The following is a 226854-nucleotide window of genomic DNA, read 5'->3' on the forward strand; positions in this document are numbered from 1 at the left end:
GCCGTTGGGCCGTTCCGACGAGTGAGACTTTAGCGGATTCCCGACCCCCGCGCTAATCGGGGGCCTGCGTCCTTTCGAACGCGGATTCCTCATTTCGTAAATACGCATGCCAATAAAACGACAGCCGCCGGATCGACGACAGTCGAACAGTGGTTGGTACTTGCGGAATGGCTGTCCGGGGACCGACCGGAGTCGGAGCTCACGTCGGACAACTCGGAGAACACTACGTACCGGGCCTGGGCGTGTCAACTCGCCTGCGGGCCACACCCTGGAGGCGTAACCTGGGCTCATGACTACGCGTACGTGTACCCAGCTGTGGTGGGCCGCCTGACGGCGGCCGGACTCACGTATGCACTCAACGGCCGCCGCCTCGGCGGCCGTTCTCGTATCTCCTCCGGATCTCCGAGGGGCGGCCGCCCGGGACGGCGGCCCGAATCGGAGAGGGAGTAGAGATGACACGGGTCTTCAGTGGGATCCAACCGACCGGGCATCTGACGCTGGGGAACTACCTGGGGGCCATGCGGCGGTGGGTCGAGGCCGACCAGCATCAGGCTGACTCGTTGTTCTGTGTCGTGGACCTGCATGCGCTGACCGTGGAGCACGATCCGGCGCGGGTGCGCAGGCTGAGCCGGCAGGCGGCGACGCTGCTGCTCGCGTCGGGGCTGGATCCCGAGTTGTGCACGCTCTTCGTGCAGAGTCATGTGGACGAGCATGCGCGGCTGTCGTATCTGCTGGAGTGCGTGGCGACCGACGGCGAGATGCGGCGGATGATCCAGTACAAGGAGAAGGCCGCGAAGGAGGCCGCCCGCGGCAGAAGCGTGCGGGTGTCCCTGCTGACGTATCCGGTGCTGATGGCGGCGGACATCCTGGCGTACGGGACGGACGACGTGCCGGTCGGGGAGGACCAGGCGCAGCACGTGGAGCTGGCGCGGGACCTCGCGGTGCGGTTCAACCAGCGGTACGGGCACACGTTCACGGTTCCGCGGGCGACGCTTCCGCAGGTCGCCGCACGGGTCATGAATCTTCAGGAGCCGACGCGGAAGATGGGCAAGTCCGACGACTCCGGGCTCGGGGTCGTCTATCTGCTGGACGAGCCGGACGTCGTGCGGAAAAAGGTCATGCGCGCGGTGACCGACAGCGGACGCGAGGTTGTCTACGACCGGGAGGAGCGGCCCGGGCTCGCGAATCTGCTGGAGATCCTCGCGTCCTGCACAGGTGGGAACCCGGAGGCCCTGGCCGGTGTATATGAGTCGTACGGCTCCTTGAAGAAGGACACCGCAGAGGCCGTGGTCGAGCTCCTCAGGCCCGTACAGGAGAGGCACAGTGCGCTGTGCGCCGATCCCGGCTATGTGGAGGGGGTGCTGCGGGATGGTGCGGACAAGGCACGGGCGATGGCCCGGCCGACCGTGGATGCCGCTTATCGCGCGATCGGGTTGCTGCCGGCGGTCTCGGTCTCGGGGAGCGAGGCGGTCGATACGGACGTCGTCGACACGGGTGTCGTTGATACGGGTGCCGTCGATACGGGCGTCGCGCTGAACGCCGCTCGGTAGGCGCGTGGGCTGGTGGCGAGGCGCGATGCGAAGTGCTGGCGCATCGTGACCTCGCTGCCGAAGCCGGCGCGGCGGGCGACCTCGGGCATGGGCAGGTCGGTGCGTTCGAGGAGCCTCTGGGCTGCTGCGACGCGTTGATCGAGGAGCCAGCGCAGCGGCGTCGTGCCGGTCTCGGCGGTGAAGTGGCGGGCGAAGCTGCGTGCGGACATGCCCGCATGGGCGGCCAGATCGGCGACCGCGAGCGGTTCATGGAGGTGGCGCAGGGCGTATTCACGTACGTCGGCGAGGGCGTCTGCGTCGCGGTCCTCATGTGGGGTGGGGTGCTCGATGAACTGTGCCTGGGTTCCGGTGCGGAAGGGCGCGGTGACCATCGAGCGGGCGATGGTGGCGGCCGCTTCTGCGCCCTGGGCCCGGCGCACGAGATGGAGGCAGAGATCGATTCCGGCCGCGGTGCCGGCTGCGGTCCAGATGTTGTCGTCCTCGATGAAGAGGGCGTCGGGGACGACGGTGACATGGGGGTGGTGTGCGCGGAAGAGGTCGATGAGGTTCCAGTGGGTGATGGCGCGGCGGCCGTCGAGGAGACCGGCCTGGGCGAGGGTGAAGGCGCCGCCGCAGAGGGCCGCGATGGTGGTGCCGCGGGTGTGGGCGCGGCGAAGGGCGTCCAGGACAGGGGCGGGTGCGGGTGTGAGGTGGTCGTCGAGGCCGGGGATCACGATCAGGTCGGCTCGGGAGAGCCAGCCGAGGGTGCGATCGGGAAGGAGGGTGAGGCCGCCGCGCATGGCGACGGGTGTGGTGTCGGCGGCGACGCGGCCCAGGTCGAAGGCGGGGGCTCCGCGGTCGGTGCGGTCGGTGCCCCAGACCTCGGTGATGACGGAGACGTCGAAGGCGCGGACGCCTGGGAAGGCGACGAGGGCGACGCGGTACGCGTTCTTCGCCGCTCTCGCCGTCCTCTCGGCTCTCTCCGTCCTCTCTGCTCCCGTTGTGTCCATGGCTGGCAGTAAACCATCGATCGCTGTCTTTTCGCCCTCTGGGGCGGACGGACTCCTGTCGGGAGGATCGACGGTATGGAGATTGCAGAGAACGCAGCGCTGGTGGTCGTGGATGTGCAGAAGGGCTTCGACGAGGCCGACTTCTGGGGGACGCGGAACAACCCGGAGGCCGATGACAACATCGCTTCGCTGATCGACGTGTGGCAGTCGACGGGGCGGCCGGTCGTGTTCGTACGGCATGACTCGCCGAAGCCCGGGTCGCCCCTGCGGCTCGGGTACGAGGGGAACGACTTCAAGGAGTACGTGGAGCAGCGGCGCGGAAAGGGGGACGGTGGGGCTGAGCTGCTGATCACGAAGACCGTGAACTCGGCGTTCTACGGCACGCCGGATCTGGACGCCTGGCTGAAGGCGGAGGGGAGCGCGCAGTTCGTGGTGGCCGGGATCCAGACCAATATGTGCGTGGAGACGACGGCGCGGATGGGCGGGAATCTCGGGTACGACGTGGTGGTCGCGTACGACGCGACGTACACGTTCGATCTGGAGGGGCCGTTCGGCTGGCGGCGGAGTGCGGACGAGATCGCGCAGGCGTCGGCGGTGTCGCTGCACGGGGGCGGTTTCGCGCGTGTGGTGACCACCAAAGAGGTGGTGGACGCGGCTCGGTGACCGCCCCCGGTGGGCGTCAGTCCTTCTTGCCGGTGGCGAGCTGGCGGCTGCGGTCGCGGGCGGCTTCGAGGGCGGCGATGAGGGCGGCCCGTACGCCGTGGTTCTCCAGTTCGCGGATGGCGTTGATGGTCGTGCCCGCGGGGGACGTGACGTTCTCGCGGAGTTTGACCGGGTGTTCGCCGCTGTCGCGGAGCATGGTCGCGGCGCCGATCGCGGACTGGACGATCAGGTCGTGGGCCTTGTCGCGGGGCAGGCCGAGCAGGATGCCGGCGTCGGTCATGGCTTCGACCAGGTAGAAGAAGTACGCCGGGCCCGAGCCGGAGAGGGCGGTGCAGGCGTCCTGCTGGGACTCGGGGACGCGGAGTGTCTTGCCGACGGCGCCGAAGATCTCTTCGGCGTGGGTGAGATGGGCGGCGGTGGCGTGGGTGCCGGCGGAGATGACGGACATGGCCTCGTCGACGAGTGCCGGGGTGTTCGTCATGACACGGACGACGGGGGTGCCTGTGGCCAGGCGCTCCTCGAAGAAGGAGGTGGGGATGCCGGCGGCGCCGCTGATGATCAGGCGGTCGGCGGGGACGTGCGGGGCGAGCTCGTCGAGGAGGGTGCCCATGTCCTGGGGCTTGACCGTGAGGATCAGGGTGTCGGCGGTCTTGGCGGCTTCCGGGTTGGTGACGGGGGTGACTCCGTAGCGGCTGCGGAGTTCTTCGGCCCGTTCCTGGCGGCGGGCGGTGACCAGGAGGTCGGCCGGGGCCCAGCCCGCGCGGATCATTCCGCTGAGCAGGGCTTCGCCGATCTTTCCGGTGCCGAGGACTGCGACTTTCTGAGTCATGGCTGGGGTGCCCTCCGGGGGTTTTGTCGTCCGGGTTCATCCTCGCACCGGGGGTGGATGGACGGCTTGGTTGTCCGATGGGCGGTCACCTGGGGTGGGAGCGGTTCAGGCTGTCCTGCGTCGCAGGGTTGCCGCGCCGAGGCCCAGTACCAGGAGGGCGCAGCCCGCCACGATCAGGGCGTCGCGTACGAAGTCGGCGGTCATGTCGGTGTGTTTGAGGACTTCGTTCATGCCGTCGACGGCGTAGGACATGGGCAGGACGTCGGAGATGGCTTCGAGGGCGGGGTGCATGTTGGAGCGGGGGGTGAACAGGCCGCAGAGGAGGAGTTGGGGGAAGATCACGGCCGGCATGAACTGCACCGCCTGGAATTCGGAGGCCGCGAAGGCGGAGACGAACAGGCCGAGGGCGGTGCCGAGGAGGGCGTCCAGCAGGGCGACCAGCAGGAGCAGCCAGGGGCTGCCGGTGACGTCCAGACCCAGGAACCAGACCGCGAGACCGGTGGCTAGGGCGGACTGGATGATCGCGATGATGCCGAAGGCGAGGGCGTAGCCGGCGATCAGGTCGCCCTTGCCCAGGGGCATGGCGAGGAGGCGTTCGAGGGTGCCGGAGGTGCGTTCGCGCAGGGTGGCGATGGAGGTGACCAGGAACATCGTGATGAGCGGGAAGATGCCGAGCAGCGAGGCGCCGATGTTGTCGAAGGTGCGCGGGCTGCCGTCGAAGACATAGCGCAGCAGGAACAGCATCACGCACGGGATGAGGATCATCATCGCGATGGTGCGCGGGTCGTGGCGGAGCTGGCGCAGGACGCGGGCCGCCGTGGCGGTGGTGCGGGAGGCGTTCAGGGCGCGGACGGGGGTGGGCGTGGTCGCCGTACCGGCCGTGGGGGTTGTCGTGGTCATCGGGTGGTCTCCTTCTCGCGGGCAGCGGCCGTCGCCTCGTCGACGAGGTGCAGGAAGGCCGCCTCGACCGTCTCGGAGCCGGTGCGGGTGCGCAGGGCGTCGGGGGTGTCGTCGGCGAGGATCTCGCCCTCGCGCATCAGCAGCAGGCGGTGGCAGCGTTCGGCCTCGTCCATGACGTGGGACGAGATGAGGAGCGTGGCGCCGCGGTCGGCGGCGATGGAGTGGAAGAGGGTCCACAGGTCGCGGCGCAGGACGGGGTCGAGGCCGACCGTCGGCTCGTCGAGGACCAGGAGTTCGGGGGTGCCGAGGAGCGCTACGGCGAGGGAGACGCGGCTGCGCTGACCGCCGGAGAGGTTGCCGGCGAGGGCGTCGGCGTGGCTGGTGAGGTCCACGTCGGCGAGGACCCGGTCGACTTCCTGGCGGCGGTCGGAGGTGGAGCGGCCGGGGGTGAGGATCGCCGTGAAGTAGTCGAGGTTCTGGCGGACGGTGAGGTCGTCGTAGACGGAGGGGGCCTGGGTGACGTAGCCGATGCGGGTGCGCAGGGTGGGGTGGCCTGCGGGGCGGCCCAGGACTTCCAGGGTTCCGGTGACCTTGGCCTGGGTGCCGACGATCGAGCGCATGAGGGTGGACTTGCCGCAGCCGGAGGGCCCGAGCAGGCCGGTGATCTGGCCGCGGGGGACGGTGAATTCGAGGCTTCGCAGGACGGTGCGGGGACCGCGGACGACGGTGAGGCCTTCGGCTCGGACGGCGGGGGTGCGGGGCGCGGGGGGATCGGTCGGTGGGCCCGAAGCATTATTCATCATGCGATGAATAATGCTCGGCGGCACGGGCGTCGTCAAGCGACACGGGCGTGGAGGTGCGGGTGCGGGCGGGTGCGCGGGCGTGCGGTGGCGGCGGTGATGTCGGCGGTGATTGGCGTGTTCGGCCTGGGGGTTCAGTGCGGCGGTGGTGGCCGGCTGCACCGCGGACCGCGCGCGGGCCCGCGCGCGAACTACGACCGGGGCTGCTGGCGCGGGGCGCGGGGAACGCGGGGCGCGGGGAACGAGGGGCGCTGCCCATGACCGACGTGGTCGTGCGCACATGGTGAAGGTGCAGGCGGGGGTGCGGGCTAAGGCGTCACGCGCACTGCCCGGGGTGCTGGAGCGGCATGTGGGCCCCGCCGGCCGCGGTGCAGCCGGTCCTCCGTGGCGGCGTTCGTGCGCGGTCGGACCTCGGGGACGGGTTGTCCGGCGAGGTCAGGAGTTGGTGGCCACCAGGAGTTCGACGACGTAGGTCTCCTCGACGATTCCGTCCGGGAAGACTGAGAGGAGGTGTTCGCGCTCCTCTGTGAGGAAGGCTGTTGCGCGCTCCTCGCCGTGCACCAGGAAGATCGAGTGGCTGCCGATGTTGGCGAGGTGGGTGTCGACGGGGACGTGGCGGCTCCAGCGGACCCGGCGGTGGGTGAACCGGAGGCGGCCGCTGGGGTCGGCGAGGGCGGTGCGGACGCCGCTGCCGTTGCGGTCGACGACCTTGTCGGTGCCGAAGTGGCGTCCGATCCGGACGGTCTGCGCGTCGATCCAGGGCACGTCCAGGGCGCTGGTGTTCCACCACAGCGCGAGCGCGCCTCCGGGGCGGAGCACGCGCAGGGCCTCGGGGACCGCGCGGGCGGTGTCGGTCCAGTGCCAGGCCTGGGCGTAGGTGAGGAAGTCGGCGGCGTCGGTGGCGAGGGGGAGGGCGTTGCCGTTGCCCCGGACGATCGGGATGCCGGGATGGGCGCGACGGAACTCCGCCGCCATGCCCTCGCCGGGCTCCACGGCGACGACGTCCGCGCCCCGGGCGGCCAGCAGCGAGGTCGCGATGCCGGTGCCCGCGCCTACGTCCGCGACGACCGCGCCCGCGAGGGGGCGCCCGGCGAGTTCCTCGATGGTGTCGAAGAGGGCCGGCGGATAGGAGGGGCGGTTCGCGGCGTACTGGGCTGCGGCAGCGTTGAAGGAATGAGCGCGCGTGGTGCGGGAGGAGGCCGTCATACGGCCATGGTGACTCGGTTACGTGCAAGGGGCAGCAAATTTTTGGTGAGACTGGCCCACGCCCACACCCACGCTCACGCCTGCGGCGAGCCGGTGCCTCTGCCGGTCAGCGTCCGCGGCGCTTCTTGGCCGGATTGCCCGAGCGGCGGGTGCCGCGCTTCTCGTACCGCGCGCGGGCCGCCTCGTACTCCTCCCGGTGGGACTTCTCTCCGGGGGCCTCGGTCAGGGAGCGGAAGAAGTAGGCGAGGAGGGAGCCGACGAAGCCGATGGCCAGCAGGCCGCGCAGGGAGGCCTGGCGGTCGGGGTCGGGGCGGCGGGTGAAGGACTCCCACGTGGTGCGGAAGGCCAGCGCACTGCAGATCGCGAACATGGCCACGACCAGGACGGTGACGAAGGAGCCGATGTCGGCGATCTGGAGGCCCTGGTAGGCGAAGCGCAGGACCAGACAGGAGACGACGGCGGCGACGAGCGAGCCGACGGCCGCGCCGACCCTGCGCAGGGCGTAGCCGTCGTCGTGGTTCACCCAGGTGGTGCCGAAGAAGCGCAGGGGTTCCGGGCGGGGGCCCGGGGAGCCCGCGGGGGATGCCGGGGTGCCGTTTTCGTCGCTCACGGGACGATTATGGCTCCGGGGCGGGGGCGGGCTCCCGCAGGGAGGGGACGCCCGGTCGCGGCGGGCATCCCCTTCGTGAGCAGGATCAGGACGTGCAGCGTTCGGCGACATAGCCGTCACTGCCGGTGAACACGTAGGCGTCGGCGACGAACTGCCCGTTCGCGATGTTGTCCCAGATGTTCGAGGTGCCGTAGGGACCCGTGACCCTCGTGCCCGGGGTCTGGCAGTAGATCGGCACCCTGGAGCCCTCCGGCAGGACCCGTACGACGCTGTAGCCGGTGCCGGGGCCGTTGCGGACGTTCAGCCGGACTCCCGGGGCCACCGAGTAGTAGCGGGCCGACGCTGCCGCCAGGGTCTCCGCCGCTTCCGCCCCCTCGGCACCCTCGGTTTCCTCTACGCGGTCAACAGACATGAAAAACCTCCCCCCTTGATCCCCATGACTGCCATGGGGCCCCTTTGATTCCCTTAAAACACGCCATGAAACACATGTACGTAACTCGCACGCGGAGACTAGCAAGCCGCCTCTGTCCCGTGCGGCACATCGACTAGGCTCCGAGCGTCGCGCGCGCGGACGAACAGCACGGGGGTGGTCCCATGGCGCCACAGGGAAACACCGGAGCGGGCGCGGAAGCGGAACTTCCTGAGTACGCCGGTCACTACCGGCTGGAGTCATGCCTCGGCTCGGGCGGCATGGGTGTGGTCCATCTCGCGCGCAGCACCTCGGGGATGAAGCTCGCGGTCAAGGTCGTACACGCCGAGTTCGCCAAGGACCCGGAGTTCAGGGGCCGTTTCCGGCAGGAGGTGGCTGCCGCGCGACGGGTGAGCGGCGCCTTCACCGCACCCGTCGTCGACGCCGACCCGGAGGCCGAACGGCCCTGGATGGCCACGCTGTTCATCCCCGGCCCCACGCTCTCCGACGAGGTGAAGCGGAACGGCCCCATGCCTGCCGCGCAGTTGCGTCGGCTGATGGCCGGGCTGGCCGAGGCGCTGCGCGACATCCATCGGGTCGGCGTGGTGCACCGGGACCTCAAGCCGAGCAACGTGCTGCTCGCGGACGACGGTCCGAAGGTCATCGACTTCGGCATCTCTCGGCCAAAGGACAGCGAACTGCGCACCGAGACCGGCAAGTTGATCGGCACCCCGCCGTTCATGGCGCCGGAGCAGTTCCGCCGGCCGCGGGAGGTCGGGCCCGCCGCGGACATCTTCGCGCTCGGGTCCGTGCTGGTGCACGCGGCGACGGGGCGGGGGCCGTTCGACTCCGACAGCCCGTATGTCGTCGCCTACCAGGTCGTGCATGACGAGCCGGATCTGACCGGCGTACCGGACAACCTCGCGCCGCTGGTGCTGCGTTGCCTCGCCAAGGAGCCCGAGGACCGGCCCACGCCCGACGAGCTCATGCGTGAACTCCGGTCGGTGGCGGCCTCGTACGACACGCAGGCCTTCATACCGGCGCAGCGCACCGGCATACCGGTGCAGCGCACGGACGGCGTGCCGAAGCCCGCCGGGCCCGGGGAGCCGCAGCGGAGGCCGCGAAGACGCCCCGGCAGGAAGGCGGTTCTGACGGCGGCCGTGGCGCTCCTCCTCGTGGCCGGAGCGGCGCTCGCCTCGGTCCAGCTGCTCGGTGGCGGCGGCCCTGCGCCGGAGGACGGCCACTCTTCCACGGCGTCTGCAGCGGGGTTCCGCGCGTGGTCGGTGAAGCCGGTGCCCAAGGACGTGGGTGCACCGCAATGCTCGTACGGGACACGGCAGTTGATCTGTGCCAGGCCAGGGGTGGTCTTCGCGCTGGACCCGTCCGACGGCGCCGTGCTGTGGCGCCATGCGGTCACCAAGGGGTTCACCACCGTGCCGCCGGTCCTCGCGGGCGGCCTCGTCCAGCCGCAGATCCAGCAGGGCCCGCGGCTCCAGGCGCTCGAACCCGCCTCCGGCACGGCCCGTTGGCAGCGCACGACGTCGGCGTACAGCGGCATACGGGCCGCCGGGGGCATGCTGCTGCTCACGCACACCGACGGGACGGTCACCGCCGTGGACGCGGCGTCGGGCGAAACCAGGTGGAGCCGTCGAATACCGGGCGTGGCCAAGCCGTACTTCGTCTCCTTCGCCGGGGATCCGCTGGCGTACACGACCGAGTCCCTCGACGGTTCGAGCACGCAGGTCACCGCCGTGGACCCGACGTCGGGATCAGTGCGTTGGGCGGCACGGCTGCAGGGGAACCTGACCCCGGTCGGCGTCCACGACGGCTCGGTCTTCTTCCTCTCCGTCGACAAGGCCTACGGCGACACCGACGCCGTCGTCCGCCACGACCCCGTGTCCAAGAGCACGCGCCGGGTGGCGCTGCCCGTCGCGCGGCCGAACGCCCAGGCGACCGTGCGGGGCAACGTCGTGTACGTCCTGGGCTCGGACGGTTCGCTGGACGCCATCGGCGTGGACGCACGCAAGCGTCTGTGGCATCTCGAGACGTCCGTGAGCCGCAGTTCGGCACCCGTCGCCGACGGCCGTCACGTGTACCTCTCCGCGGGCGACGGGCGGCTGCTCGCCGTCGACGCCGCCAAGGGGCGCCTCGTCGGACAGACCCCGGCGCGATCGGGCGCGGAGTCCCAGGTGGCCTCGTCGCTGCCCGGCCCGGTGGTCGCCGGTGGTCGCGTCTACGCCACCGCCACCGACGGCACCGTCTTCTCCGTCGACGCCCGCGACCCCGGCGCCTGGTGACGGGCTGAAGAGCTTTCGGGCTGAGGCAGGCGAAAGGGCCGCCCCCGAAGGAACGGCCCTGACGCGATCGTTCACCGACTGCGTCCGGTTCAGCCCAGCTTCGACACGTCCCGCACCGCGCCCTTGTCGGCGCTGGTGGCCATCGCGGCGTAGGCGCGCAGGGCCGCGGAGACCTTGCGTTCGCGGTTCTTGGGGGCGTAGGCACCGCCCAACGCGGCCTCGCGGCGGGCCAGTTCGGTGTCGTCGACCAGCAGCTCGATCTGCCGGTTCGGGATGTCGATACGGATGCGGTCGCCGTCCTCGACGAGGGCGATGGTGCCTCCGGCGGCCGCCTCCGGGGAGGCGTGACCGATGGACAGGCCGGACGTGCCGCCGGAGAAGCGGCCGTCGGTGACCAGGGCGCAGGCCTTGCCCAGGCCGCGGCCCTTCAGATACGAGGTCGGGTAGAGCATCTCCTGCATGCCGGGGCTGCCCTTGGGGCCCTCGTAGCGGATGACGACGACGTCGCCCTCCTTGACCTGCTGGGTGAGGATCTTCTGGACGGCCTCCTCCTGCGACTCGCAGACGACCGCCGGGCCCTCGAAGGTCCAGATCGACTCGTCGACGCCGGCCGTCTTCACCACGCAGCCGTCGACGGCGAGGTTGCCCTTGAGGACGGCGAGGCCGCCGTCCTTGGAGTACGCGTGGTCGACGGAGCGGATGCAGCCCTCGGCCGCGTCCTCGTCCAGCGCCTCCCAGCGCTCGGACTGGGAGAACGCCTCGGCCGAGCGGACACAGCCCGGGGCCGCGTGCCACAGCTCCAGCGCCTCCTGGGACGGGGAGCCGCCGCGGACGTCCCAGGTCTTCAGCCAGTCCGCGAGGGAGGGGCTGTGGACCGCGTGCACGTCCTCGTTCAGCAGGCCCGCGCGGTGCAGCTCGCCGAGGAGGGCCGGGATGCCGCCGGCGCGGTGCACGTCCTCCATGTAGTACGTGCGGTTCTTGGCGACGTTCGGGGCGACCTTCGCCAGGCAGGGCACACGGCGCGAGACCGCGTCGATCTCCTCCAGGCCGAACGGGACGCCCGCCTCCTGCGCCGCCGCCAGCAGGTGCAGGATCGTGTTGGTGGAGCCGCCCATCGCGATGTCGAGGGCCATCGCGTTCTCGAAGGCGGAGAAGGAGGCGATGCTGCGGGGCAGGACCGTCTCGTCGTCCTGCTCGTAGTGGCGCCGGGTGATGTCCATGACCGTGCGGGCCGCGTCCACGTAGAGCTGTTTGCGGGCCGTGTGGGTCGCCAGGACCGAGCCGTTGCCCGGCAGGGAGAGGCCGATGGCCTCGGTCAGGCAGTTCATCGAGTTGGCGGTGAACATGCCGGAGCAGCTGCCGCAGGTCGGGCAGGCGTTCTCCTCGATACGGAGCATGTCCGCGTCGGAGATCTTGTCGTTGACGGCGTCGGACATCGCGTCGACCAGGTCGAGCGTGCGGACCGTGCCGTCGACGAGCGTGGCGCGCCCGGCCTCCATCGGGCCGCCGGAGACGAACACCGTCGGGATGTTCAGGCGCAGGGCCGCGTTCAGCATGCCCGGCGTGATCTTGTCGCAGTTGGAGATGCAGACCAGGGCGTCGGCGCAGTGCGCCTCGACCATGTACTCCACGCTGTCCGCGATCAGGTCGCGGGAGGGCAGGGAGTAGAGCATGCCGCCGTGGCCCATCGCGATGCCGTCGTCGACCGCGATGGTGTTGAACTCGCGCGGGATGCCGCCCGCCTCGACGATCGCCTCGCTGACGATCCGGCCGACCGGCTGCAGATGGGTGTGGCCCGGCACGAACTCCGTGAAGGAGTTGGCGACCGCGATGATCGGCTTTCGGCCGATGTCCGCACCGGGTACACCGGAGGCGCGCATAAGGGCGCGGGCGCCCGCCATGTTGCGGCCGTGGGTGACTGTGCGGGACCTCAGCTCGGGCATCGTCGCTCGCTCCTTCAGACAGATAGGGCTGTCACCGAGGTTACGCCCGTCATCCAGGGGTCGGGACGCGGTGTCCGCAATACGGGACGTGCGTCTCGCCTGATCTCGGACGGCGTGGTGTACGAGGCGGCTCAGGGACCGGTCAGATGTCCCTGCACCACCGGCGCCACCCGCTCGATGATCTGCTCGATGTCCGCCGAGACCAGCGGCTCCACCTTGATCACGTACCGCAGCATGGCGCACCCCACGAGCTGTGCCGCCGCCAGCTCGGCGCGCAGCTCCGCGTCCGGCAGATCCAGCCGGGAGGCGATCCGGCGCAGCAGCTGGGAGGCGACGAGGCGGCGGAAGACGGCGGCCGCGGCCTCGTTGTTGACGGCGGAGCGCACGATCGCCAGCAGGGGCGTCCGGGAGGTGGGGTTCTCCCAGATGCCGAAGATGAAGCGGGTCAGCCGCTCGCCGACCTCGTCGGGCGGGCCCTCGGCGAACGCCTCCGGTGCGTTCAGCGCGGGCGCGAAGGCGACCTCGATGGCCGTCTCGAAGACCTGCTCCTTGGTGCCGAAGTAGTGGTGCACCAGGGCCGGGTCCACGCCGGCCGCCTTGGCGATGCCGCGCACGGACGTCTTCTCGTACCCGCGCTGGGAGAACTCCTCGCGGGCGACGCTCAGGATGCGGTCGCGGGTGTCGGCGGACTCGGTACGGGTACGGCGGCCACGGCGCCGGGAGGCGGTGTCGGTCACGGCCGGGGCACCTTCACCGGGGAGGCGAGGTGGAGCCGGGTGAAGGCCAGCGCCTCCGCCAGATCGGCCTCGCGTTCGGCGCCGGACATCGCGCGCCGGGTGTTGACCTCGATGACGACATGGCCGTCGAAGCCGCTCAGCGCGAGCCGCTCCAGCAGCTCGGCGCAGGGCTGGGTGCCGCGCCCGGGGACCAGATGCTCGTCCTTGGCGGAGCCCCTGCCGTCGGCGAGGTGGACATGGCCGAGGCGGTCGCCCATGCGGTCGACCATGTGCATCGCGTCGACCCGGGAGGTCGCGCTGTGACTGAGGTCGATCGTGAAGTGACGGTAGTCCTCCTTCGTCACGTCCCAGTCGGGGGCGTACGCGAGCATCTCGCGGTCGCGGTAGCGCCACGGGTACATGTTCTCGACGGCGAACCGCACATCCGTCTCGTCGGCCATGCGCCAGATCCCGGTGACGAAGTCGCGTGCGTACTGCCGCTGCCAGCGGAACGGCGGGTGCACGACGACCGTGTCCGCCCCGAGCTTCTCCGCGGCCGCCCGGGCGCGCTGCAGCTTGACCCAGGGGTCCGTGGACCACACGCGCTGCGTGATGAGCAGGCAGGGGGCGTGGACGGCCAGGACGGGGATGCGGTGGTAGTCGCTGAGTCTGCGCAGCGCCTCGATGTCCTGGCTGACGGGGTCGGTCCACACCATGACCTCGACTCCGTCGTATCCGAGGCGCGCGGCGATCTCGAAGGCCGTCGCCGTGGACTCCGGGTACACCGAGGCCGTGGACAGCGCGACCTTCGCATCCGGGATGCGCACGACTGGCTCCGCCATGCTGGAAAGGTTACGGGTTGGGGTCGGCTGCCGCGGGACGCCTATGCGCCGTTGTGGGGTTCGCCATAGGCGAGCGCGGCGTGCGGGCGCCTGGTGGGGGTGGCGTACGGCTGCTCGCGCGGTTCCGCACGCCCCTTCGGCACTACACCGACCCCATGTGATCCAGGCGGCGCAGGATGACGCCCTCGCGCAACGCCCAGGGACAGATCTCGAGTTTGTCCACGCCGAACAGGTCCATGGCGCCCTCGGCCACCAGCGCCCCGGCGAGGAGCTGGCCCGCGCGGCCCTCGGACACTCCCGGGAGTTCGGCGCGCTGGGCCGCCGTCATCCCGGCCAGCCTCGGGACCCAGGCCTCAAGGGACTCCCGCTTCAGCTCCCGCTGGACGTAGAGGCCCTCCGTGGAGCGTGCGGCGCCCGCGATACGGGCCAGCTGCCTAAAGGTCTTGGAGGTGGCGACCACGTGGTCGGGGGTGCCGAAGCGGGCGAACTCGCCGACCGTGCGGGCGATCTCGGCACGCGCGTGGCGGCGCAGGGCGCGTATCGCATCCGGGTCGGGCGGGTCGCCGGGCAGCCAGGCGGCGGTCAGCCGGCCCGCGCCGAGCGGCAGGGAGACCGCGGCGTCGGGCTCCTCGTCGATGCCGTACGCGATCTCCAGGGAGCCGCCGCCGATGTCCAGCACCAGCAGCTTGCCCGCGGACCAGCCGAACCAGCGGCGGGCGGCGAGGAAGGTCAGCCGGGCCTCCTCCTCGCCCGTGAGCACCTGCAGCCCGGCGCCGGTGTCCTCCCGCACGCGCGTGAGGACGTCGTCGGCGTTGCTGGCCTCGCGCACGGCGGAGGTCGCGAAGCAGATCAGGTCCTCGACGCCCTTGTCCTCGGCGGCCTGCATGCACTCCTTGACGACGTCGATCAGCTTGCCGATGCCGTCGGGGTCGATCGCACCGCTGTCGTCGAGGATTTGAGCCAGGCGCAGTTCCGCCTTGTGCGAGTGCGCGGGCAGCGGGCGCGCGCCCGGGTGCGCATCCACCACCAGCAGATGCACCGTGTTGGATCCCACGTCGAGGACACCGAGTCTCATGTACGGAACGCTACTGCCAGCTGGGCGGTCCTCCGTAGGGGATGGTGCTGTGGGAGCCGTAGGCTGGTTCCGTGCCAAAGACGAAAACGGCGAAGAAGGACAAGTCCGCCAAGGGTTCTGCCAAGGGTTCCGCGAAGGTGAAGCCGGCGAGGACTGCGAAGCAGTCGAAGAAGGACCTGGAAGCCGACGAGAAGGGCCTCGACTTCGCGCGCGCGTGGGTGGAATTCCCTGATCCGGCGGACGACGAGCAGGTCTTCCGGTGCGATCTGACATGGCTGACCTCCCGCTGGAACTGCATCTTCGGCAGCGGCTGCCAGGGCATCCAGGCGGGCCGCGCGGACGACGGGTGCTGCACTCTCGGCGCCCACTTCTCCGACGAGGACGACGAGAAGCGCGTCGCCGGGCATGTGGCGAGGCTCACCCCGGAGATCTGGCAGAACCACGCCGAGGGCATGGAGCACGGCTGGGTCTCCGAGGACGAGGACGGCGACCGTCAGACGCGCCCTTTCCAGGGCTCCTGCATCTTCCAGAACCGCCCCGGGTTCGCGGGCGGTGCGGGCTGCTCGCTGCACATCCTGGCCCTGAAGGAGGGGCGGGAGCCGCTGGAGACCAAGCCCGACGTGTGCTGGCAGCTGCCGGTGCGGCGGACCTACGACTGGATCGACCGGCCCGACGACACGCGCGTCCTGCAGGTCTCGATCGGTGAGTACGACCGCAGGGGCTGGGGTCCGGGCGGCCACGACCTGCACTGGTGGTGCACCTCGGCGACCTCGGCCCACGGCGCGGGCGACCCGGTCTACGTCTCCTACCGCGCGGAGCTGACGGAACTGATGGGCAAGGCCGGCTACGACCGCCTGGTGGAACTCTGCGAGGAACGCCTGGCCGCCCAGCTGCCCCTGCTGGCACCGCATCCGGCAGATCCGGTCGACTAGGACGCCCCGGACGCCCGCGCGGCGCACAAGGCCGACCAGGGCGGCCCGCACCTACGCCCCCCGCCCACCCCAGGCTCGGCGCCCGCCCGAAGTGACGTATCCGCCCGAGGCGTTCGGTCACGATTTCGTAGGGCTCGGGTCGCCGCTGCAGCAGGGCGGCGGCATCGAACTCGTCGGCTGCCCGCCCCGCATCCGACGCCGCACGCGGACGACCAGGGCGGCCCGCGCTCACGATCCCCGCCCGCCCCGGGCCCGGCGCCCGCCCGGACCGCCACCTTCGCCCGGGGCGCGCGTTCACGACGTCGTAGGGCTCGGGTCGCCGCTGCCGGAAGGTGGGGGCGTCGAGCTCGTCGGGGCGCTTGGGGTGGGGTCGGTGGGGGTGGGGTCCGGGGGTGTGGACGTGGGTGGGGTGCTCGACGGGGGGTTCGACGGGGTTGGGCTGCTGGGTGTGGGGTCCGCGGAGGATGGCGGGCCGGACGGGCTGCTCGGGGCCGAGGAGCCCGGGGCGGGCGCGCTGCCGTAGCCCTCGATGGAGACGACGGCGCCGGCCGGTGCGACGGCCACCCGTGCTCTCCAGGGGCCGGAGGGCTCGCGCAGATGGTCGACGTACACCTTGATCGTCAACGAGTGGCCGGGTTCGAGCGTTCCCGACGACTGGCTCAGGTAGAGCCAGGACGCTCCGGTCGAGGCGGACCAGTGCACCGGCGCGGGTCCGGTCGCGGTGAGCGTGACGAGCGTGGTGTCGCCGCTGTTGCCTGCCGAGACGTCGAGATGCCCGCCCTTGCGTCCGGTCCCGGCGACGCTGACGACCTCCACGGAGACGTCCGGCGCATTGCCCTTGCCGAAGCGGCCGCCCGGCTTGCTGCTGGCGTTGCCGGCGTTCTCGTAGCCCCCGCCCGCAGCCTCTCCGTCGAGGCTGCCGGGTCCGTGTGCCTCGCTGGCCGTGGCGGGATGGCCGTCCGTGCCCCCGCCGGCCGGCTCGCCGCGGTAGGCCGCCCACAACGCGAGCACCGGGGCCGCCACGACGGTGGCGACGACCGTGGTGGTCACGGCACGCGCGCGTAGCCGGTCCCTGCGGGCGGCGCGGTCTTTGGGGTCCATCGGGAAGCCGCGCCGGTCGAACCGCGGGACGGCGGCGCCACGCGCGCGTGGATGGTGCGCGACCGCCCGGTGCAGAACCGCGCGGGGCGCCTCCAGGACTGGCAGTTCGGCCGGGGTGACCATCGCGCCGGGCCAGCGGCCGGGGATCGCGCGCTCCGCGCTGCGGCGGCACCGGGGGCAGTCGTCGACGTGCCGGACGAGCTCCTTGCGCAGGGCCGAGCTGAGCACCAGCTGGTTGTCCCCGGTGAGCCGCGCCACACCCGGGCAGCCGCCCGCCTCGACGACGGCGAGCGCCGCGCGCGTGCGCTCGACCTCGCAGGCCGCGGAGGCCAGCAGTTCGCGCGCGGTGGCCAGGTCCAGGCCCAGCACGGCGGCGACCTCGTGGGCGGCGAGGTGGTGGCGCACGGCGAGTTCGAGCGCCTCTCGCTGCTCCGGGGTGGTGCCGGCGGCCTCCGGCCAGGCGAGCAGGGCCAGTTCGCGGCGGCGCTGCTCCAGGACCTCGTCGGCGACGGGCGGGCCGTCGGGGTGCTGCCGCTCGGCACCGGTGCGGCCCGCCGCGTGCGTGCCCTGACGTTTCTGCTTGGCCTCGGCCAGCTTGCGCAGACAGGACCAGCGGGCCAGCGCGTACAGCCAGGCCCTGCGGTCCCCCGCCGCCTCCGGACCCCGGCGCCGCTCGGCGAGCGCGAGGGCGTCGCCGAGGGCCGCGGTCGCCGCGTCGTGGTCGCACAGCACGGACAGGCAGTAGGTGAACAGCCCGTCGAGATACGGCTCGTGGCGCGCGGTCGGCCGCTGCGCCAGCGTGCGCGCCGCGGCGCGGTCGCGTGCCTCCCGGCGCGCCCGGTGTGCGCCGGTGATACGGGGCGAGGTCTCCGAACTGCTGCTCATCACCCGTGGACCGTAGGCGGCTGGGGATGGCACGTTCTCCCCCCTTGAGCACTTTTAATCCATACGGGTGAAACGATCCCTCAATCGGGGACAGGAACGGTTCGTTCCGTGGCCGGTTCGGATGGGTGGTGGCTCATTCACGGCGCGAGAGAAGTCGGCGCCCCCGATGAACTTCCGCGCCCTGCGGCGTTGTCAGTGGCCTCGGTTACGGTTCTCGGCATGGCTGCCCGTACGAAGACCGCCAAGGAGCGCCCGTCCTACCGCTGCAAGGAATGCGGCTGGCAGACGGCCAAGTGGCTCGGTCGCTGCCCCGAGTGCCAGGCCTGGGGGACGATCGACGAGTACGGCGCGCCTGCGGTGCGGACGACGGCGCCGGGGCGCGTCACCACCTCCGCCGTGCCCATCGGCCAGGTCGACGGCCGCCAGGCCACCGCCCGCAGCACCGGGGTCCCGGAGCTGGACCGGGTGCTCGGCGGCGGCCTCGTCCCCGGCGCGGTCGTGCTGCTCGCGGGCGAGCCCGGCGTCGGCAAGTCGACGCTCCTGCTGGACGTGGCGGCCAAGTCGGCGAGCGACGAGCACCGCACGCTGTATGTCACGGGCGAGGAGTCGGCGAGCCAGGTGCGGCTGCGCGCCGACCGCATCGGCGCCATCGACGACCATCTGTATCTCGCCGCCGAGACCGATCTGGCCGCCGTCCTCGGCCACTTGGACGCGGTGAAGCCCGCGCTGCTCATCCTGGACTCCGTGCAGACCGTCGCCTCCCCGGAGATCGACGGCGCCCCCGGCGGCATGGCCCAGGTGCGCGAGGTCGCCGGCGCGCTCATCCGCGCCTCCAAGGAGCGCGGCATGTCCACCCTCCTGGTGGGCCATGTCACCAAGGACGGCGCCATCGCCGGACCGCGCCTGCTGGAGCACCTCGTGGACGTCGTCCTCAACTTCGAGGGCGACCGGCACGCGCGCCTGCGCCTGGTGCGCGGCGTCAAGAACCGCTACGGCACCACGGACGAGGTCGGCTGCTTCGAACTGCACGACGAGGGCATCACGGGCCTCGCCGACCCAAGTGGACTTTTCCTGACCAGACGTGACGAACCGGTCCCCGGCACCTGTCTGACGGTCACGCTGGAGGGCCGCCGCCCCCTGGTCGCCGAGGTCCAGGCGCTCACCGTCGACTCGCAGATCCCCTCCCCGCGCCGTACGACCTCGGGCCTGGAGACCTCCCGCGTCTCGATGATGCTCGCCGTCCTGGAGCAGCGCGGCCGGATCAGTGCGCTCGGCAAGCGGGACATCTACTCCGCGACGGTCGGTGGCGTGAAGTTGTCGGAGCCCGCCGCCGACCTCGCCGTGGCCCTCGCGCTGGCGTCGGCCGCGAGCGACACCCCGCTGCCCAAGAACCTGGTCGCGATCGGCGAGGTCGGCCTTGCGGGCGAGGTCAGAAGGGTCACGGGCGTGCAGCGCCGGCTCGCCGAGGCGCACCGCCTGGGCTTCACGCACGCGCTCGTTCCGGGCGATCCCGGCAAGATCCCTCCCGGCATGAAGGTCCTGGAAGTCGCCGACATAGGAGACGCTCTGAGAGTCCTTCCACGCTCCCGTCGCCGAGAGGCCCCGCGGGAGGAGGAGGACCGCCGGTAGACTTTGCCCAGGTCTCGCCCGTCCGTACGAACAGAATGTGCGACACGGGGGCGCCCCAGAACCTGCGACCGGAGGAGTGCAGTGGCAGCCAACGACCGGGCAGCAGCTCCCGGAAAATCCGGTGGGAGTTCCGGTGCCGATGGCCTGATGCGCGCCTCACTGAGCGCCGTGGCTCCCGGCACGGCATTGCGCGACGGGCTCGAGCGGGTACTCCGCGGCAACACCGGCGGTCTCGTCGTGCTCGGCTTCGACAAGACCGTCGAGTCCATGTGCACCGGCGGCTTCGTGCTGGACGTCGAGTTCACGGCCACCCGCCTGCGCGAGCTGTGCAAGCTCGACGGCGGCATCGTGCTGAACTCCGACCTGTCGAAGATCCTGCGGGCGGGCGTGCAGTTCCTGCCCGACGCGACGATCCCCACCGAGGAGACCGGCACCCGCCACCGCACGGCGGACCGGGTCAGCAAGCAGGTCGGCTTCCCGGTCGTCTCGGTGTCGCAGTCCATGCGCCTGATCGCGCTCTACGTCGACGGCCAGCGCCGCGTCCTGGAGGACTCCGCGGCGATCCTCTCCCGCGCCAACCAGGCCCTCGCGACCCTGGAGCGCTACAAGCTCCGCCTGGACGAGGTCGCGGGCACGCTGTCGGCGCTGGAGATCGAGGACCTGGTGACGGTCCGGGACGTCTCGGCGGTGGCCCAGCGCCTTGAGATGGTTCGCCGTATCGCCACCGAAATCGCTGAATACGTGGTCGAACTGGGCACGGACGGCCGTCTGCTGGCCCTGCAGCTCGACGAGTTGATCGCGGGCGTGGAGCCCGAGCGCGAACTGGTGGTCCGGGACTACGTCCCCGAGCCCACCGCCAAGCGCTCCCGCACGGTCGACGAGGCGCTCAACGAACTGGACGCCCTCACCCACGCCGAGCTCCTGGAACTGCCCACGGTGGCAAGGGCGTTGGGTTACACGGGAGCCCCGGAGACGCTGGACTCCGCGGTCTCGCCGCGCGGCTTCCGGCTGCTGGCCAAGGTGCCGCGGCTGCCGGGCGCCATCATCGACCGTCTCGTGGAGCACTTCGGCGGCCTGCAGAAGCTGCTCGCCGCCAGTGTCGACGACCTGCAGACCGTCGACGGGGTCGGCGAGGCCCGGGCGCGCAGCGTGCGCGAGGGCCTGTCGAGGCTGGCGGAGTCGTCGATCCTGGAGCGGTACGTCTGAGAGAGCGGTACGTCTGAGAGCTGGGGGGCGCTCGACGCCCACCCCTCACTCGGCGCCCACTCCCTTCAGCCCCCACTCACCCCCGTACGCCCCTCAGTCCGCCTTCAGCAGGAACGACGTCTGCGCCTTCGTGAACCCGGGTGCCGTCGCCTCCACCAGATAGGTGCCGGCCTTGGCGGAGCCCGCCGGAGGCGTGGCGCACTCGGGGGCGCTGGGCTTGCGGTTCCACTTCACCGTGTAGGTGATGCTGGTGTCGGCGGGCGCCCGGAAGACCAGGTGGCCCGAGCCCTTGGGGCAGTCGGCGGAGGACCAGTAGTCGTCGTCGCTGCCGGCCTGCGTGATCGTCAACACCGCGCTCTTCGGGCCGAGATCGATCTTGCAGTCGTAGGGCGAGGTGTTCGCCGCGGTCAGCAGCAGGGTGGGCGTCTGGCCGGGCGAGTAGGTGTTGTGCAGGCTGCGCACGCTCAACCGCACGGCGCTCGCGGAGCAGTTGGGCAGCGTGGAACCGTCCGCGACCGTGTCGCCGTTGCCGACCCCGACACTGGAACCGGTGCCGGCCGCACCGCCGCCGCCCGCGCCTTCGGAACCTCCCGTTCCGGCACCGGAACCGCTCCCGCCCCCGGCGCCGCCCGCGGAGCCGGCCCCCGAGCCGCCGGAGGACCCCGAACCGCCCCCGGAATCAGACCCGCTGGAGCCTGAGCCACTCGACTCGTCGCGTCCGCCCGGCGCTTGACTGATCGCGGGACCCGAACTGGACGGCCCCGCACTGATCGTGGGCGCGGGACTCCTGCCGTTCGACTTGTCGTCCTTCTTGCCGCCGCCACCGCCCGAGGTGACGATCCAGGTGATCAGCAGCGCCAACAAGGCGGCCACAGACACGAGTACGGCCCTCCGACGCCAGTAGATGGAGGAGGGAAGCGGCCCGACAGGATTACGCAGAGATCCCACGGCGCAAACTGTACGAGAGATCGGCGCGTTCGCTTGCCACACCCGCCGCCAGTACCTCAACTTTTCCGGATCATCATCCCGGTCCGCACACCGTCGAGGCCCGTGCGACGCACCGCGGGTGGCACGACGGCCCAACCGCCCGCCGCCGTGGCAGGATCGAAGACGCCATGACTGCGCCAACGAAGCCTCCGCACAGCAGCCCCGCCGACGGCCCCGCGGGGCCCCCTCCCGGCGAGGACCTCCACACCCCCGTCATCGACTGGTTCGACGAGCACGCCCGGGAACTGCCGTGGCGGCTCCCGCAGGCCGGCGCCTGGGGGGTGATGGTCAGTGAGTTCATGCTCCAGCAGACCCCCGTCAGCCGCGTACTGCCCGTCTACGAGCAGTGGCTGGCCCGCTGGCCGCGCCCCGCCGACCTGGCCAAGGAGGCCCCCGGCGAGGCCGTCCGCGCCTGGGGCCGGCTCGGCTACCCGCGCCGCGCCCTGAGACTGCACGGCGCCGCCGTGGCCATAACGGAGCGGCACGGCGGCGACGTACCGACCGACCACTCCCAGCTCCTCGCGCTGCCCGGCATCGGTGAGTACACGGCCGCGGCGGTCGCCTCCTTCGCCTACGGCCAGCGGCACGCGGTGCTCGACACCAATGTCCGCCGGGTCTTCGCGCGTGCCGTCACCGGCGTCCAGTACCCGCCGAACGCCACCACCGCCGCCGAACGCAAGCTGGCCCGCGCCCTGTTGCCCGAGGACGAGAGCACGGCCTCCCGCTGGGCCGCCGCCTCGATGGAGCTCGGCGCGCTCGTGTGCACCGCCAAGAACGAGTCCTGCCACCGCTGCCCGATCGCCGCGCAGTGCGCCTGGCGGCTCGCGGGCAAGCCCGCGCACGAGGGTCCGCCGCGGCGGGGTCAGACGTACGCGGGCACCGACCGCCAGGTGCGGGGCAAGCTGCTCGCCGTGCTGCGCGAGGCCCACGGGCCCGTGCCGCAGGCGGTCCTCGACCGGGTGTGGCACGAGCCGGTGCAGCGGGCGCGAGCGCTCGACGGGCTCGTCTCGGACGGTCTCGTGGAGCCACTGCCCGGTGGTCTGTATCGCCTTCCGTCGACGTAGGGCGCCGTGACCTCACGGCGCATCACAGCCCGCCGCTCCGCCAAATCCCCCTGAAACACCGCACTTCGGTGCGCGTGTTTACCCCGTTCCTACGTTCGTTACACAACCGACGGACAGCCGAGTGCCAGCCGCGGGCTGCTTCGGACAACGCCGTGACAACGCCTCCGTAGCTTCATTGGCACAAGGAAGGGACCGACGGCGAGGGGCCGGTCGGGAACGGGGATCGGGAGGCGGTTCGACATGGCGCAGGGCGAGGTGCTCGAGTTCGAGGAGTACGTCCGCACCCGGCAGGACGCGCTGCTGCGCAGCGCCCGCCGGCTGGTCCCGGACCCGGTGGACGCCCAGGACCTGCTGCAGACGGCGCTGGTGCGGACGTACCACCGCTGGGACGGCATCGCGGACAAGCGCCTCGCCGACGCCTATCTGCGCCGGGTGATGATCAACACCCGCACGGAGTGGTGGCGGGCGCGGAAGCTGGAGGAGGTCCCGACCGAGCAGCTGCCGGACGCCTCGGTCGAGGACTCCACCGAGCAGCACGCGGACCGCGCCCTGCTGATGGACATCATGAAGGTTCTGGCACCCAAGCAGCGGAGCGTCGTCGTCCTGCGACACTGGGAGCAGATGTCGACGGAGGAGACCGCCGCCGCCCTCGGAATGTCGGCGGGAACGGTCAAGAGCACGCTGCACCGGGCGCTCGCCCGGCTCCGTGAGGAGCTGGAGAGCCGCGATCTGGACGCACGTGCGCTGGAGCGTGGGGAGCAGGAGCGTTGCGCGGTCTGACGGACTCGGGCCGAGGGACCTTGCAGGCGGCGTTCACGGCGGTGGCCGTGCTCGCCGCCCTTGCCCTTTTCGTCTCCGCCTGCGCCACCGGCGGCACCGGCGCCCGAGACGAGGGCCCGGCGCACGCGGCCTCCGACTCGGTGGCGGGCGCGGCGGTCTCACCGACTCCCAGCCCTTCGAAGGCGCCCGCACGAGTGGACGCGGTCAAGCTGGTCAAGGACGACCCGAAGGTCTCGGCCGAGGTCAAGCGCGATCTCAAGCCGTGCGTCGCCGACGAGTACCCGGTCGACGTGTCCTACGGCGAGCTGACCGGAGGATCGTCCGACGACATCGTGGTGAATGTGCTGACCTGCGGTGACGCGGTCGGCCTCGGCTCGTATGTGTATCGCGAGGACGGCGGCCGGTACGAGAATGTGTTCCAGGCCGAGGAACCCCCGGTCTACGCGGAGATCGACCGCGGCGACCTGGTGGTGACCAAGCAGGTGTACGAGAAGGGTGACCCGGTGTCGAGTCCGTCCGGCGAGATCGTGACGACGTACAGCTGGACGGCGGGCCGCTTCCTCAAGCGGTACAACACCCGCAACGACTACAGCAGCGCCGTCGGGGGCGGGGCGTCGCCGTCGCCCGCGCCGTGAACCGCCCGGGCAGGTCGCACCGATCCACCGGCGGGGAACGCCGGCCGCACGCACGCCACGACCGACACGAGAACTGAGAGCACCGGGATGGCAGACCAGACCCATGTCCTGTTCGTCGAGGACGACGACGTCATCCGCGAGGCGACCCAGCTCGCCCTGGAGCGGGACGGCTTCGCGGTCACCGCGATGCCCGACGGGCTGTCCGGCCTGGAGTCGTTCCGGGCGAACCGCCCCGACATCGCGCTGCTGGACGTCATGGTGCCCGGCCTCGACGGGGTGAGTCTGTGCCGCCGTATCCGCGACGAGTCGACCGTGCCGGTGATCATGCTGTCCGCCCGCGCCGACTCGATCGACGTCGTGCTGGGCCTGGAGGCGGGCGCCGACGACTACGTGACCAAGCCGTTCGACGGGGCCGTGCTGGTCGCGCGGATCCGGGCGGTGCTGCGGCGCTTCGGTCACGCGAGCGGTGGCGAGAAGGGCGACGAGCGTGACGCCGCGATGAGCGGCGGTGTGCTGACCTTCGGCGATCTGGAGATCGACACCGAGGGCATGGAGGTGCGCCGGGCCGGGCAGCCGGTGGCGCTGACGCCGACCGAGATGCGGCTGCTGCTGGAGTTCTCCTCCGCGCCGGGCACGGTCCTCTCCCGCGACAAGCTGCTGGAGCGGGTGTGGGACTACGGCTGGGGCGGAGACACCCGGGTGGTGGACGTCCATGTCCAGCGGCTGCGTACGAAGATCGGCCAGGACCGGATCGAGACGGTCCGCGGCTTCGGCTACAAGTTGAAGGCCTGAGCGGGGACACCAGGGACATGCGGGGGACATTCCGGCGCCCGAGCAGTGCCGACACAGCCGACGGCACGGGCATCCGTACGGGCCTGAGCACCGGCATCCGTACGGGCCTGAGCACCGGCATCCGTACGGGTCTGAGCACGGGCCTCCGTACGGGCCTGAGGTGGAAGCTCAGCGCGGCGATCGCCCTGGTCGGCGCGCTGGTGGCGATCGCGCTCAGCCTGGTCGTGCACAACGCCGCCCGGGTCTCGATGCTGGACAACGCGCGCGATCTCGCCGACGAGCGCGTCCAGATCGCACAGCGCAGCTACGAGCTGTCCAACCGGCCGAACTTCCCGAACGTCAAGCTCGACGACCCCCGGCTGCCGTCGGCGCTGCGCGCGAAGGTCCAGGAGGGGCGCCGGGCGACCTATGTGACGGACGGGCGCGACGGTGTGCCGGACATCTGGGCCGCCGTACCGGTCAAGGACGGGCACGTCCTGTCGCTGCACACCGGCTTCACCGACCGCAGCACGGACATCCTCAACGACCTCGACCAGGCCCTGGTGATCGGCTCCATCGCGGTCGTCCTCGGCGGCAGCGCGCTGGGCGTGCTCATCGGAGGCCAGCTCTCGCGCCGGCTGCGCAAGGCGGCGGCCGCGGCCAACCAGGTCGCCAAGGGCGAGTCGGACGTACGGGTGCGGGACGCGATCGGCGGGGTCGTACGCGACGAGACCGACGATCTCGCGCGAGCCGTGGACGCCATGGCGGACACCCTGCAGCAGCGTCTGGAGGCCGAGCGGCGGGTCACCGCGGACATCGCGCACGAGCTGCGCACCCCGGTGACGGGGCTGCTGACGGCGGCGGAACTGCTGCCGCCCGGCCGTCCCACCGAACTGGTCCTGGACCGCGCGAAGGCCATGCGCACCCTCGTCGAGGACGTGCTGGAGGTGGCCCGTCTGGACGGGGCGTCCGAGCGGGCCGAGCTGCAGGACATCATCCTCGGTGAGTTCGTCTCCCGGCGGGTGGCGGCGAAGGACCCGGCCGTCGAGGTGCGGGTGGTGCACGAGTCGATGGTGACGACCGATCCGCGACGCCTTGAACGCGTCCTGTTCAACCTGCTGGCCAACGCCGCCCGGCACGGCAAGCCGCCGATCCAGGTCACCGTCGAGGGCCGGGTCATCCGCGTCCGCGACCACGGCCCCGGCTTCCCCGCCGACCTCCTCGCCGACGGCCCGAGCCGCTTCCGCACCGGCAGCAGCGACCGCGCGGGCCACGGCCACGGCCTGGGCCTCACCATCGCCGCAGGCCAGGCCCGCGTCCTCGGCGCCCGCCTCACCTTCCGCAACATCCGCCCCGCAGGCGCCCCGGACGACGTCCCGTCGGAGGGCGCGGTAGCAGTCCTGTGGCTACCGGAACATGCCCCGACGAACACGGGCAGCTACCCGATGCTGCCGTAGCCGACTCTCCCAGGACCTCACGCCAACCGCCGCGCCGACCGCTCATACATCCGCGACCAGCAACTCCTCCCCCCGAGACGGCCGCAACCCGTCCACCCGCCCCGCGAAGTACCGCTTCTCCAGGTCGGCTGCCGACACGTGTCGGGCCTTGCGGAAGCCGGTCTCGTGGGCGAGGGCGAGGATTTCTGGTGGTCTGTAGAAGGTGCGGAAGGGGGTTCCAGCGGCTTCGGCGCCCTTCATCGCGGTCCGGAGGCGGGGCTGTTCCTCGGGCTCGACGTCCTCGACGGGCCGCAGGAAGGTGGAGACCAGGGTCGAGCCGGGCGCGAGGGACGCGACCAGCCGGAAGGTCGTCCTGATCGCCTCCGGGGTGAGATACATGGTCACGCCCGCCGAGGCCACCACGGCGGGCCGCCCGGGATCGAGCCCGCCCGCGAGCAGCTGCCCCCACCAGTCGCCCTCGAAGTCGACGGGCACCAGCCGCAGCCACTCGGGAACCCCGAACCCGAGTTCTTCGAGCCGCCGCCGCTTCCACTCCTGCGGCCCGGCCTGGTCGACCTCGAAGACGCGCAGCCCTCCGGCCCCGACGTCCGGCCGGCGCTGGGCGAAGGTGTCGAGCCCGGCGCCGAGGACGACGTACTGATCGAGCCCCTCCCCCGCCCGCTCCACGACGAGATCCTCGACGAACCGGGCCCGCGCGACGATGGACGCGCGCATGCGCCGCGTGCCGACGACGTCCATGTCGGGCCGCTCGCGCCAGTCCTCACCGGGCCCCGCGCCGGGGCCGGCGAGCCGCAGCCCGACCTCGTCCTCGATCACGTACGGCGGCGGATCGGCCCGTAGATGCAGGGCCCGCCACAGGGCGACCCGCACGGCGGTGTGCTCGGCGGCGACCTCGCCCGTGCCGTCCGTCACCCGAAGTCCTTGGAGAAGTCGAGCTCCTCGCTGCGCTGGGTCAGTGAGTACCAGTTGCCGTTGTCGTCGCGGAAGATCGCCTCGATGCCGTACGGCCGCTCCTGCGGCGACTGGAGGAACTCGACGCCGCGTGCCCTGAAGGTCTCGTAGTCCCCCCGGCAGTCGTCGGTCCGGAACGCCCCCGCACCGACCACCCCTTTGCTCACCAGCCTCTTCAGCGCCTCCGCGGACTCGGGGTCGAGCCCCGGGCCGTCGAGGCTCATCAGGGCCAGCTCGACGTCCGTCTGCTCCTTGGCGCCGACGGTGATCCACGTCATGTCGCCCATGGAGATCTCGTTGCGCACCTCGAAGTCCAGCTTCTCGGTGAAGAAGGCCTTGGTGCGCTGCTGGTCGAAGGTCCATACGGTGCTGATGCCGAGGCCCAGGATCATGGCTCTGCTCTCCCCTGATCGGTTCCGGTGTCCTGTCCGTCACCGTAGGCAGCGCGGCCTTCGGGGCGCTTCTTCAAAGTTGCGCTGGGGAAGCCGCCGGCCCACAACATCGCGTAGCACCCGGGGATCAGGGCGGCCCCACGGCCCACGTGCTCTCTGCGGTACTCGCTCGGCGTCAGCCCGGTCCGCGCCTTGAACCGCGCCGAGAACGTCCCGAGACTGCTGAACCCGACCAGATGACAGATCTCCGTGACGCTCAGGTCCGCGCCACGCAGCATCTCCTCGGCCCGCTCGATGCGCCGGTGCGTCAGATACTGCCCGGGCGTCTCCCCGTACGCCTCCTTGAACGCCCGCAGGAAGTGATACCGCGAGTACCCGGCCCGCGCCGCCACCCCGTCCAGATCCAGCTCCGGATCGGCCCAGTCACGGTCCATGGCGTCCTTGCCGAGCCGCAACTGCCGCATCTTGTCCATGGAGCCGATGGTGACACGGAGGTCTGACAGCGGCCCGGGGCCACTTGGACACGAAGAAGACCCCGGGACATGAAGAAGGCCCCCCGGGGCGGACACCATCCGGGGGGCCTTCGGTTCACTGTCGGGACATCACACCGCTTCGACGACCGCCGCCTGCGCGGCGTCCTCCTGCTCCGCCTTGGGCGCGGCCGGCCCCGCCCCGCGCAGCGTGACCTCCTTCACGAACACCGCCGCGATCAGCGCGCCCACGGCCACGATCGCGCCGAGCAGGAAGGCCGAGTGGACACCCGCCGACACCGCGTGCTGGTAGGCCTCACGCGCCACCGCCGGCAGCTTCTCCAGGCTCTTCGCGTCCAGCTGCGCCGACTTCTCGGTGATCTTCGAGCCCAGCGAACCGGCCCGCTGGGACATGACGTCCTGGACCCGGTTGTTGAACAGCGCGCCCATGATCGCGACACCGAAGGAGGAGCCGAGCGTACGGAACAGGGTGGTCGACGAGGAGGCGACGCCCATGTCCTTCATCTCGACGCTGTTCTGCGCGACCAGCATGGTGATCTGCATCAGGCAGCCCATGCCGAGACCGACCACGGCCATGAACACACCGGACATGAACCGCGAGGTCCCCGTGTCCATCGTCGACAGCAGATACAGACCGACGATCATCAGGGCGCTGCCGACGACCGGGAACACCTTGTACTTGCCGGTGTTCGTGGTCACCCGCCCGGCCACCATGGAGGTGACCAGCATCGCGCCGAGCATCGGCAGCAGCAGCAGACCGGAGTTGGTCGCGGAGGCGCCCTGCACCGACTGCTGGTACAGCGGCAGGAACAGCGTCGCACCGAACATCACGAAGCCGGTGATGAAGCCGATGAGCGACATCAGCGTGAAGTTGCGGCTGCGGAAGATGTGCAGCGGAACCACCGGCTCGGCGGCCTTGGTCTGCCAGAACACGAACCCGATCAGCGAGGCCACGCCGATGCCGATCAGTTCCATGATCCGCGCGGAGGTCCAGGCGTACTGCGTGCCGCCCCAGGTGGTGACCAGCACGATCGCGGTGATGCCGACGGTCAGCAGGACGACACCGAGGTAGTCGATGCCCGCCTTGGCCCGCTTCTTCGGCAGGTGCAGCACCACACTGATCAGGCCGAGCGCGAAGATGCCGAGCGGCAGGTTGATGTAGAACGACCAGCGCCAGCCCCAGTTGTCGGTGATGGTGCCGCCGACCAGCGGGCCGCCGATCATCGCCAGCGCCATCACGCCGGCCATCATGCCCTGGTACTTGCCGCGCTCCCGCGGCGGGATCAGGTCACCGATGATCGCCATGACGCCGACCATCAGACCGCCGGCGCCGAGGCCCTGCACGGCGCGGAAGCCGATCAGCTCGCCCATGTTCTGGGCCATGCCGCTGAGCGCGGAGCCGATCAGGAAGATCACGATCGAGGTCATGAAGGTGGCCTTGCGGCCGTACATGTCACCGAGCTTGCCCCAGATCGGGGTGGCCGCCGCGGTGGCCAGCGTGTACGCCGTCACCACCCACGACAGGTGCTCCAGGCCGCCGAGCTCGCCCACGATCGTCGGCATCGCCGTACCCACGATCATGTTGTCGAGCATCGCCAGCATCATGGTGATCATGAGCGCGAGCAGAACGACCCGTACGCTCTTCGGTTGTTTGTCCGGCTTGGTCTCGACCGTCTGTGTGTCCGCCATGGTGCCCACTCCCCTAGGAACTCTTGGAACTTCCTGCATCCCCCCGGCCGGCCACTTACTTGCCGCCCGGCTAGTTGTCTACACTGGAAGAAGTTAGACCCCCAACTAGCCGGGCGTCAAGTAAGTTTTCTAGTCGGGCGGCAAGTAAGTTTCCGTGTGAGCGCAAGGAGTACGAGGATGGGCGTCACCATGGACGGCACCAAACAGCAGCGCCGCGGGAACACGCGCCAGCGCATCCAGGACGTGGCCCTCGAACTCTTCGCCGAGCAGGGCTACGAGAAGACGTCGTTGCGCGAGATCGCCGAGCGCCTCGACGTCACCAAGGCGGCGCTGTACTACCACTTCAAGACGAAGGAAGAGATCCTCGTCAGCATCTTCGAGGATCTCTCCGAGCCGATCGTGGAACTGATCGAGTGGGGCAAGGCGCAGCCGCAGACGCTGGAGACCAAGCAGGAGATCATCCGCCGCTACAGCGAGACGCTGGCGGGCGCGACCCCGCTGTTCCGCTTCATGCAGGAGAACCAGGCGGCGGTGAAGGAACTGCGCATCGGCGAGATGTTCCGCAACCGCATGATGGGCATGCGCGACATCCTCATCGACCCGGACGCCGATCTGATCGACCAGGTGCGCTGCGTCAGCGCGATGTTCACGCTGCACGCCGGGATGTTCGCCCTCAACGACCTGGAGGGCGACCCCGAGACCAAGCGCAAGGCCGTGCTCGAGGTCGCCACCGATCTGGTGACCCAGGCGCACCGGGGCGCCGACTCGCCGTAGGAGAAGGCGCGCCGGGAAGGCGCGCCGGAAGTGCACCGGAGAGGTGCGGGAGGCCGTATTACAGGCTCAGGCCCTTGGCCCGCAGGAAGGAGACCGGGTCGATGGCCGAGCCGTAGTTCGCCGTCTTGCGGATCTCGAAGTGCAGGTGCGGGCCGCTGGAGTTACCGGTGTTGCCCGAGCGGGCTATGTGCTGGCCGGTGGTGACGACCTGGCCGACATGGACGTCGATCCGGGAGAGGTGGGCGTACTGCGAGTACGTCCCGTTGCCGTGCTTGATGACGATGGCGTTGCCGTACGCCGGACCGTCGCCGGCGCCGTTGCCGCCGGCCTTGACGACGGTGCCGCCGTGCGCGGCGACGACGTTGGTGCCGCTCGGCACGGCGAAGTCCTGGCCGCTGTGCTTGTGCGCCCACATGCCGCCGGCCTGGTCGAACTTCGCGGAGAGCGCGTACTTCTTGACCGGGTGCATCCAGGAGGCGGCCTTCTTGGCGGCCGCGGCCTTCTTGGCGGCGGCCTTCTTCTTCGCGACCTCCTGCGCCTTCGCCTTCGCGGCGGCGGCGTTCTTGGCGGCCTTGGCCTGCGCGGCGGCCTGCGCCTGCACGGCGCTCGCGGTGCCGGCGGCGGGCGAGGCGTCGGCAGCGGCCGCGACCCCGGCCCCCAGCACGACCGATGCCCCCAGTCCTGCGGCCAGAACGGCGGCGCGGGTGCGGAGCTGGGACGTACGGGTGGAACGGGACGTGACACGCGAAGACATAGCAACCCTTGTGAGTCGGGGACAGAAAAAGACCACCCGACGCACTCGCTGCCCGCCGGATGGGCCATTCCTTGGTAACCCCGGGACCCACTCATCCCAAAACATGTGATCTACGACGGAAGTTAGTACCTCACCTCATTACTAACCGCCTCTTGACACATCCCTCATTCAGGACACATCCGCACCGAACCGCCCACGACGCCCCATCCGCCCGTCCGATTCCAGGACTAAAGTCCTTTTTGCCCGGACCTGCTCATCCACTATTCCGGGTAGTAACGGACAATTCGCCTGTGCGGCATGTCACCGGAGTTCAGATTTCAACCACCCAATGTGCGGCACAACTTGTGATGCACATCTCTGGCTACCTACCCCCCGGTAACCCTACGGTTCCTCTCGCGCCACCCTCGCCACCGAACATGCACCAGACAACGGCATACGGACGAGAGGACCCCCCACCCATGACAAGCCGACGCCCCTGGGCACGCCGTGCAGTGGTCGCCGCAGTCTCCACCACTGCCCTTGTGGCACTGGCCGCCCCCGCCGACGCGGCGACGAGCACCGAGGACGTCGACTACGCGACCTGGCAGAAGGACTGCCAGTCGGTGATGGACCAGGCCCTGCCCTATCTCCAGCAGCGCATCGCCGCGGCCACCCCGGGTGAGAAGCAGGCGATCGTCTTCGACATCGACAACACCACGCTGGAGACCGACTTCGGCTTCAGCTTCCCGCAGCCGGCCAACAAGCCGGTCCTGAACGTCGCCGAGTACGCCCAGGACCACGGCGTCTCGATCTTCTTCGTCACCGCCCGCCCGGGCATCATCCAAGCCCCCACCGAGTGGAACCTCGAACACGACGGCTACCAGGTCTCCGGCCTCTACGTCCGCGGCCTGTTCGACCTCTTCAAGGACGTCGCCGCCTACAAGACCGCCCAGCGCGTCGACATCGAGAACAAGGGCTACGACATCATCGCCAACATCGGCAACAGCCCCACCGACCTGACGGGCGGCCACGCCGAAAAGACCTTCAAACTCCCGGACTACGACGGCCAGTTGTCCTGACCTGCCCTGAGCATGCGAGAGGGGGCCGGTGCCCCAAGGCACCGGCCCCCTCTCAGCGCAGTCCCCGAAGGGCTACGCCTCCTTGCTCAGGTTCGGGCCGGCTCCGCCGGCCGCCTGCTCGATCGGCGGGACGTCCGGGAGTGCCGACTTCTCCTCGCCGCGGAAGGTGAAGGTCTGGGTGTCGCCCTCGCCCTCGGTGTCCACGACCACGATGTGGCCGGGACGCAGCTCGCCGAAGAGGATCTTCTCGGACAGGGTGTCCTCGACCTCGCGCTGGATGGTGCGACGCAGCGGACGCGCACCCAGCACCGGGTCGTAACCCTTCTTGGACAGCAGCTCCTTGGCGGACTGGGAGAGCTCGATGCCCATGTCCCGGTCCTTGAGGCGCTCGTCCACCTTGCTGATCATCAGGTCGACGATCTTGAGGATGTCCTCCTGCGTCAGCTGCGGGAAGACGACCACGTCGTCCACGCGGTTGAGGAACTCGGGACGGAAGTGCTGCTTGAGCTCGTCCGACACCTTGTTCTTCATGCGCTCGTAGTTGGACTTCTTGTCACCCGAGGCCGCGAAGCCGAGGTTGAAGCCCTTGGAGATGTCCCGGGTGCCGAGGTTGGTCGTCATGATGATGACCGTGTTCTTGAAGTCCACGACCCGGCCCTGGGAGTCGGTCAGGCGACCGTCCTCCAGGATCTGCAGCAGCGAGTTGAAGATGTCCGGGTGGGCCTTCTCGACCTCGTCGAACAGGACCACGGAGAACGGCTTGCGGCGGACCTTCTCGGTCAGCTGGCCGCCCTCCTCGTAGCCCACGTAGCCGGGGGGCGAACCGAACAGGCGCGAGACCGTGTGCTTCTCGCTGAACTCCGACATGTCGAGGGAGATCAGCGCGTCCTCGTCTCCGAAGAGGAACTCCGCGAGGGCCTTGGACAGCTCGGTCTTACCCACACCGGACGGGCCGGCGAAGATGAACGAACCACCGGGGCGCTTGGGGTCCTTCAGACCCGCGCGCGTACGACGGATCGCCTTCGACAGCGCCTTGACGGCGTCGACCTGGCCGATGACCCGCTTGTGGAGCTCGTCCTCCATGCGCAGCAGACGCGAGGACTCCTCCTCGGTCAGCTTGAAGACCGGGATGCCGGTGGCGGTCGCGAGGACCTCGGCGATCAGCTCGCCGTCGACCTCGGCGACGACGTCCATGTCGCCGGCCTTCCACTCCTTCTCGCGCTTGGCCTTGGCGGCCAGGAGCTGCTTCTCCTTGTCGCGGAGCGAAGCGGCCTTCTCGAAGTCCTGCGAGTCGATCGCGGACTCCTTGTCGCGGCGGACACCGGCGATCTTCTCGTCGAACTCGCGCAGGTCCGGCGGCGCGGTCATCCGGCGGATGCGCATCCGGGAACCGGCCTCGTCGATCAGGTCGATCGCCTTGTCCGGCAGGAAGCGGTCCGAGATGTACCGGTCGGCCAGGGTGGCGGCCTGGACGAGGGCCTCGTCGGTGATGGAGACGCGGTGGTGGGCCTCGTAGCGGTCGCGCAGGCCCTTGAGGATCTCGATCGTGTGCGGCAGGGACGGCTCGGCGACCTGGATGGGCTGGAAGCGGCGCTCGAGGGCCGCGTCCTTCTCCAGGTGCTTGCGGTACTCGTCCAGCGTGGTCGCACCGATGGTCTGCAGCTCACCGCGGGCCAGCATCGGCTTCAGGATCGAAGCGGCGTCGATGGCGCCCTCGGCGGCACCCGCACCGACCAGCGTGTGCAGCTCGTCGATGAACAGGATGATGTCGCCGCGGGTGCGGATCTCCTTGAGCACCTTCTTCAGGCGCTCCTCGAAGTCACCGCGGTAGCGGGAGCCGGCGACCAGGGCGCCGAGGTCCAGGGTGTAGAGGTGCTTGTCCTTGAGGGTCTCGGGCACCTCGCCCTTGACGATGGCCTGGGCGAGGCCCTCGACGACGGCGGTCTTGCCGACGCCGGGCTCGCCGATGAGCACCGGGTTGTTCTTCGTACGGCGGGACAGCACCTGCATGACCCGCTCGATCTCCTTCTCGCGCCCGATGACCGGGTCGAGCTTGGACTCACGAGCGGCCTGGGTGAGGTTCCGGCCGAACTGGTCGAGGACCAGGGACGTCGAGGGCGTGCCCTCGGCAGGCCCGCCGGCGGCGGCGGTCTCCTTGCCCTGGTAGCCGGAGAGCAGCTGGATGACCTGCTGCCGCACCCGGTTGAGATCGGCGCCCAGCTTCACGAGGACCTGGGCGGCGACGCCCTCGCCCTCGCGGATCAGGCCGAGCAGGATGTGCTCCGTGCCGATGTAGTTGTGGCCCAGCTGAAGGGCCTCGCGGAGCGAGAGCTCCAGGACCTTCTTGGCACGGGGGGTGAAGGGGATGTGCCCGGACGGGGCCTGCTGGCCCTGGCCGATGATCTCCTCCACCTGCTGGCGGACCGCCTCGAGCGAAATCCCGAGGCTCTCAAGGGCCTTGGCGGCGACACCCTCACCCTCGTGGATCAGGCCCAGGAGGATGTGCTCGGTGCCGATGTAGTTGTGGTTGAGCATCCGGGCTTCTTCCTGAGCCAGGACGACAACCCGCCGCGCGCGGTCGGTGAACCTCTCGAACATCGTTAATCGCTCCTCAGAGCGGTCAGGCAGTGGGGGGAACTTCCCCTCCCTGTCCTTCCGCAGCTTAGTCCCGCAAGCGGGGACCGCTCATTCCAACTGCCGACACCGGTGCGAGAACCAACACTGCCTCCTGACCCCGAACGCCGACATCTGCTCCAACCCGATGGTGCGAGACGATGTTCCCGCAGGCCAGACAGTTACCTCCACCATCAGTACGCCGATGGCGAACGTGAGACGCCCTGTCCTGCGTGTCGCCCCCTCCCACTAGGGATGTCTTACCCGCCGGGACTGACACTCCATGCCGCGCGGCCCGGTTCCCTCCGCTACGGGCGAACAACCTTGCACCACCCCGCGCCCCCTCACGCCCCCGATTTCGGCACTCTGCGCAGCCGACTCGACACCCAGCGTAACTCGCAGGTCGTTCCGGCGGTTGCACTTGGCATGGTCCGCACCCTCCTCACGGTCCCGCTCCCCCGTCGCCCGCTCGACCACCTCGATCCGGTCCGCGGGTGGTACGAGAACGAACTGGGCTGGGCGACGGTGCCCGCCTCCGCGGAAAGCCTCGCGGATCCGGTGCGGCTGCGGGTGGGTGAGCGCTTCGACGTCCTGGACGTCCCGGCCGAGGCGGGCCGGGCGGGTCTGCGCCATCTCGCGCCGGCGACGCCGGTGGCGGTTCAGGACGACCGGATGCGGCTGCTGGTGGCCGCGGGCAGCGCGGAGGAGCTGCCGGGGCTGCTCGACTGGCTGGAGTGGGGCGCGCTCACGCTGGATCTGACCGTGACCGGCGAGGGCGGCGTCATGGACGCGCCGCTGCCCCCCGGAAGCGGGCCGGCCGGCTCACGGCCTCCGGGCGACCCGGGCGCCCTGCAGGGGGCCGCCGTATGGCTGCGACCCCCCGAGCCTGGGTGCGAGGTCGAGGCCTCGCTGCCGACGCTGTCGGCCGTGGGGGGCGGTGGGGGCGCCCCCGATCTCGTACGACTCGTGGACACGGTGGCGACGCAGTGCCACCGGTTGCGGCTGCGGCGCGCGTGCGCCCGCCCATTGCGCCTGCCGTAAAACGGCGATCAGGCGTTCGCCTTCTCATAGGCCTCGCGGATGGACGCGGGAACACGGCCGCGGTCGTTGACCTCGTATCCGTTCTCCTTCGCCCACGCGCGGATCTGCGCGGTGTCCTGGCTGCCGCCGGAAGCGGCGCGCGCCTTTCCGCGCCCGCCCGAAGCACGGCCTCCGGTACGCCGACCACCCTTCACGTAAGGCTCGAGAAGGCCACGGAGCTTGTCCGCATTGGCGGTCGTGAGATCGATCTCGTACGTCTTGCCGTCCAACGCGAACGTAACGGTCTCGTCCGCCTCGCCGCCGTCGAGGTCGTCGACAAGAAGGACCTGAACCTTCTGTGCCACCGGATTTCCTTTCATCGATAACTTGAGGGCCTGGGGTCTGCGGCGTCCGCCGTTTCGCCGTCCCCTGTTATATGCAGTACTGCAGTACGTCGGAAAGCAAACCGCTTTTGCCGGAAAAACACAAACCCTTCGGAGAGACCTGCCCCGAGACGGACTGCACAGCGTCCCGACCGGAAACGTGCGCGTTTCGGACATAGGGAACCTGGGCAGGGGCGCGAAATGCACCGCGGTGATCGGCGATCACAGATGCAGAAGCATCCGGCTGTTGCCCAAGGTGTTCGGTTTCACCCGTTCGAGACCGAGGAACTCCGCTACGCCCTCGTCATAGGAACGCAGTAGCTCCGCGTAGACATCGGTGTCGACGGGCGTCTCGCCGATCTCGACGAAGCCGTGCTTGGCGAAGAAGTCCACTTCGAAGGTCAGACAGAAAACGCGCCGAACACCCAGCCAGCGCGCGGTGTGCAGCAACTTCTCCAGCAACTGATGGCCCACGCCGGCGCCCTTCAGGCCGGGCTTGACCGCGAGAGTGCGCACTTCCGCGAGGTCTTCCCACATCACGTGCAGCGCACCGCAGCCGACCACCTCGGCGTTGTCGTCCCGTTCGGCGACCCAGAACTCCTGGATGTCCTCGTAAAGCGTCACCGTTGCTTTGTCGAGCAGGATGCGGCCGCGGACGTAGGTGTCAAGGAGACGGCGCACCGCCTGGACATCGCCGGTACGGGCCCGCCGGACAGTGATGGCTTTAGCACTGACTTCGGGCTCTTCGGGGCCTACACGACTCTCTGCTGACATGTGCGGACGCTATCGCCCGTCATCCTCCTGCGCCGACCCGGGGTTCTCACCGGCACTATCACCGCCGGTATCGGAGGGCGCCGGGGAAGTTTCCGGGCCTTGGACGATGCGTACGGCGTCTCTGAGGGCCAGGCGCTGTTCCTCGCTCATCATCCCGAAGAAGGCGACGAGGGCGGCTGCCGGGTTGTCACTCTGCGCCCAGGCGTCGTTCATCAGAGCGGCCGCGTAGGCGGCCCGGGTGGAGACGGCCTCATATCGATAGGCCCTGCCTTCGGCCTCTCGGCGCACCCAGCCCTTCTGATGGAGATTGTCCAAAACGGTCATCACCGTGGTGTATGCGATGGACCGTTCCTGCTGCAGATCTTCCAGGACTTCTCGGACGGTCACCGGGCGGTTCCACTTCCACACCCGCGTCATGACCGCGTCTTCGAGTTCTCCCAATGGGCGAGGCACAGTTCAGCACAATAGTGGGAGATGTCTCCATTCGCGTGCCGGACGAGCACATCCATCAGCAAACGGGGACAAAAAGGGTGCAGCCAGAGGAGGGGTCAGCCGTCGTTCTTCGGGGAGGCCTGGCGGGCGCTCTCCGCGCGCGCGATCGCGGCGTCGACGACCGCGTCCTCCTTGGCCTTGTTGGCCCCGCCCTGGGACTTGATCATCACCCTGATCACGCCGATGAAGAGCACGGCCATCACGAACGGGGGCACGAGCGCGGAGACGTAGTCCATACCGTCCAGAGTAGCCACGGGCCGGACGAGCGGACGGGGCGGGGTTGGGGGGATTCCCGGCGGTTCGCGCTCCGTCAGCCCGCGGCGAGGTGTCTGCGCTGCCCGGAGGCGGGCGGCGGGGTCGGCTTGCGGCGCGGGAAGACCTCGCCCGGGGTCGGGATCGGGCGGGCCGGCTTCGGCTCGGCCGGGGCGGGCGACGGCTTGGGGGCGGCCGGCTTGCGGACGGGCTTCGTCTCGGGCTTCTTCGCGGGGTCCCGCTCCTTGGCCGCGGCGGGCTCCGCCCCTGCGCCCTTCAGGCCGCCGGGAAGGGCCGTGAGGCGGTTGCGGGCGGCGGGGACGGTCGGGAGGGCCCTGCGGGCCGGACCGTGCGCGAGAGGGGCGCGTGCGTCCTGTTCCGCGAGCATGCGGCAGCGCCCCAGGAGGACGGAGGCGGCCGGATTGCCGCGCAGGGCCCTGAGGGCGGCGAGATCGTCGGCCTGCGGGCGGTACCCGGCCCCGAGCGCCTCCTCGAGGAGCGTCAGATAGCCGGCCGCGGCGCCGGGCAGGGCGGCGCGGTAGCGCGCGAGGTCGGCCAGCAGGAAGGCACGCAGCCGGGCGCCCTCACGCATGGCCTCGTCCAGGGACTCGGCGAGGCGCAGGCAGTCCCTGACGTCCTCTGCGGGCGTGGGGCCGGGCTTGAGGGCGAGGGCGAGAGCGCGGCGGAGCACACGCAGCTCCTCCACACCGAACGCCATGCCGCCGCGGGATCCGTATGGCGTGGGCATGCGGCGACACTACGCGCTAATCAGACAAATTCGACATAAGGGGCGGGTGTGGCGCGGACGCGCCACCCGGTTGGGCCGTGCCGCCCGGCGGTCCGCGCCACCCGGCCGATCCGCGCCACCCGGCCGATCCGCGCCACCCGGCGGTCCGCGCCACCCGGTAGGGCCGCGCGGCGCCTCACATGCGCGAGACGTTGCGCTCGTAGACCATGCGTAGGCCGATCAGGGTCAGCCAGGGCTCGTGTTCGTCGATCACCGACGACTCCCCGAGCACCATCGGCGCGAGCCCGCCGGTTGCGATCACCGTGACGTCGTCCGGGTCCTCGGCCAGCTCCCGGGCCATCCGGCCGACGACGCCGTCGACCTGCCCGGCGAAGCCGTAGACGATCCCGGACTGCATCGCCTCGACGGTGTTCTTGCCGATCACGCTGCGCGGCCGGGCCACCTCGATCTTGCGCAGCTGGGCGCCGCGGACGCCGAGCGCCTCGACGGAGATCTCGATACCGGGGGCGATCACGCCGCCGATGTACTCCCCGCGCGCGGAGACCGCGTCGAAGGTCGTCGCCGTACCGAAGTCGACGACGATCGCCGGGCCGCCGTACAGCTCGACGGCCGCCACCGCGTTGATGATGCGGTCGGCGCCGACCTCCTTGGGGTTGTCGGTTAGGATCGGCACGCCCGTCTTGACGCCCGGCTCCACCAGCACGGCGGGAACGTCGCCGTAGTACCGGCGTGTGACCTCGCGCAGCTCGTGCAGCACGGAGGGCACGGTGGCGCAGATCGCGATCCCGTCGATGCCGTCGCCCAGCTCGTCGCCGAGCAGCGGGTGCATGCCCATCAGGCCCTGCAGCAGCACCGCGAGCTCGTCCGCCGTGCGGCGCGCGTCGGTCGAGATGCGCCAGTGCTCGACGATGTCGTCCCCGTCGAACAGGCCGAGGACGGTGTGCGTGTTCCCTACGTCGATCGTCAGCAGCATGGCCCGTACCTACTCCGCCGCTCGCAGGTCGAGGCCGATGTCGAGGATCGGCGAGGAGTGGGTCAGGGCTCCCACCGCGAGGTAGTCGACGCCCGTGTCGGCGTACGCGCGCGCGTTGTCGAGGGTCAGCCGGCCCGACGCCTCCAGGGCGGCGCGGCCGTCCACGAGGGCGACGGCCTCCCCGCACTCACCGGGGGTGAAGTTGTCCAGCAAAATCAGGTCGGCGCCGGCGTCCACGACCTCGCGCAGCTGGTGCAGGGTGTCGACCTCGACCTCGATCGCCAGGTCCGGGAAGGCCTCCCGTACGGCCTTGAAGGCCTGGGCGACGCCGCCCGCGGCCACCACGTGGTTGTCCTTGACGAGGGCCGCGTCCGACAGCGACATTCGGTGGTTGACGCCGCCGCCGCAGCGCACCGCGAACTTCTCCAGCGACCGCAGCCCGGGGGTCGTCTTGCGGGTGTCACGGACCTTCGTCCGCGTGCCCTCCAGGACGTCCGCCCACGCGCGCGTGGCGGTCGCGATGCCCGACAGGCGGCACAGGAGGTTGAGCGCGCTGCGTTCCGCGGTGAGCAGGTCGCGGGTGCGTGTGGTGACCGACAGCAGCTTCTGCCCCGCCGTGACGCGGTCGCCGTCCTCCACGTGCCGCTCGACCTCGAACTCGTCGGTGCAGACCACGGAGATGACCGCTTCGGCGACCCTGAGGCCCGCCGCGACGCCCGCCTCGCGCGCGGTGAAGTCGCCGGTGGCGACGGCCTCTTCGGGGATGGTCGCGACGGTGGTCACGTCCACGCCGTGGTCGAGGTCCTCCTGGATGGCGAGATGGGCGATGTCCTCGACCTCCACCGGGTCGAGTCCGGCGTCGGCCAGGAGCTGCGCGAGCGCGGGGTCGAGCCCGCACTCCAGATGTTCGGCGTCGGCGTCGGCGCCGCAGGCACAGCCGTCGCCGCAGCCGCCGTTCGACGCGAGGGGGAGGTCGGGGGTGCTCACTTCTGTCACTGCTCCTGGGGACGGTGCGCAGGCTGGGGCTGCCGGGTCGGGGGGAAGTCTGCGGTATCGGTGGTGCCGACGGCGAGTGTGCGGTCCGGATTCAGCCGTACGACGATGTGGCGGCGCCATGCCGCGTCGTCGCGGTCGGCGTGGTCCTCGCGCCAGTGGCAGCCGCGCGTCTCCTCGCGCAGCCGGGCGGCGGCGACCAGGACGCGGGCCACGCACAGGAGGTTGGTGGCCTCCCAGGTGTCGACGCCGGGCTCGGCGGTCTTGCCGTTCTCGTCGAGGGCGTCACGGGCCTCGTCGTGCAGCCGCTGCAGCTGGTCGGCGGCCGTGGCGAGGGACTCGGCGGAGCGCAGGACGCCCGCGCCGTCGGTCATGATCCGCTGGATCTCGAACCGGGCCTCCGGGGCGAGCAGCGGATGCGTGGGCACGTCCGGCTGTTCGACCGGCTCCGGCACGCGCGCGTGGAGGCCGTTCGCCGCCTGCGTGGCCGCGATGTCGGCGGCGATGCGCTCGGCGTAGACGAGGCCTTCGAGGAGCGAGTTGGAGGCGAGCCGGTTGGCGCCGTGCACGCCGGTGCAGGCGACCTCGCCGCAGGCGTACAGACCCGGGACGGTCGTACGGCCCCGGGAGTCCGTGCGCACGCCGCCGGAGGCGTGGTGGGCGGCCGGGGCGATCGGGATGGGCTCGGTGACCGGGTCGATGCCGTGGGCGCGGCAGGAGGCCAGGATCGTCGGGAAGCGGTGCTCCCACATCTCGGCGCCGAAGTGCCGGGCGTCGAGGAACATGTGCTCGGCGTCCTGCTGCAGCATGCGGCGCAGGATGCCCTTGGCGACGATGTCGCGGGGCGCCAGCTCGGCCAGCTCGTGCTGTCCCACCATGAAGCGCACGCCGTCGGCGTCGACCAGGTGGGCGCCCTCGCCGCGCACGGCCTCGGAGACCAGCGGCTGCTGGCCCTCCGCGTCCGGGCCGAGGAACAGCACGGTGGGGTGGAACTGCACGAACTCGAGGTCGGAGACCTCCGCGCCCGCGCGCAGCGCGAGGGCCACGCCGTCGCCGGTGGACACCGACGGGTTGGTGGTCGCCGAGAACACCTGGCCCATGCCGCCGGTCGCGAGGACGACCGCGGGCGCGTGCACGGCGCCCACGCCGTCGTGCTGGCCCTCGCCCATGACGTGCAGGCTCACGCCCGCGGTGCGGCCGCCCGCGTCCGTCAGGAGGTCGAGCACCAGCGCGTTCTCGATGGCGCGGACGCCACGCGCGCGTGCCGCCTCGACGAGGGCGCGGGAGATCTCCGCGCCGGTCGCGTCGCCGCCCGCGTGCGCGATGCGGCGGCGGTGGTGCCCGCCCTCGCGGGTGAGGGCCAGGTCGCCCTCCTCGGACTCGTCGAAGTGCGCACCGGTCTCGATGAGCCGCCGTACGGCGTCGGGGCCCTCGGTGACGAGGATGCGTACGGCTTCCTCGTCGCACAGGCCCGCGCCCGCCACCAGGGTGTCGTCCAGGTGCTGTTCGGGGGTGTCGCCCTCGCCGAGGGCCGCGGCGACGCCGCCCTGCGCCCAGCGGGTGGAGCCGTCGTCGAGGCGCGCCTTGGTGACGACGACGGTCCTGAGGCCGGCCGCCTCGCAGCGCAGGGCCGCGGTCAGCCCGGCGACCCCGGAGCCGACGACCACGACGTCCGCTGAGATGGACCATCCTGGGGCGGGCGCGTGCAGTCGTATGCCTGTGCTGGTCACGAGGCGGCTCCGGGGGTTCCGAAAGTGAGTGGGATGTTGTCGATCAGCCTGGTCGTCCCGACCCGGGCGGCGACGGCGAGAACGGCCTCGCCGGTGAAGTCGTCCTCGATCTCCGTGAAGTCGGACGGGTCGACGAGGGCGAGGTAGTCCAGCTTGAGCGGCGGCGACAGGCGCGCGGCGTCGTCGAGGACGAGGCGGGCGGCGGCGCGGACCGCGGAGGGGGCGCCCGGGAGGGCCTTGGCGACGGCGTGCGCGTCGGCGGCGGCGCGGGACTCGCCGATGGCGCTGAGCGCCTCGGCACGCGCGTGCGTGGCGGGCACCTCGCGGGCCCGTGCGCGCAGCGCCTCCTGGGCGGCGTGCCGGTCGCTGCCCGCGAACAGGGCGCGCGAGAGGGAGAGAGCCGTGCGCCGCTCGGCGGGCGAGAGGTAGCGGTTGCGGCTGGACAGGGCCAGGCCGTCCTCCTCGCGCACCGTGGGCACGCCGACGATCTCGATGCCGAAGTTCAGGTCCCGCACCATGCGGCGGATCAGGGCGAGCTGCTGGGCGTCCTTCTGGCCGTACAGGGCGACGTCGGGGCGGGTGAGGTGGAGCAGTTTGGCGACGACGGTGAGCATGCCGTCGAAGTGGCCGGGGCGGGAGGCGCCCTCCAGGCGCTCCCCCATGGGGCCCGCGCTGATGCGCACCTGGGGCTCGCCGCCCGGGTAGACCTCGTCCGTGGAGGGCGCGAAGACGACGTCCGCGCCGGACAGTTCGGCGAGCTTGACGTCCGCGTCCAGGGTGCGCGGGTAGCGGTCGAGGTCCTCGCCCGCGCCGAACTGCAGGGGGTTCACGAAGACGGTGACGACGACCTCGCCGTCCGCTCCAGCGATCCCGCGTGCGGTGCGGATCAGGGTGGCGTGGCCCTCGTGCAGGGCGCCCATGGTCATCACGACGGCACGGCGGCCGGTACGCGTGCGTGCGTGCAGTTCGTCGGCGGTGCGCAGCACTGTGGTGGTCATCGGGCGTCCCCCTCGGCGCCGTCGGTGCCGCCGGTGCCTTCGGGTCCAGTGGGCCCGCCGGCGAGCACCCCGAGCAGGTCCTCCGCGAGTTCCGGCTTCAGCAGACCGTGGGCGAGCGCGCGGTCGGCGGTGGCGCGCGCCATGGCCAGATAGCCGGCGACGGTCTGCGGCGCGTGCCGGCGCAGCTCGGCGACGTGCGCCGCGACCGTGCCCGCGTCGCCGCGCGCGACGGGACCGGTCAGGGCGGCGTCGCCGGAGCGCAGGGCGTTGTCGAGGGCGGCGCCGAGCAGCGGGCCGAGCATCCGGTCGGGGGCCGTGACGCCGGCCTCGCGCAGCAGCTCCATGGACTGGGCGACCAGCGTCACCAGGTGGTTGGCGCCCAGCGCGAGCGCCGCGTGGTACAGCGGGCGCCTCTCCTCGGCGATCCATTCCGGTTCGCCGCCCATCTCGATGACGAGGGCCTCGGCGGCCAGCCGCAGCTCGTCGGGGGCGGTGACGCCGAAGGAGCAGCCGGCCAGGCGCTGGACGTCGACGGGGGTGCCGGTGAAGGTCATCGCCGGGTGCAGGGCCAGCGGGAGCGCGCCCGCGCGCAGGGCGGGGTCCAGGACCTTGGCGCCGTACCGCCCGGAGGTGTGCACCAGCAGCTGTCCGGGTCGCACCGAACCGGTCTCGGCGAGGCCCTCCACCAGGGCGGGCAGCGTGTCGTCCGGGACGGTCAGCAGCACCAGGTCGGCGCGCTGGAGCACCTCGGCGGGCGGGACCAGCGGCACGTCGGGGAGCATCTGCGCGGCACGCTTGCGCGACGTGTCGGAGACCCCGGAGACGGCCACCGGGCGGTGCCCGGCGAGCTGGAGGGACGCGGCCAGTGCGGGGCCGACACGGCCGGCGCCGACGACGCCGACGGTGAGCCGCGCGGGGCGGTCCTTGGGGTCTGGCTGTTGGCTTGTACTCACTCGACGGCGGCCTTCCCGTTCCAGTCCGCTCCGGGTACCGGACGATTTCTCGTCATGTTAACGCGATTGGTTCCGGGGGCGTCCGGTTGTCCACAGGCTGTGGGTTTCGCCACGCTGTCCACGCACAGGGAGCCTGTGGAAATCCGGGTGCCCGGGAGGGTGCGGCCGGGCATGATCCGGACCATGAGCGATGTGGCGGAGCAGGGCGGGCAGTCGGACGGGCAGTTGTCGGACGCCGGGCAGTTGTCGGACGAGGAGCGGCTCAAGCAGCGCCGCAAACGGCGTATCAGCGCCTACCGGAGCGTGAGCCGGGTGCTCGCGCGCCCCGGCTTCCTGGGCACGCTCCGCGAACGCCTGGCCCTCCTGGACGACGCGCAGCACTTCTACGACCTGGACGAGCCGTCGGACATCTACGGCAACGGCGTCGTCGCGGCCCTGGAGGAGAAGGTCGCGCACCTGCTGGGCAAGGAGGCCGCCGCGTTCTTCCCCACGGGCACGATGGCCCAGCAGGTGGCGCTGCGCTGCTGGGCGGGACGCACGGGCAGCCCGGCGGTCGCCCTGCACGCGCTCGCGCACCCCGAGGTGCACGAACGGCATGCGTTCAGCCAGGTCAGCGGGTTGCGTCCGGTCCGGGTGACGGGCGAGTCCCGGTTCCTGACCGCCGACGAGGTCCGCGAGTTCGACGAGCCCTTCGGCACGCTGATGCTCGAACTGCCGCTCAGGGACGCCGGTTTCGTCCTGCCCTCCTGGGAGGAGCTCACCGCGGTCGTGGAGGCCGCGCGCGAGCGCGACGCGGTGGTGCACTTCGACGGCGCACGCCTGTGGGAGTCCACCACCCACTTCGGCCGCCCCCTGGACGAGATCGCCGACCTGGCGGACACCGTCTACGTGTCGTTCTACAAGTCCCTCGACGGCTACGGCGGCGCCGCACTCGCCGGACCGAAGACGCTGGTCGACGAGGCGAAGGTGTGGCGGCACCGGTACGGCGGCCAGATCTTCCAGCAGTTCCCGACCGCCCTGTCGGCCCTCGCCGGCCTGGAGCGGGAACTGCCCCGGCTGCCCGCGTACGTCGCCCACGCGCGCGTGGTGGCCGAGGCACTGCGCGAGGGGTTCGCGGCGACCGGGGTGCCGTGGACGATCGTGCACCCCGAGGTGCCGCACACCAACGAGTTCCAGCTCTGGCTGCCCCACGATGTCGACGTCGTCTCGGAGGCGGCGATCCGGCAGGGCGAGGAGACCGGCGTCCTGCTGTTCGCCGACGCCTGGGACGCGAAGGGCCCGGGCCTGGCCATGACCGAGGTGTCGGTACGGGCCGCCGGCCTGGAGTGGACGGCCGACGACGTGAAGGCCGCGGTCGCGCAGTTCGCCTCCCGCCTCACCGAGGAGGCCGACCGGGCGAAAGCGGCCGGGGGCGGTCGGTAGCTGCGCCGGGGACGGTCAACGGTTGGGCCGGGGCGTTCAGCAGCTGGGCCGGGCGGTCAGCAGCTGGAGTGCGGGCGCAGCCACCGGCGCAGGGCGAGCCGTATCCGCCCGCGGGCCGGACGCCCGGCGACGACCGCGCTGAACCGGCGGTACTCGCGAAGCTCGCGCACCACCTGCCAGTCGTTCGCGCCGGGCGCGGGCACAGGGGGCTCGCCCAGGCGATGGGCGCGGTAGGTGTCGAGGAGGTACTGCTGGGTGATGCTCATGACGGATCGCCGCCTTCACGGGACGTCTCCGGAGGTCGGATGCTCCGGAGGTGGCACTGGGCTCCGCGGTTGCCCCGGTGATCCCAGGCTGCGCCGGGCCGGGCGCCGGCGTCGCGCCGATTGACGGGCGCCGTCAATCGGCGTCGGCGTTGTCAGTGGCGAGGTGCACCATGAGGTCATGAGCGTGCACATCGACATCGCGGGGCTGCGGCCGGAGAGGGTCGCCGTCGTCCCCTCACCCCTGGCCGAGCTCGGCATGGCGCTGCACGCGCTGTCCGAGCCGGGGCACCACCCCGGTCTGCAGGGCTGGGTGACGGGCGTGACGGCCGGCCTCGACCCGCACCTCGCCGACCGGATGTGCGAGGCCGACTTCCTGTGGCGGACGATCTTCTCGGACCTGTTCATGCCGTACGCGGGCATTCCCGGCGGCGCCCTCCCCGGGGCCACGCTCGCCGAGGAGCTGGACCTGCTGGACAAGCTGACGGACGAGCAGTTCGTGGACTCGGCGCTGGAGTTCAGCTGCGCGATGCCCTACGGCGTCGGGCCGAGCCCCCTCGTCGACGCCGAGCTCGGCAGGCGCGCCCTGGAGCTGGCCGCCGCGCGCGGACCGCAGCAGGAGCAGTTCAGCAAGCTGCTGCTGTCCGATCCGCCCAGGATCCGGGCCTGGCTGCGGCAGTTCCTGCAGGACTGCGACGAGGCGTTCTTCGGCCAGACCTGGTCCCGGCTGCGCCACCAGCTCACGGCGGACGCCCGCCACAAGACCGATCTGCTGCACCGCAAGGGCCTGGCCGAGGCGCTGACCGCCGTGTCCCCGGCCGTCGTGCTCGACGAGGCCGCCGGGGAGATCACGGTCGACAAGCTGACCGTGGGTCGTACGGCCGCGCGGGACGGCGCCCTCCTCCTGGTGCCGACGAGCCTCGGCTGGCCCCATCTGTCTGTGCTGTACCGCCCCGGCTGGCTGCCGGTGCTGCACTACCCGGTCGGCTCGCCCGAGCTCGCGGCCCCGCCCTCCGTCCAGCAGCTCGCCCTGCGCATGACCGCCCTGTCCCACCCGGTCAGGATGCGGATCTGCCGGTATGTGGCCCGCAGCGCCTACACCACCAGCGAGCTGGCGCAGGCGCTGGACATGACCGCCCCGGAGATATCCCGTCATCTCGGCGTGCTGAAGAAGGCGGATCTGATCACCACCCGCCGCCGCGGACGGTATGTGCAGCACCAGTTGGACATAGCCGTGGTGGCCCGCCTGGGCAGCGACTTCCTGGAGGGAATCCTGCGCTGAGCGCGGGCCCGGCCCGCCCGGCGGGCGCCGCCCCCGCTCAGTCGAACCGGATGTGCCGGATCCCCACCCGCGCCTGCCGCAGCCGGGTGCGCAGCGCGCCCTCGTTGTTCGGCCGCAGGGTCAGCCCCGCGAGCACGGCGATCCGGTCCGCGGTCTTCGGCACGGTCGAGTGGTCCGTCCACAGGTGTTCGGCGAACTCCGGCTCGCTCAGCCGGTCCAGACAGTGGTCGAGCTGCTGCACGGCCCAACTCTCCCTGCGCGGACCCGGGTTCTTGCCGGCGACGTACTGAAGGAGGTGCCCGAGGCCGCGCTCGCGCAGCCGCTCGAGGACGGTCTCGCGCTGGGCGAGCAGGGTGAAGTGGTGCACGTCGTGGCCGAGTTCGCGCAGCCGCCCCACGGTTTCGTCGAAGTAGCCGGAGTCCGTGACCGTCATGGGCACGATCACCACGCCCTCGTGCGTGGCCAGGGCGAGGTCCAGCACCTCGACGACGCCCTGCCGCCAGGACGCCAAGTCCTGGAAGTCCCCGCGCAGTTCGGGCGGAAGCATCCGCCGCAGACCAAATCCGGCGTGCTCGGGGTCGCAGACGACGCTGCCGGGCAGCCTCCGCTGGATCTCGTACGCGGTCTGTGTCTTACCGCCCCCGAAAGGGCCATTGATCCACAGGAGCATGCGCAGACCCTAGTGGCCGCCGGGGCGCGAGGGGCGCGGACCCGGGAGGTCGGCCGTGCACGTGGGTCAGGTGTGCCCGTGGGTCAGGTGCGGCCGTGGGTCAGGTGCGGCCGTGGTCAGCCGTGCCCGCCCGCGCGTACGAGTCCGGTCTCGTACGCCAGGACCACCACCTGCACGCGGTCGCGCAGCCCCAACTTGGTCAGGATGCGGCCGACATGGGTCTTCACCGTCGCCTCCGACAGCACCAGCCGGGCCGCGATCTCGCCGTTGGACAGGCCCTGCGCGACCAGGATCATGACCTCGCGCTCGCGGTCGGTGAGCCGCTCCAGCTCCTTGTGCCGGGGCTCCTTGGCGCCGCTCGGCAGCATCGGCGCGAACCGGTCGAGGAGCCGGCGCGTGGTCGAGGGCGCCACCACCGCGTCGCCGCTGTGCACGGCCCGGATGGCGGTCAGCAGCTCACCGGGCGGCACGTCCTTGAGCATGAAGCCGGAGGCGCCCGCCTTCAGCCCCGAGAAGGCGTACTCGTCGAGGTCGAAGGTGGTCAGGATCAGCACCTTCGGCGGCTCGGGCTGCGAGCAGATGCGGCGGGTGGTCTCCACGCCGTCGAGCTTCGGCATCCGGACGTCCATCAGCACGACGTCGACGGCCGTCGCACGCAGCACCTGCAGGGCCTCGACGCCGTCCCCCGCCTCCGCGACGACCTCCATGTCCGGCTGCGCGGCGAGCACCATCCGGAACCCGGTGCGCAGCAGCACCTGGTCGTCGACGAGCATCACGCGGATCGTCATCGGGCCTCTTCCGTTCTCGTCCGTCTGCGGCCGGTCTCCTCTGCGAGGGCGCTGCAGAGGGCCGTCAACAGGTGTCCACTGGGGCGTACGTACACGTCAATGTGCGGGTTTCAACGGCAGCAGCGCACTGATCCGGAATCCGCCGCCCGGGCGCGGGCCCGCATCGAGCGTGCCACCGACCATACCGACCCGTTCGCGCATGCCGATCAGGCCGTGGCCCTGGCCGTCGAAGCCGCCCTCCTCGTACAGCTCGTGCGGGGCGCCCTTGCCGTCGTCCTCGACCAGCAGGCCGAGCCCGTCGTCGAAGTAGACGAGCCGCACGCTGGCGCCCGCGTTGGGCCCGCCGTGCTTGCGCGTGTTGGTGAGCGCCTCCTGCACGATGCGGTACGCGGTGAGCTCGACGCCGCTGGGCAGCGGCCGCGGGGTGCCCTCGACCTTGAAGTCGACGGGCAGTCCGGAGGTGCGGCACTGCTCGATCAGCTCGTCTATCTGGCCGACGTCGGGCTGCGGGACGTATTCGCCGGCCTCCTTGTGTTCGCCGGTGCGCAGCACGCCGAGCAGGCGGCGCATCTCGGCGAGGGCCTGGCGGCCGGTGGAGGAGATGGTCTCCAGGGCCTTCTTCGCCTGGTCGGGCGCGGCGTCGAGGACGTAGGCGGCGCCGTCGGCCTGCACCACCATCACCGACACGTTGTGCGCGACGACGTCGTGCAGTTCACGCGCGATCCGGGCGCGCTCGGCGGCGACCGCGACCTTGGCCTGCGCCTCGCGCTCCTTCTCCAGGCGGGCGTTGCGCTCCTCCAGCTGCGCGAAGTAGGCGCGGCGGGTGCGGATGGAGTCGCCGAGCACCCAGGCGAGCGCGAACGGCACCGTCTGGAAGACGACCACCGCGATGTTGCCGAGCGCCCCGGAGTGCTCGTTCGGCCAGCGCAGCTGCGCGACCGGCGCCGCGCACAGACCCGCGGCCAGCGCCGTTCTGGAGGCCCAGCGGGCGCCCGTCGCGGCCACCGTGTAGACGATCACCAGCATCGCGAAGTCGGCGGCCGTGGTCTCCACGTCCAGCGCGACCTGGGCGACGCCGAGCCCGATCGCGAGCAGCAGCATCTTCTCCGGCATACGCCGGCGCAGCGCGATGACCAGGCACAGCAGGAGCACGATCGGAATGATCAGCGCCGGTGAGTCGGTGCCCCTGGCCTCCTGCCGGGCGACTTCGCCCACCACGGAGATCCCGAACAGGAAGACGGCCCAGAAGCTGTCGACCCCTGTCGGGTGCCTGCGGAGGAAGTCATAGAGGCGCTGCACGTAACCCAGCGTAGGGAAGCGTGATGCGTGCAGGGGTCAACCGGAGGGCCGATCCGGACCCACCGCGCGTACTCCCCAAGGTGGAGGCTCCCCTGTCCTGCACGCTTAGCCTTGGCCAGTGACGGAACAGACATCCGGCCGGTGGCAGGGCTGGCGGACGGCGGCCGGGGCGGCGCTGTACGGGCCCGGCGGCTTCTATCGCAGGCCCGAGGGACCGGCCGGGCACTTCCGTACGTCCGTGCATGCCTCGCCGCTCTTCGCCGAGGCCGTGGCACGGCTGCTGTGCCGCGTCGACCGGGCCCTGGACCGTCCCGAGTCGCTCGCCTTCGTCGACATGGCCGCGGGGCGGGGCGAGCTGGTCGGCGGCGTCCTCGCCGCACTGCCCGCCGACGTGCTCACCCGCACGCGCGCGTACGCCGTCGAGATCGCCGACCGCCCCGAGGGCCTGGACGGCCGGATCGAGTGGCTGGGCGAACCGCCGCGGGGCGTCACCGGGCTGCTGTTCGCCAACGAATGGCTGGACAACGTTCCGGTGGACGTCGCCGAGGTGGACCCCGCGGGGGTGGTGCGACGCGTGCTCGTACGGCAGGACGGGACCGAGCGGCTCGGGGAACCGGTCGGCGGTGCGGAGGCACGGTGGCTCGACCGGTGGTGGCCGCTGCCGCCCGAGGAGGGGCTGCGGGCCGAGATCGGGCTGCCCAGGGACGAGGCCTGGGCGGACGCCGTCGCCGCGCTCGACCGGGGGCTCGCGGTCGCCGTCGACTACGCGCACACCCTGGACGCCCGCCCCGCCTTCGGCACGCTCACCGGCTTCCGCGGGGGGCGCGAGACGCGGCCCGTGCCCGACGGGTCGTGCGACATCACGGCCCATGTCGCCCTGGACGCGTGCGCGGCGCACGCGACGGCGCACGCCCCATCGGGCGCCCGCCTGCTAAGACAGCGTGATGCGCTGCGCGCCCTGGGCCTCACCGGCGCACGCCCGGCGCTCGCGCTCGCCTCCACGCAGCCGGCCGCCTACGTACGCGCCCTCGCGACCGCCGGTGAGGCCGCCGAACTCACCGCCGAGGGCGGCCTGGGCGACTTCGGCTGGCTCCTGCAGAGGGTTGGAATTCCGGACGTACTCGCCGAGTGACCGCGGTGAGACCGCGGCCGCCCCTGGGGAGGCGCGTACCTGTCGATGCCCTACTTGTCGATGTCCCCGACCACGAAGAACATCGACCCCAGGATCGCCACCATGTCCGCGACCAGCGTCCCCGGCAGCAGCTCCACCAGCGCCTGGATGTTGTTGTACGAGGCCGAGCGCAGCTTCAGCCGGTACGGGGTCTTCTCGCCCTTGCTGACGAGGTAGTAGCCGTTGATGCCGAGCGGGTTCTCGGTCCAGGCGTAGGTGTGCCCCTCGGGCGCCTTCAGGACCTTGGGGAGCCGCTGGTTGATCGGGCCGGGCGGCAGCTCGGCGAGCCGGTCCAGGCACGCGTCGGCGAGGTCGAGGGCGACGTGCGTCTGCTCCAGCAGCACCTCGAAGCGGGCCAGGCAGTCGCCCTCCTGCCGGGTGACGACCCTCAGGGTGTCCTGCAGCTCGCCGTAGGCGAGATACGGCTCGTCACGGCGCAGGTCGAAGTCGACGCCCGAGCCGCGCGCGATCGGCCCGCTCACGCCGTACGCGTGCACGGCCTCCGGAGCGAGCGCGCCCACGCCCCGCGTGCGCCCGCGGAAGATCCCGTTGCCGAGCACCAGGTCGTCGAACCGGTCCATGCGCGAGCGCACCCCGGCGACGGCGGCACGCGCGCGTGAGGCCCATCCCGCCGGCAGGTCCTCCTTGAGGCCGCCGACGCGGTTGAACATGTAGTGCATACGGCCGCCGGAGACCTCCTCCATGACGTTCTGGAGGACCTCGCGCTCGGTGAACGCGTAGAAGACCGGCGTGATGCCACCGAGTTCCAGCGGGTACGAGCCGAGGAACATCAGGTGGTTGAGCACCCGGTTGAGCTCCGCGAGCAGGGTGCGTGTCCACACCGCGCGCGTGGGGACCTCCATGCCGAGCATGCGCTCCACGGCGAGGACCACACCGAGCTCGTTCGAGAAGGCCGACAGCCAGTCGTGGCGGTTGGCGAGCATGATGATCTGGCGGTAGTCGCGCGCCTCGAAGAGCTTCTCGGCGCCGCGGTGCATGTACCCGATCACCGGCTCGGCGTGCTCGATGCGCTCGCCGTCCAGAACCAGGCGCAGCCGCAGCACGCCGTGCGTGGACGGGTGCTGCGGTCCGATGTTGAGCACCATGTCGGTGCTCTCCGCGGCGCCGCCGATGCCGACCATGGTCTCCGTCGTAGGAGTCATGAACACAGTCTCTCCTACGTACGCTGGCCGTATGGAGACGGGGAGCCCGCTGAACACGGGAACGACGGGGGACGAGGCGACCGAGCCCACATGGACCGGTCTGCCTCCCGGGCTGTTGCGGATGCGCCGGCTGCTGCTGGTGGTGTGGCTGGGGCTGCTGGCCCTTGCCGTGGGCCTGCTGCTCGGGCTGCTCTGCGGGCCCGGCTGGGCCGCCTTCGCGCTGCTGCCGCTGGCGCTGCTGGCGTGGGGCTGGGTGTTGCTCGGCCGCAACTGGCGGTCGTGGCGCTACGCCGAGCGGGCCGACGACCTGCTGATCAGCCGGGGTGTCCTGTGGCGCGAGGAGACCGTGGTGCCGTACGGCCGGATGCAGCTGGTCGAGGTGACCTCCGGGCCCGTCGAGCGGCACTTCGGGCTGGCCAGCGTGCAGCTGCACACGGCCGCCGCCGCGACCGACGCGACCATCCCCGGCCTCGACCCGGCCGAGGCGGAACGGCTGCGCGACCGGCTCACCGAACTCGGCGAGGCCCGATCGGCGGGCCTGTGACGGCGCCGGGCGTCGAGGACGCCGTACGCGAGAAGGAGCCCGTGACCGAGCGGCGGCTGCACCCCGTGACCCCGCTGAGGCGGGCGTGGGCGCCGGTGGCCGTCGTCATCGGGTGGGCCCTGCACGACCCCGACCAGGCGCAGCGCCAGCTGACGCGGCTGACCACCACGACCCTGCTGATCGCGCTCGCCGTGCTCGTCCCGGTCGCCGCGCTGTACGGCTTCATGACCTGGTGGTTCACGCACTTCGCGGTGACGGAGTCCGAACTGCGCATCCGTACCGGCCTGTTGTTCCGGCGCACCGCGCACATCCGGCTGGAGCGCATCCAGGCGATCGACGTCACCCAGCCGCTCCTCGCGCGCGTGGCGGGCGTCGCCAAGCTCAAACTCGACGTCATAGGGACCGACAAGAAGGACGAGCTCGCCTTCCTCGGGGAGCGCGAGGCGCGTGCGCTGCGCGCGGAACTGTTGGCGCGCGCCGCCGGGTTCGCGCCCGAGACGGCGCACGAGGTCGGTGAGGCGCCGGTGCGCGAACTGATGCGCACGCCCCCGCGCGACCTCGCGATCTCCGTCGTGCTGACGGGGTCCACCTGGGGCTCCCTGGCCGCCGCGCTGGTCGTCCCGCCGCTGCTGTGGCTGGCCACCCACAGCGTGTGGACGGTCCTGGCGACCGGGCTGCCGCTGCTGGGCGCCGCGGGCGCGAGCAGTGTGGGGCGGTTCGTCGCCGAGTACGACTGGAAGGTCGGCGAGTCGCCGGACGGGCTGCGCATCGACCACGGGCTGCTCGACCGTACGCACGAGACGGTGCCGCCCGGGCGGGTGCAGACGGTGCGGATCGTGGAGCCGCTGCTGTGGCGGCGGCGCGGCTGGGTGCGCGTGGAGCTGGACGTGGCCGGATCGTCCAACTCGGTGCTGGTACCGGTCGCTCCGCGCGCGGTCGCCGAGGCGGTCGTCGCGCGCGTGCTGCCCGGGGTGGCGGTCCCCGCACGGGAGTCCCTGTCACGGCCGCCGCGACGCGCCGGCCGGTGCGTACCCCTGTGGTGGCGCGCCTACGGCCTCGCCGTGACCGACACGGTCTTCGCCACCCGCCACGGCCTGCTCCGCCGCAGCCTCGCCCTCGTCCCCCACGCGAAGGTGCAGAGCGTACGCCTCGCCCAGGGCCCCTGGCAGCGCCTGTGGCGCCTCGCCGACGTACACGTGGACACGGGCGCCAACAAAACCGTGACAGCCCGCCTACGCGACGCCCAGGAGGCAACGGAACTACTACGAGCCCAGGCCGAACGCTCCCGAACGGGACGCCGAGACGCCGCACCCGACCGCTGGATGACCCTGCGGGGCAATTCCGTACGGTCACGGGGAGGCGGGGGGTCTTAGGGGCGGGGGAGGTTTGAGGAGAGGGCAGGGCGGCGCGGGGTTGGGCGGCGGCTTGAGGAGCGGCCTTGAGCGGAGTCGGCCTGCGGCACCGCCGAACGGCGGGTCCCGGCGTCACCGTTCACTGAGGCAGAGAAGTACCGGAAAGGCGAAGGGCCCCAGGACCGGTCGGCGGGTTGTGGGCCCGTCTGTGGTTCTGGGGCCCCTCGTGTGCCCGAGTTGGTGGGTCAGGAGACTGCGCTGCGCAGGCCCTGTACGTCGATCTGTTCGGTTTCGTCGTGTGCGGTCAGGTCGATCACCTGGCCGACGCCGCGCGCCTGTTCGTCGGCCGGCTTGAACTCCGCCTCGGACTCGGCCTTGTGGACGGCGAGCGCCTCCTCGCCGACCACGTCGGCAAGGTCCTGGTTCTGCACGTCCTCGATGGCGTCGCTGGAGGGCTCCGTCTTCGTACCGAAGAAGTCGAACCCGCCCTCGACCGCCGGACGCGCGGGTGTGGGAGGCACGACGGCGACCGCGGTCGGTGCGACGAAGTGCCCGGCGGGCTGCTGCGCGGAGGGGGCGTACTTCCCCGAAGTGGTGGCGGCCGCGCGCTCGTGCCCGTCGGCCGCCACGGGCTTCCCCCGTGCCTCGTCCTCCTGCGCCGCGGCCTCGGAGCCTCCGTCGACGGCGGCCTCGGTCGCCATGGGGGTCGTCCCGGCCCTGGTGGCGGCCTCCCTCGCCGCGGAGGCAGCGCTCGCCTTCACCTGCCGGCGCTTCGCGGACCTGTCGCCCCTGGTGGGACCGTCGCCCTTGGGCGAACCGTCGTCGTCGGGCGAGGTGCCGTCCTGCTCGCCCTCCTCACCCTCACTCTCGCCCTTCACGGAAGCGTCGTCCGGAGAGTCGCCGTCCCGTGAGTCGCCAACTCGTGAACCGTTGTCCCGAGAGTCGTCGTCCCCCGGAGCGTCCTCTGCCGTCGCACCCTCCAGAACGACCTCTTCCGGATCGGCATCCGGATCGGCATCCGCGTCCGCCGAGGCGTCCTCGGAAGCCGCGTCCACAGAGGCACCCTCCTCCGAGGAACCGTCCTCGTCGAACCGCTTGAGCGCCGCGTTCGCCCGCAGGAACAGCCGGGACCCCTCCGGGGAGAAGACCGCCGCGGCCTCCTCCGCCTCGTCCTCGTCGATGTCCGTCGCCTCGGCCGCGCCCGCCACGTCCTCCGGGCCCACCGCGTCCGCCGTACCCTCCGGACTCACCGCGTCCGCCACACCCTCCGCATCCACCGAGGCAGCCACAGCCCCGGTCTCCACGTCCTCGGTGGCCTCGACGGCCTCGGTGGCCTCAACATCCCCCACCGGCACCGGAACCGGCGGCAGCGCGCGCGTCGGCGTCCCCGCCTCTATCTCCAGCAGACGGCGACCCTCCAGGGCGCTCGCCCGCTCGGTCTCCGCGGTGGCGTACCGCCGTAGCAGAGCCGCGTGTTCGTTGCGCAGCCCCGCCAGCTCGGCGCGCTTGGCCCGCAGCCGCTGCTCCAGTTTGGTGCGCAGCTCGCGGGACTCCTCGAGGTCGGTCTCCAGCTCCGCGACCCGCTCCTCGTGCCGCCACTCGTCGCTCGCACGCGCGCGCGTGAGGTCGGCGACCTGTTTGCCGGCCTGGGCGTCCCAGCGGCGCATGACGGCCGCACCGACGACGGCGGTCGCCGCGGCGATCGCCGCGATGACGCGAAGTGCGGCCTGCTGTGAGAACACCCAGGGGCCGAAGGCGCAGACAAAGGAGACGCCTGCGATCGCCGACGGGGGCAGCAGCCTGTGCAGGGGCGGGGAATGGCGGTGACGTCCACGTGGCATGGCCAGAAACTTACCGCGCGTAGGCGACCCTTGGTGCCCCGCCCCGTAAAAACACAGCCATACCGAAACGTTCACACGGCATCAGGAATTGACCTTTGCCCAATTCAACAAGATCAACGCCGCCCGAATCACCGGTCACCTCTTGCTCAGGCGGCCGCTCATCCACTGCAGCGTCGCCGGAATCTCCCGCCTCCAGGTGTTGAAGTTGTGACCGCCGCTTTCGAGGATGATCGACGAGATCCGCGTGAGCTTCGTGGCCCGCACACGCTCTATGAACTTCAGCGTCGCCTTGTAGTTGGATTCTCCGATCCTGCTGCTGGTGACGAGCAGTGAAGTGTCGGGCGCCGGCAGGTGCTTGAGGCACCACCACAGGTCGGCCCGGTCGCGCAGCGACCTGTCGCCCCGGAAGAGATCGCCGGTGGTGGGGTCGATCGGCGCCGTGTAGTACGGCGACAGTCCCGCCCCGGCCGCATACGCCCCCGGATGGTGCATCGCGATCTTCAGGGCGCAGTAACCGCCCGTGGAGTCACCGATGATCCCCCAGCTGCGGGGTTTTTGGCCCACCCTGTAGTGCGCGGCCACGGCGTCCGGCAGGTCCTTGGCGAAGAACGTCTCCGTCTGCGGACCGCCGGGGACGTCCACGCACTCCGTGTCCCTCGGCGGCGCCACCGTAGGACGCAGCATCACCAGGATCATCGGCTGCATACGGCCGTTCTTGGCGAGTTCCCGGGCGGTGCGCGGATAGTGCAGTTTGTTCACCAGCGCCTGGGCGGTACCCGGATATCCCGTCAGCACGACTGCGGCCGGAAAGGTACGCGCGCGGTAGCGGGCCTGGAAGTACTCCGGCGGCAAATACACATAGGCGGGTGTGGCGATGTGTGTCGTACGGCCGACGATGTCGACCTTCTGGATCTGACCGGCCGCCTCCGGCCGGGAACCCCCGGCCCCGGCCATCCGTCCCGTGTCGAGCACTGCGAGCGGACCGCCCGCGCCGCGTAGCGCCGTGTGGTCCACGACGACGCCCTGGGCCTTCTCCCGTCCGAACAGGTCCGCCCAGCTCGCGTAGAACCCGAAGGCCTGGTTGGCGGCGAGGCCCACCGACGCGAACAGGGCCAGCTGGGTGCCGAACAGCAGGGCGACGCGCCCGCTGACGGCCCGCCAGTTCCGGCGCGCCAGACGCGGCCACAGCCACACCGTGCCGGTGAACAGCAGCACGGCGAACGCGGCCGTCAGCCACAGCACTTTGTTGCTCGTAAGACCCATGAACTGCTTTCCTGCCTGCGGTTTCACCCGTCTCCCCCACACCTTCGCGGGGGCTTGTCCGGGACTTTCCTCGGCCTTTGAAACGGCTTTGAGGAGCGGAGTGAACCTCTCCTCGCACGACACCGTCCTAGAGGGCGCAATGTCGCCGGATGCCCGAATCGGCACCGGATCCAAGGTCTCTCGCAGAACTACGGGATGCGATGTCTGTCAGGACAGATGAGGAAATGTCGGGCGAGGTTCCCACCCGATCACGCAGCGCGCGGCGTGTGTTCCACGGTCCGCGCCCCGAGGCCGTTCCGGTCCTGGTCGCCAGAGCGTGCGCCCTCGTCGGCCTGCTGGACGTCGCCGCGGGTGTCTTCCCGCGCTTCCGTCACAGCCGTATGCACACCCTCGCCGAGGTGCTGCCCGGCTCGTTCGGGCCCTTCGCGGCGGCGCTCTCGCTGAGCGCGGGCCTCCTTCTGCTGCTGCTCGCACACGGCCTCAAGCGCGGCAAGCGCCGGGCGTGGCGGGCGGCGGTGGCGCTGCTGCCGGCGGGTGCCGTGGCGCAGTTCACATACCGCCACTCCGTCGTCGGAGTGATCATCTCGCTCGCGCTCCTTGCGCCCCTGCTGCGCCACCGCGACCAGTTCAGGGCACTGCCCGACCCGCGCAGCCGGTGGCGTGCGCTCGCCAACTTCGTCCTCATGGGCGCCGGTTCCCTCGTGCTCGGACTGATCATCGTCAGCGTCCACCCGAACCGCATGGTTGGCGACCCGAGCCTGGCCGATCGCATCACACACGTGCTCTACGGCCTGTTCGGCGTCGAGGGCCCGGTGGACTACCAGGGCAACACCTCCTGGACGGTGGCGTTCTCGCTGGGCGCCCTCGGGCTGATCACCGCGGTGACGACCATTTACCTCGCCTTCCGGCCCGAACACCCGGCGGCGCGCCTGACGGAGGAGGACGAGACACGCCTGCGGGCGCTTCTGGACAAGCACGGCAGGCGCGACTCGCTCGGCCACTTCGCGCTGCGCCGCGACAAGGCCGTGGTCTTCTCGCCGAGCGGCAAGGCGGCGGTGACGTACCGCGTCGTGTCCGGTGTGATGCTCGCCAGCGGCGACCCCATCGGCGACGTCGAGGCCTGGCCGGGCGCCATCGAGCGCTTCATGGACGAGGCCAAGGCGCACTCCTGGACCCCCGCCGTCATGGGCTGCTCGGAGACGGGCGGCGAGGTGTGGACCCGGGAGACCGGCCTCGACGCCCTCGAACTGGGCGACGAGGCGGTGGTGGACGTCGCGGATTTCTCGCTCACCGGCCGCGCGATGCGCAATGTGCGCCAGATGGTCAAGCGCATCGAGCGAGCCGGTTACGAAACTCGGGTACGACGTGTCCGTGACCTCGGCGAGGCCGAGCTTGAGCGGATCCGCAGGGCCGCCGAGGACTGGCGTGGCACCGACACCGAGCGCGGCTTCTCCATGGCGCTGGGCCGCGTCGGCGACCCCGCCGACGGCGACTGCCTGATCGCCACCGCGCACAAGGCCGACCCCGAGCCGGGCGAGTACGGCGACCTCAAGGCGATCCTGCACTTCGTTCCCTGGGGACCGGACGGGGCCTCGCTGGACCTGATGCGTCGCGACCGCTCGGCCGACCCCGGCATGAACGAGCTCCTCATCGTCGCGGCACTCAACGCGGCGCCGAAGTTCGGCATCACGCGCGTGTCGCTCAACTTCGCGATGTTCCGCTCGGCGCTCGCACGCGGCGAGAAGATCGGCGCGGGCCCGGTGCTGCGCGCCTGGCGCGGCCTGCTGGTGTTCCTCTCCCGCTGGTTCCAGATCGAGTCCCTGTACAAGTTCAACGCCAAGTTCCGGCCGCGCTGGGAGCCGCGCTTCGTCGTCTACCGCGCCTCCGCCGACCTGCCGCGGATCGGTTTCGCCGCCATGCAGGCGGAGGGCTTCGTCACCCTCGCCCTCCCGCTGCCGCGCTTCCTGCGCCGCCGCACGAGCACCCCGCGCGCGTGCACGCACTCCCTCGCGGAGCACGACGTACGCGCGGCATGAGCACGGCGGGCGAGGCGTGAGCATCACCGACGAGGCATGAGCGTCGCCGGCAAGGTATGAGTACCGTCGCCGACCCGACGCCGGCACCTGCCATCCGCACCCACGGCATACGCTGAACGCATGAGCAAGCAGAGCGGACGCGGACGCGTCGCGGGCCTTCCGGAATGGGACCGCTGCGCGGTCATGGGGGTCGTGAACGTCACGCCCGATTCCTTCTCCGACGGCGGCCGCTTCTTCGACACCACGGCCGCCGTCAAGCACGGCCTGGACCTGGTCGCCGAGGGCGCGGACCTGGTCGACGTCGGCGGCGAGTCCACCCGGCCCGGCGCCACGCGCGTGGACGAGGCCGAGGAGCTCAGGCGGGTCATCCCCGTGGTGCGCGGACTCGCCTCCGAGGGCGTCACCGTCTCCGTCGACACCATGCGCGCCTCGGTCGCCGAGCGCTCCCTCGCGGCCGGCGCCGCCCTCGTCAACGACGTCAGCGGCGGCATGGCCGACCCCGCGATGATCCCGGTCGTCGCCGAGGCGGGCGCCCCCTTCGTCGTGATGCACTGGCGCGGCTTCCTGGAGGGCGGCAACGTCAAGGGCGTCTACGAGGACGTCGTCACCGAGGTCGTCGACGAACTGCACGCGCGCGTGGAGGCCGTTCTGGCCGGCGGCATCGCCCCCGACCGGATCGTGGTCGACCCGGGTCTCGGCTTCTCCAAGGACGCCGAGCACGACCTCGTCCTGCTCGCCCACCTCGACCGTCTGCTGGGCCTCGGCCGCCCGCTGCTCGTCGCCGCCTCCCGCAAGCGGTTCCTCGGGCGCGTGCTCGCCGGTCCCGAGGGCGCGCCGCCGCCCGCGCGCGAGCGCGACGCCGCCACGGCCGCGGTCTCCGCGCTCGCGGCACAGGCGGGAGCATGGGCGGTACGCGTGCACGAGGTGCGTGCGACGGCGGACGCCGTACGGGTCGCACGCGCCGTGGAAGGGGCGCGCACCGCCGTGGACGCGCCGGGCGACGAGACCACGAGCGGGGCCCGGTGAGCGCCGCCCACACCGACGTCGAGCAGGTGGAGGCCGCCAACACCGCCTTCTACGAGGCCATGGAGCGCGGCGACTTCGAGGCGCTCTCCGCGCTCTGGCTCGACCCGTCCGACCTGGGCGTCGACGAGGAGTACCACGACCCCGCCGACACCGGGGTGATCTCGTGCGTGCACCCCGGCTGGCCCGTGCTGACCGGCCGCGGCGAGGTGCTGCGATCGTACGCACTGATCATGGCGAACACCGACTACATCCAGTTCTTCCTCACCGACGTGCATGTCTCCGTGACCCGCGACACCGCCCTGGTGACCTGCACCGAGAACATCCTCAGCGGCGGACCCGCGCCCGAGGGGGACGACGAGCTCGGCCCGCTGGTGGGCCAGCTGGTGGTCGCCACGAACGCCTTCTGCCGTACCCCCGACGGCTGGAAGCTCTGGTCCCACCACGCCTCCCCGGTGATGGCCGAAACCGACGAGTCCGAGGACGACGCATCACCCTCCTGAGTGGGTAGGCGCCCGGTGGGACCGAGAAGTGGCCCGGTGGGACCAGGAAGTGGCCCGGTGGGACCAAGAAGTGGTTGGAATCACGGGCCCGTGGGTAGGGGCGGCTACCAACCCGTGAGCCGCCGGATTCCCCAGGGGAAACACGCGATGAACCCTCTGGCTCCGGCGCAGGCCCACACCCCCGTGGCCCTGTCCTGTCAGTGCCCGCAGGTAGATTCGTTCGAGGCCGGTGTGCCGCCCGCACACGGCACGGACCGGCCGTGACCGACGATTGCAGGAGTGATTCGCGTGGATCGTGTCGCGTTGCGCGGCCTGAAGGCCCGCGGGCACCACGGTGTGTTCCCCAAGGAGCGCGAGGAGGGCCAGACCTTCATCGTGGACCTCGTCCTCGGCCTGGACACCCGCGCGGCCGCCGCCGACGACGACCTGGCGAAGACCGTGCACTACGGCATCGTGGCGGAGGAGGTCGTGGCCGTCGTCAAGGGCGAGCCCGTCAACCTCGTCGAGACCCTCGCCGAGCGCATCGCCCAGGTCTGTCTGAAGCACGACGGGGTCCAGGAGGTCGAGGTCTGCGTCCACAAGCCGGACGCACCGATCACGGTCCCCTTCGACGACGTGACCGTCACCATCATCCGGAGCCGAGCATGACCGCGTCCTTCACCGAGGATCACAGCGACCCGACCGTACAGCCGGTACCCGCCTCCGTCGTGGCCCAGGTGGACGCCGCCGACACGACCCTCCACAACCCGAGACGGGCCGTGCTCTCCCTCGGCGCCAACCTCGGCAACCGCCTGGAGACCCTCCAGGGCGCCATCGACGCCCTGGAGGACACCCCCGGCCTGCGCATCAAGGCCGTCTCGCCGGTCTACGAGACGGAGCCCTGGGGCGTCGAGCCCGGCAGCCAGCCGTCGTACTTCAACGCGGTCGTCGTGCTCAAGACCACCCTCCCGCCGTCCTCGCTCCTGGAGCGGGCCCACGCGGTCGAGGAGGCCTTCCACCGGGTGCGGGACGAGCGCTGGGGCGCGCGCACCCTCGACGTCGACATCGTCTCGTACGCCGACGTCGTGGACGACGACCCGCACCTCACGCTCCCCCACCCGCGGGCCCATGAGCGCGCCTTCGTCCTCGCCCCCTGGTACGACGTCGACCCCGACGCCCTGCTGCCCGGCCGCGGCGCGGTCGCCGATCTCCTGGACGCCGTCACGCGCGCGGGCGTGACACCCCGCAAGGACCTGGAACTCCACTTGCCCGAGTAGTCGTTAAGGTCGAGACGACCACTGTCTGCGGGACGGTCCGCCAGGACCCGGGGGAGTTGAAGGGACACCGTGAGAGAGCTGCGCATCAGGGTGCTGGTCGGCGTGTTCATCGTGGCCGGGGTCCTGTCCTGGGCGGGCGCCCGCCTGTGGAACGCGATCGGGACCCTGCCCAGCGTCCCCCTGGCCGCCCCCATCGTGCTCGCCCTGATCGCGGTGGTCCTGCTGGCCACGGCGTTCTCCCTGCGCGCCCGCTTCAAGGCCCAGCGCGAGCGGCGCCCGGAGGCCAAGGGCGTCGACCCGCTGATGGCGGCCCGTGCGGTCGTCTTCGGCCAGGCCAGCGCCCTGGTGGCGGCGCTCGTCGCCGGGATGTACGGCGGCACGGGCGCCTTCCTGCTGGAGCTCCTCGACATCCCCGCCCGCCGCGACCAGGCCATCTACGCCGGCTTCTCGGTCGTGGCGGGCATCGCGGTCATAGTGGCCGCCATCTTCCTGGAGCGCGTGTGCCGGCTCCCGGAGGACGACGAGCACAACAACGGCGCGGCGTCGCCCGCCTGACGGCGGTTCGCGCGACGCGTCGTCAGCGCGCCATGATCAGGCTCATCGCCTCGTTGCGGGTGGCCGGATCCCGCAGCTGACCGCGCACCGCCGACGTTATGGTCTTGGCCCCGGGCTTGCGGACACCGCGCATCGACATGCACATGTGCTCGCACTCCACGACGACGATCACGCCGCGCGGTTCCAGGATCTCCATCAGCGAATCGGCGATCTGCGTGGTGAGACGTTCCTGCACCTGGGGCCGCCGGGCGTAGACGTCCACGAGCCGGGCCAGCTTCGACAGCCCCGTGATCTTGCCGTCGGTGGACGGGATGTACCCGACGTGGGCCACCCCCACGAACGGCACCAGGTGATGCTCGCAGGAGCTCAGCACCTCGATGTCCTTCACCAGCACCATCTCGTCGTGGCCCAGGTCGAACGTCGTCGTCAGCACGTCCTCGGGCTTCTGCCACAGCCCCGCGAAGATCTCCTTGTACGCCCGCGCGACCCGGGCCGGCGTCTCCCGCAGCCCCTCGCGCTCGGGGTCCTCACCGACCGCGATCAGCAGCTCCCGTACGGCGTTCTCGGCGCGCTTCTCGTCGAACTCGCCGATCGAACCCTCGCCGTCCAGCGTCACGGGGTCGGTCATGTGGTGCCTCGTTCCTGTGCGGGTTCTCGCGTGTGGGCCACGCGCCTCGACTTGCGGACATGGCTGAATGCCGCACCCCCCAGGCTAGAACCTGGGGGGTGCGGCATTCATTCCGGGCCTGTCGAGGCCTACGTGGAGATCAGTTCTCCGGGCGCTCCTCCGGGGCCGGCTCCGTCACCGGGGCGGACTCCGACGCGGTGGCCTTGGCGGTGGTGATCGCCGGGGTCGCGCCGTTGGCGCCGTTCGTCAGTGCGAGCTCCTTGGGGGAGAGCACCGGCGGGCGGGTCGACGGCGTGCGGCGGGAGGAACCGGTCCAGGCGGGCCGCGGCGGACGCTTGACGATGGGGGCGAAGATCTCGGCGATCTCCTCCTTGCCCAGCGTCTCCTTCTCCAGCAGCTGAAGCACCAGGTTGTCGAGGACGTCGCGGTTCTCGACCAGGATCTCCCAGGCCTCGTTGTGCGCGTTCTCGATGAGCTTCTTGACCTCTTCGTCCACCAGCGCGGCGACCTCTTCCGAGTAGTCGCGCTGGTGAGCCATCTCACGTCCGAGGAAGGGCTCGGTGTTGTCGCCGCCGAACTTGATGGCGCCCAGCCGCTCGGTCATGCCGTACTGCGTGACCATCGCGCGGGCCGTGGTGGTGGCCTTCTCGATGTCGTTCGCAGCGCCCGTGGTCGGGTCGTGGAAGACGAGCTCCTCGGCCGCACGGCCGCCCAGCATGTAGGCCAGCTGGTCCAGCATCTCGTTGCGGGTCGTGGAGTACTTGTCCTCGTCCGGCAGGACCATCGTGTAGCCGAGGGCGCGGCCTCTCGACAGGATCGTGATCTTGTGGACCGGGTCGGAGTTGGGAGACGCCGCGGCGACCAGGGCGTGACCGCCCTCGTGGTACGCGGTGATCTTCTTCTCCTTGTCCGACATGATCCGGGTCCGCTTCTGCGGGCCCGCGACCACACGGTCGATCGCCTCGTCCAGCATGGAGTTGTCGATCAGCTTCTTGTCGCTGCGGGCCGTCAGGAGCGCCGCCTCGTTCAGCACGTTCGACAGGTCCGCGCCGGTGAAGCCCGGCGTACGGCGGGCGACGGCCGACAGGTCGACGTCCGGCGCGACCGGCTTGCCCTTCTGGTGGACCTTGAGGATCTCCAGGCGGCCCTGCAGGTCCGGCGGGTCGACCGCGATCTGCCGGTCGAAGCGGCCGGGGCGCAGCAGCGCCGGGTCGAGGATGTCGGGCCGGTTCGTCGCGGCGATGAGGATCACGCCGCCCTTGACGTCGAAGCCGTCCATCTCGACGAGCAGCTGGTTCAGCGTCTGCTCGCGCTCGTCGTGACCGCCGCCGAGGCCGGCGCCGCGATGGCGGCCGACCGCGTCGATCTCGTCGACGAAGACGATCGCCGGGGCGTTCGCCTTGGCCTGCTCGAACAGGTCACGGACTCGCGAGGCACCGACACCGACGAACATCTCGACGAAGTCGGAACCGGAGATCGAGTAGAAGGGGACCCCCGCCTCGCCGGCGACGGCACGCGCGAGCAGCGTCTTGCCGGTACCGGGACGGCCGTAGAGCAGCACGCCCTTGGGGATCTTGGCGCCGACGGCCTGGAACTTGGCCGGCTCCTGCAGGAACTCCTTGATCTCGTGGAGCTCCTCGACCGCCTCGTCACAGCCCGCGACGTCGGAGAACGTCGTCTTGGGGGTGTCCTTGGTGATGAGCTTGGCCTTGGACTTCCCGAAGTTCATGACCCGGGAGCCGCCGCCCTGCATCTGGTTCATCAGGAACAGGAAGACCACGACGATCAGGACGAAGGGCAGCAGGGAGAGCAGGATGCCCAGGAAGGGGTTCTGCTTGGACGGCGAGACGGTGTAGCCGTCGGGGATCTGCTTGTCCTGGTACTTGGTCTGCAGCGTGTTGGCGATGGTCACGCCCTGGTCGCCGATGTAGCTCGCCTGGATCTTCGAGCTGCCCTCGACCTTTTCACCGTCCTTGAGCTGGACCTTGATGGTCTGCTCGTCGCCGGTGGTCAGCTTGGCCTGTTCGACCTTGTTGTCATTGATCGCCGCCACGACCTGGCCGGTGTCCACCGTCTTGTAGCCGCCGGACGAGCCGACGACCTGCATCAACACGACCACGGCAAGGACGGCCAGCACGATCCACATGACCGGCCCACGGAAGTATCGCTTCACGTCCATCCATACGGAGCGGTGTCGCCCCGTCCCTCCTGCCATAGTGAGTTTGATAAGACAGTTCTTCTGACGGTACCCCAGCTTTGTCGCGCGAAGCCGCACGGGAGGGCTGGCAAGCCCGTCTGCATGCTCCAACGGCGCGAAACCCGCTGGGGTTCCCGATCGTCCTACTAAGACGGCCTCGCTGGCTCAGCCGCCGTAGACGTGAGGCGCGAGCGTACCCACGAACGGGAGATTGCGGTACTTCTCGGCGTAGTCGAGGCCGTATCCCACGACGAACTCGTTCGGGATGTCGAAGCCGACCCACTCCACGTCGATGGCGACCTTGGCGGCGTCCGGCTTGCGCAGCAGGGTGCACACCTTGAGGGTCTCGGGCTCGCGCGAGCCGAGGTTGGACAGCAGCCACGACAGGGTCAGGCCGGAGTCGATGATGTCCTCGACGATCAGGACGTGCCGGCCCTTGATGTCGGTGTCGAGGTCCTTGAGGATCCGCACCACACCGGAGGACTGGGTGCCCGCGCCGTACGACGACACGGCCATCCAGTCCATGGTGACGGGGGTGGACAGCGCCCGGGCGAGGTCGGCCATGACCATCACCGCGCCCTTGAGGACACCGACGATGAGCAGGTCCTTGCCCGCGTACTCAGCGTCGATCTTCGCGGCCAGGTCGACCAGCTTCGCGTCGATCTCTTCCTTGGTGATGAGCACCTCTTTGAGGTCGGTGCCCATGTCTTTCGCGTCCACCCGCATCACTTTCGGTCGTCCCACCGGCCGCCCATCACCCCCCAAAGGGGGGCAAGGTTTCAGCCTTGCCGAATCACCAGTCTGCCACCCTGGCGCTGGGCGACGACTTTGCCCGGGAGATTGATGACTCCCTGGCCGCGCCAGCCGGTGATCAGCCGGTCGACTTCCTCGATGTGCCGGGCGAACAGCGAACCGGCGGGCGCCCCGGCCTCGATGGCGGCCCTGCGCAGGATGCGGCGGCGCACGGCGGGCGGCAGGGCGTAGAGCTTGGCGCACTCCAGGCGGCCCGCCGCATCGCGTACGGAGGTCTCGGCCTGGCGGGCCCAGGAGTCGAGGGCGTCGGCGTCGTCGCGGGAGAGCTGCGCGGTGCGGGCCAGGGCCTCGACGACGCCCTTGCCGAGCGCCTTCTCCAGGGCGGGCAGGCCCTCGTGGCGCAGCCGGGAGCGGGTGTAGGCCGGGTCGGCGTTGTGCGGGTCGTCCCAGACGGGGAGCGACTGGACCATGCAGGCCTTGCGGGCGGTCTGGCGGTCGACCTTGAGGAACGGGCGGCGGTAGCGGCCGTCGGCCCCCGAGACCGCGGCCATTCCGGACAGGGAGCGGATGCCCGAGCCGCGGGCGAGGCCGAGCAGCACTGTCTCGGCCTGATCGTCGCGGGTGTGGCCCAGCAGGATCGCGGTGGCGCCGTGGCGGACGGCCGCGGCGTCCAGGGCGGCGTAGCGCGCGTCGCGGGCGGCGGCTTCGGGCCCGCCCTCGCGGCCGACGGTCACGGCCACGGAGTCGACGGGGTCGAGGCCCAGTTCGCGCAGGCGCAGGGCGACTTCCTCGGCGCGCAGGTCGGAACCCTGCTGGAGGCCGTGGTCGACGGTGATGCCGCCGGCCCGGATGCCGAGTTTGGGGGCCTCGAAGGCGAGGGCGGAGGCAAGGGCCATGGAGTCGGCGCCGCCGGAGCATGCCACGAGCACGAGCGGCGACGACCGGCGCTCGTGCGAGACCTGCTCGAAGAGCCCGTAGGCCTGGGAGGTGGTCCGGTGCTCGTTGAGGATGTCGTGAAGGACGTGGCGGACCGCCAGGCGTATCGCCGCGACCGCTGGATGGGGACCCATGTCCGGTTCCCTTCATGAAGTTTTCGGGGGGTGAGCCCGGGTCGGTCACTCAGAGTGTGTAGATGGTGACAGAACCGGGCCGTTCCCCGAGCATCGCACGCCTACCCATGGCTCACGGTCCCTCGGACGGGTGATTGGAGGGGCGTTCGCCTGCCGTCGGCCGGATTCGTTTCACGACCCTGCGCGGGGTTCACGACTCGTTCTTGCGGTGCACCCGCGCGACCCAGTCCGCCGGTTTGGCGATCTCCGCCTTGGTCGGGAGGGTGTTGGGGGAGGTCCACACGCGGTTGAAGCCGTCCATGCCGACCTCCTCGACGACGGCCCTCACGAACCGCTCGCCGTCGCGGTACTGCCTCAGCTTGGCGTCCAGGCCCAGCAGTTTGCGCAGGGCCATGTCCAGCCGGGAGGCGCCCTTCGCCCGGCGCTGCTGGAACTTCTCGCGGATCTCGGCGACGCTCGGCACGACCTGCGGGCCCACGCCGTCCATCACGAAGTCGGCGTGGCCCTCCAGGAGGGACATCACGGCGGTCAGGCGGCCGAGGATCTCCCGCTGCGCCGGGGTCTGCACGATCTCCACGAAGGACCGTCCGCCGTCGTCCTCCTCGCCCTCGGGGCGCCCGCCCGCGAGGGACTGGGCGGCCTCGCGCATGCGCTCCAGGACCGTCATGGGGTCGACGTCGGTCTCCCCCAGGAAAGACTGGATTTCGCCCTCGAGGTGGTCGCGCAGCCAGGGCACCGCGCTGAACTGCGTGCGGTGCGTCTCCTCGTGCAGGCACACCCACAGGCGGAAGTCGTGGGGCTGGACGTCGAGTTCGCGCTCCACGTGCACGATGTTGGGGGCGACGAGGAGCAGCCTGCCGCCGCCGTTCTCCCCCGCGGGAAGGTCACGGGTGGCCGGGGCGAAGGTCTCGTACTGGCCGAGGACGCGGGAGGCCAGGAACGACAGCAGCATGCCCAGTTCGACACCGGTGACCTTGCCGCCGACGGCGCCGAGGACCGCGCCGCCGGGTGCACTGCCGCGCCGCTCCTGCATCTTGTCCAGCAGCGGCTTGAGGATCTCCCGGAAGCCCGCGACGTTCGCCCGCACCCAGCCGGGGCGGTCGACGACGAGGACCGGGGTGTCGTGGATCTCCTCCGTGCCCATACGGGTGAAGCCCCGGACGTGTTCCTCCGAGGCCTTGGCATGCCGGCGCAGCTCCGCGACGACGGTCCTCGCCTCGTCGCGGCTCACGTCGGGACCCGGCCGCACGAGGCGGGTCGCGGTCGCCACCGCGAGATTCCAGTCGACCATCTCGGCACCACCGATGCTCGTCATGCGTCAACGGTACGTGAGCGGTCCCGCTTGGGGCAGGCCGCGAGCGCGGGCGGCGGTCGCGGTGGCCGGGTGGGGCGTCAGCGGCAGCCGCACGCCGCGAGGGCCGTGGCGGTCCTGTCCAGGGCGGACTGGGCCGCCTGGGGATCGGTCGTGTCCGACGCGAGGAACGCGAAGGCCAGCAGGCGGCCGTCCTGGTCGACCACCGTGCCCGCCAGGGTGTTCACGCCCGTCAGGGTGCCCGTCTTCGCACGTACGACTCCGGCCGCCCCGTCGGCGTAGCGGGTGGTCAGGGTGCCGGTGAAGCCGGCCACCGGAAGGCCCGTGAGGACCGGGCGCAGTTCGGGTCGCGCGGGGTCACCGGCCTTCGCCAGCAGGGCCGTCAGCAGGCCGGCCGTGAGCCGGTCGTCCCGGTCGAGTCCGCTGCCGTCGTGGAACTGTGCGCCCTTGAGCGGCAGTTGCAGCTTCTTCAGCTGGGCGGCGATCGCGGCCGCGCCGCCGTCGAAGCTCGCGCTCCGCTGCGTCGCGACGGCCGTCTGCCGGGCCAGGGCCTCGGCGATGTCGTTGTCGCTGTTGGTCAGCATGCGCTCGACCAGGGCCGAGAGCGGGGGCGAGGAGACGGCAGCGAGGGCGTCGGCGCGGCCCGTCGCCTTGGACGGGCCCGGGGCGGTGGTCCGGATGCCGTGCCGGGCGAGATACGTCCGGAACTGGCGGGCCGCGTCCGCCGCCGGGTCCGTCACCCGCCTGACCGGCCCGCTCGTCGAGTCGTTCGTACGGCCCTCGTCGGCCATCAGGGGGCTCACGGGGGCGAGGTTGCCGTTGACGCCGATGGGGTGCAGCAGGGGGCCGGTGTACAGGGTGGTGTCGTAGGAGAGCGTCACCTCGTGGAGGCCGCGCTTCTTCAGCGCCTTGGCCGTCCGGTCCGCCAGGTCCTCGAGGCTGGCCCAGCCTCCGGCGCTCTTGCGCGACGTCAGGGTCGGGTCGCCGCCGCCGACCAGGACGACTTCCTCGGTGCCGGGCTCCAGCGCCGTGCGGGTGGTCAGCCGGTGGTCGGCGCCCATCGCCGACAGGGCGGCCACCGCGGTGGCGATCTTCGTGGTGGAGGCGGGGGTGAGCGGTACGCCGGTGCCGGTGCCGTAGAGGCGCTTGCCGGTGGCGATGTCGACGACCGCGCCGGTGTGCCGGGCGCCCAGCGCCGGGTCCTTCAGCAGCGGTCCCAGCACGTCGGCCAGGGCCGGGCCGGCCGGCGCCGACTTCACGGTGCTGCCGCTGCGGCCGAGGCCCACCAGGACGGAGGCGGCGCTGGGGGCGGGCCGGGGCGCGCCCGCCGCCGCGTCGGACGAACCGGACGTACCGGAATTACGACCGTGATCTGCGCCACCCGTTCGTTCCAGGGCGACTGCGCGGTCCGCCTCGGCCGTACGCTGACCGGTGGAGTCCCAGGGGCCGGCTGCGGTCGCCACGGCGACGGCCAGCGCCAGACCGGCGGTGGCGGCGCCCGCGGTGTACTGCCAGGTCCCGACCGGCTTCGGCCGCGTGAGCCGGACGGACCGCACACGCGCGAGCTGCGGTTTCGTGGCGTCCGCGGCGCGTTCCAGCCCCGGTCGCACGGCGTTCGCGGCCCGTTCGAGATGCGGGCGTACGGTCCCGGCGGCCCGTGCCAGACGCGGTCGAACGGCGTTCGCGGCCCGCGCCACATGCGGTTTCGCGGCCCGCCAAGGCCTCAGCTCGGGCACGACCACCAGCCCCTTTCGCGATCACACACCTGCGTGAGGGACACTTAACCACCAGAACTATGTGTTGATCATGGAGGAGCCACCGGTGGAGTTCGACGTCACGATCGAGATCCCGAAGGGTTCGCGGAACAAGTACGAGGTGGACCACGAGACCGGTCGGATCCGCCTGGACCGTCGACTCTTCACCTCGACCGCCTACCCGACCGACTACGGCTTCGTCGAGAACACCCTCGGCGAGGACGGTGACCCGCTGGACGCGCTGGTCATCCTGGACGAGCCGACGTTCCCGGGCTGCCTCATCAAGTGCCGCGCCATCGGCATGTTCCGGATGACGGACGAGGCGGGCGGCGACGACAAGCTGCTGTGCGTGCCGGCCACGGACCCCCGGGTCGAGCACCTGCGTGACATCCACCACGTGTCGGAGTTCGACCGCCTGGAGATCCAGCACTTCTTCGAGGTCTACAAGGACCTGGAGCCCGGCAAGTCCGTCGAGGGCGCCAACTGGGTGGGCCGCACGGACGCCGAGATCGAGATCGAGCGCTCCTACAAGCGTTTCAAGGAGCAGGGCGGTCACTGAGCCCCGAGTCGTCCAACGGGCCGCACGCGCACGCGTGCGGCCCGTTGGTGTTTGTGTGCGCATACTGGCGTAGCTGCACGCGTCGTACAGGGAGCGTTACTCAGGTGTCGGAGGCGGAGGACCGCAAGCCGCAGTCGGACGAGGCCAGGGCCGCGTTCGACCCCGAGATCACATCCGAATTCGCCATTCCCGCGGGCTTCGCCGCGCCCAGGGGCGTCGCGGAGCCGGAGACCACCTCGGAGTTCGCGGTCCCCGAGGGCCTGGACGTCCAGCACCCGCACGGCGAGGAGGTGGAGGGGTCGGCGTTCAGCCCGCCGCACACCTACAGCTCCAAGCAGGCTCCCGCGGCCTTCACCCCGGGGACCGGCATCCCCGCCATCAGCCTGACCAAGGACGTGCCCTGGCAGGACCGGATGCGCACCATGCTGCGGATGCCGGTGGCCGAGCGGCCCGCGCCGGAGCATACGCCCAAGACGGAGGAGGACGGCCCCGCCGTCCCGCGCGTGCTCGACCTGACCCTGCGTATCGGCGAGCTGCTGCTGGCCGGCGGTGAGGGCGCCGAGGACGTGGAGGCCGCGATGTTCGCGGTCTGCCGTTCCTACGGCCTCGACCGCTGCGAGCCGAACGTCACCTTCACCCTGCTGTCGATCTCGCACCAGCCGTCCCTCGTCGACGACCCGGTGACGGCATCCAGGACGGTGCGGCGCAGGGCCGTCGACTACACCCGGCTCGCGGCGGTCTTCCAGCTGGTGGACGACCTCAGTGACCCGGAGACGCATCTCTCCCTGGAGGAGTCCTACCGGCGGCTCGCCGAGATCCGGCGCAACCGGCACCCGTACCCGGGCTGGGCGCTGACCCTGGCCGGGGGGCTGCTCGCGGGCGCGGCCTCCGTGCTCGTCGGCGGCGACTGGCTGGTGTTCGTGGCGGCCGCGGTGGGCGCGATGCTCGGCGACCGGCTCGCCTGGCTGTGCGCCGGGCGCGGGCTGCCGGAGTTCTACCAGTTCACGGTGGCCGCGATGCCCCCGGCGGCCATCGGGGTCGCGCTCACCGTCGCGCACGTCGACGTGAAGGCGTCCGCGGTGATCACCGGTGGGCTGTTCGCGCTGCTGCCGGGACGGGCGCTGGTGGCGGGCGTGCAGGACGGGCTGACCGGCTTCTACATCACGGCATCCGCGCGGCTGCTGGAGGTGCTGTACCTCTTCGTCGGCATCGTCGTGGGCGTCCTGGTGGTCCTGTACTTCGGGGTGAACCTGGGCGCCAAGCTCAACCCGGACGCGGCCCTCGGCATCTCCCAGCGGCCCGCGCTGCAGATCGCCGCGTCGATGCTGCTGTCGCTGACCTTCGCGATCCTGCTGCAGCAGGAGAAGTCGACCGTGCTGTGGGTGACGCTGAACGGCGGTGTCGCATGGACGGTGTACGGCGCCCTGCACTACCCCGGCGGCCTCTCCCCCGTGGCCTCCACCGCCGTGGCGGCGGGCCTGGTGGGGCTGTTCGGGCAGCTGCTGTCGCGGTACCGCTTCGCGTCCGCGCTGCCCTACACGACGGCGGCGATCGGCCCCCTGCTGCCGGGCTCCGCGACCTACTTCGGACTGCTCGCGACGGCGCAGAACGAGGTCGACAAGGGGCTGGTCTCCCTGGCCACGGCCGCCTCCCTGGCCATGGCCATCGCCATCGGGGTCAACCTCGGGTCCGAGATCTCCCGGCTGTTCCTGCGGGTGCCGGGCGCGGCCAGCGCGGCGGGACGCCGGGCGGCGAAGCGGACCCGAGGGTTCTAGTAGCCCTGGTCGTACGGGTACTGCTGGTTCTGCCGGCCGCCGTACTGCTGGGGCTGCTGGTGCTGGGGCTGGTGATACTGCGGCTGCTGGTACTGGGGCTCGGGCTGCTGGTACTGCGGCTGCTGCGGCTCCTGGTACTGCGGCCTCTGGTACTGCTGCGGGGCGTACGGCTCCTGGTACTGCTGCGGATACTGCTGCTGGTGGCCCTGGTCGTCCGCCGCGGGGATGCGGCGCAGCTGGGTCGTCGCGTCGTCCATGGGCGGCTGTACATGCTGACGGGCGGGGGCCTGGGCGGGGGTCTGGGCGGCCGGCTCGGGGTTCTTCTTCGCCTTGGAGCGGGCGCGCAGGAACTCGATGGCGATCGGGATCACGGAGATCAGCACGATCAGGACGAGGATCGCCTCGATGTTCTTGTGGACGAAGTCCACGTTGCCCAGCCACGAGCCCAGCAGCGTCACGCCCGCGCCCCACAGCACGCCGCCGATGACGTTGAACGTGATGAAGGAGCGGTACCGCATGCCGCTGACACCGGCGATGATCGGCGTGAACGTGCGCACGATGGGCACGAAGCGGGCCAGGACCAGGGACTTCGGGCCGTACTTCTCGAAGAACTCGTGCGCCTTGACCACGTTCTCCTGCTTGAACAGGCGTGAGTCGGGGCGGGTGAAGAGCGCGGGTCCGACCTTCTTGCCGAAGAAATAGCCCGCCTGGTCGCCGAGGATCGCGGCGACGCAGATCAGCAGGACGGCCGCCCACAGCGGGAAGTCCATGGTTCCCGCTGTGATCAGCAGTCCGCAGGTGAACAGCAGCGAGTCGCCCGGCAGGAAGAAGCCGATGAGCAGGCCCGACTCCGCGAAGACGATCAGGAGCAGGCCCCAGATGCCGAACGAGTCCAGGAGGTGGTTCGGATCCAGCCAGCTCGGGCCGAGGGCAAGCGTCGTCACGGTTCCGGGCTCCCTGAGGGGTGAGAGAAGGTACGGCGTCCTTCTGCGGGCCGCACAAAGCTATCAACGCAATGTGTCCGCCCCAGGTTCCACCGGTGTCTCCAGGATGCACTGTGCCCGGACTGGCACAAAGCTGTGAGCCTTGGACCGCCCGCTCAGCCGGACCACACCCTCAACCGGACCACACCCTCAGGACGTCTGGCGGTCGGCGTTGGCGAGGATCGCGTCGCGCAGGTGCTCGGCGACCCCCGGGCCCATGGCGTCGTAGAACGCCTTGAAGCGCTCGTCGGAGACGTACATCTCCCCGAAGCAACGGTGCATCTCGTACGGGACCTCGAAGTAGTAGCTGCTGATGTGCTGCCGGTGTTCCTCGGCGAGGTCCATGGCCGCCTCGCCGGAGGGCTGCTCGCCGGCCGCCACGAGGGCCGCGTACCGCCGCCCCCAGTCGTCGACCTCGGCCTGGATGCGCTTCCAGTCCTCCTTGGTGTACGTGGCGGCGCGGCGCTGCGACTCGGCGTACGCCTCCGTGTCGCCCCAGCGCGCCTCCGCCTCCTCGGCGTACTGCTCGGGATCCTTGTCGCCGAAGACCTCGAACCGCTCCTCCGGCGTGAGGTTGATGCCCATCTTCCGTGCCTCCATGGCGTTCTGAACGGCCGCCGCCATCTTCTGCAGCTGCTCGATCCGGGCGGTCAGCAGCTCGTGCTGGCGGCGCAGATGCGCGCGCGGGTCCGCGGCCGGGTCGTCGAGCAGGGCGGCGACCTCCTCGAGCGGGAAGCCGAGCTCCCGGTAGAACAGGATCTGCTGCAGCCGGTCGAGGTCGCCGTCGCTGTAGCGCCGGTGGCCCGCGCGGTTGCGCTCGCTCGGGACGAGCAGCCCGATGGCGTCGTAGTGGTGCAGCGTGCGCACCGTGACGCCGGCGAAGCCCGCGACCTGTCCCACGGAATAGCTCACTTCGTCCGCTCCTTTCTCGGTACGCACTCCACGGTGAGCCCTCACGTCACGTGAGGTGCAAGCCGGTTCCCGACGGAAGTCTCCCGGGCGGCCGGGTCCCTCCGCTGCGGACGCTTTCCGGATGTTCGCGCCGATTCGTCCGCTTATGGTGAGCCCGTGGCCCACGACACCGCCCAGCGGGAGCCGGCTGTCCCCGCGGCACCGGCACGCGCGCTGGTGCCGTTGATCCTGCCCGCCCTCCTGGTGGGCGTGGGCGCGAGCCTGCTGTTCGTCGGGGTGAGCGAGGCCGCCGAGCAGCTCCAGCACGTGCTGTGGAAGAACCTGCCGGACGCCCTGGGCATCGGCCGGTACTCCGTCCTGTGGATGCTCGTCATGCTCACCGCTACGGGCGTCGTGGTCGGGCTGGTGGTGTGGAAGGTGCCCGGGCACGCGGGACCGGAGCCCGCCACCCTGGGCCTGAACGCGCCCGTGCTGCCGCCCCCGGTGCTGCCGGGCCTGCTGCTGGCAACCGCGCTGATGCTGGCGGGCGGCCCGAGCCTGGGCCCCGAGAACCCGATCATCGCGGTGAACGTGGGGCTCGCCTTCTGGGCGGGGACCCGGCTGTTCCGCCGGCTGCCGGGCGGGCTGTGGCCGGCGCTGGCGGAGGCCGCGACGATCGGGGCGCTGTTCGGAACCCCGGTGGCGGCGGCGCTGGTCATCTCCGAGGCGCTGGCCGGGCGGCAGCTCAAGGGGCTGCTCTGGGACAACGTGTTCGGGCCGCTGGTGGCCGCGGGGGCGGCCGCCCTGACGACGACCCTGGTGGCGCATCCCACCTTCGACCTGGACCTGCCCTCGTTCGGCCGGCACCCCGGCTGGGGCGATCTGCTGGCCGCGCTGGTGATCGCACCGCTGGCGGCGGCGCTCGGCATGTGCGCGGTCTACGCCTTCCCGTACGCCCACGGCGTCTTCCGGCGCCTCGGGCACCCCATGGTGGCGCTTCCCGTGGGCGGGCTGGTGCTGGGGCTACTGGCCGCCCTGGGCGGGCATCTGACGCTCTTCAAGGGGCTGGACGAGGTCGCCGAGCTGGCCCGGGACCCGGACGGCCGGTCGGCGGGCGAGTACGCGGTGCTGGCGGTGGTGAAGCTGGCCGCGCTGCTCGTCGCCGCGTCCTGCGGCTTCCGGGGCGGCCGGATCTTCCCGGCGGTGTTCGTGGGCGCCGCCTTCGGGCTGGGCGCGCACGCGCTCATACCGTCCGTTCACCCGGCGCTCGGTGTCGCCACGGGTGTCCTGGGCATGCTCCTCGCCGTCACCCGCCAGGGCTGGGTGAGCCTGTTCACGGCCGCCGTGCTGGTGTCCTCACCGGCCGTCCTCGCCCTGCTGTGCTTCGCCTCGCTGCCCGCCTGGCTGCTGGTGACCGGGCGGCCCCAGATGCAGTTGCGCGACGACGGAACCCCGGTCCGCTGACAGCCGTTCTTCGAAGAGACACGAGGAGACAAGGTCATGGCGCTCCACAAAGGCCCGCAGAAGCCCGACGAACGCCCGATGTCGGTCAACCCCTTCTTCGGCGAGGCCGATCCGGTCGCGGGCATGACCGAGGCACCGCCCAGACACCGGCTCCCGGACGCCCCGATGCCGTCCACGACGGCGTATCAGCTGGTGCACGACGAGCTGATGCTGGACGGCAACTCCCGGCTGAACCTGGCCACTTTCGTCACCACCTGGATGGAGCCGCAGGCCGGCGTCCTGATGGCGGAGTGCCGGGACAAGAACATGATCGACAAGGACGAGTACCCGCGCACCGCGGAGCTGGAGCGCCGCTGCGTGGCGATGCTCGCCGACCTGTGGAACGCGCCGGACCCGTCGGCCGCCGTGGGCTGTTCGACGACCGGCTCCAGCGAGGCCTGCATGCTCGCCGGGATGGCCCTCAAGCGGCGCTGGAGCAAGCGGAACCCGAAGCCGGGCGCCCGCCCGAACCTGGTGATGGGGATCAACGTCCAGGTCTGCTGGGACAAGTTCTGCAACTTCTGGGAGGTCGAGCCCCGTCTGGTCCCCATGGAGGGCGACCGCTTCCACCTCGACCCGCAGGCCGCCGCCGAGCTCTGCGACGAGAACACGATCGGCGTCGTCGGCATCCTCGGGTCGACGTTCGACGGCTCCTACGAGCCCGTCGCGGACCTGTGCGCGGCTCTCGACGCCCTCCAGGAGCGCACCGGCCTGGACATCCCCGTCCACGTGGACGGCGCCTCCGGCGGCATGATCGCGCCCTTCCTCGACGAGGACCTGGTGTGGGACTTCCGCCTCCCGCGCGTGGCGTCGATCAACACCTCGGGGCACAAGTACGGCCTGGTCTACCCGGGCGTCGGCTGGGCGCTGTGGCGCGACAAGGAGGCGCTGCCCGAGGAGCTGGTCTTCCGCGTCAACTACCTGGGCGGCGACATGCCGACCTTCGCGCTCAACTTCTCCCGGCCCGGCGCCCAGGTGGTCGCGCAGTACTACACGTTCCTGCGGCTGGGCCGCGAGGGCTACCGGGCGGTGCAGCAGACCACCCGGGACGTGGCGCGCAGCATCGCCGAACGCGTCGAGGCGCTCGACGACTTCCGGCTGCTGACCCGGGGCGACGAGCTGCCCGTCTTCGCCTTCACGACGGCGCCGGGCGTGGAGTCGTACGACGTCTTCGACGTGTCCCGGCGGATGCGGGAGAGCGGCTGGCTGGTGCCCGCGTACACCTTCCCGCCGAACCGCGAGGACCTGTCGGTGCTGCGGGTGGTGTGCCGCAACGGCTTCTCGGCCGACCTCGCCGACCTGTTCGTGGAGGACCTCACCCGGCTGCTGCCGGAGCTGCGCCGGCAGCCGCACCCCTGGACCAGGGACAGGACGGCGGCCACCGGCTTCCACCACTAGCGCCTGCCTTTCGAGGTCAGCGGCTCAGGCGCGCGAACCGCCGTACGGCCAGCGGGAAGAAGACCGCGAGCAGTCCCAGCGGCCAGAGGACGGCCGCCCACACGTGCCCCGGCTCCCCGCCGGGGCCGCCGAGCAGGTCCCGTACGGCGGTCGCGGTCCGGGACATCGGGTTCCACTCCACGACCGTGCCGAGCCAGCCCGGCATGGAGTCGGGCAGGGCGAAGGCGTTGGACAGGAAGCCGACCGGCCAGACCAGGATCTGCACGGTCTGGACCAGCTCCGGCTTCCCGGCCACCAGGGCCAGGTGGATGCCGATCCACAGCATGGCGAAGCGGAAGAGCAGCAGCAGGCCGAGGGCGCCCAGGAACGCGGCCGGGGAGCCGTGCGCCCGCCAGCCGAGCGCCGCTGCGACAGCGACGAGGACCAGCAGGCCGAGCGCCGACTGGAGCATGTCGGCGGCCGAACGGCCCACCAGGACCGCGCCGTTGGCCATGGGAAGCGAGCGGAACCGGTCCACGACGCCCTTGTTGAGGTCCTGCGTGACGTTGAGCATCGTGCTTTCCAGACCGAAGGCCATGGTGAGCGCGAGCATGCCGGGCACGAGATAGTCGACGTAGTCGCCCTCGATCCCCCGGCCGCCGCCGACCAGGTAGCCGAACATCAGCAGCAGCATGACCGGGAAGACCAGGCCGACGAGCACCTGCACGGGCCGCCGTGCCCAGTGGGCGAGTTCGCGGCGGGTCATGGTCCAGCAGTCGGTCAGCACATGGGTGCTCATACGGCGGCCTCCTTCGTGTCGCCGGCCGGTTCGGCCGGTCCGGTCAGACGCAGGAACACCTCGTCGAGGGTGGGCCGGCGCACAGCGACGTCCTCCGCCTCGATGCCGGCGTCCTCCAGGGCACGTACGACACCGAAGAGCGCCGCCATGCGGTCGGCGACCGGGGCGCTGAGCAGCCTGCGGTCCGGGTCGACCGAGATCTCCGCCTTCGCCACCGGCAACAGCGCGACCGCCGCGCCCAGTTGACCCGCGTCCCGCAGGACCACGTCGATGCGGTCGCCGCCGGTGGCCGCCTTGAGCTCGTCCGCGGTGCCGTCGGCGATCACCCGGCCGGCGTCGACCACCGAGATGCGGTCGGCCAGCTGGTCGGCCTCCTCCAGGTACTGCGTGGTGAGCAGGACCGTCGTGCCGCCGCCGAGCAGGGAGCGGACCGACGCCCACACCTCGGCGCGGCCGCGCGGGTCGAGGCCGGTCGTCGGCTCGTCCAGGAAGAGCACTTGCGGGTCCCGGATCAGGGAGGCGGCCAGATCCAGCCGGCGCCGCATGCCGCCGCTGTAGGCGCGGACCGGCTTGCTGCCGGTGTCCGCGAGAGAGAAGCGCTCCAGGAGCTCGTCGGCGCGCACGCGCGCGTGGCGGGCGCCGAGGTGGTGCAGGCGGCCGAACATCTCCAGGTTCTGCCGGCCGCCCAGCTCCTCGTCGAGGGCCGCGTGCTGGCCGAGCAGCCCGATGCGCAGGCGCACCGCGCGGGCCTCGGTCAGCACGTCGTGCCCGGCCACCTCGATCCGGCCCGCGTCGGGCCGCAACAGGGTGGCCAGAATGCGCACCAGGGTCGTCTTGCCCGCGCCGTTGGGACCCAGGACCGCGTGCACCGTGCCTCGGGCGGCCGTGAGGCCGAGCCCGTCCAGGGCGGGTTTTCCGCCGTACGCCTTGCGTGCTCCGTCGACAGTGATCGCCGCGTCGGCCACCTGCGCTCCCCGGCTAGACAAATTTGATTACTGGCGAAGCTAACGCCCGTCGACCAATTGGTCAAACTTGATTAGCGTGCATCTCCGTAGTGCGGACGCCCCGCCGCGTACGGGTTCTCCTGCCCCTCGGCGAGGACCCCGACGAACGGCTCGCCCTCCCCGGAGAAGGTGTAGGCCCCACCGCGGATCCGTTCGATCAGCCCGCGGGTCCACTCGGCGCCGGTGTCGGCCGAGTGGACCCAGAAGTTCATGATCTCGCCGATGTGGCCGAGCTGACCCGGGCCGTCCTCGGGCGTGTAGTACTCCGTCACGGACTTGCGCCAGGCCTCGATGCCGCGCACCCGTTCCTCCAGGAGTGCGACGACCTCCTCGCGGTCGAGGTCGACCATGAAGCCGAGCGCGGCGGTGAGCACGTCCGGCTTCTGGTCGTACGCCGTGAGGTACTGGCGCAGCAGCCGGAAGTACTCCTCGGTGCCCCAGTCGGTGATCTCGTACTCGGTGCGCGGCGGTCCGCCGGCCGTGGACGGCGCGATCTCGTGCGCGTGCAGCAGCCCCTGCTTCGCCATCTGCTTGAGCGCGTGGTAGATCGAGCCGGGCTTGGCGTTGGACCACTCGTGCGCGCCCCAGTACTCCAGGTCGTTGCGCACCTGGTAGCCGTGGGCCCGCCCGTGCTGGCGGACCGCCCCGAGCACCAGGAGACGGATCGCTGACATGGGGCCAGCGTAGGACCCTTGACGTCAGCTCAGGCTCGTGCCCTGCTCCTTGGCCACCAGCTCGAAGGCGGTCGCGCCGTCCAGGGACTCGCGGATGATGTCGGCGTGGCCGGCGTGCCGGGCGGTCTCGCGGATCAGATGGAGGCAGAGCCAGCGCACGGAGACCCGGCCCTCCGGCGGGAACCAGGGCTGGTCGGGCAGCGGGAACGTGTCGTCGAGGCTCGGCACGGAGCGGACGTACGCCTCGGTCTCGGCGGCGACCTTCTCCCAGTACGCGAGCTGGGACTCCACGCTCTCGCCCTCGACCAGTCGGAACGTCTCGTGCCAGTTGGAGGCGTCGCGCCGGATGGCCGGCGGCTCCTGCCTGGCGCGCGCGATCCAGCCCTGCTCGACCTCGGCGACATGCTTGAGCAGCCCGGACAGGGACAGTTCGCTCGCGCTCGGCCTGCTCGCGGCCTGCTCCTCGGTCAGTCCGAGCAGCGCGCGCCGGATACCGCCGCGCTGCTCCTCCAGGAACGCGAGCAGTGCTCCGCGCTCGTCGCCCTGAGCCTCTGCGGGAACGTGAGTGACCATGACCGGCCGCCTTTCATCGGGTCCTGCCGGGGGCTTCCCCCTGACACCGACGACGCTACGGGCCCTTTAGGACAGCTTCCGTCCTAAAGGGCCCGCGCGGTCACAGGAAATGCGGAAGGGCTAGAACGGGAACCCGCTCCGGCCGTGCTGCACCGAGATCCACTTCAGGGTGGTGAAGCACTCGACGGTCGACTCGCCGTTCAGCCGGCCCACCCCCGAGCTCTTCTCGCCCCCGAAGGGGACGAGCGGCTCGTCGTGGACGGTGCCGTCGTTCACATGGAACATGCCGGTGTCGATCCGCTTGGCGAAGGACACGCCCCGCTCGACGTCGCCCGTGTGCACGGCGCCACTGAGGCCGTACGGCGTCTCGTTGACGATGCGTACGGCCTCCTCCTCGCCGTCGAAGGGGATGAGGAAGGCGACCGGGCCGAAGACCTCCTGGCGCAGCAGGGCCGAGTCGGCGGGGACGCCGGTCAGGACGGAGGGCTCGACCAGGTTCTCGGTGGTCGTGCCGTGCACCAGGGCCGTGGCGCCCTCAGCGATCGCCTGCTCGACGGTGGCCGAAAGGGCGTCGGCCTGCTGGGAGTTGATGACCGGGCCGATGACCGTCTGCGGGTCGCGCGGGTCGCCTGCCTTGAGCGTTCTGACCTTGGCGACGAACTTCTCGGTGAACTCGTCGGCGATCGAGCGGTCCACCAGCACCCGGTTGGCGGCCATGCAGACCTGGCCCTGGTGGACGTAGCGGCTGAAGACGGCCGCGTCGACGGCGTAGTCGATGTCGGCGTCGTCGAGGACCACGATCGCGCTGTTGCCGCCCAGTTCGAGGACCGAGCGCTTGAAGTGCGAGGCGCAGACGGTGGCCACATGGCGGCCGACCTTGTCGGAACCGGTGAAGGAGATGACCTTCGGGATCGGGTGCTCGATGAAGGCGTCGCCGATCTCCGCGATGTCGGTGACCACGACGTTGAGCAGACCGCCGGGCAGGCCCGCGTCCTCGAGGATCTTCGCGACCAGGGTGCCGCCCGTGACCGGGGTGTTCTGGTGCGGCTTGAGCACCACGGCGTTGCCGAGCGCGAGGGCCGGGGCGACCGACTTGATCGACAGCAGGAACGGGAAGTTGAAGGGGCTGATGACGCCCACGACCCCCACCGGCACGCGGTAGAGGCGGTTCTCCTTGCCGTCCACCGGCGAGGGGAGGATCTTGCCCTCGGGGCGGAGCGCCCACTGGATCGACTCGCGCAGGAACTCCTTGGCCAGGTGGAGTTCGAAGCCGGCCTTGAGACGGGTGCCGCCGAGCTCGGCGATGATCACCTCGGTGATCTCCTGCTCGCGCTCCTCGATCAGCCGCAGCGCCTTCTCGAAGACGGCCCGGCGCGCGTACGGATTGGTCCGGGCCCACTGCTTCTGCGCGCGGGCCGCCGCCCGGTACGCCTCGTCGACCTCGTCGACGGTGGCTATGGTGATCGAGGCCAGCTTCTCGCCGTCGTACGGGTTGAAGTCGATGATGTCCCAGGAGCCGGTACCCGGGCGCCACTCACCGTCGATGTACTGCTGGGTCAGGTCGGAGAAGTACGACGACATGTGATCCCCAAATCACTAGCAGACACACGATCGACAACAGGGTCTGATCACGTGTCATCGTACTGGCGGTAAAGATGAGTTGGGGACTCCGTGCAATCTTCTGGGGAGAACCTCGGGGAAGTTGGCGGAGAAACCTAGGACAACTGCAGCAGACCGCGCAGCAGATCGCGGCTCTCGTCCGGCCCGGGGCTGTCCTGCTGCAGTTCCTTCAGCGCACGCTCGTACTGGGCGACGTCCTCGTGCTTGTCCAGGTAGAGCGCGCTGGTGAGCTGCTCCAGATAGACGACGTCCGACAGATCGGACTCCGGGAAGCTGAGGATGGTGAACGCACCGCTCTCGCCCGAGTGACCGCCGAACCTGAACGGCATGACCTGCAGCCGTACGTTGGGCCGCTGCGAGATCTCGATCAGATGCTCCAGCTGTCCGCGCATCACCTCGCGGTCGCCGTAGGGGCGGCGCAGGGCGGCCTCGTCCAGGACGACATGGAAGTCGGGGGCGTGCTCGGAGACGAGGTTCTTCTGCCGCTCCAGCCGCAGCGCCACCCGCTTCTCGACGTCGGAGGTGCTCGCGCCCTGCATGCCCCGTCGCACGACCGCGCGCGCGTACTCCTCCGTCTGCAGCAGGCCGTGCACGAACTGCACCTCGTAGGCCCGGATCAGATGGGCCGCGCCCTCCAGGCCGACATAGGTGGGGAACCAGCTCGGCAGGACGTCGGAGTAACTGTGCCACCAGCCCGCGACGTTGGCCTCGCGGGCGAGGGAGACGAGCTGGTTGCGCTCCTGCTCGTCGGTGATGCCGTACAGGGTCAGCAGGTCCTCGACGTCCCGCGTCTTGAAGCTCACGCGGCCCAGTTCCATCCGGCTGATTTTCGACTCCGAGGCACGGATCGAGTACCCCGCGGCTTCGCGGGTGATGCCGCGCGCCTCGCGCAGTCGCCTGAGTTGCGAGCCGAGCAGCATGCGCCGCACCACCGATCCGGGCTCTCCCACGCTCACGTTCGCCAGCCTCCCCAACGCTTCAGGGGCCAGAGTCTGCCACTAAAACACTCCGAGCAGTACTCGTCCGATTACAGAGATGGAAAGAAGTCAAAGATTCCGCACAAGAGTAGGGACGGAGTTGGCAACCAGAGGGAGAGAAGATGGCGGAAAAAATGCCCCACAAGCGGTACGGGAACGGCCAATTCGGTCTCGTGCACGTGCATCTGCACCTTGCATCTGCACCGCGCATCCGAAACCATGGTCCCGCGCCACCGCTGCATCGCAACGACCGCGAATTCCGGGAGTGCCTCGCATGGGGACGAATGGATCGACCATGCTCGAGCCGTTACGGCAGGGCCTTCCGCCGCTTGACCCCGCGGCCGTGTCCAACGCCGCGTCCTGCGCCCTCCCCGCACGCTACGAGGCCGTGCGCGAGGCCAGGGCCTTCACCCGCAGAATGCTCGACCAGTGGGAGATCGGCGACCGCTTCGACGACGTGTGCCTGGTGGTCTCGGAACTCGTCACCAATTCCCTGCGGCACGGCCTGCCGGCCGGCACCCTGTGCACCGCGGACCAGAGCCCGCCCGTACGGCTGCATCTGATGCGCTGGACCGAGCGGCTGGTGTGCGCCGTGCGCGACCCGAGCCAGGCGAGCCCGGTGGCCCGTGAGGGGGCGGACGACTTCGCCGCGGAGTCGGGCCGTGGCCTGTTCCTCGTCGACTCCTTCGCCGACAGCTGGGGCTGGCACCCGATGGCGGGCACGCTCGGCGGCAAGGTCGTCTGGGCGCTGTTCCGGCTGCCGCACACACCGAGGTCCGGCGAGTAGGACGACCGGGCGTTTTCTGACGCCCGGCATCTACGCGCGTCACCGCATGTGAGGGACCGATCGCCCCGAGTTGCCCCGGGGCCTGCGGGCCGTCAGCCCGCTATCAGGTGGTCGAACTCGCCGTCCTTGATGCCGAGGAGCATCGCCTCGATCTCCGCGCGGGTGTAGACGAGCGCGGGCCCGTCCGGGAAACGCGAGTTGCGGACGGCGACCTCTCCGTCGGGCAGCCTGGCGAACTCCACGCAGGAGCCCTGCGAGTTGCTGTGCCGGCTCTTCTGCCAGGACACCCCGTCCAACTCCGTGGCTGCCATGCCGTTGTACACGTCCCGGTCCACAGGTCGCTCCCCGGTGGTGCGGTGGCCCAGGGGCCATTGATGCAGTAGTCAACTGCCCGGATCATAACCCTGTTCATGTGCAGATGCATGAGCAGATGCACGTGCACGCGGGGTGGTCCTGCGGTTACAGCTTTGACGCGTGCTTTACCCGACCCGTTCCAGCGTCTGCCCCAAAGCTCGCAGGACATGCGACCGCCAGCCGCCGCCCATGATCCTGCGCGCCATGAGCTGAGCCGGGTCGTCGGGGTCAAAACCCTCGTGCACTAGGAAGAGACGCGTACCGCGGCCTTCCTGTTCCAGCGTCCAGGTGATGGTCCAGTCCGCGGGATGCTCCGGATCGGCGTCGGCCCAGCGCAGGGACAGCATCCGCTCGACGTCGTAGCCGAGAACCTGTACGTCCACGACGCCGGAGAAGTTCGTGTTGGGCCGGGGCACGGAGGTCATGCGGTAGCGGTGGCCCACCTCCAGCCGGAAGTCCTCCGCGCCCGGCATCTGCCACTGCACGAGCAGGCCGGGCTCGGTCAGGGCGCGCCAGACCTTGGCGGGCGGGTGGGGGAAGAACCGGTCGACGCGGATGACGGTGAGGTCGTCGTCGGGGATTTCCGGGAAGCCGGGGGTTTCGGGGAACTCGGTGCTCATGCCGGTTCATCGTCGGGCATGCGGTCGAGCAGTGCGCCGAGGCCCGTCAGCCGCTCGCGCCAGAACCGCTCGTACGGATGGAGCCAGTCCTGCACATCGGCGAGCGGGGCCGCCTCCAGGCGGTAGATGCGCTGCCGGCCGTTGCGCTGCTCGGAGACGAGACCGGCCTCCCGGAGCACCTTGAGGTGTTCCGAGAGGCTGGGGCGGCGCATGTCGAAGTGGTCGGCCAGGGCCTGGACGGGCTGCGGCCCTCCGTCGCGGAGCAGCCGCAGCACCTCGCGGCGGGTCGAGTTGGCGAGCGCGGCGAAGACGCGGTCCGCCTCCGCCGCGCGGGTACCGGTTGCGGTCATGCCCGCCTTTCTACTGGTGCGCCTCCGTCGGATGCGCCTCCGTCAGCAGCATCAGACCGTTGCCGTCGGGGTCCGTGAAGGAGGCCATGCGGCCCCACGGAAGATCGTCCGGACCCTGCACCCGGACACCCGCCTCGGCGAGCCGGGCGCAGTCGGCGTCGACATCGGTCGTGACCAACATGATCCCCCGGGCCTCGCCGGGCCGGAAATCCCCCATCCCCGGACCGGAGAGCGTGAAGACGGTCTGCGCGCCCTTCGGCGCCACCTGGAGCCAGCGCCCCTGGGGGGTGTCGAGGTCGGAGGTGACCTCGAAGCCGAGGACGTCCGTGTAGAAGCGCAGGGCGCGGTCCTGGTCGGCGACGGGGAGGGTGACGAAGGAGGCGTGGGTGATGTTCATGGGGACGACGATACGTAGGACTTTCCCTACGCGTCAACCGTAGGGAAAGTCCTACGTATGAGGCGATGCGGGCCCGCTGTCAACGGGTGAGGGCGAACCGGAGGGCGCAAGTCCTGTCGGTAAATCTCACAGGCGCTCCCCATGGGGCCACGGGGTGCTGCTGGTAGCTTGCTGCGGGCGTTCGGTCTCCCGGCCGGGCGCGTGGCCACCAACTGCTACAGCTTGGGAGCTTCCAGTGACTTCGGCGACCTTCACGCGTCCCTCTCGCACGGTGTCGCGCCGGCAGGTGCGGATCGCGGCGGCGGCCGCGGGCCTGGTGGGCGCACTCGTACTGAGCGCATGCAGCGACGGCGGCGACTCCAAGGACGACTCCTCGTCCACCCCCTCCTCCTCCGCCGCGTCGAGCGCGGACACGGGCGGCGGCACGGGCAGCAGCTCCGGCGGGACCACGGACTCCTCCGACGACCTGCAGGGCAGCTGGCTCGCCACGACCGGCGGCAAGGCCGTGGCGCTGGTCATCAACGGCAAGCAGGCCGGGCTCTTCTCGACCGGCGGGACCGTGTGCAGCGGCACCGCGGGCAAGGAGGCCGGGATGAAGATGCTCCATCTGACGTGCACGGACGGCAGCAAGGGCCGTACGACCGGCATGGTCGACTCCGTGTCCGGCAGCGCGATGCAGATCACCTGGTCGGGCAGCGTCGGCAAGGAGACGTACACCAAGTCCAAGGGCGGATCGCTGCCTACGGGGCTGCCCACGGCGAGCCTCGGGCAGTAGCCACCGGGGGCGCGCAACCGCCGCGAGGGCGCCTGCGTGATGATCCATGCACGCGATCCCCGGCGTCACGCCGCAGAGCACCCAAGGACCACCATGCGCGCCAGCTCCCTCACCGTCGCCGCTCTTGCCGCGGCTCTTCTTCTGTCCGCGTGCGACGACGGCGGTGACAGTGGCGGTGATGGCGGTGGCAGCAGCGCGGGCCGGGCCGGCGGCGCGTGCACGCTCGGCCACACCGGCGTGCAGATCGCGGCGAGCGCCGCACCGTCCGCCGGCGACACGGGCACCGTCACCGTCACGCTCACCAACCAGGGCGCCGAGTGCACTCTCAATGGCTTCCCCGGGGTCGGCCTCCGGGCGGACGGCGCGTCGAGCACCGTCCCCGCCGACCGGGCCGCCAAGGCCCAGAAGCTGACCCTCGCCAAGGACGCCACCGCCTCTTTCACCATCACGTACGTCCGGGGCGGGGCGGGCGCCGCCAAGAGCCTCGCCGTGAAGACGGGGACGTTCACCCTGCCCGGCTCCGCCGAGAAGCACAGCTTCACGTGGTCGTACGGCGATGTCGCCCTCAAGGGCGGCGGGGACGAGCCGAACGCCTCGGTGACGGCCTTCCAGCAGTCCGGCGACTGACGCGCGGACCGTATCGGGCGTCTCACGCGTTTCGTGTGTCTCACGCGTCTCGCGCGTCTCTCCCGTCTCGCGGGAGCCGCGGCCGGACCCCCATCTGTGCCCGGTCCGCCGCCTCCGCGCCCTCGGTCCAGCCCGCCGCGTCGCTGACGCCGCGCAGGCGGGTCGTGGTCGTGCGGGGGAACATGCGGTCCGTGTGGGCCGTGACCGCGACCTCGCGGGAGGCCAGGACCGGGAGCAGGTCGTCGGTCACCTGCGTCTCCGCGGCGGCCGCGAGGCGGGTGCCCGTGCGGTGGGCGTAGGCCGCGAGGAAGGACTGCCGGAAGGTCTTGGTGCGCTTGCGGCCGCCCGCGCGCTGGGCCGCCTCCGCCCTGGTCATCGCCGTCGTGGCCTGGACCAGGAGCGAGGTGTACAGGATCTCGACCGCCTCCAGGTCGGCCTCGAAGCCGACGACCGTGGAGAAGCCCATCGGTTCGTTCCACACCGCGCGGCAGTGGTTGGCGGTGGCCACCGCGTCCAGCAGCACCGCCTTGGCCTGCTCGTACGGCGCCTCGACACCGATCCGGCAGGCGCCGGGGGCCGCCGCGGTCGGGGTGAGGGCCGCCAGCAGCGCCTCGTCGATGCTGTGCCGGGCCATCAGCTCCTGCGCCTTGGCGGACAGCGCCTCCGCCTCCTGTGGGAAGCCGGTCGCCTCGGCCTTGGCGAGCAGCGCGCGGATACGGGTGAGCATGCGGGACTCGGAGCCGCCGGACGCGGTACCGGGCCGGTGCGTGGGTTCGTGCTCGTCGAGGGGTTCGAGCGCGGGCAGGCGCAGCAGGAGGCGGTACAGCTCCAGGACGGTGGTCGCGTGCGTGAAGCGGTCGGGGCGGGCGCGGGCGGCCGCTTCCGCCGACTCGGCGGCCCCGGCGCTGAGTTCGTCCAGTTGCGCGCGCCATCGGGGTCCGCGCGGTCTGTCGTGCGCCTGCTGCGCGCGGATCAGCTCCGCCGCCAGCCGTACGTGTACGTCGTCCAACTCCCGCCGCACGATCCGTACGACATCGGCGGGCTGCCAGCCACGCCGCCAGGCCGCCGCGACGAACTCCTGCCCGCGGCGGGCGAGTTCGGCGTCCGCCGCCGTGTCCGCGGCCAGCAGCGACGCGCCCGTGTCGAGGGCCGTGTCGCTCTCGGCGTACAGGGCGGCCCGAAAGGCGTGGTCGACGGTGCCGGCGGTGGCGCTGCTCATGCGTCGATCGTACAGAATCGACACCGCGCCCATTAAAATCGACACTGTGTAGACTTTCGGTTGAGGGAGGGCGGTCCAGCTCTCCGTACGACCTTTCTGGAGGAGCAGTGCAGCAGCAGAAGTGGCTCGTCACCGGCGTCAGCACGGGCCTCGGCCGTGCCTTCGCCCAGGCCGCCCTGGCCGCGGGACATACGGTCGTGGGAACGGTCCGCTCCGAGGAGGACCTGCGGGCCTTCGAAGAACTCAGGCCCGGGTCCGCTCACGGCCGCGTCCTCGATGTCACGGACGCCGACGCCGTCTCACGTGTGATCACGGAGGTGGAGCAGACCGTCGGCCCCCTGGATGTCGTGATCGCCAACGCCGGCTACGGCCTGGAGGGCACCTTCGAGGAAACCCCGCTGGCCGAGGTGCGGCGGCAGTTCGAGGTCAACGTGTTCGGGGCGGTGGCCACGCTGCAGGCAGCCCTGCCCCACATGCGCCGGCGCCGCCGCGGACATCTGATGGCCGTCACCTCCATGGGCGGGCTCATGGCCGTACCCGGCATGTCCGCCTACTGCGGCAGCAAGTTCGCCCTGGAAGGCATCCTGGAAGCGCTGGGCAAGGAGGTCGCACAGTTCGGGATCCATGTGACGGCGATCGAGCCCGGCTCCTTCCGCACCGACTGGGCGGGACGGTCCATGACACGCGCCGAGCGATCCGTCGACGACTACGACGAGCTGTTCGTCCCCATCCGGGAGGCGCGGCGGAAGGCCAGCGGGAACCAGCTGGGCAACCCCGCCAAGGCCGGCGACGCCGTCGTGCACATCGCGTCGGTCGACCGGCCGCCGGCCCACCTCGTTCTGGGTTCGGACGCGCTGCGACTGGTCACCGCCGCGCGCACTGCCGTCGACGAGGACATCCGCGCATGGGAGCCCCTCTCCCGTACGACCGACTTCGCCGAGGGGGCCCAGCTCTGATGCCCGGTCGTTCCCCCGCACGCAGCAGGCGGGCCACCGAGCGCAAGGGCGATGTCCGCGAGCGGGCCATCCTGGACACCTGCGAGGCCCTGCTCGCGCAGAAGGGCTACGACGCCATGACCGTCGGCGACCTCGCCCAGGGCGCCGGCATCACACGCGGCGCCCTGTACTTCTACTTCGGTTCAAAACAGGAAGCGGTCACGGCACTCGTGGCCCGGACCGTCGAGCACCTGTGGGAGCGGTCACGGACCACCGCACAGGCCGACGAGCCGCGCCAGGCCATCGCAGCGGCCATGCAACGCACCGTCGACCTGTGGAACGAGCACGGCCTGGTCATGCGCACGGCGATCGACCTGTCGTTGACCGTGCCGGAGATCGGCGAACTGTGGAGCCGTACGGCCGACTTGTTCATCACGGCCATCACCGCCGTCCTGGAACGAGCCGGCGTCGAGGCCGGCACCGAACCGGAGCAGGCGTCGGCGATGGCACGCGCCCTGTGCTGGATGATCGAGCGCAGCTTCTATCACGCCTCGCAGGAGTCCCGCGAGGAGCTGCAGAGGGCGTCCTCGACCTGCGAACACATCTGGCTGATCAGCGCCGGTCTGGTCGGCTGAGGCTCCGGTGCGGGCGGTCGGGCGCCGGCTTGACTTCGCGTGCGCTCCAAGTCCTAGCTTCACAGGCGTTCGCCAGGGCTTGAGGTACCGCCCGGTCCGCCGGGCAGGAGGAGTGTCCGCGCATGATCACCCGAACCACGCTCGGCTCGCCGGGGCTCACCGTCAGCGCGATGGGCCTGGGGTGCATGGGGATGAGCGAGAGCTACGGCGCCGCCGACTGGGACGGCGGCCTGGCCACCATCGACCGGGCCCTTGAGCTGGGCGTCACCTTCCTGGACACCGCCGACGCCTACGGCACCGGGCACAACGAGGTGCTGGTGGGCCGGGCCGTCAACGGCCGCCGGGACCGGGTGCAGGTGGCCACCAAGTTCGGCATCGACCGCAGTGCCGGCGACCGGGCGCGCCGCATCCGCGGTGCCCGGGACTTCGTGCTGCGCTCCTGCGACGCCTCGCTGCTGCGGCTGGGCGTCGAGGTGATCGACCTGTACTACGCCCACCGCCCGCCCCAGGACGTGGAGATCGAGGAGACCGTCGGGGCGATGGCCGAGCTGGTCGAGGCGGGCAAGGTCCGCCATCTGGGCCTGTCCGAGGTCGACGGCGAACTGCTGCGCCGGGCGCACGCGGTGCACCCGATCACGGCGGTGCAGAGCGAGTACTCGCTGTGGACCCGCGACGTCGAGGCGGTCACCCCGGTGATGGCCGAGCTGGGGGTCGGGCTGGTGCCGTACTCGCCGCTGGGGCGGGGGTTCCTGACCGGCGCCCTGGACCGCTCCGCGCTGGGCGAGAAGGACTTCCGGCGCACCAACCCCCGCTTCGCGGGAGAGGCCGGCGAGGCCAACGAGAAGATCGCGCAGACCGTGCGCGAGGTGGCCGACCGGCTGGGTGCCACTCCGGCCCAGGTGGCGCTGGCCTGGGTGTACGCCCAGGCCGAGCGGCTCGGCGTGGCGGTGGCGGCCATTCCGGGCACCCGCAGCCCTGCCCGGCTGGAGCAGAACGCGGCGGCGCTGGAACTGACCCTGGACGCCGAGGCGCTGGCCGCGCTGGACCCGCTGAGCGACGAGGTGAAGGGCGAGCGCTATCTTCCCGCGCACAGCGCCGAGGTGGCTCGGGGGTAGCTGGTTCGTTCGGCGCGTACGCGTGAAGGTGGGCGCGCATGCAGGTTGACCGACGCGTACGTCGCGGGCCAGATCGGCGCGTATGCAGGCGGACCGGGGCGTACGCCGCGGGCCAGATCCGCGCGCACGCAGGCAGACCGACACGCACGCGTGCCAGATTCGCGCACACGCAGGCAGACCTACACGCACGCGTGCCAGATCGCGCGCACGCAAGCAGACCGACACGCACGCGTGCAGATTGGCGTGCACGACGTTCGGTTCGACGGCGTCGTGACGTCGCGCGCGCCCACCGGTGCCCTCCCCCGTCACGACCAGCCGGGTCAGCCGCGGATGAGGGCCAGTGACCGGTCGAGGGCGTCCGCGATCGTGCAGGGGACGTCCGGGAGGACGCCGGTTCCTTCCCAGTTGGTGCCGGAGACGGGGTTGATCGCCCGGCCGATCGGGATGGTGGCCTCCAGGTTCGGGTGGACGGTCCAGCCCTCGCGGGGATGGGCGCCGCCGCGGGTGGGCTCGCCCACCACGGTCGCGCGGCCCAACTGCTGGAGGTCGTAGGCCAGTTCCTCGGCGGCGGAGAAGGTGTCGGGGCCGGTGAGGACGTGGAGCGGTTTGGTGCCGCCGAAGCGGGCGCCGGGTACGTGCGGCTGGGTCCAGGACTGGTCGTACCGGTCGCCCACGCGCGCGTACATGGTGTTGAGGTGGGTGCGCTCGTCCAGGAGGTGGCTGCAGACGAAGGCGACGGTGTCCGGGTCGCCGCCGCGGTTGCCCCTGAGGTCGAGGATCAGCGCGTCGGCGCGTGCGACCAGGGTGAGCGCGGCGGTGAGCGGCTCGGCGGACCATTCGAGCGGGAAGAGGGCGGGGGCCAGTTCGAGCAGTGCGGTCCCGCCGGTGAGCAGTTGCACGCGCGGGACGCCGCCCAGGGAGGCCTCGAAGTCGCGGCGCATCTTGGCCAGCGCGGCCTCGCCACGGCCCTGGGGCACCTCCTCCGGGTGGTACGCGAGCCGCAGGTGCAGATCGCCGTTGAGCGACTGCAGATCGGCGGTGACCAGGCTGCCGAGTTCCTCGGCGGTCGGCACGTCGTACGCGCCCTCCGCCAGCCGCCGGCGCAGGAGCGCGGCCAGCTGCTCGGCGATCTCCGGGAAGACGTAGTGCTCGATCAGGAGCCTGGCGGTCTCGTCGACGACCGCGGGAACGTCGGTGACGGGTGCGGGAGTCGGCGCCGGGGCGGCGGCTGAGGACGATGGCTGGCTGGTCGTGGTCATGACAGGTGAGTCAATCACCGGTCCACCCGCGCCTCACAGGGCGTTTTCCCGGACTCGTCTCACTCCCTGAGAATTCGGTCGCTTCCGTCGCCCGTCGGTTCAAGCATGGCCCCCATGGTGGACATGTCTTCGTACGCGGCCTTTCTCGTAGCGGCCTTCGCGCTCTGCATCACGCCCGGTCCCGACATGATGTTCATCGTGGCGATGGGCGGACGGGGCGGGCCCAGGACCGGGGTGCTGGCCGCGTTCGGCGTGGCCTGCGCGATGTTCGTGCACACGGTCGCCGCGGCGCTCGGGCTGTCGGCGCTGTTCCTGGCGCTGCCGACGCTGTACCACGTGCTGCGCTGGGCCGGTGCGGCCTATCTGCTGTATCTCGCGGTCAAGGCCTTCCGGGACCGTTCGGTGCCGGTCGAGGACGGGACGCCGGCCGGGCCCGGGCGGCGGCGCGCCTTCTGGCAGGGTGCCGTCACCAATCTGCTCAACCCCAAGGTGATCCTCTTCAACGTCTCCTTCCTGCCGCAGTTCGTGGACCCCTCACTGGGGCATGTCCGCGAGCAGTTCCTGGTCTTCGGGCTGACGATCACGGTGATGGGGTTCGCCGTGGACGGCTCGATCGGCCTGCTCTCCGGCAAGCTCTCGGCCCTGCTGCGCCGAAGCCGCCGGGTGGCGCGCGGGCTGAACATCTTCAGCGGCACGGTGTTCACGGGGCTGGCGGTGAGGTTGGCGGCGACACCGAAGTAGCGTCAACCTCGGGTTGACACGGACGGGGTGTCAACTTACGGTTGACACATGTCGACGAACCCCATCTCCGCGTCGTCCGTACGTCTCGACGACCTCATCGCTGCCATCAAGAAGGTCCACTCCCAGCCCCTCGACCAGCTCCAGGACGCCGTCATCGCCGCCGACCACCTCGGCGAGGTGGCCGACCACCTGATCGGCCACTTCGTGGACCAGGCCCGGCGCTCGGGCGCCTCCTGGACCGACATCGGCCAGAGCATGGGCGTCACCCGGCAGGCGGCACAGAAGCGGTTCGTGCCCAAGGAGTCGGCCGAACTCGACCCCAACCAGGGCTTCAGCCGCTACACCATGCTCGCCAGGAACGTGGTGATCACCGCCCACAACACGGCCAAGACCTCCAGGAACGCCGAGGTCGTGCCCGCCCATCTGGTCATCGGCCTGGTCGCGGAACCGAACGGCCTCGCGGCCAAGGCGATCGCCGCGCAGGGCGTTACGGCCGACGCCGTGCGCGAGGCCGCCACCGCCGCGCTCCCGCCGGCCTCCGAGGAGCCCCCGGAGCTCGTCCCCTACGGCTCGGACGCCAAGAAGGTCCTGGAACTGACCTTCCGCGAAGCCCTACGCCTCGGCCACAACTACATCGGCACCGAACACATCCTCCTGGCCATGCTGGAGTTCGAACACGGCACAGGAGTGCTCTCCAACCTCGGCGTCGAGAAAGCGCCCGCGGAGGCCGAGATCGCCAAGGCGCTCGAGGGCTATCTGAAGCTCCAGGGCGAGGGGGGCGAGCCTGGGCAGCAGGCCGAGTAGGGCGAGCAGGCCTGGCGCCGTTGTCAGACCCCCCCTGCGACACTCGCAGCATGACCGATCGCTGGGCGCTTGCTCCGGCCGAGGATGGTGGTGTGGAGATTGCGCCCCTCGGCCCGGACGGGCTGCTCGCGGGGCCGGTGCTGTGGGAGCCCGATCTCGCGACGGCGGTGCGGGCGCGGCCGCAGGTTGCCCGTTGGGTGTGGCGGTCCACGGCCGAGGTCTATCCGCGCCTGCTCGCCACGGGGGTGCGGGTGGAGCGGTGCTACGACATCGAGGACGCCGAGACCCTCCTCCTCGGCCACGAGGGACGGTACGGAGAGCCCCGCTCCGCGGCCGCGGCCCTGGCCCGGTTGCGCGGCGGCCCCGTACCGCCCGACCCGCCCCTGCGCTCCGCCGCCCCCGGCGCGCAGTCCTCCCTCTTCGAACCCCGCGCCGTCCACCTCCCGCTGCCCGACCTCGTCGAGGTCTACGCCGAGCAGCAGCGCCGACACGACGCCACCACGCACCCCGACCGGATGCGGCTGCTGACCGCGGCCGAGTCCGCGGGCATGCTGGTCGCCGCCGAGATGAACCGCGCCGGACTGCCCTGGAGCGCCGACGTACACCGCCAGGTGCTGCACGAACTGCTCGGCGAGCGCTATGCCGGCGGCGGCGAGCCCCGGCGCCTGGCCGAGCTGGCGGACGAGGTGTCCACCGCCTTCGGCCGCCGGGTGCGGCCCGACCTGCCCGCGGACGTGGTCAAGGCGTTCGCGCAGGCAGGCATCAAGGTCAAGTCAACCCGGCGCTGGGAGATCGAGTCCGTCGACCACCCGGCCGTGAAGCCGCTGCTGGAGTACAAGAAGCTGTACCGCATCTGGGTCGCCCACGGCTGGTCCTGGCTGCAGGACTGGGTGCGCGAGGGCCGCTTCAGGCCCGAGTTCCTCGCGCACGGCACGGTCACGGGCCGCTGGGTCACCAATGGCGGCGGCGCACTGCAGATCCCCAAGGTCATCCGCCGCGCGGTGGTCGCCGACCCCGGCTGGCGGCTCGTCGTCGCGGACGCCGACCAGATGGAGCCGCGGGTGCTGGCCGCGATCTCCCGCGACCCGGGGCTGATGGAGGTGGCCGGGCGCGAGAGCGACCTGTACCAGTCCGTCTCCGACCGCGCCTTCTCCGGTGACCGCGCCCAGGCCAAACTCGCCGTGCTCGGCGCGGTCTACGGCCAGACCTCGGGCGACGGCCTGAAGAACCTCGCCGCCCTCAGACGCCGCTTCCCCAAGGCGGTGGCGTACGTCGACGACGCGGCGCGCGCGGGCGAGGAGGGCAGGCTCGTACGGACCTGGCTGGGCCGGACCTGTCCCCCGGCGGCCGGGTCGGGCGACGAGGCCACCGAGGAGGCCGGGATCCCGCAGGACGACCCGGCGGAGACCCCCACCGGAACCGAGTGGGTGCCGGGCTACGCCTCGACGAACACCCGCGCCCGCGGCCGCTTCGCCCGTAACTTCGTCGTCCAGGGCAGCGCCGCCGACTGGACCCTGCTGCTGCTCGCCGCACTGCGCCAGACCTGCGCGAACATGGCGGCCGAGCTGGTCTTCTTCCAGCACGACGAGGTGATCGTGCACTGCCCCGAGGAGGAGGCGGAGACGGTGGTGGCGGCGATCCGGGACGCGGCCGAGCTGGCGGGCCGGCTGACGTTCGGGCAGACGCCGGTGCGCTTCCCGTTCACGACGGCGGTGGTGGAGTGCTATGCCGACGCCAAGTGAGGGGACGTACGGCGATCACGGAGCGGGGGCGTCGGCCAGCAGTTCCCTGAGCTCGGCGACCACCGCGTTCTCGTCCGTGCCGTCCAGCGCGTCGAGCGCACCGCGCCACTCTTCGTACGCCTCCTGCCCGCGCCCCTTCTCCCGCAGCAGAAGCCCGTGCTGGTGGCGGGCGAGAGCGCCGGTGAAGCGGTCGGCGCGGGCGTCCGCCTTGCGGAGCAGTTCGGCGCACTCGCCGCCGGCCCGTTCCGCGTGGCCGAGCAGCCGCAGGGCCCGCACCAGGCCGAGCCGGGTCTGCGACTCGCCGTGCCAGTCGCCGTGCCCGCCGAGGATGCGCAGGCTCTCCTCGAAGTGGGGCAGGGCGGCGGCCGGTTCACCGAGGGTCAGATGGGCGTAGCCGATGTTGCAGTGCGCGGAGTGCTGCACGATCACGGCGCCGAGCCGGTCACCGATCGCGAGCGAGCGCCGGTGCTGGTCGATCGCGGCGCGCGGGTCGGTGTGCTCGTAGAGATTGCCGAGGTGGCTGTGGGTCACGGCCTCGCCGTGCGGGTCCTTCAACTGCCGTGAGTGGTCGAGGCTCTGGCGCAGGGCCTGCTCCGACTCCTCGTAGCGGCCGAGTCCTTCGAGCAGCAGACCGCGGTTGTTGAGGCAGCGGCGCATCCGGGAGACATGGCCGAGCCGGCGCCAGATCGTCAGCGCCCGGTCGTTGAGGGCGAGGGCCTCGCTCTGCCGTCCGGTCAGGAAGTGCAGACCGGCGAGGTCGCCCAGCGCATAGCCCTCGGCGGCCTCGTCACCGAGCCGCCGGGCCAGGCGCAGGGCGGCCCGCCCGAGCACCTCCATCTCGGCGACCCGGCCGCTGCGCTGCACATACGGGTAGAAGAGCCGGATCAGCGTCGACAGGCGGGCGGCCCTGCGGTGATCGGTGTCGTCCGCGTCGTCGGTGTGCCGCTCGACCAGCGTGACGACGTTCACCAGCTCCGTGTCGCCCCAGGCGAAGGCCTGTTCGGCGGATTCGAAGGTGGGGAGGGCGGCGACATGCGCGGCGTGGTCCGACGGCTGGGCCGTGGTCGGACGACAGCGGTCGTCCTGGTCGAGGCCCGGCTCGACGATCGCGACGAGGGCGCGTTCCGCGGCGGCGGCGTACCAGGGCAGCGCGGAGTCCACCGCACTGGCTCCCCCGGCGAGTTCGCGGGCGTAGTCGCGGACCAGGTCGTGCGGGGCGTAGCGGCCGTATGCCGTCTCCTCCAGGAGCGCCACGTCGACGAGCCGGTCCAGCGCGGCCTCGGCGCGACGCGCGTCGATGCCGACGAGATGGGCGAGCAGGGGCGCGCCGTACGCGGGCAGGTCGAGGGTGCCCAAGCCGCGCAGCACCAGTGCCGCGTCCCGGTCGGCCGCGCGGCCCGAGTCGGCGAGCGCGTCGTGGGCGACGGCCAGGGAGCGGCGGACGCTCAGGTCGTCGTATTCGAGGTGGTGCAACCGTCCGCCGGTGGCGGCCAGTTGACCGGCCAGTACGTCCGGGGTGAGCGCGTGGCGTGCGGCGAGCCGGGCGGCGACGATGCGCAGGGCGAGCGGCAGGCGGCCGGTGAGTTCGACGAGACGGTGACCCGCGTCCAGGGCGTCACGGCCGGAAGCCGCCCGCAGCAGCGCGGCGCTCTCCTCGTCGCTCAGCGGGGTGAGCGGGAAGCGGCGGGCGCCGTCGAGGGCGGTCAGGGGCGAGCGGCTGGTGACGATCACGGCGCAGCCGGCACCGCCCGGCAGCAGCGGGCGTACCTGAGCGGCGTTCGCGGCGTCGTCCAGGACCAGGAGCGTACGGGTCGGGGCGAGGAGGCTACGCAGCAACGCGGCGGCCGCGTCCGGGTCTTCGGGTACGCGGCGGGGTTCGGTGCCGAGGTCGCGCAGGAGGGCGGCGAGGGCCTGGGCGGGGGTGAGCGGGGTCATGCCGGGGGTGGCGCCGTGCAGGTTGATGTACAGCTGCCCGTCGGGGAAACGGTTCTGCAACTGGTGCGCCACATGCAGGGCGAGAGCACTCTTGCCGACGCCCGCCATACCGCTGATCACGACGTGGCTGCGCAGGTCGAGGAGGGTGTGGCGGAGGGCGGACTGCTCGGGGGTGCGGCCGGTGAAGTGGGGTGGGGGTGGGGGGAGTTGGGCGGGGGTGGGGGTGGGAGGCGCTGGGGAATCCGGGGATGCAGGGGTGGCCGGGGAAGCCGGGGCAGCTGGGGTCTGGCGAGGGGGCAACCGGGTGTCGGGCAGGTCCGGGGGCCCATGGGCGCCGCCGGGCCGGGACCCGGTCACGGCCCGGTTCTCGTTCTCGTCCTCGTCCTCGTCCGCGTCCCAGTCCGCGTTCTCGCTCACGTTCAGGTTCACGTTCTCGCCGCTGGCGACGACAGACGGCGGCAGGGGCGCGCGAGTCCCCTGCAACACCTCCGCGTGAGCCTCGCGCACCGACCGCCCCGGTTCCACGCCCAGTTCCTCCACCAGGCGGGCGCGCAGATCGCGGTGGACGGCGAGCGCCTCGGCCTGGCGGCCGGTGCGGTGCAGGGCGAGCATCAACTGACGGTGATAGGCCTCGCGCAGCGGATGTTCGGCGGTCAGGGCGGCCAACTCCGGTACGAGACCCTCCAGTCGGGCGCCGCCGACGGCCAGCTCGGCGTCGTAGCGCCATTCCAGAAGGAGCAGCCGCGCCTCCTTCAGACGCTGGGCGAAGGCGTAGCCGCCCAGTTCGGCGGGGAGCCCGCTGAGCGGCGCGCCCCGCCACAGCGCGAGGGCGGCCGCACATTCGCGTACGACGCCTTCCCAGTTGTGGGTGATGTGCGCACCGCGCGCCGCGGCGAGATGACGCTCGAAGACATGGACGTCCAGCTCGCCCTGTTCGACCCGCAGGACGTACCCGGGCGGCACCGCGCGCAGCCGCTCCGGGTCGTCGAGCAGCCGACGGAGCCGGGCCACATGGTTGTGCAACGAGGCCTGCGCGGACGCGGGCGGCGCACCGCCCCACAGCGCGTCCTTGAGCGACTCGACGGAGACGACACGACCGGCTTCGAGGAGCAGGGCGGCGAGAAGGGTACGGACTTTGGGGCTGCCCACGGGCTTGAGGGCGGGGGTGATGGGGGTGATGGGGGTGTCGGGGGCGTCGGGGGTGGTGGCGGTATGGGCGGTATCGGTGCCGTAGAGAACCGGCGGCCCGAGCAGTCCGAACCGCAGCTCGTGCCGCCTCACGCCGCCCACTGCCTTCCCATGTCCCTGGCGGATTACCGCCCCTGTCGCAGCGGTTTCCCGCCACCCGTCCTTGGTGGCCCCCGCCGAAAATCCGCTACGGCGACGCCCTTCCGGCACCCGTGACCGACAGCTTCGCGCCAATCGGTCGAGGCCGGAACGGAGGACCGTTGGCCACATGTTAGCGATCCGTTGGTGCGACCTGATGTGATCACTTCATCGGATCTGGCCCGGGGGCGCGCGCGTACGACGCGTTTCTCGGGGGAGTGACGCCGCCGCGGCCGGATCCGGGGGACGCCCGAGGGCTCGGTCGGCGGAGGTGAACGACCGGGCCCCCGGCCCCCACCCGGGCCCGTACGACAGCCGGTGTCAGGCGTCAGGGGCAAGGTCAGGCGCGTCAGAGTCAGGCAGCTTCGGGCGTCAAACGATCGGCGGCCGCCCCAGTCGCGTGAGCCGCCACACCGTGCGCCAGCGCATCGGCCGCCGCTCGCCGGCCGGTTCCTGGAACCCCTCCACGAAGCCCCCGAACCAGGCGCGCAGCCCTGCCCGCGACCGGGTCCGCAGGAGGGTGAGCAGCACCCAGACGCCCAGGTGTACGGGGATGAGCGGCAAGGGGAGCCGACGGCGGACGAGCCACACGCGGTTGCGCGCGTTCACGCGGTAGTAGATGGCGTGCCGGGCGGGCGAGGTCTTCGGGTGCTGGAGGAGCAGTTCGGGCGCGTACAGGATCCGCCAGCCGGCGTCGACGGCGCGCCACGCCAGGTCGGTCTCCTCGTGCGCGAAGAAGAACTCGGCGGGCCAGTCGCCGATCTCGTCGAGCATGGCCGTACGGAATCCGTGGCCGCCACCGAGGAACCCGGTGACGTATCCGCCCTTCAACGGGTCGGAGGCGCCGACCCTCGGCACATGGCGCTGCTGTGTCTCGCCGTGCTCGTCCGCGATGCGGAAGCCGACGATGCCGAGCTTCGGGTCGGCCGCGAACAGGTCACGGACCCGGCTCAGCACACCGGGGTCGACGAGCAGCCCGTCGTCGTCCAGCTCCACCACGATGTCGGTGTCCCCGAACTCCCTCAGCGTGGCCAGAGCCTGGTTGCGTCCGCCGGGGCAGCCGAGGTTCTCGTCGAGTTCCACGAGGGTGACCTCGCCCGGCAGCGAGAGCCGCTCGGCGAAGTCGGGCAGCGGGCAGCCGTTGCCGACGACGACGATCCGCGCGGGGGAGAGATCCTGTTTGGCCACGGACTCCAGCAGGGCGTCGACCTCGTCGGGCCGGTTCCCCATGGTCACCACCGCGACCGCGATCCTCGGCGCTCCCAGGTCCCCCATGCCCTCACCCCAACCCCATCCCGGCCGCCGACCATCCCGGGCGCGATGCTAGCCGTTAACGGTAAGGACTTTCTCAGGTCGCCCATTCGTGGACCGAATCGGTCCCGGCCTGGGCTTCACGGTGAAGTCGCTCAGCGACTGCGCAGACCGCGCGCCTGTCCGACGGGCTCGACCCAACAGGCAGGCTGAGTAGGCGAGTTGAGGCACCGTCATTTTCCCTTGTGGACCTCAGCGAAGCGTCGGGAAGATGCCCGGCCGATACGCTTGCCCGGCAACGGCGTCACACCGGAGGAGAGGCGGCCATGAAGTTCGGCATCTTGTTCCGACCCCAGGACCCGCCCAACGCCGCGTCCATTGTGCAGCGTTGGCAGGAGATCCTCGCTGCCGCGCGCGTCGCGGAGGAGTGCGGGTTCGACGGGCTCTTCATACCCGAGCATCACATGATGCCGGACGGATATCTGCCCTCCCCGTGGGCGGCGCTCGGTGCGCTGGCGGCGATCACCGAACGCGTCGACATCGGCACCACGATCCATCTGCTCCCTTTCGAGCACCCGGTCCACGTGGCTGAGCACGGCGCGATGGCCGACATCCTGTCGGGCGGCCGTCTCCGCCTCGGTGTCGGCATGGGCAACTTCCCTGCGGAGTTCGAGCTCTTCGGCCTCGACGCGAAGCAGCAGGTCTCCCGGTTCGAGGAGGGCATCGAGATCGTGCAGCGTGCCTGGGCGGGCGAGGAACTCGACTTCCACGGCAAGCACTTCGACATCAAGGGCCGCATCACACCGGCGCCCGTGAGTCCCGAACTGTGGATAGGCGCGATGTCCGAACCGGGCGTACGTCGCGCAGCGCGCTTCGGCTGCCCATGGCCGACCGATCCACTGCACAACATCGAGGTGATGCGCTATTGGACGGAGCACTATCGCGCCGCCGGCGAGGAGTACGGCACCTCGGACCGGCTCGCGGTCAACCTCCTGCGCGACGGCTGGGTCGGCGATTCGCTCGAGGACGTCGAGCGCGTGTGGTGGCCGCACATCCGCGCCGATCACTGGTTCTACTTCAAACAGGTCCCGCGCTGGGTGGCCGAGCGTGAGCCGTTCCTCGAGGGCGTGACGGAGGAAGAGGACTTCCAGTTCGACCGGCACCGGCGCGACCGCCTGATCGTCGGCAGCCCCGACGACTGCATCGCGTCGATCCGCGCGTTCCAGCAGGCGATCGACCCGGCCTACCTGATCATGTCGTTCCGCATGGCGTCCGGGCCCAGCCACGAGGAAGAGCTCAGGTGCATCCGCAGGTTCGGCCGCGAGGTCATCCCCGCATTCCGGACCAACCGGACCGAGGAGGGCGCGACCGCAGCGCCGTAGGTTCCCGCGGGTCGGAGCAACCCGAACAAGCAAAACCCCAGGTCAGCGACTATCTGACCTGGGGTTTCAAGTGGAGCCGCCTTCGGGATTCGAACCCGAGACCTACGCATTACGAGTGCGTTGCTCTGGCCATCTGAGCTAAGGCGGCGCGCCGTGCGCACTATGGTGCGATCAGCAACGTCGGTAAGTCTACACAGTTTCGCGGGGTGCTCCGTACCAGCCCCGGTCGGGGGGAACGCGGGGCTGGTCGAGGGGGTTTCAGCAGCGCTTTCCCTTGGCCGGAGGGGTGCCGCGGAGCAGGTAGGTGTTGATCGCGGAGTCGATGCAGGTGCTGCCGCGGCCGTAGGCGGTGTGGCCGTCGCCGACGTAGGTCAGGAGGCGGGACGAGGTGAGCTGGCGGGCCAGGGACTGGGCCCAGCGGTACGGCGTCGCCGGGTCGCGGGTGGTGCCGACCACGACGATGGGGGCGGCGCCCTTCGCCTGGATGCGGTGCGGTTCGCCCGTGGGCTTCACCGGCCAGTACGCGCAGTTCAGGGAGGCCCAGGCCAGGCCCGCGCCGAAGACCGGGGACGCCTTCTCGAAGGCCGGGAGCGCCTTTTGCACCTCCTCGGGGCCGGCGAAGGCACCGGGCAGGTCCAGGCAGTTCACGGCGGCGTTGGCGAACATCAGGTTCGAGTAGCGGCCGTCGCCGTCGCGCTCGTAGTAGCTGTCGGAGAGCACCAGCAGGCCCGCGCCGTCGTTCTCCTTCATCGCCGACGACAGCGCTTCACGCAGCTGCCCCCACGAGGCCTCGTCGTACATCGCCGCGATGACGCCGGTGGTGGCGAGGGCCTCGCCGAGCTTGCGGCCGTCGGCGTCGCCGGTGGGGATCGGGTGGGCGTCCAGCTTCTTGAAGAAGGCGCTGAGGTTCCTGCCGACCTGGGCGGGCGTGGTGCCCTTGCCGCCGAGCGGGCAGTCCGGCTGCCGTACGCAGTCCTTCGCGAAGGACTGGAAGGCCGTCTCGAAGCCCGCCGTCTGGTCGAGGTTGAGCCGGCGCGCGGACAGGCTGGGGTCCATCGCGCCATCCAGGACCATCCGGCCCACCCGGCCCGGGAAGAGCCCGGCGTACGTCGCCCCGAGGAAGGTGCCGTATGACGCCCCCACGTACGTCAGCTTCGGCTGACCCAGGACTGCCCGGAGGATGTCCATGTCACGGGCCGCCTCGACGGTGGAGACGTGCCGCAGCAGCTTCGCCGAGTGCTGCCGGCAGCCCTGCGCGAACTTCGTGTACGCGCCGACCAGTTGGCCCGTCTCTCTCTTGTCGTCGGGCGTGGTGTCCGTCTGTGTGTAGGTGTCCATCTGCCGCCCGTCGAGGCATTCGACGGGCTCGCTGCGGGCGACGCCGCGGGGATCGACCGCGACCATGTCGTAGCGGGCGCGGACCTGCGCCGGGTAGCCGATGCCGGCGTACTGCTGCAGATAGCCGATCGCCGAGCCGCCCGGCCCGCCCGGGTTCACGAGCAGCGCACCGAGCGGCTTGCCCTTGCCCGTGGCCTTCTTGCGGGCCACGGCGAGCCGCACGTCCCCGGCTTCCGGTCTGTCGTAGTCCATCGGCGCCTTCATCGTGGCGCACTGGAAGCCCGGGACTCCGCAGTCGCGCCAGCCCAGCTTCTGTCCGTAGTACGAGGAGAGGGCGGACGGCGTCGCCTGCGGCAGGGCGGCCAGCGCCGCCTCGGCCGCGTGCTCGCCGGTGCTCGCACTGCCGCCGGAGGAGCAGGCGGAGACGAGCAGCGCGGCCGCGGCGAGGAGCGCGGCGACGGTTCGGGGCCGACGGGGACGGGAGCTGCGCCTGATGTACATCTGGCGAGCGTAACTCTGTGCAGTTGCCCGGATGCCTTCCGTGCACACCGTGGCTCGGACGAATTACGGCGTCAACGCGTCACGTCACCGCGCGTGCCCGATTCCCTCACCCCTCCCCTCACCCCGCTCTGAGCGCCATCGTCATCGCCTCCACCGCGAGCAGCGGGGCGACATTGCGGTCGAGGGCGTCTCGGCAGGCGGCGATGGCCTCGATACGGCGAAGCGTGGACTCCGGGGACCCTGCGCGGGCGAGGCGCTCCAGGGCGTCCTCGGCGTCCGCGTTGGCGATGGCCACGCGGGAGCCGAGCTGGAGGGCGAGGACGTCGCGGTAGAAGGCCGTGAGGTCGGTGAGGGCGAGGTCGAGGCTGTCGCGCTGCGTGCGCGTTCTTCGGCGCTTCTGCTTGTCCTCCAGGTCCTTCATCACACCCGCCGTGCCCCGGGGCAGCCGGCCGCCCTGGGCCGCACCGAGCGCCGCCTTCAGCTCCTCGGTCTCCTTGCCGTCCCGGTCCTCGGCGAGCTGTTTGGCGTCCTCGGCCGCCGCGTCGACGAGCTCCTGGGCGGCCCTGAGCGCCCCGCCGACGTCCTCGATCCGCAGCGGCAGCTTCAGCACGGCGGCGCGGCGCTCACGGGCGGCCGGGTCGGTGGCCAGACGGCGGGCCCGGTCGACATGGCCCTGCGTGGCGCGGGCGGCCGCGGCGGCCAGGGACGGTTCGACCCCTTCCCGTCGTACGAGCAGGTCGGCGACGGCATCCACGGAGGGCGTCAGCAGATTGAGGTGGCGGCAGCGGGAGCGGATGGTCGGCAGGACGTCCTCGATGGAGGGGGCGCACAGCAGCCAGACCGTGCGCGGGGCGGGTTCCTCGACCGCTTTCAGGACGGCGTTGGCCGACTTCTCGTTCAGCCGCTCGGCGTCCTCGACGAGGATGATCTGCCAGCGGCCGTTCGCCGGCGACGTGAACGACTTGCGGACCGTGTCGCGCATGTCCTCCGCGAGGATCTGCGTGCCGACCGCGGCGACGGTGGTGACGTCCGCGTGGGTACCGAGCAGGGCGGTGTGGCAGCCGTCGCAGAAGCCGCAGCCGGGGGTGCCGCCGAGCGCGCGGTCGGGGCTCACGCACTGCAGTGCGGCGGCGAAGGCACGCGCGGCCTGGGTGCGCCCCGCGCCGGGCGGTCCCGTGAACAGCCAGGCGTGCGTCATCTTCGACGCCTCGGGCGGTGGCGCGTCGGCGGCGGCCGCGGTGACCAGCGCGTCGGCGTCCCGGGCAGCGGCGTCCAGCTGCCCGGCCACCTTTTCCTGGCCGACGAGGTCGTCCCAGACGGTCATCAGCTCAGCCCGCCCCTTCGTCACATGTCACGTTGCCAGATCCATTGTGCGGGGCGGCACTGACAACGGCCGCGGAGCCGGTTCGCACCCCGGCTCCCGTCCTCCTTGCCTCAGCCCCGGCGCCCCCGACCGCGCCGACCGCGGCCCGCGTCGTCGTCGTGCTCGTCCTCGTGCGGGCCGAGCAGTTCGTCCGCCAGGGTCGGCAGGTCGTCCAGCGGGGTCTCCTCCGCCCAGTCCGGGCGCGCCCTGCGCCGCGGCTCGCCCTCAGCGTCGACCTGCGGTATCTCGCGCGTACGGTCCTCGGTCCCGTCCGGACCCGCCGGGGCCGGACCCGCCCCGGGCCGCTCGTCCCGGAAGTACCCCTGCGGCACCCGGTGCGAGGCGTCGTCGTCCCGCACGGGAGGCAGCACGGCGGTCTCGTCGTCGGCCCCGGGCCGCACCGGCGGCAGTACGGCCGTCTCGTCGGCGGCACCCGGCGGAACGGGCGGCAGCACCGCCGTCTCGTCGGCCGCACCCGCGGGAGCGGGCGGCTGCGGCAGCTGCGTGGTCACTTCGGCATCGGACTCGGACGGCGACCCGGGCCCACCCACAGGACGCTCGTCCCGCGGCTCCTCGCGCACCGGCCGCAGCACCGCCGTCTCCTCGACCGGCCCGCCCGACGCGTTCGTCGGCGTCACCACCGGTGTCGGCACCGTCGACGCCTCCGGCGGAACCACGGGTGCCGTCGGCTGCCGGGGCCCCGCCTCCGCGGCGGCCGCGGCCTCCTCGGCGAGCCGCCTGGCCTCCTCGGCCCGCAGCAGCGCCTCCTCGGCCTTGCGCTGCTTCTCCAGGCGCCGTGCCTCGGCCTCGGCGTGCAGCCGGGCCTCCTCCTCGGCCTGCTTGCGCCGGCGGTCCTCCTCCGCCTTGCGGCGGGCCTCCTCCTCGGCGCGGACCTTCTCCTCGGCGAGCAGCCGCGCCTGCTCCTCCTCGGCGCGACGGCGCGCTTCCTCGGCCCGCAGCCGGGCCTCCTCCGCCTGCCGCTCGGCCTCGCGGCGCTGCGCCTCCTCCAGCTCGCGCCGCTTGCGCTCCTCTTCCTCGGCGCGCAGCCGCTCCTCCTCGGCCTTGCGCTCGCGCTCCAGCCGCTCTTCCTCGGCCTTGCGGGCGGCCTCCTCCTCGGCCTTCCGGCGCGCCTCTTCCTCGGCCTTCCGGCGCGCCTCCTCCTGGGCCTTCACCTCGGCCTCGGACAGGGGCAGCATCTGGTCGAGCCGGTGCCGGACGACGGTGGTGACGGCCTCGGGCTCCTGACCCGCGTCCACCACGAGATACCGCCCGGGGTCGGCCGCGGCCAGCGTCAGGAAACCGGAGCGCACGCGCGCGTGGAACTCGGCCGGCTCGGACTCCAGCCGGTCGGGCGCCTCGGTGAACCGCTCGCGGGCGATCTCCGGGGAGACGTCCAGCAGCACGGTCAGATGCGGTACGAGGCCGTTCGTCGCCCAGCGGTTGATGCGGGCGATCTCGGTCGGGGACAGGTCGCGGCCCGCGCCCTGGTAGGCCACCGAGGAGTCGATGTACCGGTCGGTGATGACCACCGCGCCGCGCTCCAGGGCGGGCCTGACCACCGTGTCCACGTGCTCGGCGCGGTCCGCGGCGTACAGCAGCGCCTCCGCGCGGTGGGACAGTCCCGCGCTCGACACGTCCAGCAGGATCGAGCGCAGCCGCTTGCCGACCGGTGTCGCCCCGGGCTCGCGCGTCAGCACGACCTCGTGGCCCTTGCCCCGGATCCACTCGGCGAGCGCCTCTGCCTGGGTGGACTTGCCCGCTCCGTCGCCGCCCTCCAGGGCGATGAAGAAGCCCTTCGCGGCGGGCACCGTCACCGGGTCGTCACCGCCGAGCATCGCGTCCCGCAGGTCGTGGCGCAGCGGCACGCCCGAGCGGTCGTCGACCTTGGCCAGGACCAGTGCGGCCACCGGCAGCAGCAGCGCGCCGACCAGCATCAGCGTGAACGCGGCGCCGCCGTGCGCGAACACGAACTTGCCGTTCTCCAGCCGGTGCGGGCCGATGCCGGCCGCCACGACGGGCGCGATCACCGCGCCGAGCGCCACGCACACGCGGACGACCGCGTGCAGGTGCTCCGTCGTCCGCGCGCGGCGGTAGTCCTCGGCCTCCTGGTCGAGCAGCGTGTGCCCGGTGTTGGCGGCCACGCCCGCGCCGAAGCCGGCCAGCGCGACGATCAGCAGCACAGTGGTGACGTCCGGCACGAGCCCGGCGGCCAGCAGCGCGATGCCGGTGAAGGCGATCGCCAGCGCCAGCAGCCGACGCCGTGACAGGGCGGGCAGCAGGGCGGGAGCCGTACGGATGCCGACGACGACACCGCCCGTCAGCCCGAGCACCAGCAGCCCGTACATCACCGGGCCGCCGCCCAGGTCCTTGGCGTGCAGTACGCAGACGGCGACGGCCGCGGCGATCGCGCCCGCGACGGCGGCGGACGCGAAGACCAGCAGCGGGATGGCGCCCGTGCGGCCCTTGTCCACGCCCGTGCCCGTCTTGGGGCGGCGCAGTCCCTCGAGCGGCGACCGCGCGCGCGGAGTGCGCGTGTCGGGCAGCTCCACGTAGGTCAGCACGGACAGCGACGCGGCGAACAGCCCGGCCGCGACATACGAGGCGAGGGCGGCCTGGTGCTGCTCGAACCAGTCGATGCCGGCGCCCAGCAGGTTGTTGAGCAGCCCCGCGGCGACGAGCGCGGCGGCGGCGAGAGGGATCGACACGAAGCTCGTACGCAGCGTCAGCCGGCGCAGCGCGTCCAGGTGGTCCGGCAGCGGCCGTATCGTCGCGCCCTCCGGGGGCGGGGCGGGCAGCAGCGCGGGCGCCGCGCTCTCGCGGCACACCGTCCAGAAGCGCTCGGCGACCCCGGTCACGAAGGCGCTGACCAGGATGGCGGCCAGTGCGTTCTGCGGGGTCCAGTCGATCCACAGGGGCGCGACGATCAGCACCGCGGCCCTGAGACCGTCGGCGCCGACCATGGTCCAGCGGCGGTCGAGCGGACCCTCCTGCGAGGTGAGGGAGGTCAACGGTCCGAGGAGCACGGCGCCGAAGAGGAGTGTCGCAAGGATGCGCACCGCGAAAACGGTCGCCACTGCGAACGCCACGCCGCGGTAACCACCGCCGAACGAGCCCTCGCTGATCGCCGCTTGGAGGGCGAGGAGGACCAGCACCAGGAGGGCGAGGGTGTCGCCGATGCCGCCCACGAGCTGGGCGCTCCACAGCCGCCTCAGCTGCGGACGCCGCAGCAGGGCGCGGACGGCGCGCTCGCGGGAGTCCGCGACAAGGACGTCGTCGGGGGCCGGGTGGTGGGCCGTTGGCTGCTCGGCTCGCGTCATGCTTTCAGCCTATCGGGACCGACTGACAGCTCGTGGCACGCGCCCGAACGTGCGCACGCCCCGACACCAAAGCGATATCGGGGCGTTCGTTTTGCGAAGTCTCCGCGGAGGAAGGCCTTCGGACTGTTCCGGCTGTTCGGCTGTTCCGGCTGTTCGGCTGATCGGACTGTTCGACTGCTCCGGCTGTTCGGCTGCTCCGGCTCAGTCGTCCGCGGCCGTCTTGGAAGCCGTCGCCTTCTTCGCCGCGGTCGCGGTGGTCTTCTTGGCGGTCGTCTTCTTCGCGGCCGTGGTGGTCTTCTTCGCCGCCGTCTTCTTGGCGGCCGTCTTCTTCGCCGGAGCCTTCTTGGCGGTCGCCCTCTTCGCGGTCTTCTTGGCGGGCCCCTTCGCCCGCTTCTCGGCGAGCAGTTCGAAGCCGCGCTCCGGGGTGATCTCCTCGACGCTGTCGCCGGAGCGCAGCGTCGCGTTGGTCTCCCCGTCGGTGACGTACGGCCCGAAGCGGCCGTCCTTGACCACGACCGGCTTCTCGCTGACCGGGTCGGTGCCCAGCTCCTTCAGCGGCGGCTTGGCGGCCGCGCGACCGCGCTGCTTGGGCTGCGAGTAGATCTCCAGCGCCTCTTCCAGCGTGATCGTGAACAGCTGCTCCTCGGACTGCAGCGAACGCGAGTCCGTGCCCTTCTTCAGGTAGGGGCCGTAGCGGCCGTTCTGCGCGGTGATCTCCTGGCCCTCGGCGTCGGTGCCGACGACGCGCGGCAGCGACATCAGCTTGAGCGCGTCCTGGAGCGTCACCGTGTCGAGGGACATCGACTTGAACAGCGAGGCGGTGCGCGGCTTGACGGCGTTCTTGCCGGTCTTCGGGGTGCCCTCGGGAAGCACCTCGGTGACGTACGGGCCGTAACGGCCGTCCCGGGCGATGATCTGACGGCCCGTCTCGGGATCGGCGCCGAGCTCGAAGTCACCGCTCGGCTTGGCGAGCAGCTCCTCGGCGAGCTCCACGCTCAGCTCGTCGGGCGCCAGGTCCTCGGGCACGTCCGCCCGCTGGTGGTTCTCGGAGTCCTTCTCGCCGCGCTCGATGTAGGGGCCGTAGCGCCCGACCCGCAGCACGATGCCGCTGCCCACCGGGAACGACGAGACCTCGCGGGCGTCGATGGCGCCCAGGTCGGTGACGAGTTCCTTGAGGCCGCCGAGGTGGTCGCCGTCGCCGTTGCCGGCCTCTGCGGCGTTGCCGTTGTCGGTGCCCTCGCCGAAGTAGAACCGCTTCAGCCACGGCACGGACTGCGCCTCACCGCGGGCGATGCGGTCGAGGTCGTCCTCCATCTTGGCGGTGAAGTCGTAGTCGACGAGCCGCCCGAAGTGCTTCTCCAGGAGGTTGACGACGGCGAAGGACAGGAAGGACGGGACGAGTGCCGTGCCCTTCTTGAACACATAGCCGCGGTCGAGGATGGTGCCGATGATCGAGGCGTACGTCGACGGGCGGCCGATCTCGCGCTCTTCCAGTTCCTTGACCAGGCTGGCCTCGGTGTAGCGGGCCGGGGGCTTGGTCGAGTGGCCGTCGGCGGTGATCTCCTCGGCGGTGAGGGCGTCGCCCTCGGCGACCTGCGGCAGCCGGCGCTCGCGGTCGTCCAGCTCGGCGTTCGGGTCGTCGGCGCCCTCGACGTAGGCCTTGAGGAAGCCGTGGAAGGTGATCGTCTTGCCGGACGCGCTGAACTCGACGTCCCGGCCGTCGGAGGCCGTGCCGCCGATCTTCACCGTGACGGAGTTGCCGGTCGCGTCCTTCATCTGGGAGGCGACGGTCCGCTTCCAGATCAGCTCGTAGAGCTTGAACTGGTCGCCGGTCAGACCGGTCTCGGCCGGGGTGCGGAAACGATCACCCGAGGGGCGGATCGCCTCGTGCGCCTCCTGCGCGTTCTTGACCTTCCCGGCGTACGTCCGCGGCCGGTCCGGCAGGTAGTCGGCGCCGTACAGCTGCGTCACCTGGGCGCGGGCGGCGCTCACGGCGGTGTCGCTCAGCGTCGTGGAGTCCGTACGCATGTAGGTGATGTAGCCGTTCTCGTACAGCTTCTGCGCGACCTGCATGGTGGCCTTCGCGCCGAAGCCGAGCTTGCGGCTCGCCTCCTGCTGCAGCGTCGTCGTACGGAACGGGGCGTACGGCGAGCGGCGGTACGGCTTGGACTCGACCGAGCGCACCGCGAACCGCGTGTGCTCCAGCGCGGCGACGAGGGCGCGGGCGTTCGCCTCGTCGAGGTGGAGGGTGTTGGCGCCCTTGAGCTGTCCCAGGGAGTCGAAGTCGCGGCCCTGCGCGATGCGCCTGCCGTCGACGGTCTGCAGGCGGGCGATCAGCGAGGAGGGGTCCGAGGGGTCGCCCGCGCGGCCGGTCGCGAAGGTGCCCGTCAGGTCCCAGTACTCGGCGGAGCGGAACGCGATGCGCTCGCGCTCCCGCTCGACGACGAGCCGGGTCGCCACGGACTGGACACGGCCGGCCGACAGACGCGGCATGACCTTCTTCCACAGGACCGGCGAGACCTCGTAGCCGTAGAGGCGGTCGAGGATGCGGCGGGTCTCCTGGGCGTCGACCATGCGCTTGTTGAGATCGCGCGGGTTGGCGACGGCCTCGCGGATCGCGTCCTTGGTGATCTCGTGGAACACCATGCGCTTGACCGGGACCTTGGGCTTGAGCACCTCCAGGAGGTGCCAGGCGATGGCCTCGCCCTCGCGGTCCTCATCGGTGGCGAGGAAGAGCTCGTCGGAGTCGCGCAGCAGGTCCTTCAGCTTCTTGACCTGGGCCCGCTTGTCGGCGTTGACCACGTAGATGGGCTGGAAGTCGTGTTCGACGTCCACGCCGAGGCGGCGGACCTCGCCGGTGTACTTCTCCGGCACCTCCGCGGCGCCGTTGGGAAGGTCGCGGATGTGCCCGACGCTCGCCTCGACGATGTAGCCGGGGCCGAGGTAGCCCTTGATCGTCTTCGCCTTGGCAGGCGACTCGACGATGACGAGTCGGCGGCCGCCGTGTGCGGTCTCGCTGGTCGGGGACAACTTCGCTCTTCTCTCCGGTCGACGCTGGGGCCCCCGGGGTGCTTCGTCCCGAGGTCGGGGTGACGCTGCGGAGTGTGACGGTACATCCCGCCCCCGTGTCAAACGGGAAAAGCCCGCAACGGCCACTCGAACGGTAACCCGACTTCCGTCATTCCTGCCGCCCGGAGTACCCACAGGCCTTTTCGAGCCGGACCGGAAGATCGCCTGCCGATTATCGGAGCCGCAGCTCCGGGGCGGAGTTCAGAGCGGTTTCAGAGCTGGAGGAAGCACCAGGCCCCGGCCGCCAGAGCGATCACCGAGGCGAGGCTCGCGATGGTCGCCGATGCGACGGGGCTCACACCGTGGGCCACGGGCTCGCCGTGCCGCGCCCGGGCCACGGTCCATACCAGCAGCGCCCCTCCGAACAGGGCGAACACCACTCCGGCGAAGATCGCCGGTCCGCTCTCCATGGCTCCCCGTGCCTCTTTTCCCTGTCCGCGCGTGCCCAGCACGGGGAGAGTGGCACGCGCGGACGGCGCACAGGCGAACCCGGGGTGAACTCGGGGCCGACGAGTCGGGGACTCACCCGGCTCGGACCGGCCCGGGCCCGTGATCCGGCTCAGACCGATCCGGGCCCGGGTATCTTTCCGGTCGTCCTCTGGTTGTCGCTCCGGCTCACCGTGCACACCGCCTCGGTGAAGCCGCGGTCCCAGTCGGTCTGGTCGGCGACCCAGCCGTAGACGATCCGCTCGGGTCCGGGCGCCCAGGTCGACTCGAATTTGTTGCTGCACAGCTTGTTCGCGTTGTCGACGCCCTTCTTGTAGCTCATTTTCCCGGGGGCCCGGACGGACCCTATGACCTGCTCGGTATGGGGTTTGCCGCAGTCGGTGAGCGGGGCCTTGTAACCGTCCTCGACTTCCTTGTAGTCCCAGCAGTCACCGACGCTCATCTGACCGACCCACAAATTCGAGCCCTCGTCCCGGAAACGGCCCACTTCGCCGCCGATCGCGGCATGCCGGCCCAGTACGAGACATGCCGTAGCGCTGTCGGCCGCGGCGAACCCCTCCTCGGTCGGCAGCAGGGCGTAGCCGCCCGCGTCGGGCAGGGCGTCGACGACCGCCGCGCTCTGGCTCGCGCAGCGCTTGGTGCCCTGGGCGCGCGCCTCGGCGTAGTCGGTCGCCGTGTCGAGCGCCACCACCTGGCCGTCCGGCCAGTCGTCGGCGCAGTCCACCACGCCGAGGTTCGGCGCCGACTTGAACGGTGTCCCGGACCAGACCGCCTTCACGCAGTCCCCGGTCTGCAGCGGCTTGCTGAGCCCGACCACGTCGCCGTACGGCAGGACGGGACCGGTCGGCTTCGGGGACGCCGACGACACGCCCGCCGAGGGCTTCTTCTTCGTGGCCGCGCTGTTCTTCGAGTCGCTGTCGTCCCCGCCGGCCAGCGTGACCACACCCCAGGTGCCACCGGCGACGACGAGGACCGCGCCCACGACCAGCGCGACGATCGCCAGCCGCTTCCGGCGGGGCGACGGTGCGCCGGGCGGCGGCACCGGAATACCCGTCCCGGGCGCGGTCGGAGCCCCCGCGCTCCAGTGGCCGGCCGGGGCGCCGCCCCCGTACGGCGGCGGGGACGCGCTCCCCTGGCCGAGCGGCTGGGCACCGCCTCCGCCGTACGGCTGCGATGCGCCACCGCTGCCGTACGGCGAGCCCGGCTGCGCGTACGGGTTGGCCGGATCGGCGGGGCGCTGCGGGGCGGGCTGCCGCCACAGGTCGTACGCCGGTGAGCCGGGCGCCCCCGCGGGCGTGGCCGGTCCTGCGGCGCGGGCCCCCGGGGTGTCGGGCCCGCCGGGCGGAGTCTGCGGTGTCTGCGGCGTGTGGGGCGTCCCCGGCGGTGTGTGCGGGACGGGTGCCCCGGGGGGCGTGGGCGGCGCACCGGGCGTCTGCGCGGCGCCCGGCGGACCTGCGTGGGCGCCGAACCCTCCGCTCTCGCCACCGGCCGCTCCCTGCCCCGGTGCGGGGCCCGCTCCCGGCTGCGCCGCCGGTGTGCCCGGGCCCTCGGCGGACGCCGCCGCTCCGCCGAACGCCTCGGGCGGCGGTCCGAACGCGCGCGGCGGGAAGCCGTAGCCGCCTGCCGCCGATGCGTCCGATCCCGGCGGCGGGCCGTAGCCCCCCGCTGCCGCGCCCCACTCCGGCGCCCCGAACCCCGCACCCGCCGCGCCGCGCACCACCCGCTCCAGGCCGCGCGCGACGGTCTCCGGCGAGGACCGGCGCACGGGATCCTTGACCAGCAACCCCTGCAGCACCGGCGCCAGTTCGCCCGCGCGCAGGCTCGGGGTGGGCTCCTCGCCGAGCAGGGCCGTGAGGGTGGCGTAGTCGCCGTTCCGGTCGAAGGGGCCGCGGCCCTCGACGGCGGCGTACAGCGTGGCGCCGAGGGAGAACAGGTCGGCGGCCGGGGTGGGCGGCTCGCCCCGCGCCCGCTCGGGGGCGAGATAGCCGGGCGTGCCGAGGATGCCGGCGGTGGCGGTGAGCCGGGGCTCGCGGGACTCGGGCTGCAGGGCGATGCCGTAGTCGGTGAGCAGCACGCGCGCGTACGGGTCGCCCGAAGCGTCGGACGCCAGAAGGATGTTGGCCGGTTTCACATCCCTGTGGAGGATGCCGATGCGGTGCCCCGCGGTGAGCGCGTCGAGGACGGCGAGCCCGATCCGGGCCACCTGGACGGGCGGCAGCGGGCCAGAGCGCCGTACGACCGCCTGGAGGTCGACCGCGTCCGGCACGTACTCCATGACGATCCAGGGCAGGCCCTCGTGCACCACCACGTCGTGGACCGTCGCCACGTGCGGGTGGCCGCGCAGGCGGGCCGCGTGCCGGGCCTCGCTGCGGGCGCGGGCGATGCGCTGGGCGGGCTCGCTCGCGTCCACCGGCAGGTCCGGAAGCGCGATCTCCTTCAGGGCGACCTCGCAGGCCAGCTCCTCGTCGTGGGCGAGCCAGACCCGGCCCATGCCGCCCGCGCCGAGCGTCCGCAGCAGCCGGTACCGGCCGTTGATGACCCTGCCCTCGCCCTGGTCCGGCGTATCCCCCGCCATCGTGCCTCCCCCGAGACAGCGCGCCTCCCCCGAGGACGCGTGGAACCTGTCTCTCGAAGGTAGCCTCGCACGTGCCACTGACAGGAGCCCTTTTCGGTACCAATACCGTCATGAGCGGACACATGGTCACCTATAGGCACCAAGAGGACTCAGGCGTACGGAATCACCCCAGCCGTCGCCCCGAGGCCCTCACGCGGGCTCGATGAACCCCTGCTCCACCAGCAGCCTGATCTGCGCCGGGGTGCGGTCGCGCAGCAACACCGGGTCCTCGCCCATCAGTTGGGCGATCGCGTCCAGGATGCGGCCCGCGCTCAGCGAGCCGTCGCAGACGCCCGCGAAGCCCGCGCCGACCGTGTCCACCTTGGTGGCGCGGCGCATGCCGCGGTGCTGCCGCAGCACCACGTGCTCCGGGTCCTCGGCGCCGGGCAGCCCGACCTGCTCCTGGACGATCTCGGCGGCGAGCCTGAAGTGCCCCTCCAGCAGCGCCGCGTCGTCGTGCGCCCGCAGATAGTCGAGGCGGTCGAAGTGCGCCCGCACCGTCTCGCCCAGCGGCTGCTCGACCGGGTGCGGCCACTCCTCCACGGTGATCGAGGGCACCGCGGCCCCCGTCCGGCGCAGGGTGATCCAGCCGAACCCGACGGCCCTGACCTTGCGCGCCTCGAACTCGTCCAGCCATGCGTCGTAGCGCGCCGCGTACTCGGCCGGGTCCCCGCGGTGGTCGCCGGCGTCCCTGAGCCACAGCTCCGCGTACTGCGTGACGTCCTGCACCTCGCGCTGCACGATCCAGGCGTCGCAGCCGCGCGGCACCCAGGACCTGAGCCGGTCCTGCCAGTCCTCCCCCTCCACGTGCTGCCAGTTGGCGAGGAACTGCGCGAACCCGCCCTCGCCGAGGCGCTCGCCCGCACCTTGAACGATCGACCGGCACAGATCGTCCCCGCCCATCCCGCCGTCGCGATACGTCAGCCGGGCGCCCGGCGAGATCACGAAGGGCGGGTTCGACACGATCAGGTCGTACGTCTCGTCCTCGCGCAGCGGCTCGAAGAGCGAGCCCTCGCGCAGGTCGGCCGCGGGGGCGCCGGACAACGCCAGCGTGAGGGCGGTGATGTGCAGCGCGCGCGGGTTGAGGTCGGTCGCCGTCACGCGCGTGGCGTGCTGTGCGGCGTGCAGTGCCTGGATCCCGGAGCCGGTGCCGATGTCGAGTGCGGCGGAGACGGGCCGGCGCACGGTGATGCCCGCGAGCGTCGTGGAGGCACCGCCGACACCGAGGACGACGCCCTCCTCACGGCTGCCGATCCCGCCGGCGCCACCGACGGCGCACCCGAGGTCGGAGACGATGAACCAGTCCTCGCCGCCGGGCCCGCCGTAGGGCCGAACGTCCACGCTCGCCGCGATCTCGTCCTTGCCCGCGGGCACCAGCCACCCGCTCTCCAGACACGCCTCGACGGGCAGAACGCCCGCCACGCGCGCGTGCGGCACCGGCTGCTGCAGCAGGAAGAGCCGTACGAGCACTTCCAGCGGTGTGTCGCCGCGGGTCGCCCTGAGGGCGGGCACGGTCTCGCTGCGCGCGAGCGCCGCGTACGCGGGGGCGCCGAGCAGCTCGAGCAGCCCGTCGGCGGTGAAGGACGCCGCGAGCAGGGCGTCCCGCAGACGCGCGGCGACGTCGGACGGGCCGGAGGCGTCGGACCGGCCGGAGGCGTCGGACCGGCCGGAGGCGGGGGCGGCGGGCAGGGCAGGCAGGCCTGAGGTACTCACGCCCCCATTGTGGCGGGGACGGAGGGCCGCCTGCAGCTCCTGGCCCCTGTCGTCAGCTCGCGGTCGCGGGAGCCGAGGCGGAGGCGCTCTTGCAGCTCTCCTGCTTCGCCATCGCCTTGCCGACGTCGCCCTCCTCGAGGGTCTTCAGCGCGTCGTTCCCGCTCTTGCTCAGCTTGTCCAGCGAGGTCGCGATGTCCTTGAGGCCGTCGGCGAACTTCGCCTGGTCCTTGGTCTCCAGCTTGTCGACCTGGGTCTTGAGCGAGGCGTACGAGGCGGAGATGTCGTTGAGCTCCTTGACGGCGTCCTTCTGCTTCTTCTCGCCGCCGTCGACGGCGGGCGCACCGGCGTTCTGCACGGCGGCACCGATCGCCTTGTAAGCGTCGGACATGTCCTGGAAGGCCTGCGCGTCGGTCTTCTGCACGTCCGCCGGCGCGCTGTTGTCCGAGGTCTGCTTCTGGATCGCGGCGTTGGCGGCCTCGATCTTCTTGGCCTGCGGCTGCACCGCGTCGCAGACCTGCTTGGCCCAGGCATCCAGCTTGTCGTTGCCGTCGTCGCTGCTGCATCCCGACAGCGCCAGTACCAGTACCGCACCGCCGGACAGTGCGGCCGCGAGCTTCTTGTTCACCGGATTGGTCCCTTCCATGGCTCTCGGCCCCGGAACATACACGGCGCCCGCACGACAACCGCACGTCCGGCATCCGGGAAGTACCGCTTTGAAGCCATTTGCACCAGGCGAGAGAAGGCTCACGATGGGAGTGTGAACGCACGAGACGGGCGGGAGACGCGTCAATACGCGTCTCCCGCCCGCTTCTTGAGCCAGGCCGACCGATGCCGCCTACGAAACCACCGCGGGATCCGCCGAGTTGTTGGCCACCCTGTCGGCGCCTCCCTCGTCGCCCACGGCGATACCGCGCCGCTTGGAGACGTAGACCGCCCCGACGATGACCAGCAGCGCGAGGACCGCGATCAGGATCCGTACGCCGACACTCTTGTCGTCGCCGTAGCTGAACTTGATCACCGCGGGTGCGATGAGCAGCGACACCAGGTTCATCACCTTCAGCAGCGGGTTGATCGCGGGGCCCGCGGTGTCCTTGAAGGGGTCGCCGACCGTGTCGCCGATCACCGTGGCCGCATGGGCCTCACTGCCCTTGCCGCCGTGGTGACCGTCCTCGACCAGCTTCTTGGCGTTGTCCCAGGCGCCACCGGAGTTGGCGAGGAACACGGCCATCAGCGTGCCCGTGCCGATCGCGCCGGCCAGATAGGAACCGAGCGCTCCGACACCGAGCGTGAACCCGATGAAGATGGGCGCCATGACCGCCAGCAGACCTGGTGTCGTGAGCTCCCTGAGGGCGTCCTTGGTGCAGATGTCGACGACCTTGCCGTACTCCGGCTTCTCCGAGAAGTCCATGATCCCGGGCTTCTCGCGGAACTGCCGGCGCACCTCGTAGACCACCGATCCCGCCGACCGCGACACCGCGTTGATCGCCAGCCCCGAGAAGAGGAAGACGACCGCCGCGCCCGCGACGAGACCGACGAGGTTGTTGGGCTGCGAGATGTCCATCATCAGGTTCATCGGTGCGCCCGGTCCGGACAGCTTCTCGCCGACGTCCTGCGCGCCGGTCGTGATCGCGTCACGGTACGACCCGAAGAGCGCCGACGCCGCCAGGACGGCGGTGGCGATGGCGATGCCCTTGGTGATGGCCTTGGTGGTGTTGCCGACCGCGTCCAGGTTGGTGAGCACCTGCGCGCCCGCCCCCTCGACGTCGCCGGACATCTCGGCGATGCCCTGCGCGTTGTCGGAGACCGGTCCGAAGGTGTCCATCGCGACGATCACGCCGACCGTGGTGAGCAGGCCGGTGCCGGCCAGCGCCACCGCGAACAGTGCGAGCATGATCGACGTACCGCCGAGCAGGAACGCCCCGTAGACGCCGAGGCCGATCAGCAGGGCGGTGTAGACGGCCGATTCCAGACCGATCGAGATACCGGCGAGGACGACGGTGGCCGGGCCGGTCAGCGAGGTCTTGCCGATGTCCTTGACGGGACGGCGGTTGGTCTCGGTGAAGTAGCCGGTCAGCTGCTGGATGACGGCGGCCAGCAGGATGCCGATGGCCACGGCGACGAGCGCGAGGATCCGCGGATCGCCGTCCTTGCCGCTGATCGCGGCATCGGTGACGCCGTCCAGGTCCGAGTACTTCGACGGGAGATAGACGAAGACCGCGACGGCCACCAGCACGAGTGAGATCACCGCGGAGATGAAGAACCCGCGGTTGATCGCGGACATGCCGCTGCGGTCGGCGCGGCGCGGGGCCACGGCGAAGATGCCGATCATCGCCGTGATCACGCCGATCGCGGGCACGAGCAGCGGGAAGGCCAGTCCGGAGTCGCCGAACGCCACCTTGCCGAGGATCAGCGCGGCGACCAGGGTCACGGCGTACGACTCGAAGAGGTCGGCCGCCATACCCGCGCAGTCGCCGACGTTGTCGCCCACGTTGTCGGCGATGGTCGCGGCATTGCGTGGATCATCCTCCGGGATGCCCTGCTCGACCTTTCCGACCAGGTCGGCGCCGACGTCGGCGGCCTTGGTGAAGATGCCGCCGCCGACACGCATGAACATCGCGATCAGAGCGGCGCCGAGGCCGAAGCCTTCGAGCACTTTCGGCGCGTCGGCCGCGTACACCAGCACCACGCAGGAGGCGCCCAGCAGACCGAGCCCCACTGTGAACATGCCGACGACGCCGCCCGTGCGGAAAGCGATCTTCATGGCTTTGTGCGAGACGGCGGTGAGATCCTTTTCGGGCTCACCTTCCGCGGGAGTCGCTTCCCGGGCCGCCGCGGTGACACGGACATTGCTGCGCACGGCGAGCCACATGCCGATATAGCCGGTGGCCGCCGAGAACGCCGCGCCGATCAAAAAGAAGATCGATCGCCCGGCGCGCTGATTCCAGTCGTCCGCAGGAAGCAGCATGAGCAGGAAGAACACGACGACGGCGAATACGCCGAGCGTGCGCAGCTGCCGGGCCAGATAGGCGTTGGCGCCTTCCTGGACCGCCGCCGCGATCTTTTTCATGCTGTCGGTGCCCTCGCCCGCCGCGAGTACCTGGCGCACCAGGACACCTGCGACCACGAGCGCGGCCAGCGCGACGACTCCGATGATCATCACCATGATCCGGTTGTCGTCTGTCAGCACTGCCGCTGCGAGGTTAGTGGGGTGGTCCAACTGATGAGGGGTAGAAAGCCCCGCCATTCGTCCTCCTTGACGCTTGGGCTGAGCTCAAGATGTGGACGGATTGTAGGTACCGCGACCTGATCAAAACAGTCCGCGGTAAGCGGAATTAGCCTTCACATGCTCTTCAGCAAATGATCGACATCACGTCACAGAACCCGAAAGAGGTAATGCCCCAAAGGCATTGACGCCTGAATTTGCCCTTGATCAAATTATCGGGCGATTGATCGTGAATTCCTTCACGAATTCGCGGGAACGTCCGGAAACGCATCGAGGGCCCTGCTCAGCAGGGCCCTCGACGGTGCTACGAGCGGTGCGGTCAGGCGAGCGCCGCGGCGGGCGGTGTGGTCGGCCAGGTCATCCGGATCTGACCGCCGTGCTCCCCTGCGGTGACCTCGACGTCGTCGACGAGACCGCTGATGACCGCGAGGCCCATCTCGTCCTCCTCGGTCTCCACGTCGTCGCCGGCCGATCCCGGCGCCCGGTCCCCGGGAGCCGAGCGCGGTGCCTCGTCGCCGACCTCGATGGAGAACTGCTTCTCCTCCTCGACCAACTGAACCTTCACGGGCGCCGTGATCCCGGCGTTCTGGTGCAGTCCGACGGCACGGGTGCAGGCCTCGCCGACGGCGAGTCTCACCTCGTCGAGGACGGCCTCGTCCACTCCGGCCCTGCGCGCCACCGCTGCCGCCACCAGCCGGGCGGTCCTGACGTGCTCGGGCAGCGCGCTGAAGCGGAGTTCAACGGTGGCCATGCATCCCCCTCAGACTTCGGGCGTGCTGTCGGGGGGCCGGACCGCCGAAAGCCCGGACCCCCTGTTCGTACTTCTTCCGTCCCGGGAGCGGTCCTTTCCCGCTCCGTGGGGCGGTGGTCAGTCGGTGGCCGCCACCGCTTCCTCGACCGAGGTGTGGATCGGGAACACCTTGGTGAGGCCGGTGATGCGGAAGATCTTCAGAATGCGCTCCTGGTTGCACACCAGACGCAGCGAGCCCTCATGGGCGCGCACGCGCTTCAGGCCGCCGACCAGCACGCCGAGCCCGGTGGAGTCGAGGAAGTCCACGCCCTCCATGTCGACGACGAGGTGGAAACTCCCGTCGTTCACCAGCTCGACCAGCTGCTCGCGCAGCTTGGGCGCGGTATATACATCGATTTCGCCACCGACCTCGACGACCGTACGATCGCCGACGGTACGAGTCGACAGGGACAGGTCCACGGATCCTCCAGCACCTTGCTATCGAGCGGTCGTTCCTCGGGACATCTCGGCTTCCGCCCCCGGAACGGTTCGCCAGCCGCGATGGCATTCAATCACTTACCGGCAGGCGTGCACGACGCCTTGGTCCCATTGTCCGTCACTCCAGTGACACACTCGGTGCCGATGGCCAAGAATCTCCGCTCCGATCGATCCCCGACGGGCCCCGCTCCCCGGCCGGAACCGGGCACGGTCCTGGGCCGGCTGGCCTCCGGGCCGAGCCGGGCTTCGCGCATCACTCATACGGAGCACTTGCCCCCGCGCGAGGGTCGCCATGCCGTCTGGCCTGACCGGATTCGTTCGGAGGTCGTCGCGGCAGTGCAGTCCTGCGGCATCGAGCATCCCTGGGCCCACCAGGCACTGGCCGCCGAACACGCCCTGGACGGCGACTCGGTGGTCGTCGCCACGGGCACGGCGTCCGGCAAGTCCCTGGCCTATCTGGTGCCGGTGCTCTCCACGTTGCTGGACGGTTCCGAGGCCCCGAACGGCCGCGGCGCCACCGCCCTCTACCTGGCGCCGACGAAAGCTCTTGCGGCCGATCAGTGTCGATCGGTGAAGGAACTTTCACAATCTCTGGGAAATGCCGTCCGCCCTGCGGTGTACGACGGTGACACTCCGTTCGAGGAACGCGAGTGGGTCCGCCAGTACGCCAACTACGTCCTCACCAATCCGGACATGCTGCACCGCGGCATACTCCCCTCCCACCCCCGCTGGTCCTCCTTCCTGAAGTCGCTGAAGTACGTCGTCATCGACGAGTGCCACACCTACCGGGGCGTGTTCGGCTCCCATGTCGCCCAGGTACTGCGCCGACTGCGCCGTCTGTGCGCCCGCTACGGCTCCTCTCCCGTCTTCCTGCTGGCCTCCGCGACGGCCGCGGACCCGGCGGTGGCCGGCCGCCGCCTGACCGGCCTTCCCGTCGTGGAGGTGGCCGACGACGCCTCGCCCCGCGGTGAACTGGTGTTTGCCCTGTGGGAGCCCCCGCTCACCGAGATGCAGGGCGAGAAGGGCGCCCCGGTCCGCCGCACCGCCACCGCCGAGACGGCCGACCTGCTCACCGACCTCGCCGTGCAGGGCGTGCGGTCCGTCGCCTTCGTACGCTCCCGGCGCGGCGCCGAGCTGATCTCCGTGATCGCCCAGGAGCGCCTCGCCGAGGTCGACCGCTCCCTGGCCCGGCGCGTGGCCGCCTATCGCGGCGGCTACCTCCCCGAGGAGCGCCGCGCCCTGGAGCAGGCTCTGCACTCCGGCGAACTCCTGGGGCTCGCCGCGACCACCGCCCTCGAACTCGGCATCGACGTCTCCGGGTTGGACGCCGTGGTGATCGCCGGCTACCCGGGCACGCGCGCCTCCCTGTGGCAGCAGGCGGGCCGCGCCGGACGCGCCGGGCAGGGGGCGCTGGCCGTCCTGGTCGCCCGGGACGACCCCCTGGACACCTTCCTCGTCCACCATCCCGAGGCGCTGTTCGACCAGCCCGTGGAGTCCACGGTCCTCGACCCCGACAACCCGTACGTCCTGGCCCCGCACCTGTGTGCCGCCGCCGCGGAACTGCCGCTCACCGACGAGGACTTCGCGCTGTTCGGTCCCGCCTGCGAGGAACTGCTGCCGCAGCTGGAGGCCGCGAAGCTGCTGCGCCGCCGTACGAAGGCCTGGCACTGGACACGCCGGGAGCGGGCCGCCGACCTCACCGACATCCGCGGCGAGGGCGGCCGTCCGGTCCAGGTCGTCGAGTCCGGCACCGGGCGGCTGCTCGGCACGGTCGACGCGGGCGCCGCGCACACGACCGTCCACGAGGGCGCGGTCCACCTCCACCAGGGCCGTACCTATCTGGTCCGCTCGCTCGACCTGGAGGACTCCGTCGCCCTGGTCGAGCAGGCGAGCCCGTCGTACTCGACGATCGCCCGCGACACGACGTCCATCGCCGTCCTGGAGACGGACACCGAGATCCCCTGGGGCTCCGGCCGCCTCTGCTACGGCTCCGTCGAGGTCACCAACCAGGTCGTCTCCTTCCTGCGCCGCCGTCTCGTGACCGGCGAAGTGCTCGGCGAGACCAAACTCGACCTCCCTCCTCGTACGCTGCGCACGCGCGCGGTGTGGTGGACGGTCACCGAGGACCAGCTGGACGAGGCCCGGATCAACCCGGAGATCCTCGGCGGCGCCCTGCACGCCGCCGAGCACGCCTCCATCGGCATGCTGCCCCTCTTCGCGACCTGCGACCGCTGGGACATCGGCGGCGTCTCGATCCCGCTCCACCCCGACACGCTCCTGCCCACGGTCTTCGTCTACGACGGCCACCCGGGCGGGGCGGGGTTCGCCGAGCGCGCCTTCCACACCGCCCGCGCCTGGCTCACCGCCACCCGTCAGGCCATCGCCTCCTGCGAGTGCGAGGCCGGCTGCCCGTCCTGCATCCAGTCCCCCAAGTGCGGCAACGGCAACGACCCGCTGCACAAGAGGGGCGCCGTACGCCTGCTCACCGTGCTCTTGCGGGGAGCGCCGGAGGAGGAGGCGGCGGACGAGGAGAAGGAGGCGGAGGAGGTCAAGGAGGAGGCGGAGGAGGCGGAGGAGGCGGCGGAGGCGGCGGAGGCGGCGGAGGCGGCGGAGGCGGCGGAGGCGGCGAACGACGGGGGGGAGACCGGGGTGTCGTCGGCATTCACGGCCTCACCCCCGGCCGCGCAGGCGCCAACCCCGGGCCGGGCCCCGCAGGCGTCGGCCTCACCCCCGGCCCCGCAGGCGTCGGCCTCGGACCGGGCCCCGCAGGTCCCGCCCGTGCCCTGACCTCAGCCGCGAACGGCCCCCGCCCCGAGGCCGCCGTCACGTCCGAGATCTCTCCGACGACCACGCACCGCACCAGCCGGCTGCCCTGCGCCCGGGCCAGCCGTTCGGCCCGGGTGCAGGCCGCCCGACGGCCGTCCGCCCAGTGATCCGCCGCCGCGAGCGCCGCGAGGTCCGCGGCGCCGGCCGCGCGATGGCGGATCGCAACGGCCTGCCCCAGAGCGAGCACGACACCGAACACCACGCACAGCACGGCGATCGCACCGACGCTCCAGACGGTGGCCGAACCACGGTCCCCGCCCCTGCTGCCGCGCCACCACCGGTGGCCCCAAAAGATGGGCGTCATGACCCGACCCCCACCGTCTCCTCGGCCTGGGCCACGGCCTCCTCCCGTACGTCGAAGGGCAGGCCGTGCAGCACGGGCGGCTTCGCCACCACGACCACACGGACCCGGTCCCCCTCCCGGTCGACCGTGACCCGCGCCCCGCGTGGGGCCGTCGCGCGGGCCAACTCGGTCACCGAACCCGCCGGGTCCTGCCGGGCCGCCGCCCGCGCTCCCATCCGCGCCGCGTCCACGCACTGGATCTGCGCGGCCACCACCAGCAGCCCCCACACCAGTGCCGTCGTGAACGCCACCAGCACGGGCAGCACGACAGCCGACTCCGCCGTCACGAACCCCGCATCCACGCCCTTCCCGCGTCCGCGCTCACACCTTCGCATCGAGCGCCTGCTTCACGATTCCCTGCAGCTCCGCGCTGACCTGCCCGCTCGTCACCACCTTGTAGAGGACCACCGCGAACGCCACCGCCGCCACGATCCCCATCGCGTACTCCGAGGTGACCATCCCCGCGTCCCTGCGCGCCGACCGTGCCCTGCTCACCAGCGCGCACAGCCGCGCCCGTACCACCTTGTTCATCTCAACCCCCGTGAGGTTCCGTCCCGTTCACTGCTCACCGCTCTTCGCCGACCGTGCCGTACCTGTCATCCACCACCTCCTCCCAGCACCCCACCCGCGAGCCCGATCACCACGGGCAGGACGCCGACCGCGATGAAGGCGGGCAGGAAGCACAGCCCCACCGGGGCCGAGACCATGACGGCCGCTCTCCGGGCCCGCGCCGTCGCGGCGCGCGCCCAGTCGGCGCGGACGTCCGCCGCGAGCCGTGCCACCGGTACGGCGGCCGGCAGTCCGGACACGTCCGCCCGCTCCAGCAGCCGCGCCAGCGCCTGCGCGCCCGGCAGCGCGGCCAGCCTGCGCCAGGCCTCGGCCGGTTCCCCGCCGAGCCGCACCTCGGCCGCACCCCGCGCCAGCGCCTCGCCGACCGGACCTCCCAGGGCCTCGCCCACGGCCCTCGCGGCGCTCACAGGTCCCGCACCGGCGGCGATACAGGCGGCCACCAGGTCGGCGGAGAGCGGAAGTTGACGGACCGCCTCACCCGGGTCGTACGCCTCCGCGCCGTCCTCAGCCGTCCGGCTTCTTCGCCACCGCCACAACCCAGCGGCGACGACCAGCCCCATTAGGACACCGGCGAGGCCGCCGACCAGAACCCACCCGGCGCACACCACTCCCACCAGGGGCATCCAACGCCGCACCGTCTCCCGCACCGCGAAGCGCGGCCCGGACCGCGCGGCTGCGGCGTCGGTCACCAGCCGCGCCAACCGCTTCCGCACTCTGCGCTCCCGCCGTACCGTCTCCAGCCGGCGCAGCAGCCACCCGAGGGCGAACAGCACCCCCAGGGGCACCCCCAGCCTGTGGACAACTTCCGCGCTCACGCCGCCTCCGCTCCCCGCACGATCCGCATCGCCCACCACGTCCCCAGGGCCTCCAGCACCCCGCCGATCAGCAGGCAGCCCAGCCCGGCCCCGGTGTGCAGCAGCACATGGAGCGGGTCGGCACCGAGAGCGGCGCCGAGGGCGAGGCCGAGAACCGGCAGTCCCGCGAGCATCACCGCTGTGGACCGCGCGCCCGCCAACTGGGCCCGCAGATCGACACGTTGGTCCCGCTCCGCGCGCAACGCCCCTTCCAGCCGGTCCAGTCCGGCCGCGAGGCCCGCACCCTGGTCCACAGCGACCCGCCAGCAGGCCGCGAGCCCCAGCAGGCCCTCGGCGCCCGGTTGCCGTGCCGCCACCGCCAGGGCGCCCGGCACATCGCCGCCGAAGCGCGCCGCTGCCAGCACCGCCGCCTGCGAGGTCCCGAGCCCTCCCGAGTCCCACGCCGCGCGCAGCAGCGCCTCGCCCGGCTGCCGCCCGGTCCGCACCTCCCCGGCGAGCGCACCGCACAGCGCGATCACCGCGTCCCCGCGGCGCTCCCGTGCGGACCGCGCCTGCCCCTTCAGCCGCATCCGCCGCAGCAAGGGCACTCCGGCCGCCCCCGCGACGACCGGCAGCACCGACGTCCCCAGCACCGCCAGCAGCAACCCGGCGGCCAGGGCCCACCACTCGGCCCGCAGCCGACCGCGGATCCGCCGCAGTCCCCCAGCCAGGTCACGCCACGCCGGCGGTCCGCTCGCTCCCACTCCGCCGCCCGCGAGCAGCAACTGCGCCCGCCGCGCCCCCGAATGCCACCCGCCCATCAGCAGGGCCGCCGCACCGACACACACCACGGCCGCCCCCATCGCCGTCCCGCCCGTCCCCGTCACCGCTCCCCCTCGCTCCACAGCAGCCCCCGCAGCCGCTCCCACCCCTGCTCGTACACGAACCCCTCCGGGCCCCACCGCAGCGCCGGCACCGTCCGCACCAGCCCCGACCGATCCCGCTCCAGCACATGCACCTCGGCGATCCGCCGCCGCCCGCTCCGGTCCCGTACGAGATGCAGGACCACCGACAGCGCCGCCGCCAACTGGCTGTGCAGCGCGGCCCGGTCGAGCCCGGCCGCCGTGCCGAGCGCCTCCAGCCGGGCCGGCACGTCGGCCGCGGCATTGGCATGCAGCGTCCCTGAGCCCCCTTCATGTCCCGTGTTCAGCGCGGCCAGCAGATGCACCACCTCGGGCCCGCGCACCTCACCCACGACCAGCCGGTCCGGCCTCATCCGCAGTGCCTGCCGCACCAGGTCCTCGAGCGTGACGAGTCCCGCGCCCTCCTGGTTGGCGGGTCTGGTCTCGAGGCGTACGACATGCGGGTGGTCCGGCCGCAGCTCCGCCGAGTCCTCGGCGAGCACGATCCGCTCGCCGCGCCCGACCAGTCCCAGCAGGGCGCTCAGGAGGGTCGTCTTGCCGCTGCCGGTGCCGCCGCTGATCAGGAAGGACAGCCGTGCCTCGATCAGCGCCCGCAGCACGCCCTCGCCGCCGGGCGGCACCGTGCCCGCCGCGACCAGCTCGCCGAGGGTGAACGCCCGCGGTCTCACCACGCGCAGCGACAGGCTTGTGCAGCCCACGGCCACCGGCGACAGCACCGCATGCAGTCGTGTCCCGTCCGGCAGCCGGGCGTCGGCCCACGGGCGGGCGTCGTCGAGCCGCCGTCCGGCCACCGCGGCCAGGCGCTGGGCCAGACGTCGTACGGCCGCAGGGTCCGGAAAGGCGACCTCCGTCAGCTCCAGCCCGCCGCCCCGGTCCACCCAGACCCGGTCCGGGGCCGTCACCAGCACGTCGGTCACCGACGGATCGGCGAGCAACGCCTCCAGCGGACCGCTGCCGACCAGTTCGGACCGCAACTGCGCGGCCGCGCCGAGGACTTCCGCGTCCCCGAGGACCCGGCCCTGCTCCCGCAGCGCCTGCGCCACGCGCGCGGGTGTCGGCTCCGCCCCGCTCTCGACCAGCCACTGCCGTACGCCGTTCAGGAGCCCCGGCGGCATGCCCCGGCCGCCCGCCGGTTCCTGCGCACCGCCCGTCCGCCGCGCCATCTGCACGGAGCCCGCACCGGCACTCATGCGCCACCCGCTTCCACCAGGGCCCGCTCCCAGAACTCCTTGCAGAAGCGAGCCAGGGGGCCGCGACCGCCGCCCGCGGGCGGCACCTTGCCCTCACCGGGACGCAGCAGCCCCGACTCCACCGGCAGTTCGCCGGCCAGGGGCAGTCCGAGCAGGCGGGCGACCTCGCGGTCGTCGAGACCGGGTGCGTACGGCCCCCGTACCGCGACCCGCAGATCGCGCAGGACCATGCCGGCCGCGGAGGCCACCCGTCCGGCCGCGGCCACGGCGCGCAGCTCGCCGGGAACCACCAGCAGCCCGAGATCGAGCTGGGCGAGGACCTCCGCGACCCCGTCGTCGATGCGGCGCGGCAGGTCGACGACCACGGTGCCGCCCCTTCGCCGGGCCGCGGCGAGCACCGCCCGGACGGCCTGCGGCGGCACGGCGACGCGGTCACCGCGGTCCCAGCTGAGCACCCGCAGGGAGTGCAACTCGGGCAGCGACTCCTCCAGGGCGCCGCCGCCGACCCGGCCGCGGGAGGCGGCGAACGCGGGCCAGCGCAGACCCTCGGCGCTCTCGCCGCCGAGCAGGACGTCCAGTCCGCCGCCCAGTGGATCGGCGTCGACGAGCAGGGTGCGCAGCCCCTCGTGCGCGGAGGTGACGGCGAGGGCGCACGCGAGCGTGGATGCCCCGGCCCCGCCACGGCCTCCGATGACGCCCACCGTGAGGGCGGGTCGGCCCACGCCCTCGGCCACGTCGGCGATGCGGTCCACCAGCCACTGTTCGCCGTCGGGCAGCATCAGGACGTGATCGGCGCCGATCTCGACGGCGCGGCGCCAGACCCCGGAGTCGTCCTGGTCGCGGCCGACCAGCACCACTCCTCGTCTGCGCGTGGCCCCCCGCACGCGGCGCGCGGCGTCGTCGCCGACCAGGACGAGCGGCGCCGCCTCCCATGTGCCCGCGCGCTCCGGCACCGAGTGATGGACCTCCGGTGTGGCACCTGCCGCGGCGCACAGACGCAGGAGGTCGTCCAGCAGTGCGACGTCCTCCGTGACGATCAGTGGTCCGGCCTGCCGCCCCGAGGCGGCCGGCGGTGGTTCGTGTGTGACGGCTCCGGTCACGGTCTCCATCCCCCTTCGCTGCATATCTCGCGCAGCCTCTGCGGCCACGCGATTCCCAAACGTGTGAAGAACCGTCGACCGGCCTTCCTTTGCGCGGCCGATAGGAACCGGCCAAACCCGCCCGACAAACCGGATCCGGGTCATGAACTCGGTCCGAGCGGGGCGCGTTTGAATCACGGTGCAGCGATCCCGGAAATCGTGTGGATCTTGGTCGATAACTGTGGACGACCCGGCGGTTGTGAATATCGCCGTCACCCATACCGGTGAGCCTTGTACGGGTCTCCGTGCGACTCCCGCAGAGCAGCACGATCACTACACACAGTCACGGATCATGAACATGACACTGAAGCGTCAGCAGCCGCCTCGAAGCGGCCGTACAACCGCATGAAAAAAGGAAAAACCCACCCGGACATGCGACGACCCCCACCGGGGGGGAGAGTGGGGGTCGTCTCCACGGCCGACTCGGGGGGGGAGGAGCCGGACCGGGTTAGCACGGTCGCGAACGATCCGTGACTTCCATGGTGTACCCGAGAGCCCTCTCAGGCAAACCCACGCGCCACACCTTACGCCGAATGGGCTGCGCCTATGCTCGGGGTCGTGGAAAACCACTCCTTGCACCGCACAGCGGCCTTCTTTGACCTGGACAAGACGGTCATTGCGAAGTCGAGCACGCTCACGTTCAGCAAGTCGTTCTACCAAGGCGGGCTGATCAACCGCAGGGCCGCCTTGCGTACCGCATATGCCCAGTTCGTCTTCCTCGTCGGCGGTATGGACCACGACCAGATGGAGCGGACGCGGACGTACCTGTCCTCGCTCGTCCGCGGCTGGAACGTCCAGCAGGTCAAGGAGATCGTCGCCGAGACGCTGCACGACCTGATCGACCCGATCATCTACGACGAGGCCGCCTCCCTCATCGAGGAGCACCACACCGCCGGACGCGACGTCGTCATCGTGTCGACGTCGGGCGCGGAGGTCGTGGAGCCCATCGGCGAGCTCCTCGGCGCGGACCGCGTGGTGGCGACGCGCATGGTGGTGGGCGAGGACGGCTGCTTCACCGGAGAGGTCGAGTACTACGCCTACGGCCCGACGAAGGCCGAGGCGATCAAGGAACTGGCCCGCTCCGAGGGATACGACCTGGAGCGCTGCTACGCGTACAGCGACTCGGCGACCGATCTGCCGATGCTGCAGGAGGTCGGCCATCCGCACGCCGTGAACCCGGACCGCGCACTGCGCCGTGAGGCCCTCGCGCGCGGGTGGCCGATTCTCGATTTCCACCGCCCGGTCCGGCTCAAGCAGCGGATCCCCGGATTCTCCGTACCGCCCCGCCCTGCCCTGGTCGCCGCCGCCGCGATAGGCGCCGCGGCGGCCACCGCCGGTCTCGTCTGGTACGCCAACCGGCGCCGGGCGGCGGCCATTTGATTCACCGGGCGGGCGAACCGGCCCACCGATTCACCGGTTCCTGAGTCTTGTCCGATATATCGGTGTCCGTTTGCAACCTATTTGAGACCAAAAGTAAAGAAGTACAGCCAGGGGTTCCGCTTGCTTCGGTCCTGGAGTACAAAGGGATTAACGGCCCGCGAGACCAAGGACATCCGAAAGGATCACCTTTAACATCGTATTTGGCCCCACGGACCGAGCATGAGCATCGGGCACCCACGCGACGTCGACCCGTCGATTACGGGCCAGCCGCACCAGGTGACGGGCAAAGTCCCGACCTGATGGGCGACATATCGAGGACGCCTGGTAACTCGGTGAGCATGCCAGCGGCGGTACGAGTCCTCGTGCCGCCGCATCTCTTTCCCCGCCCTCCCCAAACGTCTCAGGCGGCCCCGCGCTGCAGCGCCTCGCACACGGCCGTCGACTCGCGCGCGCCCAGTTCGACCGCCTTTCCGCAGTGGGCGATCCAGGCGGCCATGCCCTCGGGCGTACCGGAGACATACCCGTCGAGCGCGGCCAGGTAGGCGCCCCCGCCCAGCTCCGCGTGACCGACTTCCGCCGGGCAGACCGACTTCGGGTCGAGGCCGCTGCCGACCAGGACGATGCGTTCGGCTGTGCGCGCGATCAGGCCGTTGTGGGACGTGAAGGGGCGCAGGGCGAGGAGTTCGCCGTGGACGACGGCGGCGGTGATCAGAGCCGGGGCGGAACTGCCGGAGATGATCAGTTCGGACAGGCCCTCCAGCCGGCCGTGCGCCTCGTCCGCGCGCGGGAGGTCCAGTTCGACCAGCGGTTCGTCGACGGACTCGCCCGCCTGCCGCGGCCGTCCGACCTCGTCCTCCTTGCCGGCGGCGGCCACCAGGTGCAGCCGGGCCAGAACCCGCAGGGGCGACTGCCGCCAGATGGACAGCAGTTGGCCTGCCTCCGCCGTCAGCCTCAGCGCGGCGCCCACCACGCGCGCGTCGTCGTCCCCGCTGAAGTCACTGCGCCGGCGCACCTCCTCCAGCGCCCAGTCGGCGCCGGACAGCGCCGCGGAGCCACGGGCGCCGCGGAGCGCCGCCTCGGAGGTGATCTCGTTGCTGCGGCGCCGCATGACCCGGTGCCCGTAGAGCCGGTCCACGGCCTTGCGGACGGACTCCACGGACTCGGCCACACCGGGCAGCGAGGCCAGGGATGCGAGCGGATCGGCGGTCGCGCCTGTCGTACTCATGAGTACGACACTAGCCACCCCAGGGGTGCACCCCACGATTGAGTGGTCTTCTTCACGCATGCCTGCCACGTACAGCTATCATGCGACTACTCTTCGTGAACATGAAAATTGCTTTCGTCGGGAAGGGCGGCAGCGGCAAGACCACCCTGTCCTCCCTGTTCATCCGCCACCTCGCGGCCACCGGAGCGCCGGTCGTCGCGGTGGACGCGGACATCAACCAGCACCTGGGCGCCGCGCTCGGCCTCGACGAGGAGGCCGCCGCGGCCCTGCCCGCGATGGGCGACCGGCTGCCCCTGATCAAGGACTACCTGCGCGGCTCCAACCCGCGCATCACCTCGGCCGAGTCGATGATCAAGACCACGCCGCCCGGCGAGGGCTCACGACTGCTGCGCGTGCGCGAGGACAACCCGGTCTACGACGCCTGTGCGCGCCCGGTGGAACTCGACGGCACCGCCGTCCGTTTGATGGTCACCGGCCCCTTCACGGACGCCGACCTGGGGGTCGCCTGCTACCACTCCAAGACCGGAGCGGTGGAGCTGTGCCTGAACCACCTGGTGGACGGGCAGGGCGAGTACGTCGTGGTGGACATGACGGCGGGCTCGGACTCCTTCGCCTCGGGCATGTTCACCCGCTTCGACATGACGTTCCTCGTCGCCGAGCCGACCCGGAAGGGGGTCTCCGTCTACCGCCAGTACAAGGAGTACGCCCGTGACTTCGGCGTCGTGCTGAAAGTCGTCGGCAACAAGGTGCAGGGCCAGGAGGACCTCGACTTCCTGCGTGCCGAGGTCGGGGACGACCTGCTGGTGACCGTCGGGCACTCGGACTGGGTGCGCGCCATGGAGAAGGGCCGCCCGCCCCGGTTCGAGCTCCTGGAGGACGCCAACCGCCGCGCCCTGCGCATCCTGCGCGTCGCCACGGACGCCACGTACGAACTGCGTGACCGGGAGCGCTACATGCACCAGATGGTGCACTTCCACCTCAAGAACGCGGCGTCCTGGGGCAATGCGCGCACGGGGGCCGACCTGGCGGCGCAGGTCGACCCCGGGTTCGTGCTCGGCGAGGGCATCACCGCCGCCGTGTGACGGCCATATAAGGGGGGTTACGGCTTGGCCGCCGGTGCCCCCGGCGCGCCCTTGGGGGCCGGGGCGGGGCGGCCCGACAGGTAGGACGCCCAGCCCTGCTTCGGCGCCTCGCCCACGGTGAGGTCGCGCAGCTTCGCCAGGACCTTCGGGTCCTGGGCGTCCAGCCAGTCGGCCAGCTGGTGGAAGGACACGCAGCGCACGTCCGGCTTGTTGCAGACCTTCTCGACGACCTCCTCGACGGCCCGCATGTAGGTGCCGCCGTTCCAGGACTCGAAGTGGTTGCCGATGACCAGGGGCGCGCGGTTGCCGTCGTAGGCGCGGCGGAAGCCCTTCAGCAGACCGTCGCGCATCTGGTCGCCCCAGAGGTCGAACTTGTCGGGATCACCCTGGGTCTGCGTGCCGGACTGGTTGACCATGAAGTTGTAGTCCATGGTGAGCTGCTCGTAGGAGTGCCCCGGGAAGGGCACGAGCTGCATCGACAGGTCCCACAGCCCTCCCCTCTTCTTCGGCCAGAGCTGTTCGTTGACGCCACTGGAGTCGTAGCGGAAGCCCAGCTGGTGCGCGGCCTTCACGAAGTTCTTCTGGCCCTCGAGGCAGGGCGTGCGCCCGCCGATGAGCTCCTTGTCGTAGTCGAAGGGCAGCGGGGCGGCCTTCGTCATGCCGGAGTTGGTCTTCCAGCTCTTGACGAACTTCTTGGCCTGCGCGATCTCGCTCTTCCACTCCGCGACCGACCACTCGCCGACCCCGCCGTCCTTGCCGCAGAAGTGGCCGTTGAAGTGGGTGCCGATCTCGTTCCCCTCCAGCCATGCGAGGCGTGCCTGCTTGACGGTGTCGGCGATGCCCTTCTCGTCGTTGAAGCCGATGTCGGAGCGGCCCGGCGAGTGCTGCGGCGGCTTGTAGAGGTCGCGCTTCTCCTCCGGAAGCATGTACACGCCGCTGAGGAAGTACGTCATGGTCGCCTGGTTGGCCTTGGCGACCTTGCGGAAGTGGGAGAACAGCTTCTGGCTGTCCTCCCCCGCGCCGTCCCAGGAGAAGACGACGAACTGCGGGGGCTTCTGGCCGGGCCGCAGGCGCTCGGGTCTGGGCAGGTGCGGCTGGGCTCCGGTGTAGGCGGTGGAGCCGTCGCCGATGAGCCGGACGACGCTGCCCGGGGCCCGGGCCGGCTTGACCTTCTGTGGACCGGGAGCGCCTCCCTTGGTGCCGCTGGAGCCGATCGCACAGCCGGCGACCGATGCGGCACAGGCCGCGGCGATCACGGCGCCCATGGCGATCCTGTGGGTGGCGGCCATGTTCCGCTCACCTTCTTCCTTCTCTCAGGCCAACGCCGGTGAGGGCGTTTTCTGGTGATATGCCGGGCTCGCCCGACAACGCCGCCAAGGTCGCATGGGGCCGAGAAGGAATTAGTACGACAAGCCGATGAAATGACCCCTTCACTCATTAGTGGGATCGGTTACCCCATTTGCCAGGAAAGTCTATGCCTTTCCTTTACTCTGAATTACGATCTGTTTACCGAGCGTTGATGCATCCCGCCGCTGCACGCCGTGACCCACGGCCGCGACCGACCCCCGCCCATCCGCGGGGACGACCTGATCCGCGACCGCGCCGCCCGGAGGAGACGGGAACATGTCAGCCTGTGCCCCCACCCGCACCACCGACCCCACTCGCGCCAAGCATCCCCACCAGCCCCACAGTCCACCGCCTGCCCCGAACCGCCGCTTCCGCGTCGCGGGAGCCGACGTGTCGGCCTCGATCGCGGTCTTCCTGATCGCGCTCCCCCTGTCGCTGGGTATCGCCCTCGCCACCGGCGCCCCGCTGCAGGCGGGCCTGGTCGCCGCCGCGGTCGGCGGGTTCCTCGCCGGGTGGATCGGCGGCTGCCCGCTCCAGGTCAGCGGACCCGCCGCGGGACTCACGGTCGTCACCGCCGACCTCATCCACCAGTACGGCTGGCGTACGACCTGTGCCGTCACGGTCCTCGCCGGCCTCGCCCAACTCGGCCTGGGCTGCCTGCGCGTGGCGCGCTCCGCGCTCGCCGTCAGCCCGGCCGTCGTGCACGGCATGCTCGCCGGCATCGGCGTCACCATCGCCGTCGCCCAGGTGCACATCGTTCTCGGCGGCACCCCGCAGAGCTCCGTCCTCGCCAACGTCCGGGCCCTGCCCACCCAGTTGGCGAACCTTCACCCCGCTGCCGTGGCCGCCAGCGTGCTGACGCTGACCCTTTTGCTGCTCTGGCCGCGCATCACCGGACGGGCCGGGCGCATGCTGCGCGGGATTCCGGACGCGCTCGTCTCCGTGGCCGGCGCCACCGTGGCCGCCTCGCTCGCCGGGCTGACCCTGCCCAGGGTCGACTTGCCGTCCTGGCGCAGCCATGCGCTGGCCGGGCTTCCCCAAGGACCGGTGCTCGGCCTGACCGCGGCCGTTCTCACCACCACGCTGGTGTGCAGTGTGCAGTCGCTGCTCGGCGCCGTCGCCGTGGACAAGATGGTGGCGGCGCGGCCCGGTCCGCCGACCCACGTCGAACGCGCCGACCTCGACCGTGAACTGCTCGGGCAGGGCGCCGCCAACGTCGTCTCCGGCGCGCTCGGCGGGCTGCCCGTCGCCGGTGTGGCCGTGCGGAGTTCGGCGAATGTGAAAGCGGGGGCGGTGAGCAGGAACTCCACGATGCTGCACGGCGTTCTGGTAGTAGTCGCCGCGCTGCTGATGGTCCCGGTCCTCGAGTTCATCCCGCTCGCCTCACTCGCCGCCCTGGTGATGGCCGTCGGCATCCGCATGGTGTCCCTGCACCACATCCGCACGGTGACCCGCCACCGCGAAGTGCTGGTGTACGCCGTCACCACACTCGGCGTCGTGATCTTCGGCGTCCTGCAGGGGGTGGCCCTGGGGATCGCCATGGCCGTCGCCGTCGCCATGCAGCGCCTCGCCCGCACGCGTATCACGCACGAGGAGAAGGGAGGAGTCCATCACGTCAGAGTCCGGGGGCAGTTGACGTTCCTTGCGGTGCCGCGACTCAGCCGGGCCCTGCATCTCGTACCCCAAGGCGCCCATGCCGTCGTGGAGTTGGACGGTTCCTTCATGGACCACGCGGCGTACGAGTCCCTGCAGGACTGGCAGAACACGCACACCGCACGGGGCGGGTCCGCCGAACTCACCGGCCGCAGGGGCGGTGCCCGCACCACCAAGCCGGCGTTGCGCACCGCGGACACGGGTGCCGGCGATGCGGTCGACGCCGTCGCGGGGGTGGACGGATCCTCCGTGGAGTGCCGCTGCAACCCCTGGACACCTTGGCGCAACCATCAGTGCGTACGTCCGCGATCTGCTCCGCCCGCGGGGTGTTCGGGTACGGCCTCCGGGGTGGAGGGGGTTCATGGTCTCAGCGCCGAGGGGGGTGTGCTGGATGGCCCGGGTGAGCTGAGAAGGGTTGGTGGTCTGAGGAGATCGGGGCGGCTGGGAGGGCTGGGCGAGTCGAGCGGGGTTGGTGGGTTCAGGGGGTCGAGCGAGCTTGGTGGATGCGGTGGGCCGAGCGAGCTTGGCGGGCAGAGCAGGGCGAGTCACTTGGGCGGGGTGAGTCGCTCGGACGAGGCGAATCGCTCGGACCGGTCGGATCGCTCGGACGAGGCGAATCGCTCGGACCGGCCGAGACGCTCGGACGGGCCGGATCGTCTGGACGCGTCGAGCCGCTTGGACGGGCCGGAACGCTTCGACGGGCCGGGCCACTTGGACGGGCCGGGCCACTTGGACGGGCCGAGTCGCCCGGGCGCGCCGAGCCACTCGGACGGGCCGAATCGCCCGGACGGCGGCCCGGGCCAAGCCAGATATCAACTGGCCCGTGGGATCAGTGCGTTCCAGCGGAACACCGCGCCCCTGGTGCGGAGGGAGTTGGCTCGGCTAGCTCGGGAGGGGCAGCAGCCGTCGCAGCTCTTCCTCACGTGCGCCGACTCGCGGGTCGTGACGTCGATGATCACCTCCAGTGGTCCGGGCGATCTGTTCGTGGTGCGCAACGTGGGCAATCTCGTTCCGCTGCCGGGCGCGGAGAGCGGCGACGACTCGGTGGCGGCGGCGATCGAGTACGCGGTGGACGTACTGAAGGTGCGGTCCATCACGGTGTGCGGGCACTCCGGGTGCGGGGCGATGCAGGCCCTGCTCTCCGCCGAGCCCGGCGCCCCCACCCCTCTCAAGCGCTGGCTACGGCACGGCCTGCCCAGTCTGGAGCGCATGGCCGGCGGCGACCGGCCGTGGGCGCGTCCCCGCCTGGCGGGGCGGGAGCCGGCCGACGCGGTCGAGCAGTTGTGTCTGACCAACGTGGTCCAGCAGTTGGCGCATCTGCGCGCGCACGAGTCGGTGTCGCGGGCTCTGCACAACGGTGCGCTGGAGCTGCACGGCATGTACTTCCACGTGGGCGAGGCACAGGCGTATCTGCTGACCGGGGCGGACGACGACGAGATGTTCGTGCATGTCACGGCGGACTCGTCCGACACACCCGGGCGCCGGGAAAGACACGAACAGGCATGACCGTTCCGCGCGGCGCAGATGGCCCTGGATGTGAGAGGCGTTACAAAGGCTGAACTCCGGCTGATCGGCGTCCGTGGGTACGGATGACTCCGGACGCCGCAGCCCGGGCCACAGCAAGCGGCAAACCAGCAACCGGCAATCGGCAACCAGCAACCGCACGCGAACACGCACCCCACCCACCCCTCAATAGGTCTAAACCAATTCCCCATCGACCCTTGTCATCGGCCCCCCAGGTCTGATGAGCTGTGGCCCAGGACACAACGGACACCCTGAGAAAGGGAGATGTCGTGAGCAACGAAAGCCTGGCCAACCTCTTGAAGGAGGAGCGACGCTTCGCGCCGCCGGCGGACCTGGCCGAGAATGCCAACGTCACGGCGGAGGCGTACGAACAGGCCAAGGCTGACAGGCTCGGCTTCTGGGCCGAGCAGGCACGTCGGCTGACCTGGGCCAAGGAGCCGGCCGATACGCTGGACTGGTCGAACCCGCCGTTCGCCAAGTGGTTCAAGGACGGCGAGCTCAACGTCGCGTACAACTGCGTCGACCGCCATGTCGAGGCCGGCCACGGCGACCGGGTCGCCATCCACTTCGAGGGCGAGCCCGGCGACAGCCGCGCCATCACCTACGCCGAGCTCAAGGACGAGGTGAGCAGGGCCGCCAACGCCCTGCTGGAGCTGGGCGTGCAGAAGGGCGATCGCGTCGCCGTCTACATGCCGATGATCCCGGAGACCGCGATCGCGATGCTGGCCTGCGCCCGCATCGGCGCGGCCCACTCGGTCGTCTTCGGCGGCTTCTCCGCCGACGCCCTCGCCACCCGTATCCAGGACGCCGACGCCAAGGTGGTCATCACCTCGGACGGCGGGTACCGCCGCGGCAAGCCGTCCCCCCTCAAGCCGGCCGTCGACGAGGCCGTCGCGCGCGTGGACAACGTCAGCCATGTGCTGGTGGTCCGCCGTACGGGCCAGGAGGTCGCCTGGAACGACGGCCGCGACGTGTGGTGGCACGAGATCGTCGAGCGGCAGTCGGCGGAGCACACGCCGGAGGCCTTCGAGGCCGAACACCCGCTGTTCATCCTGTACACGTCGGGTACGACGGGGAAGCCGAAGGGCATCCTGCACACCTCCGGCGGCTACCTCACCCAGACCGCGTACACCCACCACGCCGTCTTCGACCTCAAGCCGGAGACCGACGTCTACTGGTGCACGGCCGACGTCGGCTGGGTCACCGGCCACTCGTACATCGTCTACGGGCCGCTCGCCAACGGCGCGACCCAGGTCATGTACGAAGGCACTCCGGACACCCCGCACCAGGGCCGCTTCTGGGAGATCGTGCAGAAGTACGGGGTGACGATCCTGTACACGGCGCCGACCGCGATCCGTACGTTCATGAAGTGGGGCGACGACATCCCCGCGAAGTTCGACCTGTCCAGCCTGCGTGTCCTCGGTTCGGTCGGTGAGCCGATCAACCCCGAGGCATGGGTCTGGTACCGCAAGAACATCGGCGCCGACCGCACCCCGGTGGTCGACACGTGGTGGCAGACCGAGACCGGCGCGATGATGATCTCGCCGCTGCCGGGCGTCACCGCGGCCAAGCCCGGCTCCGCGCAGACCCCGCTGCCCGGTATCTCCGCGACGGTCGTCGACGACGAGGCGAACGAGGTGCCCAACGGCGGCGGCGGTTACCTGGTGCTGACCGAGCCGTGGCCGTCGATGCTGCGCACCATCTGGGGCGACGACCAGCGCTTCATCGACACGTACTGGTCGCGCTTCGAGGGCAAGTACTTCGCCGGTGACGGCGCGAAGAAGGACGACGACGGCGACATCTGGCTGCTGGGCCGGGTCGACGACGTGATGCTGGTGTCCGGGCACAACATCTCCACCACGGAGGTGGAGTCGGCGCTGGTGTCGCACCCGTCGGTCGCCGAGGCGGCCGTCGTCGGCGCGACGGACGAGACCACGGGACAGGCCATCGTCGCCTTCGTGATCCTGCGCGGTACGGCGGCGGAGACCGAGGACCTGGTCGGCCAGCTGCGCAACCACGTCGGTTCCACCCTCGGCCCGATCGCCAAGCCCAAGCGCATCCTGCCGGTCGCGGAGCTGCCCAAGACCCGCTCCGGCAAGATCATGCGCCGCCTGCTGCGCGACGTCGCCGAGAACCGCCAGCTCGGCGACGTGACGACGCTGACGGACTCGACGGTCATGGATCTGATCCAGGCCAAGCTCCCGTCGGCCGCCTCCGAGGACTGAGCAGAACAGGCACCGATTACGGCATGGAAGGGCGCCCGGCGCGAGACGCGCCGGGCGCCTTTTTCACGCCTAACGTAGGGATCGCCGGATTCCTCCCTTGCCACCTTAGGTAAACTAAGCAAAGGTGCGCCGGGAAGTCTGGTCGGCAGTTGTCCCGTCCTGCCCACCGACCGGAGGTCTCCCACCGTGGCCGCCCCCCGCACCAGCCCCGCCCGCAAGGCATTCGGACGTCTCTCCCTGCCGGAGCGGAACTTCGTCGCGAACGCGCTGCGCACAGAGACGGTCGGCGGCGTGCTCCTGCTCGCGGCGGCCGTGGCGGCACTCGTCTGGGCGAACACCCCCGCGCTGCACGACAGCTACGAGAGCGTCAGCCACTTCCACCTCGGACCCGAGGCGCTCGGCCTCAACCTGTCGGTCGCGCACTGGGCCGCCGACGGACTGCTCGCGATCTTCTTCTTCGTCGCCGGCATCGAGCTCAAGCGCGAGCTGGTCGCCGGCGATCTCCGCGATCCCAGGGCGGCCGCCCTGCCGGTCGTAGCGGCCCTGTGCGGCATGGCCGTACCGGCTCTCGTCTACGCCCTCACCAATCTGGGCGGCGGTGGATCGCTGAAGGGCTGGGCCGTCCCCACCGCGACCGACATCGCCTTCGCGCTGGCGGTCCTCGCGGTCATCGGTACGTCCCTGCCGAGCGCCCTGCGCGCCTTCCTGCTCACCCTCGCCGTCGTCGACGACCTCTTCGCGATCCTGATCATCGCGGTCTTCTTCACCAGCACCATCGACTTCGCGGCGCTCGGCGGAGCGGTCGTGGGCCTCGCGGTCTTCTGGCTGCTGCTGCGCAAGGGCGTGCGCGGCTGGTACGTCTACGTCCCGCTCGCCCTCGTGATCTGGGGGCTGATGTACAACAGCGGCGTCCACTCCACGATCGCGGGCGTCGCGATGGGCCTGATGCTGCGCTGCCACGTGCGTGAAGGGGAGGCCCACTCCCCGGGCGAGCACATCGAGCATCTCGTACGGCCCCTGTCGGCCGGCCTTGCGGTCCCGCTGTTCGCGTTGTTCAGCGCCGGTGTCACCGTCTCGGGCGGCGCCCTAGTGGATGTGTTCACCAAGCCGGAGACGCTGGGCGTCGTGCTCGGCCTCGTCGTCGGCAAGACGGTCGGGATCTTCGGCGGTACGTGGCTGACGGCCCGCTTCACCCGTGCGTCGCTGAGCGACGACCTCGCCTGGCCGGACGTGTTCGCGGTGGCGACCCTGGCCGGCATCGGCTTCACCGTGTCGCTGCTGATCGGCGAACTCGCCTTCGACGGGGACGCCGTACTGACGGACGAGGTCAAGGCCGCCGTGCTGAGCGGGTCGCTGATCGCGGCGCTGCTGGCCACCGTGCTGCTGAAGATACGCAACGCCCGGTACCGCAGGCTGTGCGAGGACGAGGAGCGCGACGAGGACCTCGACGGCATCCCGGACGTGTACGAACAGGACGATCCGGAGTATCACCTGAGGATGGCCGCGATCCTCGAGAGCAAGGCGGCCGAGCACCGCCGGATCGCCGAACTGAAGGCGGCCGAGCGACGCGCGCTTGCCGAAGTACCGGGCGGGGCAGGCGAGGACAACGACCGTCCGGCATGATCTGACGGGACGGTACAAAAGGACCGCTCCAAGGCGGTACGGCAGAAGAGGGAGACCGCGATGAGCGCACCCGACGGCAGCCCGGTCGGCGCAGAACGCAGCATCGGCCAGCTGTTCGCCTCCGCGACGGCCGAGATGTCGGCGCTGGTGCACGACGAGATCGCGCTGGCGAAGGCGCAGCTCAAGCAGGACGTCAAGCGCGGCGCGACCAGCGGCGGCGCGTTCACGGTGGCCGCCGCCATCCTGGTGTTCTCGCTGCCGATGCTGAACTTCGCGCTGGCGTACGGCATCCACGCCTGGACCGGCGGTCACAACGGCGAGGACGGCTGGAACCTCGGCTGGTGCTTCCTGCTGTCCTTCGCGGCCAATGTCCTCATCGCCGGCGTCCTCGCGCTGGTCGGCATCGTCTTCGCGAAGAAGGCCAAGAAGGGCAAGGGCCCGCAGAAGGTGGCCGCGTCCATGAAGGAGACGGCGAACGTCCTGCAGAAGGCCAAGCCGCACCCGCGTCCCGAGCCGCCGGCGATCGAGGACCGGACCCCCGAAGCCATCGAGGCTGTGGCACGCTCATCCTCATGACGGGCTCGTTCATCCCTGCGGGGCACTCACCTTCGGCGCCATCGGCCTCGGTCGTACGCCCCGACGTCCTGCCCGACGGGACGAAGGTGACGCATCGCGAAGTCGCGGCCAACGGCGCGCGCTTCCATATCGCCGAGGCCGGTGACGGCCCCCTCGTGCTGCTGCTGCACGGCTTCCCGCAGTTCTGGTGGGCCTGGCGGCACCAGCTGGGCGCCCTCGCCGACGAGGGCTTCCGGGCCGTGGCCATGGATCTGCGCGGCGTCGGCGGCAGCGACCGCACCCCGCGCGGCTACGACCCCGCGAACCTCGCGCTCGACATCACGGGTGTGATCCGCTCACTCGGCGAGCCGGACGCCGCGCTGGTCGGCCACGACCTGGGCGGCTATCTGGCGTGGACGGCGGCCGTGATGCGTCCCAAGCTGGTACGCCGGCTCGCGGTCGCCTCGATGCCGCATCCCCGGCGCTGGCGCTCGGCGATGCTCTCGGACGTCAGGCAGACGCGCGCGGGCTCCTACATCTGGGGGTTCCAGCGGCCCTGGCTCCCGGAGCGGCAGCTGACCGCGGACGACGGCGCGCTCGTCGGTGAGCTGATCCGCGACTGGTCCGGGCCGAACCCGGCCGACGACAAGGCGCTGGAGATCTACCGCCGCGCGATGTGCATCCCCTCCACGGCCCACTGCTCGATCGAGCCGTACCGCTGGATGGTCCGCTCGATGGCCCGTCCCGACGGCATCCAGTTCAACCGACGGATGAAGCGGCCGCTGCGGGTGCCGACCCTGCATCTGCACGGTTCGCTCGACCCCGTGATGCGCACGCGGAGTGCGGCCGGGTCCGGGGAGTACGTCGAAGCGCCGTACCGCTGGCGTCTGTTCGACGGACTGGGGCACTTCCCGCACGAGGAGGATCCGGTCGCTTTCACCACAGAACTGGTCAATTGGCTGAAGGATCCCGAACCCGATCGGTGACCGATCCGACGCGTCCGGTATCCGAATCTGAACAGCTGTCCGACGAACAGCCAATTGCCTGGCGCATAGGCCAATTGGGGGCCCTGGGAGCGGTTATCGACCATGGGGCAGGGGCACACGTCGGGGTATGGGCTGGACGCACGACTACAGTGACGCAGCACGCAATCGACGCTCGGCCACGGGGCTGAGCTCCCACCAGCGAGGCGGTGCACCGCAGATGACGGGCACGGACCTCCGCGTGGGCATACCGCACATTCTGCGCCGCAGGGCCCGCTGGGTCTCCGTACGCCTGCGTCACCCGCGCGGCTGACGGCCCTTCCTCCGACGCCGGGGCCACGAAACCTCAGAGGGCACAGCTGTCGCTGTCCACCTGCTGGTTCGCCGTACGCCCCTTGGTGATGTCCTCCTGGATCTCGTCGGCGGTGAGCGCGTATCCCGTGTCGGCGTCGTCGAGGGACTTCGCGAAGACGACGCCGTAGACATTGCCCTCGGGCGTCAGCAGCGGGCCGCCGGAGTTTCCCTGACGGACGGTCGTGTACAGCGAGTAGACGTCGCGGCGGACCGTGCCCCGGTGGTAGATGTCCGGGCCGTTGGCCGGCAGGCGGCCCCGGACGCGCGCGGCCCGGACGTCGTAGGCGCCGTTCTCCGGGAAGCCCGCGATGATCGCGCTGTCGCCGCTCCTGGCGTCCGTGGTGGTGAACTTCAGGGCGGGCGCCCTGAGATCGGGTACGTCGAGCACGGCGATGTCGCGGTGCCAGTCGTAGAGGACGACCGTCGCGTCGTACTTCCTGCCCTCGCCGCCTATCTGGACGGTGGGCTCGTCGACGCCGCCGACGACATGCGCGTTGGTCATGACCCGGCGGTCGCCGAAGACGAAGCCGCTGCCCTCCAGGACCTTGCCGCAACTCTGGGCCGTGCCCATGACCTTGACGATGGAGCGCTTGGCGCGCGTGGCCACCGGGCTGTTGGCGAGGGCCGGGTCGGGGGGCTGGACGTCGGTGATCGGTTCGTTCGCGAACGGGCTGAAGACCTGCGGGAAGCCGTTCTGCGCGAGCACCGAGGAGAAGTCGGCGAACCAGGTGTCCGCCTGGTTGGGCAGGGCCCGGGAGACGCCGAGGAGCACCTGGGAGTTGCGGACCTCCTTGCCGAGGGTCGGCAGGGTGGTGCCCGCGAGGGCGGAACCGATCAGCCAGGCCACCAGCAGCATGGCCACGACATTGACGAGGGCGCCGCCGGTCGCGTCCAGGGCGCGGGCCGGGGACCAGGTGATGTACCGGCGCAGCTTGTTGCCCAGATGGGTGGTCAGCGCCTGGCCGACCGAGGCGCAGACGATGACGACGACGACCGCGACGACCGCGGCCGTCGTGCTCACCTCGGCGTTGTCGGTCAGCGCGTCCCAGATGACGGGCAGGGTGTAGACGGCGACGAGACCGCCGCCCAGGAAGCCGATCACCGACAGGATGCCGACGACGAAGCCCTGGCGATAACCCACGATCGCGAACCAGACGGCGGCGACCAGCAACAGGATGTCCAGCACGTTCACCGGTTCGAGCCTCGCCTCATCACTTCGCGGTCACCTCAGGTACGGCAGACACCCTGTCATGACCGCCAGTCCAGCGGGACCTGCTTGTCACGGTCCCAGGGGAGCTCCCAGCCCGCGTAGTGGAACAGGCGGTCGATGATTCCCGCCGTGAAGCCCCACACCAGGGCCGATTCGACCAGAAATGCCGGACCTCTGTGGCCGCTGGGATGCACCGTGGTGACCCGGTTGTCGGGATTCGTGAGATCCGCCACGGGGACCGTGAAGACCCGGGCCGTCTCATTGGGGTCGACGACCCCGACCGGGCTCGGCTCGCGCCACCAGCCCAGCACGGGCGTCACCACGAAGCCGCTCACCGGGATGTACAGCCGGGGCAGGACGCCGAAGAGCTGGACGCCGGACGCGTCGAGCCCCGTCTCCTCCTCGGCCTCGCGCAGCGCGGCTCTCAGCGGCCCGTCGGCCGCCGGGTCGCCGTCCTCGGGGTCGAGGGCGCCGCCCGGGAAGGACGGCTGGCCGGCATGCGATCTCAGAGAACTCGCCCGCTCCATGAGCAGCAGCTCGGGACCGCGCTCGCCCTCGCCGAAGAGGATCAGGACCGCCGACTGCCGTCCCGCTCCGTCCTCCGGCGGCAGGAAGCGGCTCAACTGCAGTGGCTGCACCGTCTCCACGGCCCGCACCACCGGGTCCAGCCACGCGGGCAGCCCCTCCTTGGTGAGCGTCACCGGACCGCCCTGTGTATGGCTCGCGCTCGTCATCGCCACCCCCGTCCTGCCGAGTCCAACGTCCCGCGTACCCGAGATCGTGCCTGAGCCACCCGATCGGGGTCACGGCGCGAAACGGCGCCCGGCATCAGGCCCCCAGCGGCGGGGCCGGCTTTCCGCCCGCGTCGATGTACGACTGCGGGGGCTTCAGACGCTGGCCGGGGAAGCCGCCCTTCTCGTACTTCAGGAGCTTCTTCGCCTTCTCCGGGTCCGTCTCGCCCTCGCCGTACGCCGGGCAGAGCGGGGCGATGGGGCAGGCGCCGCAGGCGGGCTTGCGGGCATGGCAGATGCGGCGGCCGTGCCAGATCACATGGTGCGAGAGGTCCGTCCAGTCGCTCTTGGGGAAGAGCGCGCCGACCGCGGCCTCGATCTTGTCCGGGTCGGTCTGGTCCGTCCACTGCCAGCGCCGCACCAGCCGCTGGAAGTGCGTGTCCACCGTGATGCCGGGGCGCCCGAAGGCGTTGCCGAGCACCACGAAGGCGGTCTTGCGGCCGACGCCGGGCAGCTTGACCAGGTCCTCGAGCCGGCCGGGGACCTCCCCGCCGAACTGCTCCACGAGCGCCTTCGACAGCCCCATGACGGACTTGGTCTTGGCCCGGAAGAAGCCGGTCGGGCGGAGGATCTCCTCGACCTCCTCGGGGTTGGCGGCGGCCAGGTCCTCGGGGGTGGGGTACTTGGCGAAGAGGGCCGGCGTCGTCTGGTTGACCCTGAGGTCGGTGGTCTGCGCGGACAGGACCGTGGCGATCACGAGCTGGAAGGGGTTGTCGAAGTCCAGCTCCGGGTGGGCGTACGGATACACCTCGGCGAGTTCGCGGTTGATGCGGCGGGCGCGGCGGACCAGCGCGGTGCGCGACTCGTCCTTCGGGGGCTTGGCGACGGGCTGCGCGGCGGGGGCGCCCTTGACCGCGGCCGTCGCCTTCTTGGGCGCGACGACCGCCTTCTTGACCGGCGCCGGCTTTTTCACTGCGGAGGAGGCCTTTTTCACTGCGGCCTTCTTCGCGGTGGCCTTCTTCACCGGGGCACTCTTCGTCACTTTTGCCGGTTTCTTTCCACCGCCGGAGTTCTGTTCGCCCACAGCGGAATCACGACGTACTACCACCCGCCCAGCCCCCTTGGCCTGTGCTCTCACCGGCGTTTTGGACACCCGGCCAGCCTAGAGCCCGCCACTGACATCCGTCCCGGACCCGGAAGATCGGCCCCCAATTGGACCCCTGCCGCGTACCTCAGGACATGTGTGCGGCATCCTTGTGACAGATCACACTGTTTGGACCGTCCGGCAAAATGGGGAGCACGGTCCCCTGGTACCAAGGGGGATGAAGATCCCCTGAGCAGGTCGACAAGGAGAGAACTCGTGGACGACGTTCTGCGGCGCAACCCGCTCTTCGCGGCGCTCGACGATGAGCAGGCCGCGGAGCTCCGCGCCTCCATGAGTGAGGTGACCCTCGCGCGCGGTGATTCGCTGTTCCACGAGGGCGACCCCGGTGACCGGCTCTACGTCGTCACCGAGGGCAAGGTGAAGCTCCACCGCACCTCCCCCGACGGCCGCGAGAACATGCTCGCCGTCGTCGGCCCGAGCGAGCTGATCGGTGAGCTCTCGCTCTTCGACCCGGGTCCGCGCACCGCCACGGGCACCGCCCTGACCGAGGTCAAGCTCCTCGGCCTCGGCCACGGTGACCTCCAGCCCTGGCTGAGCGCCCGCCCCGAGGTGGCCGGTGCCCTCCTGCGCGCCGTCGCCCGCCGACTCCGCAAGACCAACGACGCCATGTCCGACCTGGTCTTCTCCGACGTCCCCGGCCGTGTCGCCCGCGCCCTGCTGGACCTCTCGCGCCGCTTCGGCGTGCAGTCCGAGGAGGGCATCCACGTCGTCCACGACCTGACGCAGGAGGAGCTGGCCCAGCTGGTCGGCGCCTCCCGCGAGACGGTCAACAAGGCACTGGCCGACTTCGCCCAGCGCGGGTGGCTGCGCCTGGAGGCGCGGGCCGTGATCCTGCTCGACGTGGAGCGGCTGGCGAAGCGGTCGCGCTGACGCTCGTCGGGGCTGTCCGCGGGCCGATGGGGGGCCGATGGCGTCGATGGGCGCCCGATGGGGCCCCGCCCTCGGGCAGCCGGTCGAGCGAGCCCGGTACCGGCTCCGGGGCCTAGATCAGCCCGTGTTCCTCCAGGTAGTCCATCTGCGCCCGTACCGAGAGCTCGGCCGCGGGCCACAGGGAGCGGTCTACGTCCGCGTAGACATGGGCGACGACCTGGGACGGGGTGCTGTAGCCCTCCTCGACCGCCGTCTCGACCTGGGCGAGGCGGTGGGCACGGTGGGCGAGATAGAACTCGACGGCGCCCTGGGCGTCCTCCAGGACCGGGCCGTGGCCGGGGAGCACCGTGTGGACGCCGTCGTCGACCGTCAGGGAGCGCAGCCTGCGCAGGGAGTCCAGATAGTCGCCGAGGCGGCCGTCGGGGTGCGCCACGACCGTCGTACCGCGGCCCAGGATCGTGTCGCCCGTCAGCACCGCGCGGTCGGCCGGAAGGTGGAAGCAGAGGGAGTCCGAGGTGTGGCCCGGGGTCGGCACGACCCTCAGCTCCAGGCCGCCGACCTCGACCACGTCCCCCGTGGCCAGCCCCTCGTCGCCCAGCCGCAGCGCCGGATCGAGGGCACGCACGTGCGTGCCGGTCAGTTCGGCGAAGCGGGCGGCGCCCTCGGCGTGGTCGGGGTGGCCGTGGGTCAGCAGGGTGAGGGCGATGCGCCGTCCGGCTTTCTCGGCCGTGTCCATGACGTTGCGCAGATGCGTTTCGTCCAGCGGCCCGGGGTCGAGGACCACGGCCAGGTCGGAGTCGGGCTCGGCGAGGATCCAGGTGTTCGTGCCGTCGAGGGTCATCGCCGAGGCGTTGGGCGCCAGGACGTTGACGGCCCGGGGGGTGGCGGGGCCGGTGAGGACCCCGCCCCGCGGCTGGCCGGGAAGGGCTGCTGCGTCCGTCATGCTCAGGCTCCCCCGGTCGGCAGGTCGGTCGGGATGTGCTTGGTGAACTCGTCGTGCCCCGGCCAGGACAGCACGATCTCCCCGTCCGCGAGGCGGGCTCTCGCCAGTACGGCGGTCATGTCGCGCCCGGGGGCGGCCGCGAGCACGTCGGCGGCCGTGGCGTACGGGAGCAGCTGGCGCAGGGTCGCGACGGTGGGCGGCATCATCAGCAGCTCGCCCTTGTCGTAGCCGTCCACGGCCTCCTGCGGGCGGATCCACACCGTGCGGTCGGCCTCCGTGGAGGCGTTGCGGGTGCGCTGGCCCTTCGGGAGGGCCGCCACGAAGAACCAGGTGTCGTAGCGCCGGGACTCGAACTCGGGGGTGATCCAGCGGGTCCAGGCACCCAGCAGGTCGGAGCGCAGGACCAGGCCGCGGCGGTCGAGGAACTCGGCGAAGGAGACCTCGCGGGCGGCCACGGCCGCACGGTCGGCCTCCCAGTCGTCGCCCGTGGTGTCACCGACGACCGTGTCGGCGGACGGTCCGGCGAGCAGGACGCCCGCCTCCTCGTAGGTCTCGCGCACGGCCGCGCAGACGATGGCCTGGGCGCTCGCCTCGTCCACGCCCAGCCGATGCGCCCACCACGCGCGCGTGGGGCCCGCCCAGCGCACGTGGTGCTCGTCGTCGCGGGGGTCGACGCCGCCGCCCGGATAGGCGTACGCGCCTCCGGCGAAGGCCATGGAGGCGCGTCTGCGCAGCATGTGTACGGCGGGAGTGCGGTCGGTGTCCTTCAGGAGCATGACGGTCGCCGCACGCTTGGGCACGACAGGAGTGAGCGTGCCCTCCGTCAGCGCGCGGATGCGCTCCGGCCAGTCCTGCGGAAACCACTGCCCATTCGCCATGGCCGGAGGCTATCCCGTGGTGCGCGAATGTTCGAGAGCCCACCGAGGTCAGAGCAGGGGGCAGGGGTTTGCGCGGGCGGGGCGGGCGAGTGCCGCGGGCGGCTGGTCGAGGATCGCGGGGGTGCCGGACACCGGCCGCGGGCGGGTGCCGCGGACGGGCCGGGCGCCGCGGCCAGGCGCCGCAGGCGTGCCGGGCGTCGGCCGGGTGCCGCCGGAGGGCCAGGCGCCACCGAGAACGCGCGCGCCGGGCACCGGCCGAGGACGGCGGAGGTGCCGGGCACCAGCCGCGGGCGGTCAAGCGCCGCGGGCGGTCCGGACGTAGGCCGGGTGCCGCGGACTGGTCAGGCGCCGCCGAGGTACGCGCGCGCCAAGCACCGGCCGAGAACCGCGGGAATGCCAGACCCCGACCGCGGGCGGGCCAGCGCCGCGGGCGGGTGCCGCGGACGGGCCGGACATCGGCCGCGTGCCGCGGGGGCCAGGTGCCGCCGAGAGACACGCGCGCTGGGCACTGGCCGAGGACCGCGGGGGTGCCGGACACCGGCCGCGGGCGGGCCAAGCGCCCGGGAGGGCCGGGCGGCGCGGACGGGTTGCGCGGCGCGGACGGGCCGGGTGTCGGCCGAGAACCGCGAGCGGGCCGAGGACGGGCCAGCGCCGCGGACGAGTGCCGCGGACTGGCCAGGCGTCGCCGGGGTACGCGCGCGCCGAGCACCGGCCGAGAACCGCGGAGGTGCCGGGCACCGGCCCCGGGCGGGCCAAGCACCGCGGGCGGGCCGGGCGGCGCGGACAGGCCGGGTGTCGGCCCGAGAGCCGCAGGCGGGTGGCTCGGGCGGGCCGAACGTCAGCCGGATGCCGTACATGGGCCAAGGACCGCGGACTGGCCAGGCGCCGCCGAGGTACGCGCGCGCCGCGCACCGCGGGGGTGTCGGCCCTGTGCCGCAGGCGGGCCGGGCGCCGCAGGCCGACCGGGCAGCGTGGGTGAGCCGGGCGCGCCGGGCACCGGTAGGACCGCGGGGTGCCGGGCACCGGCCGCGGGCGGGCCAAGCACCGCGGGTGGGTGCCGCTGGCGGGCCGGGCGGGCCAGGCACCGCGGCAGGCCACGCACCGCAGGCTGGCCAGGCGCCGGCCGAGTATCGCGGGCGTGCCAGGCAGGCCGAAACCCGCTACGCCCCAGTGAGCTCCACCTGGATCTCCACCTCGACCGGAGCGTCCAGTGGCAGGACCGCTACGCCGACCGCGCTGCGTGCGTGTACGCCCTTGTCGCCGAGGACTTCGGCGAGCAGTTCGCTGGCGCCGTTGACCACTCCGGGCTGGCCGGTGAAGTCGGTGGCCGAGGCGACGAAGCCGACGACCTTCACCACGCGCGCGATGCGGTCCAGGTCGCCGGTGACGGACTTGACCGCGGCCAGCGCGTTCAGGGCACAGGTGCGGGCCAGGTCCTTGGCCTCCTCGGGCGTGACCTCCGCGCCCACCTTGCCGGTGACGGGCAGCTTGCCGTCGACCATCGGGAGCTGCCCGGCGGTGTAGACGTACACGCCGGACTGCACGGCCGGCTGGTACGCGGCCAGCGGCGGGACGACCTCGGGCAGCGTCAGACCGAGCTCGGCGAGCTTCGCCTCGACGGCGCTCATGCCTGCTTCTCCCGCTTCAGGTACGCGACGAGCTGCTCGGGGTTGTTCGGCCCGGGCACGACCTGGACGAGCTCCCAGCCGTCCTCGCCCCAGGTGTCCAGAATCTGCTTCGTGGCGTGGACGAGCAGGGGCACAGTTGCGTATTCCCACCTAGTCATGCGGCCGACTCTAGCCGTTGCCCACCCGCCCCCCGTCCACGAGTTGTCCACAGGCTGTCGCGTGGTTGGTGCACGGACTGGTTAGGCTCGAAGGCGTGAGCAGGCTTCAGGTCGTCAGCGGCAAGGGCGGGACCGGAAAGACGACGGTCGCCGCCGCTCTGGCGCTGGCCCTCGCGACCGAGGGGAAGCGGACGCTTCTCGTCGAGGTCGAGGGGCGCCAGGGCATCGCGCAGCTCTTCGAGACGGAAGCGCTGCCCTACGAGGAGCGAAAGATCGCCGTCGCTCCGGGGGGCGGGGAGGTGTACGCCCTCGCCATCGACCCCGAACTGGCCCTTTTGGACTACCTCCAGATGTTCTACAAGCTGGGGGGCGCCGGCAGAGCCCTCAAGAAGCTCGGCGCGATCGACTTCGCGACCACCATCGCGCCCGGCCTCAGGGACGTGCTCCTGACCGGCAAGGCGTGCGAGGCGGTGCGCCGCAAGGACAAGAGCGGACGGTTCGCCTATGACTACGTGGTCATGGACGCGCCGCCCACGGGCCGCATCACGCGCTTCTTGAACGTGAACGACGAGGTGGCCGGTCTCGCCAAGATCGGCCCGATACACAATCAGGCGCAGGCCGTGATGCGCGTGCTGAAGTCCAAGGAGACGGCCGTGCACCTGGTCACGCTCCTGGAGGAGATGCCCGTCCAGGAGACCGCGGACGGGATCGCCGAACTGCGCGCGGCCAGGCTCCCGGTCGGCCGGATCATGGTGAACATGGTGCGGCCCGAGGTGTTGGACGCCGCCGATCTGGAACTCGTGCGCAGCGTGCCGCGTTCCTCGGTCGCCAAGGCACTGTCGGCGGCGGGCCTGGGCGGCGCCCGGCGGGGTGGGAACGCCGAGAAGCTGGTGGACCCCCTGCTGCAGCAGGCCGAGGAGTACGCCGAGCGGTACGAGCTGGAGCACGAGCAGCGCGCGGTGCTCGCCGAGCTGGGCCTGCCGCTGCACGAACTGCCGCTGCTCGCCGAGGGCATGGACCTGGCGGGGCTGTACGAGCTGGCCACCGAGCTGCGGAAGCAGGGGATGTCATGAGTCCGGATCCGGCAGCGGACCAGGAGAGCACCCGGCACCGTCTCTCCCCCGCGCGCACGCTCGACGTCGACCCGCTGCTCGACGACCCGAAGACCCGGATCGTGGTGTGCTGCGGCTCGGGCGGCGTCGGCAAGACGACCACCGCCGCAGCGCTGGGCCTCAGGGCGGCCGAGCGCGGACGCAAGGTGGTCGTGCTGACCATCGACCCCGCCCGCCGGCTCGCGCAGTCCATGGGCATCGACTCGCTCGACAACACCCCGCGCCGGGTGAAGGACGTCGAGGGCGGGGGCGAACTGCACGCCATGATGCTCGACATGAAGCGCACCTTCGACGAGATCGTCGAGGCGCACGCGGACCGCGAGCGGGCGGCCGCGATCCTGTCGAACCCCTTCTACCAGTCGCTCTCGGCGGGCTTCGCGGGCACGCAGGAGTACATGGCGATGGAGAAGCTCGGTCAGTTGCGCGCGCGCAACGAGTGGGACCTGATCGTCGTGGACACCCCGCCCTCGCGCTCGGCTCTCGACTTCCTGGACGCACCGAAACGGCTGGGCTCGTTCCTCGACGGCCGGCTGATCCGGCTGCTGACCGCTCCGGCGAAGCTGGGCGGCCGCGCGGGCATGAAGTTCCTGAACGTCGGGATGTCGATGATGACGGGCACGCTCGGCAAGCTCCTGGGCGGTCAACTGCTCAAGGACGTCCAGACGTTCGTGTCGGCGATGGACACGACCTTCGGCGGTTTCCGCACGCGCGCGGACGCCACGTACAAGCTGCTGCAGGCGCCGGGGACGGCCTTTTTGGTGGTGGCGGCGCCCGAGCGGGACGCGCTGCGGGAGGCCGCGTACTTCGTGGAGCGGCTGGCGGCGGAGGACATGCCGCTCGCCGGTCTGGTGCTCAACCGTGTCCACGGCAGCGGCGCCGCACGGCTGTCGGCCGAGCGGGCGCTCGCCGCCGCGGAAAATCTTGTGGAGCCCCGCATTGTCGATCAGGACGGCGGGAAAGCTGGACTTCGTAACTCTCCCGACCCGTACGGCAGTTCAGAATCACCCGCATCCGAGCCCCACTCCCCCGGGGCGGATCGGGATGTCGACCAGCTCACCGCGGGCCTGTTGCGGCTGCACGCCGACCGTATGCAGCTGCTCTCCCGCGAGCAGCGCACGCGTGACCGCTTCACGGCCCTGCACCCCGAGGTGGCGGTGGCCGAAGTGGCCGCGCTGCCCGGCGATGTGCATGACCTCGCGGGTCTGCGGGACATCGGTGACCGGCTCGCGGCCAACCGGCCGGAGCTGCCCGAGACTGCTGTGGACCCCGGGACTGCCGTGGACTGAAGCCGAGGGCCGGCCTCAGCTCACCGCCGCGTAGTTCTCGTAGACCTGGTCGTCGTCGAGCGGCAGGATGCCCACGCCGCGCTCGTACTCCAGACGAGCCGTCTCGAGGAGCCGCCGCCAGGAGGTCACGGTGGGCCGCCTGCGCAGCAGTGCGCGGCGCTCCCGCTCCGTCATGCCTCCCCACACGCCGAACTCGACGCGGTTGTCCAGCGCGTCGGCCAGGCACTCCGTGCGTACCGGACATCCGGTGCACACCGCCTTGGCCCTGTTCTGCGCTGCTCCCTGCACGAACAGTTCATCCGGATCGGTAGTGCGGCAGGCGGCCTGCGCACTCCAGTCGGTTACCCAGCCCATACCGGCGCCGTCCTCTCCCGAATCGAGGCTCCCCCACGGCGGCAGCGGCATATTCACCGCCGCCAGTTGAGGACGTTACGGAAGGTGGGCAGAGCGCAACACCCCCAGCGGGCCCAATCTTGAATGGCCCGAACGGACTATGCGTAAGCGGCAGATCACCCGGGGGAGTGAGCTGGTGACATGCGTGACCTTCCCGGCAAACCGGGACAGTTCAGTTGAGTCACAACGGACGCCGACTGACACACAAGGCGGATTCGGACACGTGCCCCTCAAAAAAGTCGGGGAACCTCCGGAACGATTCGGGGTCGCCGGACGTATTGATACGTGGCCCTACTGCTGTGACAGTTGAGAGCAGCTTAGGCCAAGGCATATACGCGTGTCCGGCGAATGAGAACGTAGGCTGCCCTCATGCCAAAGAAGCGCTCGGGCGGTGGTCTGTCGCCAACGCAGCAGGCCGCCAAGTTCCTCGGTGTCAGTGTGCTCGCCGGTGCGGTGCTGGCCGGCATCGCGTTGCCCGCCTTCGGCGCGCTGGGGCTTGCCGCCAAGGGATCGGTGGAGAGTTTCGACGAGCTCCCCGCCAACCTGAAGACGCCGCCCCTGAGCCAGCGCACCACGATCCTCGACGCCGACGGCGGCCAGATCGCCACGGTCTACTCGCGCGACCGCACGGTGGTCGGCCTCAAGGACGTCTCGCCGTACATGCAGAAGGCGATCGTCGCGATCGAGGACTCGCGCTACTACCAGCACGGCGCGGTCGACCTGAAGGGCGTCCTGCGCGCCCTCAACACGAACGCGCGCAGCGGCGGCGTCGCCCAGGGCGCCTCCACGCTCACCCAGCAGTACGTGAAGAACGTCTTCGTGGAGGAGGCCGGCGACGACCCGACGAAGGTCGCCCAGGCCACCCAGCAGACCCTCGGCCGCAAGATCAAGGAGCTGAAGTACGCGATCCAGGTCGAGGAGGAGCTCGGCAAGAAGAAGATCCTCGAGAACTACCTGAACATCACGTTCTTCGGCGAGCAGGCCTACGGCGTCGAGGCCGCCGCCCAGCGCTACTTCTCCAAGCACGCCAAGGACCTCAACGTCCAGGAGTCGGCGCTGCTCGCGGGCATCGTCCAGTCGCCGAGCCGGTACGACCCGGTCAACGACGAGGCGGAGGCCACCAAGCGCCGCAATGTCGTGCTGCAGCGCATGGCCGACATGGGCGACATCTCGCAGGCCGAGGCCGACAAGGCCAAGAAGACCCCGCTGGGCCTCAAGCCCAGCAAGCCGAAGAACGGCTGCATCACCGCGGTCAAGGGCGCCGGCTTCTTCTGTGACTACGTGCGCGAGGTGTTCCTCACCGACCCGGTCTTCGGCAAGACCAAGGAGGCCCGCGCGAAGGTCTGGAACCAAGGCGGTCTGACGATCCGTACGACGCTCGACCCGCAGGCGCAGGAGTCGGCCGAGGCGTCGATCAAGGACCACGTCTACAAGAGCGACTCCGTGGCCACCGCGGCCACCCTCGTCGAGCCCGGCACCGGCAAGATCCTCGCGATGGGCCAGTCACGGCCGTACGGCTTCCGCAAGCACGAGACGCAGATCAACCTGTCGGTGGACCAGGGCATGGGCGGCGGCGCGGGCTACCAGCCCGGTTCGACGTTCAAGCCGATCGTGGCGGCGGCGGCCCTGGAGGGCGGCACGCCGGCCACGAAGTCGTACTCCTCGCCGTACGAGATGGCGTATCCGAGCCCGGTGTCGATCTGCGACGGCAAGGAGTGGCGGACCGACCCGAACAACCCGGCCAAGCTGACGAACGAGAACGAGTCGGAGCACGGCCCGTACAGCATGAAGCAGGCGACCGCGAAGTCGGTCAACACCTACTACGTGCAGCTGATCAGCGACATCGGCATCTGCCCGGTCGTCGAGATGGCCCAGAAGATGGGCGTGGAGCGCGCGGACGGCGGCAAGATGCAGCAGGCCCCCTCCATCGCGCTCGGCACCCAGGAGATGTCCCCGCTGACGATGGCGAACGCGTACGCGGCCTTCGCGGCGCGCGGCATGTACTGCACGCCGGTCGCCATCGAGTCCATCACGCAGACCGTCGGCAGCCAGAAGAAGTCCCTCGCGGTGCCGAAGTCGACCTGCTCGCGCGCCATGTCGGAGAAGACCGCCGACACCGTCAGCACGCTCCTCAAGGGTGTGGTCGAGGACGGCACGGGTCAGCAGGCGGGCCTCGGCAGCCGTCCGAGCGCGGGCAAGACCGGTACGACGGACAACCGCTACGCGGCCTGGTTCGTCGGCTACACCCCGAACATGGCGGGCGCGGTCTGGGTCGGCGACCCCACCCACCGGCGCCAGATGAAGAACATCAGCATCGGCGGTGTGTACCACTCGCTCGTCTACGGCGCCGACACTCCGGGCCCGATCTGGAAGGACGCCATGACCGGCGCCCTGGAGGGCAAGCCGGTGGAGAACTTCAACCTCGTCGACATCCCCGACGGCGACAAGGGCCGCGGCCACGGCCATGACGACGGGGACAACGGAGACCCCGGAGACGACGGTTTCATCGGCGGTCTCGTGGGCGGCAACAACGGCGGCGAGGACAACGGCGGGAACGGCAACGGCGGCAACGGGAACGGCGGCACCTTCCCGACGCCCACCTTCTCCATCCCGGAGAACCTCTTCGAGGGGCAGAACGGCAACGGCGGGAACGGCCCCGGGGGCCGGCGCGGCTGACGCCGGCGTCCGTACGCGAACGAACGGCCCCTGTGCCACCGGGTTCGGTGGGTCAGGGGCCGTTCGCACAACAGCAATGCGCACCACAACGGCCGTTCGCGCAACGGCCGTTCGCATGCGCGGCTTTTGAGGGACGTACGCCTCCCGGCCGGTCGCTCAGCCCGCCAGGTGCTTCTTCACCGCCGCGGCCACACGGCCGCCCTCGGCCTGGCCCGCGACCTTCGGGTTCACGATCTTCATGACGGCGCCCATGGCGCGCGGGCCCTCGGCGCCCGCCGCCCTGGCCTCCTCGACGGCCTGCGCGACGATGGCGTCCAGCTCGTCGTCGCCGAGCTGCTTGGGCAGGTACACGGCGAGCACCTCGCCCTCCGCCCTCTCCCGCTCGGCCTGCTCGGGGCGACCACCCTGAGCGAAGGCGTCGGCCGCCTCGCGGCGCTTCTTCGCCTCCTTGGTGATCACCTTCAGCACCTCGTCGTCGGAGAGCTCGCGCTTCTCCTTGCCCGCGACCTCCTCCTTGGTGATCGCGGCGAGCGTCAGCCGCAGCGTCGAGGAGCGGAGCTCGTCGCGCCCCTTGATCGCGGCGTTGAGGTCTTCCTGCAGCTTCGACTTGAGCGTGGTGGTCATGGGGCGATTGTCGCAGGTGCCGAGGGCCCGATGCCCGCGCATTTAAAGGGCGGTGGGGTCACGGGGGATTACCGGGCGGTGGGGACGGAGAGGTCCTCCGGGTCTGACACGATGGGAGTATGCGCGCTCGATACGGAGTACCTCTGGGGATCGCGGCGGCCGGCGCCGCGGGTGTGGTGTACGCGGCGGGGTTCGAGGTCCGCTCGTTCCGGCTGCGGCGGGTGACGGTCCCCGTCCTGCCGCCGGGGATGCACCCCCTGCGCATCCTCCAGGTCTCCGACATCCACATGGTCGGCGGGCAGCGCAAGAAGCAGCGCTGGCTGCGCTCACTGGCCGGGCTGCGCCCCGACTTCGTGATCAACACGGGCGACAACCTGTCCGACCCGGAGGGCGTGCCGGAGGTCCTCGACGCACTGGGCCCGCTGATGGAGTTCCCCGGGGCGTACGTCTTCGGCTCGAACGACTACTACGGCCCCAGGTTCCGCAACCCGGCCCGCTATCTGCTGGAGAAGGCACAGCGACGCCACGGGCTGAACGGCAACGCACCGGTCGTCGGCGCGATCCACAACCCGTGGGAGGACCTGCGGGACGGCTTCGACGCGGCGGGTTGGCTGAACCTGACGAACACCCGCGGCACGCTCAAGGTCGAGGGCGTATCGGTGGAGCTCACGGGCCTCGACGACCCGCACATCAAGCGCGACCGCTACGCCCAGGTGGCGGGCGGCCCGTCCGGGGCGGCCGACTTCTCCATGGGCGTCGTGCACGCGCCGTACCTGCGTGTCCTGGACGCCTTCACGGCGGACGCGTACCCCCTGGTCCTGGCCGGTCACACCCACGGCGGTCAGCTCTGCATCCCCTTCTACGGCGCCCTGGTCACCAACTGCGACCTGGACACAGACCGGGTGAAGGGGCTGTCGACGCACACGGCCGAGGGCCACACGTCGTACCTCCATGTGTCGGCGGGCTGCGGCACCAACCGCTACACGCCGGTACGGTTCGCCTGCCCGCCGGAGGCGACGCTGCTGACGTTGGTGGGGCGGGAGTAAGGCGCTGGTGGGACGGGGGTAACCCGGGCGGCCTACTCGCGTGGCCCCTTATACGCCCTTTGCCTAGCTTGAGGGCATGACCGCCCCGATACCCCGGGACATGCCGGATCTTCCCGCGCTGTCCGGCATGCCCTCGCTGCTGCCCTCGTCGGTTCCCGCCGCCGCGGTGGTGACTCCCGTACGGCGTCCGCTCGCCGCCGTGTACCGCTTCGTGGTCGCCCTGACGGCAGCGGCGGGAGTCACGCTCGACCTGCTGCTCGGCAGCCCCGTGCGGGTACTGAGCTACTTCACGATCCAGAGCAACATCCTGGTGGCCGTCGTCTTCGCCCTGTCGGCCCGCCGCGCCTGGAAGGCCGGCCGGCCGCTCCGCCCGGCCTGGACGGGTGCGACGCTGCTCTACATCACCATCACGGCCCTGGTCTACCACCTGCTCCTGGCCGACGCCTCGCCCGTGTTCTCCATGACGGGCAGCACGTCGGCCCTGACCGGCCGGCAGTGGATCAGCAACCAGATCCTGCACACGGTGGTCCCGGTCGCGGTGCTGCTGGACTGGCTGCTCCTGACACCCCGCGGCCGCCTACGCCTCCGCCAGGCGGCGACCTGGCTGCTCTACCCCCTGGCGTACCTGCTCTTCTCCTTCGCACGGGGCGAGCTGATCCTGCCCGGCACACCGGGCCGCTATCTCTACCCCTTCCTGGACGTCGGCCTCCACAGCTACAAGAACGTCCTCGCCAACGCCCTCCTCCTCGGTCTCGCCTTCTACGGCCTGGCCATCCTCCTCGTGGCCCTCGACCACGCCCGCCCCAACCCCGTCCACCACCGCCGAAAAACCGGATTTCGTCTCCAGCCACCGGTGGGCTAAAGTAATCGACGTCGCCGCGAGCAGCAGCGACGATCGGGGTGTAGCGCAGCTTGGCAGCGCGCTTCGTTCGGGACGAAGAGGTCGTGGGTTCAAATCCCGCCACCCCGACGCTGGTCAGAGGGCCTGGTGTGCAAGTTGCACCAGGCCCTCTGACGTGCGTACAGCAGTGGAGTACAGCAACCTCTATGGCTCTTGCTGGCCGTCTTTGGCCGGTGGCTCTTCCTGCTTCCGCTTGCCTTTCTTCTTGCTGTCTTTCTGCTTGCTGCCGCCCAGGGCATTGCCCAGTTTCCGGAGCGCCTTCCGCGTCTCCGCCGAGGGCACGTGCGTGTAGACCTCCATGGTCACGGCGATCTCGGAGTGGCGGAGGATCTGCATGGCGATCCGAGGGTGGACGTCGAGGGCGGCCAGGAGCGAGGCACAGGTGTGGCGGGTGTCGTGGACCCGGATCCGACGGACCCCCGCACGGTCGCTGCGCCGGTTGAACTCCCGATTGAAATTCCGCGGCTCCACCGGGGTGCCGTAGCGCGTCGTGAAGACGAGATCCGATTCCGTCCAGAGGTCTTTCGCCTGCTGCTTCGCCGCCTCCTGTTCCTTCATCCGCAGCCGGAGGGCGGTCAGGCAGATCTCCGGCAGCGGCAGCACAGCCTCAGAGGCCTCCGTCTTGGCCGTGTCCGTGTGAATGAGGCGCCGGCGGACGCGTTGCAGTTGGTGCTGAATCCGGAGTTCGCCAGTGTCGAGGTTCACGTCGGACCAGGTGAGGCCCAGGAGCTCGCCCTTCCGCAGGCCCAGGACGAGGATGAGGACGTACGCCGGGTACAGGTAGTCCCGCCAGGTCTGCGCGTTCTCCAGGAAGGCGCACGCCTCCTCGACCGACCAGGGGTCCGGCCGCTTGCGCCGAGCCCGCTGGACCTTGACGAGCTGGGCGACGTTCTTCGAGATGCGCTCTTCCACCATGGCGTTGGTCAGCGCACTGCGGAGGACCGTCCGCGCGTCGTTGACCGAGCGCTTCGAAAGCGTCCGTCGACAGCACTTCCCCTTAGCACAGCAGCGCTGCTTTTCCTCGGGCCGCTTCGCATCCTTGCCCTGCGCGCAGCACTGGCACGTTTCGGCGAGCTTGTTGAGCCAGCTCCGCATGTCCTGGACGGTCAGCCGGTCGAGCCGCTTCGAGCCGAGGAACGGGACGATGTAGAGACGCACGGTCGTCTCGTACGTGGCGACGGTGAGCGGCCGGAGGTTGGGTTCCACAACTTCCTTCAACCAGTACGTGAGGTACTGCGCCAGGGTCGGCGTATTGGTCGCCACCGGCCCCTTCTTCGCCTCGTTGTGGAGCTTCACCCACTTCTCGTGGACGTCCTTGCGCGTAGGCCCGTACACGTACTTGCGCTTGCGGCTGCCGTCCGGTGTCGTGACCCAGACGTACGCGGCGAAGCCGTTCCGATAGGGGTAGATCGATCCTTCGCCGTTGCCCCGCTTGCCGCTCATACCGACCACCTCTCGGCTTCTTCGGCGCAGCGGCTCACGTACTCGTCCACCCAGGACGGCAGGATGCGGCGATTGCGCCCGATCTTGACGGAACGGATCTCGCCCGTGAGCACGAGCGACTTGGTCTTGGAGAGGCTGAAGCCGAGCATTTCGGCGACTTCAGCGACCGTGTGCCACTTCCGGCTGATCGTGGCCGGAGTCATGTAGTGGGCTCTCCTTCCGTTCCGGGGGCGGGTTCGAGTGAGGCGGCGAGCCAGGTCTCGGCGGCGCTGAGGCCCGTTCCGGCGAACACCCAGTGGGCGAGTACGAGCGTGGTGTCGCCGTCCTGCGGGGCGGCCGTGGCCGCTTGGGCGCGGCGCCACTCGGCTCGGGCGTCGCGCAGGGCGCCGAGCGTGGTCGAGTAGCGGCGGGACTTGGTCGAGAAGTGGCCGCGGAAGCCGAGCATGTGAGCCCAGGCCCGAAGCCGGAGGTCTGCCAGCTCGGGGCGGGCGCCAAGAGCCCACGCGGTACCGATCATGCGCCGGGCGTGGTCCGAGATCCGGGCCTGCGCCAGCTCGGCGAGGAAGCGGATCGGCCGGTCCAGCGTGCCGGTCGCCGTCTCGGCGCCCTTGGTGGCGTACTTCGCGATGTAGGCCGCTACGGCCCGCTCGGTCAGCTCCTGGCCGTCGTCGAAGGCGGCGGAACGGATCACGCGGACATCGAGCTGTCGGCCGAAGACGAAGCGGTGCGCCCGGCCGTCGATCTCCGGTCCCTCGACCCGTGCGGCCGTGGCAGCGGCACGGATGGCGTCCGTCAGCAGCTCGGCCGAGGCCCACGCCGGGGGTTCGGTGTCTCCGCCCTCCGGGCCGTCAAGGCGGATCACCGCGTGGAAGTGGACGGCACCGCGCTTCTGGTACTCGGCCACCTTCGCGAAGGAGATCCGGGCGTGATCGCGGAACGTGCGCTGTGTGAGGCCGGCGCGCTTGGCTACCTCCCGGCGGAGGTAGATCGAGAAGCGCCTCCACAGGGCTCCCGCGTGCGCGTTCCACAAGACGGCCGCTTCGTAGTCGTACGTCTCCGGGTCGAGCGGCGTGCCCAAGGCGGGGTCCTGCTCGTCGTGGCGGATGCCGCAGCGGCAGTCCCGGCCACCGGACGGGCGGTTGTGGACCGGGCCGAAGCTCGGGGCGGTGAACGTGGCGAACACGCGCGGGTGCGTGGCGACCCGTTCCGACGTGCCCTTGCCGCCGCGGAGTCCGGCGGTGATCAGGTGGTAGGTGTCACGGCGGTACGTCTCGGCGCAGGCTGCACACCGCGTGGCGCGGCGGTTGTTGCAGCGGACGAGGAGCTGACCGGCGGGGAGGGTGGCGGAGTCCAGGTGGCGCAGGACTCGGCCGATCTCGCCGGTTGCCGTGTCGACCTCGTATTCGGTGCGGTGGCCGTCGAGGCGGACAGGGTGGGTGCAGCCGCCCAGGCCGGAGAGTTGGTGGGCCAGCTCGGGCAGGGTGCCGAGTGAGGCCAGCATGGAGAGTACCGCCAGCGGGGGCGGAGTCTGCCGGGTGATGATGGACATTCCTTTCGGCTGTTTCAGCGGTTGGGAGGGACGGCTCCGGGGCGGCGGGATGCTTGGCGGCTTTTGCCGCCCCGGCGGCCGGTCAGTGCTTGTTGGCGCTGTTGAACAGGGAGCGCAGGACTACGGCGGCGATGGCCACGGACACGGCCGATACGGCGACGGCCGCCAGGAGCGCGGTGAGGACTATCCCGACGACGACCACGGCGGCGACCGCGCCCGCGGTGGGCGTGAGCCACCGGGCCGAGGTGGGCACCGGAACCTGCGTCTGCTGAGGGACGACGGGTGTCGTCGGCAGCGTCGGGACGTCGGGGAGCTTGGGGCGGAACATGGCGAACCTCCTTGTCACTTGTGGGTGCCGTTGACGACGCCGACCCCTGATCGGGTGCCGGACTCGACGGCGGGTGCGAGGAAGGTGTGCGAGAGCCAGAAGCCGAACAGCGCGATCACCACGGCGACCCAGAGACGGACACCGAGGAACTTGATCGCGGCCCAGGCGATGACGCCCAGGACGAAGACCAGCGGCAGCGAGACGGTCACGGCGATCTCCTCAGCGGACGGAGCAACGGTGAGTCCGGGCGGCCAGCTCGGCGGCGGCGCGGCTGTCGAAGTCCGTGGAGAAGCCGCAGCGCGGCGCCGTGCAGGCGGCGGTGTGCTTCTCGCGGCCCCGGCCGTCGTAGTACGTGCCGACCTGTACGGGACCGATACGGATGACGTTGCGGAAGCGGCGGTTGGCAGTCATGACCGGGTCTCCTTGTCGGTCTCGTCGGTCTCGCTGGTCTTGCCGATCTCGCTGGTCTCGCCGGTGAAGTCGGTTACGTGGTCGGCCAGCCAGCGCACGATCTCGTCGCCCTCGTAGCTGTCGGCGGCGAGGATCACGGGTTCGGCGATCAGCACGGCTTCGGTGAGGCGGTTCTGTCGGGTCAGCTCGGCGGCGCGTTTCAGCGCGCGGAGCGTGGACGGACGCAAGGGTGAAAGCCCTCCAGGATCAGGTGAGTTGGGATGCGATGGCTTCGGCGAGCGGCATCGGGACGCCGAGCCGGGCGCGAAGCGTCGAGGTGTCGATGGGGGTTCCGGTCCGGGCGCGGTGCTCGTCGGCGACCTTGCGGGCCAGGGCGGCGAGTGCCGGCGGGACGGAAACGGTTGCGGGCGGGGCTGACTCGTGTTCTGCGGCGGGCAGTTGTGGAGCCGAGGGGGACGGAACAGCGTCCTCGTCCGGCACCGGCGCCGCATCGGGTTCCGGCGCCTCCTGCTGCGTCTGCGGCTCATGGGCGAGCAGCGTTCCGCCGAGGAAGGCGATGGCCGGCCACCCGGCGACGAGGATGCGCAGCCAGGCCGGTACCGCGTTCAGGTCGAGCAGTCCAGCGGTGGCGACGTTGGCGCCCAGCGAGGCGGTCAGTGCGACGAGGAACCAGCACCACCCAGCGCCTTTCGAGCCGCCGGACCGGAGCCGCCGCCAGGCCGCCACCAGCAGCAGGTCGACGGAGACCGGGTAGGCCCACGCTTTCCATCCGTGCTGTCCGGCGGCCGAGGCCACGTCGTGCAGGTGCGCGAAGGACAGCGCGGCGGCGATCAGCGCTTGGACCAGTACGGCGTCGAGTCGGACGGGCAGAGCACGCACCTCACGCCTCCTTCCGGTTTCAGGCATGGCAGGGGTAGGGACTTGGCGCGGGACGGCCACGCCGACCGTTTGGAGCAGATTCGGACTCGGCTACTCGGCGGCCGGTTGCGGAATCACGACCGGCCCGGAGTCCTCTACCGGCACAGGAGGGACGTACGGCCGGAAGGGAGCGAGCGCCGGAAGGTCGGGGGCGAGGTGAGCCGTTGCGCGGCAGGTGGCCGCGGCATCAGCGAGGGAGAGATACGGGGTACGGATGCGGGACCAGCCGCCGGAGGTGTCGCCGACGACGGCCAGGCCGGGCAGTTCGGCAGGGATGGCGCAGGCGCCGTAGACCGCCTCGGGGGCGATGTCGCCGAGCGCCATCTTGGCGGAGGCCTCGTCGTTGACGCGGTGGCAGACGCGGCCGGTGAGCTGGGCCCGGAGCATGGTGGCGCCCTTGCCGAGTTCGGCGCCGAAGCGCTGCCCGCAGACCTCCAGGTAGAGGCCGGCGGCGCGGCCGAGTTGGGCGAGGCGGATGAGCTGGGTGACCATCTCGTCCCGCCGTTCCTCTTCCTTCCTGGTGGCGACGAGGAAGAGTTCGGCCACCTCGTCGATGAACAGCACGATGGGAGCCGGGCGTTCGTCTTCCGGCAGGCCCCAGATGTCCGAGGTGATCAGCTCTTCCGGAGTGCCGGGCGCGATGCCCCGCCGGGCCTTGATCAGGTCGTAGCGGTCCTCCATTTCCTTGACCAGCACGGGCAGCAGCTCCGCCGCCTGGTCCGGGTCCGTCGCCAGCGCGGAGAGTCGGGCAGCGAACGGCGCCAACTCGACCCCGCGTTTGCAGTCGATGCCGACCAGGACGACCGGCTGAGCGGCCAGCCTGGTGAGCAGGTTCCGCAGAAACATGGACTTGCCCGACAGCGTTGCGCCCAGGACGAGTTCATGCGGAACGGCCCGGTAGTCACGTACGAACGCGGTCGCGTCCTCCCGCACAGCCACCGACACCCGCAGCAGGTCACCGGCGACCCGACGAGGCATCCGCACGTTGCGGAGGACGTCAAAGCCGACGAGCCGCAGTTCCACGACACCGGGCTTGACGTCCCGGACGTACACGGCATGTACGCCCCAGGCATGCCGGAGACGTTCCGCCGAGGCGGCGACGTCCGCCGGTTCCTGTCCCGGCGCCAGCCTCAACCGGACCCGCAGGCCGGTCGAAGTGGGCCGGATCAGACCCCGGCGCGGCGGCACCGGTCGAACCTCCCGGCGAGTCGTGGCCTTGACGGCCAGTGCCCGCCACCGGGGCGGCGCGACCGTCAGACCGCAGGCGTCCATGGTCGACGTGTACGAGGCCAGCAGCCGGGCCACCGAGACCGGCAGCCCGACCGTGGACCAGTACGCCGCCGGGTAGGCGTGCCGGGCATAGGCCGCGCCGCCTATCGCAGCGAGCGGCCCTCCCAGTTCGGCCAGCGTCACGAGGTCTGTCACGTCGATCAGCCCGCCTCAGCCATCGGGAAGGCGCCCGGCGCAATGGCGGTGGCCCGGTAGGCGATGCCGTGCCGCTGCTGGCCGTTGAAGACGCTTTCCCACGGACGAGCCACCAGGCCCGGAAGCGAGACCGGCGCGCCGACGGTCAGGCCGTCTGTGACACCGCTCTCCGGGATGGTGACCTGGATCAGCGACGACTCGCCTTCGTCGATGTAGACGACGCCGACGGTCATCAGTGCCTCGCCGCTCACGGCGTCCTTGGCGATCTCACCGGTCTGCCGGTCGCGCACCTTCGGCGCCGGAGCTTCGGTCAGCAGGATCGTTGCGGACGAGGCGTCAATACGGATCACACGCACAGAGATTTCTCCTTCAGAGTCGATCAACCTGCCACCTGACAGGTTGACTTAGCAAGTTCGAAGTTAGAGATGCCAGGTTGACTTGTCAAGTGGCTTCAGGGGAGAACTCGCCCCTATCGGGGCTCAGTTCAGACGGTAGGTGTCTTCCAGTTCCTGCCGATCAGCAGGAAGCAGCACGTCAGAGACTTGCAGGGCTTGCCCCGAAGCGTCACGGGCAACGACAAGAACACTGAGAACGGGTACGCCATCCGGCATGCCGAGAAGCTCGGCTTCGCCAGCCTCGGGCAGTCGCGCGGAGATCCGCTCGGTCACGTGGTCGAAGCGGATCTTCTTCCTGGCTTCCAGGTGCTCGCGGACGCTGCCAGTCAGAAGCTCGGGGCTGTCCAGTTCGGTCCCTTCGAGGAGGCCGGCGGGGAAGTACGACGAGACCAACTCGACTGCTTCGCCGTCCTCTTCGACAAGAAAGCGGCGCACGAGGACCTTGGTCCGCTTGGGCAGGCCGAGAGCAGAGGCGATCCGAGCGGGCACGGGGACTTCGCCGACGTCGACCAGCCGACCCGAGGCCTGCGACTCGTCGCGCTCCAACGCCTCACGTCCCCGCCGGTCCTGTTGCTCGACGACTTCCGGACGCCCCCGCACGATGGTCCCGAACCCCTGCCGGGACTCCAACCATCCGTCCCGCTTCAGCAACTCCAGCGCACGCACGACGGTCGGGCGGGACATCCCGAAGGCCTGGACCAGCTGGTTCTCACTGGGAACGCGCGTGCCGGGCGGGTACGTGCCGTCTTCGATGCGACGCTGCATCGTCTGCGCGAGACGCACGTACTTCGGTGGCTCGACTTCATACGCCATGAACGCCGCCCGGTGAGATTGGCCAAGTCAACTGGTCAACCAGACTAGCGTCTGCGCTCCGCTCACAATAGATGCAGGGCGGTACGTCAACTCGGCCAGGCATCGGCCACCACGAAGGAGACCACCGTCCCGCCGAAGCGACTGGGCCCGGAGTGCCACGTATCAGCGATGGAGTCGACCAGGAGAAGCCCACGACCGTGCGCGTCATTGGCGTCCGGGCGCCTGAGTCGCACGCTGGCGGGGAACCCAGGATTGTGCACTTCCACCCGCAGCGAGGTCCCTTCTCGGAACCACTCCACCCGCACCATCCACGGCTCGTCCGACCGCCCGTAGACGATGGCGTTCGTCACCAGCTCCGAGATCATCAGCGCGCAGTCCTCGACCGAGCAGGCCGGGTTGTGCGGGGCGATGAACTTCTGGAACCAGCGCCGCGCCCGGGGTACGGACTCCGGAGCGGGGTGCAGCGTCATCGCTCCGAGACGCGGCGACTCCGGGGTGGGATCGCGGTCGAGTGTGTATGCCATCCGCGCTTACTCCTTGCCGGTGCCGTCGCAGTCGAGGCACCGTCGCTTCGATGTGGCACGGCCGCGGTCGTTGGCAGTGGAGAGCGCCAGCGTCGTACGCGAGCTGACACGCTTCCAACCGCGCCCCCGGCACCCCCGGCAAGCTAATCGCGCACCCTGATCCGGCCGCCGACCCGTCACGCCGTGCCTCCTTCCCAGTAAGTGGCCTTAGCCACTTACTGGATAGTGGCATTAGCCAGTCTGCCGATGCAAGCGATTCGGCAGAACTGCCCGCAGTCAGGCGAGCGGGTAGCCCTGCTCGAACGCCCAACGATGCGGCGGGTACGTGGCTTCGGCGAACTCCAGCGGACGGTCCTGAAGGTCGTAGACGACGTGATGGACCACCAACACGGCCGACTCGGCCTCCAGTTGGAGGTCTTCGGCCTCTTCCGCGGTCGCGGCCCGAGCACACATGCGATCTCCGGCGTAGCTTCCCTGACGTCCCGTCATCTGCTCGACATACATCAGGGTTCCCTCCTGGATCCGCTCGGGGTCCATGAGCTTCGGTGCCCGCTCACCGACGTCCGGAGCGAACCACGAGGTGGACAAGGTGGTAGGCCCGTCCTGGTTGTTGGTCACGCGTCGGCGGTGAACGGCCCGACGGTCCCGCACCAGGCCCAACGCCTCAGCGACATAGTCCGGCGCCTCCAACCAGCCAGCAGACGTGATCACGGCGTACTCACCCGGCGTGTAGATCTTGCCGGTCTGCCGCGCCCGGCCGTACAGCTCACGCGCCCGCCGATTGACCTCCAGGCTCCGCACGTACGTGCCTGATCCCTGGCGCTTCTCGACCAGCCCCTGATGGCTCAGCGCTTCGAGCGACCGTGCGGCCGTCGGCCTGGACACCCTCCAGTCCGCGGCGAGTTGGCGTTCCGAGGGAACCTCGTCCCCCGGCTTCAGGTCGCCCCGAAGAATCTGATCACGAATGAAGTGCGCGATCTGGAGATACTTCGGCTGAGCCTCCTCGATCTGTGGCATGTTCTCTCCTGTCCAAGTGGCTATGGCCTCTAGCCACTATAGGGTGAGTGGCCAATATCCGAACCCGTAACCTTGGGCACATGACGCGGTTGATCGTCGCAGCAGGAGGAGGGGGCGACGCAGTCGCCGCCGCAATGCTTGACGCCGCCCTCTACGGCGACGACGACCAGGCGGTGATCCTCACGTACGCGTGGGACCGCCTGCTCATCGACCCGGTACCAGGGCCCCGGGGCGCCGAGAACTTCACGGGTCTCGAACCCCTGACCCCCGCCGTCTGGTCGGTGCCGGCGGACGCCCGCCCGGTCCCACCGGCGGGATCAACGCTCCCCCGGCTCGCGGCAGAGCTCCCGCACACCTTCGCTCTGCTGGACCCGCACCACGGCGCCGAGGGCGTGACGCGCCAACTGGAAGAGCTGGTTGGCCACTTGGAGCCCGAGTCGATCGACCTCCTGGACGTGGGCGGCGACATCCTGGCCCGCGGCGACGAGCCCACGCTGAAGAGCCCACTCGCCGATGCCCTCACACTGGCGGCATGCTGCCAACTGGACGCGCCCATACGCCTCTTGGTTGCGGGCCCCGGCCTTGACGGCGAACTCCCGCTCGACGACCTGCGCGGCATACTCGGCCCACTCGTCCACACCTTCACGACGAAGGACACCGAGCCGGTCAGCTCGGTCCTGGAGTGGCACCCCTCCGAAGCAACGGCGATGCTCGCAGCGACGGCCCGAGGCGTCCGCGGCACCTGCAAAGTACGCGACGCAGGCCTCCCCGTACCGCTCACGGACGAAGGGCCCACCGTCCACCAGGTCGACTTGGACGAGGCACTGAGCCGGAACGAGCTGGCCCGCGCAGCCGTGACGACGACGACTCTGGACGAGGTCGAGACCCACAGCCGCGAAATCTGCGGTTACTCGGAGATCGACTATGAACGCAACAAGGCCGCCTGGCTCAAGGACCAACCGCCGACAGAGCTGGACCCGAAGGCAGTTCTGGCCGAGCTGGAACAGTTCGAAGCCCACGCCCGCAACCGCGGAGTCACGCACACGACGTTCCGCCACCTCACGGAGGCCCTGAACCTCAACGGCACTCAGCGCCAAGACCTACGCGAACTGCTGATTAACAGCCGCCCGGAGCAGTACGACGCGCCCTTGTGGCACATCACGACACGACCTGAGTAACAACCTTCTTCACGGGTTCAAGTCGGCTCGCTCCGCTCGCCGCGCGCGGCCCGGCCCCCGGCCGGGCCTGCGCTCCTGTCTCCGCCCCGCTCCAGCCCGGCCGGCGCCCGTGCCGCGCTCCCAGCAATCAGCCGCCTGATGCCAGAAAAGGAGTACGTCGTGGCTGGGGCGGTCGGCTCCACGGCTTTACGCAGCCACTTTGGCGCGAGCCTCGAAGATCATGGCCCCAACGTCGTGCTTTACCGGGCAGGTCCACAGACTGCCCGACGCGCCGGAAGCTTACGGGGCCATGATCACTCGCGCCAAAGCAGCTCCAGCCCAAAGCCGCTACGCCGACCTGGATCACCATTGGGTGCAGTCAGTCCTCTGCTTCCAGTTCGGGCCCAATAATTGAGGGAACCACTTCACGGTAGATGGCAATAGGGATGATTGAAATGGCAGGCCAAACTGGAGCCTCGGTAAACCCCATCCCTTCAATGGCCCTACTCGTCTCTTGGATCATCTTTTCGAGGATTTGACGATTCACCTCCTCCCTGCGCGAAAAGGCCTGCTGGAGTTCGCCCATGACCTGCTCAAGGCGGACAGTAGGGGACATGTGATCGCGCTCTGGAATCCGACTAACTGTCGCTAGGGTTGTCCAGTTTTGCAAATCCGCCCCCAGGCGAGAGAATAGAACCGATTTCTCTCCCGCTAGGTAACCGCCCGCGTCGGAAATAACACCGGAAAATTGATACTCGCGCTCACCCTCCCCGCATGGGAAAACGCGCAGAGTTAGATGTTCGCCATACATCGCTTTAACGATTTGCGTTACCTCAGTGGAGAAAGTTTTGTCATCACTGAAGACGTCAAAAGCGGTAACGGATTTCGCGAATGAGGCCGGGTAGATGAAGCTCGTCGGACCAGTGATCCTGATGAGCGAGCCAAGGTTTAGGGCCTTGTGTATGCGGCCACGATTCCAGTTCTTCGGCTTTTTTGATACCTCAGTAACGTCAGCCAGCATTCGTGCGAATTCCGCGTCGTCTTCCAGCATGGCAACGTGCAGGTCTGCCAATGACCGCACTTCCTGGTCGCTTGAACCCTCCTCGTGATGCTGGCCTTCAATTCCAGTGAGCGACGCGCTCCACTGGCGAGTTCGATCCGACCGCCGCTCTTGCGGAAGCCCGAGAGCGAGTTGAGCGAGAAGCGTCCGGACCCTTGGCACATCAACGTAAAGGTACTCACGCACTCTAGCTTGCGTCTTTTCCATGACACCTACCACGACCCTCACCGAGAGCTTCTGTCAGTTCACTTCAAATAGACCTGACTGCATGGAATGTCAAGCTTTGGCCAATGCCTACGGCGGCTGCAACCCGCGGCTTCACCTCGGCCACGTCGCACACGGGCAACTCGCGACGATCTGGCGGGAGCCGCAGTAGAGTACACACGTGGCTCTTACTGATGATGAACTGACCCTCTTGGAGTACATCTACGACAAAGCGGAAGGTGATCTTGCAAAGCCCGTAGACGTTTGGTCGGTCTTCGACCGTGACACCGCGGGTTCTGCGGCGCGAAAACTGCAAGACTCCGGTCTGATTGAATTGGCGTCTGTCGCCGACGACTACAGAATCACCGGATTCGGTATTGACCAAGTGTCTAACTTGCGCGCACTAAGAAGCAATGGTCCTGCTCGAATGGCCGCTTTGCGCCTACGATTGATACATTGGCTGTATAGTCACTATCTTCACGGTGGCGGGCCAGATAGTACAGAGGTTTTCAAAGTCTCCGATCAGGCAGCTTACATCGGACAGCCCTTTAGTGATCGCGAGATTGTCCTGGCCGTTGACTATTTGCAGACAGCAGGGCTCATCGACGGCATGAGACTAGACCAATCGGAACATCTCATACGGCCAGTTCTCACCCCCAAGGGGGTGGATTGTGCAGAAAGCGAGAAGACGGTGTCTGAATTCTTGAACCCGCCGACGTCCAACGGTCCAACGTTTAATGTGCGGATTGATGGCTCGCAAAACGTTGTTGTTGGGACGCAAACCGACTTCACCCAGAACAATACATCCGGCATTGAGCCAGCAGTGCTTGCCCAACTCGTTCACTTCGCGACTGTCGCTCGTGAAGGAATTCCGTCCTACGGACTCGACGAAGCTGAGCAGATCGAGGTGCAAGAGGCCGCACAGGAGTTGGAATCCGAAGCACAGAGCGATGCCCCGGAAAGGGGGCGCCTACGGCGCCTGACTGACCGGCTCGTCGCTGCAGTGACGCCTGCCGCTGGAAGCGCGCTGGGGGGAATCGTCACAGCGCTAGGTGAGCAGGCCGTGAGCGCGATTTCAGGATGACATGCTCTGACGGCTGCCAAAGCGAGAAGCTTTGAGAGGGAAGCTGCCGCTCGCGGGCTCGAACGAGGCAGGTAGGGCACCGCAATCAACAGCTGCCGTCAGCGGAACTGATCGCACCCTCAGTATGCGGGCAGACGGTTTACTGCGTAATGGCCCGGTACCTGGTACGCAGGGGGAGACTGCTTCGCTCTCGTTTCAGTTGAGTCAAGAGCGACGCTGCCGCTTCGTCCGTGATCGGCCACTGGTTCGCGTCCCACTCCGGCTCGAAGTAGGGCGCAAGAGCTGCTAGTTGCCGACGCATCTCGTGCATGGCATCGGCCAGTCGCTCGAACCCTCGGATGGCAAGCTGCGCATTGAACTCGTCTGCTCGTTGACGGTCGGGCCCCAGTTCACCCGGATCAACGTGTCGCGGGTAGTGCCGAGCCAAGTCTGCTGCCTTGACGGCAGCAATGGCTCGATCAAAGGCCTCACGGCGTGAGGTCTGCCAGGATTGACGACGAGTTCCCCAGGGGTTGAGGAAGGCGCCGACTGCCACACCGGCGAGCGCGAACGTTGGCGCGATCCAGGGTATGAGCCCGGCCAATTGATCCCCCTGATATCCGAGTGTCGCTGATGCAGCGTAGCCCAGGCGTAATGACCGGCTGTGTCTCAGCTGTCCGAGGCCACTTGTCAGTGGCCAACGACGACGCTCTCACGAGTTGCCGTCGACCGGCCCTCAGCTCTCGTTGCTCCTGCCACACTCCGCTCATGAGGCGTTGCGCAGGAGTGACACGGCGAGGGCAAGCGTGCAGAAACGCAGCAGGGTGGAACGGCTACTGCCATCAACATGGTGGCAGTGGGCGAGTCTGGGCGCCGAAGCTTCGCCGGCCGACCTCCAGACCTCAACGACGTGGCTGGCTCTGGAGACTGTGGCGGTTGCTCGTCGACAAGGTTCGATCACCTTCGTGACGGAAGAACCTAGTCCCTGCTCCTGGTCGTGCCAGGCGCGTGCCAGATCGTGCGGGGAACCACGGGGAACACCGGGTACTAGCCCGACAAGGGATCGGATGCTCGCAAGGTCCCCCAGGTCAGCCGAGCAATCGCCCGTAAGTCACCTCAGCTCAGGGCTCTGACCCGAGGCTGCATGAGCCAGAACACTATGGGTGTCGCTGAAACCGACACTCAGACCGCGCACGGGCGAGATGATGAGCCATGGTGACTCGTCGGCCATCAGCGGAACCCAGCCTGCTCGTTGCTGTCTGGTGGCTGTTCCTCGCTGCCATGGGCTTCGTCATGTTCCTCGGCGGCATTTCGTTCCTCCTTGGCGTTTCGCACGGTAAGCCCGGCCCGGCACCCACCGTCACGGTCACAGAGACGCAAATCGAACAGCCCGACGTCTCTGACACCATCCCGGACAGCGTCATCGAAGACAGCCTGTCGAGCCTGCCCACGCCAAGCGCCTGTACTGAAGCCGATGCCCAGGGCACCATCCCGCGGGACCGCTGGGCACCGTGTGGTCAACTCCTCGGCTACTTCGACGACACGACACCAAGTCCGTGACCAGGGCGACAGCGATGCCTGCCCGTCTCAGTTTCCGTCTCATTCAGCACGGTTCACCGCCGTTCAGGACGGACCGGGAGTTGATGGCGAGCATGCGGCTGGCCGCCTATGAACCCAGGTGAACGCCCCTGCACACAGCCCTTAGCCCCACCAACACAGTTGGAAAGCGTGTTGGCGGTGGTGTGTTTCAGCAGGTTCCTGGTCGTGGTGGGCCCGGTTGGGTCTGTCGGACACCGGTGCAGGCCACCAGCGTGTTGCCGTCCTCGTCGAGAAAGAGCATGAAGACCCACGATCCGTCGGCAGTCCTGATCTGGCCCAGTCGAACCGGTCTGCCGTATTGGTCCAAGCGTTGTACGGCCCGCGCCAAGCCCGTCGTCTCGGTGCCTCTCCGAAGAGTGAGACGGAGCCGACGTCCGTAGATAGTCGCCAGCGACTCGGCTGACGTCGTTCCATCCCAGACCACGTGAGAAGCGCCGCCATAGAGAGCAGACAGGGCCGCCGCCGACGTTTCGTCACCACCCCCCGTCAGCAATCGTTCGAGCTGTTCTCGCTCCATGGCCTCACCCCGGTTGGGATCCTGCTGTACAGCAGCGAAGTACAGCAACCACCGCGTCCGGCGTCGACCGACAACAGCTATCGGTGGCCGACCGACCAGCCCACATGACCTCACTGACCACCCAGCCGAAAGTTCGGGACGAAGAGGTCGTGGGTTCAAATCCCGCCACCCCGACGCTGGTCAGAGGGCAGGTACGTAACTTCGTATCTGCCCTCTGTCGTTGGTTCAGGCGGTGCGAGGGTCCGGCCCGGTGTCGGGCTCGCTCCATGCGGCGCGGCGGGCTGTTTCCGTCAGTTCGGCCGGGTCGGCGGTGGCGTTGTGCGGCTCGTCGGGCCACTGGGCGACGAGTGTGGACGCCCAGTCGGCCCACTCGGCGACCAGTCGGTAGTAGTCCGTGAGGAAGCGGCCGACCAGCAGGGTCTGCGCGGCCCGTTGGGGGAAGGCCCCTTCGCCGGCCGCGTAGGCGCGGGCCGCGGCGAGGTTGTCCTGGTTGCGTTCTACGGCCCAGGCCCGGGCCGCGCGCAGGGTGGCCCGGGTGTCGGCCGTGCTGCCGGAGTCGGCGAAGAAGACCTTCAGGAGCTGTTCCGACTCCAGGGCCGGCCCGGCGCCGGGCTCGTGGAGCCAGGTCGCGAGCGCGTCGCGGCCCTCGGGAGTGATGGCGTAGACGGTGCGGGGGCGTCGGCCCACCGGCTGCTGTTCGGCGCGGGCCAGACCGTGCCGGGCCAGTTTCTTGGGCTCCTCGTAGATCTTGCTCTGTGCCCTGGGCCAGATCCGGCCGAGGCTGCGGTCCATGTGCCGGGCCAGTTCGTACGTGCTCCATGGGCGCACCGCCAGCAGTCCGAGGATCGCGTAGGACGTCGTGGTGAACGTGGGTCGCCTGGGTTGCCTGGGTTGCCTTGACATCGCCACCTCTGGGAGATAAGCCGGAATAGTCCCTTTGGGAGTATAGGGCGGTGGTCGAGATGACCAGGACACTGCAGGTCGCCCCTTCGAACACCGAGCAGGCTCGGGCCTGGGACGGTGACGAGGGCGCCTACTGGGCCGAGCACGCCGACCAGTTCGATCTTGCGCTGCGTGGCTACCGGACACCCTTCTTCGAGGCCGCGGCGATCGGCCCGGCCGACCACGTACTCGACATCGGGTGCGGCACGGGCGAGATCACCCGCGAGGCCGCGCGCAGGGCGCCGGCGGGCCGTGCGCTCGGTGTGGATCTGTCGGCTGCGATGCTGCGATCGGCCCGGCGAAGGGCCGCGGCCGAAGGGCTCGCCAACGCGGAGTTCGAGCAGGCCGACGCCCAGATCCACCCCTTTGCGGAGCGGGAGTTCGACCTCGCGGTCAGCCGCACCGGAACCATGTTCTTCGCCGACCGTGCCGCCGCGTTCCGCAACATCGCCCGAGCCGTGCGGCCCGGCGGCCGTCTGGTGCAACTGGTCTGGCAGCCGCCGTCGCGCAACGACTGGTTCCTGGCCCTGACGGCGGGCATGGCAGCGGGCCGGGACCTGCCCGCGCCACCGCCGCAGGCGCCCGGGCCGTTCGCCCTGTCCGACCCCGATCGGGTACGTCCTCTGCTCGCCGGCGCCGGGTTCGCCGACGTGGCCTGCGAACCGCTCACCGCTCCCATGCACTTCGGAGCGGGAGCCGACGACGCATACCACTTCGTCACCGGACTGCTCGGCTGGATGCTGACGGACCTCGACGACACCGGCCGCGAGCGGGCCCTTGCCGATCTGCGCGCGACCCTGCGAGCCCACGAGACACCCGACGGTGTGCTCTACCCCTCGGCCACCTGGCTGATCACCGCGTCACGCACCTGAACACGGGGGATGCGGGGCCGTGTTGCGCGCACTCGCCGACGGGGTCAACTACCTCTCCGGATTTGAGGGAACGAGTGCGCGTAGTTCGTCGGCGTATGTGGACCAGGTGTCCTGGGAGAGGAAGTGGCCGACGTCTGGCAGGGTGCGCAGGCGGGCGCCGGGGATGGCTGCGGCGATGGCGTGGGCGGCGGATACGCGGAGCAGTGGGTCTTGTTGTCCGTGCAGCACCAGGGTGGGTGCGGTGATGTCGGCGAGCGGACCGCCGTGCCATTTCGCGCCGATCTGGCGGCTCTGTGCTTTCCGGTCGCGGAAGGCAGCGACCTGGTGCGCGGCCTCTCTGTCCACGAACTCGCGCACGTCGTCCTCGTCGATGCTCTGGCCGGGTGCGGCCAGGATGCGCGCGACGGCCGTGGCCAGGGCCAGGTTGCCCTGCGGGGTGTCGGGGTGACGCAACCTGGCGAAACGGGCCACGGACGCCAGGCGCAGGTAGCGCAGGACCGCCAGCCCCTTGGCGTCGCTGGGCACGGCCGCGGACGTAGTGAGGGTGTGCACGCGTTGTGGGTGACGGATCGCGATGCGCTGCGCCACGAGCCCGCCCATGGAGTGGCCGAACAGGTGGGCGCGCTCCCAGCCGAGCGCGTCGAGTACGGCGACCGCATCGTCGGTCAGATCCTCGGCGCTGTAGGCCGGGGGCGCGTGGCGCAGCAGGGCTGCGAACGGCGAGCCCTCACGCCGGTCGGGCAGGTGCGTGGACTCGCCGGCGTCGCGGTGGTCGTAGGCCACGACGTGGAAGCCGCGGTGGACCAGTTCCTCCACTAGCCTGCTTGGCCACCAGAAGCGCGACGTCCCCAGTCCCATCAGCAGGAGCAGCGGGTCACCGCCCGCGCCGCCGAGGTCCTCGAAGGCTATCTGGATCTGGCCGTTGTACGCGAAGCGCTGCATGGCGACTCCCCTTGATCGATCGCGAACGTCGTTCGCGAACACCGTACTCGGAAGGGTAGTGTGGCGGCAACGCAGGAGGTGACAGTGGCGGGAGAGCAGGAACCAGTGATCTGGCTACGGCCGGAACAGGCGCCGGTCGGACGTCCGGCCGAGCGCAGTCGCGCCGAAATCACCGCCGCCGCAGTGGAACTGGCCGACCGGGAGGGCCTGGACGCCGTCTCCATGCGCCGCCTCGCCGCGACCCTGGGCACCGGTGCCGCCTCGCTCTACCGCTATGTGTCCACCCGCGACGACGTGCTCGACCTGATGATCGACAGCACGGCCGGCGAATACGACCTGCCCGCGCCGAGCGGCGACTGGCAGGCGGGCCTCCTGGAGATCGCTCAGCAGGCCCGGCGGATCATGCGACGCCACCCCTGGCTGCCGATCCTGGTCGTCACGCGTCCTGCCCTCGGCCCGCACGGGATCGACCTGCTCGAGCACCTGCTCGACGTACTCGCCGATCATCCGGCTGAGCCCGCCCACAAGCTCGAGGCATTCGCCGTGCTGAACGCGCTGACCGCGCTGTTCGTCCAGAATGAACTGGCCGCGTCGGACCCCGGTGCCCAGCGCCAAATCGCCTATCTGCATCACGCGGCCACCGCAGGCACCCACCCCCGCATCGCCGCGATGCTCGCCGCCACCCGGCCCGAACAGACCTCCCACGACCGGTTCGCCACCGTACTCACCCGTGCTCTCACCGGGGTGCTGGGCTGACTCCAACCAGCGGGATGCGGGGCCGTGTTGGCAGGCAGAGACTGAAATCGGAAACACGATGGAAGTCGAGGAGGCGGGCCATGAACGCCACAGGATGGGGGGATCTGCGCGAGGCCCTGCGTGGCGAGGTGATCGGGCCCGAGGACCGGGGCGCGTACGAAGAGGCCCGGCAGATCTACAACGCGATGATCGACCGGCGTCCGTCCGGGATCGCGCGATGCGCCGACGTGGCGGACGTCAGGGCGACGGTCCGCTACGCACGTGACAACGGTCTGGAGATGACGGTCCGGGGCGGGGGCCACAGCGCCTGCGGTCTCTGCGTCGCGGACGAGGCCCTGACGCTGGACCTGTCGGGCATGCGCTGGGTGCATGTGGCCCCGCGGCCCGTACGGCCCGGGTGGGCGGCGGGGCGCAGCTCGGGGACCTCGACCACGAGACGCACGGGTTCGGGCTCGCCGCCCCGGCCGGAATCATGTCGACCACGGGGGTCGCCGGGCTGACCCTGGGCGGCGGGCACGGCTATCTGACCCGCAGGTACGGGCTGTCCATCGACAACCTGCTCGCGGTGGACGTGGTGCTCGCGGACGGCAGTGTCGTCACGGCGTCGGAGCGGGAGCACCCGGACCTGTTCTGGGCGCTGCGCGGCGGGGGCGGCAACTTCGGTGTGGCGACCTCCTTCGCCTTCCGGCTCCAGCCGGTGGACATGGTGGGGCTGGCGGTGACGCTGTGGTCGCCGGAGCACATCGGGGACGTACTGCGCTGGTACCGGGAGTTCCTGCCGGGGGCGCCGGAGGAACTGTACGGGTTCTTCGCGGTGCTGGTCGTGCCGTCCGAGCCGCCGTTCCCGGAGGAGACCCATGGGCGGAAGATGTGCGCGGTCGTGTGGTGCCACTCGGGGACGGCGGACGAGGAGCGCCTGGCCGAGGCGTTCGCCGTGGTGAACGAACCGGCCCCGCCGGCCTTCCACTTCACCGCGCCGGTCCCGTTCCCGGCCCTGCAGTCGCTGTTCGACCACCTCATCCCGAAGGGGCTGCAGTGGTACTGGCGGGGTGACCTGTTCGACGCGATACCGGACGGCGCGATCGACGTGCACGCGAAGTTCCTGGAAGGCATCCCGACGGACCTGTCGACGATGCATCTGTATCCCGTCGACGCGGCGGGATCGCGCGTGGGTGCGGACGACACGGCGTGGGCGTGGAGGGACGCGGTCTGGTCCGGTGCGTTCGGCGGCATCAGCCCGGAGCCGGGCGAGGCGGATCTGGTGCGGAGCTGGTGCGTGGACTACTGGAGCGCGCTGCACCCGTACTCGATGGGCGGGGGGTATGTGAACTTCCTCGGCGCGGACGAGGGCCAGGACCGTGTCCGTGCCACCTACCGAGGGCACTACGACCGCCTGGCCCGGGTGAAGCGGACGTACGACCCGGACAACTTCTTCCGCCACAACCAGAACATCGCTCCGGCTGCCGCCTGACCGGGGCTCCCGGCCGGAGGCTCCCGGCCGAGCACCGGACGGCGTCAGACCGGTGGTTCCGGCCCCCACTGCTCCGGCCCGACCCCCCGCCAGTCGATCCAGGCGGAGTGCGGCAGCTCCGCCGGGTCGACGTCCAGGCCCGCGCGGCGGAGGAACTCGGCGACGTCCACGAGGTTGTGGGCCAGGCCGAGGATCTCGCCGTCGACGCGTACGCGCCGGCCGCCGGAGGGGGACGGCGGGTGCACGATCACGCGAATCGGTCCGGACATGTCCTCAGGATCGGCCGGGACGTGCGGTCCCGCATTCCAGCGCGTCATCGGTACGGCCGCTCAGGCGCGTCCGGGTCCGGCCGCCCCAGGGCGCGCAGTTCCCACCAGGCCCCGGGGGTCGGGCGCCGATGCTGCCAGTAGGGGTGGAAGAAGAGCCGCGATGACAGCCGGTACAGGCGCCGGCGCAGTTCGGTGCGGCCGGGGCGCTCGGCGAGCTGCCGGTAGGTGGCGTTCCATTCCTGCTGGGTCCGGGTGAGGTCTGCGGGGAACGATCGCATGACCGAATTCAAGCATGTGTTCGATTTTTGAGTCCATCGACGCCACACGGCACCCACTGATGGCGGCTGGAGAGGAACATCCCGCAAACGCACCGCGGCGTTCGGCTCCGGTCCCTCCCCTCGTGGGGACCGGCGCCGAACGGTGCGGGCGGCCTGTCGGACTCGAGCGGCGTTGCGAAGACACCGGCGCCGAATGTTCGGCAACAGAAGCTGACCGAGAACCGTCGGCGTCGTGGACTGTGTCTGCGGGCGCTGAGCCGATGGCCTGCGCGGACGGCGGGCGGCGGTACGCCCCGTGCGTCGTGATCCTGCCAGCTGAGGCCTCCGCTGAGGAGATTGCGGCTCCGGTCCGGAGACTTAATCCGCAGGTCAGCCGTATAAAGTGAGTTTTCCGGTCCGGATGTTCAACGCGGGGGAAGTAGGGAGTGCAGGCCGTGGGTTCCGACTCTGGGGCACGTACGGCCTTCGCGGAGCGCCTCGCGCTGCTGTACAAGGAGGCCGGCAACCCGCCCCTCGCGCGCGTCGCCGAGGCCGTCGTACAACTGCAGCGGGTGGACGAGCGGGGGCGGCCCGTACGGGTCTCCGCCCAGCGGATCAGCGACTGGCGGCGGGCCAAGAACGTACCGGCCCAGTTCGCCGCCCTCGCGGCGGTGCTGCACGTACTGATCCCCCAGGCCCGGCGTGCCCAGCCCGCACCCGTCTCCGCCGGACTGTACGACATGGGGCACTGGCAGCGCCTGTGGGAGCACGCCGTGGCCGACCCGGCGGGCGAGCGTTCCGCGGCGGCCGCGGACCCGGAGGAGACACCACCGGGCGAGGTCCCGGCCGTTCCCAGTGTGTGTCCGTACCGCGGGCTCGCGTCCTACCGGCAGGAGGACGCCCGGTGGTTCTTCGGCCGGGAGCGGAGCACCAACGCCCTGGTCGAGCAGATCCTCGCGGCCGAGCGCACCGGCGGCCTGGTCATGCTCGTCGGCGCCTCCGGAGCGGGCAAGTCCTCCCTGCTGAACGCCGGTCTCGTGACGGCGGTGCAGGACGGCGCGCTCGGCGACGACGCCAAGCCGCGGGCCGTGCTGCAGCTCGTACCGGGGGCGGACCCGGTCAAGGAGCTGGCCCGGCGGATCCCCCCGCTCGCCCCCGTCCTGTCCGCGCCCAAGGACGAGGGGGAGGCGGACGCCGAGCGGTTCACCGGCGCCGTGCAGGACGCCGTCCGGGAGTGGGCCGACAGCGAGACGCCGGCGGGCGCGCGCCCCGTCGTCATCGTGGACCAGTTCGAGGAGGCCTTCACCCTCTGCGCCGACGAAACGGTCCGGCGGCGATACGTCCAGGTCCTGCACGCCGCGTGCACTCCCGCGGCACCGGACGAGCAGGCCCCCGTGCTCGTGGTCCTCGGCATCCGCGCCGACTTCTACGAGCAGTGCCTCGCCCACCCCGAACTGGCCGACGCACTGCAGCACCGCCATATGGTGCTGGGCCCGCTGACCACGGCGGAGCTGCGCGAGGCGGTCACCGGTCCCGCCAAGGCCGTGGGTCTTGAGCTCGAACCGGGGCTCGCGGAGCTGATCGTCCGGGAGGTGAGCGCCGACGGGCCCCGCGGGGCGCACGACGCCGGCGTGCTGCCACTGCTGTCCCACGCGCTGCTGGCCACCTGGCAGCGGCGCAAGGCGGGCCGCCTGACGCTGGCGGGCTACCGGGCCGCGGGCGGGATCCAGGGCGCGGTCGCCGCGACCGCCGAGCGTGCCTGGTCCAGCCTGGACCCGCCTGCGCGCACGGCGGCGCGGCTGCTCCTGCTGCGTCTGGTCCGGCTGGGCGAGGACACCCAGGCCACCCGGCGCAGGGGGACCCGGCGTCAGCTGGCGGACGAGTCGACCAACCCGGACAAGACGGAGGAGTCGCTGGAGGCGCTGGTCCGCGCCCGGCTGGTGACGCTGGACGCGGAGACCGTGGAGATCACCCACGAGGCGCTGCTGCATGCCTGGCCGCGGCTGCGCGACTGGATCGACGAGGACCGCAACGGCAATCTGCTGCGTCAGCGCCTGGAGGAGGACGGCCGGGCCTGGGAGGGCTCGGACCGTGACTCCTCGCTGCTGTACCGGGGGTCGCGGCTGGAGCAGGCGCACACCTGGGCGAAGTCCGCGGGCGACGGCGTCGACACCTTTCTGACCCGCAGCGCGGTGGAGTTCCTGGCCGCGGCGGTCAGGCTGCGCAGGCGCACGGTGTGGATCAGCCGCGCCGCGGTCTCGGCCCTGGTCGTGCTGGCGGTGCTGGCGGTCGGCGCGGCGGTCGTCGCCTGGCAGCAGCGCAACGACGCCGTGTTCGAGCAGGTGGTCGCGGAGGCCGACCGCGTCCAGTACAGCGACCCGTCGATGTCCGCCCAGCTCGACCTGGTGGCGCACCGGCTGCGGCCGGACAACAAGGACGCCGGCAGCCGGCTGGTCTCGATCGTGAACGCGCCGCTGGCCACCCCGCTGTCCGGGCACACCGGCGCCGTCTACCTCACCTCGTTCAGCCCCGACGGAAAGCTCCTGGCCACGGCCAGCTACGACCGGACGGTCCGGCTGTGGGACGTGAGCGACCGCAGCCGCCCCAAGGCGCTCGGCAAGCCCCTCACCGGCCATACGAGCTGGGTGAGCAGCGCGGTCTTCAGTCCCGACGGCCACACGCTCGCCAGCGCGGGCGACGACGGCACGATCCGGCTGTGGGACGTACGGGACCCGGCGCATCCGAAGGCGCTCGGCACGCCGGTGACCGGCCACACGGGCACGATCTATCTGATCGCCTTCAGCCCGGACGGGCACACCCTGGCCTCCGTCGGCGAGGACCACACCGCGCGTCTGTGGAACGTGACGGACCCGGCCCGGCCCAAGGCGCTCGACACCCTCAGGGGCCACACCGCCGCCGTGCGCTCCGTCGCGTTCAGCCCCGACGGCCGGACGCTGGCGACGGGCGGCGACGACGACACCGTACGGCTGTGGAACGTGTCCGACCCGGCGCACGCCACCCGGATCGGCACGCCGCTGAAGGGCCACATGGATCTGGTGCACTCCGTGGCCTTCAGCCCCGACGGCGACACGCTCGCCAGCGGCAGCGCGGACGACACCGTACGGCTGTGGAACGTGCGCGACCGGGCGCACGCCGCGCCGATCGGCACGCCGCTGACGGGTCACACCGGCCCCATCTGGTCGGTGGCCTTCAGCCCGGACGGGGAGCAGCTGGCCGCGGCGAGCGCGGACAGCACGGCGAGCCTGTGGAACGTGAGCGATCCGGCGTATCCCTCGCAGGTCGGCGAGCCGTTGGCGGGCAGCAGCGGCGAGATGTACGCGCTCGGCTTCAGCCCCGACGGCCGGACCCTCGCGACGGGCAGCGGGGACGGCAAGGTCCGCCTGTGGTCGATCCCGACGTCGGACATGATCGGCCGCACCGGGCGGTTCCGTCCGGACGGCAAGGTGCTCGCCACTGTCGGGCGCGACGGTGCGACCCGGCTGTGGGACGTGCAGACCCCCAGTCGGCCCGTGGCGCTGAGCAAGCCGTTCAAGAGCGCGGACGCCGGTGAGGAGACGGTGTTCTCCCCCGACGGCCGCACGCTCGCGGTGCTCACCGGCAACCGCAGGGTCTATCTGTGGAATGTCGCCGACCCGCGCCGGCCGGTCGCCCACCGCTCCCCCGTGGTGCTGCAGACGCGCTTCATGGGACCCGACGCGCTGGCCTTCAGCCCGGACGGGCGCACCCTGGCCACCGCCTACACCGACCACACCTTCCAGCTGTGGAACGTCGCCGATCCGTCTCATGTCACCGCGTACGGCCCGCCGCTGACCGGGCACACGGGCTACATCAACGCCCTCGACTTCAGCCCGGACGGCCATACGCTCGCCAGCGGCAGCGCCGACGGCACCATCCGGCTGTGGAACGTGACCGATCCGGCGCGCACCGCGCCGATCGGCGCACCGCTGCGCTGGCACTCCGGTCCCGTCAACGCGCTCGCCTACAGCCCGGACGGCCACACCCTGGCCAGCGGGGGCGACGACGACACGGTGCGGCTGTGGGACCTCACCGACCCCGCCAGGACGACCCGGCTGGGCTCGCCGCTCACCGGCCACACCGAGGCGGTCGTGTCGCTGACGTACAGCCCGGGCGGCCGCACCCTGGCCAGTGGCGGCAACGACAACACGGTCCGGCTGTGGAACGTGTCCGACCCCTCCGACGCGGGCCCGATCGGCCAGTCGATGAGCCCCAACGCCAAGACCGGCAACTTCCTTTCCTTCAGCCCCAGGAGCCACATGCTCGGGGTGTCCAGCGGAACCGACACCGTACGGCTGTGGAATCTGGACACCGACGACGCCGTCCGGCGCATCTGTTCGGCGACACGAGGGGTGCTGACGCCACAGAAGTGGCACGAGTATCTGCCGAGGCTTTCGTACAAGCCTCCGTGTGGTGACTAGCGCTCGGGACGCCCGCGAAGCACCACAACCGCCCAACTGAGCTTCGGCAAGGGCGAGTTGACCGGAAATCAGAGGCGTGAGAACGGCCACAACCGCGCGGGGAGCAGGGCCGTCGGCTCCCGCCGCGCCCCCGGCCTTGTTACGCTGGCATCAGCCCGATCGCTGGTGCATCCCCCGTCGCCAGCGGTCGGGCCTTCGCATGTCCGCCGCGGCCCCGAAAGGCCTCAGCTGCCGGCCGCGGCCAGCCACTGCGCGACCCTGCGCACCGTGGTCTCGTCGAGCCGCTCGACCAGCGCCTGTACGGCCGCCTCGTCGTCCGGCGCGAGATCGAACAGCCCCGCCTTGCCCAACCCGGCGAGCAGGACCTGCCGGCGGCGGGAGTCCATGCGTTCGGCCAGCACGCTGGGCTCCTTCGGGCCGTCGGTGGGCGGAGCTGGAGCGGGGGCGGCCGTCTCCGCGCGGGTGACGGTCGCGTCGAAGCGCTGCCACGCACCGTCCTTCGGACCCCACAGACTCACCGCGAACTCGCCGCCGCGCGCCCTGACCGTCTGGGCCATCTCACCGAGCGCGTACTGCACGGGAGCCCGGTGCGGCGACTCGGCACACACCTCCCAGGACACCGAGGAGGCCCGGTGGTACAGCGCGACCCAGCGAGGAGCCCCGCCCGGCTGCGGACTTGGGGGACGTACCGTCGTCTCCACCGCGTTCACCCCTTCGTTCACCTGTCGGAAGCCGCACAGCAGGGGACGGTAACTGACGGGTCGTCAGATCGCCAGGGGTGGAAGCGGATCCGACGGGCCGGGCCGGCCTCACTTGTTCCAGGACTCGTCGTACGGGTCCTTCGGCACCGGAACCGGTTTGGCCTCGGTGACCTGCAGATAGGGGATCGGGCCGTTGTTGACGGGGTCCTTGGTGCGGCGGGCGGTGTACGTGCCGGTCACCTCGAGCCACTTGTCCGGCTGCAGGACCGGGGGGATCTTCCCGGTCAGGGCGATCTTCACCGGCTGGGCGTCGGCGGCACAGCAGTTGAGGGCCATGCGGACCAGATAGGGGTGCCCTGCGCCGTCCAGCGCGACGAAGCCGGTGACGTCGAGCCGGCGGCCCTTGAGGGAACGGCCGTGGTCGTAGACCGCGCGCGTCGCGTAGTCGACCACGGTGAGGTGCAGCGGACCCGCGGCGGGCAGCTTGTCGTAGCCGTACGGCTGCTGCAGCGCCGTACCCGTGCGCATCGCGCTGTACGAGCCGAGAGCCGGCGGGGCGACCAGGATAAGAGCGAGGAGCGGGAGCACGAGGAGCCAGGAGACCCGGGGCTCGCGGTGGACGTGACCGTCGCCGTCCCCGTGGTCGACGCCCTCGTCGTGACGCCTTTTCGTGCGGCCGCGCCACTCGTACCAGACCGTCGCCAGCGCGGCCGCGATCAGCACCGCGCCGGACAGCAGCAACAGCGGCTGCAGTCCCGCCTTGACGTAGCGCAGATAGAGATCGGTGAAGCCCGCGTGCAGCAGGGCCGCGCCGAGCAGGAACAGGACCGCCGCCTGTGCCTGCCGGTTCACAGGAGCACCGCCCCGGTCACGACCGCGCCCGCGATCGCGAGGGCGAAGGTGGCGGGCGCGAACCGCAGGGCGAAGCCCCGGCCGAAGGTGCCCGCCTGCATCGCGAACAGCTTCAGGTCGATCATCGGCCCGACGACCAGGAACGCCAGCTTGGCCGTGAGCGAGAACTGCGTCAGCGACGCCGCCACGAACGCGTCCGCCTCCGAGCAGATCGACAGCAGTACGGCGAGAACGGCCAGCGCCAGGATCGCGACCAGCGGGTTGTCCGCGGCCGTACGCAGCCAGCTCGCCGGGGCGACCGCCTTGAGCGTCGCCGCGGCCATCGCCCCGATGACCAGGAAGCCGCCCGCGTGCATCACGTCGTGCCGCACCGAGTCCCAGAAGGCGGCGCCCTTGCCCAGGCCCTCGTGGTGCGGGCGCTCGGGCGGGCGCAGCCAGTCGGTGCGGCCGAGGCGCTGCCACAGCCAGCCCATCACACAGGCCACCAGCAGACTGGCGACGAACCGGGCGAGGACCATCTCCGGATCGCGCGGGAAGGCGACCGCGGTCGCCGTCAGCACGATCGGGTTGATCGCCGGGGCGGAGAGCAGGAAGGCCAGCGCGGCGGCCGGTGTGACGCCTCGCCGGACCAGCGCCCCGGCCACCGGCACGGACGCGCACTCGCAGCCGGGCAGCACCGCGCCCGCCACCCCGGCGACCGGGACCGCGAGCGCGGGACGCTTCGGCAGCGCGCGGGCGAAGAACGACGCCGATACGAACACGGCGATCGCCGCCGACAGCAGCACGCCGAGCACGAGGAAGGGCAGCGCCTGCACGAGCACGGCCACGAACACCGTCATCCAGCTCTGCATGACGGGCACGGCGAGCGCGCTGCGCAGGGGGCCCTGCAGCACGACCAGCACGAGGAGCAGCACGATCAGGGCGAGGGACTTGCTGTCGGCGGACCTCGCGTCGGCGGACTTCGCCCCGGCAGGCTTCGTCCCGGGTGATCCTGTGGGTGGGGTGGCCACCGGTTCGGGGCTGTCCGCCGTGGGCGGGGCTGCTTTGGTGATGGCCACGTGCGAGGTACCTCCGGTGGTACGACAAGGGCGCTGGTCTCCCACCCCTTCAGTACGGCGGGACCGCCGTGAACGTTCAGTGACCCTGCCGCCCGGTCGCTGGCACCACCTGTCCCGGTGAGGCAGTCTTCTCCCTCGTGGGGAGCGTTCCGAATCAAGGGCAGCCGGGCGACGACGGTTCCGCGCACATGGTCGTGTGCGGCGACGACGGACTGGCGCACCGGCTCGCCGCCGAACTGCGCGGTGTCTACGGCCAGCAGGTCACGCTCGTCGTCCCGCCCTCGGAGCGCGGCGTGCGGATGCCGGTGGTCGGGCGGGCCCGGGCGACCACGGCGGCGCTGCTGGACCGGGTGGTGAACGCGGCCGTGGGCCGTGCGAGCGGCACCACCACCGCCGAACCCATGGGAACCGCCCAGGTCATGGAGGCCGCCGAGCCGACCGAGGAGACGCTGGGCGCGGCAGGCGTGGAGCGGGCCGTCGCCCTGGCGCTCGTGTACGACGACGACGAGACCAACATCCGCGCCGCCCTCACCGCCCGCCGGCTCAACCCCCGGCTGCGGCTGGTCCTCAGGCTCTACAACCGCCGGCTCGGCCAGCACATCGAGGAACTCCTCGACCAGGCCGCCTCGTTGGCCGCGGGCGACGGGGACGGCTCCGGCTCCGACGCCTCCACCACCGTGCTGTCCGACGCGGACACGGCCGCACCCGCGCTCGTCGCCACCGCCGTCGCCGGTACCAGCAAGGTCGTCCAGACCGACGGGCTGATGCTGCGCGCGGTGGAACGGACGCCGATGGTCGGCCAGTTGGCCCGGCCGGGCCTGGCCACCCTGGCGGTGCTGTCCGCGGACAGCACCGAGAACGGCCCGGAGCAGGGACCGGAGCAGGGCCCGGACCTGCTGCCCGACGCGGCGGCGGTGCGGGCCGCGACCGGCCGCGGGACCGTCGTCCTGGAGCAGGTGTCCTACGCCGGGCCCGAACTACCGCCCGCCCGCGGCGCCGTGGCCTTCGCCTCGCTGTTCTCGCGGCGGCTGCGCTGGTCGCTGGCCGGTGTCGCGGGCTGCGTGCTCGCGCTCGCGGTGTCCCTGTGGCTGGTGACGGGGATGCATCCGCTGAGCGCGTTCTATCTGACGCTGCTCGACCTGTTCGCCATCGACGACCCCGCGATCGGGGCGTCCGTCGGGCGCAAGGTCCTGCAACTCCTGTCCGGACTCATGGGGTTGCTGCTGCTGCCGGTCCTGCTGGCCGCGGTGCTGGAGGCGCTGGGCACCTTCCGCACCACGTCCGCCCTGCGCAAACCGCCTCGCGGGCTCGGCGGACATGTGGTCCTCCTCGGGCTCGGCAAGATCGGTACGCGCGTGCTGACCCGGTTGCGCGAACTGCAGATCCCCGTGGTCTGCGTCGAGTCCGACCCCGAGGCGCGGGGGATGGCCACGGCACGGCGGCTGCGGGTGCCGGTGGTGCTCGGCGACGTCACCCAGGAGGGCGTCCTGGAGGCCGCCAAGATCAACCGGGCGCACGCCCTGCTCGCGGTGACCAGCGCCGACACGACGAACCTCGAAGCCGTGCTCTACGCCCGCTCCGTGCGGCCCGATCTACGGGTCGTACTGCGGCTGTACGACGACGACTTCGCCACCGCCGTCTACCGGACACTGCGGGCCGCCCATCCCCAGGCGTCCACCCGCAGCCGCAGCGTGTCCCATCTGGCCGCGCCCGCGTTCGCCGGAGCGATGATGGGCCGCCAGATCCTGGGCGCGATCCCGGTGGAGCGGCGCGTGCTGCTGTTCGCCGCCGTCGAGGTGGGCGGGCATGCGCAGCTGGAGGGGAAGACGGTCGCGGAGGCGTTCCGCCCCGGAGCCTGGCGGGTGCTGGCCCTCGACACAGCGGCCTCGGACGACCGGCGGGAGGAGCCCGCGGCGGAGGAGGCGTACGAGGACGCGCCGGGGTCGGGGCTGGTGTGGGACCTGCCCGACTCGTATGTGCTGCGCGGCTCCGACCGCGTGGTGCTGGCCGCCACCCGGACGGGACTGGCCGAGCTGCTGGGGCGCAGGCCCCGGCAGCGGACCGGGGCGTGAACCTGCGGCGCTGCGGCGGGCGGGCCGCGAAGGCGGGCCCGCCCGGCGCACGGACCTCACCCCAGGTGCCTCTCCGCGAACTCCAGTTCAAGCCGCACCTGCTTGATCCGCTCGTCCACGACCAGTGAGCCGTGTCCCGCGTCGTAGCGGTAGACCCCGTGGGTCGCGCCGCGGGCCTGAAGACGCTTGACGTAGTTCTCGATCTGGCGGATGGGGCAGCGGGGGTCGTTGACCCCGGCGGAGATGTAGACCGGGGCCGTGACCTCGTCGACGTAGGTCAGCGGGGACGAGGCCTCGAAGCGGTCGGGGACCTCCTCCGGGGTGCCGCCCAGGAGGGTGCGGTCCATGGCCTTCAGGGCCTCCATCTCGTCGTGGTACGCCGTGACGTAGTCCGCGACGGGTACCGCCGCGATACCCAGGGTCCACGCCTGCGGCTGGACGCCGAGACCGAGGAGGGTGAGGTAGCCGCCCCAGGAACCGCCGGTGAGGACGAGCCGGGAGGGGTCGGCGAGGCCCGATTCCACCGCCCACTCACGGACCGCCGCGATGTCCTCCAGCTCGATGAGGCCGACGCGGTGCTTGAGGGCGTCGGTCCAGGCGCGGCCGTAGCCCGTGGAGCCGCGGTAGTTGACGCGCACCACCGCGTACCCGTGGTCGACCCAGGCCGCCGGGCCCGCGGCGAAGGCGTCGCTGTCGTGCCAGGTCGGGCCGCCGTGGATGTCGAAGACCGTCGGCAGCGGACCGGTCGCACCGGCCGGCTTCTGGACCAGGGCGTGGATACGGCCGCCGGGGCCGTCCACCCAGACGTCCTCGACCGGCACCGAGCCCGGGGACTTCATGCCGGGTGGATCGAGGACGACCTCGCCGGTCGTGGAGCGCACCGCCGAGGGCTCGGCGGCCGAGGACCAGAGGTACTCCACGCTGCCGTCGGGACGGGCCGTGGCGCCGGAGACCGTGCCGGGCGGGGTGGGGACCTTCTCCAGGGCGTGGCCGGCGAGGTCGTAGCGGAAGAGCTCGCTGCGGGCCTCGAAGCTGTGCACGACGAGCAGGCCCGTGCCGTCCGGATACCACTCGGCGCTCACGTCGCCCGGCAGGTCCAGGGCGAGGTCGGTCTCCTCGCCCGTGGCCACGTCCCACACCAGGGGCTCCCAGCGGCCGCGGCGCTGGTGGCCGATGAGCAGGCGTGTGTCGCCGTCGACGGGGGCGAAGCCCAGGACCTCCAGGCCCAGCTCCTTCTTGCCGCCCTCGGTGTCGTCCAGCTCGGCGACCGCCGTGCCGTCCGGGCGCACGACGCGCAGGGCGGAGTGCATCGCGTCGCCGTGCTCCGTGTGCTCGATCGCGATCAGTGAGCCGTCGTGGGAGAGGTCGCCGACGCCCGCGGACTCGCGGTGGCGGTAGATCTCCACCGGGACCTCGCCGGCGCGGGCGAGGTGGATCGTCGTACCGTCCTCGTCGGTGGAGCGGCCCACGATCGCCGTGCGGCCGTCCCGGGCGAGAGCCAGGCCCGCGGGGTAGGAGGCGTCCAGGCCGGGCACGGCGAGGTCGTCCGCGCCGCCCTCAAAGGGCTGCCTGCGCCAGACGCCGAACTCGTCGCCGTCCTTGTCGTCGAACCACCAGATCCATGCGCCGTCCGGGCTGAGCACGCCGTCCGTCGTGCCGTTCGGCCGGTCCGTGACCTGGCGGCGGTCGCCCGTGTGCCGGTCCCAGGCGTACAGCTCGTACGTCCCTGTCGCGTTCGACACGAACAGGGAGCGTTGCGGTGCGTCCTGCGCCCAGTCGGGCAGTGACACCCGCGGCGCGCGGAAGCGCTTCTCCCAGTCCGGCATGTCCTCGTTATGCACCAGTTGATCCCGCGCATCGGACCCGTTGCTCTCAGTCATGACCCCATACTGCCTGCTCCCGCCGACAGTCGGCGGCCGGGATCCTCAGCCTGTGGACAACTTCTACCGCTCCCTTACCCGGCGGGCTCCGGCCGGACCGGCGACCCCTCCCCGATCAAGGCGTTTGCCCAGGTCGGAGCCGATTGTCAGGGGCGGGGTGCAGACTGTGCGACATGACCGATCTGCGCAAGACAGTCGAGAGGTTCTGGGCCGCCGCCGAGGCCCGGGACTGGAGCACCTTCGCGGACACCCTGGCCGAGGACGTCGTCTACACGCTGCCGCAGACCCGCGAGCGGATCACCGGCCGTGAGCGGTATGTGGAGTTCAACCGCGAGTATCCGGGCGACTGGCACCTGAGGATCGAGCGCATGGTCGCCGAGCCGGGCCAGGTCGTGAGCTGGGTCCACTTCACGGTCGGGCTGGAGGAGATGTACGGGATCTCGTTCTTCACCGGCGAGGACCGGATCACGTCCATATCCGACTTCTGGCCCGAGCCGTACGAACCCCCGGCGGGCCGGGACCACCTCACCGAGCGGTACTGACCCCGCAGGCCGCCCCTGCAGGGCCGCGCCGTACCTTTGTTGGTGTGTACCGGTTTCTGCTGACGCGCCGCTGGTGGGGGATCAACGTCTTCGTGCTGCTCGCCATCCCCTTCTGCATCTTCATGGGGACCTGGCAGCTCAGCCGGTTCGAGGGCCGGGTGCAGGACCACCGCGAGGCCGACGACCAGGTCACCGCCGACCAGCACGAGGCGGCCCGCCCGCTGCGCGAGCTGCTGCCGGTGGACAAGGCCACGTCCGGCCGCCAGGTCACCGCGACCGGGCACTACGGCAGGCAGCTGCTCGTCCCGGACCGCGAACTCGACGACCGGCGCGGGTACTACGTCCTGACGCTGCTGCGCACCGACGGCGGGAAGGCGCTGCCCGTGGTGCGCGGCTGGCTGCCCGGTTCCGCCGACACCGCGAAGGCGCCCGCCCCGCCCGCCGGTGAGGTCACCGTCACGGGCGCGCTGCAGGCCTCCGAGACACCCGGGGACAACGGGGTCAGCGCCCAGGGCGGGCTGCCCTCCGGGCAGACCGCGGCGATCAGCTCGGCGTCCCTGGTGAACCTCGTGCCGTACGACCTGTACGACGCCTGGGTCACGCTGGACAAGGCCGACAGCGGGATGAAGGCCGTGCCCGCCACGGCACCCGCCGGCTCCGGCCTCGACCTGAAGGCCTTCCAGAACCTCGGCTACACCGGCGAGTGGTTCGTCTTCGCCGGCTTCGTGGTGTTCATGTGGTTCCGACTACTGCGCCGCGAGATCGAGTTCGCCCGGGACGCCGAAATGGGGCTGACGCCGGAGGCAGCGAAACAGACGAGCGTCACCGTCTGACACGGGCCGGGGTCGGCTGTCGCCGGGCCGATGACTGGTAGACGCGCGGGGCGCCAGGTGCCGCGCGCTGACGCCGGGCCGGGTACCAGTGACGCGGGCCGGGGCTGGTCGGCGCGCGGGCCGAGGGGAACCGGCTGCCGCGCGAGCCGAAGGGACCCGCTGACGCGGTCGGCCGGCAGGCGCGGACCGGGACCGGTCGACGCGCGGGCCGGGAGAACCCGCTGACGCAAGAGCCAGGGAGCCCGGGGCAGGGAGCCGCTGACGCGAGCCGAGGGAGCCCGCCGACGCGCGCGCCGCAAGGACCCTGCTGACGCCGTGCCGGGGACCGGCCGGCGCCGGGCCGGGGAACCGCGGAACCGCTGACGCGAGCCAAGGGGCCCCGCTGGCGCGCGAGCCGAGAGGTCCCCGTTGACGCCGGACCGGGGACCTGCCGGTGCGGTCGGCCGGGCGGCGCGGACCGGGGCCGGTCGGTGCTCGGGGAGGACCCGCCCACGCAAGGCGAAGGAGCCCGCTGGCTCCGCGCCCGGGACAAGCCGGTGCGGGCGGGCGGTGGGATCAGGTTCCGGGCAGTATGCCGGTGTAATAGACCGTTCCCGCGCATGCCCCGGAGATTGTTGCCGAGACCGTGGGGGAGCCTGCTTCGGTTGTGTGGGAGATGGTTACGGTGCCGTCCGTCGAGCCGTCCTGGCGCATCAGTTGTGTGGTCAGACCGCTCTCGGTGCCGGTGGAGGTGGAGCCCGCGCTGTTGCCGGTGCCCTCGGTCGGGGTCGGGGTGCTGGTGGGGCCGCCGTCGCCGGTGCCGCCGTCGCCGCCCGAGGGGGTGCAGGACGCCGAGGGCACCCAGGCGAACTTCACCTCGTAGGCCGCGCCCGGCTGCAGCAGCAGACCGGTGACCTCGGTGGACGGGTCGGGCAGTCCGGCCGCCGCGTCCCCGGACACATGCCGCTGCGCACCGACCTTGGTGGGGTCCGCACTGCCCTGGGCGAGCACGCTCACGGTCCCGGGCCCGCCGACGCTGCAGGGCGTGGTGGAGATGTTGACGACCCGGAAGGTGCCGTAGACCGTGCCGCCGGAGTCGGGGGCGTTCTCGAAGTGCGTGGGCGAGCCGAGCTGTTCGGCGGCGCACACGGACGCGCCCGCCGCACTGCTGGCCGCCGGGCCGGTGCCCGCGCTGCTGCCCGTGCCCGGAGAGCTGCCCTTGCCCTTGCCGTCGCCCTTGTGGTCGCCCTTGCCCTTGTCCGTGGCCTTGCCGGAACCGCCGGCGGTGGCGCCCTCAGTACCGTCTGCTTTTCCCTGGCTCGCCCCGCCCTGCGCCTGCGAGGCCTGCCCGGCCACGGACGGGTTGACGTCGGAGCCCGTGGCACCGGAGACATGCAGCAGGGCCGGGACGGCGGTGCCGATGAACAGGGCGGCGGCCGCCATGCCGACGGCTGCCTGCCGCTTGCGGGCGCGCCGTGCGGGCACGGCCCGCCGCAGGTGGTCCAGCGCGCCGTCGCGCGGCTCGACCGTCTGCACCGCCTGGTGCAACATCCTGCGCAGGGCCAGCTCGTCCGAGTCGAGCCCGCTGTCGGGGCTCTGGTCGTCGGGGCCGTCGTTCACAGTTCCGTTCCCAGCGTGCGGTTGCGTGTGCTCTTGCTCGTGGCGCTCGTGGGACTCGCGTCCCGGGCGGTCCTTGCTCATGCCGGCGCCTCCATCGCGATACGGAGCGCCGCGATGCCGCGGGAACCGTACGCCTTCACCGAGCCCAGCGATATCCCGAGCGTCTCGGCGACCTGGGCCTCGGTCATGTCCGCGAAGTAGCGCAGCACCAGGACCTCGCGCTGGCGGCGCTGCAGGCCCTTCATCGCCTTGATCAGGGAGTCGCGCTCCAGCTGGTCGTAGGCCCCCTCCTCGGCGCTCGCCATGTCGGGCATCGGCTTGGAGAGGAGCTTCAGGCCCAGGATGCGCCGGCGCAGCGCGGAGCGGGAGAGGTTGACGACCGTCTGGCGCAGGTACGCGAGCGTCTTCTCGGGGTCGCGGACCCGCTTGCGTGCCGAGTGCACGCGGATGAAGGCCTCCTGGACGACGTCCTCGCAGGAGGCGGTGTCGTCGAGCAGCAGGGCGGCCAGGCCCAGCAGCGAGCGGTAGTGCGCGCGGTAGGTCTCGGTGAGGTGGTCGACGGTGGTGCCGGCCGCCGCGGCGTCGTCGCCGGCGTACTCGGCGCCGTCGCGCTGGTTCGGGATGCGGGTGGGCCGCGCTGCGGGCATGGGCGCGATCACCGGCATGCCACCGGGCGTACCGGGCATGCGGGGTCGGACGCGGGTCGCCGCGGAGAAGTCGAGTACTTGGGCCACGTCAGTTGGACACGTTTCCCCCCGTCGGGGTTGTACGTGCCACGCGTCACTTTTGCGGCGCGCACAGCATCCCCCTGTCTCGCCCCAGGCGGCACAGCCGACCGTGCGTCGAACGCCCTCATGCGTACCCGCTCTTCCCCATGTCTTCCTGACGACCGGGACGTCCCCCTGTCCCGTACCGCATCCCCGCACCCCCGAAGGGCGTTCGCAAAGACGCTCCCCGCCCTCCGCGCGGTTGCGGAGAACGGGGAGGAAAATCTTCGGATGCCCAGCGGCCTCACAGCAAGTGGTCCGGACCTTCGACCGGATCACACCTTAGAGCGTCTCACCCGAACTCGGCCGCCACCAGCTCCGCGATCTGCGCGGTGTTCAGGGCCGCGCCCTTGCGCAGATTGTCGCCGCAGACGAAGAGTTCGAGCGCCGTCGGATCGTCGAGCGCACGCCGCAGCCGGCCCACCCAGGTGGGGTCGGTGCCCACGACGTCGGCGGGCGTGGGGAACTCACCGGCGGCCGGGTCGTCGCACAGGACGACACCAGGAGCCGTGGCGAGGATCTCCCGGGCCCTGTCGACCGTGACCTCGCCCTGGAAGCGGGCGTGGACGGTGAGGGAGTGCGTGGTGACCACCGGCACCCGTACGCAGGTCACCGCGACGGGCAGGTCGGGCAGACCGAGAATCTTGCGGGACTCGTCCCGCACCTTCATCTCCTCCGAGGACCAGCCGTCCTCGCGCAGCGACCCGGCCCACGGCACGACGTTCAGCGCGACGGGCTCCGGGAAGGGTCCGGTGTCGTCGCCCACGGCCCGGCGCACGTCACCGGGGTTGGTGCCCAGCTCCGTGCCGGCCACCAGCGACAGCTGGCGGCGCAGGGTGTCGACGCCGGCCCGTCCGGCCCCGCTCACCGCCTGGTACGAGGAGACCACCAGCTCGCGCAGCCCGAACTCGGCGTGCAGCGCGCCCAGGGCCACGATCATGGACAGCGTCGTGCAGTTGGGGTTGGCGATGATCCCTCGGGGTCGCAGCCGCGCCTTGTGCGGGTTGACCTCGGGCACCACGAGCGGCACCTCGGGGTCCATCCGGAAGGCGCCCGAGTTGTCCACCACGACCGCGCCCTTGGCGGCGGCGATGGGCGCCCAGTGCGCGGAGACCTCGTCGGGCACGTCGAACATGGCGACGTCGACGCCGTCGAGGGCCTCCTCCGTGAGGGCCACCACCTCGACCTCCTCGCCGCGCACGGCCAGCTTGCGGCCGGCCGAACGCGGTGAGGCGATCAGACGGATCTCGCCCCAGATGTCCGCGTGCTGGGACAGGATCTGGAGCATGACCGAGCCGACGGCCCCGGTCGCACCCACGACCCCGAGCGTCGGGCCGGCGCCTGCCGTCACCGTCCCGCCCGCCTCGCGGCGCCGGTCATCGCCCGGTGCCCCCGTAGACCACGGCCTCGTCGCTGTCGGAGTCGAGGCCGAAGGCGCTGTGCACGGCGCGCACGGCGTCGGGGACGTCGTCGGCGCGGGTGACCACCGAGATGCGGATCTCGGAGGTCGAGATCAGCTCGATGTTCACGCCGGCGTCGCTGAGGGCCTCGAAGAAGGAGGCCGTGACGCCCGGGTTGGTCTTCATACCGGCGCCGACGAGCGAGATCTTGCCGATCTGGTCGTCGTAGCGCAGGGAGTCGAAGCCGATGGCCGTACGGGCCCGCTCCAGGGCGTCGATGGCCTTGCGGCCCTCGGTCTTGGGGAGGGTGAAGGAGATGTCCGTCAGGCCGGTGGAGGCGGCGGACACGTTCTGCACGACCATGTCGATGTTGATCTCCGCGTCCGCGATGGCGCGGAAGATCGAGGCGGCCTCGCCCGGCTTGTCCGGGACGCCGACGACCGTCACCTTGGCCTCGGAGGTGTCGTGGGCGACACCCGAGATGATGGCCTGCTCCACCTGCTGTTCCCCTTGCGCTTGCGTCTTCTTCACGAGTGGTGTGCTGCTGACCCAGGTGCCCTGCAGTCCCGAGAAGGACGAGCGCACATGGATCGGGATGTCGTAGCGGCGGGCGTACTCCACACAGCGGTGGAGCAGCACCTTGGAGCCGGACGCGGCGAGCTCCAGCATGTCCTCGAAGGCGATCCAGTCGATCTTCTTCGCCTTCTTCACCACACGCGGGTCGGCGGTGAACACACCGTCGACGTCGGTGTAGATCTCGCACACCTCGGCGTCGAGGGCCGCGGCGAGCGCCACGGCGGTGGTGTCCGAGCCACCGCGACCCAGGGTCGTGATGTCCTTCTTGTCCTGGCTGACGCCCTGGAAGCCGGCGACGATGGCGATGTTGCCCGCGTCCAGCGACTGCCGGATCCGGCCCGGCGTGACGTCGATGATCCGGGCTTTGTTGTGGACCGAGTCGGTGATGACGCCGGCCTGGCTGCCGGTGAACGACTGGGCCTCGTGGCCCAGGTTTTTGATCGCCATGGCCAGCAGGGCCATGGAGATCCGCTCTCCGGCGGTCAGCAGCATGTCGAACTCACGCCCGGCAGGCATCGGGGATACCTGCTCGGCGAGATCGATCAGCTCGTCCGTAGTGTCGCCCATCGCGGAAACAACGACGACCACCTGGTGGCCGTTCTTCTTCGCTTCCACGATCCGCTTGGCGACGCGCTTGATGCCTTCGGCATCGGCTACGGAGGAGCCTCCGTACTTCTGCACGACAAGGCCCACGTGCGCTCCTCGCTCGTCCGTCTGTGCTCTCGGAGACCGTCGATACGCAAGCGCACCGCGGTCGCTTCAGTCTATCGAGCGCCCGGAATCGACCCGAGTGGAACCACATGGTGAGATCCGGCGCTCAGCACGTCCCTGCCCGCCCTGCCGGTGATCACTCCGTAAAGTGCGCCAGGTCACCCGCTGCCGCTCTGCGCAGCGATTCGGTGACGCTGAGTTGCTGCTGCCCACACCCTCCCCCCGACCATCGAAAACGTGCAGGCTGCCTACGTGACGACGGACGTACTGCTGGCGGGGATCGTGCTGCTCGGCTCCTGTGTGCAGTACCTGACCGGCATGGGGTTCGCTCTGGTCTGCGTCCCCGCGCTCGTGCTGCTGCTCGGACCGGCCGAGGGCGTCGTGCTCGCCAACTGCGCGGCGGGGGCCATCAGCCTCGTCGGGCTGAGCGGCGGCTGGCGGCGCGTGCGGCCGGGTGCGATGGTGCCGTTGTGCGTGGCCGCGGCGTGCACGGTGCCGGCCGGGGTGTGGCTGACCCGGCGGCTCCCCGAGCCCGACCTGATGCTGGTGATGGGCACGCTGGTGACGGTCGCCGTGCTGCTGGTCCTGCGCGGGGCCCGGGTGCCCGCCCTGCGGGGCACGAAGGGGGCGCTCGCGGCGGGCGCGGTCGGCGGCTTCATGAACTCGGCCGCCGGGGTGGGCGGCCCGCCGATCTCCCTGTACGCCGTCAACGCGGAATGGACGGTACGGGAGTTCGTCCCCAACGCCCAGTTCTACGGCGTAGTGGTGAACGCCTTCTCGATCACGGCGAACGGCCTCCCCCACCTCACGACCCCCCGCTGGACCTGGATCGCCACGGCCCTGACAGCAGGCGCCCTCACGGGCCACGCCCTGTCCCCCCGAATCCCCGAAAAACGGGCCCGCGCACTGGTGCTGACACTGGCCCTGGCGGGGGGCATCACGGCGGTGGGCAAGGGAATCTGGGGCCTGTGAACCCGCCACACCCAGCCGAGGCCCGCCAACTCCTCTGCCGATTGGGCATGTTGTCCTAGGCTGACGAATCCGACACGTACATGACACCGAGGACAGCGCCGTGGATGAAGCAACGGATCTGATTCGCGCTCTGACCGGGCTGGCGTGGCCCGTGTTCGCCGCCTGGGTCGTCTGGCGGCTGCTTCCCGAGATCCGGCACGTCCTGGAGAAGCGGGCCTTCAGCCTCAGGGTCGGGAACAACGAGCTGACGGTGCAGCAGTTCTCGGACGAGGTGGTGAAGACGACCGCGGAACTACAGCATCAACTCGCATCACAGACCGGTCGGCACGAGACCGGGCAACGGCCGCAAGAGGTGCTGCACAGGATCCTCTGGGTCGACGACAAACCCTCCAACAATGCCTACGAGGCAGGGCAGTTGCAGGCTATGGGGGTGGAGGTCGTCCAGAGAACATCCACCGACGAGGGCCTACGGGCCCTGCAGCGCGCGCCTTTCGATGCCGTGATCTCCGACATGGGGCGCGCCGAACCCGGAGGGTACGACCCCGAGGCCGGGATCAGGCTGATCGAGCGAATCCGGGAGACGGATCGCATGACGCCGGTGTTCGTCTACGGGAACGCCGGTGCGATGGACCGTCGGGACCAGGTGGCCGATGCGGGAGGCACCGGGATCACGCAGTCGCCGACGGAGCTCTTCGCGCTGTTGGGGCAGGTCGGGCGGTTTCCGAGGGCGGTCGGCTGATCGTCGTCGGGGCTACTTGCCCGTCTGCACCCCCAGCGGCCCCGCGATCTCCTCCTGCATGACCTTGCCGGCCTCGAATTCGAGGGTTTCGTCGCCCATGCCCTGGTCGGTGTCGAGGCCGTCGAGTTCGGCGAGGGGCTGGTTGAGGCGGACGTGGGCGACGACCGACTGGAGGGCGCGCAGGGTGGCGGAGGCGGTGGAGCCCCAGTTGGAGAAGTAGGAGAACTGCCACCACCACAGGGCCTCGGTGGTGCGGCCCGCGCGGTAGTGGGCCATGCCGTGGCGCAGGTCGGTGATGACGTCGGTCAGATCGTCGGAGATGCGCGCCGGGACCGGGGCCTTGCGCGGCTCGTAGGGGTCGAAGACCTCGGAGTAGACGTCGATCGGGTCCAGGAGCCGGGCGAGGTTCTCGCGCAGTTCGTCCACGTCGGGGTCGGGGCCCGTGTCGGCCTCGTAGCGCTCGTCGGGGACGATGTCCTCGTGCGCGCCGAGCCGGCCTCCGGCCAGCAGCAGCTGGGACACCTCCAGGAGGAGGAAGGGGACCGCCGAGTCCGGCTCGTCACCCTTGGCCACCTCGCTCACGGACACGAGGAAGCTCTCCACCTGGTCCGCGATCTGAACCGCGAAGTCGTCCGGGTCCGGGGACGTGGCGTGCAGCTTGGCGTCAGACATCTAGGAGTCGTCTCCCCTCGAAGGCGCGGCCGAGGGTGACCTCGTCCGCGTATTCCAGGTCGCCACCCACCGGGAGGCCGCTGGCCAGGCGGGTGACCTTGAGGCCCATGGGCTTGATCATGCGGGCGAGGTAGGTCGCGGTGGCCTCGCCCTCCAGATTCGGGTCCGTGGCCAGGATCAGTTCCGTGACCGTACCGTCGGCCAACCGCGCGAGAAGTTCCCGTATACGCAGGTCGTCGGGTCCGACACCCTCGATCGGGCTGATCGCTCCGCCCAGGACGTGGTAGCGGCCCCGGAACTCACGGGTGCGCTCGATGGCGACCACGTCCTTGGGCTCCTCCACCACACAGATGACGGCGGGGTCGCGGCGCGAGTCGCGGCAGATGTTGCACAGCTCCTCCTGCGCGACGTTGCCGCAGGTCGCGCAGAACCTGACCTTGGCCTTGACCTCCATCAGGGCCTGCGCGAGCCGCCGTACGTCCGTCGGTTCCGCCTGCAGGATGTGGAAGGCGATCCGCTGGGCGCTCTTGGGACCGACGCCGGGCAGCCGCCCCAGTTCGTCGATGAGGTCCTGCACCACGCCTTCGTACAACGGACTGCCGTCCTTCCTGGGGTTCCTTCAGTACGTACGGTAGTTGGCCGACGCCTGTCTTAGAAAGGCAGACCGGGGATGCCGCTGCCGCCGCCGAGCCCCTGCGCGAGCGGGCCGAGCTTCTGCTGCTGGAGGGTCTGGGCGTTCTCGTTGGCCGCCTGGACGGCGGCGACGATCAGGTCCGCGAGGGTGTCGGTGTCCTCGGGGTCGACGGCCTTCGGGTCGATCTTGAGCGCGCGCAGTTCACCGGAGCCGGTGACAGTGGCCTTCACCAGGCCGCCGCCCGCCTGCCCGTCGACCTCCGTCCGTGCCAGCTCCTCCTGCGCTTGCTGCAGGTCCTGCTGCATCTTCTGGGCCTGCTGGAGCAGCTGCTGCATATTGGGCTGGCCACCACCGGGAATCACGATCAGCTCCTGGTTTCGTACGGCTTCGTCGGCGAGGTTTTCCCGCCTGGCACGAGCCTACGTGGTCGCGTCGGCCATCGCCCCGCCACTCTTTCGAGTGAGGCTGCACTGAGTCCTATACCTGATCAAGACCCACTTCCGGGCGGAAAAGAGGTGAATCCATGGGCTTCGCCACCCATTGGGCGGTAGGAAGGGGCGGGCACATCAGCATCAGGTGTCACGCAACGTGAACGGTCGTGATCAGAAGGAGTGCGGGTGGGTCAGCCGGAGATGCAGCCCGAGGGTCCGCCTCAGGACGGGCGGGGCGAGGGTGCCGCCGGGTTCCGGCCGGGCGATCTGACCGGGCGCACGTTCCCGCTCGGCGACTGGGGCGAGCCGGCCGAGCGGCTGCACGAGCTGTACCGGTGGGTGGAGGACGGGGCGCTGGAGACGGCCGCCTGGTATCTCGCGGACCGGGTGTGGAAGCGGCGGGGCGCCCGGGTGCTGCGCACGGGGGCCGCGGTGGGCGCCGTCGCCGGCGCCGCGCTGCCCCTGCTGGATCTGACGGATGTGGCGGCCGGGCTCGCCGCATGGGGGTATCTGGCGCTGCTGCTCGCGGTGGCCTGTGTGGCCGTCGACCGCTACTTCGGCGTGACCTCCGGCTGGATAAGGGACGTCGCCACCGCGCAGGCCGTGCAGCGCCGGCTGCAGGTGCTGCAGTTCGAGTGGGCCTCGGAGAGCGTGCGCGAGGTGCTGGGCCCGACGGAGGGCACCGCGAGCGAGGCCGCCGAGCGGTGCCTGGGCGTGCTGCGCCGCTTCTCCGAGGACGTCACCGAGCTGGTCCGCACGGAGACGGCCGACTGGATGGTGGAGTTCCGCACGGGCTCGGCGCCGATGGGCATCCAGTCCACCGGCTCCGGGGCCGGCCGTCCGGAGATCGCGAGCGCGCAGGGACGTTTCCCGCTGCCCCCGGGCGCGGGCGCCCGCCCGAACATGCCGCGCCAGCGCCCGCCGGAGCCGAGGTGAGGGCCGCGGCCGCGTAGGAGCGGCTACGACTGCGGCAGGGGGAAGGCGACCGGGCTGCGCAGCCCCTTCGTGTTCACCGCGCGCACCCCGAAGAACACGTTGTCCTTGGAGAGGTCCACCTCGAAGGCCGTGACGTCGCCCGCCGGGATCACATGGGTCCACTCCGGTGCGGTCGTCTCACGCCACACGATCTCGTAGCCCGCGAGGTCCGGCTCAGTGCCGCGGGTCCACACGAGCTGGGTGGAGTTGGTCAGGGCGGAGGTCAGGATCTTCGCGCCCGTGGGCGTGCCCGGTGCCTGCGCGAGGGTCCACAGGGCGGCGGCGTTCACCCTGGCCACCCGGGTGATGTAGCCGAAGTCGCAGAACCGCGGCAGATCGCCGTACTGCTTGCCGTCCTCGACGCGGACGTCCTGGTGCTGGTGGGCGAAGTCCTCGGCGGGCTCGGTGAAGCGGGCCGCGGGCCAGGCGCGTTCGAGGAAGGGGATGTGGTCGCCGCCGCGGAGGTAGCGGTCGCGGCGGTAGATCATGCGGACGTGCATGCCGGTGGCGTCGTTGTCGGCCACGTCCCGTACGAAACGGGCGAGTTGGCGGGTCGCGGAGTCGTTCTCGCCGCCCACCGACCTGCGGATCGCGGCCTGTTCCGGGGTCTCGGAGGTGGGCACGCCCTCCGCGAACAGCCGGACCGTGTACGGGTCCTTCGTGCCGTCGTCGGCGGTGGAACTGCCCACGATGTCGTTGGTGAACATGCCCTGGACGTCCGCGCCGGCCGCCTTCAACTGCTCGGCCAGATGCGTCGATCCGTACAGCCCCTGCTCCTCGCCCGCCGCCGCCGCGAAGACGATGGTGGCGGCCGTGCGGCGTTTCGCCATCACCCGGGCGAGCTCCAGCACGACGGCCACTCCGGAGGCGTCGTCGTCGGCGCCCGGGGCGTCGGAGGTGGCGTCCATGACGTCGGTGACCCGGGAGTCGTAGTGCCCGGAGACGACGTACACGCGCTCCGGCGTGACCGAGCCGCGCAGGGTCGCGACCACGTTCGTGATCTTCGTGGCGACGGGGATGCGGGAGGCGGGTTCCTGGATGTACGACTGGAGTTCGGCCGTCATCCGGCCGCCCGAGACGGCGGCGTAGGAGCGCAGTTCGGACAGGAGCCAGTCGCGGGCCGCGCCGATCCCGCGGGCCGGGTCGTCCTGGACGGAGAGGGTGTGGCGGGTGCCGAAGGAGACGAGTCTGCGCACCGTCGCCTCGACGCGTGCCGGGTCCATCTCCCGCAGCAGTTCCCGCAGTTCGCGGGAGGGGTGCTGGGCGGTGGCCGGTGGCCGGCCGCCCTGCGGCGCGGCTTCGGCGGCGCCCGCCGAGGCCAGTGCGGCCGTGCCCGCCGCCGCCGTCGCGGTCAGGACCGTTCTCCTGGTGGGACGCATGTGCCCTCCCGTGGCTGCCGATGCCGGACCCTCCACATCGTCATGGACACGCCACTACGGCACAAGGGAGGCGACCGCCACTCTCGACCGTCACCCGCGGCCGTCACCCGCAACCGCCACCCGCGACCGTCACTCCCCCGCGCACAGCCCCGACGCCGCCGTCGCCGAGCACGGCAGATGGCCGTGCGCCCGGATGATCGTCTCGCTCTCGCCCTGGCCGATGAAGGCCAGGAAGGAGGAGGCCAGGGAGCCGTTGGCCGGACGGCCGTAGGTGTACGCGTACTCCACCCCGCGGTAGGGGTACTCGCTGCGGCCGAACTCGATGTCCCCGACCGAGGGGGACGCGCCGTCGAGGGCGACGGTGCGCAGGCCCTTGTGCCCCTTGGCGAGGGTGAACTCGGAGTAGCCGATGGCGCCCGGGATCCCCGCCACCTTGGCGAGCACGTCCTCCGTGGCGTCGAGTTCGCAGCGCATGACGGGCGCCGACACGTCGTCCTTGTGGACGCAGTCCAGCGAGGTGCTGGGCACGCGCTCCCAGCTCCCGAGCACCCGGTCCTGGAAGATCTGCCGGGTCCCGGAGTCGGCGTTGCGGCTGACGAGCACGATCGGCAGGTCGGGCAGGGAGGGATCGAGCTGCTTCCAGTGCGTCACCTCGCCGCGGTAGATCCGGCGCACGTCCTTCAGCAGGAGCCCGCCCGCCGGCAGCCGGATGCCGTCGTTGACGACCAGGGTGAAGACCGAGAGCGCCACGCGGTCGCCGACCAGCTCGCCCGGAGCGCCGACGGCGGGGCCGTCGGAGAAGGCGATCAGATTGCGGGCGGCCCTCTTCGACCGGGCGCCCAGCGAACCGAGTTCGTTCACCCCGGCCGAGCTGCCCCGTGCCTCGACGACGATCGAGGCGTCCGGGCACTTGCGCTCGTACTCCTTCGCCAGTTCCTCCACCACCGGCTTGAACGCCGTCGACCCCACGACCGCCAGCCTGCCCTGCTCGCACTCGATCGGGGCCGGGCTGTCGTCGCGGGCCACGATGATGCTCGCGAGCGTGAGGACGCTCAGGGTGAGCATGATCGTGATCAGCCGGGCCGCGCGGCTGAACAGCGGCGGCTTGTCGTCCGGCGTGGCACTGCGGTTGGGGTGCACCTCGCCCTCGCGGATGCCGCCCCTGAGCCGTATCGGTGTGCCCACGTCGCCGCCGGACAGCAGCACCAGCAGCTTGTAGTGCTCGCCGCGGTTGAGCGGGACGCGCGGGATGCGCAGCGTGTTGCCGTCGTAGCCGAAGCCGCGGGCGGCGGTGAAGTGGTCCATCAGATGGTCGGTGTCGTCGGGCTGGGTGACCGAGACACCGCGGATGGTGCGGTCGGTGAACACCGCGGTCAGGCCGTGCACTTCGGGGCTGGTGTAGTCGTCGCGGTCGATGCCCTGGGAGCCGTCGTTCTCGACGCGCAGCAGCACGAGGGTCGCGTCGGTCATGCCGGGTGCCTCGTCGAACAGGCCGAGCCGTACGTTGGCCCGTCCCAGCCGTACGCCGTCGCCTATCGGGTTGTCCATCTGGACGCGGTAGCCGATCCTCTTGCGACGTGGCACCCGGCGTTCGTACCAGACCATGACGCCGGACGCGACGATGCCGAGGACCGCCGTACCGACGGCCACGACGTTCTCCGCACTGAACCACTGCACTGTGAGCGCCCCCGCCACTCCCGCAGTTCGACAAGGCGAACACCATACGGACGATCAGGCGTCCGATACTGGTGCGTCAGAGTGAACAGGGGGGAGCGGGATGGCCAACAGGACGCTTGCGACAGCGGGGGTTTTGGTGGACGGGCCGTCCGAACTGCGGCCGTGGCGCCGGGTGTTGACGGGCCTGGCGCTGATCGCCGTGTCGTGCGTCGCGGTGCTGGGCTGTCGCAGCGCGTTCGTCACCTGGCTGCCCCGCGAGATCGGGCGGTACCAGGACTACGAGGCGGCGCGGCCCTGTCCCGCTGGAGCACCCGCGCACGCGTACGAGGACTGTGTGCGCACGGTCCGCTTCACCGTCACGGACGTGCACGCCGGCGCGGGAACGAAGGGCGACCACTCCGCGACCGTCACCGGCTCGCCCTTCTGGAACGGCACCGTCGACTTCGGCGACTGGGACCCGCTGCTGACCGCCCTGCACAAGGGGGACCGGGTCACCGGCACGGTCTGGCACGGATCGGTCATGACGCTCGCCAAGGGCGACGCCCGGCAGAGCAGCATCGACGAGCCGCGCGACGAACCCCAGATGGTGGCCGTCGCGGGCACGTTCGCGGCCCTGCTCGCCGTCCTCACCTTCGTGTTCGGCGTGATCCTGCTGACCGGCGTCGGCGGGCCGCGTCTGCAGGCCCGGGTGCGCTGGCGGCCGTACGGCATGCGGCTGCTGATCACCCTGTTCACCGTGTGCTTCGCCGTGGGCCTGATCTGTGTGTGGACCGGTGTGCCCTGGTGGCTGACGCCGGGGCTCAGTGCGCTGATCGTCGCCGTCGCGGCCGTGGTGATCTATCACCCGGGCCCGCCGAGGACGGCTGACACCGGCCGCTGATCACTGCTTGGTGTACGTCAGCTTCTCGCCGTTGCTGGTGTTCTCGCGCTGCAGGCTGCCGTCCGGCAGCAGGGTGATCTCGGTGGGATCGCCCGGCTTGCAGTACCCGGCGTCGCCCGAGGTCACGGTGGACGGACCGAGCTGCAGGCTGCCGCTCGACGCCGCGGTCAACTGGGCCTGGAAGACGCAGTGGTAGGAACCGCTGCTGGTGGGGCCGTCGGCGACCAGTGACATGACGGTGTCGCCGACCTTGCCCTGCTGGAGGGTGAGGCTGCGGGTGTTGTCGCCGTCGGCGTTGGTGATGGTGGCGGTCCAGGTGCCCAGGTAGTCGGCCGGGATCGCTCCGTTCGAGGGCGCGGAGGTACTGGGCCGCGCGGTCGTCGGGTCGGGCGCGGGCGTCGTCGGCCCGGAGGTCACGGGCGCGCTGGTGGAGGCGTCGGAGACGGCCTTGTCGTCCGAGGAGTCGCCGCCGCCGTTCATCAGGGCGTAGACCGAACCGCCGGCGCCGAGCGCGACGATCAGGGCGACGCCGACCAGCAGCGCGGTGGAGCGGCTGTCGCGGCGGGGCGGCTGGGGCGCGGCGGCGGGCACCGGGCCGTGGTACGGCGGGCCGTAGGGCGGGGTGGAGCCGAGCGCGCCGTACGGGCCGGGCTGCTGGGGCGTGCCGTAGGGGGCGGGCTGCGGCGGCTGCTGGGGGTAGCCGTAGCCGGGCTGCTGGGGGTGCTGCTGCGGATAGCCGTAGGCCGGGTGGCCGGACGGCGGGGTCTGGGCGGGGGCCGGGGGCGGGGTGCCCTGGCCCGCGACCATCGTCGGCAGATGGTTCAGCGGCGCGCCCGGACCCTGCTGCCCCGTGCCCGGCTGTCCGGGCGGCGGCGGACCGGCGGGCACGTCCGTGCCCGTGCCCGCGCCCGGCTGCGACGAGGCGTCGGCGGCGGGGGCGTGCTCCGGGGTGGCCGCGGGGGCCGGCTTCTGCAGGGAGACCTCCCCCGACGGCTCGGGGTTCTCGGGGTTCTCCGTGTCCAGCAACTGCACGGCGTGCCGCCCGAGTTGGGCGACCAGGGCGCTCGGCAGCCAGGGGTCGCGCGAGCGTCCGCCCAGCACGGTGTCCTCGGCGCCCGTGCGCTCCAGGACCTGGTCCAGCGTCGGCCGGGCCGCCGGGTCCTTCTTCAGGCAGTCGCTCACGAGGTCGGCGATCCCCTCGGGCACCCCTTCCAGATCGGGGTCCTCCTGGGCGATACGGAACATCAGCGCGTGCACACCGCTGTTGGCGGTGCCGAAGGGGAGGGCGCCGGTCGCGGCGTACGCCAGCACCGAGCCCAGGCAGAAGACGTCGCACGCGGGGGTGATCCGGTCGCCGCGCACCTGCTCGGGGGCCATGAACCCGGGCGATCCGACGAGCGCGCCGGTGCGGGTCAGCCCGCCGTCCGTCACGGTTTCCAGCGCCCGCGCGATGCCGAAGTCGATGACCCGCGGACCGTCGATGGTGACGAGCACATTGGAGGGCTTGAGGTCGCGGTGGATGATCCCGGCCGCGTGGATGTCCTTGAGCGCGTGGGCGAGCCCGGCCGCGAGGATGCGCACCGACCGCTCGGGCAGCGCCCCGTGGTCGTGCCCGACGACCTGCTGCAGGCTCGGCCCGGCGACGTACCCGGTGGCGACCCAGGGCACGGCGGCCTCGGTGTCGGCGTCCAGGACGGGCGCCGTCCAGTGCCCGCCGACCTGCCGCGCGGCCTGCACCTCCTGCCGGAACCGCGCCCGGAACTCCTCCTGCGCGGCCAGCTCCTCGCGCACCAGCTTCACGGCGACGGTACGGCCGCGCTCCGACCGGGCGAGATAGACGTGCCCCATGCCGCCGGCGCCGAGCCGGGCCAGCAGCCGGTACGCGCCGATCCGCTGCGGATCACCGGCCCCGAGCTTCTCCATCGCAGGTCCCCCGAAATCCCCCGGTACGCACTGTGCAACAGCCCAACGATAGTGCGGGCGCAGGGTGTGGAGGGCGGAGCGGTGTCTACGGTTCCGTAACAGGCGGACCCAGCTGGTCCAGCACCTTGGACAGCCGTTCCAGTACCTGTACGGCCGCGTCGAGTTCGTCCTCTCCGAAGGCTTCGGCGAGCCGCTCCGCGAAGGCCGCGTGGCCGGGATCGATGCGCCGGATCGCGGCACGGCCCCGCTCGGTCGGCGCGAGGAGCTTGGCGCGGCGGTGGGCGGGGTTGGGCCGGTACTCGGCGAGATCGCGCTCCACCAGCAGGTCGGCGATGCGCTGCACGCTCTGCCGTGTGATCCCCATGGCACGGGCGATTCCGGCCACCGACAGCGGCTCCTCCAGCACCGCGCCGAGCACCTGCCACCAGGCCGCGGTGAGCCCGGCGGGGCTGGCCAACTCCTCGGCGACACCGAGGAACTGGCCGTTGAGCCGGAACACCCCGAGGGCGCTGCGGCTGAGCAGGTCCTGGCGCTCCCGGCTCACCGCGCGCCGGCCTGCTGCAGCACGGCGAAGGCCTCCGGGTCGGAGTCGTGGAACAGCCGGTACCAGGCGTCCAGCACCTTCTCCTCGTAGATCCCGAGCAGCCGGAACACCTCCCGCGCGAAGGCGACCGGCTCGGTGGGCCCGGCCGTCACCAGCGTCCCGTCGGTCACGGCGTCCGCGTCGACGTACAGCTCGCCGCCGCGGTAGCCGGTCGGCGTCAGATAGAAGGAGACGGCGCTGGTGTGCCTGCGGTCGTCGAGCAGGCCCTCGCGGGCGAGCCCGGCGGTGGCGCCGCAGATCGCGGCGACCGGCACCTCCGCGTCGAGGAACTCCCGCGCCTTGCGGGCGAAGGGCGCGAGGTCGTCGCCGGAGTCCCACAGGTCGGCGCCCGGGAGGATCAGCAGGGAGCTGTCCGCGGGGCGCAGCTCGTCGAGCGGGAGGTCGGGCCGCACGCTCAGGCCGCCGATGGAACGGACCGTCTCCCGGCCCGGGCCCACCGTGCGCAGCGCGTACCCGGCACGGGCGAGATACGCCGTCGTGTGGCCCGTCTCCCAGTCGGCGAAGGTGTCGTACACAGCGAGATGAACAGGTTTGGCGTCCATGACAGAATGCTGTCACTTCGACAGGATGCTGTCAATAGCGCAGGCGTCCCGGCTCCGCGCCGCCCACCCCGTCGTCGACACCCTGTCGCGGAAACCCCATGAGCGCAGACAGGACGCCCATACCGAGCGTCCGGTGCGGGCTTCTACGCTCGCGGCCATGACCCCTCAGCCACACCCCGAGGCCGGCGCCGCCGTGAAGGCCGCGGACCGTGCCCATGTGTTCCACTCCTGGTCCGCGCAGGAACTCATCGACCCGCTCGCCGTCGCCGGCGCGGAGGGGTCGTACTTCTGGGACTACGACGGCAGGCGCTACCTGGACTTCTCCAGCGGGCTCGTCTACACCAACATCGGCTACCAGCACCCGAAGGTCGTCGCCGCGATACAGGAGCAGGCCGCACACCTGACGACGTTCGCGCCCGCCTTCGCGATCGAGGCCCGCTCGGAGGCGGCCCGGCTGATCGCCGAGCGGACGCCCGGGGACCTGGACAAGATCTTCTTCACCAACGGCGGCGCCGACGCCGTCGAGCACGCCGTACGGATGGCACGGCTGCACACCGGACGGCCCAAGGTGCTGTCGGCGTACCGCTCGTACCACGGCGGTACGCAGCAGGCGGTCAACGTCACCGGTGATCCCCGGCGTTGGGCCTCCGACACCGGTGCCGCCGGTGTCGTGCACTTCTGGGCGCCGTTCCTGTACCGCTCCCGCTTCTACGCCGAGACCGAGGAGCAGGAGTGCGCGCGGGCGCTGGAGCATCTGGAGACGACGATCGCCTTCGAGGGGCCCGGCACCATCGCCGCGATCGTCCTGGAGACCATCCCGGGCACCGCCGGGATCATGGTGCCGCCGCCCGGCTATCTCGCCGGGGTGCGCGAGATCTGCGACCAGCACGGCATCGTCTTCGTGCTGGACGAGGTCATGGCCGGGTTCGGGCGCACCGGTGAGTGGTTCGCGGCGGACCTGTCCGGCGTCGTACCGGACCTGATGACCTTCGCCAAGGGTGTCAACAGCGGATATGTGCCGCTGGGCGGCGTCGCCATCTCCGGCGCGATCGCCGAGACCTTCGCCCGGCGGCCCTACCCCGGTGGGCTCACCTACTCCGGGCACCCCCTCGCCTGCGCCGCCGCCGTCGCCACGCTCCGGGTGATGGCGGAGGAGGGCGTCGTCGACCACGCGAGGCGGCTCGGCGAGGACGTCGTGGCACCCGCGCTGCACGAGCTCGCCGAGCGGCACCCGAGCATCGGCGAGGTGCGCGGCGTCGGCATGTTCTGGGCGCTGGAGCTGGTGCGGAACCGGGAGACCCGCGAGCCGCTCGTGCCCTACAACGCGACCGGCGAGGCGAACGCCCCGATGGCCGCCTTCGGGGCCGCCGCGAAGAAGCACGGCCTGTGGCCCTTCATCAACATGAACCGCACCCATGTGGTGCCCCCGTGCAATGTGAGCGAGGCCGAGCTGAAGGAGGGCCTCGCGGCCCTGGACGCCGCGCTCCTCGTGGCGGACGAGTACACGGTGTAGCCCTTCGTGACGGTGTCCTGACCGGTCACCGCCGCGCGGGTCATCGCGGGGAACTCGAACGCGTAAGGTGGCGTGCTCGTAGATATGGACGTGCACGCCACCCGACCGCCACGAGGAGACGCCCGACCCATGTCCGGCAGCAGTCGCAACGGCTCCGTGACCCGCAGCACCCTGCGGCAGCAGATCGCCGACGCCCTTCGCGACGAGGTGCTGGCCGGGCGACTGCAACCGGGACAGGAGTTCACGGTCAAGGAGATCGCCGAGCAGTACGGCGTCTCCGCCACACCGGTGCGCGAGGCGCTCGTCGACCTGTCCGCGCAGGGCCTCCTCGACGCCGACCAGCACCGCGGCTTCCACGTCCACGAGTACTCCGTCGAGGACTACCGCGGCATCGTCGAGGCCCGCAGCCTGGTCACCGACGGCATGTTCCACTCCCTGGAGGACGGCCACCAGCGCTTCCGCCGCGCCGACGAGCCGCGCACCGTCGCCGCGCTCGCCGGGGTGCGCCGCCGCGGCGAGGAGGCGCAGCGGGCCTCGCTCGCCGGCGACCTCACCGTGCTGATCGGCTACGACCTGCGCTACTGGAACGAGCTCGGCACCCTGTTCGGCAACCCCTATCTGGCCGACTTCCTGCACCGGCTGCGCGTGCAGTCCTGGGTGTGCGCGGTGCAGCATCTGCGCCGGCTGACCGATCTGCGCGGCGCCCTGTGGTCCGGCCACACCGATCTGGTCGACGCCCTGGCGCAGCGCGACACCAAGACGGCGCGTTCGATCGTCGCCCAGTACAACGCGCACTCGCTGGAACTCGTCGAGCGGCTGGCGCGGGGATGAACGGACCGTCCGCGGCCGTGGACCTGTCCGTCGTCATACCGGCCTACAACGAGGAGCAGCGGCTCGGGCCCACCCTCGACGCCGTCACCGGCTACCTGGACGACAACGAGGGCCGCTGGGGCGAGTGGGAGGTCGTCGTCGCCGACGACGGGTCCACGGACGCCACCCGCACGCTCGTCACCGACCGCGAGGACGCCCGCATCCAGCTGGTCTCGGGCCCCCGCAACCGCGGCAAGGGCCACGCCATGCGCATGGGCGTCGCCGCCTCCCGCGGCCGGCGCGTGCTGGTCACCGACGCCGATCTCGCCGCCCCCATCGAGGAGTTGGAGAAGCTCGACAAGGCGCTCAGCGAGGGCAACGCCGCGGCGATCGGCTCCCGTGCGCTGCCCGGCGCCACGATCGGCGACCGGCAGAACCGGCTGCGCGAACTGCTGGGCCGCGCGGGCAACCTGCTCATCCGCGCCCTGGCGGTGCCCGGCATACGGGACACCCAGTGCGGCTTCAAGCTCTTCGAGGGCGAGGGAGCCCGGGAGGCCTTCGCCGCCTCCAAGATCGACGGATACGGCATCGACGTCGAGGTCCTGCGCCATCTGCGGCGCGCCGAGGGGCAGATAGCCGAGGTCCCGGTCCGCTGGTCGCACCGGCCCGGCTCGAAGATACGGGCCCTCGACTACGTCCGGTTCCTCGCCGACCTCGCCCGGCTGCGCCTCCGCTCCCTGCGCCGCGCCGACCTCCTCGCCGTCCTGGTCTTCCTGCTGATGGCCGTCGCCCTCTACTCGGGCCGGGTGTTCGACCCGGAGCACCGCTATCTGACCGACTCCCTGCAGGACCAGAACCAGTGGGAGTGGTTCTTCGCGGTCACCGCGGACAACGTCGCGCACCTGCACAACCCCTTCTTCTCGGATCTGCAGGGCTTCCCCGACGGTGTGAACCTCATGGCCAACACGGTCATGCTCGGTCTGTCCGTCCCCTTCGCCCCGCTCACCCTGCTCGCCGGACCGGCCGTCAGCCTCAGCGTCGTCATGACGCTGGGTCTCGCCGCCACCGCGGCCGCCTGGTACTGGCTGATCGTGAAGCGGGTCGTGGCCAAGCGCTCCGCGGCCTTCGTCGGCGCCTCGCTGGCCGCCTTCGCGCCGCCCATGGTCAGCCACGCCAACGCGCACCCCAACTTCGTGATCCTGTTCATGATCCCGCTGATCGTCGACCGCGCCCTGCGGCTGTGCACGGGCGCCCGGGTCGTACGGGACGGGATCGTGCTCGGTCTGATGGCGGCGTACCAGGTCTTCCTCGGCGAGGAGCCGCTGCTGCTGGCGATGATCGGCATGCTGCTGTTCGCGGCCGCCTACGCCGTCGTCCGCAGGGATGTGGCCAAGCAGGCGTGGCGGCCGCTGCTCAACGGCCTGGCGCTCGCGGGGGCGGTGTGTCTGCCGCTCGTGGTGTGGGCGCTGGCCTGGCAGTTCGCCGGTCCGCAGAGCTACCGCAGCGTGCTGCACGGCGACGACGCGGGCAACAGCCCGCTCGCCCTGCTCTCCTTCGCGGAGCGCTCCCTGATCGCGGGGAACGCACACCGGGCGAACTCCCTGTCCCTCAACCCCACCGAGCAGAACGCCTTCTACGGCTGGCCGCTGGTCCTGCTCGCCTTCGCGATCGCCGTACGGCTGTGGGAGCGGGCGCTCGTCAAGGCGCTGGCCGTCACCGCGGTCGGTGCGGCGCTGCTGTCCCTGGGTCCGCGCTTCCGCATCCCGATGACGGACCAGGTCTATCCGGGCCCCTGGGCGGCGCTGGCCAAGCTGCCGCTGTTCGAGTCGGTGATCGAGGGACGGGTCGCGATGATCTGCGCCCCGGCGCTCGGCATGCTGCTCGCCCTCGCGCTGGAGCGGCTGACCTCCACCCGCAACCTGGGCACCCAGTACCTCGGTCTGCTCGGTGTCTGTCTCGCCCTGCTGCCGCTGATCCCGGCCCCGCTCAAGGCGGTCGAACGGCCCGCGACGCCGGCCTTCTTCACCGACGGGGCCTGGAAGCCGTACGTCCACAAGGGCGAGTCCCTCGTGCCCGTTCCGCTGCCCGACCCCGGCAGCGCGGAGGCACTGCACTGGCAGCAGCGGGCCGGACTCGGCTTCAAGGTCCCCGGCGGCTACTTCAACGGCCCCTGGGGCAAGGACCGCATCGGCATCTACGGCGCCGCCCCGCGCTATACGTCGCAGATGCTGCGTGATGTCCGCTACACCGGCGTGGTCCCGGAGATCGGCAAGAACTGGCGGGCGCAGGCCCGGCGGGATTTCGCGTACTGGAAGGCAGGAGCGCTGGTGGTGGCGCCGCAGCAGAACGACGACGCCCTGCGCAAGGCCGTCACCGAACTGGTGGGCCATGACGCGAAGTGGGTGGACGGCGTGTGGGTATGGGACCTCCACACGGGCGGCTGACCTGTCCGTGAGGGGTCCGCCTGGGGCCGTACCGACTACCCTTCCTTGACCGATCCGCTGACCGATCGACCGACCGATCCGCTCGCCGTCCCTCGCTGTTCGTCCGGCGCTGTGTGAGGAGCCCTCTTTGGCCTGTGACCTGTGGCTGGTACCGCTCGTCGACGTGTTGTGCCACACCCCCGACAATCCCTTCGCCGAGGAACTCGCGCAGTACAACAACGTGCTGACCGCCGCCGGGCTGCCGCAGGTGCCGGTGTACCAGTACATGCCGGGCCTGTCCGGCGAGGTCGCCCCGGTGGCCGGCTTCGACTACGACGCGCTGCACTTCCTGCGCCGGGTGTATCTGCTGCAGGTGTGCGGACTGCCGGTGACGCCGGTCGACGATCTGGGCGGCGACTACGAGCAGTTGCTGGAGATGTTCGAGACGACCGCCCAGCAGTCGCATCTCGTCTGGCACTACGACCACGCGGGCGCCTACGTCCCCGTCGACTTCCCCCAGCCCCTGTCCAACGACGAACTCCTCGCGGGCGGCGGCCCCCTGGGCTCCGCGCAGGCGCTGCTGCGCGAGCTGGAGTACCTGGCCCCCTCGATCGGCATCGACCCCGCCAACCCCCCGGCGGCGCCCGAACCCCCGCGCGCCCCGACGGAGTTGGAGGAGCCGGCCGTCCCCGCGCCGTACGACCCCAGCCCCTTCGCCCGCGAGCGCCATGTGTGGCTCGGTCTGCACGCGGCGGCGACGCGGAGTCTGGCGCAGGGGTCGATGATCGTCTTCAGCTGAGCCCGGTCAGCCCAGCTCGGAGAGCCCCTTCTGCAGGTCGTCGGCGTTCATGACGGGCGTCATGTCGACCTCGGCGCCGAGGTCCATGAAGAACGGTTCGCCGATGGACGGCATCTGTGAGCTGTCCTGCATGTCGAAGAACACGTAGGCGGTACGGACGCCGTGGTCGACGGTGAAGTAGGCGGCCTCCGGCTTGATGTTCCCGAGGGCTTCCTGCATCAGCTGGGGCATCTTGCCGCTGCGGATGACGTCATTGGCTTTCTCGGTGTTCAGGGAGGCCTTGAGCAGTACACGCATCGCACTCACCTTCTTCGTCCGGCGCACACGCGTACAGCTTCACGGTATGCCCGGCACGCGCGGATTGCCCTGTTGTGTTCCGCGGCTACTCCCCGGGGAGGAGACCGGGTGCCTCCACGGGTGCGATGCCACGTACGACCGGGGCGCGCAGGCTGGGTGCATCGACGAGCCATCGATGCGACATCGGCGAGACATCGACGAGCCATCGACGAGAGGAGAGCGCGATGATCCTGGTGACCGGGGCGACCGGACATGTGGGCGGCGAGCTGGTGCGGCGGCTGGCGGCCGCGGGCGAGCCGGTGCGGGCGATGACCCGGCGCCCGGCCGAGGCACGGCTGCCGGAGGGTGTCGAGGCGGTGTACGGCGACGCGGACGACCCGGCGAGCCTGCAGGCGGCGTTCGCCGGGGCGCGCGGGGCGTTCCTGATGTCGGCGCAGGGGGTCGGTACGGCGCCCGGGCCCACCCATGACCACGCCCTCGCGCAGGCCGCGGCGAAGGCGGGGGTGCGGCGCGTGGTGAAGCTGTCGGTGCTGGACGCGGGCTCCGGCTCCGATGTGATCGCCCGCTGGCACACCGAGGCGGAGTCCGCGGTCACGGACCCGTCCCGCGCCTGGGCGTGGACCCTGCTGCGCCCCGGCCGCTTCATGTCGAACGCCCTGCAATGGGCGGGGCAGCTGCGGGCGGGCGACGAGGTGGCCATGCCCTTCGCGGACCGCCCGGCGGCGAGCATCGACCCGGCGGACCTGGCGGAGATCGCGGCGCGCGCCCTGACGAGCGACGAACACGCGGGCGCCGCATACGAGTTGAGTGGCCCGCAGTCCCTCACCCCGACCGAGGAACTGTCCATCCTCGGCAAGGTCCTCGGCCGCCCCCTGACCGTCCGCGCGGTCCCCGCCGACGCGGCCCGCGCGGGCATGTCCCGCTACGGCTTCCCCCCGGAGGTCGTCGAAGCGATCATGCAGCGCACCGAGGAGTCCGACCGCGGCGCGGAGGTCCTGCCGACCGTCGCGGAACTCCTCGGCCGCCCGGCCCGTACCTTCGAGGACTGGGCGAGGGCGCACGCGGGGGCGTTCGCGGGCCGGCCCGGAACGGCCTGAGCCGGGCGGCAGCCGCGGGCCGTCAGCCCCGGACTGCCGGCCCCGGACCGTCAGCTCCAGACCGTCAGCTCCAGACCGTCAGCTCCAACTTCCGCAGCCGTTCCGGTTCCGCGATCACGTCGATGCCGGTGATCAGGCCGGAGTCGCCGGCCTCGAAGGTGAAGCGGAGGACCACGCGCAGGCGGCCGTTCTCCAGCATGGCCATGCCCGGGCGGCCGTCGACCAGGACGAGGTCCGCGAAGCGTGCCCGGCCCATGGACGCCATCGCGCCCTCGGCCACCGGACGGGAGCCGGTGACCACGATCGGCTCGGGGGTCGGGACGACCATGCGGTCGGCGCGCAGGACCACGTGGGGGTGGAGGAGGGCGAGCAGGGCGTCGAAGTCGCCGCTGCGGGTGGCGGCCAAGTAGGCGCCGGTCACCCGGCGTTGACGTACCGGATCGGCCTGCGGGAGGGGAGCCCCGCGCACCCGGCGGCGGGCACGGCTGGCGGACTGCCGTACCGCCGCCGGGGTCCGCTCCAGCATCGGGGCGATCTCGTCGAAGGGCACGCCGAACATGTCGTGCAGCACGAACGCGAGCCGCTCGGCGGGCGAGAGGGTGTCGAGCACGACGAGCAGCGCGAGGCCGACCGAGTCCGCGACAAGGGCCTCCTCCTCGGGATCCACCGCGTCGGCGACCGACCGCGCGGCCTCGCTCTCCGCGAGCGGCTCCCCCAGCGGTCCCTCCAGCGGCTCCTCGCGCCGGTGTTCGCGCGAGCGCAGCATGTTCAGGCACACGCGCGCGACCACCGTCGTCAGCCAGCCCGCCGGGTTCTCCACGTCGCCCGTGTCGGCCCGGTCGGCACGCGGCCAGGCCTCCTGCAGCGCGTCGTCGGCCTCGGCGAGCGAACCGAGCATGCGGTACGCCACCGCCCGCAGCCGCGGGCGGTTCTCCTCGAAGATCTCCCCCGTCATCGGACCAGCGTAGGACCTGCTCCGGAAACCTGCCCTAGAACACGGGCGTCCCGGCCTGCGTCAGCTTCCAGTTGGACGCCGCGAAGTCGGCCGGGTCCAGGGCGCCCTTGGCCGTCACGTAGTCGATCATCAGCTGGCGGATCTCGTTGGTGGAGCTGTAGGCGATGTCGGCGGAGGCGATGTGCGGGTATCCCGAACCGCCGTTCGCCCGGTAGTTGTTGACGGCGACGACGAAGACCTGGTCGTCGGTGACCGCCGTGCCGTTGTACGTCAGGTTCTTGATCCGCGAGCCCTCGGCCTGCGCGATGTCGATGTCGTAGTCGACGCCCGCGGCCGTGTCGTACATGTAGTCCCAGAAGCTGTTGGCGTTGGTCAGCGTCGAGGTGTCGACCTTCGTGCCCGCCGGGACCTGGTGGTAGTACTTCGCCGCGTACTCCAGGTAGTCCTTGAGCTGGGCGCCCGTGAGCTTCTTGCCGTACAGGGTGTTGTCGTAGATGTAGAGCCCGGCGATGTCCCGGATGGTGACGTTGCCGGCCGGGATGTCGGCGGTGCGGCTGAAGGGTGCGGCGACGGAGATCAGCGGCAGAGCGGCGTCGGCCGCCGACAGGCCCTCCTTCACGGTGTCCATCTGCACCTGGTGGATGAAGTCCATGATCGGCACGTCCTTCCAGCAGGCCTCCGCGCCCGAGAGGTCCTCGGTGCAGGTGCCCACGGGCGTGTTGACGTACTTCACCACCAGCTCGTGGTCGGCTTCCAGGAGCTTCTTGATCTCCGGGTCCTCGTCCACGGTGTTGGGGTTGAGGGTCTGGGCGGTCTTCTTCGTCACCCGCCAGCGCCCGTGGTGGAGCTCGACCTCGAAGTCGAAGACGCTGAGCCGGTAGCCCCAGCAGTACGGCTCGGAGAGCAGAACGTCCTCGCCGGTCTCCTCGTTCTTGACGGTGTACGACGGCACCTCGACGTGGGTGTGCCCGACGAGGATCGCGTCGATGCCGGGGACCTGTTCGGCGACGAGGTTGGAGGCGTTCTCGACGTACGGCAGCGCGTCCCCGTACGAGGACGAGCCGTCGAGCCCGGAGTGATCGGTCAGGAACACCACATCACACCCGAGCGCCCGCAGCCGCGGCACATACTTCTTCGCCTGCTCGACCAGCCCCGGGAACACCATCTTCCCGCCGACGTTGTCCTTGTCCCACAGCGCGATACCGGGGTTGGTCAGCCCGAGGATGCCGACCTTGATGTCGGGGGCGCCCGGCACGCGGATCTTCTTCACCGCGTACGGCTGGAAGGCGGGCCGCAGGGTCTTGGCGTCGAGCGCGTTGGCGCCGAGCAGCGGGAAGCGGCACTGGTTCTCGAACTTCCTGAGCACGTCGATGCCGTAGTTGAACTCGTGGTTGCCGAGGGCGGCGGCGTCGTAGCGCATGTGGTTCATGGCGACGGCCATCGGGTGCTCGGCGCCCTCGGTGATCGGGTCGACGCGAGCGAAGTAGTAGGCGAGCGAGGTCCCTTGGATGATGTCACCGGCGTCGACGAGCAGCACACGCTCCTCGCCCTTCGCCTCCCGCTGCTGCTTGACGAGCGTGGCGACGCGCGCGACACCGACGGAGTTGCCGTCCTTGTCGCTGTAGGCGGCGTCCAGGTAGTAGTCCCAGTCGAAGACATGGCTGTGCAGGTCGGTGGTGCCGAGAATGGAGAAGGCCCAGGTCTTCGGCCCCTTCCCATGCCGACGTCCAGCGGCTTCGGCCGTACCACTGCCAACCGCCCCCACGGCGGCGACTGCGGCCCCGGTGACGGCGGACTTCTTCACGAACTCCCGGCGGTTAATGGGACTGACGGGCATACGTGCTCCTGGTGCTGAAGAGGCGACGAAGGACACGGGAGCGGCGGCTACCCGCGTAGATCGTGCTCGCGCCCGGCAGCACCCGAAACCAGGGGATGACCATGTCCAGTTCAAGGATGGGTCAACTCAGGCACCGGCGTCAGGGCGATCACAGGCTCCTGCGGGCCGCACTGATGAGGTTCTGCGCGTCGACGCCGTACACGGCGGACTCGCTGAGCGTTCTCCAGGCCCGCAGATACGTGTCGACGCTCGCCTCATCGTCGATCCACAACTCCGCGTGCCAGTTCTCGACGATCACCTCGCGTTCGTCGTAGATCCAGAACGCGGTGGCCGGAGGGATCTTGAGTGAGGCGGACAGCGGGATGATCCCCAACTCGACCGTGTCCAGGCCGACGACTCCCACCAGACGATCAAGCTGGGCCGCGAGCACCGACGGCGAACAGACCAAGGCATGCAGGGCGGCTTCCCACAGGATGAGGTGGAAGCGCTTCGAGGAGTCGTACAGCGCTTCTTGCCGCTTCATCCGGGACCGAACTGCTGCCTCGGTGTCGCGGGGCGATCGCTGCAGTTCCGCGTATCTCGTGAAGATCGAGCGGGCGTAGTCCGGTGTCTGGAGAATCCCGAAGATCATGGCTGACTCCCAGCCGCGGAACACCGAGGCGTCGGCATGAGCGCTCAGGTGGGTGTCCTGGACCGGTTTGTGCCCCGAGGCGAGCTGACGCCGCCATGACCTGATGTGGGACTCGAACCCCCGGAGGCGCGCGACCAGTTCGTCGTACGCCTCCGGCTGGCCGGTTGCATCCGCCCACTTGCGCAGGTCATCGGATGTGGGGGTCTGCCTGCCGTTCTCAAGCCTGCTGACCTTGGACTTGTTCCACCCATGCTGCTCCGCGAGCTCAGCACCGGTGAGCCGACGCCCGGGCGCGGAGAGCCGGAGTTCGCGCAACCGTACCCCGAGGGCTTCCCGTGCCTGCTGGTAATCCGTGCTCACCGGTGCTGCCTCAGTCCTCCTTCGCGGTCAGCCGGGCCGCGAACTCCTCGTACGGGACGGCATGATGCAGCGCCGCGTCGCGCACCATGGCGTAGCGCAGCACCGCAGCAGGCTCCGTGATCAACTCGACACCGGCCAGGTTGTCGGCGTCATCGAAATCGAGCCGTGCGACCAGCCGGGAGTCGAAGAGCCAGAAATCTTCGGTGGGCAGGCCGAGGCGGTCGGCATCTGCTCGCCACAGATTGAGGATCTTCTCTCCGACGAAGCTGTTACGGCGTGCGTTGTCGAGCAGGTAGAGCTGGCCGGCCGTTGGCGGGTCGTCGACGACGCGGACACGCTCGAACCGCTTGCCGAGAGCTACCTGCTCGCGGCGCTCCGCGCACCATTCGGTGTCCACTCCCTCCCAGTCGACGGGCTCGCCCCGCATGAACTGGACGTAGGTGTCGGTGAGTTCGTCCGATGCGTAGCGGCGGCGCGTCTCCAGGCGCCACGCGGTGTGCTCGAACTGCGTGAAGAGCCGGTCGAACTCGTCCAGTCCGATGATGTGGGGCACGCGTACGACCTCCTTCGGGCCGAAGTCGACCAGCAGCTCGCGCGGCACCACGATGGGCACCTCGCCCTCGTTCAGGTGCCGGAGCTGGGCGATGTCGTCGGGGTCGGTGAGGGCGGGGCCGTGCACGATGAACTCGCCCGTGTCGAGGTCTTCGTGTACGGACGGGCATCCGTTGACGCCGCTGCCCGTGCCGTTGAAACGAAGTCGTCGGGTCATGATCACGTCCTTGCCTCAGGGGCTGATCTCCCAAGCTTCCACGAGACCGACGCCCCACGTCCGAGCTCAGGTCGCCCTGAATCAGCAACTTTAGGCAACTTCACGGAGAGGTCGAGCAACTTCGCGCAACTTCTCTGGCGGACGACAACGCCCGCTGCCTACCGTCGCGTTCACGGCCGCACAAGCCGCCCGCACCACGTGTCCGGAAGGCACGACCCGTCTCCGAAGGAGTAGTCCATGACCGCCACGCTCGACCGGCCTACGAGCGCCCGCACGCGGGACCCCAAGGAACTCCTCAACGCCGTGCAACCCCACATCGAGCACCTGACGATCAACGTGCTGGACAGCGGCATGACGCTCTGGGACCGCGAGGTCGCCCTGCTGCTCCGCGACCACACGATGGTCCGCGACATGGCCGAGCGCATCCTCGGCAACGCCGTCATGTACACCATCGGCTGCATGGAGCACCCCGAAGTCCACCTGGGCGTCGGCAAGCTGGTCGACATCGGCGTGCACCAGCTCATCCTCGACACGCCGGTGTGGTGGGCCCTTTGCGACGTCTACAACGGGGGCCGCTACAAGCACCACGCCCCGTTCATCGAGCGCCGTCGCGACGGCCTGTGCCTGCGCACCGCCGACTTCCTGAAGTCCATCGGCTTCGGCGTCGACGACGAGCTGTGGGCGATCGACGGCACGGACTGCTCGCCGTGCGACAACAAGGTCCCCGACAGCCATTGAACGGCCCTACGCTTGCCCCTGTCCTGGGTCCCTTGGAGGGCAGGGGCCGACCCATGCGCAGAGGAATCGCCTTGCCCGCACAACACGACATCGCCGCCGAGACAGAGCTGTGGGACACCTTCGCCGCCTCCGCCTTCAAGGACGACGCGGAGCCGGGGTTCGGCTGGACCCAGTACGCCGGTCACGGGCCCGGACCCGAACTGCTCGGCGACCCGCGCTCCGTCCTGGAGATCGGCTGCGGCACCGGCCGCGCCCTCGCCCATCTCGCCGAACGCGGCACCACGGCCCGGGGTGTTGACCTCTCTCCCGTCATGGTGAAGAAGACCACCACGAAGTGGGCAGGCACCGGCGCGGAGTTCGTGTGCTCAGAGGTCCTGGAGTACCTGAGCGAGCACGAGGACGCGTACGACGCCGTCTACTCGATCTTCGGAGCCGCCTGGTTCACCGACCCGAGCCGCCTCTTCCCCCTCGTCCGCCGGCGACTCCACCCCGGCGGCGTCTTCGTCTTCTCCCAACCTCCGGCCATCCCCGGCGCATACGGACCGCAGGGCATGTACAAGGGGGGCTTCGCCGGCAAGGCGATGTTCACCTACCGCTACAGCTACCGCCCGGCCGTATGGGAACGCCTGCTCACCCGGGCCGGATTCGCCACGGCGGACGCACAGATCCTCGACGCACCCCACCCTGACCACATCGGCACGCTCCTGGTCCGCGCCGTCGCACCGTGACCACGTGTGCTCAACATGCCCAGAGACTCTGGATGACACTCATCCTCCAGTGCCCACCGGAACGCCTACGGCTGGTCTGTTACGAGCCGGGCAGCCGTAACCCCCGTGACTCGGCGACGCGCAGGGCGTCGGCCAGGCACTCGGCAAGACGGAGACCGGCGTAGCGGACCTCGGTGTACGGGGACGCGGGGTCGTCCAGCACACTGCGCGCGAGCCCGAGCACGTCACTACCCGTGGCGAGTTGAGCAGCTTCCAGGTCGTCGGCGAGGCGGGAGATGTAGCCGCCTGTGCTGCCGGTGACCAGATAACAGGGCTTGCCCTCCGGGGAAGGCCAGGGCAGAAGCCGGTAGGTGGTGGTCGTGCCGTGCGCGCGACCGTCGAGTTGCCCCATCAGGCGGCCACTCCCTGGGCACCGATCATATGCCGGTCCAGGTCGATCCCGAAGTCGGCGGCGAGCACGAGCGCGAGCCGGCGGCGCTGCTGGACAGCGGCCTCCTCAACTGCCCGTTCGTGGACGGCGAGGTAGGGGCGGACGAGTGCTGAGTCACCGCCGTTGAGGGGGTCGTGGAGGCCGTAGGGAGAACGGGCCATCGGGAGGGACTCGGCGAGATGAAGCTGAGGGAACGGTTCCCGATGGCCTCGCGGCCTACGCCGCCGCTGTCCGGTGCCGGGGCCGAGGAGAAGGCGCACCCACTGGAGGGCGCGCGGGATAAGGTCATTCATGTCGACGCTCCTTGTAAGCGTTGGCCATGCCCCGGGAGGTCTAGCCACCTCGCCGGGGTCCTGTCTCTTCGACCATACAGCCAACTGCGTCCCCCTGCACCCCACTCCGTCCTACCGCGTCCGGACGCGTTCCAGCTCTGCCGTGTGCGTAGGGCTGCGGCACGGTGGAGACATGACCGAGCTTCCGCGCTACGAGTACGTGAAACTCGCCGACGCGATCGAGGCGGACATCGCGTCCGGCAAGTTGCCGCAGGGGGCCGCCCTGCCCGGCGAGCGCGCCATGACCGACCTGTACCGCGTCAGCATCGGCACCGTGCGTCGCGCCGTCGTGGAACTCCGCAAGCGAGGACTCGTCGCCACCTTGCCGGCCAAGGGCACGTACGTCATCGGAATGCCGGGAGGCACCGACGACTCCCCTGGTGAGAGCGAACCGGAAGCCTGAAAACGGGCTGCGGGGCCGCCCCGTGTGGGACGGCCCCGCAGTTACGAAGACTGGACGCTCAGAGGAACGAATTGACCTCGATCGTCTCGTCCCGCCCCGGCCCCACGCCGATTGCCGAGATCGGGGCCCCCGACATCTCCTCCAGGGCCTTGACGTAGGCCTGGGCGTTCTTCGGGAGGTCGGTGAAGGACTTCGCCTTGGTGATGTCCTCGGACCAACCCGGGAGGGTTTCGTAGATCGGCTTCGCGTGGTGGAAGTCGGTCTGGGAGTACGGGAGTTCCTCGACGCGCTTGCCGTCGATCTCGTAGGCCACGCAGACCGGGATCTGCTCCCAGCCGGTGAGGACGTCGAGCTTGGTGAGGAAGAAGTCGGTCAGGCCGTTGACCCGGGTCGCGTAGCGGGCGATCACCGCGTCGAACCAGCCGCAGCGGCGGTCACGGCCGGTCGTCACACCCCGCTCGCCGCCGATGCGGCGCAGCGCCTCGCCGTCCTCGTCGAAGAGCTCGGTCGGGAAGGGGCCGGACCCGACGCGGGTCGTGTACGCCTTGAGGATGCCGATGACCCGGCTGATCTTCGTCGGGCCCACGCCGGCGCCGGTGCAGGCACCGCCCGCCGTCGGGTTCGAGGAGGTGACGAAGGGGTATGTGCCGTGGTCGATGTCCAGCAGCGTGCCCTGGCCGCCCTCGAAGAGGACCACCTTGTCCTGCTCCAGGGCCTGGTTCAGCACCAGCACGGTGTCCGCGACGTACGGGGCGAGCTTGTCCGCGTAGCCCAGCAGCTCCTCGACCACCTGGTCGACCGCGATCGCGCGGCGGTTGTAGAGCTTGGTGAGCATCTGGTTCTTGACGTCGAGGGCCGCCTCGACCTTCTGGGTGAGGATCGACTCGTCGTAGAGGTCCTGGACCCGGATGCCGACGCGGTTGATCTTGTCCGCGTACGTCGGCCCGATGCCGCGCCCGGTGGTGCCGATCTTCCGCTTCCCGAGGAAGCGTTCCGTCACCTTGTCCACCGTCACGTTGTACGGCGTGATGATGTGAGCGTTACCGCTGATCAGGAGCTTGGACGTGTCGACGCCACGCTCGTTCAGCCCGTTCAGCTCGGAGAACAGGACCGACGGGTCGACGACGACGCCGTTGCCGATGACCGGCGTGCAGCCGGGGGAGAGAATCCCGGAAGGGAGCAGGTGAAGGGCGTACTTCTGATCGCCCACGACTACCGTGTGGCCGGCGTTGTTGCCGCCCTGGTAGCGCACCACGTAGTCGACGGATCCGCCCAGCAGGTCCGTCGCCTTTCCCTTGCCTTCGTCACCCCACTGAGCACCGAGCAGCACAAGTGCGGGCACGCGCGTACACCCCTTCCGGGCGGGGCATGTCCAAGGTCAGGGGCGTACGCGTAGGGTTCACCGCCGCGTGCACCGCGGCCGTCGTTGGCCGCAAACCGTCGGACCGGATGCCCCGGAATAGACGAAGCCCCTGGCGCAATAGCGCAAGGGGCTCTTGCACAAAGATGCTACCCGAGGAAGCGAGGCAGGACCGAGGTGGCGACTTCTCCGACTTCCGACCAGCTGCTCGTGGTCATCGATCCGATGGCCCGGCGCACGGACGGAGAGGCGGTACGTATCGCAAAAGACGTGCTCAGCGCGGGTGCGCACGCGAAGGTCTGCCTGCCGGACGGGCCGGAGGAGTTCGCCCGGGCGCTGACCCGCAGGGGGTCGCGGCGCCCGGTGGTGGTGGGCGACGACCGTGCCCTGGTGCGCGCCGTGTCCCTGCTGCACCGGCAGCGGGAGCTGGCCGGATGTGCGCTGTCGGTGGTGCCGGTGGGCAGTGTCCTGTCCGTGGTCCATGCCCTCGGGGTGCCCACGGGAGCGGTGGCGGCGGCGCGGGCGGTCCTCGACGGGGTGGAGCGGCGCCTGGACCTGCTGGTGGACGACAGCGACGGGGTGGTGCTCGGCGCGCTGCGCATCCCTCCGCTGACCCGGCAGAGCCCGGTGGCGCCGGACACGGGCCGCCCCTGGCTGCGTACGGCCCAGTCCCTGGTCCGCACCCTGGTGCCCGCCCGCGAGACCCCGGTCCTCGCGCCCCGGCCCGCCCGGCTCAGGGTGGAGGTCGACGGGGTGACGCTGGTGGACCTGGACCAGCCGGTGGAGGCGGTGTCGCTGACGGCGGGCGCGACGGGCCTGGCCGCGGTGGAGGTACGGCCGCTCTCGGTGGGAGCGGAGTCCTCGCCCCTGCGCGCCGAGGGCCGCACCGTGAGCGTCTCCGGCGCGGACTTCCGCTACCGCGCGGACGCGGGCGTACGGGGCCCGGTACGACGCCGGACGTGGACCGTGTGGGAGGGGGCCTGGGGGCTCACGGTGCCGGGGGCGGGGTGAGGTCAGGCCTTTCCCGGCTTGCCGGCTTCCTCTTCGGGGGCCTGGAAGCCGGAGGTGTCGAGGGCGTACCCGAACGGGTCCGGAATGTAGATCTTGGCACCGAAGGGCTTGCTGAAGCGGACCTCGTAGCCCCCTGCCGACGGGGAGCTGTAGACGATGGCCTGCTCTTTTTGCATGTCGAGCACCAGGTAGACGGGGACGCCTGCGGCGGCGTAGACGTCGACCTTGTCGGTCAGGTCGTCCTCCCGGGTGGAGGTGGACGTCAGCTCGGCGACGAAGGAAAGGGCTTCGCCGTCAAGGTAGTTGCTCGTGTTCCGGCTGGCGCGGCGGTGCGCGGCATGGATGTCGGGGCCGTAGGCCCGCTCGGTGCCCGGGAACACGTAGAGGAACGGGTTGGCGCTGATCCGGTGTCCTTCGGGGAGGTACGGCCGCAGTTGATCGCACACCGCCTCAAGGACGTCGAGGTAATAGGCCTTGGACCACGGCGACACGACGATGCTCCCCCTGATGATCTCGGCCCTGTAGCCGTCGGGCACATGCAGCTCGTCGAGGAGAGTCAGGAGTTCCTCGAAACTGCCGCTGGGCTCGGTACCGCTGATCACCGGTCGCTCTGCCATGAGTGTCATGATGCGCCCTCCCCCTGGGTACGGACCAGCCACCACTCAGAGTATCCGATCAAACACTCTGCGGTGACCTCCCTCTCGATGCTCACCCCTCCCCGAACAACTCCTCTCGCCGCACCTTCCACCGCTCCAGCAGCTCGCCGAACTCGGTCTCGACGAACTCGAAGAAGGCCAGCGTCTCCGCGAGACGCCGCCCCGCCCGGGTGTCGGCGCCGAGGCTCACGACCCCTTCCCGCAGGGCGTCCTGCCAGCGCTTGAGGAGGAGTTCGCGGTTGCCCAGGACCTCGTACCACTGGTCGCTGTGCACCTGGTACCGCTCGCGGCGGGAGCCCGGCTCACGCTGGCGGGAGACGAGGTGCACCTGGGCCAGGTAGCGGACCGCGCCGGAGACCGCGGCCGGTGAGATCTTCAGCTGCTCGCCGAGGTCGGCGGAGCTGAGCGCCCCGTCGTCGGCGGCGAGCAGCGCGGCGAAGACCCGGGACGGCATCCGCGGCATGCCGGCCTCGACGAGCTGTGCGGCGAAGTGCTCCACGAACCGCGAGACGACCTCGGGGTCCCGCGCCCTCCCGGCCTCGTCGTCCGTCATCGCCCGATCATCTCCCCTCATCCCCCTGCCGTCTCCCCTGCTCAGGTAGTGCCCGCCAGTCTATCCGCCGTTTATACGCTTCCTTAACTTCACAAATTTCTGAAAGAAGCGTACGTTCTGAACCATGACGAAGGCAATCAGCGTCTCCGGACTGCACAAGTCGTTCGGCAGGACACACGCCCTGGACGGTCTCGACCTGGAGGTGGAGACCGGCGAGGTGCACGGCTTCCTCGGCCCGAACGGCGCCGGCAAGTCCACCACCATCCGCGTCCTCCTCGGCCTCCTGCGCGCCGACGCCGGCGCGGCCCAGGTCCTCGGCCGCGACCCGTGGAAGGACGCGGTGGAGGTGCACCGCCGGATCGCGTACGTCCCCGGCGACGTGACGCTGTGGCGCAACCTCTCCGGCGGCGAGGTCATCGACCTCTACGGCAGGCTCCGCGGCGGCCTGGACGCGGCCCGCCGCGCCGAGCTGATCGAACGCTTCGAGCTGGACCCCACCAAGAAGGGCCGCACCTACTCCAAGGGCAACCGCCAGAAGGTCGCCCTGGTCGCCGCGTTCGCCTCGGACGTGGACCTGCTGATCCTGGACGAGCCGACCTCGGGCCTGGACCCGCTGATGGAGGAGGTCTTCCAGCGCTGCGTGGAGGAGGAGCGCGAGCGCGGCCGTACGGTCCTGCTCTCCTCGCACATCCTCAGCGAGGTCGAGGAGCTGTGCGACCGGGTGAGCATCATCCGCAAAGGACAGACCGTGGAGAGCGGCTCGCTGGCCGACCTGCGCCATCTGACCCGGACCAGCGTGAGCGCCGAACTGGCGGGCGCGCCCAACGGGTTGGCGCACCTTCCGGGCGTCCACGACCTCGACGTCCAGGGCAAGCGGGTGCGCCTCCAGGTCGACACCGACAAACTCGACGCCGTACTGCGGCAGTTGAGCGAGTCCGGCGTACGGTCGCTGACCTCCACGCCGCCGACCCTGGAGGAGCTGTTCCTGCGGCACTACCAGGAAGAGGCCCCGCAGGGCGCGGAGGTGGCGTCCCGATGACCGCCGCATCCTTCGCCGTACGGTCCGGAGGCACCCGTCAACTGGCGGGCACCGCAACACTGTTGCGGTTCGCCCTGCGCCGCGACCGGGTGATGATCCCGGTCTGGGTCGCGGTCGACGCGCTCATGGTGCTGTCGATGCCGAACACGCTGAAGGGCCTGTACGGCACCCAGGCCCAGCGCGACGACCTCCTGCACCAGATGACGACGAACTCCTCGCTGCGTGCCCTGGTCGGCCCGGTCTTCGACGACTCGCTCGGCGCCCTGACGGCCTGGCGGGTCGGCGTCTACGCCGGTGCCCTGGCCGCCGTGATGAGTCTCCTGGTCGTCGTACGGCACACCAGGGACGAGGAGGAGAGCGGCCGTCAGGAGCTCGTCTCGTCCGGCATGGTGGGCCGCCGGGCCCCGCTGACGGCCGGGCTGCTGGCGGCCGCCGTCGCCAACGGCGTGCTGGCGCTGCTCGTGGCGGGGGGCATGGCCTCCCACGGCGGCACGGGAGCGGTGGCCCTCGGCCTCGGCATCGCGGGCGTCGGCATGGTCTTCGCCACGATGACCGCGATCGTCGCGCAGCTGACGGAGAGCGCGCGGCTGGCCCGCGGGCTGACGGCGGCGGTCCTGGGCGCGGCCTTCGTGCTGCGCGCCGCGGGCGACTCGGCGACCGACGACGGCTCGTCCGTCCTGACCTGGCTGTCGCCGATCGGCTGGCTGGAGAACCTGCGGCCGTACGCCGGCGAACGCTGGTGGGTGCTGCTGCTGTTCGTGGCGGCGGCGCTGATCCAGGGCGCGATCGCCTACGAGCTCGCCGGGCGCCGCGACCTCGGCATGAGCTTCCTGCCGACCCGCCCCGGACCGGCCACCGGCAGCCTCGGCACGGCAGGCGCCCTGGCCTGGCGGCTGCAGCGCGGCGGCGTCCTCGGCTGGAGCGTCGGCTTCTTCCTCGCGGGGGTCGTCTACGGCGGCCTCACGGACGGGGCGGCCGATCTGGTCGGCGACAACGACAACGCCCGCGAGATCTTCGAGCGCATGGGCGGCAAGTCCGGGATCACGGACTCGTTCCTCGCCTCGATGGTCGGGATGCTCGGGCTGGTCGCGGCCCTGTACGTCGTCGCCTCGGTGCTGCGGCTGCACGGCGAGGAGACGTCGGGCCGCGCCGAGCCGCTGCTCGCGAACGCGGTGAGCCGGATGCGGTGGGCCGCGGGGCATCTGACGGTGGCGTTCGGCGGGTCGGTCCTCATCATGCTGCTGGCCGGACTGGGCTTCGCCGCGAGCTACGGCAAGGAGGTCGGCCCGGTCATGGGCGCCTGTCTGGTGCAGGTGGCGGCGATCTGGGTGATCGGCGGGGCGGCCGTGCTGCTCTACGGCGTGGCACCCCGGCTGGCGCCGGCCGCCTGGGGAGTCGCGGGCGCGGTCCTCCTGATCGGCTGGGTCGGCCCGGCACTCGACGTACCGCAGGCGGTCCTGGACGTCTCCCCGTTCGGCCACCTCCCCAAGCTGCCGGGCGGCTCGATGCAGTGGCCTCCGGTGCTGGTTTTGCTGGCTCTGGCGGTGGTCCTGACGGCAGCGGGGCTGGCGGGGTTGCGGCGGCGGGACATGACGACCTGACGCACCGCTTCAGTCGACGAACTCCTTGAGCTTCTCGGTGTCGAGGTCGATGCCGAGGGGCGCGGGGAGCAGAACGTTGTCACCGA

Annotated in this window: 209 protein-coding genes, 2 tRNA genes and 3 pseudogenes (1 of these 214 only partly in view); 81 read left to right on the forward strand and 133 right to left on the reverse strand. The window is 70.9% G+C overall.

Features of this window, described 5'->3' with window-relative positions:
• Positions 1-452 precede the first annotated feature (452 nt).
• Positions 453-1469, forward strand: a pseudogene (trpS, locus tag MQN93_RS11445) (tryptophan--tRNA ligase); the annotation flags it as partial.
• Here the strand turns inward: trpS and MQN93_RS11450 are convergent.
• Positions 1418-2539, reverse strand: coding sequence for a GlxA family transcriptional regulator (locus MQN93_RS11450; RefSeq protein ID WP_242709407.1), 1122 nt, complete (start codon positions 2537-2539; stop codon positions 1418-1420). The pseudogene trpS and the gene MQN93_RS11450 sit on opposite strands and share 52 nt — an antisense overlap.
• A 75-nt stretch (positions 2540-2614) precedes the next feature.
• Here MQN93_RS11450 and MQN93_RS11455 point away from each other — a divergent pair, with 75 nt between their 5' ends.
• Positions 2615-3202: a cysteine hydrolase family protein gene (locus tag MQN93_RS11455; RefSeq protein ID WP_242709408.1), complete on the forward strand. Its 588-nt coding sequence runs from the start codon at positions 2615-2617 to the stop codon at positions 3200-3202.
• 16 nt (positions 3203-3218) lie between these two features.
• Here the strand turns inward: MQN93_RS11455 and proC are convergent, their stop codons facing one another.
• From proC to MQN93_RS11485, 6 genes are all read right to left on the reverse strand, one after another.
• On the reverse strand, positions 3219-4031 hold the full coding sequence (proC, locus tag MQN93_RS11460; protein WP_242709409.1) for a pyrroline-5-carboxylate reductase: 813 nt from the start codon (positions 4029-4031) through the stop codon (positions 3219-3221).
• Between the two features lie 105 nt (positions 4032-4136).
• Positions 4137-4931 carry an ABC transporter permease gene (locus MQN93_RS11465; RefSeq protein ID WP_242709410.1) on the reverse strand — a complete coding sequence of 265 codons (795 nt, stop codon included), beginning with the start codon at positions 4929-4931 and terminating at the stop codon, positions 4137-4139.
• Positions 4928-5734, reverse strand: coding sequence for an ABC transporter ATP-binding protein (locus tag MQN93_RS11470; RefSeq protein WP_242709411.1), 807 nt, complete (start codon positions 5732-5734; stop codon positions 4928-4930). Before MQN93_RS11470 ends, MQN93_RS11465 begins: the two co-directional genes overlap by 4 nt.
• Positions 5735-6166: 432 nt before the next feature.
• On the reverse strand, positions 6167-6937 hold the full coding sequence (locus MQN93_RS11475) for a class I SAM-dependent methyltransferase (RefSeq protein ID WP_016437476.1): 771 nt from the start codon (positions 6935-6937) through the stop codon (positions 6167-6169).
• Positions 6938-7043: 106 nt separating this feature from the next.
• Positions 7044-7547, reverse strand: coding sequence for a hypothetical protein (locus MQN93_RS11480; RefSeq protein WP_016437475.1), 504 nt, complete (start codon positions 7545-7547; stop codon positions 7044-7046).
• 85 nt (positions 7548-7632) lie between these two features.
• A complete protein-coding gene (locus tag MQN93_RS11485; RefSeq protein ID WP_016437474.1) occupies positions 7633-7959 on the reverse strand; it encodes an SH3 domain-containing protein in 327 nt (108 codons plus the stop codon).
• Positions 7960-8141: 182 nt separating this feature from the next.
• Between MQN93_RS11485 and MQN93_RS11490 the strand changes: the two genes are divergently transcribed.
• On the forward strand, positions 8142-10253 hold the full coding sequence (locus MQN93_RS11490; RefSeq protein ID WP_242709412.1) for a serine/threonine-protein kinase: 2112 nt from the start codon (positions 8142-8144) through the stop codon (positions 10251-10253).
• 89 nt (positions 10254-10342) lie between these two features.
• Here the strand turns inward: MQN93_RS11490 and ilvD are convergent, their stop codons facing one another.
• The 4 genes from ilvD to MQN93_RS11510 all read right to left on the reverse strand — a co-directional run bounded on the left by ilvD (position 10343) and on the right by MQN93_RS11510 (position 14829).
• The gene (ilvD, locus tag MQN93_RS11495) at positions 10343-12196 is read right to left on the reverse strand and encodes a dihydroxy-acid dehydratase (RefSeq protein WP_242709413.1); all 1854 of its coding nucleotides are present in this window, start codon (positions 12194-12196) and stop codon (positions 10343-10345) included.
• Positions 12197-12327: 131 nt separating this feature from the next.
• Entirely contained in the window at positions 12328-12933 is a 606-nt protein-coding gene (locus tag MQN93_RS11500) for a TetR/AcrR family transcriptional regulator (protein WP_242709414.1), read from the reverse strand.
• On the reverse strand, positions 12930-13754 hold the full coding sequence (locus MQN93_RS11505) for a sugar phosphate isomerase/epimerase family protein (protein WP_037783441.1): 825 nt from the start codon (positions 13752-13754) through the stop codon (positions 12930-12932). The genes MQN93_RS11500 and MQN93_RS11505 overlap by 4 nt, the downstream gene beginning before the upstream one ends.
• Positions 13755-13896: 142 nt before the next feature.
• Positions 13897-14829: a Ppx/GppA family phosphatase gene (locus MQN93_RS11510; RefSeq protein WP_016437469.1), complete on the reverse strand. Its 933-nt coding sequence runs from the start codon at positions 14827-14829 to the stop codon at positions 13897-13899.
• Between the two features lie 71 nt (positions 14830-14900).
• Between MQN93_RS11510 and MQN93_RS11515 the strand changes: the two genes are divergently transcribed.
• Positions 14901-15761 (forward strand): DUF3109 family protein, encoded by an 861-nt coding sequence (locus MQN93_RS11515; protein WP_372504337.1) that lies wholly within the window; start codon positions 14901-14903, stop codon positions 15759-15761.
• A gap of 294 nt (positions 15762-16055) precedes the next feature.
• Here MQN93_RS11515 and MQN93_RS11520 read toward each other — a convergent pair whose 3' ends face one another.
• A complete protein-coding gene (locus MQN93_RS11520; protein WP_242709415.1) occupies positions 16056-17750 on the reverse strand; it encodes a BACON domain-containing protein in 1695 nt (564 codons plus the stop codon).
• A gap of 216 nt (positions 17751-17966) precedes the next feature.
• Between MQN93_RS11520 and radA the strand changes: the two genes are divergently transcribed.
• Positions 17967-19376, forward strand: coding sequence for a DNA repair protein RadA (gene radA, locus MQN93_RS11525; RefSeq protein ID WP_016437466.1), 1410 nt, complete (start codon positions 17967-17969; stop codon positions 19374-19376).
• A gap of 81 nt (positions 19377-19457) precedes the next feature.
• Complete coding sequence (gene disA, locus MQN93_RS11530) at positions 19458-20582, forward strand: DNA integrity scanning diadenylate cyclase DisA (RefSeq protein ID WP_037783437.1); 1125 nt, start codon at positions 19458-19460, stop codon at positions 20580-20582.
• A gap of 93 nt (positions 20583-20675) precedes the next feature.
• Here the strand turns inward: disA and MQN93_RS11535 are convergent, their stop codons facing one another.
• Positions 20676-21530 (reverse strand): hypothetical protein, encoded by an 855-nt coding sequence (locus tag MQN93_RS11535; RefSeq protein ID WP_242709416.1) that lies wholly within the window; start codon positions 21528-21530, stop codon positions 20676-20678.
• 167 nt (positions 21531-21697) lie between these two features.
• Here MQN93_RS11535 and MQN93_RS11540 point away from each other — a divergent pair, with 167 nt between their 5' ends.
• The 5 genes from MQN93_RS11540 to cseC all read left to right on the forward strand — a co-directional run bounded on the left by MQN93_RS11540 (position 21698) and on the right by cseC (position 26276).
• The gene (locus MQN93_RS11540; RefSeq protein WP_016437463.1) at positions 21698-22633 is read left to right on the forward strand and encodes an HhH-GPD family protein; all 936 of its coding nucleotides are present in this window, start codon (positions 21698-21700) and stop codon (positions 22631-22633) included.
• Positions 22634-22873: 240 nt separating this feature from the next.
• Complete coding sequence (locus MQN93_RS11545) at positions 22874-23413, forward strand: SigE family RNA polymerase sigma factor (protein ID WP_016437462.1); 540 nt, start codon at positions 22874-22876, stop codon at positions 23411-23413.
• Positions 23401-24048 (forward strand): hypothetical protein, encoded by a 648-nt coding sequence (locus tag MQN93_RS11550; protein ID WP_242709417.1) that lies wholly within the window; start codon positions 23401-23403, stop codon positions 24046-24048. Before MQN93_RS11545 ends, MQN93_RS11550 begins: the two co-directional genes overlap by 13 nt.
• Before the next feature lie 87 nt (positions 24049-24135).
• On the forward strand, positions 24136-24840 hold the full coding sequence (cseB, locus tag MQN93_RS11555; protein ID WP_242709418.1) for a two-component system response regulator CseB: 705 nt from the start codon (positions 24136-24138) through the stop codon (positions 24838-24840).
• Positions 24729-26276 carry a two-component system sensor histidine kinase CseC gene (gene cseC, locus MQN93_RS11560; RefSeq protein ID WP_372504356.1) on the forward strand — a complete coding sequence of 516 codons (1548 nt, stop codon included), beginning with the start codon at positions 24729-24731 and terminating at the stop codon, positions 26274-26276. The genes cseB and cseC overlap by 112 nt, the downstream gene beginning before the upstream one ends.
• Before the next feature lie 42 nt (positions 26277-26318).
• On the opposite strand, the gene MQN93_RS11565 is transcribed toward cseC, so the two are convergent.
• From MQN93_RS11565 to MQN93_RS11580, 4 genes are all read right to left on the reverse strand, one after another.
• Complete coding sequence (locus MQN93_RS11565; RefSeq protein ID WP_242709419.1) at positions 26319-27188, reverse strand: class I SAM-dependent methyltransferase; 870 nt, start codon at positions 27186-27188, stop codon at positions 26319-26321.
• Positions 27185-27619, reverse strand: coding sequence for a VOC family protein (locus tag MQN93_RS11570; protein WP_016437457.1), 435 nt, complete (start codon positions 27617-27619; stop codon positions 27185-27187). Before MQN93_RS11570 ends, MQN93_RS11565 begins: the two co-directional genes overlap by 4 nt.
• Complete coding sequence (locus MQN93_RS11575) at positions 27616-28083, reverse strand: helix-turn-helix transcriptional regulator (protein ID WP_037783434.1); 468 nt, start codon at positions 28081-28083, stop codon at positions 27616-27618. The genes MQN93_RS11570 and MQN93_RS11575 overlap by 4 nt, the downstream gene beginning before the upstream one ends.
• Positions 28084-28221: 138 nt before the next feature.
• A complete protein-coding gene (locus MQN93_RS11580; RefSeq protein WP_016437455.1) occupies positions 28222-29799 on the reverse strand; it encodes an MDR family MFS transporter in 1578 nt (525 codons plus the stop codon).
• Positions 29800-29976: 177 nt separating this feature from the next.
• On the opposite strand from MQN93_RS11580, the gene MQN93_RS11585 reads away from it, so the two are divergent.
• The gene (locus tag MQN93_RS11585; protein WP_242709420.1) at positions 29977-30573 is read left to right on the forward strand and encodes a TetR/AcrR family transcriptional regulator; all 597 of its coding nucleotides are present in this window, start codon (positions 29977-29979) and stop codon (positions 30571-30573) included.
• Between the two features lie 58 nt (positions 30574-30631).
• Here the strand turns inward: MQN93_RS11585 and MQN93_RS11590 are convergent, their stop codons facing one another.
• Positions 30632-31327 (reverse strand): M23 family metallopeptidase, encoded by a 696-nt coding sequence (locus MQN93_RS11590; RefSeq protein ID WP_016437453.1) that lies wholly within the window; start codon positions 31325-31327, stop codon positions 30632-30634.
• Positions 31328-31785: 458 nt separating this feature from the next.
• On the opposite strand from MQN93_RS11590, the gene MQN93_RS11595 reads away from it, so the two are divergent.
• A complete protein-coding gene (locus MQN93_RS11595; RefSeq protein WP_242709421.1) occupies positions 31786-32385 on the forward strand; it encodes an HAD family acid phosphatase in 600 nt (199 codons plus the stop codon).
• Between the two features lie 72 nt (positions 32386-32457).
• Here MQN93_RS11595 and MQN93_RS11600 read toward each other — a convergent pair whose 3' ends face one another.
• Complete coding sequence (locus MQN93_RS11600) at positions 32458-34983, reverse strand: ATP-dependent Clp protease ATP-binding subunit (RefSeq protein ID WP_016437451.1); 2526 nt, start codon at positions 34981-34983, stop codon at positions 32458-32460.
• Between the two features lie 441 nt (positions 34984-35424).
• Between MQN93_RS11600 and MQN93_RS11605 the strand changes: the two genes are divergently transcribed.
• A complete protein-coding gene (locus tag MQN93_RS11605) occupies positions 35425-36039 on the forward strand; it encodes an SCO3374 family protein (protein WP_242709422.1) in 615 nt (204 codons plus the stop codon).
• Between the two features lie 8 nt (positions 36040-36047).
• On the opposite strand, the gene MQN93_RS11610 is transcribed toward MQN93_RS11605, so the two are convergent.
• The 10 genes from MQN93_RS11610 to MQN93_RS11655 all read right to left on the reverse strand — a co-directional run bounded on the left by MQN93_RS11610 (position 36048) and on the right by MQN93_RS11655 (position 44314).
• On the reverse strand, positions 36048-36383 hold the full coding sequence (locus tag MQN93_RS11610; protein ID WP_007498879.1) for a histone-like nucleoid-structuring protein Lsr2: 336 nt from the start codon (positions 36381-36383) through the stop codon (positions 36048-36050).
• A 240-nt stretch (positions 36384-36623) separates the two neighbouring features.
• Entirely contained in the window at positions 36624-37175 is a 552-nt protein-coding gene (locus MQN93_RS11615; RefSeq protein ID WP_016437449.1) for an amino-acid N-acetyltransferase, read from the reverse strand.
• A 9-nt stretch (positions 37176-37184) separates the two neighbouring features.
• The gene (locus MQN93_RS11620; protein ID WP_078516745.1) at positions 37185-37616 is read right to left on the reverse strand and encodes a BlaI/MecI/CopY family transcriptional regulator; all 432 of its coding nucleotides are present in this window, start codon (positions 37614-37616) and stop codon (positions 37185-37187) included.
• Positions 37617-37723: 107 nt separating this feature from the next.
• Positions 37724-37903, reverse strand: a complete 180-nt coding sequence (locus tag MQN93_RS11625; RefSeq protein ID WP_016437447.1) for a hypothetical protein — start codon at positions 37901-37903, stop codon at positions 37724-37726.
• Between the two features lie 74 nt (positions 37904-37977).
• On the reverse strand, positions 37978-38637 hold the full coding sequence (locus MQN93_RS11630; protein WP_242709786.1) for a hypothetical protein: 660 nt from the start codon (positions 38635-38637) through the stop codon (positions 37978-37980).
• 205 nt (positions 38638-38842) lie between these two features.
• Entirely contained in the window at positions 38843-39640 is a 798-nt protein-coding gene (locus MQN93_RS11635) for a type III pantothenate kinase (protein WP_016437445.1), read from the reverse strand.
• 9 nt (positions 39641-39649) lie between these two features.
• On the reverse strand, positions 39650-40627 hold the full coding sequence (gene nadC / locus MQN93_RS11640; protein ID WP_016437444.1) for a carboxylating nicotinate-nucleotide diphosphorylase: 978 nt from the start codon (positions 40625-40627) through the stop codon (positions 39650-39652).
• A 5-nt stretch (positions 40628-40632) separates the two neighbouring features.
• On the reverse strand, positions 40633-42363 hold the full coding sequence (locus tag MQN93_RS11645; RefSeq protein ID WP_242709423.1) for an L-aspartate oxidase: 1731 nt from the start codon (positions 42361-42363) through the stop codon (positions 40633-40635).
• The gene (gene panC, locus MQN93_RS11650) at positions 42360-43361 is read right to left on the reverse strand and encodes a pantoate--beta-alanine ligase (RefSeq protein ID WP_016437442.1); all 1002 of its coding nucleotides are present in this window, start codon (positions 43359-43361) and stop codon (positions 42360-42362) included. The genes MQN93_RS11645 and panC overlap by 4 nt, the downstream gene beginning before the upstream one ends.
• The gene (locus MQN93_RS11655; protein WP_242709424.1) at positions 43358-44314 is read right to left on the reverse strand and encodes a Rossmann-like and DUF2520 domain-containing protein; all 957 of its coding nucleotides are present in this window, start codon (positions 44312-44314) and stop codon (positions 43358-43360) included. Before MQN93_RS11655 ends, panC begins: the two co-directional genes overlap by 4 nt.
• A gap of 183 nt (positions 44315-44497) precedes the next feature.
• Between MQN93_RS11655 and MQN93_RS11660 the strand changes: the two genes are divergently transcribed.
• The gene (locus MQN93_RS11660; protein ID WP_242709425.1) at positions 44498-45736 is read left to right on the forward strand and encodes a threonine aldolase family protein; all 1239 of its coding nucleotides are present in this window, start codon (positions 44498-44500) and stop codon (positions 45734-45736) included.
• Positions 45737-45792: 56 nt separating this feature from the next.
• Here MQN93_RS11660 and MQN93_RS11665 read toward each other — a convergent pair whose 3' ends face one another.
• Positions 45793-46002, reverse strand: coding sequence for a hypothetical protein (locus tag MQN93_RS11665; RefSeq protein ID WP_016437439.1), 210 nt, complete (start codon positions 46000-46002; stop codon positions 45793-45795).
• A 178-nt stretch (positions 46003-46180) separates the two neighbouring features.
• Between MQN93_RS11665 and MQN93_RS11670 the strand changes: the two genes are divergently transcribed.
• On the forward strand, positions 46181-47281 hold the full coding sequence (locus tag MQN93_RS11670) for a DUF5937 family protein (protein WP_242709426.1): 1101 nt from the start codon (positions 46181-46183) through the stop codon (positions 47279-47281).
• 37 nt (positions 47282-47318) lie between these two features.
• Here MQN93_RS11670 and MQN93_RS11675 read toward each other — a convergent pair whose 3' ends face one another.
• The 3 genes from MQN93_RS11675 to MQN93_RS11685 all read right to left on the reverse strand — a co-directional run bounded on the left by MQN93_RS11675 (position 47319) and on the right by MQN93_RS11685 (position 50038).
• Positions 47319-47951, reverse strand: coding sequence for an AAA family ATPase (locus MQN93_RS11675; RefSeq protein ID WP_242709427.1), 633 nt, complete (start codon positions 47949-47951; stop codon positions 47319-47321).
• Positions 47952-48067: 116 nt separating this feature from the next.
• Entirely contained in the window at positions 48068-48739 is a 672-nt protein-coding gene (locus MQN93_RS11680; RefSeq protein ID WP_016437436.1) for a response regulator transcription factor, read from the reverse strand.
• 96 nt (positions 48740-48835) lie between these two features.
• Complete coding sequence (locus MQN93_RS11685) at positions 48836-50038, reverse strand: sensor histidine kinase (protein WP_016437435.1); 1203 nt, start codon at positions 50036-50038, stop codon at positions 48836-48838.
• A 118-nt stretch (positions 50039-50156) separates the two neighbouring features.
• Between MQN93_RS11685 and MQN93_RS11690 the strand changes: the two genes are divergently transcribed.
• Complete coding sequence (locus tag MQN93_RS11690; RefSeq protein WP_242709428.1) at positions 50157-51170, forward strand: SAM-dependent methyltransferase; 1014 nt, start codon at positions 50157-50159, stop codon at positions 51168-51170.
• Between the two features lie 50 nt (positions 51171-51220).
• On the opposite strand, the gene MQN93_RS11695 is transcribed toward MQN93_RS11690, so the two are convergent.
• The gene (locus MQN93_RS11695; protein ID WP_242709429.1) at positions 51221-52372 is read right to left on the reverse strand and encodes an NADH-quinone oxidoreductase subunit D; all 1152 of its coding nucleotides are present in this window, start codon (positions 52370-52372) and stop codon (positions 51221-51223) included.
• On the opposite strand from MQN93_RS11695, the gene MQN93_RS11700 reads away from it, so the two are divergent.
• Positions 52371-52916, forward strand: coding sequence for a PH domain-containing protein (locus MQN93_RS11700; RefSeq protein WP_505016688.1), 546 nt, complete (start codon positions 52371-52373; stop codon positions 52914-52916). The two genes, MQN93_RS11695 and MQN93_RS11700, sit on opposite strands and share 2 nt — an antisense overlap.
• Entirely contained in the window at positions 52901-54289 is a 1389-nt protein-coding gene (locus tag MQN93_RS11705) for a PH domain-containing protein (RefSeq protein WP_505016689.1), read from the forward strand. The genes MQN93_RS11700 and MQN93_RS11705 overlap by 16 nt, the downstream gene beginning before the upstream one ends.
• 224 nt (positions 54290-54513) lie before the next feature.
• Here MQN93_RS11705 and MQN93_RS11710 read toward each other — a convergent pair whose 3' ends face one another.
• Together MQN93_RS11710 and MQN93_RS11715 are read right to left on the reverse strand one after the other, a co-directional pair.
• Positions 54514-56109 (reverse strand): coiled-coil domain-containing protein, encoded by a 1596-nt coding sequence (locus MQN93_RS11710; RefSeq protein ID WP_242709431.1) that lies wholly within the window; start codon positions 56107-56109, stop codon positions 54514-54516.
• Between the two features lie 135 nt (positions 56110-56244).
• Complete coding sequence (locus tag MQN93_RS11715) at positions 56245-57372, reverse strand: alpha/beta hydrolase (RefSeq protein ID WP_242709432.1); 1128 nt, start codon at positions 57370-57372, stop codon at positions 56245-56247.
• A 224-nt stretch (positions 57373-57596) separates the two neighbouring features.
• Between MQN93_RS11715 and MQN93_RS11720 the strand changes: the two genes are divergently transcribed.
• From MQN93_RS11720 to MQN93_RS11745, 6 genes are all read left to right on the forward strand, one after another.
• The gene (locus MQN93_RS11720; protein ID WP_242709433.1) at positions 57597-59408 is read left to right on the forward strand and encodes a phosphatidylglycerol lysyltransferase domain-containing protein; all 1812 of its coding nucleotides are present in this window, start codon (positions 57597-57599) and stop codon (positions 59406-59408) included.
• A gap of 120 nt (positions 59409-59528) precedes the next feature.
• Entirely contained in the window at positions 59529-60434 is a 906-nt protein-coding gene (gene folP / locus MQN93_RS11725; protein ID WP_242709434.1) for a dihydropteroate synthase, read from the forward strand.
• A complete protein-coding gene (locus MQN93_RS11730; protein ID WP_016437426.1) occupies positions 60431-60934 on the forward strand; it encodes a nuclear transport factor 2 family protein in 504 nt (167 codons plus the stop codon). Before folP ends, MQN93_RS11730 begins: the two co-directional genes overlap by 4 nt.
• 288 nt (positions 60935-61222) lie before the next feature.
• A complete protein-coding gene (gene folB, locus MQN93_RS11735; protein WP_016437425.1) occupies positions 61223-61582 on the forward strand; it encodes a dihydroneopterin aldolase in 360 nt (119 codons plus the stop codon).
• The gene (gene folK, locus MQN93_RS11740) at positions 61579-62190 is read left to right on the forward strand and encodes a 2-amino-4-hydroxy-6-hydroxymethyldihydropteridine diphosphokinase (RefSeq protein WP_242709435.1); all 612 of its coding nucleotides are present in this window, start codon (positions 61579-61581) and stop codon (positions 62188-62190) included. Before folB ends, folK begins: the two co-directional genes overlap by 4 nt.
• A 69-nt stretch (positions 62191-62259) precedes the next feature.
• On the forward strand, positions 62260-62745 hold the full coding sequence (locus tag MQN93_RS11745; RefSeq protein WP_016437423.1) for a DUF3180 domain-containing protein: 486 nt from the start codon (positions 62260-62262) through the stop codon (positions 62743-62745).
• Between the two features lie 22 nt (positions 62746-62767).
• Here MQN93_RS11745 and folE read toward each other — a convergent pair whose 3' ends face one another.
• From folE to dacB, 6 genes are all read right to left on the reverse strand, one after another.
• The gene (gene folE / locus MQN93_RS11750; protein WP_016437422.1) at positions 62768-63373 is read right to left on the reverse strand and encodes a GTP cyclohydrolase I FolE; all 606 of its coding nucleotides are present in this window, start codon (positions 63371-63373) and stop codon (positions 62768-62770) included.
• Between the two features lie 139 nt (positions 63374-63512).
• Positions 63513-65552, reverse strand: coding sequence for an ATP-dependent zinc metalloprotease FtsH (ftsH, locus tag MQN93_RS11755; RefSeq protein WP_016437421.1), 2040 nt, complete (start codon positions 65550-65552; stop codon positions 63513-63515).
• Between the two features lie 183 nt (positions 65553-65735).
• On the reverse strand, positions 65736-66296 hold the full coding sequence (gene hpt, locus MQN93_RS11760) for a hypoxanthine phosphoribosyltransferase (RefSeq protein WP_016437420.1): 561 nt from the start codon (positions 66294-66296) through the stop codon (positions 65736-65738).
• A 53-nt stretch (positions 66297-66349) separates the two neighbouring features.
• Complete coding sequence (gene tilS, locus MQN93_RS11765) at positions 66350-67393, reverse strand: tRNA lysidine(34) synthetase TilS (protein ID WP_016437419.1); 1044 nt, start codon at positions 67391-67393, stop codon at positions 66350-66352.
• A 190-nt stretch (positions 67394-67583) separates the two neighbouring features.
• Positions 67584-68708, reverse strand: coding sequence for an Rv3626c family coenzyme F420 biosynthesis-associated protein (locus MQN93_RS11770; RefSeq protein ID WP_242709436.1), 1125 nt, complete (start codon positions 68706-68708; stop codon positions 67584-67586).
• A 77-nt stretch (positions 68709-68785) separates the two neighbouring features.
• Positions 68786-70447, reverse strand: a complete 1662-nt coding sequence (gene dacB / locus MQN93_RS11775; RefSeq protein WP_242709437.1) for a D-alanyl-D-alanine carboxypeptidase/D-alanyl-D-alanine endopeptidase — start codon at positions 70445-70447, stop codon at positions 68786-68788.
• A 79-nt stretch (positions 70448-70526) separates the two neighbouring features.
• Here dacB and MQN93_RS11780 point away from each other — a divergent pair, with 79 nt between their 5' ends.
• Positions 70527-71018, forward strand: a complete 492-nt coding sequence (locus MQN93_RS11780) for an inorganic diphosphatase (RefSeq protein ID WP_010044289.1) — start codon at positions 70527-70529, stop codon at positions 71016-71018.
• 104 nt (positions 71019-71122) lie between these two features.
• A complete protein-coding gene (locus MQN93_RS11785) occupies positions 71123-72793 on the forward strand; it encodes a threonine/serine exporter family protein (RefSeq protein WP_242709438.1) in 1671 nt (556 codons plus the stop codon).
• On the opposite strand, the gene MQN93_RS11790 is transcribed toward MQN93_RS11785, so the two are convergent.
• A complete protein-coding gene (locus tag MQN93_RS11790; RefSeq protein WP_242709439.1) occupies positions 72790-73737 on the reverse strand; it encodes a DedA family protein in 948 nt (315 codons plus the stop codon). The genes MQN93_RS11785 and MQN93_RS11790 overlap by 4 nt on opposite strands.
• Positions 73738-73926: 189 nt before the next feature.
• A complete protein-coding gene (locus MQN93_RS11795; RefSeq protein ID WP_242709440.1) occupies positions 73927-74688 on the reverse strand; it encodes a MerR family transcriptional regulator in 762 nt (253 codons plus the stop codon).
• 156 nt (positions 74689-74844) lie between these two features.
• On the opposite strand from MQN93_RS11795, the gene MQN93_RS11800 reads away from it, so the two are divergent.
• Positions 74845-76131: an ion channel protein gene (locus tag MQN93_RS11800; RefSeq protein ID WP_242709441.1), complete on the forward strand. Its 1287-nt coding sequence runs from the start codon at positions 74845-74847 to the stop codon at positions 76129-76131.
• A 36-nt stretch (positions 76132-76167) separates the two neighbouring features.
• Positions 76168-77568: a glutamate decarboxylase gene (gene gad, locus MQN93_RS11805; RefSeq protein ID WP_016437412.1), complete on the forward strand. Its 1401-nt coding sequence runs from the start codon at positions 76168-76170 to the stop codon at positions 77566-77568.
• Positions 77569-77584: 16 nt separating this feature from the next.
• Here gad and MQN93_RS11810 read toward each other — a convergent pair whose 3' ends face one another.
• The 6 genes from MQN93_RS11810 to MQN93_RS11835 form a co-directional block, all read right to left on the reverse strand.
• A complete protein-coding gene (locus tag MQN93_RS11810) occupies positions 77585-78346 on the reverse strand; it encodes an ABC transporter permease (RefSeq protein ID WP_242709442.1) in 762 nt (253 codons plus the stop codon).
• On the reverse strand, positions 78343-79311 hold the full coding sequence (locus MQN93_RS11815; protein ID WP_242709443.1) for an ATP-binding cassette domain-containing protein: 969 nt from the start codon (positions 79309-79311) through the stop codon (positions 78343-78345). The genes MQN93_RS11810 and MQN93_RS11815 overlap by 4 nt, the downstream gene beginning before the upstream one ends.
• Positions 79312-79382: 71 nt before the next feature.
• Complete coding sequence (locus MQN93_RS11820; protein ID WP_242709444.1) at positions 79383-80024, reverse strand: PadR family transcriptional regulator; 642 nt, start codon at positions 80022-80024, stop codon at positions 79383-79385.
• 24 nt (positions 80025-80048) lie between these two features.
• Complete coding sequence (locus MQN93_RS11825; protein ID WP_016437408.1) at positions 80049-80597, reverse strand: DinB family protein; 549 nt, start codon at positions 80595-80597, stop codon at positions 80049-80051.
• 120 nt (positions 80598-80717) lie between these two features.
• Positions 80718-82178 (reverse strand): aldehyde dehydrogenase family protein, encoded by a 1461-nt coding sequence (locus tag MQN93_RS11830; protein WP_242709445.1) that lies wholly within the window; start codon positions 82176-82178, stop codon positions 80718-80720.
• A gap of 134 nt (positions 82179-82312) precedes the next feature.
• Positions 82313-83149 (reverse strand): Sco1979 family transcriptional regulator, encoded by an 837-nt coding sequence (locus MQN93_RS11835; protein WP_037783428.1) that lies wholly within the window; start codon positions 83147-83149, stop codon positions 82313-82315.
• A gap of 319 nt (positions 83150-83468) precedes the next feature.
• Here MQN93_RS11835 and MQN93_RS11840 point away from each other — a divergent pair, with 319 nt between their 5' ends.
• Positions 83469-83981: an ATP-binding protein gene (locus MQN93_RS11840; protein WP_016437405.1), complete on the forward strand. Its 513-nt coding sequence runs from the start codon at positions 83469-83471 to the stop codon at positions 83979-83981.
• Between the two features lie 92 nt (positions 83982-84073).
• Here the strand turns inward: MQN93_RS11840 and MQN93_RS11845 are convergent, their stop codons facing one another.
• The 4 genes from MQN93_RS11845 to MQN93_RS11860 form a co-directional block, all read right to left on the reverse strand.
• Entirely contained in the window at positions 84074-84316 is a 243-nt protein-coding gene (locus MQN93_RS11845; RefSeq protein ID WP_242709446.1) for a DUF397 domain-containing protein, read from the reverse strand.
• 144 nt (positions 84317-84460) lie between these two features.
• Complete coding sequence (locus MQN93_RS11850) at positions 84461-84955, reverse strand: SRPBCC family protein (protein WP_016437403.1); 495 nt, start codon at positions 84953-84955, stop codon at positions 84461-84463.
• The gene (locus MQN93_RS11855; protein WP_016437402.1) at positions 84952-85305 is read right to left on the reverse strand and encodes an ArsR/SmtB family transcription factor; all 354 of its coding nucleotides are present in this window, start codon (positions 85303-85305) and stop codon (positions 84952-84954) included. Before MQN93_RS11855 ends, MQN93_RS11850 begins: the two co-directional genes overlap by 4 nt.
• Before the next feature lie 10 nt (positions 85306-85315).
• Positions 85316-85702 carry a VOC family protein gene (locus MQN93_RS11860; RefSeq protein WP_242709447.1) on the reverse strand — a complete coding sequence of 129 codons (387 nt, stop codon included), beginning with the start codon at positions 85700-85702 and terminating at the stop codon, positions 85316-85318.
• Positions 85703-85937: 235 nt separating this feature from the next.
• Here MQN93_RS11860 and MQN93_RS11865 point away from each other — a divergent pair, with 235 nt between their 5' ends.
• Positions 85938-86477 (forward strand): hypothetical protein, encoded by a 540-nt coding sequence (locus MQN93_RS11865; protein WP_242709448.1) that lies wholly within the window; start codon positions 85938-85940, stop codon positions 86475-86477.
• Between the two features lie 93 nt (positions 86478-86570).
• Positions 86571-87104, forward strand: coding sequence for a DUF4232 domain-containing protein (locus tag MQN93_RS11870; RefSeq protein WP_242709449.1), 534 nt, complete (start codon positions 86571-86573; stop codon positions 87102-87104).
• Between the two features lie 40 nt (positions 87105-87144).
• Here MQN93_RS11870 and MQN93_RS11875 read toward each other — a convergent pair whose 3' ends face one another.
• On the reverse strand, positions 87145-88323 hold the full coding sequence (locus MQN93_RS11875) for a DUF2786 domain-containing protein (RefSeq protein ID WP_242709450.1): 1179 nt from the start codon (positions 88321-88323) through the stop codon (positions 87145-87147).
• A 107-nt stretch (positions 88324-88430) separates the two neighbouring features.
• Between MQN93_RS11875 and MQN93_RS11880 the strand changes: the two genes are divergently transcribed.
• From MQN93_RS11880 to MQN93_RS11890, 3 genes are all read left to right on the forward strand, one after another.
• Positions 88431-89279, forward strand: coding sequence for an oxidoreductase (locus MQN93_RS11880; protein WP_242709451.1), 849 nt, complete (start codon positions 88431-88433; stop codon positions 89277-89279).
• Positions 89279-89893: a TetR/AcrR family transcriptional regulator gene (locus tag MQN93_RS11885; protein WP_242709452.1), complete on the forward strand. Its 615-nt coding sequence runs from the start codon at positions 89279-89281 to the stop codon at positions 89891-89893. The genes MQN93_RS11880 and MQN93_RS11885 overlap by 1 nt, the downstream gene beginning before the upstream one ends.
• Positions 89894-90015: 122 nt before the next feature.
• Positions 90016-91008, forward strand: a complete 993-nt coding sequence (locus MQN93_RS11890; protein ID WP_242709453.1) for an aldo/keto reductase — start codon at positions 90016-90018, stop codon at positions 91006-91008.
• A gap of 320 nt (positions 91009-91328) precedes the next feature.
• Here MQN93_RS11890 and MQN93_RS11895 read toward each other — a convergent pair whose 3' ends face one another.
• On the reverse strand, positions 91329-92267 hold the full coding sequence (locus tag MQN93_RS11895) for a S41 family peptidase (protein ID WP_242709454.1): 939 nt from the start codon (positions 92265-92267) through the stop codon (positions 91329-91331).
• Positions 92268-92381: 114 nt separating this feature from the next.
• Here MQN93_RS11895 and MQN93_RS11900 point away from each other — a divergent pair, with 114 nt between their 5' ends.
• From MQN93_RS11900 to MQN93_RS11910, 3 genes are read left to right on the forward strand one after another with little or no spacing between them, the layout of a single operon-like run.
• The gene (locus tag MQN93_RS11900; RefSeq protein ID WP_016437393.1) at positions 92382-93008 is read left to right on the forward strand and encodes a LysE family translocator; all 627 of its coding nucleotides are present in this window, start codon (positions 92382-92384) and stop codon (positions 93006-93008) included.
• Positions 93009-93056: 48 nt separating this feature from the next.
• Entirely contained in the window at positions 93057-93812 is a 756-nt protein-coding gene (locus MQN93_RS11905; protein WP_242709455.1) for a Clp protease N-terminal domain-containing protein, read from the forward strand.
• 50 nt (positions 93813-93862) lie between these two features.
• Positions 93863-95554 carry a bifunctional 3'-5' exonuclease/DNA polymerase gene (locus MQN93_RS11910; RefSeq protein ID WP_037783425.1) on the forward strand — a complete coding sequence of 564 codons (1692 nt, stop codon included), beginning with the start codon at positions 93863-93865 and terminating at the stop codon, positions 95552-95554.
• Positions 95555-95569: 15 nt separating this feature from the next.
• On the opposite strand, the gene MQN93_RS11915 is transcribed toward MQN93_RS11910, so the two are convergent.
• Together MQN93_RS11915 and MQN93_RS11920 are read right to left on the reverse strand one after the other, a co-directional pair.
• Complete coding sequence (locus tag MQN93_RS11915) at positions 95570-98779, reverse strand: AfsR/SARP family transcriptional regulator (RefSeq protein WP_242709456.1); 3210 nt, start codon at positions 98777-98779, stop codon at positions 95570-95572.
• Positions 98780-99187: 408 nt separating this feature from the next.
• Positions 99188-100081, reverse strand: coding sequence for a glycosyltransferase family 2 protein (locus MQN93_RS11920; RefSeq protein ID WP_242709787.1), 894 nt, complete (start codon positions 100079-100081; stop codon positions 99188-99190).
• A gap of 311 nt (positions 100082-100392) precedes the next feature.
• Here MQN93_RS11920 and MQN93_RS11925 point away from each other — a divergent pair, with 311 nt between their 5' ends.
• Entirely contained in the window at positions 100393-101448 is a 1056-nt protein-coding gene (locus tag MQN93_RS11925) for an LLM class flavin-dependent oxidoreductase (RefSeq protein ID WP_242709457.1), read from the forward strand.
• Positions 101449-101519: 71 nt separating this feature from the next.
• On the opposite strand, the gene MQN93_RS11930 is transcribed toward MQN93_RS11925, so the two are convergent.
• From MQN93_RS11930 to bldG, 12 genes are all read right to left on the reverse strand, one after another.
• A tRNA-Thr gene (locus MQN93_RS11930) sits at positions 101520-101596 on the reverse strand.
• A 110-nt stretch (positions 101597-101706) separates the two neighbouring features.
• Positions 101707-103287, reverse strand: a complete 1581-nt coding sequence (locus MQN93_RS11935; protein WP_242709458.1) for an alpha/beta hydrolase — start codon at positions 103285-103287, stop codon at positions 101707-101709.
• A gap of 118 nt (positions 103288-103405) precedes the next feature.
• Positions 103406-104611, reverse strand: a complete 1206-nt coding sequence (locus MQN93_RS11940; RefSeq protein WP_242709459.1) for a DNA polymerase III subunit delta' — start codon at positions 104609-104611, stop codon at positions 103406-103408.
• Between the two features lie 110 nt (positions 104612-104721).
• Positions 104722-107967, reverse strand: coding sequence for a dTMP kinase (gene tmk, locus MQN93_RS11945; RefSeq protein ID WP_242709460.1), 3246 nt, complete (start codon positions 107965-107967; stop codon positions 104722-104724).
• Positions 107968-108168: 201 nt separating this feature from the next.
• Complete coding sequence (topA, locus tag MQN93_RS11950; protein ID WP_242709461.1) at positions 108169-110997, reverse strand: type I DNA topoisomerase; 2829 nt, start codon at positions 110995-110997, stop codon at positions 108169-108171.
• A gap of 251 nt (positions 110998-111248) precedes the next feature.
• The gene (locus MQN93_RS11955) at positions 111249-111446 is read right to left on the reverse strand and encodes a hypothetical protein (RefSeq protein WP_016437383.1); all 198 of its coding nucleotides are present in this window, start codon (positions 111444-111446) and stop codon (positions 111249-111251) included.
• 149 nt (positions 111447-111595) lie between these two features.
• The gene (locus MQN93_RS11960; protein ID WP_242709462.1) at positions 111596-114058 is read right to left on the reverse strand and encodes a serine/threonine-protein kinase; all 2463 of its coding nucleotides are present in this window, start codon (positions 114056-114058) and stop codon (positions 111596-111598) included.
• A gap of 189 nt (positions 114059-114247) precedes the next feature.
• Positions 114248-115810: a DUF7059 domain-containing protein gene (locus tag MQN93_RS11965; RefSeq protein WP_372504342.1), complete on the reverse strand. Its 1563-nt coding sequence runs from the start codon at positions 115808-115810 to the stop codon at positions 114248-114250.
• A 52-nt stretch (positions 115811-115862) separates the two neighbouring features.
• Positions 115863-116453 (reverse strand): hypothetical protein, encoded by a 591-nt coding sequence (locus MQN93_RS11970; protein ID WP_016437380.1) that lies wholly within the window; start codon positions 116451-116453, stop codon positions 115863-115865.
• Positions 116454-116645: 192 nt separating this feature from the next.
• Positions 116646-119054: a sodium-translocating pyrophosphatase gene (locus tag MQN93_RS11975; RefSeq protein ID WP_242709463.1), complete on the reverse strand. Its 2409-nt coding sequence runs from the start codon at positions 119052-119054 to the stop codon at positions 116646-116648.
• A 298-nt stretch (positions 119055-119352) separates the two neighbouring features.
• Entirely contained in the window at positions 119353-119784 is a 432-nt protein-coding gene (locus tag MQN93_RS11980; protein WP_016437378.1) for an ATP-binding protein, read from the reverse strand.
• 117 nt (positions 119785-119901) lie between these two features.
• A complete protein-coding gene (gene bldG, locus MQN93_RS11985; RefSeq protein ID WP_003975386.1) occupies positions 119902-120243 on the reverse strand; it encodes an anti-sigma factor antagonist BldG in 342 nt (113 codons plus the stop codon).
• Positions 120244-120324: 81 nt separating this feature from the next.
• On the opposite strand from bldG, the gene sftH reads away from it, so the two are divergent.
• The gene (gene sftH, locus MQN93_RS11990; RefSeq protein WP_242709464.1) at positions 120325-123048 is read left to right on the forward strand and encodes a DEAD/DEAH box helicase; all 2724 of its coding nucleotides are present in this window, start codon (positions 120325-120327) and stop codon (positions 123046-123048) included.
• Here sftH and MQN93_RS11995 read toward each other — a convergent pair.
• The 7 genes and pseudogenes from MQN93_RS11995 to ssd all read right to left on the reverse strand — a co-directional run.
• Positions 122939-123391: pseudogene (locus MQN93_RS11995) on the reverse strand (Rv3654c family TadE-like protein); the annotation flags it as partial. The gene sftH and the pseudogene MQN93_RS11995 sit on opposite strands and share 110 nt — an antisense overlap.
• Positions 123388-123765, reverse strand: a complete 378-nt coding sequence (locus tag MQN93_RS12000) for a TadE family type IV pilus minor pilin (protein ID WP_242709465.1) — start codon at positions 123763-123765, stop codon at positions 123388-123390. The pseudogene MQN93_RS11995 and the gene MQN93_RS12000, both read right to left, overlap by 4 nt.
• Positions 123752-123961 carry a DUF4244 domain-containing protein gene (locus MQN93_RS12005; RefSeq protein ID WP_016437374.1) on the reverse strand — a complete coding sequence of 70 codons (210 nt, stop codon included), beginning with the start codon at positions 123959-123961 and terminating at the stop codon, positions 123752-123754. Before MQN93_RS12005 ends, MQN93_RS12000 begins: the two co-directional genes overlap by 14 nt.
• A gap of 65 nt (positions 123962-124026) precedes the next feature.
• A complete protein-coding gene (locus MQN93_RS12010) occupies positions 124027-124815 on the reverse strand; it encodes a type II secretion system F family protein (protein ID WP_242709466.1) in 789 nt (262 codons plus the stop codon).
• Positions 124812-125657, reverse strand: coding sequence for a type II secretion system F family protein (locus MQN93_RS12015; protein WP_242709789.1), 846 nt, complete (start codon positions 125655-125657; stop codon positions 124812-124814). The genes MQN93_RS12010 and MQN93_RS12015 overlap by 4 nt, the downstream gene beginning before the upstream one ends.
• Positions 125658-125677: 20 nt before the next feature.
• The gene (locus MQN93_RS12020) at positions 125678-126880 is read right to left on the reverse strand and encodes a TadA family conjugal transfer-associated ATPase (protein ID WP_242709790.1); all 1203 of its coding nucleotides are present in this window, start codon (positions 126878-126880) and stop codon (positions 125678-125680) included.
• A 23-nt stretch (positions 126881-126903) separates the two neighbouring features.
• Positions 126904-128016: a septum site-determining protein Ssd gene (gene ssd, locus MQN93_RS12025; RefSeq protein WP_242709467.1), complete on the reverse strand. Its 1113-nt coding sequence runs from the start codon at positions 128014-128016 to the stop codon at positions 126904-126906.
• A 576-nt stretch (positions 128017-128592) separates the two neighbouring features.
• Between ssd and MQN93_RS12030 the strand changes: the two genes are divergently transcribed.
• A complete protein-coding gene (locus MQN93_RS12030; protein ID WP_016437318.1) occupies positions 128593-129426 on the forward strand; it encodes an HAD family hydrolase in 834 nt (277 codons plus the stop codon).
• Positions 129427-129826: 400 nt separating this feature from the next.
• On the opposite strand, the gene MQN93_RS12035 is transcribed toward MQN93_RS12030, so the two are convergent.
• Positions 129827-130651, reverse strand: a complete 825-nt coding sequence (locus MQN93_RS12035; RefSeq protein ID WP_016437317.1) for a Fic family protein — start codon at positions 130649-130651, stop codon at positions 129827-129829.
• 101 nt (positions 130652-130752) lie between these two features.
• Between MQN93_RS12035 and MQN93_RS12040 the strand changes: the two genes are divergently transcribed.
• Positions 130753-131733, forward strand: coding sequence for an ATP-binding protein (locus MQN93_RS12040; RefSeq protein ID WP_242709468.1), 981 nt, complete (start codon positions 130753-130755; stop codon positions 131731-131733).
• A gap of 17 nt (positions 131734-131750) precedes the next feature.
• Here the strand turns inward: MQN93_RS12040 and MQN93_RS12045 are convergent, their stop codons facing one another.
• Positions 131751-133022 (reverse strand): polysaccharide deacetylase family protein, encoded by a 1272-nt coding sequence (locus MQN93_RS12045; RefSeq protein WP_242709469.1) that lies wholly within the window; start codon positions 133020-133022, stop codon positions 131751-131753.
• 334 nt (positions 133023-133356) lie between these two features.
• Here MQN93_RS12045 and MQN93_RS12050 point away from each other — a divergent pair, with 334 nt between their 5' ends.
• The 6 genes from MQN93_RS12050 to MQN93_RS12075 all read left to right on the forward strand — a co-directional run bounded on the left by MQN93_RS12050 (position 133357) and on the right by MQN93_RS12075 (position 141956).
• Positions 133357-136239: a SulP family inorganic anion transporter gene (locus tag MQN93_RS12050; RefSeq protein ID WP_242709470.1), complete on the forward strand. Its 2883-nt coding sequence runs from the start codon at positions 133357-133359 to the stop codon at positions 136237-136239.
• Between the two features lie 287 nt (positions 136240-136526).
• On the forward strand, positions 136527-138482 hold the full coding sequence (gene acs, locus MQN93_RS12055) for an acetate--CoA ligase (protein ID WP_242709471.1): 1956 nt from the start codon (positions 136527-136529) through the stop codon (positions 138480-138482).
• Between the two features lie 186 nt (positions 138483-138668).
• Positions 138669-140105 (forward strand): Na+/H+ antiporter NhaA, encoded by a 1437-nt coding sequence (nhaA, locus tag MQN93_RS12060; protein WP_242709472.1) that lies wholly within the window; start codon positions 138669-138671, stop codon positions 140103-140105.
• A 60-nt stretch (positions 140106-140165) separates the two neighbouring features.
• Positions 140166-140681 (forward strand): phage holin family protein, encoded by a 516-nt coding sequence (locus tag MQN93_RS12065; RefSeq protein WP_016437311.1) that lies wholly within the window; start codon positions 140166-140168, stop codon positions 140679-140681.
• On the forward strand, positions 140678-141646 hold the full coding sequence (locus MQN93_RS12070; protein WP_242709473.1) for an alpha/beta fold hydrolase: 969 nt from the start codon (positions 140678-140680) through the stop codon (positions 141644-141646). The genes MQN93_RS12065 and MQN93_RS12070 overlap by 4 nt, the downstream gene beginning before the upstream one ends.
• Before the next feature lie 127 nt (positions 141647-141773).
• Complete coding sequence (locus MQN93_RS12075) at positions 141774-141956, forward strand: hypothetical protein (protein WP_078516742.1); 183 nt, start codon at positions 141774-141776, stop codon at positions 141954-141956.
• Positions 141957-141989: 33 nt separating this feature from the next.
• Here MQN93_RS12075 and MQN93_RS12080 read toward each other — a convergent pair whose 3' ends face one another.
• The 3 genes from MQN93_RS12080 to nth all read right to left on the reverse strand — a co-directional run bounded on the left by MQN93_RS12080 (position 141990) and on the right by nth (position 144980).
• Entirely contained in the window at positions 141990-143189 is a 1200-nt protein-coding gene (locus MQN93_RS12080; RefSeq protein ID WP_242709474.1) for a MarP family serine protease, read from the reverse strand.
• A 56-nt stretch (positions 143190-143245) separates the two neighbouring features.
• Positions 143246-143941 carry an NUDIX hydrolase gene (locus tag MQN93_RS12085; protein ID WP_242709475.1) on the reverse strand — a complete coding sequence of 232 codons (696 nt, stop codon included), beginning with the start codon at positions 143939-143941 and terminating at the stop codon, positions 143246-143248.
• 94 nt (positions 143942-144035) lie between these two features.
• Positions 144036-144980 carry an endonuclease III gene (nth, locus tag MQN93_RS12090; protein ID WP_242709476.1) on the reverse strand — a complete coding sequence of 315 codons (945 nt, stop codon included), beginning with the start codon at positions 144978-144980 and terminating at the stop codon, positions 144036-144038.
• Positions 144981-145298: 318 nt separating this feature from the next.
• Between nth and MQN93_RS12095 the strand changes: the two genes are divergently transcribed.
• Positions 145299-145973, forward strand: coding sequence for a Crp/Fnr family transcriptional regulator (locus MQN93_RS12095; RefSeq protein WP_016437305.1), 675 nt, complete (start codon positions 145299-145301; stop codon positions 145971-145973).
• Positions 145974-146085: 112 nt separating this feature from the next.
• Here the strand turns inward: MQN93_RS12095 and MQN93_RS12100 are convergent, their stop codons facing one another.
• From MQN93_RS12100 to sp36, 4 genes are all read right to left on the reverse strand, one after another.
• Positions 146086-146916 (reverse strand): MBL fold metallo-hydrolase, encoded by an 831-nt coding sequence (locus MQN93_RS12100; RefSeq protein WP_242709477.1) that lies wholly within the window; start codon positions 146914-146916, stop codon positions 146086-146088.
• 2 nt (positions 146917-146918) lie between these two features.
• On the reverse strand, positions 146919-147794 hold the full coding sequence (locus MQN93_RS12105) for an NUDIX hydrolase (RefSeq protein ID WP_242709478.1): 876 nt from the start codon (positions 147792-147794) through the stop codon (positions 146919-146921).
• A 1160-nt stretch (positions 147795-148954) separates the two neighbouring features.
• Positions 148955-149422, reverse strand: coding sequence for a RidA family protein (locus tag MQN93_RS12110; protein ID WP_242709479.1), 468 nt, complete (start codon positions 149420-149422; stop codon positions 148955-148957).
• Positions 149419-149580, reverse strand: a complete 162-nt coding sequence (gene sp36 / locus MQN93_RS12115) for a Sp36 family protein (protein ID WP_016437301.1) — start codon at positions 149578-149580, stop codon at positions 149419-149421. Before sp36 ends, MQN93_RS12110 begins: the two co-directional genes overlap by 4 nt.
• Before the next feature lie 17 nt (positions 149581-149597).
• Between sp36 and bagA the strand changes: the two genes are divergently transcribed.
• A complete protein-coding gene (bagA, locus tag MQN93_RS12120; RefSeq protein ID WP_278190679.1) occupies positions 149598-150653 on the forward strand; it encodes an ATPase BagA in 1056 nt (351 codons plus the stop codon).
• Positions 150650-151978 carry an ATPase BagB gene (bagB, locus tag MQN93_RS12125; protein WP_016437299.1) on the forward strand — a complete coding sequence of 443 codons (1329 nt, stop codon included), beginning with the start codon at positions 150650-150652 and terminating at the stop codon, positions 151976-151978. The genes bagA and bagB overlap by 4 nt, the downstream gene beginning before the upstream one ends.
• 15 nt (positions 151979-151993) lie before the next feature.
• On the opposite strand, the gene wblA is transcribed toward bagB, so the two are convergent.
• Positions 151994-152332, reverse strand: coding sequence for a transcriptional regulator WblA (wblA, locus tag MQN93_RS12130; RefSeq protein WP_037783411.1), 339 nt, complete (start codon positions 152330-152332; stop codon positions 151994-151996).
• A gap of 408 nt (positions 152333-152740) precedes the next feature.
• Here wblA and MQN93_RS12135 point away from each other — a divergent pair, with 408 nt between their 5' ends.
• On the forward strand, positions 152741-155047 hold the full coding sequence (locus tag MQN93_RS12135; protein WP_242709481.1) for a transglycosylase domain-containing protein: 2307 nt from the start codon (positions 152741-152743) through the stop codon (positions 155045-155047).
• 156 nt (positions 155048-155203) lie between these two features.
• Here MQN93_RS12135 and MQN93_RS12140 read toward each other — a convergent pair whose 3' ends face one another.
• Positions 155204-155671: a GatB/YqeY domain-containing protein gene (locus MQN93_RS12140; RefSeq protein ID WP_037783410.1), complete on the reverse strand. Its 468-nt coding sequence runs from the start codon at positions 155669-155671 to the stop codon at positions 155204-155206.
• A gap of 119 nt (positions 155672-155790) precedes the next feature.
• Here MQN93_RS12140 and MQN93_RS12145 point away from each other — a divergent pair, with 119 nt between their 5' ends.
• The 3 genes from MQN93_RS12145 to MQN93_RS12155 all read left to right on the forward strand — a co-directional run bounded on the left by MQN93_RS12145 (position 155791) and on the right by MQN93_RS12155 (position 157687).
• Positions 155791-156717: a metallophosphoesterase gene (locus MQN93_RS12145; protein WP_242709482.1), complete on the forward strand. Its 927-nt coding sequence runs from the start codon at positions 155791-155793 to the stop codon at positions 156715-156717.
• A gap of 76 nt (positions 156718-156793) precedes the next feature.
• On the forward strand, positions 156794-157579 hold the full coding sequence (locus MQN93_RS12150; protein WP_242709483.1) for a Pr6Pr family membrane protein: 786 nt from the start codon (positions 156794-156796) through the stop codon (positions 157577-157579).
• Positions 157580-157613: 34 nt separating this feature from the next.
• A tRNA-Pro gene (locus tag MQN93_RS12155) sits at positions 157614-157687 on the forward strand.
• Between the two features lie 75 nt (positions 157688-157762).
• On the opposite strand, the gene MQN93_RS12160 is transcribed toward MQN93_RS12155, so the two are convergent.
• From MQN93_RS12160 to MQN93_RS12220, 13 genes are all read right to left on the reverse strand, one after another.
• Positions 157763-159061, reverse strand: a complete 1299-nt coding sequence (locus tag MQN93_RS12160) for a site-specific integrase (RefSeq protein WP_278190680.1) — start codon at positions 159059-159061, stop codon at positions 157763-157765.
• Positions 159058-159264, reverse strand: coding sequence for a helix-turn-helix domain-containing protein (locus MQN93_RS12165; RefSeq protein ID WP_242709485.1), 207 nt, complete (start codon positions 159262-159264; stop codon positions 159058-159060). Before MQN93_RS12165 ends, MQN93_RS12160 begins: the two co-directional genes overlap by 4 nt.
• Positions 159261-160562 (reverse strand): replication initiator, encoded by a 1302-nt coding sequence (locus MQN93_RS12170; RefSeq protein WP_242709791.1) that lies wholly within the window; start codon positions 160560-160562, stop codon positions 159261-159263. Before MQN93_RS12170 ends, MQN93_RS12165 begins: the two co-directional genes overlap by 4 nt.
• 130 nt (positions 160563-160692) lie before the next feature.
• Positions 160693-160938 (reverse strand): SpdD protein, encoded by a 246-nt coding sequence (locus MQN93_RS12175; RefSeq protein WP_242709486.1) that lies wholly within the window; start codon positions 160936-160938, stop codon positions 160693-160695.
• Between the two features lie 14 nt (positions 160939-160952).
• Positions 160953-161147, reverse strand: a complete 195-nt coding sequence (locus MQN93_RS12180; protein WP_242709487.1) for a hypothetical protein — start codon at positions 161145-161147, stop codon at positions 160953-160955.
• A 10-nt stretch (positions 161148-161157) separates the two neighbouring features.
• On the reverse strand, positions 161158-161349 hold the full coding sequence (locus MQN93_RS12185) for a mobile element transfer protein (RefSeq protein WP_242709488.1): 192 nt from the start codon (positions 161347-161349) through the stop codon (positions 161158-161160).
• Positions 161346-161576: an RING finger protein gene (locus tag MQN93_RS12190; protein WP_242709489.1), complete on the reverse strand. Its 231-nt coding sequence runs from the start codon at positions 161574-161576 to the stop codon at positions 161346-161348. The genes MQN93_RS12185 and MQN93_RS12190 overlap by 4 nt, the downstream gene beginning before the upstream one ends.
• Before the next feature lie 19 nt (positions 161577-161595).
• The gene (locus MQN93_RS12195; RefSeq protein WP_242709490.1) at positions 161596-162228 is read right to left on the reverse strand and encodes a DUF2637 domain-containing protein; all 633 of its coding nucleotides are present in this window, start codon (positions 162226-162228) and stop codon (positions 161596-161598) included.
• 90 nt (positions 162229-162318) lie between these two features.
• Positions 162319-163692 (reverse strand): FtsK/SpoIIIE domain-containing protein, encoded by a 1374-nt coding sequence (locus MQN93_RS12200; RefSeq protein WP_242709491.1) that lies wholly within the window; start codon positions 163690-163692, stop codon positions 162319-162321.
• A 5-nt stretch (positions 163693-163697) separates the two neighbouring features.
• The gene (locus tag MQN93_RS12205; protein WP_242709792.1) at positions 163698-164048 is read right to left on the reverse strand and encodes an SCO3933 family regulatory protein; all 351 of its coding nucleotides are present in this window, start codon (positions 164046-164048) and stop codon (positions 163698-163700) included.
• A gap of 123 nt (positions 164049-164171) precedes the next feature.
• Positions 164172-164900 carry a GntR family transcriptional regulator gene (locus tag MQN93_RS12210; RefSeq protein WP_242709492.1) on the reverse strand — a complete coding sequence of 243 codons (729 nt, stop codon included), beginning with the start codon at positions 164898-164900 and terminating at the stop codon, positions 164172-164174.
• Positions 164901-164986: 86 nt separating this feature from the next.
• Positions 164987-165424 carry an ATP-binding protein gene (locus MQN93_RS12215; protein ID WP_242709493.1) on the reverse strand — a complete coding sequence of 146 codons (438 nt, stop codon included), beginning with the start codon at positions 165422-165424 and terminating at the stop codon, positions 164987-164989.
• A gap of 276 nt (positions 165425-165700) precedes the next feature.
• Complete coding sequence (locus MQN93_RS12220; protein WP_242709494.1) at positions 165701-166441, reverse strand: GntR family transcriptional regulator; 741 nt, start codon at positions 166439-166441, stop codon at positions 165701-165703.
• 80 nt (positions 166442-166521) lie between these two features.
• Between MQN93_RS12220 and MQN93_RS12225 the strand changes: the two genes are divergently transcribed.
• A complete protein-coding gene (locus tag MQN93_RS12225; protein WP_278190683.1) occupies positions 166522-167619 on the forward strand; it encodes a DUF1152 domain-containing protein in 1098 nt (365 codons plus the stop codon).
• Between the two features lie 358 nt (positions 167620-167977).
• Here MQN93_RS12225 and MQN93_RS12230 read toward each other — a convergent pair whose 3' ends face one another.
• The gene (locus MQN93_RS12230; protein WP_242709495.1) at positions 167978-168865 is read right to left on the reverse strand and encodes a DUF6414 family protein; all 888 of its coding nucleotides are present in this window, start codon (positions 168863-168865) and stop codon (positions 167978-167980) included.
• A 178-nt stretch (positions 168866-169043) separates the two neighbouring features.
• Here MQN93_RS12230 and MQN93_RS12235 point away from each other — a divergent pair, with 178 nt between their 5' ends.
• From MQN93_RS12235 to MQN93_RS12245, 3 genes are all read left to right on the forward strand, one after another.
• Positions 169044-169946 carry a hypothetical protein gene (locus tag MQN93_RS12235; protein WP_242709496.1) on the forward strand — a complete coding sequence of 301 codons (903 nt, stop codon included), beginning with the start codon at positions 169044-169046 and terminating at the stop codon, positions 169944-169946.
• Positions 169947-170235: 289 nt separating this feature from the next.
• A complete protein-coding gene (locus MQN93_RS12240; protein ID WP_242709497.1) occupies positions 170236-170424 on the forward strand; it encodes a hypothetical protein in 189 nt (62 codons plus the stop codon).
• A gap of 713 nt (positions 170425-171137) precedes the next feature.
• Positions 171138-171485: a hypothetical protein gene (locus MQN93_RS12245; RefSeq protein ID WP_242709498.1), complete on the forward strand. Its 348-nt coding sequence runs from the start codon at positions 171138-171140 to the stop codon at positions 171483-171485.
• Between the two features lie 781 nt (positions 171486-172266).
• Here MQN93_RS12245 and MQN93_RS12255 read toward each other — a convergent pair.
• The gene (locus tag MQN93_RS12255; RefSeq protein WP_242709500.1) at positions 172267-172944 is read right to left on the reverse strand and encodes a PadR family transcriptional regulator; all 678 of its coding nucleotides are present in this window, start codon (positions 172942-172944) and stop codon (positions 172267-172269) included.
• A gap of 59 nt (positions 172945-173003) precedes the next feature.
• On the opposite strand from MQN93_RS12255, the gene MQN93_RS12260 reads away from it, so the two are divergent.
• Positions 173004-173855, forward strand: coding sequence for a class I SAM-dependent methyltransferase (locus tag MQN93_RS12260; protein ID WP_242709501.1), 852 nt, complete (start codon positions 173004-173006; stop codon positions 173853-173855).
• Between the two features lie 48 nt (positions 173856-173903).
• On the opposite strand, the gene MQN93_RS12265 is transcribed toward MQN93_RS12260, so the two are convergent.
• Positions 173904-174797: an alpha/beta fold hydrolase gene (locus tag MQN93_RS12265; protein ID WP_242709502.1), complete on the reverse strand. Its 894-nt coding sequence runs from the start codon at positions 174795-174797 to the stop codon at positions 173904-173906.
• Between the two features lie 84 nt (positions 174798-174881).
• Here MQN93_RS12265 and MQN93_RS12270 point away from each other — a divergent pair, with 84 nt between their 5' ends.
• Together MQN93_RS12270 and MQN93_RS12275 are read left to right on the forward strand one after the other, a co-directional pair.
• Positions 174882-175553: a TetR/AcrR family transcriptional regulator gene (locus MQN93_RS12270; RefSeq protein ID WP_242709503.1), complete on the forward strand. Its 672-nt coding sequence runs from the start codon at positions 174882-174884 to the stop codon at positions 175551-175553.
• 80 nt (positions 175554-175633) lie between these two features.
• A pseudogene (locus MQN93_RS12275) lies at positions 175634-177024 on the forward strand (FAD-binding oxidoreductase).
• A 44-nt stretch (positions 177025-177068) separates the two neighbouring features.
• Here MQN93_RS12275 and MQN93_RS12280 read toward each other — a convergent pair.
• Positions 177069-177293, reverse strand: coding sequence for a hypothetical protein (locus tag MQN93_RS12280; protein ID WP_242709504.1), 225 nt, complete (start codon positions 177291-177293; stop codon positions 177069-177071).
• Between the two features lie 44 nt (positions 177294-177337).
• Positions 177338-177571: a DUF8825 domain-containing protein gene (locus MQN93_RS12285; protein WP_016437287.1), complete on the reverse strand. Its 234-nt coding sequence runs from the start codon at positions 177569-177571 to the stop codon at positions 177338-177340.
• A 434-nt stretch (positions 177572-178005) separates the two neighbouring features.
• Between MQN93_RS12285 and MQN93_RS12290 the strand changes: the two genes are divergently transcribed.
• Positions 178006-182007, forward strand: coding sequence for an nSTAND1 domain-containing NTPase (locus MQN93_RS12290; protein ID WP_372504343.1), 4002 nt, complete (start codon positions 178006-178008; stop codon positions 182005-182007).
• A gap of 224 nt (positions 182008-182231) precedes the next feature.
• Here the strand turns inward: MQN93_RS12290 and MQN93_RS12295 are convergent, their stop codons facing one another.
• The 3 genes from MQN93_RS12295 to MQN93_RS12305 all read right to left on the reverse strand — a co-directional run bounded on the left by MQN93_RS12295 (position 182232) and on the right by MQN93_RS12305 (position 184618).
• A complete protein-coding gene (locus tag MQN93_RS12295) occupies positions 182232-182708 on the reverse strand; it encodes a hypothetical protein (RefSeq protein WP_242709506.1) in 477 nt (158 codons plus the stop codon).
• 108 nt (positions 182709-182816) lie between these two features.
• Positions 182817-183560 (reverse strand): TIGR03943 family putative permease subunit, encoded by a 744-nt coding sequence (locus MQN93_RS12300; RefSeq protein ID WP_242709507.1) that lies wholly within the window; start codon positions 183558-183560, stop codon positions 182817-182819.
• Complete coding sequence (locus MQN93_RS12305; protein WP_242709508.1) at positions 183557-184618, reverse strand: permease; 1062 nt, start codon at positions 184616-184618, stop codon at positions 183557-183559. Before MQN93_RS12305 ends, MQN93_RS12300 begins: the two co-directional genes overlap by 4 nt.
• A 188-nt stretch (positions 184619-184806) precedes the next feature.
• Here MQN93_RS12305 and MQN93_RS12310 point away from each other — a divergent pair, with 188 nt between their 5' ends.
• A complete protein-coding gene (locus MQN93_RS12310; RefSeq protein ID WP_242709794.1) occupies positions 184807-186690 on the forward strand; it encodes an NAD-binding protein in 1884 nt (627 codons plus the stop codon).
• A 56-nt stretch (positions 186691-186746) separates the two neighbouring features.
• On the opposite strand, the gene MQN93_RS12315 is transcribed toward MQN93_RS12310, so the two are convergent.
• Positions 186747-188570 (reverse strand): S9 family peptidase, encoded by a 1824-nt coding sequence (locus MQN93_RS12315; RefSeq protein WP_242709509.1) that lies wholly within the window; start codon positions 188568-188570, stop codon positions 186747-186749.
• 173 nt (positions 188571-188743) lie between these two features.
• Between MQN93_RS12315 and MQN93_RS12320 the strand changes: the two genes are divergently transcribed.
• Together MQN93_RS12320 and MQN93_RS12325 are read left to right on the forward strand one after the other, a co-directional pair.
• Entirely contained in the window at positions 188744-189112 is a 369-nt protein-coding gene (locus MQN93_RS12320) for a nuclear transport factor 2 family protein (protein ID WP_016437280.1), read from the forward strand.
• 44 nt (positions 189113-189156) lie between these two features.
• Entirely contained in the window at positions 189157-189945 is a 789-nt protein-coding gene (locus tag MQN93_RS12325) for an SURF1 family protein (protein WP_242709510.1), read from the forward strand.
• A gap of 555 nt (positions 189946-190500) precedes the next feature.
• Here the strand turns inward: MQN93_RS12325 and MQN93_RS12330 are convergent.
• From MQN93_RS12330 to MQN93_RS12345, 4 genes are all read right to left on the reverse strand, one after another.
• The gene (locus tag MQN93_RS12330) at positions 190501-191625 is read right to left on the reverse strand and encodes a hypothetical protein (protein WP_242709511.1); all 1125 of its coding nucleotides are present in this window, start codon (positions 191623-191625) and stop codon (positions 190501-190503) included.
• Positions 191622-192230 carry a SigE family RNA polymerase sigma factor gene (locus MQN93_RS12335; RefSeq protein ID WP_016437277.1) on the reverse strand — a complete coding sequence of 203 codons (609 nt, stop codon included), beginning with the start codon at positions 192228-192230 and terminating at the stop codon, positions 191622-191624. Before MQN93_RS12335 ends, MQN93_RS12330 begins: the two co-directional genes overlap by 4 nt.
• A 373-nt stretch (positions 192231-192603) precedes the next feature.
• The gene (locus MQN93_RS12340) at positions 192604-193662 is read right to left on the reverse strand and encodes an aspartate-semialdehyde dehydrogenase (protein WP_308404294.1); all 1059 of its coding nucleotides are present in this window, start codon (positions 193660-193662) and stop codon (positions 192604-192606) included.
• A 25-nt stretch (positions 193663-193687) separates the two neighbouring features.
• Positions 193688-194980, reverse strand: a complete 1293-nt coding sequence (locus MQN93_RS12345) for an aspartate kinase (RefSeq protein WP_016437275.1) — start codon at positions 194978-194980, stop codon at positions 193688-193690.
• Positions 194981-195316: 336 nt separating this feature from the next.
• Here MQN93_RS12345 and MQN93_RS12350 point away from each other — a divergent pair, with 336 nt between their 5' ends.
• Both MQN93_RS12350 and MQN93_RS12355 read left to right on the forward strand, forming a co-directional pair.
• Positions 195317-195970 (forward strand): sulfite exporter TauE/SafE family protein, encoded by a 654-nt coding sequence (locus MQN93_RS12350; RefSeq protein WP_242709796.1) that lies wholly within the window; start codon positions 195317-195319, stop codon positions 195968-195970.
• Between the two features lie 100 nt (positions 195971-196070).
• Positions 196071-196709 (forward strand): response regulator, encoded by a 639-nt coding sequence (locus tag MQN93_RS12355; RefSeq protein ID WP_242709512.1) that lies wholly within the window; start codon positions 196071-196073, stop codon positions 196707-196709.
• Positions 196710-196721: 12 nt separating this feature from the next.
• Here MQN93_RS12355 and MQN93_RS12360 read toward each other — a convergent pair whose 3' ends face one another.
• Genes MQN93_RS12360 through MQN93_RS12370 form a run of 3 tightly spaced genes read right to left on the reverse strand, consistent with a single transcriptional unit; the run spans position 196722 to position 198377 of the window.
• Positions 196722-197381, reverse strand: coding sequence for a DUF5063 domain-containing protein (locus tag MQN93_RS12360; protein ID WP_242709513.1), 660 nt, complete (start codon positions 197379-197381; stop codon positions 196722-196724).
• The gene (gene recR / locus MQN93_RS12365) at positions 197374-197973 is read right to left on the reverse strand and encodes a recombination mediator RecR (RefSeq protein ID WP_016437272.1); all 600 of its coding nucleotides are present in this window, start codon (positions 197971-197973) and stop codon (positions 197374-197376) included. Before recR ends, MQN93_RS12360 begins: the two co-directional genes overlap by 8 nt.
• Positions 197974-198032: 59 nt before the next feature.
• The gene (locus MQN93_RS12370; protein ID WP_016437271.1) at positions 198033-198377 is read right to left on the reverse strand and encodes a YbaB/EbfC family nucleoid-associated protein; all 345 of its coding nucleotides are present in this window, start codon (positions 198375-198377) and stop codon (positions 198033-198035) included.
• Between the two features lie 255 nt (positions 198378-198632).
• On the opposite strand from MQN93_RS12370, the gene MQN93_RS12375 reads away from it, so the two are divergent.
• Positions 198633-199382, forward strand: coding sequence for an SLATT domain-containing protein (locus MQN93_RS12375; RefSeq protein WP_242709514.1), 750 nt, complete (start codon positions 198633-198635; stop codon positions 199380-199382).
• A 23-nt stretch (positions 199383-199405) separates the two neighbouring features.
• Here the strand turns inward: MQN93_RS12375 and MQN93_RS12380 are convergent, their stop codons facing one another.
• Positions 199406-200800 (reverse strand): M20/M25/M40 family metallo-hydrolase, encoded by a 1395-nt coding sequence (locus tag MQN93_RS12380; RefSeq protein WP_242709515.1) that lies wholly within the window; start codon positions 200798-200800, stop codon positions 199406-199408.
• 129 nt (positions 200801-200929) lie between these two features.
• On the reverse strand, positions 200930-202477 hold the full coding sequence (locus MQN93_RS12385; protein WP_242709516.1) for a PstS family phosphate ABC transporter substrate-binding protein: 1548 nt from the start codon (positions 202475-202477) through the stop codon (positions 200930-200932).
• 100 nt (positions 202478-202577) lie between these two features.
• Between MQN93_RS12385 and MQN93_RS12390 the strand changes: the two genes are divergently transcribed.
• Positions 202578-203357: a hypothetical protein gene (locus tag MQN93_RS12390; RefSeq protein WP_242709517.1), complete on the forward strand. Its 780-nt coding sequence runs from the start codon at positions 202578-202580 to the stop codon at positions 203355-203357.
• On the opposite strand, the gene MQN93_RS12395 is transcribed toward MQN93_RS12390, so the two are convergent.
• The 3 genes from MQN93_RS12395 to MQN93_RS12405 all read right to left on the reverse strand — a co-directional run bounded on the left by MQN93_RS12395 (position 203358) and on the right by MQN93_RS12405 (position 206426).
• A complete protein-coding gene (locus tag MQN93_RS12395) occupies positions 203358-205280 on the reverse strand; it encodes a serine/threonine-protein kinase (protein WP_242709518.1) in 1923 nt (640 codons plus the stop codon).
• 85 nt (positions 205281-205365) lie between these two features.
• Complete coding sequence (locus MQN93_RS12400) at positions 205366-205824, reverse strand: MarR family winged helix-turn-helix transcriptional regulator (RefSeq protein ID WP_242709519.1); 459 nt, start codon at positions 205822-205824, stop codon at positions 205366-205368.
• A complete protein-coding gene (locus tag MQN93_RS12405) occupies positions 205821-206426 on the reverse strand; it encodes a type 1 glutamine amidotransferase family protein (protein WP_242709520.1) in 606 nt (201 codons plus the stop codon). The genes MQN93_RS12400 and MQN93_RS12405 overlap by 4 nt, the downstream gene beginning before the upstream one ends.
• A gap of 157 nt (positions 206427-206583) precedes the next feature.
• Here MQN93_RS12405 and MQN93_RS12410 point away from each other — a divergent pair, with 157 nt between their 5' ends.
• The 4 genes from MQN93_RS12410 (at position 206584) to MQN93_RS12425 (ending at position 211971) form a co-directional block, all read left to right on the forward strand.
• The gene (locus MQN93_RS12410) at positions 206584-207939 is read left to right on the forward strand and encodes an aspartate aminotransferase family protein (RefSeq protein WP_242709521.1); all 1356 of its coding nucleotides are present in this window, start codon (positions 206584-206586) and stop codon (positions 207937-207939) included.
• Between the two features lie 129 nt (positions 207940-208068).
• Positions 208069-208770: a GntR family transcriptional regulator gene (locus MQN93_RS12415; protein ID WP_016437262.1), complete on the forward strand. Its 702-nt coding sequence runs from the start codon at positions 208069-208071 to the stop codon at positions 208768-208770.
• Positions 208767-211193 carry a dolichyl-phosphate beta-glucosyltransferase gene (locus tag MQN93_RS12420; RefSeq protein ID WP_242709522.1) on the forward strand — a complete coding sequence of 809 codons (2427 nt, stop codon included), beginning with the start codon at positions 208767-208769 and terminating at the stop codon, positions 211191-211193. The genes MQN93_RS12415 and MQN93_RS12420 overlap by 4 nt, the downstream gene beginning before the upstream one ends.
• A gap of 127 nt (positions 211194-211320) precedes the next feature.
• Positions 211321-211971 carry a putative DNA-mimic protein gene (locus tag MQN93_RS12425; protein WP_016437260.1) on the forward strand — a complete coding sequence of 217 codons (651 nt, stop codon included), beginning with the start codon at positions 211321-211323 and terminating at the stop codon, positions 211969-211971.
• Between the two features lie 6 nt (positions 211972-211977).
• Here MQN93_RS12425 and MQN93_RS12430 read toward each other — a convergent pair whose 3' ends face one another.
• Positions 211978-212268 (reverse strand): hypothetical protein, encoded by a 291-nt coding sequence (locus MQN93_RS12430; RefSeq protein WP_016437259.1) that lies wholly within the window; start codon positions 212266-212268, stop codon positions 211978-211980.
• Positions 212269-212492: 224 nt separating this feature from the next.
• Here MQN93_RS12430 and MQN93_RS12435 point away from each other — a divergent pair, with 224 nt between their 5' ends.
• Positions 212493-213365 (forward strand): NmrA family NAD(P)-binding protein, encoded by an 873-nt coding sequence (locus MQN93_RS12435; RefSeq protein WP_242709523.1) that lies wholly within the window; start codon positions 212493-212495, stop codon positions 213363-213365.
• A gap of 64 nt (positions 213366-213429) precedes the next feature.
• Here MQN93_RS12435 and MQN93_RS12440 read toward each other — a convergent pair whose 3' ends face one another.
• From MQN93_RS12440 to MQN93_RS12455, 4 genes are all read right to left on the reverse strand, one after another.
• Positions 213430-214320 (reverse strand): sigma-70 family RNA polymerase sigma factor, encoded by an 891-nt coding sequence (locus MQN93_RS12440; protein WP_242709524.1) that lies wholly within the window; start codon positions 214318-214320, stop codon positions 213430-213432.
• Between the two features lie 34 nt (positions 214321-214354).
• A complete protein-coding gene (locus tag MQN93_RS12445) occupies positions 214355-216157 on the reverse strand; it encodes a bifunctional metallophosphatase/5'-nucleotidase (RefSeq protein WP_242709525.1) in 1803 nt (600 codons plus the stop codon).
• A gap of 148 nt (positions 216158-216305) precedes the next feature.
• On the reverse strand, positions 216306-217148 hold the full coding sequence (locus MQN93_RS12450) for a helix-turn-helix domain-containing protein (protein WP_242709526.1): 843 nt from the start codon (positions 217146-217148) through the stop codon (positions 216306-216308).
• Positions 217149-217158: 10 nt separating this feature from the next.
• Positions 217159-217917 carry a DUF6879 family protein gene (locus MQN93_RS12455; RefSeq protein ID WP_242709527.1) on the reverse strand — a complete coding sequence of 253 codons (759 nt, stop codon included), beginning with the start codon at positions 217915-217917 and terminating at the stop codon, positions 217159-217161.
• A 237-nt stretch (positions 217918-218154) separates the two neighbouring features.
• On the opposite strand from MQN93_RS12455, the gene MQN93_RS12460 reads away from it, so the two are divergent.
• Positions 218155-218655 carry a hypothetical protein gene (locus MQN93_RS12460; RefSeq protein ID WP_016437253.1) on the forward strand — a complete coding sequence of 167 codons (501 nt, stop codon included), beginning with the start codon at positions 218155-218157 and terminating at the stop codon, positions 218653-218655.
• 71 nt (positions 218656-218726) lie between these two features.
• Positions 218727-219383 carry a class I SAM-dependent methyltransferase gene (locus MQN93_RS12465; protein WP_242709528.1) on the forward strand — a complete coding sequence of 219 codons (657 nt, stop codon included), beginning with the start codon at positions 218727-218729 and terminating at the stop codon, positions 219381-219383.
• 79 nt (positions 219384-219462) lie between these two features.
• Here the strand turns inward: MQN93_RS12465 and MQN93_RS12470 are convergent, their stop codons facing one another.
• On the reverse strand, positions 219463-219774 hold the full coding sequence (locus tag MQN93_RS12470) for a hypothetical protein (protein ID WP_242709529.1): 312 nt from the start codon (positions 219772-219774) through the stop codon (positions 219463-219465).
• Positions 219774-220106, reverse strand: a complete 333-nt coding sequence (locus tag MQN93_RS12475; RefSeq protein WP_242709530.1) for a hypothetical protein — start codon at positions 220104-220106, stop codon at positions 219774-219776. The genes MQN93_RS12470 and MQN93_RS12475 overlap by 1 nt, the downstream gene beginning before the upstream one ends.
• Before the next feature lie 172 nt (positions 220107-220278).
• Here MQN93_RS12475 and MQN93_RS12480 point away from each other — a divergent pair, with 172 nt between their 5' ends.
• Positions 220279-220548 carry a winged helix-turn-helix domain-containing protein gene (locus MQN93_RS12480; RefSeq protein WP_016437249.1) on the forward strand — a complete coding sequence of 90 codons (270 nt, stop codon included), beginning with the start codon at positions 220279-220281 and terminating at the stop codon, positions 220546-220548.
• A gap of 58 nt (positions 220549-220606) precedes the next feature.
• Here MQN93_RS12480 and MQN93_RS12485 read toward each other — a convergent pair whose 3' ends face one another.
• On the reverse strand, positions 220607-221890 hold the full coding sequence (locus tag MQN93_RS12485; protein WP_016437248.1) for an adenylosuccinate synthase: 1284 nt from the start codon (positions 221888-221890) through the stop codon (positions 220607-220609).
• Positions 221891-222133: 243 nt separating this feature from the next.
• On the opposite strand from MQN93_RS12485, the gene MQN93_RS12490 reads away from it, so the two are divergent.
• A complete protein-coding gene (locus MQN93_RS12490; protein ID WP_242709797.1) occupies positions 222134-222919 on the forward strand; it encodes a diacylglycerol kinase family protein in 786 nt (261 codons plus the stop codon).
• Positions 222920-222921: 2 nt separating this feature from the next.
• Here the strand turns inward: MQN93_RS12490 and MQN93_RS12495 are convergent, their stop codons facing one another.
• Together MQN93_RS12495 and MQN93_RS12500 are read right to left on the reverse strand one after the other, a co-directional pair.
• A complete protein-coding gene (locus MQN93_RS12495; RefSeq protein ID WP_242709531.1) occupies positions 222922-223545 on the reverse strand; it encodes a Uma2 family endonuclease in 624 nt (207 codons plus the stop codon).
• Between the two features lie 82 nt (positions 223546-223627).
• The gene (locus MQN93_RS12500; protein ID WP_016437245.1) at positions 223628-224128 is read right to left on the reverse strand and encodes a GbsR/MarR family transcriptional regulator; all 501 of its coding nucleotides are present in this window, start codon (positions 224126-224128) and stop codon (positions 223628-223630) included.
• Positions 224129-224252: 124 nt separating this feature from the next.
• Here MQN93_RS12500 and MQN93_RS12505 point away from each other — a divergent pair, with 124 nt between their 5' ends.
• Together MQN93_RS12505 and MQN93_RS12510 are read left to right on the forward strand one after the other, a co-directional pair.
• Positions 224253-225167, forward strand: a complete 915-nt coding sequence (locus tag MQN93_RS12505; protein WP_242709532.1) for an ABC transporter ATP-binding protein — start codon at positions 224253-224255, stop codon at positions 225165-225167.
• Positions 225164-226768 carry an ABC transporter permease gene (locus MQN93_RS12510; protein ID WP_242709533.1) on the forward strand — a complete coding sequence of 535 codons (1605 nt, stop codon included), beginning with the start codon at positions 225164-225166 and terminating at the stop codon, positions 226766-226768. The genes MQN93_RS12505 and MQN93_RS12510 overlap by 4 nt, the downstream gene beginning before the upstream one ends.
• 9 nt (positions 226769-226777) lie before the next feature.
• Here MQN93_RS12510 and MQN93_RS12515 read toward each other — a convergent pair whose 3' ends face one another.
• On the reverse strand, positions 226778-226854 hold the end of the coding sequence (locus MQN93_RS12515; protein WP_242709534.1) for a Uma2 family endonuclease. The gene runs 526 nt beyond the window's last position; 77 of the gene's 603 nt are visible here — the last part of the coding sequence; the start codon falls outside the window, past its right edge — the gene reads right to left on this strand; it ends in the stop codon at positions 226778-226780.

This window comes from Streptomyces spinosisporus, from assembly GCF_022698145.1.
GTDB lineage: Bacteria > Actinomycetota > Actinomycetes > Streptomycetales > Streptomycetaceae > Streptomyces > Streptomyces spinosisporus.

Bases quoted from the DNA above. Each gene is read 5' to 3' on its own strand.
- MQN93_RS11510 (WP_016437469.1), bottom strand. From the start codon at position 14,829: ATGAGACTCGGTGTCCTCGACGTGGGATCCAACACGGTGCATCTGCTG.
- MQN93_RS11595 (WP_242709421.1), top strand. From the start codon at position 31,786: ATGACAAGCCGACGCCCCTGGGCACGCCGTGCAGTGGTCGCCGCAGTC.
- MQN93_RS12335 (WP_016437277.1), bottom strand. From the start codon at position 192,230: ATGCCCGGTACGCCCGGTGGCATGCCGGTGATCGCGCCCATGCCCGCA.
- hpt (WP_016437420.1), bottom strand. From the start codon at position 66,296: ATGCGGGTGGACGCGAAAGACATGGGCACCGACCTCAAAGAGGTGCTC.
- MQN93_RS12225 (WP_278190683.1), top strand. From the start codon at position 166,522: ATGACGCGGTTGATCGTCGCAGCAGGAGGAGGGGGCGACGCAGTCGCC.
- MQN93_RS12280 (WP_242709504.1), bottom strand. From the start codon at position 177,293: ATGTCCGGACCGATTCGCGTGATCGTGCACCCGCCGTCCCCCTCCGGC.
- MQN93_RS12330 (WP_242709511.1), bottom strand. From the start codon at position 191,625: ATGAGCAAGGACCGCCCGGGACGCGAGTCCCACGAGCGCCACGAGCAA.
- MQN93_RS11570 (WP_016437457.1), bottom strand. From the start codon at position 27,619: ATGATCCTGGGCCTCGGCATCAGCACCGTATGGACCTTCGACCAGCAG.
- MQN93_RS11855 (WP_016437402.1), bottom strand. From the start codon at position 85,305: ATGACCGCAACCGGTACCCGCGCGGCGGAGGCGGACCGCGTCTTCGCC.
- MQN93_RS11905 (WP_242709455.1), top strand. From the start codon at position 93,057: ATGTCGACGAACCCCATCTCCGCGTCGTCCGTACGTCTCGACGACCTC.
- MQN93_RS11710 (WP_242709431.1), bottom strand. From the start codon at position 56,109: ATGCCACGTGGACGTCACCGCCATTCCCCGCCCCTGCACAGGCTGCTG.
- MQN93_RS12170 (WP_242709791.1), bottom strand. From the start codon at position 160,562: ATGCTGGCCTCACTCGGCACCCTGCCCGAGCTGGCCCACCAACTCTCC.
- MQN93_RS12265 (WP_242709502.1), bottom strand. From the start codon at position 174,797: ATGCAGCGCTTCGCGTACAACGGCCAGATCCAGATAGCCTTCGAGGAC.
- MQN93_RS11465 (WP_242709410.1), bottom strand. From the start codon at position 4,931: ATGACCACGACAACCCCCACGGCCGGTACGGCGACCACGCCCACCCCC.
- MQN93_RS11980 (WP_016437378.1), bottom strand. From the start codon at position 119,784: ATGGCCACCGTTGAACTCCGCTTCAGCGCGCTGCCCGAGCACGTCAGG.
- MQN93_RS12160 (WP_278190680.1), bottom strand. From the start codon at position 159,061: ATGAGCGGCAAGCGGGGCAACGGCGAAGGATCGATCTACCCCTATCGG.
- MQN93_RS12490 (WP_242709797.1), top strand. From the start codon at position 222,134: ATGGCCCGGCGCACGGACGGAGAGGCGGTACGTATCGCAAAAGACGTG.
- MQN93_RS11455 (WP_242709408.1), top strand. From the start codon at position 2,615: ATGGAGATTGCAGAGAACGCAGCGCTGGTGGTCGTGGATGTGCAGAAG.
- MQN93_RS12430 (WP_016437259.1), bottom strand. From the start codon at position 212,268: ATGCGTGTACTGCTCAAGGCCTCCCTGAACACCGAGAAAGCCAATGAC.
- cseB (WP_242709418.1), top strand. From the start codon at position 24,136: ATGGCAGACCAGACCCATGTCCTGTTCGTCGAGGACGACGACGTCATC.
- MQN93_RS12175 (WP_242709486.1), bottom strand. From the start codon at position 160,938: ATGTTCCGCCCCAAGCTCCCCGACGTCCCGACGCTGCCGACGACACCC.
- MQN93_RS12220 (WP_242709494.1), bottom strand. From the start codon at position 166,441: ATGCCACAGATCGAGGAGGCTCAGCCGAAGTATCTCCAGATCGCGCAC.
- MQN93_RS12320 (WP_016437280.1), top strand. From the start codon at position 188,744: ATGACCGATCTGCGCAAGACAGTCGAGAGGTTCTGGGCCGCCGCCGAG.
- MQN93_RS11860 (WP_242709447.1), bottom strand. From the start codon at position 85,702: ATGAACATCACCCACGCCTCCTTCGTCACCCTCCCCGTCGCCGACCAG.
- MQN93_RS11670 (WP_242709426.1), top strand. From the start codon at position 46,181: ATGAGCGTGCACATCGACATCGCGGGGCTGCGGCCGGAGAGGGTCGCC.
- MQN93_RS11615 (WP_016437449.1), bottom strand. From the start codon at position 37,175: ATGTCAGCAGAGAGTCGTGTAGGCCCCGAAGAGCCCGAAGTCAGTGCT.
- MQN93_RS12395 (WP_242709518.1), bottom strand. From the start codon at position 205,280: ATGGAGAAGCTCGGGGCCGGTGATCCGCAGCGGATCGGCGCGTACCGG.
- panC (WP_016437442.1), bottom strand. From the start codon at position 43,361: ATGACCACCACAGTGCTGCGCACCGCCGACGAACTGCACGCACGCACG.
- MQN93_RS12140 (WP_037783410.1), bottom strand. From the start codon at position 155,671: ATGACCACCACGCTCAAGTCGAAGCTGCAGGAAGACCTCAACGCCGCG.
- MQN93_RS11580 (WP_016437455.1), bottom strand. From the start codon at position 29,799: ATGGCGGACACACAGACGGTCGAGACCAAGCCGGACAAACAACCGAAG.
- MQN93_RS11900 (WP_016437393.1), top strand. From the start codon at position 92,382: ATGGTGGACATGTCTTCGTACGCGGCCTTTCTCGTAGCGGCCTTCGCG.
- MQN93_RS12435 (WP_242709523.1), top strand. From the start codon at position 212,493: ATGATCCTGGTGACCGGGGCGACCGGACATGTGGGCGGCGAGCTGGTG.
- MQN93_RS12110 (WP_242709479.1), bottom strand. From the start codon at position 149,422: ATGAGCGCCGTCGAGGCGAAGCTCGCCGAGCTCGGTCTGACGCTGCCC.
- sftH (WP_242709464.1), top strand. From the start codon at position 120,325: ATGGCATTCAATCACTTACCGGCAGGCGTGCACGACGCCTTGGTCCCA.
- MQN93_RS11895 (WP_242709454.1), bottom strand. From the start codon at position 92,267: ATGACCACGACCAGCCAGCCATCGTCCTCAGCCGCCGCCCCGGCGCCG.
- sp36 (WP_016437301.1), bottom strand. From the start codon at position 149,580: ATGACTAGGTGGGAATACGCAACTGTGCCCCTGCTCGTCCACGCCACG.
- MQN93_RS12505 (WP_242709532.1), top strand. From the start codon at position 224,253: ATGACGAAGGCAATCAGCGTCTCCGGACTGCACAAGTCGTTCGGCAGG.
- MQN93_RS12310 (WP_242709794.1), top strand. From the start codon at position 184,807: ATGGTCGTGTGCGGCGACGACGGACTGGCGCACCGGCTCGCCGCCGAA.
- MQN93_RS11450 (WP_242709407.1), bottom strand. From the start codon at position 2,539: ATGGACACAACGGGAGCAGAGAGGACGGAGAGAGCCGAGAGGACGGCG.
- MQN93_RS11825 (WP_016437408.1), bottom strand. From the start codon at position 80,597: ATGGTCACTCACGTTCCCGCAGAGGCTCAGGGCGACGAGCGCGGAGCA.
- MQN93_RS11575 (WP_037783434.1), bottom strand. From the start codon at position 28,083: ATGCGGCAGTTGCGGCTCGGCAAGGACGCCATGGACCGTGACTGGGCC.
- tilS (WP_016437419.1), bottom strand. From the start codon at position 67,393: ATGGGTCCCCATCCAGCGGTCGCGGCGATACGCCTGGCGGTCCGCCAC.
- MQN93_RS12210 (WP_242709492.1), bottom strand. From the start codon at position 164,900: ATGGCGTATGAAGTCGAGCCACCGAAGTACGTGCGTCTCGCGCAGACG.
- MQN93_RS11810 (WP_242709442.1), bottom strand. From the start codon at position 78,346: ATGAGCACCCATGTGCTGACCGACTGCTGGACCATGACCCGCCGCGAA.
- MQN93_RS11955 (WP_016437383.1), bottom strand. From the start codon at position 111,446: ATGGAGAGCGGACCGGCGATCTTCGCCGGAGTGGTGTTCGCCCTGTTC.
- MQN93_RS11585 (WP_242709420.1), top strand. From the start codon at position 29,977: ATGGGCGTCACCATGGACGGCACCAAACAGCAGCGCCGCGGGAACACG.
- MQN93_RS12100 (WP_242709477.1), bottom strand. From the start codon at position 146,916: ATGACGGACGCAGCAGCCCTTCCCGGCCAGCCGCGGGGCGGGGTCCTC.
- MQN93_RS12000 (WP_242709465.1), bottom strand. From the start codon at position 123,765: ATGCGAAGGTGTGAGCGCGGACGCGGGAAGGGCGTGGATGCGGGGTTC.
- MQN93_RS12260 (WP_242709501.1), top strand. From the start codon at position 173,004: ATGACCAGGACACTGCAGGTCGCCCCTTCGAACACCGAGCAGGCTCGG.
- MQN93_RS12040 (WP_242709468.1), top strand. From the start codon at position 130,753: ATGAAAATTGCTTTCGTCGGGAAGGGCGGCAGCGGCAAGACCACCCTG.
- MQN93_RS11625 (WP_016437447.1), bottom strand. From the start codon at position 37,903: ATGGACTACGTCTCCGCGCTCGTGCCCCCGTTCGTGATGGCCGTGCTC.
- MQN93_RS12105 (WP_242709478.1), bottom strand. From the start codon at position 147,794: ATGGCGAATGGGCAGTGGTTTCCGCAGGACTGGCCGGAGCGCATCCGC.
- MQN93_RS11910 (WP_037783425.1), top strand. From the start codon at position 93,863: ATGACCGATCGCTGGGCGCTTGCTCCGGCCGAGGATGGTGGTGTGGAG.
- MQN93_RS11700 (WP_505016688.1), top strand. From the start codon at position 52,371: ATGAACACAGTCTCTCCTACGTACGCTGGCCGTATGGAGACGGGGAGC.
- MQN93_RS12150 (WP_242709483.1), top strand. From the start codon at position 156,794: ATGACCGCCCCGATACCCCGGGACATGCCGGATCTTCCCGCGCTGTCC.
- MQN93_RS12460 (WP_016437253.1), top strand. From the start codon at position 218,155: ATGACCGCCACGCTCGACCGGCCTACGAGCGCCCGCACGCGGGACCCC.
- MQN93_RS12255 (WP_242709500.1), bottom strand. From the start codon at position 172,944: ATGTCAAGGCAACCCAGGCAACCCAGGCGACCCACGTTCACCACGACG.
- MQN93_RS12085 (WP_242709475.1), bottom strand. From the start codon at position 143,941: ATGACGAGCGCGAGCCATACACAGGGCGGTCCGGTGACGCTCACCAAG.
- MQN93_RS12350 (WP_242709796.1), top strand. From the start codon at position 195,317: ATGGGGTTCGCTCTGGTCTGCGTCCCCGCGCTCGTGCTGCTGCTCGGA.
- MQN93_RS12390 (WP_242709517.1), top strand. From the start codon at position 202,578: ATGGCCAACAGGACGCTTGCGACAGCGGGGGTTTTGGTGGACGGGCCG.
- radA (WP_016437466.1), top strand. From the start codon at position 17,967: ATGGCTGCCCGTACGAAGACCGCCAAGGAGCGCCCGTCCTACCGCTGC.
- MQN93_RS11890 (WP_242709453.1), top strand. From the start codon at position 90,016: ATGATCACCCGAACCACGCTCGGCTCGCCGGGGCTCACCGTCAGCGCG.
- MQN93_RS11840 (WP_016437405.1), top strand. From the start codon at position 83,469: ATGGGGACGAATGGATCGACCATGCTCGAGCCGTTACGGCAGGGCCTT.
- MQN93_RS11470 (WP_242709411.1), bottom strand. From the start codon at position 5,734: ATGATGAATAATGCTTCGGGCCCACCGACCGATCCCCCCGCGCCCCGC.
- MQN93_RS12030 (WP_016437318.1), top strand. From the start codon at position 128,593: ATGCTCGGGGTCGTGGAAAACCACTCCTTGCACCGCACAGCGGCCTTC.
- MQN93_RS11770 (WP_242709436.1), bottom strand. From the start codon at position 68,708: ATGACGAGCATCGGTGGTGCCGAGATGGTCGACTGGAATCTCGCGGTG.
- gad (WP_016437412.1), top strand. From the start codon at position 76,168: ATGGCGCTCCACAAAGGCCCGCAGAAGCCCGACGAACGCCCGATGTCG.
- MQN93_RS11695 (WP_242709429.1), bottom strand. From the start codon at position 52,372: ATGACTCCTACGACGGAGACCATGGTCGGCATCGGCGGCGCCGCGGAG.
- MQN93_RS11830 (WP_242709445.1), bottom strand. From the start codon at position 82,178: ATGTCGTCGTACTTCTCCGACCTGACCCAGCAGTACATCGACGGTGAG.
- MQN93_RS12440 (WP_242709524.1), bottom strand. From the start codon at position 214,320: ATGACGGGGGAGATCTTCGAGGAGAACCGCCCGCGGCTGCGGGCGGTG.
- bagB (WP_016437299.1), top strand. From the start codon at position 150,650: ATGAGTCCGGATCCGGCAGCGGACCAGGAGAGCACCCGGCACCGTCTC.
- proC (WP_242709409.1), bottom strand. From the start codon at position 4,031: ATGACTCAGAAAGTCGCAGTCCTCGGCACCGGAAAGATCGGCGAAGCC.
- MQN93_RS11665 (WP_016437439.1), bottom strand. From the start codon at position 46,002: ATGAGCATCACCCAGCAGTACCTCCTCGACACCTACCGCGCCCATCGC.
- MQN93_RS12480 (WP_016437249.1), top strand. From the start codon at position 220,279: ATGACCGAGCTTCCGCGCTACGAGTACGTGAAACTCGCCGACGCGATC.
- MQN93_RS12360 (WP_242709513.1), bottom strand. From the start codon at position 197,381: ATGTCTGACGCCAAGCTGCACGCCACGTCCCCGGACCCGGACGACTTC.
- MQN93_RS12455 (WP_242709527.1), bottom strand. From the start codon at position 217,917: ATGACCCGACGACTTCGTTTCAACGGCACGGGCAGCGGCGTCAACGGA.
- MQN93_RS11870 (WP_242709449.1), top strand. From the start codon at position 86,571: ATGCGCGCCAGCTCCCTCACCGTCGCCGCTCTTGCCGCGGCTCTTCTT.
- MQN93_RS11675 (WP_242709427.1), bottom strand. From the start codon at position 47,951: ATGCTCCTGTGGATCAATGGCCCTTTCGGGGGCGGTAAGACACAGACC.
- folK (WP_242709435.1), top strand. From the start codon at position 61,579: ATGACCGCGTCCTTCACCGAGGATCACAGCGACCCGACCGTACAGCCG.
- ssd (WP_242709467.1), bottom strand. From the start codon at position 128,016: ATGGAGACCGTGACCGGAGCCGTCACACACGAACCACCGCCGGCCGCC.
- MQN93_RS12145 (WP_242709482.1), top strand. From the start codon at position 155,791: ATGCGCGCTCGATACGGAGTACCTCTGGGGATCGCGGCGGCCGGCGCC.
- MQN93_RS11635 (WP_016437445.1), bottom strand. From the start codon at position 39,640: ATGCTGCTGACGATCGACGTAGGGAACACGCACACCGTCCTCGGCCTG.
- MQN93_RS11820 (WP_242709444.1), bottom strand. From the start codon at position 80,024: ATGTCAGCGATCCGTCTCCTGGTGCTCGGGGCGGTCCGCCAGCACGGG.
- MQN93_RS11960 (WP_242709462.1), bottom strand. From the start codon at position 114,058: ATGGCGGGGGATACGCCGGACCAGGGCGAGGGCAGGGTCATCAACGGC.
- MQN93_RS11545 (WP_016437462.1), top strand. From the start codon at position 22,874: ATGGCGCAGGGCGAGGTGCTCGAGTTCGAGGAGTACGTCCGCACCCGG.
- MQN93_RS12495 (WP_242709531.1), bottom strand. From the start codon at position 223,545: ATGACACTCATGGCAGAGCGACCGGTGATCAGCGGTACCGAGCCCAGC.
- MQN93_RS12050 (WP_242709470.1), top strand. From the start codon at position 133,357: ATGTCAGCCTGTGCCCCCACCCGCACCACCGACCCCACTCGCGCCAAG.
- MQN93_RS11505 (WP_037783441.1), bottom strand. From the start codon at position 13,754: ATGGCGGAGCCAGTCGTGCGCATCCCGGATGCGAAGGTCGCGCTGTCC.
- MQN93_RS12020 (WP_242709790.1), bottom strand. From the start codon at position 126,880: ATGGCGCGGCGGACGGGCGGTGCGCAGGAACCGGCGGGCGGCCGGGGC.
- MQN93_RS11490 (WP_242709412.1), top strand. From the start codon at position 8,142: ATGGCGCCACAGGGAAACACCGGAGCGGGCGCGGAAGCGGAACTTCCT.
- MQN93_RS11975 (WP_242709463.1), bottom strand. From the start codon at position 119,054: ATGGCGGGGCTTTCTACCCCTCATCAGTTGGACCACCCCACTAACCTC.
- MQN93_RS11680 (WP_016437436.1), bottom strand. From the start codon at position 48,739: ATGACGATCCGCGTGATGCTCGTCGACGACCAGGTGCTGCTGCGCACC.
- MQN93_RS12005 (WP_016437374.1), bottom strand. From the start codon at position 123,961: ATGAACAAGGTGGTACGGGCGCGGCTGTGCGCGCTGGTGAGCAGGGCA.
- MQN93_RS11720 (WP_242709433.1), top strand. From the start codon at position 57,597: ATGTCGGGCGAGGTTCCCACCCGATCACGCAGCGCGCGGCGTGTGTTC.
- MQN93_RS11940 (WP_242709459.1), bottom strand. From the start codon at position 104,611: ATGACCGTCTGGGACGACCTCGTCGGCCAGGAAAAGGTGGCCGGGCAG.
- MQN93_RS12380 (WP_242709515.1), bottom strand. From the start codon at position 200,800: ATGCGTCCCACCAGGAGAACGGTCCTGACCGCGACGGCGGCGGCGGGC.
- MQN93_RS11970 (WP_016437380.1), bottom strand. From the start codon at position 116,453: ATGGAAGGGACCAATCCGGTGAACAAGAAGCTCGCGGCCGCACTGTCC.
- folE (WP_016437422.1), bottom strand. From the start codon at position 63,373: ATGACCGACCCCGTGACGCTGGACGGCGAGGGTTCGATCGGCGAGTTC.
- MQN93_RS11715 (WP_242709432.1), bottom strand. From the start codon at position 57,372: ATGGGTCTTACGAGCAACAAAGTGCTGTGGCTGACGGCCGCGTTCGCC.
- ftsH (WP_016437421.1), bottom strand. From the start codon at position 65,552: ATGGACGTGAAGCGATACTTCCGTGGGCCGGTCATGTGGATCGTGCTG.
- MQN93_RS12245 (WP_242709498.1), top strand. From the start codon at position 171,138: ATGGTGACTCGTCGGCCATCAGCGGAACCCAGCCTGCTCGTTGCTGTC.
- MQN93_RS12065 (WP_016437311.1), top strand. From the start codon at position 140,166: ATGAGCGCACCCGACGGCAGCCCGGTCGGCGCAGAACGCAGCATCGGC.
- tmk (WP_242709460.1), bottom strand. From the start codon at position 107,967: ATGACGCGAGCCGAGCAGCCAACGGCCCACCACCCGGCCCCCGACGAC.
- folP (WP_242709434.1), top strand. From the start codon at position 59,529: ATGAGCAAGCAGAGCGGACGCGGACGCGTCGCGGGCCTTCCGGAATGG.
- MQN93_RS11590 (WP_016437453.1), bottom strand. From the start codon at position 31,327: ATGTCTTCGCGTGTCACGTCCCGTTCCACCCGTACGTCCCAGCTCCGC.
- MQN93_RS11660 (WP_242709425.1), top strand. From the start codon at position 44,498: ATGAGCGATGTGGCGGAGCAGGGCGGGCAGTCGGACGGGCAGTTGTCG.
- MQN93_RS12410 (WP_242709521.1), top strand. From the start codon at position 206,584: ATGACCCCTCAGCCACACCCCGAGGCCGGCGCCGCCGTGAAGGCCGCG.
- MQN93_RS12185 (WP_242709488.1), bottom strand. From the start codon at position 161,349: ATGACTGCCAACCGCCGCTTCCGCAACGTCATCCGTATCGGTCCCGTA.
- MQN93_RS12035 (WP_016437317.1), bottom strand. From the start codon at position 130,651: ATGAGTACGACAGGCGCGACCGCCGATCCGCTCGCATCCCTGGCCTCG.
- MQN93_RS11885 (WP_242709452.1), top strand. From the start codon at position 89,279: ATGCCCGGTCGTTCCCCCGCACGCAGCAGGCGGGCCACCGAGCGCAAG.
- MQN93_RS12165 (WP_242709485.1), bottom strand. From the start codon at position 159,264: ATGACTCCGGCCACGATCAGCCGGAAGTGGCACACGGTCGCTGAAGTC.
- MQN93_RS11875 (WP_242709450.1), bottom strand. From the start codon at position 88,323: ATGAGCAGCGCCACCGCCGGCACCGTCGACCACGCCTTTCGGGCCGCC.
- MQN93_RS12510 (WP_242709533.1), top strand. From the start codon at position 225,164: ATGACCGCCGCATCCTTCGCCGTACGGTCCGGAGGCACCCGTCAACTG.
- MQN93_RS12015 (WP_242709789.1), bottom strand. From the start codon at position 125,657: ATGGGGGCGGCCGTGGTGTGTGTCGGTGCGGCGGCCCTGCTGATGGGC.
- MQN93_RS12470 (WP_242709529.1), bottom strand. From the start codon at position 219,774: ATGGGGCAACTCGACGGTCGCGCGCACGGCACGACCACCACCTACCGG.
- MQN93_RS11475 (WP_016437476.1), bottom strand. From the start codon at position 6,937: ATGACGGCCTCCTCCCGCACCACGCGCGCTCATTCCTTCAACGCTGCC.
- wblA (WP_037783411.1), bottom strand. From the start codon at position 152,332: ATGGGCTGGGTAACCGACTGGAGTGCGCAGGCCGCCTGCCGCACTACC.
- MQN93_RS12420 (WP_242709522.1), top strand. From the start codon at position 208,767: ATGAACGGACCGTCCGCGGCCGTGGACCTGTCCGTCGTCATACCGGCC.
- MQN93_RS11925 (WP_242709457.1), top strand. From the start codon at position 100,393: ATGAAGTTCGGCATCTTGTTCCGACCCCAGGACCCGCCCAACGCCGCG.
- MQN93_RS11600 (WP_016437451.1), bottom strand. From the start codon at position 34,983: ATGTTCGAGAGGTTCACCGACCGCGCGCGGCGGGTTGTCGTCCTGGCT.
- MQN93_RS12285 (WP_016437287.1), bottom strand. From the start codon at position 177,571: ATGCGATCGTTCCCCGCAGACCTCACCCGGACCCAGCAGGAATGGAAC.
- MQN93_RS12230 (WP_242709495.1), bottom strand. From the start codon at position 168,865: ATGGAAAAGACGCAAGCTAGAGTGCGTGAGTACCTTTACGTTGATGTG.
- MQN93_RS12215 (WP_242709493.1), bottom strand. From the start codon at position 165,424: ATGGCATACACACTCGACCGCGATCCCACCCCGGAGTCGCCGCGTCTC.
- MQN93_RS12405 (WP_242709520.1), bottom strand. From the start codon at position 206,426: ATGGACGCCAAACCTGTTCATCTCGCTGTGTACGACACCTTCGCCGAC.
- MQN93_RS12415 (WP_016437262.1), top strand. From the start codon at position 208,069: ATGTCCGGCAGCAGTCGCAACGGCTCCGTGACCCGCAGCACCCTGCGG.
- MQN93_RS11485 (WP_016437474.1), bottom strand. From the start codon at position 7,959: ATGTCTGTTGACCGCGTAGAGGAAACCGAGGGTGCCGAGGGGGCGGAA.
- MQN93_RS12075 (WP_078516742.1), top strand. From the start codon at position 141,774: ATGGGCTGGACGCACGACTACAGTGACGCAGCACGCAATCGACGCTCG.
- ilvD (WP_242709413.1), bottom strand. From the start codon at position 12,196: ATGCCCGAGCTGAGGTCCCGCACAGTCACCCACGGCCGCAACATGGCG.
- MQN93_RS12315 (WP_242709509.1), bottom strand. From the start codon at position 188,570: ATGACTGAGAGCAACGGGTCCGATGCGCGGGATCAACTGGTGCATAAC.
- MQN93_RS12475 (WP_242709530.1), bottom strand. From the start codon at position 220,106: ATGAATGACCTTATCCCGCGCGCCCTCCAGTGGGTGCGCCTTCTCCTC.
- MQN93_RS12445 (WP_242709525.1), bottom strand. From the start codon at position 216,157: ATGCCCGTCAGTCCCATTAACCGCCGGGAGTTCGTGAAGAAGTCCGCC.
- MQN93_RS12500 (WP_016437245.1), bottom strand. From the start codon at position 224,128: ATGACGGACGACGAGGCCGGGAGGGCGCGGGACCCCGAGGTCGTCTCG.
- MQN93_RS12045 (WP_242709469.1), bottom strand. From the start codon at position 133,022: ATGGCCGCCACCCACAGGATCGCCATGGGCGCCGTGATCGCCGCGGCC.
- MQN93_RS11540 (WP_016437463.1), top strand. From the start codon at position 21,698: ATGACTGCGCCAACGAAGCCTCCGCACAGCAGCCCCGCCGACGGCCCC.
- MQN93_RS11630 (WP_242709786.1), bottom strand. From the start codon at position 38,637: ATGGCGTTCGGTGTGGAGGAGCTGCGTGTGCTCCGCCGCGCTCTCGCC.
- MQN93_RS11605 (WP_242709422.1), top strand. From the start codon at position 35,425: ATGGTCCGCACCCTCCTCACGGTCCCGCTCCCCCGTCGCCCGCTCGAC.
- MQN93_RS12135 (WP_242709481.1), top strand. From the start codon at position 152,741: ATGCCAAAGAAGCGCTCGGGCGGTGGTCTGTCGCCAACGCAGCAGGCC.
- MQN93_RS11935 (WP_242709458.1), bottom strand. From the start codon at position 103,287: ATGTACATCAGGCGCAGCTCCCGTCCCCGTCGGCCCCGAACCGTCGCC.
- MQN93_RS11850 (WP_016437403.1), bottom strand. From the start codon at position 84,955: ATGAGCACCGAGTTCCCCGAAACCCCCGGCTTCCCGGAAATCCCCGAC.
- MQN93_RS12070 (WP_242709473.1), top strand. From the start codon at position 140,678: ATGACGGGCTCGTTCATCCCTGCGGGGCACTCACCTTCGGCGCCATCG.